Source organism: Allobranchiibius huperziae (assembly GCF_013410455.1).
In the GTDB taxonomy this organism is placed as follows: Bacteria; Actinomycetota; Actinomycetes; order Actinomycetales; family Dermatophilaceae; genus Allobranchiibius; species Allobranchiibius huperziae.
Genome location: NZ_JACCFW010000001.1, coordinates 1 through 226,865 on the forward strand (window position 1 = coordinate 1; position 226,865 = coordinate 226,865).

Consider the following 226,865-nt stretch of genomic DNA (forward strand, 5'->3'; position numbering starts at 1 on the left):
GCCGCAGCAAGAGAGCGAAGAGCAGACCGAGGGAGAGCAGCGGCTGCACCACCGAGATGGCGCCGACGTGCAGCGCCACGATCTGCAGCACGACTCCCGCGAGGTCGGCGATGAGGCTGAGCAGCCACAGCGGGTGCAGGACCGTGGAGATGCCGAACCGCCACAAATGCCGCACGGTGAAACCCGCCAGCTGCGGCACCCTGGTCGCCGTGCTGTGCTTCAGCACCGCCGAGATGGCGAAGGCGAACGCGGCCGCAAGGGACACCACGACGACCAGGAGGTTGCCGGTCATCCGGCAGACCTGTCGCGAGGACCCGAACGCGGACACATGGCACCAGCATTGCCGATCGACCCTGCGAATTCGGTGAGGGTGTGATCGCGCGGCGTGGACCGGCGCCACCGGTGTACGTTTTCGCGAGACCCGACCCGTCCCGTCGGCGACCCCGGCCGCGCCGGCCCCGCAGCGCAAGGAGCACCGACGATGCCCACGATCGCGGTCGTGAACGGCCCGAACCTGGACCGCCTCGGCACCCGGGAGCCGGGCGTCTACGGCACCGAGACGTTGGCCGACGTCGAGAAGCGCTGCCACGACGCGGCATCCGGTGCGGGCCTGGGCACCAGGTTCTTCCAGAGCAACAGCGAGGGCGCGATCGTGGACCACCTGCACGACCTGGTGGGCGCCATCGACGGGCTGGTGATCAACGCCGCGGCGTACACCCACACCTCGGTCGCGATCCGAGACGCCCTGCAGGTGCTCGACGTGCCCTTCGTCGAGGTGCACATCTCCAACGTGCATGCGCGCGAGAGCTTCCGGCACACGTCCTACCTCAGCGACATCGCAGCGGGAGTGATCGTGGGCTGCGGCACCCAGGGATACGAGTTCGCCGTCCAGCGGCTCGCGGCCTTGATAGGCGCCGACGGGAGCTGACGTAGCGAAAGGACGAGTGACGCAGGTCGACCTGCGTCACTCGTCCTTGACTGCGTCAGTCAGTGCACCGCTGGGTGGTGCGCGGCGCTCAGGAGCCCTGAGCGCTGGTGGCCGGGGCCTTGGTCGCCGGGGCCTTTGCGGCCGGCGGCTTAGCAGCCGGGGCCTTAGCGGCCGGCGGCTTGGCGCCCGGGACCCGGTCCACGGCCTTGGCGATCTCCGCGTTGACGTCCTTGTCCAGGGCCGTGAGCAGGGTGACCGTGCTGACCTTCTGCGCGGTGGCGATCTGCTGGAGGGTCTCGCCCTTGCTCAGATCGGCGGTCAACTGCGCCGGGGTCAGCTTCAGGACGCTCGCCAGGCTCTTGTAGTCGGCGCCGAGGCCGTGCCGGTGCGCCCAGCCGCGCGGACCGTGCGGCCCACCCCACTTACCTGGACCCTTGCCCGGGTGTGCCGGCTTCGCGGTCCCTGCCTTGGGCGGCGTCGGCTTGGCGGTCCCCGCCTTGCCCGGCGCACCGGCCGGCCCTGGCCCGCGGACACCTTCCGGGAGCTTGGTGTTGATGAGCTTCGCCATGCGGGCGTCGGCGGTGGCGTCCAGGCGAGACAGCAGGGTCGCCCGGGAGACGCCGTGGCTCTCGGCGATCTGGGCCAACGACTTGCCGGCCTTGCGTCCGGCGGCGAGGCCTGCGGTGTCGGTGCCCGCATCCTTGGCGATGACCGCCGGGGTCAATCCGAGCAGGCCGATCCCGTGGCGCATGTGCGCCGCGGGGCCCTTGGCCGCCGTGGTCGGCGTGGGTGCCGGGGGTGCCGAGGTCGACGTGGCGTACGCCGGGACGGCGATCCCCACTACTGCTGCTGCCGCGAGGGTCGAACCCCCGATGATCTTCGTCTTGCGGAGCATGGACATGTCTTTCGGACGGAATCGGGCAAGGCCCGCTGACCAGCACACAGTGCGCGGGTCCGATGGGCCGTGCACTGTGAACAGCTGTGCTGAGCCTGTCAGTTGACGGACGCAGGATGCAGCGACGGCTCCTGCGGCAGCGAGAGCGACAGCACGGCGTGCTCGATCATCTGGTGCCGGCGTACCTGGTCCTCGACCTCCTGCAGGCGTACGGCGAGCACGGACTCCCGGTCGTTCCCCACCAGATCCACCGACGCCACGACGAAGAGCTTCTGCGGCCCGACGAACTCCAGGTGCAGGTAGGTGACCCGCTCGATAGCCGGGTTGTCGATCAGCGCCTGCAGCGCCCGGTCGCGCACGGCCCCGCCGATGGCCTCGCCGACGAGGAACTCCCGGTTGCGGTTGACGAGGAAGACGGCGACGACGGCGAGCATGACGCCGACCAGGATCGAGCCGATGGCGTCGTACCTCGCATCGCCGGTGAGCTGGTGCAGGCCGACGCCCGCGGCGGCGATCAACAGACCGAGCTGCGCGGCGGCGTCCTCGAAGAAGACCGCCCGCAGCGTGGGATCGGAGGTGCGGGTCACGTAGCGCAGGGGGTGCAGCCCGGCCTTGCGCGCCACCCCACGTGTCTGGCGCAGCGCCTGCAGGAAGGACGTGCCCTCGAGTGCGAAGGCGACGGCCAGCACGATGTAGTTGATGAGGTAACTGCCGGCCTCCTCGTGCGAGCCGAGCTGCTGGAAGCCGTGCCAGATGCTGACCACCGCTCCTGCGGTGAGCAGCCCGACGGCCGCGAACATCGACCAGACGTAGACCTCCTTGCCGTAGCCGAGCGGGTGGGCCTCGTCCGCCTGCTTCGCGCCGCGCTTCTCGGCGATGAGCAGGAAGACCTCGTTGCCGGAGTCGGCCCAGGAGTGCGCGGCCTCGGCGACCATCGACGCGGATCCGGTGAGCAGTGCGGCCACCGACTTCGCGACCGCGATCAGGATGTTCGCCGCGAACGCGATCAGCACCGTCCGGAGGCTGTCCCCGCCACCACCGTCTGCGGCTGCGCTCACTGTGTCGTCGGTGGTGGTCGTCATACCCCGACGGTACGGCGTGCGCGGCCTGCCCATCGGGGGTGGAGCAATGCACGAGAGGTGGGGATATTGCCCTACCCCTCGGTGTTCTCCCCACCTCCCGACGAGGGCGGAGCAGGCGGAGTCGGCGAGGGGTGCAGCGCCAGCAGCAGCTGCATCACGGTGTCCGGGTCGGCGAGGCGGTCGCCGTACAGCTCGCGGACCTGACCCATCCGGTAGCGCACCGTCTGCGCGTGCACGTGCAGGTCGCGCGCCACGTCGTCGCGTCGGCCCTGGTGCAGCAACCACGAGCGCAGCGTCTCCACGTGCCGTTCGTAGGCCGCGTCGCCCGGCTCGCCGAGCGGCGCCAGCACCTGGGCGCGCAGGTCGTCCAGCTCCCCGGGTGCCGAGGCGAGCACGAGGTCGGCCAGATGCTCCTCGGTGTCCACCACAGTGCCCGCGCCGCGCCCCAGGCCCACATCGATGGCGCGTACGGCGCGCTCGTACGACGCCGCGACGGCGAGCCACGGACGCGCCGGCCCGACGTACGCCTCGCGGTCGGCGAGCACTCGCAGGGCCCCGCGCCGGTCGGAGACGAGCAGCACCGTGCGCTCGGAACCGCCGGCGTCGCCCGGTTCCTCGCCGGCGCGCAGCGTGTTGGGGCCGAGCGCCGACAGCACCGCGCCCAGCCGGATGGACGGCAGCACGACGGCGCTCAACCGGCGAGGCGGGGTCCACTGCGCGCGCGAGGCGAACTCGCGCACCACTTCCTCGGCACGGCCGGCGATGAGCGCGGATCCGAGCCGCTCTCGGCGCCGTTCGTCCATCCGGTCCTGCTGCACCAGCGCGCTCGCGTGGCCCTCGACACTGGAGGCGGTGAGCTCGTCGATGTAGGCGAAGACCAGCTCGGCGAACTCCGCGGTCATCGCGGCGTCCAGGCCCGCGGCCACCGCGGCCGCCGACATCTCGCGCCAGGCGACGCGCGCCCCGATCCGGTACGCGGAGAGCAGGGCGTCCATCGGGCGACCGCTGTGGGCCTCGCCGGCGCCCAGCTTGTACGCGCCGTCGAGAGCCCCCGCGTGCGGCGTGGGGTCGCCGCGGCGCGGACCGGTCGCCATCCGCAGGAACCCGCCGAGCGCGGCCTGCACCGCCAGCTCGATGGTGCCGCGCAGCTCCCCGCTCGAGGTGCGCGCGTACTCCGGCACCTCCGCGAAGATCTGGTCCACGCAGTCCTCAGCGAACTCAGGGAGCCGGGCCTGCAGCGAGGCCACCACGTTCGGCTCGAAGCGCAGCGGCGCACGAGGTCCCGAACGGATGTGGTCGACCGGGATGTCTGGCATGCGTACCTCGTCTCGTTGTTCTCTGCGAACAATACCGCGGGTCTGATTCACGTTGGCCGGATAAGAAATTGTCCCTCCCCGGCAGGCATGGTGTTCATATGGCACATCTCCTCAGTGACGGCCCCAGGCAGGACGCGACCGGGCGCACCCCCGGCGCGGGGTGGCGCTCGCGTGCCTTCAAGCTGCTCAAGGCGACCACCACGCCGCTGCTCCCCGAGGACTACGTCGACCTCTTCGACCCGCTGCGCACCTCCACCGTGCTGCGCGCCCGGGTCGTCGACATCGTCGCCGAGACCCAGGACGCCGCCACCGTCGTACTGCGCCCGGGTCGCACCTGGCGCGGCCACGTGCCCGGGCAGTACATCCGGATCGGCGTCGACGTCGACGGCGTACGCATGTGGCGCGCGTACTCCGTGACCTCCGGTCCGCGCGAGGACGGCTGCATCGCCATCACCATCAAGGCCATCACCGGCGGCGCCGTCAGCACCCACCTCGTGGAGTCGCTGAAGGTCGGCCAGATCGTGCAGATGGAGCAGGCCGACGGCGCGTTCGTGCTGCCCGAGGTGCTTCCGAGCAAGATCCTGCTGCTCACCGGCGGCAGCGGCATCACCCCGGTGATGGGCATCCTGCGGCACGCGGTGGAAGACCTGGACGACGTGATCCTGCTGCACTCCGCCCCGCGTCCGGAGGACGTGATCTTCGCCGAGGAGTTGCGCGAGCTCGGTGCGAACGACCGGATCACCCTGGTCGAGCGGCACACCGACGAGCACGGCCTGCTCGACACCGATGAGCTCGAAGCACTGGTGCCCGACTGGCGCGAGCGCGAGACCTGGGCCTGCGGCCCGGCCGGCATGCTCGAGATGCTCGAAGGGCACTGGGAGCAGGCGGGGCACGCGCACCGACTGCACACCGAGCGGTTCCGTCCTGCACTCGCCGAGCCGGGCGAGGGCGGCACCGTCTACTTCACCAAGACCGACCGCGAGATCGAGTGCGACGGCGCCCGGCCGATCCTCGACATCGGCGAGGAAGCCGGCGTGCTCATGCCGTCGGGGTGCCGGATGGGCATCTGCTACGGCTGCGTGCTGCCGATGCGCGAAGGCTCCGTGCGCGACCTGCGCACCGGTGAGGTCACCTCGGCCACCCCCGGCGACGGCATCCTCATCCAGACCTGCATCTCGGCCGCCGCCGGGCGCTGCGACCTCGTTCTCTGATCACCGCACACGACCCACGATTTCCCACAGCACCACGGAAGGACAGCTCATGACCGCTCTGCAGAAGAAGGAACACAACCCGGTCGCGCACATGACGCCGGAGGACATCGAGAGCCTGGGCAAGGAGCTCGACGCCGTACGCGCGGAGATCATCGAGTCCCGCGGTGCCAAGGACGCGGCGTACATCCGTCGCACCATCGACGTGCAGCGCAAGCTGGAGCTGGGCTCGCGCGCGGTGCTGCTCTTCAGCAAGTACAAGCCGGCGTTCGCGCTCGGCACCGCCGGCCTGACCGTCTCCAAGATCCTGGAGAACATGGAGATCGGCCACAACGTCATGCACGGCCAGTGGGACTGGATGCGCGACCCGAAGATCCACTCGACGACCTGGGAGTGGGACAACGCCAGCCCGGCCGACCTGTGGAAGCACTCGCACAACGAGCTGCACCACACGTACACCAATGTGCTCGGCCGCGACAACGACCTCGGCTACGGCATCATGCGGGTCGATGAGGACCAGCCGTGGGTGCCGTTCTACCTCGGCCAGCCGGTGTGGAACTTCATCAACGCCTGCTTCTTCGAGTACGGCATCGCGGCGTACGACCTGGAGCTCGGCAAGTACATGAAGGGCCGTAAGGACAAGGCGGTCTTCAAGCGCGACCTGGGCAAGGTGGGCCAGAAGGTCCGCAACCAGATGACCCGTGACTACGTCATCCACCCGCTGCTCGCGGCGCCGACCGGCTCGTGGGGCAGGACGCTGCTCGCGAACTACCTGTCCAACCTGGGCCGCAACCTGTGGACCCACTCGGTCATCATGTGCGGGCACTTCCCCGAGGGCGTCGAGACCTTCACCAAGACCTCGATCGAGGGCGAGTCCCGCGGTGAGTGGTACCTGCGTCAGATGATCGGGTCGGCCAACATCTCCGGCTCCAAGGCGATGCACATCGCCACCGGCAACCTCAGCTACCAGATCGAGCACCACCTCTTCCCCGATCTGCCCAGCAACCGGTACGCCGAGATCTCGGTCAAGGTGCGCGACATCTGCGAGCGCTACGGCCTGCAGTACACGAGTGGTCCGCTGCCCAAGCAGGTCGCCTCCGCGTGGATGAAGGTCATCCGCCTCTCGCTGCCCAACCACATCGCCGCGAAGGTCAAGTTCCCGAGCCGTCGCAAGCCGGTCGCGCCGACCGCGCTGCCGTCGCGTCGGGTCGACACCGGCGAGGTCGCTGCCTGACCCGTCGTCCCATCGACAGGTGGGGTCGTTGCGCGCCGTATAGAGCGCGCAACGACCCCACCTGTGCGTCCGGTGCGTGACAACATGCCGTATGACGAACGCGACCCCTCCCGGTTGGTACCCCGACAACCTCGACCCCACCCAGGTGCGGTGGTGGGACGGCACCTCGTGGACGCATCAGACCCAGCCCGCGCAGCCTCAGCAACCGGCGCCGCAGGCGATGCCCTACCCCGGCACATCGAGCGGACATCAGCAGGGTCAGCAGAGCGGGTCGCACTCGGCCCCACTGCCGGGACAGGGCGCGGCGCCCCGGCGTGACACGGCTGACCCGTACGCGGCGCAGGCGCACGGCGGGCAGGGTGGCCAGCAGCAGCCGCACGACCCGTACACGGCGCAGGCGCACGGCGGGCAGGGTGGCCAGCAGCAGCCGCACGACCCCTACGCACAGCAGCAGACCCATCAGCCCGCGTACGGTCAACAGGGCAATCCCCAGCAGTTCCAGCAGTACCCGCAGGGTGGCGCGCCGCAGCAGCCGGACTCCTTCCCGGGTGAGAGCCGGGTGCGCCGGTGGGGCGACTCCATCGCGCAGGGATACGGCGACCAGTCCTTCGGCGGTCAGGTCAGCGGACCGGTCGACGGTCGGCACGCCGAGCAGGGCCGCAACGTGTTCACCGAGCCGGTGCTCGTGGTGAGCCAGAAGCGCAAGATCATCGAGATCACCAACGAGTACGCCGTCTACGCGCAGGACGGGTCGCAGCTCGGGGCGGTGGTCGAGGTCGGTCAGAGCGGGATGAAGAAGGCGGTCCGGCTGCTGTCCAACTACGACCAGTTCCTGACCCACCGGCTCGAGGTGCGCGACAACGCAGGGCAGGTGCTGCTGCGGCTGACCCGGCCCGCGAAGGTCTTCAAGTCCACCATCGTGGTCGAGGCGCCGAACGGGTCCGAGATCGGCCGGTTGGTGCAGCAGAACGTCTTCGGCAAGATCCGCTTCGGTCTGCTGGCCGGCGGCGCGGAGGTGGGTTCGCTCAACGCAGAGAACTGGCGGGCCTGGAACTTCGCGATGCTGGACGCGTCCGGCACCGAGGTCGCACGGGTGACCAAGACCTGGGAGGGGCTGCTCACCACGATGTTCACCACGGCGGACAACTACGTGGTGCACCTGCACCAGGACATGCCCGACCCGTTGCGCTCGCTCTGCATCGCCGCCGCGCTCACCATCGACACGGCCCTGAAGCAGGACAGCCGCTAGGTCGCCGCTGCGCAGCCACGAGAGCCCACGCGGCGCCCGTACCTAGGCGGGTCCGCGAGTGGCCCGCCCACATGGGCCCACGCGGCGCCCGTGCAAGGGCAGCGGGCCGATCGATCCCCGGTCGAGGCCGTTTGGAAACGCCACGTCGCGAGCGCTACAGCCACGGGCGGGGCGGACGGCGCGACCGACCGAGTCAGACCGGCGCCGTGATGTCCCGGAGCAGCTGCAGAGTGCGGGCGACGGCCGGGTTGGCGCTGGCGTTGTCCCGCACGAAGACCACGATCCGTCGCCGCGGGGCCGGGTCGGCGATGGGGCGCGAGCACGCGTCGGCGGGCAGCACTCCCAGCGCCAGCTGCGGAATGACCGCGACGCCGATACCCGCGGCTGCGAACGCGATCGAGGTGTGGTGGTCGACGGTCTGCGCCGAGTAGCGGGGCGTGAAACCGGCGGCACGCGTCGCGCCGCGCACGATGCGGCCGCAGACGTCGTCGTCCTGGTTGTCCATGACCCACCGGTGGTCTGCCAGCGCGGACATCGGCACGACGCCCAGCTCGGCCAGCGGATTGTCGCTGGAGAACACCACCCAGTACGGCTCCTCGGTCAGCTCGTATCGGGTGTAGCCGTTGACCCGGGTCGGCGGGTCCTCGGGCTGCTCGGTGCGGACGTCGATGTCGGGCCTGCCCGGGCCGGTCGGGGACGGCTGCTCGTTGAGGTCGACGGTGAACTGCACGTCGGGGAAGTCCCGCTGCAGCGATCGCGCGACGAGCGGGATCCACTGCTCACCGGCCGACGCGAAGCAGGAGATCGCGAGCGTGCCGGTGCGGCCCTCACGCAGATCGTCGACCACGCCGTCGAGGCGGGCGAGGTTGTTCATCACCTCGTCGCTCTGCGCTGCGAGTGCCCGGCCCGTGGGCGTCGCACTGATGCCGCGACCGGACTTCTCGAAGAGTTGCAGCCCGGTCTCGCGCTGTAGTGCGCTGACGTGCTGACTGATGGCGGACGGCGTGTAGCCGAGATTGAGAGCGGCGGCCTGCACCGATCCGCTCGCGACGACGGCGCGGAACACCCGGAGACGGTTGACATCGAGCATTCCTCGACTCTACAGCAGCACTACACAGTGCATCAATAACAATCGCTTGTGCTGAAGAGTTGATGGCGTGACGCTGGATACATGAACATCGACTACAGCAACCACGGCCCCATCGATCGTGACGCGCAGCGGCTGAGCCAGGAGTTGGACGGCGTACGCGCCCGGTCCGGCCGGCCTGTCACCTCACCCTCAGCGCCCCGCCACCCGGTGCTCGCTCGCGTCCGCACGGCGGTGCACGCGGTCAGGGAGGTCTTCGACGGGATCGCCGAAGCCAACGAACGCTTCGATCGGATCAACCGACCCTGGGTCTACGAAGGCCCGGACTGGGTCAATGGCGCGCACGGTGCTGTGCGCATGGCCCACGAAGCGAGCGCCGATGTCGAGGCGCGGCGTCCGCGGTCGGCCGTGCGCGAAGGGTCGACCCGGCCCTCCGACGCACCCCGGACGGGCCTGCGCCCCGCGCACTGAACGGTGGTCTGTGAAGTCGGCCACACCACGGCCCCGGCGACCGACCGGGCAACCGTGCCTCGCGCGAGAAGGTGCATGGGAAGCATTGCAGCGCAACGGTTTGCGGCGGACCTCCGGCATGCGCCGCGATGCTTCAGTCTCACTGAAGAGTCATGCAGTCTTTTGGACTTGTCGTGATTAGTTCGAAATGGAACGATTAATGCCATGCGACCCATTTACAACGACTTCAACCCCATCGACGACCGCGACCACGCCCGCATGCTCGGCGACCTGGCGTATGCCACCACCGAGGAGACCGCACCGCGCACCACCCGCTCCATCTGGCGCTCGGTGCGTGAGCAGCTGCACGGCAACGGTCACGCAAACCGGGCGTACATGCGCCAGATCTGAGCCGATCCCTCGGCGTCAGCACGCGGACACTCCGGCCGGCCCTCGGCCGCTGGGTGTCCGCTTTTGCGTGTGGGGGATGGGGCGGGCGCGCCGCGGCACTACCGTGAGCGCATGCGAGCCGACCCCGCGCTGCGACCCGTGCGCGTCGGTAGCCGCAACGCGACGTTCCAGCACTGGGAGACCCTGCTGCGCAACCGCACGAAGCGGCACCGCGCAGGCGCGTTCGTCGTGCAGGGGGTGCGCCCGATCACCTTGGCCGTGCGAGCCGGGTGGCACGTCACGGACGTGCTGCGACCGACCGGCGGCCAGCCGTCGCGGTGGGCGCAGGACACGTGGGGCCGCCCGGGCGCGAGGCGCTACGAACTGGAGCCCGAGCTGTTCGCCGAGCTGTCGGGCAAGGACGAGGGGCAGGCCGAGCTGCTGGCCGTCGTCGCCATGCCCCCGGACGACCTGACCCGCGCCGACCCGTCGGCATACGCCCCCACGGTGGTCTTCGATCGGCCGAGCACCCCGGGCAACGTCGGCACTCTGCTGCGCTCGATCGACGCCTTCGGCGGGTCCGGTCTCGTCGTGACCGGGCATGCTGCCGATCCGTACGATCCCAAATCCGTTCGTGCCAGCACCGGTTCGCTCTTCACCGTTCCGACCGTACGGGCGGACGGTCCGCAGCCGGTGCTCGACCGGATCCGGGCACTGCGCTCCGCCGGGAGCAGCGTGCAACTGCTGGGCACCGATGAGGGGGGCGATCTCGGGGTGCGGGGTGTCGACTTCGCGGTGCCGACGGTGCTGGTCGTCGGCAACGAGACCCGCGGGCTCGCCCGGGTCTGGCGTGAGGCGTGTGACGCGATCGTCAGCATCCCGATGGTGGGCGAGGCGAGCTCGCTGAACGCCGCCACCGCCGGCTCCGTCCTGTTGCACGAATCGCTGCAGCAGCGTCTGGCCGCCCGCCGCTGAGGTCGCCGCGCACCGTGCGGGCGCGGCAGCTCAGCCCCGGTTCTCCCGACGGAACTGTCGCGGCGTGACGTCGTAGTGCGCGCGGAACTGTCGGTTGAAGTTGGACAGGTTGGCGTATCCCACGCGGTGTGAGACGGACGCGACGGGCACGTCGGTGTCCACCAGGAGCTTGCATGCCTGCGAGAGGCGCAGCTTCTGGACCGTGTCGCTGAACGTCTGGCCGCTGACCCGCTTGAAGTACTTCGAGAACGCCGAGTCCGACATCCCCACGAGCTGCGCCACTGCCGCGAGGCGCACGTCGTCGGTGAGGTGCTCGACGATGTACGTCAGGGCCTGGTCGATGGTGTCGGCGGCATCCTCATCGCGCAACGGCGGCAGCCACTCCTTCGTCAGGGTGCGGTGTTCGTCGTCGGGCGCTGCCGCGAGCACGCCGAGGAGCTCGAAGATGTGGCCCAACCGACGCGATCCCTGCTGCGCGCCGATGGCTTCGAGCTCGTCGGCGGCACGGAGTGCGGTGCTGCCACGGAACTCGATGCCGCGCGCCGCCTTCTTGAGAAGGGTCTGCACCTCCGCCAGCTCCGGGAGGATGTCCTGGCACCGGTCGACCCAGTGGGGGTGGAACTGCAGGACGGTGTCGCGGTCGTCGATGACCTGACCGGGCGCGAGGTCGCTGATCCAGTGGTGCGGCAGGTTGGAGCCGACCAGGACGACTTGTCCGGCGGCGAACGTGCCGATGTGATCACCGACGATGTAGCGGCCGGTGCCCGATCGGATGAGGTGTATCTCGTACTCGGGGTGGTAGTTCCACCGCGAGTAGGGGCTCGGGACGCCGTGCATGTGCCATCGGACGGACTGGCGGGGGTCGAGGGGCACGACCTCACGCGCTGCAGGGGCGGTGGCGAGACGGCGCGCGATGGCGCTGGGCGTCGGGTGCGGTCGTCTGTCGGTGCTCACAGCGCCTTCTCCGGTGCTCCTCGGGAGTGGCAAGAAAGTATCACCAGAGGTCTTGGCAGGATCTTTTTCACGGCACGACCCCTTCGTAAGGTCGAAGTTCCCAGGTGACTGGCAGAGGTCCCTCGAACAAGGACGACCCATGCGCAACCTCAGTGCGGTACTCACGGCGGCCTCGGACGTGCAGATCGTGGAGCGACCGGTCCCCGTCCCGGATCCCCACCAGGTGCTGGTCGAGGTGCGCGCCGTCGGCATCTGTGGCTCCGACGTCCACTACTACGAGCACGGGCGGATCGGCTCGTACGTCGTCGAGCAGCCCATGGTCATCGGGCACGAGGCGTCCGGCGTGGTGGTCGCCATCGGCGCAGAGGTCACCGACCGCGCCGTGGGTGATCGGGTCGCGCTCGAGCCCGGAGTGCCCTGCCGGCGTTGTGAGCAGTGCCTGGCAGGGCGGTACAACCTGTGTCCGCACGTCTCGTTCTTCGCCACCCCGCCGGTGGACGGCGCGATCTGCCGTGTGGTGGCCATCGATGCCGCCTTCGCCCATCCCGTCCCCGGCGACCTCACCTTCGAACAGGCCGCCATGGCCGAACCCGTCTCGGTCGGGATCTGGGCGGCACAGAAAGCCCGGATCACCGCCGGTGATCGGGTCCTGGTGACCGGCGCCGGACCGGTCGGCCTGTTCGCCGCGCAGGTGGCCCGAGCGTTCGGCGGCGTCGATGTGACGGTGAGCGACGTGAGCGAGTTCCGAAGCGCGATGGCCGACAGACTCGGTCTCACCGCTCATCGGTCGGGGCAGCCTTTCGAGCGGGACTACGACGTCGTCATCGAGTGCTCCGGTGCCCAGGCGGCCGTGACGGCCGGAATGTCCGCTCTCGCTCGCGCCGGACGCCTCGTGCTGGTCGGCATGGGCGCCGACTCCGTCACCATCGACGTCCCGCTGTTGCAGGGCCGAGAGATCCGCATCACCGGTATCTTCCGGTACGCCAACACCTACCCGCTCGCGCTGGACCTGATCGCCTCGGGAGCCGTGCGGGTGAGCGACGTCATCACCCACCGATTCGACCTCGAGCACACCGAGGACGCTCTCACCATCAGCCGGCGCGACCCGGAGGCGCTCAAGGCCGTCGTCACGCCCCATGTCGGCGGCCCGCCCCCGGGCGGGGACCTCGGCAGTGAGCGGTCGCGGTGACCTCCCCGTTCGACCTCACCGGCAGGACCGCCCTGGTGACCGGCGGCAACCAGGGGCTCGGCAGGGCGTTCGTCTTCGCGCTCGCCGCCGCCGGTGCCCGGGTCGCGTTCTCCGGGCGGCGCGAAGACGCCAACAGACTCGTCGCCGCCGAGGCTGCGCGGACCGGCTACGAGCTGGTGCCCATCACGGCCGACGTCACCGACGACGCCCAGGTGGACACCATGGTCGCGCAGGCGGAGGACGCGTTCGACGGTCGAATAGACGTGTTGGTCAATAATGCCGGGCGCTGCCATCACGCACCGTCGTCCGAACTGACCGACGACCAGTGGGCGGGCGTCTTCGACCTCAACGTCCGGGCCGTGTGGAAGACGTCCACGATCGTGGCGGACGTGATGCGCGCGCATGGATCCGGCTCGATCGTGAACGTCGGAAGCATCTCCGGACTGATCGTCAATCGTCCGCAGTTCCAGGCCGGGTACAACGCGTCGAAGGCCGCGGTCCACCACCTCACCAGGTCGCTGGCCGTTGAATGGGCGAGCTTCGGGATTCGGGTCAACGCCATAGCTCCCGGGTACGTGCAAGCCGACGGAGTGCCTGCCGACCGGCCCGAGCTACGTCGTCACTGGCGTCCGGAGTTCCGTCAGCACTGGGTGGACGACGCGCCGCAACGACGCTTCGCGCTTCCCGAGGAGATCGCTCCGAGCGCCGTGTTCCTTGCCAGCGACGCCGCCAGTTTCATCACCGGGACCGTCCTCGTCGCCGACGGCGGTTATACGGCGGCCTGAGGCGGCCTGACCTGCCTTGGGCCACAGTCAGGGCGACGCGAGACTGCGCCACAGCTGGATGGAGCCGGACGTGGTCCGAGAGGCGAGATAGAGCCGTGCGCCGTCGGCTGCGAAGGCGAGGGGACTACCCGGGGGAGTCCTGAGCACGGTCGTCCTCCCAGGGGAGACCTGGACGAGAAGCGACCCCGAGCGTGTCGGAAGGGCGATCGTCGTACTATCCGAAGTGACGACAGGTGTTGATATGTCACTGTCGCTGGTGACGGTTTCGGGCAGTCCGATCGATGTGACGGATCCATCGGCCTGCAGCTGCCACGCGCGCGCTGCACCCCCGGCTGTCACGCCGACGACGACGCAGCGTTGCAGGGAGCACCCGACGGCGTGCGCGTGCCCGGTGATCGCGATCCGGTGCTCCGTCCACGAGCCGCCGTCCGCCGCCCTCAGCCACACGACGGGATGCGACGTCATGCCGTCATCGAGGTCGAGCAGGTCGCCGACGACAACGAACCGGTCGCCGAGCGCACCGACCGCGGCGGCGGACTTCAGGATCGACGCGGTGTTCTTGAGGACGGGCGACGGCGGGTCGCGGAGCCACGTGCTGCCCTGCGGGTGCCAGGTCGTCACGTCCAGGCCGTGCGCTCCCACCCAGGACCCGACGATGAGCGCGTCGGACCCGGCGTACGCCGTGCCGACCAGGTCACCGGCCTCCAGGCCGCCGAAGGTCTCGAAGGTCTGAGGCGTCTCCGTCAGGGTGCCGAAGCCGCCCGCGGTCCGCGGCGTCCGCCACACGGTCCACCGCACGTTGCCGTGCGCACCCCCGCGTGCTCCACCGACGGCCAGGATGCCGGGCTCGCCCACGGCGGCCTGCAACCACCGGGCGGTGCGGGCGTATCCGGAGATCGGCCGCAGCGCGACCGTCGTGGTGACCCCGGTCGAGGAGGCCAGCGACATCCCGGCCGTACCGTCGCGACCGGAGGTGCCGACCAGCACACCCTCGGTCGTCGACGTGAGGATGTCCGGGGATCCGGTGAGGGACACCCGCGACCACCCGGGATCGACCGACGTCGGGCTGCTCGTCGACGACCCGCTGCAGGCGGACAGCCCCGCGACCGACACGAGGATCGCGCCGGTGATCGCGGCGTGAGCCCGCCGCCTGCGCACGTGTCGTCACCCCTGACGGTTATGCGTCGTCGTCGCCCTCGAACGGCCAGAACTCGCGCAGCTCGATGCGACCACCGCGCGCCATCGGATGCGCAGCCGCGACCTCGACGGCGTCCTCCAGAGTGGCGCAGTCGAGGATGTCGAAACCGGCGAGCCACTCCTTGGTCTCCGCGAACGGCCCGTCGGTCACGATCCTCTCCCCGTCGCGCACGCGCACCAGCTTCGCGGTCGAGGGTGGGCGCAGCCGCTCGCCCATCACCCACTGGCCGCGACCGTCCACCTGCGCGAACCAGTCGTCGATGCCCGTTTCCGGGGCGTCCGAGGTGTCGGGATCGCCGTCGACGACGACCATCATCAGGTACTTCATACGGGGTGCGTGTCCTTCGCGATGGGTCCGAGTGGTCAGGTTTGCTGCGGTCAGCGCAATGTCTTCAAGGCGCCGCCCCAGCGGACGAGCTGAGTGAGCATCGTGTTGAGGTTGCCCGCCTGGTAGGGCCGGGGCGCCATCTTCGAGTAGTCCTCCATGTCGTCGTACGTCGAGATGGCCACCTGCGCGCGGACGGTCGCGATCTGCAGCTCCCCGAGCACCTGCTTGAGTTGCTCCGCCGCGCGCAGTCCCTCACTGGAGCCGTAGCAGACCAGGCCGGCGACCTTGTCGTTCCACTCGACGTAGAGGAAGTCGAGCGCGTTCTTGAACGCCGCGGGCAGGGCGCGGTTGTACTCCGGGAAGACGAACACGAAACCGTCGTAGCCGGCGATCTTGCGCGACCAGGCCTTAGTGTGGTCCTTGGTGTAGGCCTGGGACGAGGCGGGCTCCGGCTCGTCGAGCAACGGCAGACCCTGGTCGGCGAGATCGACCAGCTCGTACGTCGCGTCGTCCCGTTCCGCGACCTGGTCCATCACCCACTTCGCGACGGAGGGACCGACCCGCTGGGGACGGGTGCTGCACAGGACGACGGCGATCCGCAGGGCGCTCATGACCCTGAGCGTAGGACCCCGCACACCCGGCGCGGGGTGGATCGGTCAGCCCGACACGGCCGGCTTCAGCACCTGCTCACACCACTGGCGGAAGGTGGTCGGGCTCGCCGTCTCAGGCGTACGCGCCACGCCGGCGTCCAGCCCGGCCTCCTTGGCGCTCATCATGTCGGTCATGCCCTGGACGAACGCCGCACCCACCCCGTAAGAGGACATCCTCGCGGCTTGCGCGTCGAAGGACTCCCGTTCGTAACGGATCGGCGTACCGAGCACCTCGGACATCGTGCCCGCCATGTCCTGCGGTGACACGTCCTCCGGTCCGAGGACCGGGACGGTGTCGACACCGGACCATGTCGTGTCGAGCAGCAGTCGCGCAGCAGCATCGGCGATGTCCCGGGTGGCCACCATGGGCGTGCGCCGATCGGCCGTGACGACGTCGGTGAACACCCCTCGGTCGCGGATCGAGTCCACCTGGCGCAGCAGGTTGTCCATGAACCCGGGGTTGGCGAGCGAGCGGTAGGCGACGCCCGTACCGGCGATGAGGTCGTCCATCGCGAGGGTGGCGGTGACCAGCCCGGCCCGGCCGGCGATCGGCGTGCCCCGGCCGAGCGCCGAGACGCCGACGACCCGCCGCACACCGTGACGGGTGAACGCCCCCGCCGCCGGCCGGGTGAAGCCGGTGTACGCCGCATCCACGCTGGCGGCCGCCGGGTCCGGGGGCACGAGCCAGAACACCGCATCGGCGCCGGCGAACGCGCGGTCGACCACCTCGGCGTCGCCGTGCGACCCCTGCACGACCTCGACCCGGTCGCGCACGTCGGTCGCGAGCCGAGCGGGGTCGCGGACGACGACGCGCAGCTCCTCGGTGCTCGCGGCGAGGCGCTGGAGCAGTTGACTACCGATGTCGCCCGTGGGCGTCGTGATCACGATCATGGGTCAACGGTGCGGGCACCGCGACCCGGACGTCCAATACCTATTGCCAACTAATTGATACCCTGAAGGCATGGATCTGGACCTTCGCAAGCTGCGGTACTTCGCGGCGCTGGCCGAGCACGGTCACTTCGGACGGGCCGCGGAGTCGCTCTACATCGCCCAACCTGTCCTCAGCCGGCAGATCCGGGCTCTCGAGCAGGAGTTGGGGTGCTCCCTACTCACGCGGACCACCCGCAGTGTGCAACTCACGGCCGCCGGGCGGCAGCTGCAGGAGGAGGCACGCTCGGTGTTCGCCACCGTCGACGCGTCGATCCGACGGGTGCACGAGGCCGACCGCGGGGTGGCCCGACTGGTGGTCGGGTTCGCCACCGGGCTGCACGTGTCCGATGCGGTGCGCGCGTACGCCGCGCAGAGCCCGGAGGTGCAGATCGCGCTGCTGCCGCTCAAGTGGTGGGAGCAGGATGTCCCGCTACGCGACGGGCGGGCCGACATCGGCTACCTGCGGCGCCCGTTCGACGAGACCGGGCTGCGCTCGGTGCCGATCGGCACCGAGCCCAGGGTGGCCTGCCTGCCGGTGTCACACCCGCTCGCCCGGCGCAGGAGCCTCACCCTGGCGGAGTTGGAAGGGGAGCGGATCCTCGACGCGCACGCACGCCGTACCTCCTCGGCCGAGGAGAAGTTCGAGCTCATCGCCTCCGGTGACGGCATCGCCGTGGTGCCGCTGAGCGTCGCCCAGTCCTATCTGCGCCCGGACCTCGTGCACCGTCCCGTCACCGACGCGGAGCACGTGCAGACCTGCCTGGTCGTGCCGCGGGGCAGGCGCGAGCGCCGGGTGCAGGACTTCCTGGCCGTGGCCACCCGCACCCTCGCCCCTGCCGCGACCCGGCTCGCCGCCGTCGACTGACCGGGAGCCCCGCTGAGGGGATCGGATCGAAGTCATGACGAACGTCGTGGCGGAACCCGTGGTTGCCCGCGAAGCGTCTTACCTAGAGTGGGTAATGATTCGGGGGCGGTGACAACGCCCCCCAGAGGAGGCACCGAAGATGTCCGAACTTGATCTGAGTGGCCAGGGCCGCACACCCGAGACGCCCGCGCCCGACGCGCTGGTGCTCGAAGCGCCCGCCCCCGCACCCGTCGTCCAGGAGCAGCAGGCCGTCCAGGCCGTGAAGGTCGCGCCCGAGGCGCAGACCGAGATCGAGAAGAAGGCGCAGTCCTTCGTGACCGAGCTGACCTCGATGGACATGAAGGCACCGGCGTTCACCGAGAAGGTCAACTCGATCGTGCTGATGGGCGACTCGGACATCCGGCGTTCCTCGGAGGTCTCCAACCGGATGCTGCAGCGTCCGGCGGCCTCGTCCGGCGACAAGACCAGCCCGCAGGGCAAGGTCAGCGGCACGCTGATCGACCTGCGCCGCACCGTCACCGACCTCGACCCGAACCGCGCGGACCTCAAGGGCATGAAGAAGGTCCTGAAGTGGCTGCCCGGCGGCAGCAAGATCGACAACTACTTCGCCAAGTACCAGTCCGCGCAGTCGCACCTGGACGCCATCATCCGGGCGCTCGCCTCCGGCCAGGACGAGTTGCGCAAGGACAACGCCTCCATCGAGATGGAGCGCGGCAACATGTGGCAGGCCATGCAGAAGCTGGGCGAATACAACCAACTCGCAACGGCATTGGACACTGCGATCGAGCAGAAGATCGCCGAGCTGCAGGCCGCCGGGAAGACCGAGGAGGCCGACACCATGAAGTCCGACGTGCTCTTCGCGGTGCGTCAGCGGCGGCAGGACATCATGACCCAGATGGCCGTGTCGGTGCAGGGCTACCTCGCCCTGGACCTGGTGCGCAAGAACAACCAGGAGCTCATCCGCGGCGTGGACCGGGCGCAGACGACGACGGTCGCCGCGCTGCGTACGGCGGTCATCGTGTCGCAGGCGCTCGCGCAGCAGAAGCTCGTGCTGGACCAGATCACCTCGCTCAACACCACCACCTCCAACCTCATCGAGTCGACCTCGCTGCAGTTGAAGCAGCAGGGCGCCGAGATCAACCAGCAGGCCGCGAGCAGCGGTGTCGAGGTGGAGAAGCTGCAGCGGGCGTTCGACAACGTCTTCCAGACGATGGACGCCATCGACACCTTCCGCACCGAGGCCACGGCGAACATGGCGCAGACGATCACGGCGCTGCAGGGCCAGGTCGAGCGCGCCAAGCCTTACCTGGAGCGCTCGATGCGCTCCCAGGGCATGGACGCCTCGACCAGCGCGCAGCTCGGCGGGGGCCAGCCTTCGCAGGGTCAGATCGGCTCCTGAGCCGTGGGTCTGCTCTCCCGGCTCTTCGAGCCGGACCAGCAGCCCGGGCAGCACCGCGACCCGGCCGCCTCCACGGGGCCGGGTCCGGGCGCTGCCCGGGAGCACGACGACAGCGTACCGGCTCTGAGGAAGCAGACCCAGGCCCTCGTGCTGGAGATCAACGCGAGCGCCGGCGACTTGCCGCCCATCGCAGTGGTGCTCGCGCGGGCCGTGACGGATACCGTTGCGAGCGTGCTGGATTCCCCGGAGGTCGATCGCCTGGACATCGGTGTGCGGGTGGCGGTGCACGCCGTCCTGATCGACTACGTGCCGGGATCGATCCGCAGCTACATCGGAGCCGTGCGCGCCGCAGGCGACCCGGCCGTGCACGCGGCCACGGACGCGGTCGTGGAGCAGCTCACCACCCTGCGCGCCAGCGTCGGCGACCTGGCGGCCGCCAGCAATGAGCGCGACCTGCAGGCGCTGCAGGTGCACGGCCGGTTCCTGCAGGACAAGTTCGGCGGCTCGGAGCTCGACCTGTGAACGGTGCGACCGCATGGTGACCGCCCTGCCCAAGGGCGCGAACGCCTCTCTCACGAAAGAGAATCCGGGCCTTCGCGGCGTCGTGGTCGGCGTCGACTGGGACGCCGGCCCCGAGCGGGTGCTCGCCGACGCGCTGACCCTGATGACGATCCTGTGCGACCAGCGGGGCAAGGCCCTGTCCGACGACCACGTCGTCTACTTCAACCAGCTTGTGTCGGCCGACCTGTCGACCGCGCAGCTACAGGAGGCGCTCGGCGACGACGACGAGCAGTTGGAGATCGAGCTGAGTGCCGTCCCGCCGGAGGTCGACCGGATCGTGGTGGTCGTCTACGTCAACGAGGGAGTGACCGGTCGCCGGACCCTCGGGCAGCTGCGCCGGTGCACGCTGCGAGTGCTCAACCTCGACGGTGGCGGTGTGCTCCTGCAGACGGTCGATCTGGCCGCCGGGTTGGACAGCGAGACGGCCGTCGCCCTCGGGCAGGTCTACCGGCGCGGCGAGGAGTGGAAGTTCAAGGCGCTCGGCGCCGGCTACTCCACCGGACTCGCCGGCGTGGCCAAGGACTTCGGCGTCTCGCTGTGACCACCCGCACCGACCTGCCCTACCTGCGTCGCCGGGTCCGGCCCACGGCACCGGCTGCCGCACCCGCAGCAGCCTCGACCGCATCCGAGGCCTCCGCGGTCCCGACCCCTGCACCGTCCGGTACGGCGGTCGCGGACTTCCTGTCCGGGCGCTCGGTGCGCCCGGGTCGAGAGCGTCCTGCGCCAGAGTCGTCGCCGACGCCGGCTCCGACCGCGTCGTTGGATCTCGGCGCACCGACCGCATCCACGCCGTCCATCCCGGCCCCCGGTGCGAGCAGCACCTCCCTGGACCTCGGTGGCGATCAACCGGCCGCTCCCACCCCGACGTCCACCTCCAGCACCTCCCTCGATCTTGGCGGCGACGGGCCGGCCGCCCCGGACACCTCGGCGCCCCGCCGGCCGGTCGCGCCGCTGGGCGGACACACCAGGGAGCAGCCCTACGACCTGCGGCTGCCCACGATCACCGAGCACGAGCGCCGGGTGTTGAGCGCAGCCGACCGGGTGGTCCACCTCACCCGGATGCAGTCCGCGGTCGGGCGACTGCGTATCGAACCTGCCCTCGGCGCGGGCGAGCACCTCGACCTCGGGTGCGTGCTGGAGACCATCGACCGGCAGGAGTCGATCGTGCTCGGCACCCTGAACCGGCAGGGCCCGGACCCACGGCGACCGATGGTGCGCTGCGGCGGCCAGGGCGTCGAGATCGACCTGCGCCGGATCCTGTCCCTGTCCCGCCTGCTCGTGGTCGCCGTCGCGCCCCGACTACCCGGCGGCACGCTCGTGGTCACGACGTACGGCGGCTCCCGGATGGAGATCCCGCTGCCGGTCAGGGCGACCCTGGGCGCCCAGGCGCTGCTCACCGCGTACGTCGTCCAGGGACGACTTGTGCTGCGGGCGGAACTGGATCCGTTTTCCGGGACGTTGCAACAGGTGTGCGGGGCCTACGGTTATACGGACCTGACGTGGCGCGACCCCGCGACCCCGTTGGTGTGAGGCAGGGGGCTCTCGTCGTTCGTGGGCCCGCGGTGATCGATCTGAGACGAAGGAATCGGCAATGGCAGTCAGCTTGAGCAAGGGCGGCAACGTTTCACTGGCGAAGGCAGCCCCCGGCATGACCAACGTCGTGGTCGGGCTGGGCTGGGACCCGCGGACGACCGACGGCGCGCCGTTCGACCTGGATGCCTCGGCGCTGATCTGCGGCCAGGACGGCAAGGTGCGCACCGACCTCGACTTCGTCTTCTACAACAACCTGTCCGGCGACAACGGCTCGGTCAACCACCAGGGTGACAACCGCACCGGCGAGGGCGGCGGGGACGACGAGCAGATCGTGGTCAACCTCGCGGCCGTCTCACCGGACGTCGCCAAGATCGTCTTCCTGGCCTCCATCGACCAGGCCGACTCCCGTGCGCAGAACTTCGGGCAGGTCTCCGACGCCTACATCCGCTTCTTCGACGCCGACGACGCCAACAACGCCGAGAAGGGCGCGCGCTTCGACCTGGGCGAGGACGCCTCCACCGAGACCGCGCTCATCTTCGGCGAGCTCTACAAGAACGGCGCCGAGTGGAAGTTTCGCGCCGTCGCGCAGGGGTACTCCTCCGGCCTGGCCGGCGTCATCTCCGATTTCGGCATCTCCGCGGGCTGACACGCCCCGGCGTACGACGGCCGTCACCGTCGTACCTCCCACTCCCTGAAGGGACCTCATGTCCACGCTCAAACACTTCCGTGTCGATTTCGTCGTCGCCGCGGTCGTGCTCGTCATCGCCTTCTTCTACGACGGGGTCGACGCGGTCTCCCTGACCGCGATCCTGATCGTGCTGGAGATCGTCTTCTCCTTCGACAACGCGGCGGTCAACGCCAAGTACCTGGAGAAGATGAACGACTTCTGGCAGAAGATGTTCCTGACCGTCGGTGTGCTCGTCGCCGTCTTCGGCATGCGGCTGATCTTCCCGTTCGTCATCGTCTGCCTCTCCGGGCAGATCAGCCCGGTGCAGGCCGTGCATCTCGCGCTCGAACGCGGCAACCACAACACCCCCGGCACCTACGGCTACATCCTCGACCAGGCCCACCCGGCCATCGCGGCGTTCGGCGGGATGTTCCTGCTGCTGCTCTTCCTGGACTTCATGTTCGACGGTGACAAGGAAGTGCACTGGCTTGGCCCGATCGAGCGGGCGCTGCAGCGCATCGGCGCCCTCGACATGCTCGGGGTCATCGTGGCCGGCATCGGACTGCTGGTCGCGGCCGAGTTCCTCACCACCGGCGGGGAGAAGGCGACCGTGCTCTTCTCCGGCGTCCTCGGCATCGTGCTTTACCTCGCCGTGAACGGTCTGTCCTCGGTGATGGAGGACCAGGAGGCGGCCAAGGACGAGCAGTTGGAGCAGCAGACCAACGCCCGCGGCACCATCCTGCTCGCCGGCAAGGCCGCGCTGTCGCTCTTCTTCTTCCTGGAGGTGCTCGACGCGACGTTCTCCTTCGACGGCGTCATCGGGGCCTTCGCGATCACCCCGGACCCGATCATCATCGCCATGGGCCTCGGCGTCGGGGCGCTCGCGGTCCGCTCGCTGACCGTCTACCTGGTGCGCAACGGCACTCTCGCCGAGTACCGCTACCTGGAGAACGGCGCCCACTGGGCCATCGGCGCACTGGCCGTCATGTTGATCCTGACCATCAAGTTCCACCTGGGCGAGGTCGTCATCGGCGGCACCGGCATCGCCTTCATCCTCGCGGCCTGGCTCACCTCGGTGCGCGAGAACAAGAAGCGCGACGACCACGACCAGCACAGGACCGAATCCATCGACCAGACACCGGCGTCTGCCGTGAACGGAGCATCGAAACAATGACGATCAATCTGAACAAGGGTCAGTCGGTCAACCTGGCCAAGCAGGACGGCGGATCGCTCACGCGTGTCCGGATGGGCCTCGGCTGGGACGCGAAGATCGTCACCAAGAAGGGTCTCTTCGGCGGCAGCAAGCAGGTGCAGCGCGACATCGATCTGGACGCCTCGGCCATCCTGATCGGCGCGGGCAACGTGCTCGACATCGTCTACTTCGGCAAGCTGCGATCGAGCGACGGCTCGATCCAGCACACCGGTGACAACCGCACGGGCGCCGGCGACGGCGACGACGAGTCGATCATCGTGGACCTGCCGGCCGTCGCGGGATCGGTCGAGCAGATCGTCTTCGTGGTCAACTCCTACAGCGGCGAGAACTTCACCGAGATCGACAACGCCTTCGTCCGCGCGGTCGACTCCGCTGCCGGCGACACCGAGCTGGTCCGCTACGAGCTGACGGGCACGGGGCCGCACACCGCCATGGTGATGGCCAAGTTGACCCGCTCCGGCTCCGGCTGGAGCTTCACCGCCATCGGTCAGCCGGGTCAGGGCCGGGTGGCGCAGGAACTGGTGCCGCTCGCCCTCTCGGCGATCTGAGCCGGCACCCGCGCGCCCTCAGCCTGGACATCTGGGGCACGTTGATCGGCAGCGACCCGTCGTTCAAGCCGGCGCGCAACGAGATGTTGCGGTCCGCGCTGGCTCCGGGCGTCGCCGCGGGCGACTTCGACGTCGCGTTGCGCACGGCCGACCGGGACGGCGACGAGCTGTCGATGGCGACCGGCCGCGACGTCGGATTCGACCAGCGGGTGGGGCTCGTCCTGGATCGGCTGGGGGTCGGTGCTTCCGCGCTCGGTGACCGATCGGCGTACCTCCTGGCACGCCAGGCCGAGCTCGCGTCGGCCCAACCGCCGCGGCCGTTGACCCCTTCGCTGCCGAGTCTGCTGGGCGCGGTCGCCGAGCGGATGCCGGTGGTGCTGACCAGCAACACCGGCATGCTTCCGGGGGAGTTGATGCGCAAGCTGCTGCGGCTAGCGGGTTTCGCCGATGATCTGTGGATGGTCTTCTCGAACGAGGTGGGAGCCGCCAAACCGTCGCGCGAGATCTTCGACGTCGCGGTGGACCTGGTCGGTCTGCCCGCTGGAGAGGTGCTGCATATCGGCGACAACCCTGTCGCCGACGTCGAAGGAGCCCGGGCCGCCGGGCTGCAGACCCTGCTCGTCGAGCCCGACGGGATGGCGCTCGCGGCGCGGCTGCAGACGATGGCATGCCTCTGACGACACCGACGTCGCTCTGGACCCTCACGGGCACTCCGGACGACGTGCGATCCCTCGACGCGCACGATTACTTCGATCACGCGGCGTACTCCCTGATGAAGCACGGCGACGGCGCCGCGATCCACGGGCTCGGAGTGCGCCTCGGCAGGCACCTGCTGCACGAGCACGGCGACGAGCTGCTCGCCGACGCCGTGCCCGTCTTCCCCGTCGCGTATCTCGCGGTGCCTCCCGCGTGCTGGTATCTCGCGTCCGAGGCGCTGGCCGTGGTCGACGACGCGCGCGCGTCCCGCGGGCTTCCGCCGGGTCGTCTGGTGCACGTGCGCAAGGACTCGGTCACGGCCGGCGACTACGCCGCCTCCAGCGAGCAGCAGCGGCGCGCGGAGCTGGCCGGCATCGGATTCGAGGTGCGCGAGTCGCTGGCCGGGTGCGTCGCTGTGGTCGTCGACGACGTCCGCGTGACCGGGCTGGCCGAGCAGACGATCGTGTCCGCCCTGTCGAGTGCGGGCCCCGTCACGGTGCTGCCGGCGTACGTCGCGGTGTGCACCACACAGCTGGCCGCCGCCCCCTATGTGGAGCGGGTCCTCAACCACACGGCAGTCGAGTCACCGCTGGACCTGCTGCCCGCGATCGAGGCCGACCGCTTCTGCCTCACCATCCGCTTCCTCAAGTTCGCGCTCGCCAGCCCCGATCTCGCCGAGTTCGTCGCGCGCTGCCCGCAACCGGTGCTCCTGCAGATGTACGACGGGGTGCTCGCCACCGGCGCCGCGTTCGCCGATGCGTACGCACCCGGGGTCGCGACGCTGCGGGCAGGACTGGGCGAGTTCCGCTACGCCCTCGCACGACTGCACCCCCGCGACACGGCGCTCCCCGGCGAGGACAGCCCAGTGGGGGCGGCGTCGTACAGCCGGTTCAAGCACGGGAGCGGTTCCGTCGCAGCTCGATTCGCCCGGCTTCTCGCGCAGCAGTACGCCGACCACCACGATCTGTCCTCGACGCCGCGCGTCTGGGTGACGGGGTCGGGATACGCCGCGGTCCCGCCGGCGGCGGCCGCCTTGGTGGCCCCGTTCGTCGCGGCGCTCGCGGAGCTGGTGCCGGGACTGCAGGTGCGGGAGCTGCGGGTGCACCGCTCGGGTCGCACGCCCGGGGACTACGCGGCGATGAGCCCGGCGGATCGGGACGCCGCGCTGCGCGACGACTGCATGTACGTCGAGGACGGCGCCGACCTGCGCGGCGAGCTCGTGGTCGCCCTGGACGACATCCGCGTCACCGGGACCCACGAACGCGCGATGAACGCGTGCCTCACCGCGGCGGGCGCGCGGTGGATCGATCATCTCTACCTGGTGGACGCCGCCGCGTTCGCGACGGCACCGCAACTGGAGTCGATGCTGAACGCCGCGGCGGTCGAGGGGCTCGACGACCTGCTGGCGATCGTGCGAGCCGATGACTTCGTGCCCAACGCCAGGGTGTGCCGGCGAGTGCTCCGGTTGCCGCCCGAGGAACTGGTGAGGTTCGTCGAGCAGGCGCCTCCGGAGGTGCTGCGATGGGTCGGCGACGCGATCGAGGCCGACCACCTCGCCGACGTCGAGCAGTTCGCGGACGGCGTACGCCGATTGCGCGGTCTGGCCGCGATTCGGCACTGACCCGGAGCCGCCATCTCGTAGGCTGCGGCGACGGTCGAGAGGGGGCTGACCTGCATGAGCACTGACGGACAGCCGGGGCCGCTGCACCGCAACCACGCGTTCATGGTCCTGCTGCTCGGTCAGACGGCATCCTCCATCGGTTCCTCGATGACCGGCCTGGTCTTCCCGCTCATCGGTTACGCCCTCACCGGGTCCACGCTCCTCGCGGGAGTGGCGGCCACGTCGGTGCTCGTCGGAGAGCTGGCCGGCCGGCTGGTCTCCGGCGCGCTGGTCGACCGGTGGGCCAAGCGGCGGGTCATCGTCCTCGCCAACCTGACCGCCGCACTCGCCGTCGCGAGTCTGGCCGCCGCGGAGCTGCTCGGCCACCTCGTGCTGGCCCATCTGATGATCGCCGGCCTCGTGCTCGGACTGGCCGACTCGTTCCTCGCCCCGGCCTCGTCCGCCTCGGTGCGCCAGGTGGTCCCGCCCGAACAGCTGCCGCTGGCCTACACCCGACTGCAGGCGCGCGACCACGTCGCGAGCCTGGTCGGCCCACCGCTCGGCGGCGCGCTCTACTCGATCGCCCGCAGCGTCCCGTTCGTGGTGGACACCGTCAGCTACCTGGCGTACGCCGCCGGAGCGAGCCGGCTGCGCACCGATCTGCGGTCCGACGCACCCACCGGCAACTCCCTGCTGACCGACGCCCGTGCGGGCGTGCACTTCGTCTGGCACCACCACGTCGTACGGTCCGTGCTCCTGTGGGGCGGGCTGTTCAACTTCGCGATGGCGTACGTGTTCACGGCGGTGACCCTGCGCCTGGTCCGGGCGGGTGTGACGCCGGCAGCGATCGGGCTGGTCGACACCTGCGCGGCCGCTGCAGGACTCCTCGGTGCCGTCATCGCGCCCACGATCGTCGCCCGGTTCCGTAGCGGCCTGCTGACGATCGTGACCGGCCTGGCACTCGCACTGCTCGTCGCGCCGATGGGTCTCACCATCAACGTCGTCGTGACAGGCGCGCTCTTCGCGGCTGGGTTCCTGCTGCTCCCGGCGAACAACTCGGCCATCTCGGCCTACATCTCGAACGCCACTCCGCAGCACCTGCAGGCCCGGGTGAACGCCGCCAGTGGGCTGGTCGCGCTCGGCTTCGCGCCCCTGGCGCCTCCGGTGGCCGGTGTCCTCATCATCGCCCTGGGCGACGTCGGCTCGATGCTCGCCGGGTCGGTCTTCCTCTTCCTCAGCCTCGTGCCGCTGCTGACCGACCGCGAGGTCGTCGCGCTCGGGCGTCCGGACACCTGGCGGCCTGCACCGTGACGCAGGTATCACTGAGGGACACACGTCTTCCTGTGTCCCTCGGACTTAGCCGTGCCACCGTGAACCGGGCCCACGACGGCGTACTCACCGGTAGCTTGAGCAGATGGAGACCACGACGCAGCGGGTGCATGCCTTCACCGACGACGCTCTCGGGCAGGACGACGCCACCGGTGTCGCGGCGCGCATCGCGTCCGGCGCGATCAGCGCGAGCGAGGCGGTCGATGCCGCGATCGCCCGCAGCGAGGCCGTCGAGCAGCACCTCAGCGGACTGCGGTTCGAGGACTTCGACCGGGCGCGCAAACGGGCGGCCGACGGTGCCGGCGGCGCGTTCGCCGGAGTGCCGACACTGCTGAAGGACAACATCATGGTCGGCGGGATGCCGATGACCCAGGGGTCTCGCGCGTTCGCGATGACCCCGCACCCGAAGGACGGCCCGGTCGCGAGCCAGTTCCGGGCGACCGGGCTCATCCCGATCGGCACCTCGACGATGCCGGAGTTCGGGTGGACCTGCTCCACCGAGACCCTCGAGTACAGCACCCACAACCCGTGGCACACGTCGTACTCCTCCGGCGGCAGCTCGGGTGGTTCGGCGGCGTACGTCGCGGCGGGTGTCGTGCCGATCGCGCACGGCAACGACGGCGGTGGTTCCATCCGGATCCCCGCGCACGCCTGTGGTCTGATCGGGTTGAAACCGACCCGTGGGAGGCTGCGGATCGAGACCGCGGACCGGGTGATGCCCGTACGCGTCGTCAGCCAGTCGGTGCTGGCCCGCTCGGTGCGCGACGTCGCCGGCTTCTTCGCGGCCGCCGAGCAGGTGCACCGCAACCGGCTGCTCAAGCCGATGGGGCTGGTCGACCAGCCGCAGGCGAGGCCGTTGCGCATCGGGCTGCTCATCGACTCACCGGCCGTGCAGACCCGCACCGATCCTGAAACCCGCACTGCCATTGAAGGATTCGCGCGCCGGCTGGAGGACCTCGGCCACCATGTCGAACCGTACGAGCTGAAGCTGCCGTCCTATTTCAAGGACGACTTCTCGTCGTACTGGATGCTGCTCGGGCTGCTGGCCTCCAGCGGCACGGACCGGATCTTCGGTGAGGGGTACGACCCCGAGCGGCTGGAGGGGCTCACCAAGTACCTGGGCGCGCAGGGCAGGAAGCGGCTGCTCAAAATGCCCGTCTCGCTGTCGCGGTTGCTCGCCTCCGACGTCGTCTCACGGGTGCAGATGTACCGCGGTCCGGACCTGATCGTGTCGCCGGTGCTGACCGGTACGACGCCCCAGCTGGGCTACCTCGGCGCGGACATCGATCCCGCGCTGCACTTCGAGCGGCTCGTCGACCTGTGCGCGTTCACCCCGTTGCACAACGCGACCGGTGCGCCGGCGATCTCCCTGCCGGTGGGCCAGACCGCCGACGGCCTGCCCATCGGCGCGATGGTGTCGGGCACCCACGGCGACGACGCACTGCTACTGCGCCTGGCGTTGCAGGTGGAGGCCGCTCACCCCTGGCGTCGTATCCAGGACTGACAAAGACAGCGAGCCGTCGGACGTCACCGTCCGACGGCTCGCTGTCGATCCGGCAGCTGTGGCCGGAGGGGACTGCTACCGGCCGGCGCGCGCTGCCTTCTTGGCCTTCGGTTCGGCATCGTGCCAGCCCTGCTTCGCGCCCGAGACGATCCCACTGGCCCGGCGCTTGACGGCGCGACCGTAGCGCCGCGCGAACGCCTGGCTCGGGGCCGTCCCCGACGGGGCGGCGGGAGCCGGTGCGGGGGCGGCAGCCGGAGCGGCGGCGGGGGCCGGCTCGGGTGCGGCTGCCACCGGCTCGGCCTTGCCCGGGTACCAGTACGGCGCCCAGAGCTTCGACAGGCCCGCGCGCTTGTCGTCCTTGACCTCGGCAGGCATGTCGCGAACGACAATTCCGACCGCCGCGAGCTCGTCGATGATCTGCGGGGTGAACGGCCGCTTGCGCCACGCGTCGACGATGTAGGTGCGGGTCTTGAGGTAGTCCAGGTACCGGCGCCCGTGCTTGTCGTTCGCGCCGAGGTGGGCGAAGACGGCCATCCGCTCGTCGTGCGCGGGTGCGACCTCCTCCGGCGGGAAGGCGTTCCACTCGTCCGGCTCGGGGAACCGCGCGCTCGGGTCCTTGAGCAGCGTGCCCGCGCCGGAGTGGGTCATCCGCATGCTCCACACCAACAGGTCGTTCGGGCTGTTCTGGCAGTAGAGCGTCGGTCCGGTCTCCAGGTCGCAGATGTCCTGCGATCCGACCTTCAGGTTGAGCCCGCCGGTGTGTTCGGTGTGGTCCTGCAGGTAGATGCCGAACCGCAGCTGCGTGTACCGGTCGTCCCAGTCGGGCGCGTCCGGGTCCAGGCGGTCGGTGTTGTCCTTGTGCCAGGCACGGATGACGCCGTTGATGGTGGCCGAGCTGTCACCGCCGTACAACACCTCGTCGGTGTCCAGGAGCTTCTTCGCGACCGCGGCCATCCGACCGTCTGCGAGGACGTGCCGCATCGGCGAGGTCGCCAGCTCCCCACCGCCGGACCCGCAGTGCTCGCGCACCTCCGAGCGCATCTGCTCGACCTCCGCGTCGGTGTAGACGTCGGGCAGGATCGCGTACCCCTTGCGCCAGAACTCCGCAACGTCCAGATCCGCCAACGCTTGTTCAAACATACAAACCTCCCGGTCGTGTTCGTCAGTCCGAGCCGCGTCGAACACGGCTGCAGCTCAGACCCCATGGTCCACCACCTCGATGTGTGGTGACATGCCTTTGCACTGTGTGTCTCAGGTGGACGCTGCCGGCCCCCGACCCCTGTGGCAGGAATGATGGTCGAGTCGACGCCTGCGTCGCGCCAACCGCGTCGGCGAGTCCCGAAAAGGTCGAGGAACGACGCTCTCAAGCTCCGGCGCGGTCCACGGTCCCCTACGCGGAGGTAGGGGTGACCTCGCCCATCTCGCCCCAACCATGCTGCGGCGTCTCGAAATTGACGATCTGCGGTGTCGATGCGACATGGTCGCCGAGCATCGCGGTCGCCGTCTTGAAGTGCTCGCTCTGCACGTGCCGTGCGCCGGCATCGGAGTCCTCGAACGCCTCCACCAGGGTGAAGACGTTGTCGGCGTCCACGCTGCGGCTCCACTCGAAGAAGAGGCACCCGTCCTCGGCGCGGGTCGCCTGCGTGAAGTCGTCCACGATGTCCAACCACCGCGACGCGGATTCGGGCCGGACGGTCCACTTGACCACGATGAAGATCATCGATCGACTGTAACCGCGGGATCAGAGCGCGATCCGGTATCGGGAGATCTTGCGGTAGAGGGTCGCGCGCGACATCCCCAGCTCGGTCGCCGCGTGCGCGACGGTCGCGCCCGGCGCCGCCAGGCACCGCACGATCTCATCCCGCTCGAAGGCCTCGATCCGGGTCAGCACGTGGTCGCCGCCGCTCACCACCCCGGCCGGCAGGTGGCGGACGTCGACCAGGTCGCTGCGCGCGGCGGCGTCGCGGACGACCGTGCGCAGCTCCGCGACATTGCCCGGCCACGATGCGGCGCCGAGCGCCCGCATCGCCCGCGGTGTGAAGCCGACGTCGCGGTGGCGCAACTGCCGCGCGAAGAACGCCGCCAGCGGCGCCACGTCGTCGGCGCGGTGCCGCAGCGGCGGCGCCTCGACCACCGTGTGCACGGCCTCCCTCAACGGGCTGGGGATCGTCTCGTACGACGTGGCGGTGACGATGAGGGGATGCGGGCGCCGATCCCGGCCTCCGGCGTCCGCCACCAGCTGCGTGGCCGCCCAGGAAGGCAGGGTGTCTGCCGCTGAGACCACGACGCCGATGTCGTCGGCGCGCAGCTCCGGTGACCACAGCGCCATCCAGCCGGAGACGTCCGACGGTCGAGGCGCTCGGGCGACCAGCACCCTGCCCCGACGGTTGCCCGCGCGCCTGCCGAGCATCGCGAGCGTCGTACGTCCGCTGCCCGACTCGCCGACGACCGCCACCAGGCCTCCGGTCGCCAGCGCCGCTATGGTCTCGGCGCGAGCGGCGCTCCACCCGATCGAGACGCACGGGTCCTCCGCGCCGAGCGGGCGCTCGCCGGTGAGCACGTGGAAGACCTCGCCGCGCGGCGCGGGTTGCTCGTGCAGGCCCACGCTGCGCACCTGCATCAGCGAGGTGGTGTTCGCGGACGCCGATTGCGCGAGGGCGAGCAGCAGGTGCGAGGAGGTCTGCGACCAGGTCGTGAGGTTGATGCAGCCGAGCAGCCGCCCGTCGCCAGGGTCCATCACGGGGGCGGCCGCGCAGGTGTACCGGCGCAGCGGCGCCACGTAGTGGTCGCCTCCGCGGACCAGGGCCGGCACCTGATCAGCCAGGGCCAGCGCCAGGCCGTTGGTGCCCGCCGTCCGCTCGTCGTAGTAGAAGCCGGGCGCCAGGTGCACCCGGTCCAGCGAGTGCTCGATGCGGCTGTCGTCGGACCAGCGGGTGAGGACGAGCCCGTGCGGGTCGGTGAGCATCACACCGACCGGCTCGTCGGCGAGCGTGGTGCGCAGCCCCTGCAGCACCCGAGCGCCGCACTCGAAGAAGAGCGACCCGGTCGGCAACTCGTCGGCGTACACCTCGGCGACCTCCTCGGGGGAGACGCCGTACTGCTCGCTGCGGGCCCAGGACGCGCGCATCCGGCCAGACCTGCCTGATCCGGGCAGTCCGCCCGGGCCTGAGCCGGAGAGTTCTTCGCCCACGGACGTGCCCTTCGCACCCTGTCTCAAAGTGAGACACCGCACCTGGTCGGTGTGGCGTGCATCACACCTAGCGTCTCCAGTGTGAACCCGTTCGCGCGCGTTGTCCCCTGCTGCTGCGAACCCCAGGTCTAGGAGGATCCATGTACACCAAGGACGGCGAGAACTACTTCATCCTCGATGCGCACGTGGCGCTGTGGGATGCCCGCCCGGAGAACCAGCTCAACGTGCACGGCAAACAGTTCATCGACTGCTTCTACGACTACCACCGCAATCTCAGCCCGGAGTCGGAGGTCTGGCCGTACGAGGACTACCTCTACCAGGGCGGCGACCGGCTGATAAAGGACCTGTTCGAGGACGGGTACGTCGACCACGCGATCTTCCAGCCCGCCTACCTGGGCGAGTTCTACAAGAACGGCTTCGGGCAGACCGAGGAGGCGTCCGCGCTGACGAAGGCGCACCCGGACAAGCTCACCTACAACCACAGCTTCGATCCGCGCAACGGCGAGGCCGGCCTGGACCAGCTGCGAGCCGACGCGGAGCGCTTCGACCTCCAGGGCGTGAAGCTCTACACCGCCGAGTGGCACGGGGACTCGCGCGGCTACAAGCTGTCCGACGCGTGGGCCTACCGGTACTTCGAGCTCTGCCAGGAGCTCGGCATCAAGAACATCCACGTGCACAAGGGCCCGACGATCCGCCCCCTGGACCGGGACGCGTTCGACGTCTCCGACGTGGACCACGCGGCGACCGACTTCACCGACCTCAACTTCGTGGTCGAGCACTGCGGCCTGCCGCGGCTGGAGGACTTCTGCTGGATCGCCACCCAGGAGCCGAACGTCTACGCAGGGCTCGCGGTCGCGATGCCGTTCATCCACACCCGGCCGCGTTACTTCGCCCAGATCATCGGCGAGCTCATCTACTGGCTCGGCGAGGACCGCATCTTCTTCTCCAGCGACTACGCGCTGTGGACGCCGAAGTGGCTGGTCGAGCAGTTCGTGGACTTCCAGATCCCGTCGGACATGACGGAGTACGGCCAGCTGACCGTGGAGCAGAAGAAGAAGATCCTCGGCCTCAACGCCGCCAAGCTCTACGACATCCCGGTGCCGACCGAGCTGCAGGTACCGGACGCCGACGAGACCAAGACCGGCCCGCGCGAGCCGGAGTCCGCCGACCTGGCCTCGGTCTGACGGGATGGGCGCGGTACTCACCGGGGCGCGGTACGACGACGTCCGCCGCGCGCTCGACACCGTGATCGATCCCGAGCTCGACGAACCGGTCACCGACCTGGGGTTCGTGGCGTCGGTGGCGGTCGACGGCCGGCGCGTGGAGGTGCACCTGCGGTTGCCGACGTCGTTCTGCTCGCCGAACTTCGCGTGGCTGATGGTGTCGGACGCGTACGACGCGGTGTCCGCCGTCGACGGGGTGGAGCACGTGGTCGTCGAGCTGGACGACCACCACGACTCCGACCTGATCAACCGCGGGCTCGCGGCCGGTGCCGGCTACAAGGGCACGTTCAAGCACGAGGCGCTCGACAACCTGGACGAGCTGCGGGCGACGTTCCAGCGCAAGGCGCACACGGCGGCGATGGAGCGTGCGCTCACGGCGTACCTGCGGGCCGACCCGACGCGCACCGAAGCCGACCTCGCCGACGTGCGCCTCGGTGACCTGCCGGACGATTCGGGCACGGAGGCCTTGGTACACCGCCGCGAAACGCTGGGTCTGCCGGTCGATGCCGACGCATCGGTGCTGTTGAACGACGACGGCACCCGGCCGACCCGCGAGCAGGCCAGTCCCGTTCTTCGGCGGGCGCGTTCGGTGCGCATCTCGGTCGACGGCAACGCCCACTTCTGCCGGGGGCTGCTCGCCACCCGGTATCCCGGCGCGGAGGACGACCAGGTCCCGCGCGCCGACGACGCCCACCCGCTGCTGCCCCTGTCCGTCCTGTCCTGAGAAAGAGGTCTCGCCGTGAGAGCCGTCCGTGTCACTGGGTACCACCAGCCGTTGGAGATGGGGGAAGTCGACAAGCCCACCGCCGACGGCCCGCACGACGTCGTCGTACGGATCGGCGGGGCCGGGGTGTGCCGCACCGACCTGCACATCCTGGAAGAACAGTGGGCCGAGAAGTCGCAGGTCGAGCTGCCCTACACGATCGGCCACGAGAACGCAGGCTGGGTCGACGCGATCGGGTCCGCCGTGACGAACGTCGCGGTGGGGGACAAGGTGATCCTGCATCCGCTGGTCACCTGCGGGCTGTGCCGCGCGTGCCGCGCCGGTGACGACGTGCACTGTGAGAACTCGAAGTTCCCCGGGATCGACACCAACGGCGGGTACGCCGAGTACCTCCTGACCTCGGCGCGCAGCTGCGTGCGGATCGACGACGCGCTCGAGCCTGCCGACGTCGCGGCGCTCGCGGACGCCGGGCTCACGGCGTACCACGCCGCGGCCAAGGCGGCGCTGCGCCTGCGGGCCGGCGACAAGTGCGTGGTGATCGGCGCAGGAGGCCTGGGGCACATCGGGATTCAGGTCATGCACGCCATCTCACCGGCCGAACTGATCGTCGTCGACCGCAATCCCGACGCGGTGAAGCTCGCGCTGTCGATCGGCGCGGATCACGCGGTGGTCGGCGACGGCAGTCAGGTCGACCAGGTCATGGAGCTGACCGGCGGCAAGGGCGCAGAGGTCGTCATCGACTTCGTCGGCGAGGGTGGCTCGACCAAGGAGGGCATCGCGATGACCCGGCAGGGCGGCGACTATCTGATCGTGGGGTACGGCGAGAACATCGACGTGCCGACGATCGACCTGGTCTCCACCGAGGTCAACATCATCGGCAACCTGGTCGGCAGTTACAACGACCTGGTCGAGCTGATGGCGCTCGCCGCGCAGGGCAAGGTCACGCTGCACACCGCGAAGTACCCGCTGGACGATTTCCAGAAGGCAATCGACGACCTGGACAACGGAAGGGTCCGCGGCCGCGCGATCCTCATCCCCTGACGCTCTTCACGTCAGAGGAGATCCAGTCGGTTGCAACTCGTCGTAGTCTCGGTTGACCGCTAGACGGGACTAGACCTTGTTCGGCGCGCAACATCGGGGGAGCTTCAGGCGCCGTCGAACTCCTCGCCGTTGAACACTGCGGCAAGCCGATGGGGCGAGCCGGGACCGAAGATCATCTGCACGTCCTGGTGGGCCTCGGTAGCGGACTTCGCGGCGCGCTCGAACATGATGGGTTCGTACGCAGCGATGGCGGCGTCGACGTTGTCGGGGTTGTGCGCGATGGCGAGACCGAGTTCCGCGCCGTCGAGCATGGCGTTATTGGCCCCGTTGCCGCCGGGAACGGTCGGGTGTCCCGCGTCGCCGACCAGCGTTACTCCATGCCGGGCGTCCCACCGGTGCTCGTCGGGGAGTTCGTAGATCGCGCGAAGGATCGGGTCGGTGTCGCTGTCGGCGATGAGCGAGCGCAGCACGGGCGACCACTCCTTGAACTCGCCAGCTATGGCCGCGCGCGTGGCGTCGGGGTCGGTGAAGTCGAATTGGTCGAACCATTCGGCCGGGTGGTCGAGGTTGACGTAGGTGTGGATGCGGTCGTCGGCTTCGCGATGGGCCAGGAAGCCCTTGCCCGGCTCGAGGGCATACAACGATCCGGCACCCACCGCTGCGGCCGTCTCGGGGTGGCGCACGTCGACGTCCTCGAGGTACGTGTCGATGTAGCTCATTCCGGAGTACCGCGGCTGCGCGTCAGATACCAGCGACCGCACCTTCGACCAGACGCCATCTGCGCCCACCAGGACGGCGGAGGTGACCTGAGTTCTGTCTGCGAACGACAGGACGAAGGCACCGTCGTCGGCGGGTTGGACCGCGCTGAGCTTCTTGCCCCACCGGATGGTCCCGCCGGCAGTGAGTTCAGCAGGATGCGGCGGATGTCACCGCGCAAAGCTTCGGGCTTGTCCGCGTTCGCCTCGTCGGGCAGTTCGGCCAGCGTCGTGTTGTGCCGATCTGCGACTCGGGCGGCGGCCGCGCCCTGGTGGACGATGGCGGCGAACTCTTGCCCGAGACCGGCGAGTTGCAGCGCCCGTTGCCCCGTCTCCTCGTGCAGGTCAATCTGCCCGCCTTGTGCACGTGCACCCGCCGAGGCTTCTAAGTCATAAACCGTCGCAGCCACCCCGTTCAGCTGCAGAACGCGCGCAAGGGTCAGGCCGCCGAGACCGGCGCCCACGATGGCAATCGGGTTCATTACGTACCTCCTGCTGCAGCTGTCTTGCATTGGTGCGGGGTGCCTAGGCTTCGAGCGTGCCGCAGGAGGATGACCGTCGCCAGGGACTGCACCGGCTGCTCACGTTCAGCGACTCGGTCGTGGCCATCGCCATCACCCTGGTGGCACTGGCCCCTGGGGGACCGCGCCTGCGACGTGTCCCGGGGATCAGCTTCGACGTTCCTGCAGGGCGGCAGCCTGAACAATGGCGTTCATGGCCACGATCACGCTCCTGACCTCCGCCGCCGCGAGAGACCGCGAAAATTCTGAGATCACCTTGCTGTCGAAATCGCTGACCCAGCTGGGTGTGGCTACGCGCACAGCGTCCTGGACCGATACAGACGCTGCCGAGCTCGGCGCAGGCGACATCGCGATCATCCGCACGACATGGGACTACACCTCTCGCGTTGCCGAGTTCCTGGCATTCGTCGACGCCCTGCCCGTCGTGCATAACCCGGCCGAGGTCATCCGCTGGAACTCCCACAAGGGCTATTTGGTTGAGCTGGCAGGCGCGGGTGTGCCCGTGGTTCCCACCGTTCTCGTGAGGTCGGTCGACGGACTGGATCCGGCGACCATACTGGAATCGGCAAGGGGGGCGTTCACCACATCGGACATCATCGTGAAGCCGGCGGTGGCGGCCAGCGCCCGGGGCATGGGACGCTTCGCGCTTGATTCCAGCCTCGATCTCAGCCGCGCTATCGACCATGTCCGCGGCCTGTCTGATGAGGGAGACGTGCTCGTTCAACCGTTTCAGCCTGACATCGCGGACGGTGAACGATCGCTCATCTTCTTCGCCGGCCAGTTCGCCCACGCGATGCTCAAGACGCCCGCACCCGACGATTTTCGGGTTCAGGCGCGGTGGGGCGGAACGAGCGTGGCCTACATGCCCACGGACCCCGAGCTCGAAGCTGCGCATGCTGCAGCCGCAGCAGCTCCTGGCGGGGCGAAGTCGCTTCTATACGCACGGGTAGACCTCGTCGGACCCGCCAGCGCCCCCTCGGTCATGGAACTGGAACTCGTCGAGCCCGACCTGTTCCTCAGCAGCGGGGCCGGAAACGCTGACGCATTTGCTCAAGCGATCGCGGGACTTGTCGCATCCTGACTTTGTTACAGAGCACGGGCCAGCGTCACGACTGTCGTTCTGAGGTACACCCCAAACCGACATCCCCAGGAGGCATGAAAGCGTCCGTCAGGGTCCAGATTGGCAGTTCTCGGACAGATGGGTCCGCAGCCTCCGCCGCGAACGGAACCCACTGCTTATTTCGACGGGGATTGTCGGTCAGGTCCCCGCTGGCGTTGACAGATCAGCCGTGCGGCTCTAGTTGGGCCATGATCTGACGGCTAGCCGCCGGCGCTGAACGTTGTGCTGTATTCGTAACCCATAGTGTCCACCATGTAGGCCCTTGATCTCCACAGCGTGTCGCGGTAGAGCGCCGGAACCCTGCCGTCGCTCAGGTATGCGACAAAATAGCCGTGGTCGCCGTTGCTGTTGCACCCCTTCGACGAATAGCGCACGAGACGCAGATGCGGTGAGGCAATGACCTTGTTCAAGACGTTCTGCTGAGCCTTGTCGCATTGCGCGACGGACACTGACGTAGGTTCCGGGACGCGATGCACGTAGAGCTTCACGTTTTCCGAGTCGAACTGGGTCGACGTATCATTCGAGGTTTCGATCGCTTTGATTCGCGCAGCCGTGTTGACGAGCCGGTCCAGTTTGTTGATGGGCTTAGTCGCCGTGTAAGCGATGACGTAGGACCACCGGCCGTCAGACGTGGGGTAACACAGGTGGAGCGCGTCTGTGCCCAGCTCGCCATTCGGCATGTATTGCGCAGATAGGGGTGCCGCGCCTGGCGTCGCATTCACCTGCGCAAGTTCCCATCGAGCGTGCGGTGCGCAGGCGGAGTAACTCTGGAAGGCGGCGAGATGAGTCGACCCATGAATATAGAAATTTGATGCGTTTGCTGCACTGGCTGGTGTTGCCAGAGCAATTGATCCGCTACAGACAAGCGCGCAGGAACCGATGATACCGGCCGCCCGAAGGGGCTGTGGGACTGCCATTCCTTTTCCTCCTGGTTCGATGAAGATCACTGCGCCCTCGCGAGCTCATGTCGGGTGTGTCTGGGTGCCATAGCGTCCTCAGGTGCCCCGAAAAAGAAGGACCCCCGCTGGTGCTCGCAGCCACACGAGCGCGCCGACGAAACGCTACGAAACATCACTCTCTGAATCTCCCCCGTGGACCAACCCGCGATGACTCTATAGGTGTGGCATCGCGCGGATCCGGAACTGAGACATGTTTCTACAACCCGGAGGGTTGGCCGCGGCCCATTGAGGCGGGTACACCCACGTGCGGCGCCGGAATGGGTGTGCATCCAGCGATCGGTCGCCGGGCTCGCGTGAGAGATCAACTCGAGGGGTCTGGTTCTCAGGACGCCGACCCCTCGAGCATCCGCGGCACCGAACGCGCATAGCTCGCAACGCCGGTGCTAGCGGCTGAACGGCCAATCCGCCGGGTGGGCGAGCGGCACCGCGACCGCCTGGACATCGTCCAGGTAGACGACGCGGCCGGGGTGCGTGGTACGCAGCTCCACCCACGGCACGTCATAACGGTCGAGGAGCTCGAGGTATTCGCCGGTCATCTCCAGCAGGTGAGTGGCCGTCGCCTTGAACCACGCACGCGCGCCGGGGAACCGGTCGAGGTCGTAGCACCCGCTGCCGGTCAGGGAAGGGTCGGCGTACGCAGCGCTCGCTCGCGCGTTCGCCGACCGCAGCCACTCGGCGTCGTGGGAGCGCAGCAGGTGTTCCTTGGCTAGCCCGTTGGCCATGGCGAAGACCCCGGGGAAGCGCCCGTGCCGGTTGGGTGCCGCGCTCTGGAAGCGGATGTAGTTCTCCACCGTGGCAGCGTATGAACTGCAGATGGATCCTCCATCCGTCACGCACCCGGATCATGCAATGAGTCGCCCGGAGAGTACGGCTGGCGGCGTCATCCGCGGCGTCAACCGTCGGGCCAGATCACTCTTCCAGCTCACGTCGTCCCGCGACATGATGAAGTCATGAACGGTCGAGCGAACCACGGTGCGGGCGGTTCGGATCCCGCGCTGGCTGATCCGATGGCCGGGGAACTCGTCACGGAGACCTTCGGGTACGGCGGAGGGCGGCAGGTCACGGTGTACGTGCCGCCGGATCCGCCCGAAGCGGTGGTGTTCGCCGGCGATGGGCAGCTGATCTCGCAGTGGGGCGGGTATCTCGAGGCGGCCGACGTGCCGCCCGTCATGATCGTCGGCGCGCATCGAACGGACGACGAGGACGAGATGGCGCGCATCCGTGAGTACTCGCCGCCCTTCGACGAGCAGCGGTTCGCGGCGCACGAGAAATTCTTCGTGCAGGACATCCGTCGGTGGGTGCGGTCGCGCTTCGGCATCACGATGCCGGCCGAGCGGACCGCCGTGTGCGGTGTGTCTGCGAGTGGCGAGTTCTCGATCGCCATGGGGCTTCGTCGCCCGGATGCCTACGGTGCGGTGTTCTCCGCGTCCCCGGGAGGCGGCTACCGCCCGCCCGACGTGATGCCGCCTGTGTTGCCACGCACCTACCTCGTCGCCGGGACGCGGGAGCCGTTCTTCCGTGACAACGCGATCCGATGGGCGGACGCGTTGCGTGATGCCGGTGCGGACGTCGTGATGGTCGAGCGGGTCGGCGGACACGGCGACCCCTTCTGGGCGGCCGAGTTCCCCCGGATGGTTGCGTGGGCGTTCGGACCCTGACGCGTTCGATTCCGCGGCACTAGGTGGTGGAGCGTTACACCCGCTCCTCGGGAGATGCCCGGCGCCGTCCCAGACGGAAACCGATGCCGGCGGCAAGGACCATCAGCCCGATGACGGCGACGGCACAGCCGACGATCTGCCATCGGGTCACGATCGACGCCGACCCGTCCCACCAGGAACCACTCGTGCCAAGTCGCCCACCGGAGCCGTCGTCCAGCGGCGCGTAGGCGAACCAACCGAAGTCGCTTGGGCCGGCCTGAGACGACAGCGCCAGGGCAATGCCACCGCCCACCAGCACGAGGCCGAGGACCCACCACGCACGACGCATCATGTGGTGAAGTATCGGCCTTCCGGCGGAGGTGCACAGCGATCAATGGGAAACCCGGAGCCGTCCCGCGCAGCAATGACTGTGCGACCCCACCTATCGCTGATGATCCGTTGCACCACGCGGGCGTACCGGCCTTCGTCCGCGATATCGCGTCGACCGGGTTCAGCGGAGGTTGGTCGAGCCGCGCGTCGGAGGTACGTCGCGGCGCAGCAGCGGCAGGGCGCGTGCGCTGACGACTGTCGCGAGGACGACGACGGAGGTCGAGCGGCGTACCGCCTCGGACTGCCCGAGCACGAGCAGTGACTGCTGCAGGTCGTCGTTCGACGCGGCGGCTTCGAGGTGGGCTAGTCGGGTCCGGGGGCAACGGCGCCGTCTGATTCGCCTCGCGCTCCTGCTGCCAGCTCGCCTACCTCGAGCAACCGCGGACGGGTCATAGTCGGAGTTGTCCACGATGACGTCAGCGAAGCCTACGGTCGCCGTAGCAACGCTGGGTGCTCGATGCGCTGGCCTTCGGCGTCGAGGTGAAGGTGTCACGTACGACCGAGCAGTACCAGTGGCGTCACCGTCGCGCCGAATCCGAGAGTCAGGACGACCAACAGCACCGCGAGCAGATCCACCGGGACATCCGCGAAGACCAAGGCGACGACAAGACCTGCACCTGCGAGCCCGCACAGAACGCCGAGCGTGACCATCACCAGGGCGGTCCACCCGAGTCGCGGTCTCAGGATCATCTCGTCTATCAGGACTGTCTTCAGGTCGTCCGGACATTTCCGTGATGCGACGCCTGCGACATGCGCAGTCGGCGGGTTTCAGCGAGCCGCGCGGCGGTTAGAGGTCACCCTCGAGGAACTGGGCCCGACCCGACCCGAAGGACCAGTCGGCCGCAGTGTTGGCCGACACCGTGACGATCAGGTCCTCGGGACGCACACCCGCTTGGGCCTCGAGCCGATCGGCCAGGGCGCGGTAGAGCGCCTTCTTCTGGTCCTCGTCGCGCCCTTGTTGGGTGACCTGGATGATCACCACGCCGTCCGTGCGCTCGAAGCCGAGTCCGGTGTCCTCGGCGATGATGCGTCCCGGCTTGTGTTCGTGAATCACCTGGTAGCGGTCACGCTCGGGTGCGGCGAAGACATCCAGCATGACCTGTTGGACGCAGTCGGCGAGCGCCCTGACCTCGGCGTCGGTACGTCCCTCTATGAGATCTATGCGTACCAGGGGCATGAAGATTCCTTCGGTGGTGACGACGAACCGGCGTGGTGAGCGAGCGCAGCCCGTGAGAGGCAGCAATCCGAGACGGCACCGGCCGCGCTCGCGCGATCCGGCTTACGTGTCGGTGAGACGAAGTGTCGCGTAGGTGACCGCGCCGAAGACGAGGTGCGGGACCGCGTCCGCGGCCCAGTCCGCACCCTTCCATTCGGCAGGGTCGCTGATTCCGAACAACTTCAGCGGGACGTCGGACATCGCCATCGCCGCGGCCGAGATCAGCACGATCGCGGCCGTTGCCGGCAGTGATCGGCCGCGGCTGCGCAGCGCGCGATGAACCGTCTCGGCAATCCCGCCGACGACCACGCCCACGCCCGTGCCGGACAGCGGGCCGAGTCCGGCAAGCCGGTTGGCCCGCTGGTCACCCGTTCCGGGGATGGCGACGCCGGCGCTGCCCGCCGCCGCCTCCATCAGATCCTCGGGTGCCGAACTCGTGCCTCGTCCGCGAACAGCCATGTCCAAGTAGGTCGTTGCGTTAAGTGCGGTCGTGCCTGCCGCCCCGGCGATCGCGCCGCGGAGGAACCCGTTCGTCATGATGTGCTCCTCTTCCGCCGTCGGTGATGATCAGAGTCGTGAGCCGGCAGGTGTCGTCGTGGCCGGGTCAGGCCAGGCCGAGCTGGGTCATGAGGCCGAGCTCGTCGCTGCTGCCCCACCGTTCGACGAGCTTGCCGTCGGCGAACTTGCTGATCTGAACCCCGCGCACCTGGAACGCTTTGCCGGTGGCGTCGTGGCCCTGGAACGGACCGTTGTGGGTGCCGGTCAGGGTGTAGGCGAACGCCACCTGGTCGTCGTCGGCGACCAGGGTCTCGACCTCGACGTGCAGATCGGGGAACGCGGTCCGCATGTCGGTGAACATCGCCTTGAAGCCCTCGGGGCCGGTGCCCTGGCCGGGTGCGGGGTCATGGTCGACGGCATCGGGCGCGACGAGCTGGTCGAACGCGTTCAGATTGCCGGTGTTGACCGCCTCGCCAAAGGCTTCCTGCGAGGCGATGTTGGTCTTCTTGTCGAACACGTGAGTGTCTCCTTGGTGTTGATGCCATGTGGTCCGGGCGCGTCCGCTACGGCTGCGTTCTGTTCGCTGGAGCGGAGGAGCATCTCGCCGACTGCGACCCGGTCGGGCTAGGGGGCGGCGTCGAGGATTACCGCCGTCATGACAGTACCCACCAGCGCCTTCATCGAACCGCGGTCCTTCTGCCCACGTCTTTTCGGCTGCCGCGTTGCTGCCGTAGTCGTCGAGCCGGGGCCCGCTGACGGTGACCAGCGCGCCGGGACTCGAGCGGGGTAACGTCCTGGACGTGACGTTGAATCATGTTCGACGCGGAAGCGGCGCCCCGTTGTTGCTCGTGCACGGTCTGGGCGCCGGAGGGCAGTCCTGGGCCCCGATCCTCGACGAATTGGCCGAGCACCGTGAGGTCATCGCCGTCGATCTACCGGGGTTCGGAGAGACGCCACCGCTGACCGGCGAGGTGTCGATCGCCACCCTTACCGACTCCGTTGCGGACTTCATCCGCGAGCAAGGGCTGGACGGGATCTCCACCGTCGGCCAGTCCATGGGCGGCCGACTGGTGCTGGAGCTCGCGCGGCGCGGAGTCGGCGGCGACACCGTGGCGTTGGACCCGGGCGGCTTCTGGAGCGACCGCGAGGTCGCTGTCTTCGGCGCCACGCTGCGGCCGTCGATCGCGCTGGTCCGAGTGCTGCGGGGCAGGCTGCCATCACTGCTCGGCAGCTCTGCAGGAAGGACTCTTCTGCTGGCGCAATTGTCGGCTCGGCCATGGGCGCTCTCGCCCGAGACCGTGCTGCCGGACGTGCGCGGGTTGGCCGACTCCCCGTCGACCGGTGCCGCCCTGGACGCCCTGATCAAGGGGCCCAAGCAACAAGGCGCCCCGGCGGGCACCGTGCCCGGTCGGGTCACGATCGGGTGGGGGCGCCGTGATCTGGTGACCCTGCCGAGCCAGGCCGCACGCGCTACGGAACTGTTCCCCGACGCCGTGCTGCACTGGTTCGAACGGTGCGGTCACTTCCCACAATGGGACGCGCCCCACGAAGCGGTCCGACTGATTCTCGACAGCACCGATTGAGGTCGGTTCCTCTGCCCGGCCGCCGACAGCACCTTTCGGTTCAGGTCCTGCGCGAACCGATCCGATAGCCGGCCAGGTCGTCACGGAGACCTTCGGGTACGACGGAGGGCGGCAGGTCACGGTGTATCTGCCGCCGGATCCGCCCGAGGCGGTGGTGTTCGCCGGTGACGGGCAGTTGATCTCGCAGTGGGGCGGATATCTCGAGGCGGCCGATGTGCGGCCCACCATGATTGTCGGCGCGCACCGTACGGCCGATGAGGACGAGATGGTGCGCATCCGTGAGTACTCGCCGCCATTCGACGAGCGGCGGTTCGCGGCGCACGAGAGGGTCTTCGTCGACGAAATCCGCCGGTGGGTACGGTCGCGCTTCGGCGTTGCGACACCGGCCGATCGCACCGCTGTGAGCGGCGTGTCTGCGAGTGGCGAGTTCTCTATCGCCATGGGGCTGCGTAACCCGGATGTCTACGGTGCGGTGTTCTCCGCTTCCCCGGGCGCCGGCTACCGCCCGCCCGACGTGATGCCGCCTGTGTTGCCACGCACCTACCTCGTCGCCGGGACACGAGAGCCGTTCTTCCGTGACAACGCGATCCGATGGGCGGACGCGCTGCGGGAGGCCGGTGCGGGCGTCGTGATGGTCGAGCGGGTCGGCGGACATGGCGACCCCTTCTGGGCCGAGGAGTTGCCCCGGATGGTGGCGTGGGCGTTCGGATCCTGAGCCCGCATGAACGAATCCGGCGTCAGCGGGCTGTCGGTGTCGTACGCGTCGGCGGTACGTCGCGGCGCAGCAGCGGCAGGGCGCGTGCGCTGACGATCGTCGCGAGGACGACGACGGAGGTCGAGCGTCGTACCGCCTCGGACTGGCCGAGCACGAGCAGTGACTGCTGCAGGTCGTCGTTCGACGCGGCGGCGAGGCGCACCACGACGTCGCCGGTGCCGGTCGTCGAGTACGCCTCCAACACGCCGGGCATCTCCTGCAGCAGCGCTGCCACCGTGTCGAGGTCGCCCTGGGCGATCTCCAGGGTCACCATCGCCTGCACCGGATAGCCGGCCGCGACCACGTCGAGCTGCGGGCCGTACCCGGTGACGACCCCCGACGCGCGCAGCTTGTCCATCCTGGCGCCGACGGTGGCGCGAGTGACCCCGACCATCCTGGACAGCTCCAGCACGCCGATGCGCGGATGCTCGGTCAGCAGCTCCAGCAGGGTGACGTCGAGGTCGTCCAGGAGCGGGCGGGCATCCGGGTGCGCATTCTGCATAGTGAGAGTATGTGAGCAGCGCGCCGATTGCGCAATCGAGACAGCCGAGAGAGCCTGACTTGCGCACCGACGGTGACGGGCGGTGGAATGGCTGTGACCTGCCACACAGCACGAACCGCATGGAGGCGCGATGACGATCCAGGACACCCTCACCGACCAGGAGCAGTTGGCCGGGCTCAGCCACGAGCAGCTCGAGAAGCTCGTCGGGTTGGTGGACTACGACGCGTCCGCCGACAACTTCCCCATCGTGGGATGGGATGCGCTGGTGTGGGTGGTCGGCAACGCCACCGCGACGGCGCAGCTGATGCAGGTCGTCTACGGCATGGAGTTGGTCGCCTATGCGGGGCCGGAGACAGGGGAACGGTCCAAGACGTCCTTCGTACTGCGTTCGGGCGCGGCGCGTTTCGTGATCGAGGGGTCCGTGCGACCGGGCGGGCCTCTCGTCGATCACCACGCCAAGCACGGTGACGGCATCAGCGACATCGCCCTGCAGGTCACCGACGTCGACCGTTGCATCGAGCACGCGCGCAAGGTCGGCGCGACCATCCTGGAGGAGCCGCACGACCTCACCGACGAGCACGGCACGGTGCGCATGGCGTCCATCGCGGCGTACGGCGACACCCGCCACACGCTGGTGGACCGGTCGGCGTACAAGGGCGTCTACCTGCCCGGCTACGTCGAGCGCACCACCCAGGTCGTGCACCCGAAGGGCTCGCCCAAGCGCCTGTTCCAGGCGGTCGACCACGTGGTCGGCAACGTGGAGCTCGGCGCGATGGACGAGTGGGTCGACTACTACAACCGCGTCATGGGCTTCACCAACATGGCCGAGTTCATCGGCGAGGACATCGCCACCGACTACTCGGCGCTGATGTCGAAGGTCGTCGCCAGCGGCAACCACCGGGTCAAGTTCCCCCTCAACGAGCCTGCCCCTGGCAAGCGCAAGAGCCAGATCGATGAGTTCCTGGAGTTCTACGACGGCGCGGGTGCGCAGCACATCGCGCTCGCCACCAACGACATCCTGCAGACCGTCGACGTGCTGAGCGCACGAGGCGTGCAGTTCCTCGCGACCCCCGACACCTACTACGAGGACGCCGAGCTGCGCGAGCGGATCGGGCAGGTGCGGGTGCCGATCGAGGAGCTGCAGAAGCGCGGCATCCTCGTGGACCGCGACGAGGACGGCTACCTGCTGCAGATCTTCACCCGCCCGCTCGGCGACCGCCCTACGGTGTTCTTCGAGCTCATCGAGCGGCACGGGTCGCTCGGCTTCGGCAAGGGCAACTTCAAGGCGCTCTTCGAGGCCATCGAGCGCGAGCAGGAACTACGCGGCAACGCCTGATCGCCCGCGGACCGGAGGAGACATGGCCCACTACCGCGCGGCGGGCTCGATCCCGCCCAAGCGCCACACCCAGCACCGGGCACCCGACGGGAGCCTCTACCGCGAGGAGTTGATGGGCGAGGAGGGGTTCAGCTCCGACTCGAGCCTGCTCTACCACGCGGGAGTGCCGTCGTCCCTGGTCGACGTGCGTGCCTGGGAGCTGCCGGATCAGAGCACGACGCCCAACCAGCCGCTGCTGCCCCGGCACCTGAAGCTGCATGACCTCTTCCCCGGTGACGGCTGGCGGTCATTGGACGCGGTGACCGGTCGCCGGCTGGTGCTCGGCAACGGCGACGTCCGGATCAGCTACGCCGTGGTGGGGAAGACCTCTCCGCTCTACCGCAACGCGGTCGGCGACGAGTGCGTGTTCGTCGAGGCCGGCACCGCCGTGGTGGAGACGGTGTTCGGCGACCTCACGGTCGGACCGGGCGACTACGTGCTGCTCCCGCGGTCGACCACCCACCGGTGGGTGCCGACCGGTGACGGCCCGCTGCGGCTGTACGCGATCGAGGCGAACGGGCACATCGGTCCGCCGAAGCGGTATCTGTCGAAGTTCGGTCAGTTCCTGGAGCACTCGCCCTACTGCGAGCGCGACCTGCGTCCGCCGACCGAGCCCCGGGTCGTGGAGGAGACCGACGTCGAGGTCTACCTCAAGCACCGCGGCGACGGTCCGGGCGGGCTGGCGGGCACCGTGCACGTCGTACCCCAGCACCCGTTCGACGTGGTCGGCTGGGACGGCTGCCTCTACCCGTACGCGTTCAACGTCGCCGACTTCGAGCCGATCACCGGTCGGGTGCACCAGCCGCCGCCGGTGCACCAGGTCTTCGAAGGCTCGGGGTTCGTGATCTGCAACTTCGTGCCGCGCAAGGTCGACTACCACCCGCTGTCGATCCCGGTGCCGTACTACCACTCCAACGTCGACAGCGACGAGATCATGTTCTACGTCGACGGCGACTACGAGGCCCGCAAGGGCAGCGGCATCGGCAAGGGTTCGATCAGCGTGCACCCGGGCGGGCACAGCCACGGCCCGCAGCCGAGCGCCATCGAGGGCAGCCTCGGCGTCGAGTACTTCGACGAGTTGGCCGTCATGGTTGACACCTTCCGGCCGCTCGCGCTCGGCGAGGGCGGCACCGCATCCGACGACGGCGCGTACGCGTGGTCCTGGTCCGGGCGCGGACCCAGGGGATGACGTCCTTCGGTCTGCGCACTCTGCCGTACGGCTCTTTCAGCACCGCCCAGGACCCTCGACCGCGGGTCGGCGTAGCAGTCGCGAATCAGGTGCTCGATGTGAGCGCGGCGTCGGCCCAGCTGTTGCCGGCGTACGCCGAGGTCTTCGCGTCGGGCACGCTCGACGCGTTGCTCGCGGGCGGGCCGGACGTCTGGGCGACGGTGCGGTCCGCGGTCGAGAGCTGGGTGCACGACGCACGTGCGCGGGCGGTCCTGCACGCGCACTTCCACGCGGCCGACGCCGTGCGGATGCTGGCGCCGTTCACGGTCGCCGACTACGTCGACTTCTATGCCAGCGAGCCGCACGCGACCGCTGTCGGGCGCATCTTCCGCCCGGACGGCGATGCCCTCACCCCGAACTGGAAGCACCTGCCGATCGGCTACCACGGGCGGGCGGGCACCGTCGTGCCGTCAGGCACCCCGATCGTGCGGCCGCGCGGGCAGCGGCGTACGCCGGAGGGTGAGGTGGTCTTCGGGCCCTCGACCCGCCTGGACATCGAGGCGGAGGTGGGCTTCGTCGTCGGCACGCCGTCGACGCTGGGGGAGCCCGTCGGGCTCGACGATTTCGACCAGCACGTCTTCGGGATCGTGCTGGTCAACGACTGGTCTGCCCGCGACCTGCAGGCTTGGGAGTACGTGCCGCTCGGGCCGTTCCTCGGCAAGTCGTTCGCGACGTCCATCTCGCCGTGGGTCGTCCCGCTGGCCGCGCTGGAGCACGCCCGCGTCGCCCCGCCCGTGCGCGACGTGCCGCTGCTGCCCTACCTCGAGGACGGCGGCATGCCGCCGTGGGGTCTGGACCTGCAACTGCAGGTGCGGCTGAACGGCGAGGTCATCAGCGAGCCGCCGTATGCCGGGATGTACTGGACGCCCGCGCAGATGCTCGCGCACCTCAGCGTCAACGGCGCATCGATACGCAGCGGCGACCTCTACGCGTCCGGCACGGTGAGCGGCCCGAGGCAGAAGCAGGCCGGGTCGATGCTGGAGCTCTCGAACGGCGGCCGCGAGCCGTTCCCGTTGCAGGACGGGACGACGCGCTCGTTCCTGCAGGACGGCGACGAGGTCGTGATCAGCGCGACCGCGCCGGGCGCGGAAGGCACCCGCATCTCACTGGGCGAGGTCCGCGGCGTCGTGCACCCCAGCCGGCCGTCGACGTAACGCGCCATCCCGGTGGCGGGCCGTGTCGGGTCCGTTCAGAGCGCGCGGCGCTGGGCGACCAGCGGGCACAGGAACGGGTCGGACCCGCGGACGCCGACGGTGTTGAGGTGCCCGACGACCTGCCGGTACGCCGTCCACAGATCGGTCTGGGTGTAGGGGATGCCCTCGGCGGCGCAGTGCGCGGCCACCAGCGGCTGGATCTTGCGCAGGTGCGGGCGGGCGATCGAGGGGAAGAGGTGGTGCTCGATCTGGTAGTTCAACCCACCCATCGCGATCGAGACCGCGGGCCCGCCCCGGATGTTGCGGCTGACCAGCACCTGACGCTGCAGGAAGTCCAGCTTCAGCCGGGCGGACACCAGCGGCATCCCGATGTGGTTCGGCGCGAACGAGGCGCCCATGTAGACACCGAAGACGGCCAGCTGCAGCGCCAGGCAGGCGAGCGCCTTACCGGGCGACAGCACCCAGAAGAACAGCGCGGGCAGCACGGGCAGGCGCACCGCCAGGAACGCCACCTCCATCCAGCGTCGTTCGATCTTCTCGCGGGAGGCCACCCGGCGGATGCCGCTCCAGTGCAGGGACAGCCCCTCGAGCAGGGTGAGGGGGAAGAAGTACCAGCCCTGGTGGTCGAGCAGCCAGCGCACCGCACGAGGGCGCGGGCGGGTGGCCGCCTCGGGAGTGAGGGCCAGCGCGCCGATGGCCAGATCGGGGTCGTAGCCCTCCTTGTTGGGGTTGGCGTGGTGCCGGTTGTGCTTGCCGCGCCACCAGCCGTGGCTGATCCCAACGAGCAGGTCGGCCACGATGAGACTGACCCAGTCGTTCCACCGGCCCGACTTGAAGATCTGCCGGTGCGCCGCGTCGTGGCCGAGGAAGGCGATCTGGGTGAGGATCACGGCCAGCACGGCGGCCCAGGCCAGCTGCCACCAGCTGTCGCCGGTCCAGATGAACGCGGCGACCCATCCGGCCAGCACGAGCACAGCGCCGACCAGCTTGCTCCAGTAGTAGCCGTACCGGCGGCGCATCAGCCCCAGATCGGTGACCTGGCGGGCCAGCGCGGTGAACGAGCTGGTGGGGTTCGCGCTCGCGGCCCTGGGCGGGGGCAACGTGCTGGCGCTGGTGGGTGTGCCGGCCATGGTCGTGACTTTCCGGGGCCGGCTGGGAGCGCGGCGACCCTTGCGTAAAGCCATGTCGGGCCGGTGTCGCTGGGTTCAGCGAGGGAGATGGCGACCGTAGAGGACCACGCAGATCGTGCTGTGATGACAGGGAGATCCGGGTCCGGGGAGGCGCCCACTGAGCATCGATCCTACCCGAATGAGAGCTGCGTCACGTACGGCGGTCGGCGCCCTCACGGGAGCCGGAATATCGTTCGCGCGGGCGGCGATTGCGATGACACCGTCGTCGTACGACGAGTGAGCCCACGGCCGGCGTGCGGGGCACGCACACTGGCGGGAGCGGTCAGATCGCGAGGTAGCGACCGGGGCGGTGGTTGATCGCCAGCACCAGGTTGAGCAGCACAGCGCCCGCGACGGACAGCGCCACGATGTGCGCGGGCACGACGGTCAGCGCGAGCAGGATGATGCACAGGTCGGAGGTCATCTGCACCCATCCGGCCTGCACACCGAAGCGCTCCTGCACGATCAGCGCGACCGTGTTGAGACCGCCGACGCTGGAGTCGTGCCGGAAGAGGATGAGCATCCCGATGCCGGCCAGCAGGTTGCCGAGCAGCACGGCGTACACCGGGTTCAGGTGCGAGGTCGAGATGGCGTACGGCTGCAGGGCCGTCAGTGCCGACACGGCGGCGACGGCGATCAGGGTGCGCGCGGTGAAGCTGCGACCCTTCTTGAAGTAGGCCAGCACCAGGAAGGGCAGGTTGACCACGAAGTAGACGCCGCCGAACGCCAGGTGGGTGGCGTAGCTGAGCAGCAGGGCGATCCCGGCCGTGCCGCCGGTCACCGCATGCCCCGACCTCAGCAGGCAGAGCCCGAGCGACACCACGATCGCACCGGTGGCCATCCCGAAGACGTCCTCGAACGCCGTGTGCGGCTGCCCGACGGCAGCCTGCGGTTCCGCCCGCGCGGGTGCGGTGGTCGGGGCGGGCGGGGTGGCGGTCAGCACGCCGGTCACGTCAGGTCTCCTACACACTGGCCGACCACGCAGGTCGTGGCCGCGATTCGGCAGAGTCGCAGCTCCGACCGGCGCAGCCGGCAGAAAAACAAGGGGGGTGATGCGCACACGATGAGGCACCCACGGCACGCCGCGCAACTCGGCGCGTTCGCCCATGTTCGTGGGTGAGGATGGCGGCATGACGAGCGAGCGGCGGGGTGCCCGCGCGACGATCGCCGCACTGTGGCGTGGGCCACTCCAGGTGCCGGCCACTCCCTACCCACCCCGCACGCTGGTGACCGAGACGGCGTACCTGCTGCTGCTCAGTCTGGGGGCCTCGGCGATCTACTCGATCCTGTCGATCATCAAGTCCTTGCAGAGCACCGTGTCGCTCGGTCACCAGACCTCGACGCTCAACGCCTCGCAGGCGCAGCAGTCCTGGCTCGACCTCGCCTACCAGGTCGTCGGCATCGGCCTCGGCGTCGTGCCGGCACTGCTCGCGATCCACCTCATCGGGCGCGAGATACGTTCCGGCAGAGCGTATTTCGGTCTGGACCGCACCCGACTGCCTAGCGATCTCGGACTGGGTGCGCTGCTCGCCGCCTGCATCGGCATCCCCGGCCTGGTGCTGTACGTCGTGGCGCGCGACCTCGGTGCCAACACCACCGTGGTCGCTTCGGCACTGGGCGAGCACTGGTGGACCGTGCCGGTCCTGATCGCCTCGGCCATCCAGAACGCGGTGCTCGAGGAAGTGGTGATGGTGGGCTATCTCTTCACCCGGTGGACCCAGGCCGGCGGGCGGCTGTGGGTCGTCGTGGTGGGCTCCGCACTGATCCGCGGCAGCTACCACCTCTACCAGGGCTTCGGGGGTTTCGTCGGCAACATCGTGATGGGTCTCATACTCGGCACCGTCTATCTGAGGACCCGTCGGGTACTGCCGCTGATCATCACCCACTCCATCCTGGATATCGTCTCGTTCGTGGGTTATTCGTTGCTGCACGACCACATCGGCTGGCTCCGGTGACGGCGGGCACTGCTTTCCAGGAACTCGTCGCCGACGGCGTCACCGCGAGTGTCGACGGAGTGAGCATGCTCCCGGAGACCTCCCTGACGGTGCGGCCGGGGGAGAACGTCGTCATCACCGGCCCCAACGGCGCCGGCAAGACGACGTTCCTGCGCATCCTGACGGGCAACATGCTGCCGACCGCGGGCACGATCACCCTGGACGGCACCCGCGTCGACGAGCGGGACCGCACCATCCGCCGGGTCATCGCGCCGCTCATCGGGCCGATCGCGGGCTACCGCGACCTCACCGTGGGCGACCACCTGATCCTGGTCGACCAGACCTGGGGCGGCGACCGCGCCGGGGCCGCCGAACGCATCATCGCGATCCTCGAACGCCTCGACATCTACGACTTCCGGGACCGCTACCTGTCCCAGCTGTCTTCCGGGCAGCGCCAGCTGGTGGAGTTGTCGATCGTGCTGCTGCGACCGAGCGCGCTGTTGGTGCTCGACGAACCCGAGCAGCGCCTGGACACCGGTCGGCGCGAGCTGTTGTCGGACGTGCTGCGCGAGCGGGTCGATGCCGCGTCCTCCGTCGTCTGGGTGTGCCACGACCAGGAGCTGGCCGAGCGCACCGCGACCCGCATCGAACGCTTCCCCCAGCACTCGTGAGCGTCTCGCCGCAGGCACCGACCGACGACCACCGGCTCGCCGAGGCCTACCACCTGCGCTACCGCGGCGAGGGGACCCAGCTGCGCTCGGCGCTCTTCACGGCGTACGTCGTGGGGCTCTTCGGCATCGTCTACGGCGTGCTGGCCTCGCACTACGTCTTCCAGACCTGGCCCGTCGCCCGGCACCGGGTGCAGGACCATCCGCTGCTGTGCGCCCTGGCCGCCGTCCTGCTGGTCGCGGTGGTCGCGCTGCTCGCGGGACGTGCCGGCAGGCGCCGCGGTCCGGTGGTGCCGGAGCCCGGACACCTGGAGTTCGTGAGCGCGACCGACCTGCCGCGCGCCCTCACCCTGCGCGACGCCTGGCGCAGCACCTGCGTCGTGGTGGCGGCCGGCCTGCTCGGGCTGGGCATCGCCGTCCCCGGTGGTCTTGTGATGGCCGGAGGCTCCGCGTGGGAGCTCGTCTTCGGCGTCCTGCTGGCCCTGGTCGGTGCCCCCGCGCTGCTCTACGCCTGGCTGCGCGGCGAGGCCGCGGGCCACGCCGGCGGTCCGTCGGTGGCCGCCCTGCTCGACTCGCTGCCGATGAGCCTGCTGCGCACCCAGTCTCTGATGAGCGACAGCGTCAGCTCGGCACTGGTCGCGGGGGACACCCGACGGGCCCGCGCCCAGGCGTTCAACCTGCGGCTGCGGCACACCCCCTTGCGGATCAAGCCGCTCGGGCGGTGGGGTACGACGATCGGCGCGGACGTCGCCGGCCTGCTGCGGCTCGGCTGGGTGTCACTGGGCTGGCTCATCGTGCAGATCGCCGCGGTGGCGCTCGCCTCGATCGCGCCGGTGGTGCACAGCCGCTCGCCCCTCGTACTCCCGGTGGTCCTCGTTCTCGCGCACCTCACCACGTCGGGTCTGACCCGAGGTCTGCAGCACCACGCCGGCACCGCCGGCGAGCCGTCCATCCTCGGCATCACGTGGCAGGCCGAGACCGTGCTCCACCTCGCGCCGGTCGCGGTCCTGCAGTTCGTGGTCGCGTTGGTGACGGCGGTGGTCACCGGAGTGGCCGCACCGCTCGCGCTGGCCCACGCGGCCGCGGTCATGGTCGCGCTGGTGGCCGGCCAGCTCCTCTACGTGCACAAGGGGCCACCGCCGCTGGCGCTGATGGGCACTGGCGGGGGCCGCGGCATCGGCTTGCTGTGGGTCGCGCACCCGACGATCGCGGTCGCGGTGGTCGCCGTTGCCGGTGTCCTCGGTCCGTCGGAGGCGCTGCTCGCGGCACTCCTGCTCACCTCGCTCGCGTGGTCGCGGACCTCGTCGCAGTTCGCGCCGGCACACCCGCGCTGAGCGGACCGTCCACGGACGGTGCGGATCCCAGCGTGTCGGTCCCGCGGAACGGGCTCGGGCTGGATAGCGGATCTATAAGCTGAGCCGATGACGACTGTCGACGACACCGGCGCCCGGCTGCTGATGGCCGTCGCCCGCCTCAATCGCTGGGCGACGCGGCACGCGGACTTCGACACGCCGCCTGCTCAGGCACGGCTGCTGTCGCTGGTGGAGGAGATAGGTCCCGCGCGGATCGGCGACCTCGCCGCCGCCGACCACTGCAGCCAGCCGACCATGACCACCCAGGTGCAGCGCGTCGAGGCGGCCGGGTGGGTGCGGCGGCGTTCGGATCCGGGCGACGCGCGGGTGGCGCTGATCGATGTCACCCCTGCCGGCCGGGCCGTCCTCAACAAGGTGCGGACCGCGCGCCGGGCCACCCTCGCTCCGGTCTTCGACACGCTGTCGGACTCCGAGCGCGAGTCGGTGGCGAGAGCCACCGCGCTCATCGAGCGCATCATCGCCAGGTCGGAGGAGAAAGCGGACTGACCCGCCGGCGGGGTTGCCTGGCGTCTGTTCGCGAGCTAACGTATAGGAAAACTATGCACTTGACGAGGACGGCGATGCACGCGAAATCTCCCGAGACCGGCGACTCCGGCATGTTCCACCAGCCCAAGGCGGTCTACGCGGTCGCCTTCGCATGCGTCGTGTCGTTCATGGGCATCGGGCTGGTCGACCCGATCCTGCCGGCCATCTCCAGCCAGCTGCACGCCACTCCGAGCCAGACGACGCTGCTCTTCACGAGCTACCTGGTCGTCACCGCCGTCGCGATGCTCGTCACCAATGCGGTCTCCAGCGCCATCGGGGCGAAGAAGACCCTCATCGCCGGCCTGTCGCTGATCGTGGTCTTCGCTGCGCTCGCGGGGTCCGCCGGATCCATCGGCGGGATCGTGGGCTTCCGGGCCGGGTGGGGACTCGGCAACGCGCTCTTCATCGCCACCTCCCTGGCCGTCATCGTCTCCTCCGCCACGGGTGGGTTCGCAGGCGCGATCATCCTCTACGAGACCGCGCTCGGCGTCGGTATCGCGGTGGGCCCGCTGCTCGGCGGTCTCCTCGGCACGGTGAGCTGGCGCGGTCCGTTCTTCGGCGTCTCGGTGCTGATGGCGATCGCGCTGGTGGCGACCGTGCTCTTCCTGCCAGCCACCCCCAAACCGGAACACCGCACCTCGATCATGGCGCCGCTGGCGGCCCTGCGGCACCGAGGTCTGCTGACGATGGGCCTGGCCGCACTCTTCTACAACTGGGCGTTCTTCACGATGCTCGGCTACGCGCCGTTCCCGATGCATCTGTCCGCGATCAAGCTCGGGCTGGTCTTCTTCGCCTGGGGCATCCTGGTGGCCCTCTTCGCTGTCTTCGGCGCCCCCAATCTGCAGCGGCGCTTCGGCACCGCGCCCACCCTCTACGTCGCCCTCGGACTCTTCGCGGTCGACCTCGCGATCATCGCGATCTGGCCCACCAACCGCACCGTCCTGATCGCGACCGTCGTCGCCGCAGGCATCTTCATCGGCATCAACAACACCCTCACCACCCAGGCCGTGATGGTCATCTCGCCGGTCGAGCGCCCGGTCGCCTCCGCGGCGTACGGATTCGTCCGCTTCATCGGCGGCGGCCTGGCCCCGTTCGCCGCGGGCAAGCTCGTCGAGCACTACAACCTGCACCTCCCGTTCGCGCTCGCAGCCGTGTCCGCGGTGATCGCCGCGGTGCTGCTGTCCACCGCGCACCGCACCCTGGCGGCGGCCGATCGCGGCATGGACGAGGACGGGCACCGCCACGCTGGCGACGACGCGGGGGTCGCGGGTGAGGTCGGCGACGAGCTCGGCGGCGCCGCGGCCGCGGTGGACGATTTCGAGCGGGAGCACGACCAGAGCACGATCCGCGGCTGAACCGCGTTCGCACCGGGAGTACCGGCGCGCTCGATGCAGCGCGCCGGTACTCCTGATCAGCGCGAATCCCCCTCCCGAACGGCCTCGCCGGCGCGTATCGTCGAACGGTTCCTTGGCCGTCGAGCACCGTCGGAGGACACCATGGCCGATCAGGACACCGCCCAGACCGTCGACCGGACCCGTGCGCCGGAGGCAGCGCCCCCGGTCGTGGGGCGCGCCGAGTTCGACACCGCGCTCGCCGAGCAGGTCGCCCTGGAGAAAGAGGTCACCCGGCACGACGACCGGGTGTCCGCAGCGCGCCGGCGGCTGCCGATGGTGCAGGTCGAGGACTACGTGTTCGCCGGGCGCTGCGGCCCGGTGCGCCTGGTGGAATTGTTCGGCGACCGCTATCTGCTCCTGGTGCAGAACGTGATGTTCGACCCCGGGTGGGAGCAGGGCTGTCCCAGTTGCACGTGGGCCGTCGACAACCTGCCCGCGAACATGGGCCGGCTGGCCGACGAGGGCATCTCCTTCGCGATGGTGTCGCAGGCGCCGATCGAGAAGCTCCAGGCGTGGGCGAAGGAGCGCGGCTGGGATCACCGGTGGGTCTCGTCGTACAAGACGAGCTACCACTACGACTGGGGCTGGACCCGGACCGACGACTCCGGCAGGGAAGGTCAGTTGCCCGGATACTCCTACTACCTGCTGCGCCACGGTGTCCCGTACCTCACCTACATGACCACCGCCCGCGGCACCGAGGCGATCCTGCCGGTCGCGCACATCATGGACCGCACGTGCTACGGCCGTCAGCAGGACTGGGAGGACAGCCCCACCGGCTGGCCGCAGGAGCCGACGTACGGCTGAGGCTCGGGGCTCGGTGCTTGTTCTCCCTCGCCCGTCGGACCTGATCGTTACTGTCGTGCTCGAGGCGTGCCCGCCGGTCCGCCGTCATCGCCGGTCGGAGGAGTCGACGTGCCCGAGTTACCCGAGGTGCAAGGTCTGACCGACTTCCTGCGCGCCCGTGTGGTCGACCTCGCGATGACCGGTGTCGAGGTCGGGTCGTTCAGCGTGATGAAGACCTTCGACCCGCCGCCGCAGGCGTTGCAGGGTCTGCTCGTGACCGGGGTGGAGCGGCACGGCAAGTTCATCGACATCGACGCCGACGGGATCCACCTGATCTTTCACCTGGCGAGAGCCGGCTGGCTGCGCTGGTCCGAGCAGTCGCCGGCCACGATGCTGCGGCCGGGCAAGTCCCCGATCGCGCTGCGGGTGCGGTTCTCCGACGGCGCGGGGTTCGACCTCACGGAGGCCGGCACCCAGAAGCGGCTCGCCGCGTACGTCGTGCGCTCGCCGCAGGACGTGCCCGGCATCGCCTCGCTCGGCCCGGACCCGTTGCACGAGTCCTTCACCCGTGACGTGTTCGCCGGGATCCTGGAGGGTCGCCGCACCCAGATCAAGGGCCTGCTGCGCGACCAGTCCGTCATCGCCGGGGTCGGCAACGCCTACTCCGACGAGGTGCTGCACGCGGCCAAGCTCTCGCCGTACGCCGTCGCCGGTTCGCTGTCGGACGAGCAGGTCTCAGTGCTCTACGACGCGCTGGAGCAGATCCTGCGCGGTGCGGTGGCGACGGCGTCCGGCAAGCCGGCGAAGGACCTGAAGGATGCCAAACGCGCGGGCATGCGGGTGCACGGACGCACCGGCGAGGCCTGCCCGGTCTGCGGAGACGTCGTCCGCGAGGTGTCGTTCGCGGATCGGTCGATGCAGTACTGCGCCACGTGCCAGACCGGGGGAAAGGTGCTGGCTGATCGCCGGATGTCGCGACTGCTCAAGTAATCGGCTCGGCCGGGCACGCGGGCAGCCGTGCGCCACTAATGTCATGGTCCCGATCCGATGGAGGACTCATGAATCCGAACGTGCGCAGTGGACTCATTGCCGGCGTCATAGCCGGCGTGATCTATGCGGTCATCGCCATCGCGACCGGCACGGGCGTCGGGGCGGCCATCGGCGTCGGGCTCATCTTCTTCGTGGTGGTGGCCGTCATCACCTTCGTGGTCGCCACCGTGATCGGCAAGACGGTGGCCAAGAACCGCACCTGACCCGCACGCCGGCCGGGCATGATCCGGCTCAGATGACGCGCGGTTCCCCGGAGTCGGCGGTCAGCGGCTTGCCGGCCGACGCCCAGGCGCGCATGCCGCCGTCGACGTTGGCGACGTCGAATCCCTGCTGGCTCAGCCACGCGACCGCCTGTGAGGAGCGGCCGCCAGATCGGCAGATGACCGGAAGCGTGGTGTCGTCCGGAGGCAGGTCGTCCAGATGGGTGGGCAGGTCGCCGAGCGGGATGTGCACCGCGCCCGGCGCATGACCCGCGTCCCACTCGTCCTGCTCGCGGACATCGAGGACGACCGCGTCGTCGGGCAGCTGCTGCGGGGTGGTCGATTCACTCATCCTGCGATTGTCCCGTATCCCGGCAGCGGTGCACCCGGCACAGGGCGTCATACCCTGCGCTGGTGAAGGTCATGTCCATCCAGTCCTCCGTCGCCTACGGCTATGCCGGCAACAGCTCTGCCGTCTTCACGCTGCAGCGCCTCGGGCACGAGGTCTGGCCGGTGCATACCGTGCACTTCTCCAACCACACCGGGTACGGCGAGTGGCGCGGCATCGTCCTCGAGCCGCAGACGGTCGGCGACGTCATCACCGGCATAGAGGAACGCGGCGTGCTGCCCGAGTGCGACGCCGTGCTGTCGGGCTACCAGGGCGCGCCGCCCGTGGGCGAGATCGTCCTGGACGCGGTGGCCAGGGTGAAGTCGGCCAACCCGGCGGCCGTGTACTGCGCCGATCCGGTGATGGGTGACGTGGGCCGTGGGTTCTACGTGCAGGCGGGGATCCCGGAGTTCATGCGCGACCGGATCGTGCCGACCGCGGACATCGTCACCCCGAACCAGTTCGAGCTGGAGTACCTCACCGGCAGCTCGATCCGCTCGGTGGCCGATCTGCTCGCGGCTGTCGAGGCGCTACGACGGCAGGGTCCCGACACGGTCCTGGTCACCTCGGTGCAGACCGACCAGACGCCGGCCGACTCGGTGCAGATGGTGGCGGTGAGCCGTGAGGGGGCGTTCCAGGTGACCACACCGCTGATGCCTCTGCACGTGAGCGGGTGCGGTGACGCGACCGCCGCGATCTTCCTGGCGCGGGTGATGACCGAGGGGGTGGCGCACGCGCTGGCCACCACGGCCGACTCGGTCTTCGCGATCATCGAGGCGACGCACGCGGCGGGCACTCGCGAGCTCCAGTTGATCAGCGCCCAGGACGAGATCGCACACCCCCGTGGACGATTCGAGGCTCGGCCGGTCTGAGATTCCCCGGCCCGGGTTCCAGAAAACCAACCGGAATACCCTGCGCACCGTCTAATGTGTGTGGTACGGGACCTCCCCGTCACACGGGTACGAGGCGCGGGTCGCACTCGAGCCCGACATCCTTCATGTCACAGGGGACATCATGACTGCTATCGATCGACGGACTCTGCTTGCCACGACCATCGGTTCCTCCGCATTCGCGATCGTCGGCGGGGCGATGCTCGCGGCCCCCGCGGACGCGGCGACCACGACCCGGCCGGTGCTCAAGATGGGGTCCACCGGCAGCTGGGTGCTGTCGGCGCAGCACGCCATGTGGAACGCCGGCTACTGGTGCGGCCCCATGGACGGCCAGTTCGGGTTCGTGGTGCAGCAGGCGGTGTGGGCCGTGCAGAAGGCCAACGCCATCCCCACCACCGGCGAGATCGACGCCCCCACGTGGACCGCGATCGACAGCCAGCACCGTGCGTGGCCGCGCTACGCCGGCAACCACATCGAGATCGACAAGACCCGCCAGTTGCTGATGGTGGCACGCGGCGGACGCAGCGCGATCACGTTGAACACCTCCACCGGCTCCGGCCGCACGTTCGAGTACGAGGGGCACCCGGCGATCGCGCGCACCCCGTCCGGGAACTTCAAGATCTACCGCAAGACGACGACGGGCTGGGTCTACGGCCCGCTCGGCGGGTTGTACAAGCCCTACTACTTCGTCGGCGGCATCGCCGTGCACGGTTCGCCGAGCATCCCGCCCTACCCCGACTCGCACGGGTGCTGCCGGGTGTCGACGGCCGCGCAGGACTACCTCATCTCCGGCGGCGGTCTGCAGATGAGCGAGTTGGTCTACGTCTACTGACGCAGGGGAAGCCCGTCGAGGCGACGGGTCATCGCCACGTCGTCGCGGTCGCCGAAACTGAAGCGCAGCCCACCGGGCACCCGGCCGGTCTCGACGTAGCCGCAGCGCTGGTAGAAGGCACCCAGACCGGTGCCTCCGCGGTAGTCGATCTGCACCAGTTCGCATCCCTGCGACCGGGCGTGCGCGTGCAGCGCTCCCATCAGCAGGCATCCCAGATTCGCTCCACGCTGCTCCGGATCGGTCATCACCCGCATGAGCGAGCACCGGTGCCGCACCGCGACATGCGTCGGCTGCACCACGAATCCGAACCCCAGCAGCTGTCCGGTCGGGGACGGATCGTCTCGTCCCAGGGACGTCGGGGCGTGCAGTCGCACAAGGGTGGTGCCCGCGTCCGCGAGGTGCCGCTCGAGAGCGTCGGCCACTGCTTCGCGCGGTGCGTGGGCTTCGAACCCGACCGCCCCACCGCTGTCGTTGACCCGGCACCACAGGTCGAGCAGCTCGTCGTACGCCGGGTCGCCGGCGGTGACCGGCCCCACCCGAGCGAGGGGCGAACGCAGCAGCCTCGGCGCGGGCTGGTCCTTCGGGTCCTGCGGTGCTCGCCGCGCGCCGACGTCCAGGAGTCCGGCGGCCCGCGCGACCTTCACCGACGGCGCATTCGTCGGTGCGATGCGGGCCAGCACCGGGCGGTCCGGCCACCACTCGGCGGCGTACGCCGTGCCGGCCGCGGCGATCTCGCGGGCCAGACCCTGCCCGCGCGCTGAGGGATCCAGTCGGTAGTAGAGGTTGAGGTGGTCGCGCCCCTCGAACGTCAGCGGATCGACCCCGCCGATGCCGACGGGGACGCCGTCCCGCTCCGCGATCCAGTAGCCGACGCCGACGCTGCTCCACCGATCCGCCCATGACCGGAGCCGACCGGCCGCGGTCGCGGCATCAGGGTAGGGCTGTTCGTACATCAGCTCGTATCCGCGAGGATCGGTGTGCCAGGCCAGGACCCGCTGATCGCACGCGTCGTCCTCCGTCATCGGTCGCAGCATGAGGCGCGCGGTGGTGACGGTGCTGGGCGCGGGACCGATCGGCATACGGGCACCGTAACCACGGGGTGCGACATCGTCGCGGCGACCGCCGACGGGTGTCGGCGACATGGGTGACAATCGTCAGGCACAGTTCACGACGGCCGGCACCACCGATGGACGGCTGCCACGGGAAGGCTCCCTCTCATGACCACGACGACCACTCAGATCGCCGCGCGCGCCGTCGACCTGGTGAAGACGTACGGCAGCGGCAGCACCACGGTGCAGGCGCTGAACGCCGTCAACGTCGAGCTCGTGCGGGGCGAGTTCACCGCGATCATGGGGCCATCCGGCTCGGGCAAGTCGACGCTCATGCACTGCCTGGCCGGTCTCGACTCGGTCTCGTCCGGTTCGGTGAGCATCGGCGACGCGGAGCTGTCGGGGCTGTCGGACAACAAGATGACCGCACTGCGGCGCGACCGGATCGGTTTCGTCTTCCAGTCCTTCAACCTCGTGCCGACGCTGACCGCCCTGGAGAACATCACGCTGCCGATGGACCTTGCCGGTCGGAAACCGGACAAGGAGTGGCTCGACAACGTCATCGACACCCTCGGCATCCGCGACCGTCTCGGGCACCGCCCGAGTGAGTTGTCCGGTGGTCAGCAGCAGCGGGTGGCGTGCGCGCGAGCGCTCGCCTCCCAGCCCGACATCGTCTTCGGCGACGAGCCGACCGGCAACCTGGACTCCCGCTCCTCCGCGGAGGTGCTCGGGATCCTGCGCAGCTCCGTCGACCGGCTCGGGCAGACGGTCGTAGTCGTCACCCACGACCCGCGCGCCGCGGCGTACGCCGATCGCGTGCTCTTCCTCGCCGACGGCGACATCGTCAACGAGATGCGCGACCCCACCGAGGCGCGGGTGCTGGACCTGATGAAGACGATGGAGGACTGACCCGTGCCGCGTCGCCCGATGGGACGGGTGTCGATCCGCAACCTGCGCGCGCACAAGGTGCGGCTGATCCTGACGGTGCTGTCGGTGATCCTCGGCACGGCGTTCGTGACCGGGTCCTACGTCTTCACCGACACCCTCAAGCACAGTTTCACCGGCATCTTCAACGACGCGTACAAGGGCATCGCCACCCACGTGGAGCCGGCGCACAGCTACGACGCGGGTGTCCCTTTCGGTGATCTGGCGACGATCCGGCGGGTGTCGGGGGTCGATCGGGTCGCGCCGGGCGTCGAGCGACCTGCCGCGCTGGTCAACTCCCAAGGCACCAAGGTCGCGAGCGGCGGAGCGCCCAGCGTCGCGGACACCTGGACGGTGCCCGCCGACCGCATCGGCGACCCGACCCAGTTCGAGTCCGGCGGGCCGCCGACTGCCTCGGGGGAGGCGGTGATCAACGCCGGGGCGGCGCGCAAGGGCGACATCAAGGTCGGCGACCGGGTGCGGATCGTGCTGTCGAACCGGCCGGTGCTCACGCTGACGGTGTCGGGGATCTACCGCACCAAGACCGAGAGCGGCGGCTACATCGGGGTGCTCCTCAGCCCCGCTCAAGCGGTCCAGGTGCTGTCGGACGGGCGCCACTACACCTCTGTGGACGTGTCGGCGAAGCCCGGCGTGAGCGAGGACGAGCTGACGTCGCGGATCGCCAAGATCCTCCCTTCCGGGCTCACCGTCGAGACCGGCACCAAGCTGCGGGACGACACGAACGCCCAGATCCAGACCGCGTTGTCGTTCGTCAACTACCTGCTGCTGGCCTTCGGATTCATCGCCCTGATCGTCGGCACCTTCATCATCTACAACACCTTCTCGATGATCGTCGCCCAGCGGCTGCGCGAGCTCGCGCTACTGCGGGCGGTCGGTGCGAGCCGCAAGCAGGTGCGCCGGTCGGTGCTGCTGGAGGCGTTGTTCACCGGAGTGATCGGCAGCGTGCTCGGCATCGTCGGCGGGGTGGGTCTCGCGATCGGGTTGCGCGAGCTGCTGAACGCGTTCAACGTCGGCCTGCCGTCCGGCACCTTGCTGCTGCGACCGCGCACGCTCGTCGTGGCCCTGGTCCTGGGTGTGGGGGTGACCCTCCTCTCGGCGTACATCCCCGCCCGACGCGCGTCGTCGATCGCCCCGGTCGAGGCGATGCGCGAGGAGTTCGCCATCCCGTCGGCCTCCAGCTCCACCCGGCGCACCATCCTCGGTCTCGCGCTGCTGGTCCTCGGTGTGGTCCTCACGGTGCTCGGAGCGACCTCGTCCTCCACGTCGCACGGGTCCGCCCTGATCGGCGCCGGGTTGCTGGGAGTGGGAGGCGCAGCGCTGATGCTCTCGCCGGTGCTCGCGCGCATCGTCATCCCGCCGATCGGGTGGGTCGCCGGGCGCCCGTTCGGCCGGCCGGGCACCTTGGCACCTTCGAACGCGGTCCGCAACCCGCGGCGTACGGCGGCCACGGCCTTCGCGCTGACCCTCGGACTGCTCATCGTCAGCGGCATCTCGGTGATCGGTGCGTCCGCCAAGGGCAGCGTGAACCACCTCTTCGACAACAACGTGCGCGCCGACCTCGTGCTGACCGCAGGCCAGCAGGGGACGGTGCCGCAGCCGGCGATCGACGCTGCGGCCAAGCAGGACGGCGTCGGTTCGATGACGCAGTTCCACCTCGCGTTCGGTCTCCTCGACGGAGCCGAGGAGACCGGGAGCGGCGTCGACGGACCACTCCCCGCGGTGCTGGCCCTGACACCGGTCTCGGGATCGATCTCGCCCACCGGCGACAACCTGGTCGCCAGCGAGTCCAAGGCGCGTGAGCGCGGTTGGACCATCGGGTCGATGCACACGCTCACCCACCCGGGCGTCGGGTCGGTGCGGTTGAAGCTGGTCGGCATCTACCAGGACAGCCAGCTCGCCGGGGCGTGGCTGGTGAGCGGCGCGACGTACCGCAGCCTCACTCCGGCGAACGAGCGAGCGGCGGAGGTCGGCCTCATCCGGGTCGCGCCCGGGGCCGACCTGTCACAGGTGCAGGCGCGGGTGGAGAAGGCGACCAACCCGTACTACGTGGTCTCGGTCGACACCCGCACCCAGTTCAAGGGACAGATCGCGGCACAGGTCAACACCCTGCTCGGGTTGCTCTACGCGCTGCTCGCATTGGCGATCGTCATCGCGATCCTGGGGATCATCAACACCCTGGCGTTGTCGGTGGTCGAGCGACGGCGGGAGATCGGGATGATGCGCGCGGTCGGGATGATGCGGCGGCAGGTGCGTCGCACGATCTACCTCGAGTCGTTCCTGATCGCCGTGTTCGGTGCGCTGCTCGGGCTCGCGCTCGGCATCGTCTACGGCGTGCTCTTCACCAAGCTGCTCAAGGACCAGGGTCTCAACGTGCTGGTCATTCCCTGGACCCAGGCGTTGGCCTTCCTCGTGGTCGCCGGGATCGTCGGCGTGCTGGCGGCGCTGTGGCCGGGGGTGCGCGCGGCGCGCACCCCACCGCTGGCGGCCATCGTCGACGCCTGAGGGGTTCCGGCGCGCGCGAGTGGAGTCGCCGCGCGCCCTATGGAGCGCGCGGCGACTCCATTCGCGCACGGTGGGTGCGTGCTCCTGTCAGGATGAGCCGCGTGAGGACACCGCTGGACGAGCAGATGGCGCAGGCCGGTCGGTTCGCACCCTCGATCCGGATGTCCGGGCTGCTGCGGATGCTCGCCCTCGACATCGCCATCCCGGTCGGCGGCTACTACCTGGCCCGGGCTTTCGGCGCGGGGATGACCGCGGCGCTGCTCATCTCCACCGTCCTCGCGGGGCTCCGGCTGTGCTGGCTGATCTGGCGCCAGGGACGGGCCGACGCGTTCGCGATCTTCATGCTCTTCCTGTTCGCCGGCGGGCTCACGCTGTCGCTGATCACGGGCGACCCACGCTTCCTGCTCCTCAAGGGCGCCGCCCTCACCGTGCTGTCGGGTCTGGTCTTCCTCGGCTCGGTCGCGGTACGTCGCCCGCTCACCTTCGCGGTCGCGGGGCGGCTCGCGGGGTCGGACGAGACGTCCGCCGCCGGGTTGAAACAGGGCTGGGCGACCTCGGCGCCGTTCCGGATGGGCTTCTACCTGATGGGCATCGTCTGGGGTGTCGGCCTGATCCTGTCGGGCACCGCGCAGATCGTCCTGATCTACACCCTCACTCTCGATCAGTCGGTGGCGGCGACCAACGTCGTGTCCCTGGTGTTCTTCGCGATCTGCATCGGCTGGAACGTCTGGTTCGTCGAGCGCTCCCGCAGGCTGTCGCGCGAGGCCTCGGATCCGCAGCCGCAGATCGCGTCCGCGCCGGCAAGCTCGTGAGACGCGCGCGACCCTGACGGCGTTCGCATTGGTTGACGGCGTTCGAACACCGTCAACGGCCCGAAACGCCGTCAGCGTGCAGTCGGGGCCGACGCAGGTCAGGGCGCCGGGTAGAACGTCTCCAGGACCAGCTCTTCGACCGTGACGTCGGCAGCCGTCTCCACCGTCGCGGCGACCGAGAAGAACGACGCCTCGCCGACATCGGTCCGCAGCCGCAGCGGGAGTACGACACCTGCCGCCGGTGCGCTCTCAAGGGTGCCACCGGGATAACCCAGCAACTCCTCCTCCAACGCTCGCAGCCGGTCGTCGTCGGTGCGCTCGATGCGCTGGCGCAGCTGGGTCATCAGGTGCCCGCGCCAGTGCCCGAGATTGACGATCCGCGGCGCCAGTCCGTCCGGGTGCAGGCTGAGGCGCAGCACGTTGACGGGCGGCTCGAGCAGATGGGCGGCGCACCCGGTCGTGAGGGCCAGCGTCGCGTCGTTCGCATCGAGCATGTCCCACCACCGGTCCATCACCAGCGCGGGATACGGATGCCCGGCCAGCACCGACCGCAGCGCGTCGGCGATGCGGGCGAGCTCCGGGGCGTCGAAGCCGTGCTGAGGGTAGGCCGGTGCATACCCGCCGGCGAGGAGCAGCTGGTTGCGCTCGCGGAGCGGGACCTGCAGGTGATCGGTCAGTCTCAGGATCATCTCGGGCGTCGGCCTGGCACGCCCGGTCTCGACGAAACTCAGGTGTCGGGTGGAGACCTGCGCCTGGATCGACAGGTCCAGTTGGCTGAGGCGGCGCCGCTCGCGCCATCCGCGAAGCAACTCGCCGACCGGCCGGGCGGGCAGTGCGGTGGTGGTCACCGACGCGACGCTAGCCGAACGACATACCCCGGGCGATTACCTCGCAGGTCATCGAATGGCATTACCTGTGAGGGAATCGCGCTCTCGCTCGCAGCGATTCAGGATCGTTCACGCCAACAACCGCATCGATGAAAGGCACTGCGATGAACGACCTGATGACCACCTACCTCGCCTGCTGGAACGAGACGGACCCTGCGGCCCGGCGCACACTGATCGACCAGCACTGGACCGAGCAGGCGAGCTACTCCGACCCGATGGCGCAGGTGCGCGGCCGCGACGCCGTGGACGCGACGATCGGCGCCGTCCAGGATCAGTTCCCCGGTTTCGTCTTCACGCCCGCCGGTCCGGTGGACGCCCATCACCGGCAGGCGCGTTTCACCTGGGGCCTCGGCCCGGCGGACGCCGAGCCGGTGATCGTCGGCTTCGACGTGGTCGTCACCGACGACGACGGTCGGATCGACAGCGTCCTCGGGTTCCTCGACAAGGTGCCTGCCTGATCCCTGCTGCACGCTGTTCGGTTGTCCGCGGTTTCGTGGCACCCGCGCCACGAAACCGCGGACAACCGCGCACGGCCACGACGGACGATGCAACACGCTACGGATGTATCGGGCAGAAGCTAGAGATGCGCATACAGTCCGATCGTGGATCCGATACGCAACCCGTACGCGCCCGGCGCCGGCCAGCGACCGCCCGAACTCGCCGGCCGGGACGGCGAACTCGACACGTTCGCAGTGGTGCTGGAGCGCGTCGCCCGTGGGCGGCCGGAGCGCTCGATCGTGCTCACGGGCTTGCGCGGGGTCGGCAAGACGGTGCTGCTCAACGCGTTGCGGTCCGCTGCCGTGCGCGCCAAGTGGGGGACCGGCAAGTGGGAGGCGCGGCCGGAGCAGCGACTGCGGCGCCCGATCAGCGCGGCACTGCACGTCGCGGTCCGCGAGCTCGGACACACCCAGGCCGATGACGTGCAGCAGGTGCTCGGTGTCATCAAGGCGTTCGCACAGCGGGACACCCCTCCGGGCTCCAAGCTGCGCGAGAAGTGGAACCCCGGCATCGACGCGCCCGCGGTCTCCGGACGGGCCGACTCCGGCGACATCGAGATCGACCTGGTGGAGCTGCTCACCGACGTCGGCGGTCTCGCCGCGGACATCGGCCGAGGTATCGCGCTCTTCGTCGACGAGATGCAGGATCTGCACCCCGACGACGTGTCGGCGCTGTGCGCGGCCTGCCACGAGATCAGCCAGGCGGGTCTGCCCGTGATCGTTGTGGGCGCCGGACTTCCCCACCTGCCAACGGTGCTCAGCGCATCGAAGTCCTACTCCGAACGACTCTTCCGGTATGCGCGGATCGACCGTCTGCCGCGCGACGCCGCCGACCGCGCGCTGCAGTCGCCGGCGCAGGACGAGGACGCGGCGTTCGAGCAGGACGCCCTCGACGCGATGTATGCCGTGACCGGCGGATACCCCTACTTCATCCAGGCTTACGGCAAGGTCGCCTGGGACCTCGCGCCGCGCTCGCCGATCACGGTGGCGGACGTCGCGGTCGCAGCGCCGGAGGCGGATGCCGAGCTGGCGGTCGGCTTCTTCGGATCGCGTTACGAGAGAGCCACTCCCGGCGAGCGTGAGTATCTGCGGGGGATGGCGGACGCCGCCGCCGACCTCGCTGACGCCGACGAGGTGGAGTCGGTCACCACGGCCGCAGTGGCCGACGTCCTCGATCGAAAGCCGCAGTCGCTGTCACCTGCGCGGGACGCCCTCCTGAAGAAGGGCCTCATCTATTCCGGTGAGCGCGGCCGCATCGCCTTCACCGTGCCGCACTTCGGCCGCTACCTGCGCTCGCAGACCTGATCGATTCTCCCGGTGCCGCCGGTCCTGGAAGCGTCGGCATCCGGCCGAGACCTCGACTCGGCCGGATGCCGCGCGCACGTCTGAACGTCGCGTGCCCGGGATTTCAGCGCCCGTCGCACAGGTCGTAGGCCTCGGTGGTGTGCGCCAGTGCGGACTTGTAGGTCTCGCCCTTGCTCGGGAACCACCAGATGACGTGTCGGTACGCCGGGTGGCCGCCGCACGTGGTGAGGTCGTACGCGCGGATCTCGGCCGGCACCCGAATGCCCCCGGCGACCGGCTCATTCGCGGGCACGAAGAAGCCGAATCCGCGGCCGTCCGCGGTCGGACCGCCCCAGTTCGACCAGGTGAGGTCCTGGACCATGCCGGTGGGATCGCCTCCGTTGTCGATCACGTGCGGCCGGACGTCACCGAATCCGCGCGTGTTCGGGACTCCGGTCCCCCAGCCTTCCAGTCCCAGGGTGGGGACGCCGGCGGACGAGGTCTGCGACCGTGTGGTCCCAGTGCCCGACGGGCGCGAGCTCGGCGAAGCCGCAACGGTGTTCGACTGCCCTGTGCTCGGCGCGGTGACCGTGGAGGTCGCAGTGACTGTGGTCGTGGTCGCCGGCGTGGACGCATACTTGGTGGCTGATCCGGCGCCCGCCCCGCCGGAATTGCAGCCGGCCGTAGCGGCCAGCACGAGTGCGCCGGCTGTGCCGACGAAGAGCTTGCGAAGGTTGTTCATGGTTCCCCCTGTGTCAGCGACGATGTGTCGTGACTCTCAGACGCCGGGCCCGTCAGTTCGGTTGGCTACGTATCGATCCGGTCCGCTACAGGTCCGACCGTGCAGGAGAGCCTGGAGGGCCCATGGGGGAGTGGCTCGGGCAGCCGTCGGCGTTTCGGGTGGCGCCGGGGTGGAGTGCAGTGCTGCCGGATCATGGAGGGAAGTGGCCTGGCGATAGATCTGCCGCTTGGTCTCAGCGCGGGAGGTGAGCGGACACCCAGCACTGGTCGTGGGTGAGGACGCGGTCGAAGACGAGCCCGGCGTCGCGCAGCACCGCCGCGAGCTGCGTGTCATCGAGGACTCGTGCGGTGAAGTCCTGTTCTTCCACGAGCTCCCCCAGCGTGTGCACCAACGTCGCTGATACGAGCCCGTCCCCATGGCGGACGACGTCCTTCAGCTCCAGGGCGACAGGGCCGTCGTTCCACACCGAGGGGGTCACGGCCTCGGCCCAACCCGGAGCGTGCCGCTGCAGCACGAGGGTGGCGTCGGGCGTCATGTGCCGTACGGCGGCCCGCAGGAACCGCGACCGTTGCGCCGGGTCGAAGGTGTTGATCAGCACGCCTGCCAGGACGACCCCGTCGAAGCGCTCGGGGAGCTGCAGCGTCTCGATGGTGCTGTGGACCGGTTCAGCCGCCTGCAGATACGCGAGCATGCCCGGAGAGTCATCGACCGCGACAACCCGGTGCCCCAACGCAACCAGCGGATCCGCGATGCGCCCGGGCCCGCATCCCAGGTCGAGGACCGCCGCGCCGGCCGGAAGGGCGGCGTGGACGATGTCCGCTTCACCGTGCGGCGGGAGTGCCGCGTAGATCTCGACCGGACAACCGTCTGAGGTGATCGTGCCGCTGCCTCGACCCGCGGGGCGTCCCGGTCGACGTTCGCTGTCCATGCCGCAGCGTAGATCGCACGGCTGGGCAGGGCGCCCGATCACCACGTCGCGCTCGCGGACCCCTGGCGTTCGGCGCCGCTCGTCAGACATCGTCCGAACGTCTCGTGGAACAGTGACGTTCATGGCGCGTCTGTTGCATCTGTCCGACACCCATCTGCTCGGGCCGGGGTCGACATCGCCGCATCCGGACATCGATCCGGAGGATCGGCTGATCGCGGTGCTCTCAGCGGCAACCGCCGAAGGGCCGTTCGACGCGGTCGTGGTGACCGGCGATATCTCCGATGACGGCTCCGGTGACGCGGTCCGACGTGTTCACGACCTCGTGCGTCCGCTCGCGCCGATCGTGGTGGCCGTGCCCGGCAACCACGACGACACCGACGTCGTCGCGCAGGTGTTCGGCACTGCGCTCGTGCGGGTCGGTGCGTGGACGATCCGCGGCGCAGCGACCAACGTGCCCGGCGAGGTGGCCGGTCGAGCAGACCCGGTGCTGGACCTGTTGGGCGAGTGCGACGGCCCGACGGTCGTGCTGATGCACCACCCGGTGCGGTCGCGCAGCGCGCATCCCTGGTTCACGCTGCGCGGTGCCGCCGCGCTGGAGCAACGGCTGCGCGACCACCGAACACCGATGATCCTGCTCAGCGGACACCTGCACCAGCCCTACGAAGACACCGTCGGCGGCGTGCGTTTGTACGGCGCGCCCGCGACCTTCTACGGGATCGCGCACGACGGAGAGGAGTGGACACCGCACGGCGCTCCGACGGGTGCTCTGATCGTCGACCTCGGTGAGGACGGAACGAGTTCGGCGCGGCTCATCGACGCCTGACGATCGAGCACCGTGCGGTCCGTGCGCAGACAGGCGGACGTGTCATCGTGGGGCGATGAGCAACGGCTATGGCCCTGGCGACGGATACGACGACCGTGATCCGGACCGCACCCAGCGTCTGCCGCAGGGTCGCCCGGACTACCGCGGCACCCCGGATCCGGTGTACGCGCAAGGTCCCGGTGAGCCACCGCGCGCCCCTCGCGGTGAGTACCCGCCGACGAGCCCCGGTCGCTCCGGTATCAGTGGGGGCGTCCTCACCTCGGCGATCGCGCTGGCACTGGTGGTCGGCGGTGTCGTGGGTTTCCTCCTGCACTCGGCGACCTCGTCCAGCGGCGGCTCGAACCCGGCGACGACCACGACCGTCACCAGCCAGGGCAGCGCGTCCACGGTGACGGGATCGGGATCGACGTCCACCACGACGGTGACCGGGTCGCCGTCGACGACCACCGAGACGTCGACCACCACCACGACCAGCACTGCGACGACGACGGTCACGGCGCCCGCTCCGACGCCCTGATACGAGTGAGGCGGGCCGCCTCCGGTCTGCGCCGAGGTGCGTCCCCGGCAGGGAACGGGCGCCCCGAAAGACCGGTAGGGCCCCGCGGGACGGGCGGCTCCTCTGCCAGGTGCCGGTAGCCGACTATCCATTCGGACAGTCGGATTCCTCTACGGCCAGGCTCAGGATTGCCCGGTCGACCGGTCCTCGCGGCGGACGGCCCAGAGTCGGGCCGCCCAGCCCTACGGTGTGGGCATGGTCACACTGCGGTGGCCTCGGCGGGTCCCGTTGAGCGCTACCGCTGAGCTTCACCGGTGGCCATGTCCTTGCTCGTGCCGCGCCACCGCATCCCGAGGAGATCCCATGGCTACGAACGATCCGACACCCGTCATCACCCCAGGGTCGCACCTGGCGGACCCGGCGCCGCTCGGACTGGCCGCTTTCGCGCTGACGACCGCCGTGCTCAGCGCGGTGAACGCCGGATGGGTCCCGGCGAGCGTGCTACCCGTGGTCTTCGGTCTCACGCTGGCCTACGGCGGCATCGCGCAGTTCGCCGCCGGCATGTGGGAGTTCGCGCGCGGCAACACCTTCGGTGCGACCGCGTTCGGGTCGTACGGAGCGTTCTGGTTGTCCTACTGGTGGCTCACCGCCCACTCCGGCCTGGACAAGATCCCCGCCAAGGACGCCTCGAAGGGCGTAGGCCTCTACCTGCTCGTCTGGGGCATCTTCACCGTCATGATGACCATCGCGACGAGCCGGATCGCGCTCGGTCTCTTCGCGGTGTTCGTGCTGTTGAGCATCACCTTCCTGCTTCTGGCCTGGGGCAACTTCGCCACCTCCGACTCGATCGTCAAGGCCGGCGGATACGTTGGTCTGGCGACGGCGGTGGGCGCTTGGTACATGGCGCTCGCCGGTGTCCTGTCGTTCACGCACAAGCGGTCGATGCTGCCTATCGGACCGCGCTGAACCGTTCCGTCTCGAGCACCCGAGGAGCCCCGATGAGCAACGAGACCCTGGCCAACCTGGCCCACGAAGACCGTCGTTTCGAACCGCCGAAGGAGCTCGCCGAGCACGCCAACGTGACTGCGGCGGCGTACGACGAGGCGGACGCCGACCCGGAGGCCTTCTGGGCGAAGGCGGCTGAGCGCATCTCGTGGGATACCAAGTGGGATCGCGTGCTCGACTGGGACAACCCGCCGTTCGCGAAGTGGTTCGTCGGCGGCAAGCTCAACGCGGCGTACAACTGCGTGGACCGGCACGTCGAGGCCGGCAACGGCGACCGGGTGGCCTTCCACTGGGTCGGTGAGCCGGCCGACGACACCCGCGACATCACGTACGCGCAGTTGAAGGACCAGGTCAGCCAGGCCGCGAACACGCTGATCGAGCTCGGCGTGAAGACCGGGGACCGGGTCGCCATCTACATGCCGATGATCCCCGAGACCGTGGTGGCGATGCTCGCCTGCGCACGTCTGGGCGCCCCGCACACGGTGGTCTTCGGCGGCTTCTCCTCCTCGGCGCTGCGCGACCGGATCCAGGACTGCGACGCGCACGTGGTGATCACCTCCGACGGCGGCTACCGTCGGGGCGCGCCGGCCGCTCTGAAGCCGGCGGTCGACGAAGCGGTGGCGCAGTGCCCGGGCGTCGAGCACGTGCTCGTCGTACGCCGCACCGGCGAGGACGTCACATGGGACGACCAGCGCGACGTGTGGTGGCACGACACGGTCGAGAAGGCGAGCACCGACCACACCCCCGAGGCGTTCGACGCCGAGCACCCGCTCTACGTCATGTACACCTCCGGCACGACGGGCAAGCCCAAGGGCATCCTGCACACGACCGGCGGCTACCTGGTCGGCACGTCCTGGACGCACTGGGCGGTCTTCGACCTCAAGCCGGAGACCGACGTCTACTGGACCGCCGCCGACATCGGCTGGGTCACCGGGCACAGCTACATCGTCTACGGACCACTCGCCAACGGTGCGACGTCCGTGATGTACGAGGGCACACCGGACACCCCGCACAAGGGCCGCTGGTGGGAGATCGTGGCGAAGTACAAGGTCACCACGCTCTACTGCGCCCCGACCGCGATCCGCACCTTCATGAAGTGGGGCCGCGACATCCCGGCCGAGCACGACCTGTCGTCGCTCCGGCTGCTCGGCTCGGTCGGCGAGCCGATCAACCCCGAGGCGTACATCTGGTACCGCGACCAGATCGGCGGCGGGAAGACGCCGGTCATGGACACGTGGTGGCAGACCGAGACCGGCATGCACATGATCAGCCCGCTGCCGGGAGTGACTGCGGGCAAACCGGGTTCGGCCATGAAGGCGATCCCCGGTGTGTCGGTGGACGTCGTGGACGACGACGGCGAGAGCGTCGGCAACGGCAACGGCGGCTACCTGGTCGTCACCAAACCGTGGCCGGCGATGCTGCGCACCATCTGGGGTGACGACGAGCGGTTCAAGGAGACCTACTGGGAGCGGTACGCCGCGAAGGGCTACTACTTCGCGGGGGACGGCGCCAAGCTCGACGACGACGGCGACATCTGGGTGCTCGGTCGCGTGGACGACGTGATGAACGTGTCCGGCCACCGGCTCTCGACCACCGAGATCGAGTCGGCACTGGTCTCCCACCCGAAGGTGGCCGAGGCTGCAGTGGTCGGCGCGACCGACGAGCAGAGCGGGCAGGCGATCAACGCGTTCGTCATCCTGCGCGAGTCGGCGCTGAAGGGCGGCGAGGAGGCACCGGACGCGCTGATCACCGAGCTGCGCAACCACGTCGCGTCCGAGATCGGCGCGATCGCCAAGCCGAAGTCGATCCTGGTCGTCCCGGAGCTGCCGAAGACCCGGTCCGGCAAGATCATGCGGCGCCTGCTGCGGGACGTCGCCGAGCACCGCGACGTCGGTGACGTGACGACCCTGGCGGACTCCTCCGTCATGGACCAGATTCAGGAGGGCGTCGGAAAGGGGTCCGGCGACGAGTGACCGCGCGCCCGCCGTCGTTGGTGAGATCGTGGGGCGACCACCCCACGACGTCAGGATCTCCCCATGAACGACGGCGGGCTCGCCATGGCCCTCGGCACCATGCACTTCGGCACCCGGGTCGGGCGTGACGAGTCCTTCGCGCTGCTCGACCAGTACGTCGATGCCGGGGGCCGGTGGATCGACACCGCGAACTGCTACGCGTTCTGGAACGATCCGGCCGGTGCGAGCGGTCAGAGCGAGCAGGTCATCGGGGACTGGCTGACGGCCCGCCCGGGCATGCGCGAGCGCGTGCTGATCGGCACCAAGGTCGGGGCGACGCCGGCGGGTGACGGCACCGAGGGTCTGTCCGCGCCGGTCGTCCGGCAGGAGTTGCGCGCCAGCCTGACACGTCTGCAGACCGACCGCGTCGACCTGTATTGGGCGCACAAGGAGGATCGCGGCATCGATCTGGCGCAGAGCGTCGCGGCGTTCGGCGAGGCGCAGGCGCAGGGGCTGGTCGATCAGGTCGGCTGGTCCAACCACCCGGTATGGCGGGTCGAGCGAGCCCGCGCCATCGCGGTCGCGGCGGGCATGCCCGCGCCGAGCGCCATCCAGCAGCGGTGGTCCTATCTTCACCCCCGGCCGGACGTCGAGGTCGAGGGTGAGGACCACCCCTACGGGATGATGACCCCGGAGACCCTGGACTACGCGCACGAGAACCCGGACGTCGAGTTGTGGGGCTACACGGCGCTGCTCACCGGTTTCTACGACAAGGCCGGCACGTCGCTGCCGCCGTCGTACGACCATCCCGGCACCCACGACCGGCTCGAGCGTCTCGCGTCGATCGCGCAGGCGCACGGTGCACAGCACGGCCAGATCGTGCTGGCGTGGATGCGGCACAGCGATCCAGCGGTGCGCCCGATCGTGGGAGTGAGCCGGCCCGAGCAGCTGACCAGCGCTGTCGAGGCGATGCAGATAGAGCTGGCTGCGGACGAGATGGCCACCCTCGATGCGTGATCGTGCACGCAGGGATTCGCCGTATAGGCCGTGGATCTGCTGGTCGCGCCCCGCGTTGTCTCAGACGGAAGTCGATGACGACCACCTCGTTCTAGGACCGCGCTCCTTATTCATCGGCGAAATGGCGGCCGAACCGATGTCGAACGGTTTGTTGCCGCGAGAGCAAAGCGGAAGCTTCCACGCAGCAAAATATCTGCAACGCGGATACTCCCGCTCTACGGGGCTTATTGCACCGTGCCCGCCTTAGTCTTGAAGAAACGCAAGCACTCAGCAACTGTAGGACGCATCGTGATATCCCGCGGGATAGGCGTAAGTGTGGCGAATGTCGACGTACACGGTGTCCCAGTAACCGAGATATTCTGACGTCGTCTTCTCAGGAGAGACCATGTACACCTGAGTATGGGTGGAGCCGGGATCCGGTCCCCAGGTCACGTCCGCACAGTAATACGCACCGGTCGGGTTGTGTATGTACATCGTCCAGGCCGCCACGTTCTTGGTCACCTCTTGGTCGTTGGTCCAATCGGAGATCGGCGGGTCGCCAGAACCCTGTATGCCATTTAGGGGTGCTACGTGGTGACTGTTGGCGGCGCTGCTCGCCGACGCTGGAGAGTTTCCAACTACGCCAAAAGTTGCCACAGCGCATGTGGCGACGGCAAGCAGACTACAAATTCTTCCCCTGACCATCTTCGAACACCTCAACTCAAATTGCGGTATGTCCTCATACCAGCACATATAAAGTTAGTACTGCTATAGAAGATTGTCAAGAGATTGACATATTGGAGCTGCGGCAGGCTATTTCTTTGATTCGGGTAATCGTGAGCACCGTGCTCAAGATTGTAATAGTCCGCCGAGAGAGTCGCCCTGGCCTGCGATGGGCCCGCGAGCCGACTGACTAGGGCGACGGCCAGGCTTACGCTCGTGTTGGGAGCACCTCTCGATCCAATGGCTCCGGATGCGCTCAAAAATTTGCTGTTCCGGCAACCTGGCTTGCCCTTCTACTCACGGTCGACGGATGCTCTGCGTATGACGATGCCGCAGGTGCCGGACGACGCGACGGCCGAGAGCTACTGGGAACCCATCTACCTGGAGCGAGCGACTCCCGCCGAGGCGGTGCCGAGCAACAGTGATCTGCTCGCCGCCGAGGTCGCCGGTCTGCAGCCAGGGCGCGCCCTCGACCTCGGGTGCGCCGAGGGCGGCGACGTCATCTGGCTTGCCCAGCAGGGTTGGGACGTGCTGGGTGTCGACGTGTCCTCGACCGCGCTGGCGAAGGGCGCCGAGCATGCGGAGGTCGCGGGGGTCAGTGACCGCACCCGATGGGAGCAGCACGACCTGTCGGCGACGTTCCCGGACGGTGAATTCGATCTGGTGTCAGCGCAGTTCCTGCACACCCCGGTCGCGGGGGACAGTCAGCGGACAACGATCCTGCGGCAGGCGATGCGGGCCGTCGCGCCGGGCGGTCGCCTGATGGTGATGAGCCACACCGGGTGGCCGACCTGGATGACCGAGTCGCCGCACGAGGTGGATTTCGCCACTCCCGAGGAGCTGCTCGCGTCCGTCGGTCTGCCGCGCGAAGGGTGGACGGTCGTGCGCAACGAGCGGGTGCCGCGTGACTTCCCGGGTCCGGAGGGTCAGCCGGGCACGCGCGACGACGCGGTCCTGCACGTCCGCCGCGACGAAGCCGTATGAACGGACGCGCTGTATAGCGCGCTTCCCTTCACGCAAGTCCTCGGCGGGTGGAGGTCAGGCCAGGAGCCGGCGGGCGCGGCGTACGTGCCCGGACTTCTTCGCTGGATCCATGCCGTCCCACATCCGGGTCATCATCTGCGAGCGTCGGTTGCTGTCGAAGACGTCGCGATGGTCGGCGACGAAGGTCCAGTAGAGCGCGTCCCAGTCACGGTCCCAGTCGCCCCGCGGCAGGTCGGACATCTTGCGCAGATAGTTGCTGCCCGACACGTACGGCTTCGTCGTGATAGCCGGCCCGGTCGAATACTGGCTCATGGCATACACATTGGGCACCATCACCCAGTCGTAGGCGTCGACGAACATCGCCATGAACCACTCGTGGATCTCTTCCGGGTCGATCCGCAGCAGGCACATCGCGTTGCCGAGCACCATCAGCCGCTCGATGTGGTGGGCCCAGCCGCGCTCGAGCACCTGACCGATGACGTGGTCGACCGGGCCGAGGCCGGTGTGCCCGGTCCACCAGCCGTCGTCGAGCGAGCGGGTGTGGTGCAGCGCGTTCATCCCGCGCATCCGCCGGCCGTAGAGCTGGTACGTCGCGCGCATGTACTCCCGCCACCCGATCACCTGCCGCACGAAGCCCTCGAGCGAGGCCAGCGGCACGTCGTACTCGTGGGCCGCGTCCAGCGCACGGTGCACGACCTCGCCCGGGTCGAGCAGGCCGAGGTTGAGGGAGGGGCTGAGCGCGGCGTGGAAGAGCACCGGGTGGGTCTTGGAGATGGCGTCCTCATACGGGCCGAACTCCACGAACCGTTCGGCGAGGAAGAGGTCGTACGCCGCCTCCGCCTCCTCGTGCGAGGTCGGCCAGACGAACGTGGCGGGATCGCCTGGCGCGTCTGGGAACTCGCGGTCCACCCACTCGATGGCCTCCTGCACCGCGGGCGTTCGTTCCGGCCAGACCGGCTCCGGCACCGGGTGCCCGCGGGGCAGCTTCTTGCGGTTCTCCGGGTCGAAGGACCATTTGCCTCCGACCGGGTGGCCGTGGTCGAGCAGGATGTCGAGACGCTTTCGCTGCCAGCGGTAGAAGTACTGCATCTGGGCGGCGTTGTCGCCGAACCACTCCTGCAGCTGCGCTCGCGTCGTGAGGAAGTTCGGCGTCTCCAGCACGTCCTGAACGCGCAGCTCCCCACCGGCGGCGCGAACGGCGGCCGCACAGTCGCGGAAGAGCCAGTCGTCGACGACGTCGTACACCGTGACCTCGCCGAGGTGCAGCGTCCGCAGCACCTTCGTCAGGCTGTCGGCGGACGCGGTGTCGGCTGACGACTCGACCACGATGGGGTCGAACCCCTCGGACCGCAGCAGGTCGGCGAAGCGCGCCATGCTCGCGCGGTGCAGCACCAGCTTGTGGGCGTGGAAGCGGTACTGCCGGAAGAAGAGGTCGTCCTCGACCAGGACGTGCCGGGTGCCGGACGGGACGTCGAGCTGCGCACGGAAGAGCTGATGGGGGTAGACGAGTCGCACACGAGCTTCGGCGCGGGGCACCCTGCCAGTCTGCCCGATGGTGGCCGGGGGCCGGTGCCAGACTCGGGGGATGAGCGACGAGACCACCCCCACCGTCCACGACGTCCCGGTCGGGATCGAGGCCACGGGCACCCGCACCGAGACCGATTCGATGGGTGCGATCGAGGTGCCCGCCGACCGCTACTGGGGTGCGCAGACCGCGCGCTCGCTGGTTCATTTCGCGATCGGCGAGGACCGGATGCCGGTCGCCGTGTGTCGCGCGTTCGGCTACGTGAAGAAGGCCGCCGCGATAGCGAACGGGCGCGGCGGCCGCCTGCCGCAGTGGAAGGCCGATCTGATCGCGCGGGTGTGCGACGAGATCATCGCCGGCGACCTCGACGACCACTTCCCGCTCTACGTGTGGCAGACCGGCTCGGGCACCCAGTCGAACATGAACGTCAACGAGGTCATCAGCAACCGCTGCATCCAGCTGCTCGGCGGCGAGCTCGGCAGCAAGAAGCCGGTGCACCCCAACGACGACGTCAACATGTGCCAGAGCTCGAACGACACCTTCCCGACGGCCATGCACATCGCCACGCTGCTGCAGCTGCGCACCCAGCTGCTGCCGAGCCTGCAGCGGCTGCACGCGTCGTTCGACGCGAAGGCGCACGAGTGGTCCGACGTAATCAAGACCGGTCGCACCCACCTGCAGGACGCCGTACCCCTGACCGTCGGTCAGGAGTGGTCGGGCTACGCCGCGCAGCTCGCGCAGGCGATCGAGCGGCTGCAGCAGTCCAGCGAGGGTCTGTACGAGGTGGCGCTCGGCGGGACCGCCGTCGGCACCGGTATCAACGCGCCGCAGGGGTTCGCCGAGGAGGTCGCCGACGAGCTGGCCCGGATGACCGGTGAGCCGATCGTCACTGCTGCCAACAAGTTCGCCGCCCAGGGCGGCCTCGACGCGATGGTCGGCGCCTCGGCCGGCATCCGGGCCCTGGCAGTGCCGATCATGAAGATCTCCAACGACATCCGCTGGCTCGCGTCCGGCCCGCGGTGCGGCATCGGCGAGCTGATCCTGCCGGAGAACGAGCCGGGCAGCTCGATCATGCCGGGCAAGGTCAACCCCACACAGTGTGAGGCGACCGTGATGGTCTGCATCCAGGTGATCGCCGACGACCTGGGGACGACGTTCGCCGGCTCGCAGGGCAACTTCGAGCTCAACGCGATGCGCCCGATCATCATCAACAATGTGCTGCACTCGGCGTTGATCCTGGGCGACGCGTGCGACCTGCTGCGCGAGCACTGCATCGACGGCATCGAGCTCGACCGTCCGCAGATCCAGGAGTACCTCGACCGGTCGCTGATGCTGGTGACGGCGCTGTCGCCGGTGATCGGCTACGACCAGGCGTCGCACATCGCGCACACCGCCTCCGAGCAGGGCCTCACGCTGCGCGAGGCGGCGCTGGCCTCGGGTGCCATCAGCGGCGAGGACTTCGACCGGGTGGTCGACCCGGCCGCGATGATCCACCCCGGCTGAGTCGGCGGGAAGAGGCGCCCCGTTCGGCTCAGTGGATGGCGGTCTCGTGGGCCGCGTGGGTCGGCGGCTCCAGCTGCAGGCTGGAGTGCCCGATGTCGAAGTGCTCGTGCAGGCAGGCCTGCAGCGCGTCCAGCAGCTGCGGCGCGTGGGAGTCCGCGAAGCATCCCTCATCGACCACGACGTGCGCCGACAGGGCGTGGTCGTCGGAGGTGACCGTCCAGACGTGCAGGTCGTGCACGTCGCGGACGTGGTCGACGCGCAGCAGGTGCTCCCGGATGTCCGAGATCCGCACGCCGGGCGGTGCTGCCTCCAGCAGGATCCGGCTGCTCTGCCGCGCGAGGGTCAGCCCCGACCGGAACATCAGCACCACCAGGACGAGCGATGCGACGGCGTCGGCGCGTTGCCATCCGGTCGCGAGGATCACCACGGCCGCCGCCGCGGTGGCGAGGAAGCCGAACAGGTCGGTGAGGATGTGCTGGTAGGCGCCCTCGACGTTGAGACTCGACCGGTCGGCCCGGGCCACCGCCCACGCGACGACGATGTTGACGCCGATGCCGACGAGCGCGGTGATCAGCACGGGCGCGGCGTCGACGTGCGGCGGGTGCACGAGGCGCCGTACCGCCTCGATCAGGACGATCAGGCCGACCACCAGCAGCGTCGCGGCATTCCCGGCCGCCGAGAGGATCTCGGCGCGCTTCCAGCCGTACGTCATGGCGCCGCGCGCGGGACGAGCCGCCAGCCGGATCGCCCAGAGCGCCACCGCGAGGGACCCGACATCCGTCAGCAGGTGCCCCGCGTCGGAGAGCAGTGCCAGAGAGCGGGCGAGGAGCGCGACGACGACCTCGGCCACGAGGTACGCGGTGAGCAGACCGAGCCCCAGCCACAGCCATCGGACGTTCGCGCCGGGCCGTACGCCGTGACTGTGCGCGTGCCGCTCGGGCACGGCGGACGCGGCATCGCACACCGGCGTGATGTCCGGTCCGGAGCAGGAGTCCCGCAGGTCGTCGCTCATTGCGCCGATCGTATGCCGGGGGCCGCGGTGGCCCGAGGGGGAGCCGAGCCCTCCCCCGGCGTCAGGAGGTGACCAGGTCGTCCATCGGGTCGTGCTCGCGGTCCGCCTCGACAGCGGCCACGATCTCCTCCTTGGGCAGCGCCAGGGAGATGGCCCAGTAGAAGATGACCAGGGAGAACGCGACGACCACGATCAGGTCGATCCACTCGGGCAGGTAGTTCTTCGCGCCGGACCCGTAGCGGCCCGCGTAGTTGATGATGCAGAGGCCGATCAGCCAGGGCCCGATCCACGCGGCGTTGCGCAGGTAGCGGCTCTGCTCGGAGCCGATGATCGACGAGCCGTACGCGAAGAGACCGAAGCCGACGATCATCGCGGCGGTCAGCTTCCACGTGGACTCGAAACCACCCCAGTAGATGATGAGGTTGGCGAAGCAGAACGACGCCGGCAGCAGCACCTTCGGCACCGGGGCGGAATAGGTGCGCTCGCGATCGCCGTCGTGTCTGTGCAGCGACGCCAGCGCGACGGGCGCGAACGCGTACATGATCGCGGTGGCGTCGGTGACGATCGACACGAGCGCCGCCCAGCTCTTGAACGGGCCGAAACCGAGGATGCCCACGATCGCGGCCAGGATGATCGACGCGACCGGCACACCCCGCGAGTTCGTGCGGGCGAGTATCTGCGGCAGTTCACGCTCCTGTCCGAGGGCGTACGACAGTCGGGAGGACGTGCCGACGTAGACGATGCCGGTGCCCGATGGCGAGATGACGGCGTCGATGACGAGCACTGCGCCCAGCCAGGTGAGGCCCAGCGAGATGGCCAGGGTGTACCAGGCGCCGAAGTCGCCGCCGGTGCCGGCGTGCCCGAGCGGGTTGGACCAGTTCGACGTGACGTTGCTCGGCTTGACGCCGAGGATGAAGACCAGCTGCAGGAGGGAGTAGAGCAGCGCTCCGATGCCCATCGCGACGAGGACGGCGCGTGAGATGTCCTTGCGTGGGTTGCGCGCCTCACCGGCGAGTTGGACGGCCTGTTCGAAGCCCTGCAGGGCGAAGACCACCCCACCGGGAAGTGCCGCGAACACGCCGTGCGCGCCGAACGGCATGAAGCCGCCCCCGCTGGTCATGTTGCCGGTGTGGAAGGAACTGGCGGCGATGACCCCGATGCACAGCAGGGGGACCGCGGTCTTCCAGACGACGACGAGGGAGTTGCTCTCGGACATGAACTTCGCACCCGCGAGGTTCATGCCGGTGAACAGGATCATCAGGATGACGGCGATGACCAGTCCCTGATTGTTCAGCAGGCCCTTGTTGGCGCCGGTGCTGTGGATCAGCGGGAAGTGCTTGTGGATCGCGCTCACGGCATCGATGTAGGTCAGGGCGGCCAGCACCTCGATCGGCGCGATGAAGACTGCCTGCAGCCACGACGCCCAGCCGGAGACGAAACCGGCGACGACGCCGTGCGAGTAGTAGGCGAACCGGCCCGATCCGCCGGCGACGGGGTAGGTCGCGCCGAGCTCGGCGTAGACGAGCGCCAGGCAGGCGAGCATCGCGGCCGCGAGGATCCAGGAGAGGATCGATGCCGGGCCGGCGATGGTCGAGGCGTTCGCGGCGCTCAGCAGCCAACCGGACCCGATGATGGACCCGAGGGAGACGAACATCAGGCCGTAGAAACCGACGCTGCGCTGCAGCTGACCCGCACGGGCATCGGTGTCCGGCTTGGAAGGTGCTGTGGTCATCGGGCGATCCCTTCTCGACTGGTGCGAGGGCGCCCACGAAACGCGGAGATCCCGGTTTCAACAGGCCTCAAACTGGCAGCTTGGCACCGGTCGGCGCATCGTGCAGCGTGTTGAGTTTTGCTGGGAATCAGCTGGATGTGACGGCTGTAGATGGGTACTTTCGCGTATCGAACGGATCGCATGGGCACCGAGTTGACGTGGGGGACGCAGGTGCGGTTAGCCTTGGCTAACTTAGGCGCACCTCACAGCCCGAAGGGACCGATCGTGTCACTGACGTCCGTGCTCACCCAGCGCAGCCGACCGCGCTCCGGTGATGTCGTCGACCGTGGCCTGACCGGCTCCGTGCAGCAGGCGACGCTCGCCGACGTACGCCCGGGCAGCGACGCGATGGTGCTCGGTTACGACGACGCCGTCGACCCGCGCACGGCCCGTCGCCTGTCCGACCTGGGCTTCGCCCCCGGTGAGGCCGTGACCGTCGTACGACGCGCGCCGATGCGCGACCCGATCGTCTTCCGGGTCGCCGACTACGAGATCGCCCTACGCGCCCGGCAGGCCGCCGGGATCCTGGTGGGCCCGCTCGCGTGAGCGGGCACCACGGCGCGGCGTCCACGGCGACGTCGGTCGCCACGGGATTGCACGTCGCGCTCGTCGGCAGCCCCAACTGCGGCAAGAGCACGCTCTTCAACGCCCTGACCGGGCTGCGGGTCAAGACCGGCAACTATCCGGGCGTCACGGTCGCGCGGTACGAGGGGATCGCCCGCGTGGACGGCCACGACGTGGTCGTGGAGGACCTGCCGGGCACCTACAGCCTGGACCCGATCAGCCCCGACGAGCAGGTCGTGCACGAGGTGCTCGACGTCGATTCCGGCACCCTCCAGACGCCGGACGCCGTGCTCATGCTGCTCGACGCGACCACGCTGCGCCGCTCGCTCGGCCTGCTCGCGCAGGTGCTGGCGCGCGGGCTGCCCACCTGTGTGGTGCTCACGTTCCAGGACGAACTGGCCCGGCGCGGCGGCGGTCTGGATCTGGCGCGCTTCGAGCGAGCGGTCGGGGTCCGCGTCGTCGCCGTCACCAGCGGTTCCCGCGACGACCTCGGCGCTCTGAAGCACACGCTCACCGACGTCGACTCCTGGTCGCGGCCGGTCTTCCCGCCGCCCTCCGAGGGTGAGGCCGCGCGCGGGTGGGTCAGCTCGGTGCTGGACAGCGCGGCGTACCGCAGCCCCGACGTCGACGCGCGCACCGAACGCATCGACAAGGTGCTCCTGCACCCGTTGTGGGGATCGCTGATCTTCCTGGCCACGATGTTCGCGTTCTTCCAGATCATCTTCACGGTGGCGGCGCCACTGCAGGACGCCGTCCAGCACGCGTTCGACCAGCTGGGGGTGCTGGTCACCGACCACGTCGGCAACCAGTGGGTCTCCAGCTTCCTGTCCCAGGCGATCATCGGCGGCGTGGGCGGGGTGCTCGTCTTCCTGCCGCAGATCGCGCTGCTCTTCCTGCTCATCTCCCTTCTGGAGGGCAGCGGATACCTCTCCCGCGCCGCGTTCCTGATGGACCGGCTGATGGCCCGGGCGGGGCTCGAGGGACGCGCGTTCGTGGCGCTGCTGTCGTCGATGGCGTGCGCCATCCCCGGGATCATGGCCACCCGCTCGCTGCCGTCGGCCAAGGACCGGCTCGCCACCATGATGGGCGCGCCGCTGATGACGTGTTCGGCGCGGCTGCCCGTCTACATCCTGCTGGTGGGGCTGCTCGTGCCGTCGTCGGCCAGCATCGGGCCGGTCGGCGCGCAGGGCACCGTGATGTTCCTGCTGTACGCCGGCGGCGCGGTGTCCGCGATGGCCACCGCGTGGTTCTTCAAGCGGATCACCGGCAAGCACGGACCGGTCCTGCCGTTCTACATGGAGATGCCGACCTACAAGCTGCCGCGGGCGCGCAGCGTGCTGGTCACCGTCTGGGACTCCTGCAAGGGCTTCCTGTCCAAGGTCGGCCGCATCATCCTGGTCGTCACCATCGTGATGTGGGCGCTGCTGAACCTTCCGGGTCGCGACGCCGGTGAGCTGCGCAGCGCGGGGGTGAACCCGGCCGACAAGACCGCGTCCTCGTCGTACGTGCTCGACCACAGCCTCGCCTCCCACCTCGGCAAGGCCGTGGAGCCGGTGTTCGCACCGTTGGGCTTCGACTGGCGCATCAACATCGGGGTGCTGGCCTCGCTGTCCGCGCGTGAGACCTTCGTATCGACCCTCGGCCAGGTCGCCGCTGCGGACAACCCCGACCATCCTCGGGACGCGCTCAAGGCGATGAAGTTCCAGGACGGTCCGCACCAGGGTCAGCGGCTCTTCACCGCCGGCACGATCGCGGCGCTTCTGGCGTTCTTCATGTACGCGCTGCAGTGCATGTCCACGATCGGCATGATGCGCCGCGAGACCGGCGGCTGGAAGTGGCCGGGCATCGCGTTCGGCTACATGTTCGTGCTCGCCTGGGGTGCGGCGTTCCTCGCCCATGCCGTTGTGGGGTGGCTGGTATGAGCGCCGTCCCGCTGCACGCCGAGGCCACCGCCGACCCGCAGACCGTGCACTGGGTGGTGCCGTCGGGCAGCGTGCAGGTGCTCGGCGAGGTCGTCGCAGCACCGGGTGACTTCGGAGGACTGCTGGCCGACGGCACGCTGCGCACCGTGACCGTGCGCGCGACCGGCATCGACATCGTCCTGGCCGACGGGTGCGCCTGGCGCGAGTACGGCGCGCGGGTGGGCGCCTCTCTGGCGCAGGCGCTGCTGGAGCCGGCGGGATGGCGTGCGCAGTGGGAGGTCGGTGCCGACGACGAGCTGCGGGCCGCCGTGGACGAAGTGCTCGAGGGGCCCGCGGGCGACTACATCCGCTCGCACGGTGGCCACGCCGAGGTGATGTCCGCCCACGACGGTCGGGTGGAGTTGCGCTTGAGCGGCACCTGCTCGCACTGCCCGGCCGCCGGCATCACGCTGCACGAGCGCCTGGAGGGCGAGATCCGCGCGCTTGCACCGGGATTGCGCGAGCTGACGGCCCACGAGACGCCGGGCGCCCGTGAGCGGGTGCTCCTGAGCATCGGGCGCCGACGCGCGGGCTGAAAGGCACAGTCGATACACCCGTCTCAGGCTCTCTAACATTCGCCTGAGAATTGCCGAGACAACGGAATCCACCAGTCCCCGACGGCTTGTTACAGTCCACCGGTGAGCCTGGACAGCACCGAGATATCGCACCTTCTCGCGGCGGCGGTGCCGCAGCTGACGGGCCCGGTGCAGGCGGTCACCAACGACTCGCGAGCGGTCGCCCCCGGCACCGCGTACGTCGCGATCAAGGGCTTCACCAGCGACGGCGCCGACTACGCGCAGCAGGCCGTGGGCGCCGGTGCCGTGCTCGTCGTCGCCGAGCACGACATCCCGGGAGTCCCCACCGCGGTGGTCCCGGACGCGCGGATCGCGCTCGCGGCCCTCGCCGCCGAGCTGGCCGGCCACCCCTCGCGCGACCTCACCGTCTACGGCATCACCGGCACGAACGGCAAGACCACCACCTCCTACGTGCTGCACTCGATCCTGACCGCGGCGTACGGCGAGCGGGCCACCGGGCTGCTGACCACCGCCGAGATCGTCGTCGGCACCCATCGGGAGGCGGCGGTGCGCACCACGGGGGAGGCGCCCGTCGTCCAGGGCAACCTGGCGCGGATGCGCGACAGCGGCGTGACCCACGTCGTCCTCGAGACCAGCTCGCACGGCATCCACCTGCATCGGGTCGACGGGACCCGTTACGCCGCAGCGCTCTTCACCAACCTCACCCGCGACCACCTCGACCTGCACGGCGACATGGAGTCGTACTACCGGGTCAAGCGGACTCTCTTCGAGTGGACCTCGGGGCCCAAGCTCGCCAACGGTGACGACGAATACGGCGCGCGGTTGGCCCGGGACATCCCCGGCACGCTGCTCTTCGGCACCTCGGCGCAGGCGGACTACCGGATCGAGGACCAGCGCGTCGACGGTCTGCACACCGTCTTCCGGCTGAGCCGGCCCGGCGGCGCACACCTCACGCTCACCACGCCGCTGCTCGGCGACTACAACGTCCACAACGTCGCCGGCGCCGCCGCCATCGCGCTCGAGACGGGGATGGACGACAGCACGCTCGTCCGTGCGATCCGCGAGATGAAGCAGGTTCCGGGCCGATTCGAGCGGATATCGGCCGCAGTCGACCTGGGCTTCGAGGTCATCGTCGACTACGCGCACACCGACGTCGGTCTGCGTGAGGTGCTACAGGTGGCCCGCGGCGTCGCGGACGCCGCGGGCGGCCGGCTGATCTGCGTCTACGGCGCGGCGGGCGACCGCGACAAGGCGAAGCGGCCGTTGATGGGCGAGGTGGCCTCCCAGCTCGCCGACGTCGGCATCGTCACGACCGACGACGCGTACACCGAGTCACCCGCTCAGATCGCGCAGCAGGTCCTCGACGGTGCGGACGCAGCTCGGACGACGATCGAGCTGGACCGGCGTACCGCGATCGACGCGGCCCTTCGTCTCGCCCGACCCGGCGACGTGGTCGTCGTGGCGGGCAAGGGCCATGAGCGGGTGCAGCACCTGCCGACCGGTGACGTCGACTTCCACGACGCGACCGTGGTGCGCGAGCTGCTCGTGCCGATCGCGCAGGACGCCGCGCACCTCACCTGAGGCGTCACACCGGGTCGGGCTGCGCATCCTCGCGGGCGATCGATCGGTCCACCCCGGACGGCAGGACCCTGGTGCTCACCAGTTCGCGCGCCACGTCGAGCAGCTTGCGGTTGGAGCGCTGGGAGATCCCGCGCAGGTAGGCGAACGCCTCCTCAGGAAGCACTCCGAGTCGCTCCATCAGGATGCCCTCGGCCTGCCCGATCACCGTCCGGTTGATCATCGCCACTCCGCGGTGCTCGATCTCCTCGCCGTCGGCCATCGCGACGGCCAGGTGGGTCGCGAGCGAGTCGGCTACGACCAGGTCCTCGGCGGTGAAACCGTCGACCCGTTCGGAGTAGAGGTTGAGCGCCCCGTAGGAGCGGTCGTGCGTGTAGAGGAGCAACGACAGCAGGGACCGCACCCCCAGCTTCTCGGCGACCTGCGGCCCCCACGTCTCCCACCGCTTGTCGTGCCGCAGGTCGGCGGTGTACATCGTGCGGCTCTGGCGCACCGTGTCCAGGCACGGACCCTCGCCCAGCTGATCCTGCAGGCGGTCGCCGAGGGCGACGATGTCGTCGGTCGCGGGTCCGGCGGTCAGCGTGCGGCCGCGCACCAGGGTGATGCCGGCGTGGTCGCAGCCCTCGAGAAGCTCCACCGCGAGGTCGACCCCGCGCTGCATGCGTTCGGCCGTCGTACGCGGGCGTTGCAGGTCGCGGGCCACCTGGTCCGCTGCTCGGTCCGTGCTGTTGTCGCGAATGCGGTCATCCATGCTGCCTCCAACCGTTCTCCGCACCCGCCTCAGGTGGGACGCGCGTGTCGGCTCCGGCGTGATCTCGGGCGGGCCTTCCGGTCCCGATCATTCCCCATGACGTGCCCGCGCGTACGACCCCCTCCGGGCGGCAGCCCCGCCCATCAACCGGCGAGGTGCGGGATCTCGGTGTCGAGCATCGAGCGCAGCCGCTGCAGCGTCGCGGTCAGGAGCCGCGACACCTGCATCTGACTGATGCCGAGGTGGTCGCCGATCTCACGCTGGGTGAGGTCCAACTCGAAGCGCAACCGCAGCAGTGCGCGCTCACGGGCCGGGAAGTCGCGCACGATCTCGCGGATCGCGATCGAGGACGCCAACCCGTCGGTCTCGTCCTCGGCGGCCAGGTCGAGCCGATCGGCCAGGGTGGCGTCGGGCCGATCGCGCACGGGAGCATCGAGCGATGCGGGGCGGAAGCAGCCCTCGACCGCCTGAGCGGCGCGCACCACGTCCACCGGCACTCCCATCCGCGCGGCGACGTCCACGACGCCCGGTGCGTGCACGCCCATCTGCTCCAACTCCCGGTACGTCGTCTGCGTCTCCCGGTAGGTCTCGTGCAGGCCCCGTGGCGGGCGCACCATCCACCCGTGGTCGCGGAAGTGCCGCTTCAGCTCACCGGTGATGGTCGGGACCGCGAACGCCGAGAAGCTGCGTCCGTCGCCCGGCTCGAACCGGCGTACGGCGAGCACCAGCGCCAGGAGCGCGACCTGTTGCAGGTCCTGGGTCTCGATGCCGCGACCGGCGTACCTCCGTGCGATGCCGCAGGCGAGCGCGTAGTTGTGGTCGACCGCGCGGGCTCGAAGTCGGGCGGCTTCGACCTCGTCGGCGGTCTCGCGGGCGCGTTCGAGCAGGGCCCGGGTCCGGCTCTCACGGTCGTCGGGCGGATCGGCGTGGGTGGCGGCATTGACAGCGGAATCGTTCACGCGACACTTTCGGCAGCACAACGGAAAGGGAAGCGCCAACCACACTGTTTGAGCCGGCTCACTTCGGAGCAAAGCACATACCCCCACCCTGGACAAGTTCCAGAACACATACATCTCGATTCTCGATGTATGCCGCTGCGCGAATCAGGCGTGTTGGCAAGGGAACTCGGCGGACCAACAAGAACGGGCCCGCTGGGAGAAGCTCCGCGAACTTGGCGAGTCCGCTGTGCACGACGGGCCGTACTGAGGCACGATGGTGGGGTGCGAATGCCGGCGCAGACCCTGCGCGGTGGCCCTCCGGTGGTCATCGCGCACCGTGGCTCAAGCCGTATCGAACCCGAGCACACGCTCGGCGCCTACAAGCGCGCGATCCGCGATGGCGCGGACGGGGTGGAGTGCGACGTACGTCTGACCGCAGACCGTCACCTGGTGTGCGTGCACGACCGCCGGGTCGACCGCACCTCCGACGGCGCGGGCGTGGTGTCCGCCCTCGAACTGGCCGCGCTCGAGGGTCTGGACTGGGGCAGCTGGAAGGCCTCGCACCTGGACGAGGACGAGATGCCGCTGCGGCACAAGGCGCAGATCCTGACCCTGCGCCAGTTGATCCGCACGGTCCAGCGCGCCGAGCGGCAGTTGGACCTGGTCATCGAGACCAAGCACCCCACGCGCTACTCCGGAGACGTCGAGCGCGCACTGGTGGCGCTGCTCGCGGAGTTCGAGTTGCTGCGCCCCGGACGGATCAACGTGCGGCTGATGTCGTTCTCCAGCATGGCGGTTCAGCGGATGGCGCGCCTCGCACCGCACCTGGAGCGGGTGCAGCTGACCGAGCTTCCGACGGCGCTTCGTTTCATGGACGCACTGCCGCCGAACGTGCACATGGTCGGCACCCGGATCGCCGTCGTACGCCGCATCCCCGCCTTCGTGAAGCGCCAGCACAACTACGGCCACCAGGTGCACGTGTGGACGGTCGACGAGCTCGAGGACGTGCACCTGTGTCTGGAGCTCGGGGTGGATGCGATCATCACCAACCGGCCTGCCATGGTGCGCGAGGCCGTTGACGCGGCGTGGTCCACTGGTGTCCTGCAATGAGACCATCGACCGCGATGTGGTCCGGGGACGGGAGGGGACACCGGTGAGCGATGAGCACTGGGTGCAGACCCTCCGGCTTCCGTGGACCATCGACTCGGTGCCCGCGGCGCGCACGGCACTCGTCGAGAGTCTGGGCAGTGGCGGGCTGCCCGAGGAGCTGGTCGGCGAGGCCGAGACGGTCGCCTCCGAGCTCGTCACCAACGCGATCCTGCACGGGAAACCGTTGTACGACAACACTGTCCGGTTGCACTGGCGCGTGCGCGGGGATCGGGTGGAGATCGAGGTCACCGACGGTGGCGGCGTGACCGCTCCGGCCGCGCGCCGGCCCTCCGTCTGGGCGCAGGGCGGACGCGGGCTGCGCATCGTCCGCTCGGTGGCCCACGAATGGGGCGTCAACGAGGAGGACGACCGGGTGACGGTCTGGGCCGCTCTCGGCGGCCCCTCACGCCGCCGGGTCTGACCGGCCCGACAGGCGAGCGCACCGGCTCGTTACAGTCCCGGCCATGGGTAAAGCCTCCCGCCGCAAGGGCGAGCGCACACGTCAGCCGATCGATCCGACGCAGCAGTCACCGGCGTTCGTCCGTCGTCCCTACGATGGGCTGCCGGGGGAGGCCGGCTGGGTCGCGATGCGCGAGATCGTGCCGGCCGCGACCGCCTCGGTGACGTTCACGCTCGACGGGAGGCCCCGGGAGGCGACGGTCGCCTCGGTGCTCCCACTGGCCTGGCCCGGGCTGCACCGTGCCGACGGCACCCTCTTCGTCGCGCTCCAGACCGGCGGTGCGTCCAGCGACCCGAGCCGTGACGTCGCGCAGACCCTGCTCGCCACCGCCGCGCTCGAGCCGGGCGAGCCGCTCACGGCCGCACCGCGTACGACAGCCGGCGGTCCGCGTCTGCAGGACCTGCTCACCAACACCGACTTCGACGTGCAGCTGCACGACGGGTTCGACTTCTGGGTGGAGGGCCAGGAGCTCGACGCGGAGGGGGCGGCGTCCCTGCAGCGGGCGAACGAGGCGATCACTCCGACGGTCGCGCTGTCGTCGGCCGAGCACGCGTACTGGTGCCGCATCGGCGCCCGCACCTATGTGCGCTGGGTGCTCCCGCACGACGAGGACAAGGCGACCGACGCGCTGGCGAGACTGCACGCGGCCGGTGCCAGCAGCCTGGACGAGGGACGGCTGCTCGGTGCGTTCCGTGCCCATGGCCTGCTCGTGCCGGTCTGGGAAGTGGACGCCGAGGCCGAGCCCGCGTCGTTCGACGACGCGTTCGGCGCCTTGGCCGCGCGCTTCGACGACGCGGTGGGCATCGACACCCCGCTGACCGTCGAGGAGCGGCGCGCCCGGTCGGGCATCTCGAGTCGGCAGATCACCCTGCGCTGATCGCTCCGTTCGGCGGGCTGGCTGTCGCCGCAGGGACCGGGCGCGCCCGATCAGATGGGGAGCCAGCCGGGCAGCGATACGCCGGCCAGGTCGAGCACCAGCGTCAGCGCGAAGATCAGGCACACGATCCCGCCCAGGCGTCGGATGAGGACCAGCGAGACGCGTTGCAGCAGCGCGCGACCCAGCACGGCGGCGAGTCCCGACACCACGGCGAGCGCGAGGAACGCGCCGATCCCGACGCTCAGCGGATAGCCGCGGCGGGCGGCGAAGCCTGCGGTGGCCAGCTGCGACAGGTCGCCCCACTCGGCGAGGAAGAGGATCAGGAAGCTGGCGCTGATGGCCCGGAAGCCGATGGCGTCCGCGCGGGCCTTCTCGGAGAACTCCGCCTCTGTCTCGGCCTCCTCCGACGCGGCCTTGGCGGCACCGGCGAGCAGCACGATGCCTGCGACGAGGAAGAGCAGCGCCACAGCGACGTGCACCGGTGTCTTCGGCAGCCGGCCGATGAGCCCGCCGAAGGCGACGGCGATGACGGTCTGGATGAGAAAGGCCGCGCACACCCCGATCCACACCTGCAGCGGGCGGTAGCGGGTGGCGAGGACGAGGGTCGCGATGAAGGTCTTGTCGGGCAGTTCGACGAGGAAGATCGTGACGAAGACCGTGAGCAGCAAGGCGATATCCATGGCGGCGCCAACGCTAACGCGGACTACCCTGCGCACGTGATTCGCAACGAATGGCGAGACCTGTGACGCGCTACGGATTCCTCGGCCCGGTGGGCACGTTCACCCAGGCCGCCCTCGCCGGGTGGCCGGCGGCGAAGGGCCGGGAGCAGACGGCCTTCTCCTCCGTCGACAAGGCGCTCGCGGCGCTGCGAGAGGGGGAGATCGACGCGGCGATGGTGCCGATCGAGAACTCCGTGGAGGGCGGGGTGTCCGCCACACTCGACGCCTTGCACACCGGTGACCCCCTCACGGTCGTCGGTGAGGTGCTGGTGCCGATCACCTTCGTGCTCGCCGTACGCCCGGGCACGACGCGTGACGACGTACGCGCCGTCGGCACCCACCCGCACGGCTGGGCCCAGGTGCGGGGCTGGATGGGCTCGGAACTGCCGGACGCCGTCTACGTGCCGACGCTGTCGACGGCCGCGGCAGCCGCCGACCTCGCAGCGGGACTGGTCGACAGCTATCAGGCCGCGGTGTGCGCGCCGGTCGCCGCGCAGGGCACGGGACTGCAGGTGCTGGCGAGCGATATCGAGGACCGCTCGGGGGCCGTCACCCGGTTCGTGCTCGCCGCGCGACCGGGCGAGCTGCCCGAGCCCACGGGAGCGGACAAGACGACCGTCGTGGTCTACCAGTACGACGACCACGCCGGCGGTCTGTTGGAGTTGCTGGAGCAGTTCGCGGCCAGGGGCATCAACATCTCGCGCCTCGAGTCACGTCCGACCGGGGACGTGATGGGCCGCTACTGCTTCTCGATCGACTTCGAGGGGCACGTGCGCGACGCCCGGGTCGGCGAGGCACTGACCGGGCTGCGCCGGGTGGCCGCCGATGTCCGCTTCCTCGGCTCCTATCCGCGCGCCGACGGCCAGCAGGCGAGCATCCAGCTCACCGCCACCGACGACGCCTTCGCAGACGCCGACCGCTGGCTGGCAGACCTGCGCGGCGAGCGCACACACTGACGCAGTAAGGGCCGAGGGACGCAGGTAGACCTGCGTCCCTCGGCTCTATCTGTGACACCGTCGAGCGACGGTGCCGGACTCAAGCGGTCTCGGCCGCCTGCTCGCCCTCGCCGGGCGTGTGGAAGTCCTTCGTGCGGATCAGGAGGAACGACGCCACCGCCGCCACCAGGGTCATGATCCCGGCGATCAGCAGGATGCGGTCCAGCGCCGTGGTGAATCCCGCGGCGGCCAGGTGCTGCGCGATCGGCACCTGCGACTTCGGCAGCTTCGCCAGCGCGGCCGACACCTGACCGGACTGCACGGCGGACGCGAGTGACCCGCTGCGCCCCGCCAGTGGACCGCCCGCGGCAGCGGCGCGGATCGCGTCGTCGAGCCGGGAGGCGAAGAGGGTGCCGAGCAGGGCGATACCGGTGGCGATGCCGACCTGACGGAAGGTGCTGTTGATGCCCGACGCCATCCCGGCGAGGCGGGGCGAGACCACGCCGACGGCGGTCGAGGCGAGCGGCGGGTTGACCATGCCGATGCCGATCCCCGCGACGATCATGCCCGGGATGAGGTGGGTCCACTCACTCGAGGCGTCGATGCCGCGCATGAGCAGGAGCCCGATGCCGATGAGCGCAAGGCCCGGTCCGATGAGGAACCGGACCGGCAGGTGCGAGCTCATGCGTCCGGAGACGGTGGCTACCACGAGGATCGCGCCGGACAGCACCAGCAGCCGCAGGCCGGTGCCCAGGGCGCTGAAGCGCAGCACGTCCTGCAGGTAGAGCGTGAGGTAGAGCAGCATCGAGAAGATGCCCGCGCTGATCCCGAACGCCGCGATCGCACCACCGGAGAAGGTCGGCAGTCGGAAGAGGCTCAGATCGAGCATCGGCTTGCTGGAACGCAGTTCGAGCACCACGAACAGCGCCATCAGGACGACCGCGGCGGCGAAGCAGCCCACCACGACACTGTCGGTGAAGCTGGTGCGGCCGGACTCGATGAGCGCGTACACCAACGAGCTCAGCGACGCGGTGAAGAGCACGAACCCGATCCAGTCCGGGCGCTTCGCCTTCGGGTTGCGCGACTCGGCCACTCGCCAGATCGTGATGGCCAGGGCCGCCGCGCCGACCGGGATGTTGACGAAGAAGATCCACCGCCACGACAGGCTGGAGACGAGCAGTCCGCCGAAGACCGGACCGATGGCGACGGCGACGCCGGTGATGGCGCCCCAGATGCCGAACGCCGTGCCGCGGTCCTTGCCGTGGAACGCACTCGCGAGCAGCGCGAGGGAGACGGTGAACATCACGGCACCGCCGACGCCCTGCAGGCCTCGGCTCAGCTGCAGCATCAGGGTGCTCTGGGAGGCGCCGCACAGTGCGGACGCCGCGGTGAAGAGGAGCAGGCCGACGATGTACAGCCGGCGGCGGCCGAAGATGTCGGCCAGGGAGCCCGCGGTGAGCAGCAGTGAGGCGAGCGTGAGCGCGTACGCGTCGATGACCCACTGCAGATCGGAGAAGCTGGAGCCCAGGGAGGACTGGATGTCCGGCAGCGCCACGTTGACGATGGTCACGTCGAGCAACAGCATGAACGTGCCGAAGCACACGGCTGCGAGTGTCCACCACTTGCCGTTCCCGGGGGCGGTGGTCTCCGCGTGCCGAGCTTCGTCGGGCGCTGAGGGAGAGCTGTCGGAGTCGGTGGAGTGGGCCAGGTGGGCCGGGTGTCCCTTCGCCGGCCCTGCATCGGTCGCTGTGGCGTCCGTGGCGTCGGTGGTGTCCGTGGCGGCCAGATGCGCGGGGTGGTAGGCGCCGGGCGGCGCGGCGTCGGCACGTGGGGTGCTCATGAGGTGCTCCTTGGTCGGCTGGCGGTGCCGACGCGTGCGCTGGGTGCGGTACATCGGCTTGGTATCGATCATCCGCCCGACCGGTGACAGGCCCACGCTCACGAGGGAGGACTGTGAGGATTTCTGCTACACAAGATCGTGTGAGCGTGGAATCTGCCACTTTGGACGTCCTGGACAGGGCACTCGTTCGGTGCCTTCAGCTGGCGCCGCGCGCGGCGTTCAGCCTGTACGCCGCAGTGCTGGACACCTCCGAGCAGACGGTCGCGCGCCGCTATCGACGCCTGCGCGGCGAAGGGGTCGTGCGCGTGACCGCGGTGCTGAGCACGGAGGCGCTGGGACAGAGCAACTGGGTCGTGCGCATCCAGTGCAAACCGAGCGGAACGGCGGCGCTCGCCCAGGCGCTCGCGAAACGCGCCGATGTCGGCTGGGTGTCGATCAGCGGGGGAGCCGCCGAAGTGGTCTGCGTCGTGCGTTCGCGCACCGCCCAGGCGCGGGAGGATCTCCTGCTGGAGCGCCTGGCCCAGACGGCGCCCGTGCTCGGAGTGACCGCTGCCATGACGTTGCACCCGTTCCTCGCCGGTCGCGCCGACGACTGGGCGGGGCTCGAACACGAGCTGACGCCGGACCAGGAACGCCGACTGCGCGCGTCCGTCGGTGGTGACGAGCAGACCGTCGCGCCGGCTGCGGTCACCCAGCTCGACCCGGGCGATCAGGCGATCCTGGACCGGTTGGTGATCGACGGCCGGTCGACGTACGCCCAGCTCGCGGCGGCCGGCGGCATGACGGAGGGGCGGGCGGCGCGTCGGCTGCATGTCCTGCTCGACCGCGGACTGGCTCACCTGGACGTCGACATCTCCGCCGAGGCCTTCGGGTGGGGGGTGTCGGCGCAGCTGTGGATGACGGCGGCGCCGGCGGACCTGGAGGCGTGCGGGCAGGCGTTGGCCCGCATCCCCGGCGTCACCTTCGCGGCCGCGATCACCGGCCCGCACAATCTGATGGCTGCGGTGGTGTGCCGTGATCACGAGGATCTCTACCGGCTCGTGACGCAACAGGTCGGGGCCGTGCCGGGCATCGCCACGTTGGAGGTCTCGCCCCGGATGCGGACGGTCAAGCAGGCCGGCGCGCTCGTCGAGCGCAGCCGGCTCGCGAACTGAGGCCTAGCTCCTGCGGGTCCGGGGGACCCGGACCGTCGCCGCCAGGGGATCGACGGCGACCCGGACGGCGTACGCGCGTTGCAGCACGTCGCCGTCGACCTCGACCATGGCCGGTTCGGCGCACCGGACCTCGATGCTGGAGGAACGCAGCCGGCCGATCGTGCGGGTCTCGCGGCTGGAGCCCACCGCCACCTGGCCGATGAGCGGCAGCCAGCCACGCAGGCCGGAGGGTCGCAGCACCGCGGTGTCGAGGATGCCGTCGTCGATGACCGCATCGGGCATCAGGTGCATGCCGCCGGTCAGCAACCCGCAGTTGCCGATGAGCACACTGGACATGCGCTCCGGCGGGCCCGCCGCGGCGCCGTCGAGCGCGATCGTGGCCTGCATCCGGTCGTGCGCGATGTAGCGGATCCCCGCCGCGGGGTAGGCCAGCCAGCCGACCCGGTCCTTCAGGGTGTCGTCGGCGGCGGCGAGGATCTCGGCGTCGAGGCCGATCCCGGTCATCACCAGCCCGACCTCGGGCTCGGTCCACACCCCGTCGCCGTCGACGTCCAACTGCACCATCGACAGATCGATCCTGCGGTCCCGCCCCGACAGCGCGACCCGCAGCCCGTCGGCGAACCGGTGGTGCGGGAGCTTGAGGTTGCGGGCGAGCAGGTTGCCGGTGCCCGCGGCGAGGATCCCGAGCGGCATCCCGGAGTCGGCCAGGCCCTGAGCCACACACCGCTGGGTGCCGTCGCCGCCGAGCGCGCACACCAGGTCCACGCCCTTGGCCAGCGCTTCACGCGCCTGGCCGGCGCCAGGGTCCTCGACCGTGGTCTCGAGCCAGAGGGGCTCGGCCCAGCCGTAGTCGTGGAAGATGTGCTCGAGCAGCACCTTCAGCTGGTCCAACCGCCGGAACTTGCTGGGGTTGACGACGACCGCGCCTTGTCGCACGTGTCAGCCTCTTCCATCGTCTCGGTAGTTGAGGGGAAACCTACCCGAGCGTCGGTCCGACCGGGTCGGCTGGACGAAACGGGTTGGGAGCGCGGATCGGTACGCCAGTAGCCTGACCCGCGTGATCGACATCAAACTGCTGCGGGACGACCCCGACCTGGTGCGCGCCAGCCAACGCGCCCGGGGCGACGACGAAGGACTGGTCGACGAGGTGCTGGGCGCCGACGAGCGCCGGCGGTCCACACTGCAGGAGTTCGAGGCGGCCCGCGCCGAGCAGAAGAGCGTCAGCAAGGACGTCGGCAAGGCGATGGGCGCGCTCGGCGCCGCCCGCAAACAGGGCGGCGACACCGCCGAACTGGAGGCCGCCGCCAACCAGGCGCGCGAGCGCGCAGGGGCGCTCAGCGAGCGGGTCAAGGCGCTCGAGGCCGCAGCGGGCGAGGCGGGCTCGGCGTACGAGCAGGGGTTGCGCAAGATCGGCAACATCATCATCGACGGCGTGCCGGCCGGTGGCGAGGACAACTTCACCGTCCGCGAGGTCGACGGTGACCCCACGACGTTCGACTTCGAGCCGCTGGACCATCTGGAGCTCGGTGAGCGCCTGGGCGCCATCGACATGGAACGCGGCGCCAAGGTCGGCGGCTCGCGCTTCTACTTCCTGACCGGCGTCGGCGCGCAGCTCGAGCTGGCGCTGCTCAACATGGGGATCGCGCAGGCGGTGCACCACGGGTTCACCCCGATGATCACCCCGACCCTGGTCAAGGCCGACGTGATGCAGGGCGCGGGGTTCCTCGACGCCCACGCCGACGAGGTCTACCGCCTGGAGGCCGACGACCTCTACCTGACCGGCACCTCGGAGGTCGCGCTCGCCGGCTATCACGCGGGGGAGATCCTCGACCTGTCCGACGGCCCCAAGCGGTACGCCGGGTGGTCGGCCTGCTACCGGCGCGAGGCCGGGTCCTACGGCAAGGACACCCGCGGCATCGTGCGGGTGCATCAGTTCCACAAGGTGGAGATGTTCTCCTACTGCGCGCCGCAGGACGCGGAGCAGGAGCACGAGCGGCTGCTGATGTGGGAGCGGGACATGCTCGCCAAGATCGAGGTGCCCTACCGGATCATCGACACCGCGGCCGGTGACCTCGGCAACCCGGCGGCGCGCAAGTTCGACTGCGAGGCCTGGGTGCCGACGCAGAAGCGCTACCGCGAGCTGACGTCGACCTCCAATTGCACGACGTACCAGGCACGCCGGCTCAACACCCGCTACCGCACGCCAGAGGGCCGCACCGAGACGGTCGCCACGCTCAACGGCACCCTGGCCACGACCCGCTGGCTGGTCGCGATCCTGGAGAACCACCAGCAGGCCGACGGTTCCGTCGTGGTGCCGCACGCGTTGCAGCCCTTCCTCGGGCTCGAGGTGCTGCGGCCGGTCTGACAGGCGTCCTCGTTACCCTCGTTCGCGTGACGGACGAGGGCAGCACGCGCAAGGACGCAGCACCGCAGGTCGATCCCGACAGCACGACGGTCGCTGCGGACGACGAGCAGGCGGCTCCGGCCGGCCGCAACATCGGGTCGTGGCTGCTGGTGCCCGTCGCGGTGGTGATGGTGCTGCTGTGCTGGGGCCAGTGGGCCGTGGTCGCCTTCCATCTGAACGGCGTGTTCTCCGGCAACCTGTTCCACATCCGCCTCAACGGATTCGGCGACCTCGGCACCGACGTGGCAGATGCGCCACCCGTTCCTGGTCACGCGTCGAGCCTCGGCGGGTGGCTGGTGTGCATCTGCGCGGCGGTGCTCCTGGTGGCCGGTGTGCTGCGCGGACTGCGCAGATTCGCCGGTCCGGCCGGCATCGCTGCAGTGGTCGCGGCGCTCGCCCAGATCGCCGTCGTCATCTACTCGGCCGTCGTCGTCAATTCCCAGTCGGGTGGCTTCTACAGCAAGCTGGCGAGCAACGCCAAGGCTTCCGGTATCACTGTGACGTTCTCGGTCGGCTGGGGACTGTGGCTGGAACTGCTGCTGGGCTTCCTGGCTCTCGCGCTCGCCGTCGGTGTGCTGGTGCGCGAACGCAACGCCGACGTGTTGCGAATCAGGTTGTGAGGAGAAGCGGTTCGCGCTCCGTAGGGTGGGCCATATGCCGCTGCTGATCGCTCTGGACATCGACGGCACCACCGTGCACCACGACGGCTCGCTGTCGCCCGTCGTGGGCGATGCCGTCGCCCGGGTGCGCGACGCCGGACACCACGTCGTCCTGGCCACCGGCCGCTCCCTCATCGGCACGGTGCCGATCGCGAACGAGCTGGGCCTCGGCCCGGCGTACGCCGTGTGCTCCAACGGCGCGGTCACGATCACCCTCGACGGGCGCGGCGGTTACGACGTCGTCGAGGCGGTGACCTTCGACCCGGCGCGGGCACTCGCGGCCCTGGAGGGGCAGTGGACCGACGGGGTCGTCGCGAGCGAGCAACTCGGCGTCGGATATCTGGTGAGTGCGCCGTTCCCCGAGGGCGAGCTGCTGGGGGAGCAGCGCGTCGCGTCGTGGGACGAGCTGCTGCACACCCGGACGACGCGCGTGACGTTCCGCTCGCCGACCGGCACGTCGGAGGACTTCGTGGCGCTGGCCGACCGCCTCGGCCTGCACGGGGTCAACTACGCGATCGGCTTCACCGCGTGGCTGGACATCAACCCCGAGGGCGTCTCCAAGGCATCGGCGCTGGAGCAGGTGCGCCGCACGCTCGGCGTCGAGCCGATGGACACCATCGCCGTCGGCGACCACTACAACGACGTGCAGATGCTCACCTGGGCGGCGCGCGGGGTCGCGATGGGGCAGGCGCCCGACGAGGTCCGGGCCGCGGCCGACGAGGTCACCGGCACGGTCGACGACGACGGTCTGGCGGCGGTGCTGCTCTCCCTGCTCTGAACACCGGCGTCATGTCGACCGGGTAAGAGTCAGGTGCGTGACGCCGCTGGGCGTGCTGACGGCCTCGATGTCGAAGCGTTCCTCCAGCCCTTCGAGACCGTCCCACAACCGCACGCCGCGGCCCAGGACGATGGGGACCAGGGCGAGGTGCAACTCGTCGATGAGGTCGGCGGCCAGGAAGTCACGCACGGTCGAGGGCCCGCCGCCGATGCGCACGTCGAGTCCGCCGGCCGCCTCGCGCGCGACCTCGAGCGCCTCCGCCGGCGAGGCGTCCAGGAAGTGGAAGGACGTCCCGCCCTGCATCGTGAGATCCGGCCGCAGATGGTGGGTCAGCACGAAGACGGGCGTGTGGAACGGCGGGTCCTCGCCCCACCAGCCCTTCCAGTCCTCGTCCTGCCATGGACCGCGTTGAGGTCCGAACTTGTTGCGCCCCATGATCTCCGCGCCGATGCCCGTCTGCCAGCGGGAGGCCATCGCCTCGTCGACGCCGCCGCTGCCGCCCTCTGCGCCCTGCATGCCGCGGAAGGTGCGGGTGCCGAGCGCCCACTGCATCAAGCGCATCGACGCATGGCCGAACGGCGTCTCCAGGGTCTGCCCCTCGCCGGTGGCGAAACCGTCGAGCGACACGGCGAAGTTGTGGACTCGGACCTTCGACATGGGGTGCACCTCCGTGGTGATCGTCGAGGCACCCGACCGTATCGGTGGGCGCTACCGGAACTGTCCGGAGTGTGCTCCCCACCACCGACAACCATCTGTCGGCCACATCCTCAGGGGCGGACGTTCCTCAGGTCGTCGAGCAGGCCGGCGTGGGTCGGGCGCCACCCGAGGACGGCGCGGGTGTGCGCGCTGGACGCCGGCTGGTCCATCGCGAAGATCACGCCGAAGGGGCCGAACGTCTCCTGCGGCACGGACTCGACGGGCAGGTCCAGTTGCCGGCCGATGACCGTGGCGATGTCCCGCACCGCGTCGCCCTCGTCGGCCACGGCGTGCCAGGCCGTGCCGGGCTCAGCCGACTCCAGGGCGAGCCGGAAGAGTGCCGCCGCATCGAGCGCGTGCACGGCCGGCCACCGCTGGGTGCCATCGCCGGGGTAGCCGGACACGCCGCTACGGCGCGCGGTGTCGGTCAGCAGTCCGGCGAAACCGCCCTTGCCCTCGTTGTGGACCGTGCGCGGCATCCGGACGGCCGTGCTCCGGACGCCCTGCGAGGCCAACGCCAGCAATGCGTTGACCGACCGGCCCCGACCGCCCACCGGGCCGTCGGTCGGTAGCGGGTCGGCCTCGGTCGACATACGGCCCGGGATCCAGGGAGTGCCCGAGACCGCGACGATCGGACGGTCGCTCCCGATGAGTTCCTCGCCCAGCGCCGTCAGGGCCGCGCTCTCCTCGGCGACGCCGGCGGCGAGCGCCTCGGGCGTGCCGTAGTCGCGCCCGAACGCCAGGCTGATGACGCCGTCGGATCGCGCGGCACCGGCCCGCAGGATGTCGAGGTCCGCCAGGGTGCCCCGCAGCACCTCGGCGCCCGCGGTTTCCAGAGCCCGTGCCGACTCCTCCGAACGGGCCAGTGCAAGGACGGTGTGGTTGTGACCGAGCAACTCGGCGACGACGGGCGAACCGATGGTGCCGGTGCCTCCGGTGACGAATACCTGCATCGTGTGCTCCTGGAGAGTGAAGGGACTGTTGTCCCATCACGCTACACCGATGATGAGACCGATGTCCCATCACCTAGGATGTGGCGATGGCTCGATGGCAACCCGGCGCGACCCAGCGGCTGGTCGTCGCGGCGGTCGATCTGTTCACCGAGCAGGGATACGACGCCACGACCGTCTCGCAGATCGCCGAACGGGCCGGAGTCACCAAGAGCACCTTCTTCCGGCACTTCTCCGACAAACGGGAGCTGCTGGTCGCCGGCCAGGAGACCCTGAGCCGACTGCTCGCCGACGGGATCGCCGAAGCGCCGTCGAGCGCGACCCCGCTGGAGGCCGTCGCGGCCGGACTGCGGCGCGCGTCGGGCGCGATGGGTCCCACGAACCGCGAGATCGGCCCGCGCATCAGGGCGGCGGTGGCGGCCAGCACGGAACTCCAGGAACGCGACGCCCTCAAGAGCGTCGGTCTCGCAGCGGCGATGACGGAGGCCCTCGCCGCGCGAGGCGTCCCGGGCCCGACGGCCCATCTCGCCGCGGAGCTGGGGGTCCTTGCCTTCAAGCGCGGCTTCGCCGAGTGGTCCGAAGGCGATTCCTCGGACGGTGAAGGGCTCGCCGATCGCGCGGTGGCCGCCTTGGACGACCTGCGAGCGGCGACCTCCTCGTTGGGTTGAGTGCTCACCCATCGAGCTGAGCGGGTGTCGGAGGGGCCGAGCACATTGGACCGGTGGCGTCGTTCGGTGAGGTCGAGGGAGTCTGGGTCGAGCGACTCGGCGGGCTGCGCAACGCCGTCCGGCAGCACCTGATCAAAGAGCAGCTCGCAGCGCATCTGGACGGGCTCGGCACCGCACTCGACGTCGGATGCGGTCAGGGGACCCAGGCGATCCACCTCGCGGACGCTGGTCTGGCCGTCACGGGCGTCGATCCCTCGCCGGCTCTCCTCCGACGGTTCCGGGAGGACGCGCAGTCGCGGGGACACGCGGTCCGTGCTCTGCGAGGCGACGTGGAGCATCTCGCGCAGGTGCTGGGCGGGGAGCGCTTCGATCTCGTGTGTGCCCACGGTCTGCTGATGTACGTGCCGGATGCGCGCGAGACAGTGGGCGTGCTTGCGGACCGTGCCCGTGAGGGCGGTGTGGTCTCCTTCACCGTCCGCAACGGTGACGCGCTCGCGTTCCGACCGGGCATCCGCGGAGACTGGGCGGGCGCTCTCGACGCGTTCGACGCGACGTCGTACGTCAACGAGCTCGGCGCGACCGCGCGTGCACACACCCTGACCGAGGCCCGCCGGTGGTGCGCCGACGTGGGGCTGGAGATCATCGCCTGGTACGGCGTTCGCGTGTTCACCGACGCCGTCGGCGCCAGCACCGCGGTCGATCCCGAAACGTTGGACTCGTGCCTGCGCGCCGAGACGGAGGCGGGGTGCCGCGATCCGTACCGGGCGCTGGCAGCACAGCTGCACGTGATCTCGCGGCGCCGATGAGTGGCCCTCGGTATGCGCCGAGCGGGCCATTGCCTGGTGTGTGGGTGGTTGCTACGTTGCGATGCGGGCGTCTCGAGCGCCTACTGGCCCGGGGCACGCGGTCAGGAACGATTTCTCAGACGGTCATCGGAGATCTTCATGCGTCGCACCACCAGTGTCCTCACCGCCACCATGTTCGCCGCCGCGATGGGAGTCGTCGCCGCCGGACCCGCCTCCGCGTCGGCAGCCCCGGCATGGGGGCACCGCCACCATCACGCGGTCAAGACCTCCCCGTACGTCGCGCTCGGCGACAGCTACTCCTCGGCGGCCGGCGTCCAGCCGTCCGTGGTGGGATCCCCGCCCGTCTGCAGCCGCTCGACCCTGAACTACGCCCACGACATCGCTGCGGTCACGAAGCCGACCTCGTTCACCGACGTCACGTGCAGCGGCGCGAAGACCTCGGACTTCTACTCCTCCCAGTCGGCCGGCGTCGCCCCGCAGCTCGACGCGGTCACGAACAAGACCCGCCTGGTCACCATGACCATCGGCGGCAACGACGAGGACGTGTTCGTCGACTCGTTCTTCGGTTGTGCCGCCATCTCCTCCACGGACATCACGGGCAACCCCTGCCAGAAGAAGTACGGATCCACGTTCACCGACGAGATCGTCAACCAGACCTACCCGCACCTGGTGGCCGCGCTGCGTGCGGTGCACGAGAAGGCTCCGCACGCGACCGTCGCGATCGTCGGATACCCCGAGATCCTGCCCGCGACCGGCTCTCTGGCCTGCTACCCGGCGATGCCGATCTCGCTGGGTGACGTGCCGTGGCTGCACCACGAGGAGAACGTGCTGAACAGCGTCGTACGGCGCGCGGCGTGGAAGACCGGATCGCGCTTCATCGACATGGCGCCGAGTTCCACCGGCCATGACGCCTGCCAGCCCGAGAGCAAGCGGTGGATCGAGCCGGCGGTCGGTCCGGTCAACGCCTTCCCGGTGCACCCGAACGCCGTGGGTGAGGCAGCCATGGCGCGTCAGACGTTGCTGCAGTTGTGCATCCGCGCCCACGCGGGTCGCTGACCCGCCACTGACCGATCCCGGGGCCGATCACGGCGTTGATCGGCCCCGGGATCGTCCGTTCACCACCGGGCGGAGTGGACGAACGCCGCAGCCGGTCTGCCCAACCACTGCGTCACGCGCATCACCAGTGCCAGGTCGGCCTGACGCGCGGACCGCAGGTTGGTCAGCCGCGCGGGGGTGCATCCGATCTGCTCCGCCAGCTGTGCCCAGGTCAGTCCCTGCTCACGGCGCTCGTCGTTCAACGCCGTGTGCAGCCGGGGCAGGTCCCACCGCAGTCGGCGGTCCGGGCCCGGCTCGGGCAGGCGGGTGTCGCCGACGTCCACGACCGGGCCGGTCAGGAAGGCCTCAGGAGCCTCGTCGAGCCAGCGCAGCATGAACAGCGCGTACTGGCAGGAGGTCTCGCCCCGCGCGCCCAGCCGGGACACCGCGCCACCGCAGAGGGGGTGGTCGTCCTCCCGCTCGGCGTTCAGGTCCGAGGACTGCTCCCACAACTCCCCGGCGAACTCGAACCAGTCCAGGCCACGCTCGCGCCGCTTCGCGTCGAAGGCGGCCACGAACTGCGGGAAGTCGAAAACGGGCAGCACCGTCATGCTGGCAATCTAGCGACTGGCACCCACGTCCACCACCGGCTCGTCCATCCCCCTCAGGTCACGGACCTGACGGGGATGAACGTCGGTCGGGGGTCAGTCCGAGGAGACGCCGAGCAGGTGCTCCACGGCCAGCCGCTGGATGCGCGCGAAGCCGTAGCCCCGAGTGGCGGCGGCATCGCGATCGAACCCTTCGTACGCCGCCTCGTCGCTCAGCAGCATCTCCCAGGTCTCGTCCTTGTTCAGCGTCGGCTGAGCGAGCTCGGCAACCTCGGACGCCGCCAGGGCCTCCTGGACCTTCGGGCTGGCCCGGAACGCCTTGGACCGCTCGCGCAGCTCGAGATAGAGCTCCATGTTGGCCAGCGCCGACTCCCAGACGCCGTCCATGTCCTCGGTGCGCAGCGGCTTGTAGTCGAAGTGGCGGTCACCGTTGTACGTCGGGCTGCCGCCTGGCGCGCCGTTCTCGAGCAGATCCACGGTGGAGAACGCCTGCAGCAGGTCGCCGTACCCGAAGACCATGTCCTGGTCGTAGCGCGGACCCTTCTGACCGTTGAGGTCGATGTGGAAGAGCTTGTCCTGCCACAGCGCCTGCGCGATCCCGTGGGTGTAGTTGAGGCTGGCCATCTGCTCGTGGCCGGTCTCGGGGTTGATCCCGACCATGTCGGCGTGTTCGAGCTGGGAGATGAACGCCAGCGCGTGTCCGATCGTGGGGAGCAGGATGTCGCCGCGGGGCTCGTTGGGCTTGGGTTCGATGGCGAACCGCATCCCGTACCCCTTGTCGATGGAGTACTGAGCGAGCAGGTCGATGCCCTCGCGGTAGCGGTCCAGGGCGGAGCGGACGTCCTTGGCGAAGTCGACCTCGGATCCCTCCCGGCCACCCCAGAACACGTAGATCTCGGCTCCCAGTTCCGCAGCGAGATCCATATTGCGCATCACCTTGCGCAGCGCGTAGCGGCGTACCGAACGGTCGTTGCTCGTGAAGCCGCCGTCCTTGAAGACCGGGTCGCCGAAGAGGTTCGTGGTCGCCATCGGGACGACCATGCCGGTGTCGGCGAGGGCCTGCTTGAACTCGGCGACGATGCGGTCCCGCTCGGCGGTCGAGCTGCCCGGCGGGATCAGGTCGTCGTCGTGGAAGGTGATGCCGTACGCGCCCAGCTCGGTGAGTTTGTGGACTGCCTCGACTCCGGCGAGCACCGGCCGGGTGGCTTCACCGAAGAGATCGCGCGCCTGCCACCCCACGGTCCACAGCCCGAAGCTGAACTTGTCCTCGCGGGTAGGGATGAGTGCCATACATAACTCCCATGCGTCGGTGTGCGGATGCAGTTCGGTCCGGTTCGTCGTGGCGTCCGATCCGGGGCGTCACGCCCGGGTCGCCGCGCCGCGAAAGTTGACTGGCGGATCGCGCCCACAGCTTGCTTTCAGCCACTGAACACGGCGTTCATGCGAGGTGGCGACGGTGTACGACGTCGCTGCCCACCGTTGCACAACGAGGGCGATCTGTGGCGCAGGTCACAGGTCGGTCACGCTTCCGCGAGGATGCTTCCAGTGCCGACACTACGGCCATATGTTGTGCGCCGTTACATCAGCGTGTCGACCGGAGCGGCCGGCGCGTTCAGACAACCGCGAAAGGGCGGGATCTATGCGCAAAGGCATGAACATCCTCATCGCCGCAGGGGCTGTGGGGACCATGGCTCTCACGGGCTGTGGCAGCTCGAGCAAGAGCGGCGGCAGCAGTTCCAGCGCCGGCGGCTCGAGCTCGTCGAGCTCCTCGAGCTCGTCGTCGTCCTCGGGTTCCTCCAGCTCGGCAGCCGGCGGCGGCACGTTCGACGGCAAGGGCGCCAAGGTCGGCATCATCCTGCCGGACACCACCTCCTCGCCGCGCTGGATCACCGCTGATCCCACGGCGTTGAAGGCGGACTGCAAGGCCGACAACCTGAACTGCGACATCCAGAACGCCAACGGCTCCGCCGCGACGATGAAGACCATCGCCAACGGCATGCTGGCGAACAAGGTCAAGGTCCTGATGATCGTCAACCTCGACCCGGCCTCTGGCGCGGCGATCGAGCAGCAGGCCAAGAAGAACGGCGTCCTCACGGTCGACTACGACCGGCTCACCCCCGGTGGCGGCGCGTCGCTCTACATCTCCTTCGACAACGTCAAGGTCGGTGTCGCGCAGGGCACGGCCCTCACGCAGTGCTCGCAGGTCAAGGGCAAGAGCTCCGTGCAGTACGCCCAGATCGACGGCGCGTCGACGGACAACAACGCCACACTGTTCCGCCAGGGATACGAGAGCGTCCTCAGCAAGACCAAGGGCTGGACCAAGGTCGCCGAGCAGGACGGCAACTGGGACGCCCCGACCGCGGGTCGTGAGTTCAGCACCATGCTCGCCGCCCACCCGGGCATCAAGGCCGTCATGGTCGCCAACGACACGATGGCCGGCGCCGTCATCACGGACCTGAAGAATTCCCACCTGAGCGGCCAGGTCGCCGTCTCCGGGCAGGACGCTTCGGCGGCCGGTCTGCAGCGCGTCATGGACGGTTCGCAGTGCTTCACCATCTACAAGCCGACCACCGAGGAGGCCGGCCCGGCCATCAACGCGATCGCGCAGCTGGTGACCGGCAAGGTCCCGTCCACCACGGCGACCGTCGAGGACCCGACCACCAAGGCGAAGGTGCCGTCGATCCTGGCGACGCCGATCGTGATCACCAAGGCGAACGTCGCGCGTCCGATCAACGACGGCTACGTTCCGAAGAACACCGTGTGCACCGGCAGCTTCGCCGCCATGTGCACCTCCAACGGCGTCAAGTGACGCCCCGCGCCAGTAGCACCTGCGGACTGGCGCACTGAAGGTCCAGCGTCCGGGTCGGTCGGCATCTCGCCGGCCGGCCCGGAGGCGGACGCAACCGGGTCGTGCCCCTTCGGCAGCCGCCCGGCACCCATCGAACCGGAGGTAACGCCGCAGTGCCCGATCAGCCACTACTGCAATTGCGCAGTATCAACAAAAGCTTCGGTCCCGTGCACGTCCTCCAGGACGTCGACTTCGAGGCCCGCGCGGGTGAGGTCACGGCTCTTGTCGGTGACAACGGAGCCGGCAAGTCCACGTTGGTGAAGTGCATCAGTGGCACGTACACCATCGATTCCGGCGAGTACTCCTTCGACGGTGCGTCGACGAACATCCACACCCCCCGTGACGCCTCGGCGCTCGGGATCGAGATCGTCTACCAGGACCTGGCGCTGTGCGACAACCTCGACATCGTGCAGAACATGTTCCTGGGTCGTGAACGGGTGCAGAAGGCGGTCCTGGACGAGAACTCCATGGAGCACGCCGCCGAGGAGACGCTCGCGTCGCTGTCGGTGCGCACGGTGAAGTCGGTGCGCCAGCGGGTCTCCAGCCTCTCCGGTGGCCAGCGCCAGACGGTCGCCATCGCCAAGGCGGTGCTCTGGAACTCCAAGCTCGTCGTGCTCGACGAGCCGACCGCGGCGCTGGGCGTCGCGCAGACGGCGCAGGTCCTCTCACTCGTGCGCCGGCTGGCGGACCGTGGCCTGGCCGTGGTCCTGATCTCGCACAACATGCTCGACGTGCTGGAGGTCTCCGACCGGATCGCCACGCTGTACCTGGGCAAGATGGCCGCGATGGTCGAGCGCTCCCAGGTCAACCAGACGCAGCTGGTCGAACTCATCACCACCGGCAAGACCGCTGGCGTGCCGGCGATGACCACGGGAGTCGCAGAATGAACGACATCAACAAGCCCCCTGCCTCGGTGGACACCGACGCGAACGGCACAGAGGGCACCAAGGGCACAGAAGGCACGACCGGCGCCACCCGGAACGTCTCCGCGCCGAAGGCCGGCTCGCTCGAGGCCGTGGCCACGACGGTGCCGACCGGCAACAGCGTGTCGGCGTACGTCACCAACTACCTGCAGCGCCTGCGCGGCGGCGAGATGGGCTCCCTGCCCGCCGTCACCGGGCTCGTCCTGCTCGTCATCGTCTTCAGCATCCTGCAGCCCACTTTCAAGGGGCTGTTCAACCTGGGCAACATGCTGACCGAGGGCGCCGGCCCGATCTTCATCGCCATGGGCCTGGTCTTCGTCCTGCTGCTCGGTGAGATCGACCTGTCCGCCGGCTTCGCCGCGGGCGTCTGCGCCACGGTGATGGTGCGACTCATGGTGGGGTACCACGCCCCGTGGCCGGTCTCCATCGGTGCCGCGATCCTCACCGGCGTGATCATCGGTTTCCTGATCGGCTTCCTGCGCGCCAAGGTGCGCATCCCGTCGTTCGTCGTCACCCTCGCGTTCTTCCTGGCGTTCCAGGGTGTGGCGCTCTACATCGCCAACAACGGCAAGGGTCAGAAGGGCGACATCACGATCACCGACTCGGTGGTCAACGGTTTCGACGGAAACCAGATGCCGATCTGGGCGGGCTGGCTGCTCGCGGTCCTCATCGTGGGTGGGTACGCCGCGGTCAAGTTCCTCGCCCAGAACGGTCGACGCCGCCAGGGTCTCAACACCGAGCCCATCGCGGTCATCGCCTTCAAGGTCGGTGCGATCGCGGTCGGCACGTTCCTCGCCGTCTACGCGCTCAACCAGAACCGGTCGATCAACCAGGCGGCCGGTTTCAAGACGGTCAACGGCAAGCTCGTCAAGGTGGCTGCGCAGGAGCTCTCCGGAGTCCCGTGGGTCGTCCCGATCATCATCGCGTTCTTCGTGGTGTGGACGTTCGTGCTGAGCCGCACCCGGTACGGCCGCCACGTGTACGCCGTCGGTGGCAACGAGGAGGCCGCCCGACGGGCCGGTATCCCCGTGGACCGGATCCGCATCTCGGTGTTCGTCCTCTGTTCGGCCATGGCCGCCATCGGCGGCATCATGATCGGCTCGAACGTGCAGTCGGTGAGTGTCGCCAACTACGGCGGCAACACCCTGCTGTTGGCGGTGGGTGCAGCCGTGATCGGTGGCACGAGCCTCTTCGGCGGTAAGGGGCGCATGATCGACGCCATCGTCGGTGGTGCCGTCGTCGAGGTCATCTACAACGGCATGTCCAACCTCGTGAAGGGCACGAACAGTGCGGCCGTGCAGTACATCGTGACCGGAGTGGTGCTCATGTTGGCCGCCGCCGTCGACGCTCTGTCCCGTCGTCGGGCGGGTTCCTCCGGCCTGTGACCTCCTGGCGGGGGGACGAGTAATGGCACGTCAGATCTCATCCGGCCACCAGTCCATCCGAAGTCACAACCTGCGCATCGTCCTGTCCGAGATCCACCGCCGGGGGCGGCTGTCGCGCGCCGAGCTGACGCGCGTGACGGGGTTCAACCGCAGCACGATCAAGGTGCTGGTCGCGCAGCTCGAGGAGCTGGGGCTGGTGTCGGAGTACGCACCCGCCGCGCGCGGCACGGCGGGTCGGCCCTCACCGATCGTCGGACCGCGCACCGACGGCCCGTACGCCGTGGCGGTCGACGTCGCCGTGAGTCACCTCACGGTGGCGGCGGTCGCCCTCGGCGGGCGGGTGCTGGCACGTCACTCCATCGATCTGGCCGACGTCATCGCGCCGGAGGAGATCGTCGCGGAGGTGGTCGCGGGCGTGCGCGCCCTGGCCGACAGCATCCCCGGGCAGAGCTGGCTGATCGGCGTCGGGGTGAGCGTGCCGGGGACGGTGCGCCGACGCGACTCCCGGATCCTGACCGCCCCGAACCTGCACTGGGACGACGTCGACCTGGTGGGGATGCTGCAGGTCGCATTCGGCGATGACATCCCGATCCATCTGGGCAACGACGCCAACCTCGGTGTCGTGGCCGAGCACCTGCGCGGGGTCGCGCGCGACGTCGACGATGTCGCCTACCTCATCGCCCGGGTGGGTGTCGGTGCGGGCTTCCTCGTCGACGGTGTGCCGCTCCTCGGCGCGCACGGGCTGGCAGGCGAGATCGGCCACATCGTCGTACAGCCGGGAGGGCCGCTGTGCTACTGCGGCAACCAGGGGTGTTTCGAGCAGGTCGTCGGTGAGCGCGCGCTCTTCGCCCGTGCCGGCCTCTCCGGTCAGACGTCGGCATCCGGCATCGGCGAGGTGATGAAGGATGCCGACGACGGCAACGTCTTCGCCCAGACCGCGATCGACGACGTGTGCCAGTGGTTGGCCGTCGGGCTGGCGAGCATCTCCCACCTGGTCAATCCGCAGCTCATCGTCATCGGAGGCTCCCTCAGCCGGCTCCTGGACGAGCGGCAGGAGGATCTGCAGTCCTCCCTGGACGCGTTGATGGCCAGAGCACCCGGTGAACCGGCGCGCGTGTGCCTCGGGGGTCTGGGCGAGGACGCGACCCTGCTGGGGGCGGCAGAGCTGGTCTTCACCGATCTGCTGGAGGCTCCGCTGGCGACGGCATCGGCACACCGCGGCCAGACCGAGGTGCTGGGCGGCCTCGATGCCGTCCCGTTCCGGGAGGCCCACGGTCGGAGCCGGCATGCACGGCCCGCGGTCAGAGCCGGTGAAGGACGAGCTGGCCGGCAGTCGTCGTCAGCGGGATGAGGACCAGGTCGCCGAAACCGATCACGAGTCCGTGGGCGCCGGTCCCAGGCGGCCGGGGCGGTCGACCCCCGTTCGCGGCAGGTGGCGCGGCCGGTCCCGTGACGACCGTAGGGTCGTCGTCGTGTCCGAACTCCTGATCACCTCGCCGTCCAACCCGCGGCTCAAGGACGTCGTCGCCCTGCGCAAGCGGCGGCGGCGCGACGAGCTCGGCCTCACGCTGATCGAGGGGTACGACGAGTTGCGGCTCGCGGTCGACGCCGGGGTGGTGCCCCGTCAGCTGCTGTACTGCCCCGAGCTCGCGTCCGCCGGCGCCGAGGTGGCACAGCTGGTGCGGGAGTCCGGCGAACGCGGCGCGCAGATCGCCCGGCTGAACCGCGCGGCGTTCGAGAAGATCGCCTACCGCGAGGGCGCGGACGGCATCGTAGCCGTCGCCGCACTCGCGGGGACGGCGCTGGACGACGTTGCGACCAAGGATGATTCGTTGATCCTGCTCGCAGAGGGTGTCGAGAAGCCGGGCAATCTCGGCGCCATGCTGCGCACGGCCGACGCCGCCGGCGTGGACGCCGTCGTCTCGGCCGACCCGGTGACCGACTGGGGCAACCCCAACGTCGTACGCGCCTCGAAGGGCACCGTCTTCGCGGTGCCCGTGGCGACGGCGCCCACCGCGGAGACGCTGGCGTGGCTGCGCGCCCGCGGCGTGCGGCTGGTCGCGGCCACCCCCGATACCCGCACGTCGTACACAGACGTCGATCTCACCGGCGCCGTCGCGATCGCCGTCGGCACCGAGAAGGAGGGCCTGACCGGCTCGGTGCTCGACGCAGCCGACGAGCGGGTCGCCATCCCGATGTCCGGCACGGCCAACTCCCTCAACGTCGCCACCTCCGCGGCGATCCTGCTCTACGAGGCTGTCCGGCAGCGCCGCTCGGCCGCCCCGCACACCCCCCGCTGAGAGTGCCGGAGCCGCTATCCCACACCCAGCTTGGAGCCACCTGGCAGCGGGTGGCACGATGCTCAGCATGCGAGTCGACCATGTGGTGTACGCCGCCGCTGCAGACGGATTGATCTCCACCGCGAAGCGGGTCGGGGCCCTTCTCGGAGTCGAACCCAACGACGGTGGGATCCACCCTCGGTTCGGCACCCGCAACATGATCATTCCCCTCAAGAACGACCGGTTCGTCGAGGTCGTGGAGGTGCTCGACCACCCCGCATCGGACAAGGCTCCCTTCGGCCAGGCCGTGCGCGCGTGCTCCGAGGCGGGGGGCGGCTGGCTCGCCTGGGTCGTGCGGGTCAACGACATCGGCATCGCCGAGGGACTGGTCGGCCGCGCCGCGGCGCCCGGCAACCGGCACCGTCCCGACGGGGTCGAGTTGTCCTGGAAGCAGCTCGGCGTCAAGGGCCTCACCTCCGACGCCCAGGTGCCCTACTTCATCCAGTGGGCCGACGGGGTGCCGCACCCCTCCGGCGACGGTCCGACCGAGGCCAGCCTGACTCGTCTGCAGATCGGCGGGTCTCCGGTGCGGGTGCGCGACTGGCTCGGACTCAACGGCGAGCCCGGTGTCGATCGCGACGAGTGGGAGCCCGGCATCACCTTCGACTTCGCCGCCCCGCACGGCACGCCCGGCCTGATCTCGGTGAGCTTCGAGACCGCTGACGGTCCCGTCACCATCTGACCGGGCGCGTCGCTCAGCTCTTGACGAGCCGGGCGATCGCCGCCGACGCCTCGGCGACCTTGTCGTGGGCGGCCTCCTCGGACTCCCGCGCGGCATCGACCACGCAGTGCGCGATGTGGTCCTCGAGCAGCCCCAGGCTCACCGACTGCAGCGCCTTGGTGATCGCGCTGACCTGGGTAAGCACGTCGATGCAGTAGTCGTCCTCCTGGACCATCCGCTGGATGCCCCGGACCTGTCCCTCCACCCGGCGCAGCCGGGTGAGGTAGTCCTGCTTGCTGCCTGAATAGCCGGCCATCTCGACCAATCCTCTAGGTGTCTGGTGTCGCCCCCAGGGTACCCCTCGGGGGTATTCGCGCCGAGGGTGCGGGCGGGTCGTTCGGGGCCGAGCGGGCCATTACGAGGTCCGCAGCAGGAGCGTGCCGGTCGCCCGGCGGTCAGCGCTCGAGGAAGTCGACCAGCTGCGGTGCGAGGCCGACGTACGACGCGGGCGTCAGCGCCAGCATCCGTTCCTGCACCTCCGGCGGGAAGCCGAGCCCGCGCACGAACTCGCGCAGGTCGTCGCCGGTGATCCGGCGCCCGCGGGTGAGTTCCTTGAGGCGCTCGTAGGGCTGATCCATCCCCTCGACGCCGGCCGCTCCCAGCGCGCGCATCGCGGACTGGATCGCCTCGCCGAGCACCTCCCAGTTGCGGTCGAGGTCGGCGGCCATCGCGGCGGGGACGGCGTCGAGCCCGGCGAGGCCGCGGCCCGCGTTGTCCAACGCCAGCATCGAGTGCCCGAACGCCGTGCCAATGTTGCGCTGCATCGAGGAGTCGGTCAGGTCGCGCTGCAGGCGCGACTGCACGAGGGTCGCGGCGAGGACGTCGAGCAGCGCGTTGCTGACCTCGAGATTGGCCTCGGCGTTCTCGAACCGGATCGGGTTGACCTTGTGCGGCATCGTGCTCGACCCGACCGTGCCCTGGCCGCGCACCTGGGCGAAGTAGCCCATCGAGATATAGGTCCAGAAGTCGGTGCACAGGTTGTGCAGCACCCGGTTGAACCGCGCGACGTCGGCGTAGAGCTCGGCCTGCCAGTCGTGGCTCTCGATCTGCGTGGTGAGCGGGTTCCACTGCAGGCCCAGCGATTCCACGAAGTCGCGGCTGACGGAGATCCAGTCGGTGCCGGGAACGGCGGCGGTGTGTGCGCCGTACGTGCCGGTCGCCCCGTTGATCTTGCCGAGGTATTCGGCGCCCTCGATGCGGCGCAGCTGCCGGCCCAGGCGGTGGGCGAGGACGGCGATCTCCTTGCCCATCGTGGTGGGCGTGGCGGGCTGGCCGTGGGTGTGCGCGAGCAGCGGCACGTCGGCCAGCTCGCGCGCCATGTCGGCCACCTGCTCGACCAGGCGCGCTGCCTTCGGGGCCCACACGCCGGTAACGGCGCCCTGCACCATCAGCGCGTACGACAGGTTGTTGATGTCCTCGCTGGTGCAGGCGAAGTGGATGAGCTCGGAGAGCGCGGGCGCGTCCTGCTCGCCGACGATCGCCGGCAGGCGGCGCTTGAGGTAGTACTCGACTGCCTTCACGTCGTGCACCGTCTCGCGCTCGATCTCGGCGAGCTCCTCGATGTCGGCGAGGTCGAAGTCCTGCGGGATCGCGCGCAGCTGCGCCTGCTCGGCCTCGGTCAGGGCGCGGACGCCGGGCACCGCGCCGACCGTGGTGAGGTGGATCAGCCACTCCACCTCGACGTGCACGCGTTGCCGGTTCAGCGCCGGCTCCGAGAGGTGGTCGACCAGTGCGGAGACGACTCCGCGATACCGGCCGTCGAGGGCGCCGAGGGCGATCGGCGGGGTGGCGGAGGCGAGCGAACGCATGGCGGTCATCCTCTCAGCCCGCCGTCGTACCCGACGAATCGCGGAGTGTGAGGGCGCGTGTCAGTCGGTGACCTGCACGACGGTGAAGACCTCGCCGTGCTTGCCCTGCAGCAGCGCCTCGGGCCCCATCGGGGAGTGGCTGGTCATCAGCACCTGCGCGCCGAGGCTCTGCGCGATCTGCGCGGAGGAGTCGCGGTCGCTCACCGCGAAGTGCACCAGCCAGTTGGCCGGGACGTCGTCGGCCAGCTGGTCGGCCTGGTGGAACCCGGCCACCTCCGCGCCGCCTGGCAGCTTCGCGATGCTGAGGTCGGGCGCGCGGTCCTCGAAGGTGTAGCCGAAGACCTCGCCGTAGAAGGCCTTGGCCCCGGCCAGATCCCGGGTCAGCAGGGTGTGCCACGCGACCGCGTCGGGCTCCGCCACGATGCCGAAGCCCTTGTGGGTGCCCGCCTGCCAGAGCGCGAAGTAGGCGCCGGTGGGGTCGGTGCAGAACGCCAGCCGCCCGAGGTCGCCCGCGTCGGCCGGCGGGACGTGCACGATGCCGCCGGCCCGCTGCACCGCCTGCGCGGCCTCCTCGATGTCGTCGGTGGCGAGGTAGGTCAGCCACGACGGGCGCTCACCCTCGGCCAGCATGGGTGAGAGTCCGGCCGCCGCGCGCTCGTCCTTGAAGCACGTCACGTAGGCCGCACTCCCGGCGCCGCCGCTTCCCGAGACGCCTTCTTCCGTACGCCAGCCAAAGAGCTTCTCGTAGAAGTCACGGGCGTGGGTCATGCCGCGGTGCTCCGGCTCGAAGGAGCACTCCGCCCAGCAGGGGCTGCCGACCGGCCAGTTGACGTCTCGCACGGGCATCGGGAGTGCTCCTTCGCAGGGTGGGCCCACCGCTGGTGGGCGGACTCGACCGACCCTACCGACCCGGCGAACCGGCCCGCCGTACGCATCGACGGGCCGGTTCGCGGTCGCGGTCAGCTCACCGGGCTCGCAAGCACCACGATGTTGTCGACGTAGTGGTGGATGGCGCGGTCGAACGGTCCGCCGCAGGTGACGACGGCCAGCGTCCCCGGCGCGGTCGGGCTGAAGAGGCTCGCCGGCAGGCCACCGGACTTCTTCAGGACCCGACGGGTCGTGACCCGATAGGTGTACTCGTGGCCGTTCGAGGCCCGTAGGACGATCGTGGCCCCCGCTCGGAGGTCCTGCAGGCGGAACAACGTGCCGGGTCCCTGCGCCGCGGTGTCGACATGACCGTCCAGCACCGTGGTGCCCATCGGCGACCCGGCGAGCGCGCTCGCCTGCCACCACCCGACCACGTGCGGATCCTGAGGTACGACGAGCGAGTTCGCGCCGTCCAGCGCCACGTTGGTCAGCGGTGCGGAGACGCGCAGCGAGGGGATCGTGATCCGCACCGGGGCAGCCGGGGGCACCGCGTCCTGCACCGGGGCGATCCCCGGTGCGCGACGCGGTGCCGCGCTCACCGGACCGGACGGTGTCCCGGTCGAGGACGCCACCGATCCGAAATCGCGCGGAACCGCGTTCGCCGGATGGTTCGAGAGCGCGACGCCCCCGGCGCCGATCGCGGCGGCGAGCAGCCCGACCCCGAGCGTCAGCAGCGGTCTCACCGCAGCGCACGCCGCCTGCGGTCGGCGTACACGGCGCCTCCGCCGAGCAGCGCCAGACCGACGGCGCCGGCGGTCCAGCCCAGCCGCAGATCGGTGCCCCCGTTGGTGGCGGCCTGCCCACCCGAGCCGGCCTGCACGCTGCCGGGCCCGCTGCCGGAGGAGGACGCCAAGTCTGCCTGCGCCATCCGCAGGTGCATCTGGGCGACCGGAAGGTAGCCGCGCGCGTAGCTCACGACGGTTTCGCTGGAGCCGGTCCTGATCTCGGTGTCGGTACCGGCGATCGACGTCTCGTGTCCGGCGACCTGGTCACGCAGATAGAGCTGGTCGAACGAGGACCCGGTCAGTCCCTTCAGCTGGGCCGCCTGGGCCTGCTGCATGGCGTTCGGCGCGCTCGGCAGCGTCAGGCCGAGGTTCGCGGCGACCGTCGTCAGCTTGGCCTTGGCGGCCATGTGGTCCGACATCGTCTTCTGCGCGAGGGTATGCACGGCGGCCGACGACGAGTGCGTCATCGCCAGCTGGCCGATGGCGATCTCGGCGAGGTTGACCTGTTCGTTGGCCGTGACGAAGGTCTTGTCGGCCGTGCTCGGCGACGTCGCCGCGAAGGCGGTGGCGGGAAGGCAGGTCGCTGCGACGGCGAGTGACGCCCCGGCGAGTGTGATGTAGCGGGTGCGATGCATCGACATGATCAGACTCCTATGTGTGAGAGTGGAATTCAGACATCGAGTAGGCCGCGTAGGCCGCGTTGTTGTTCGCCCTGCTGGGCTCCGAGCACGACGAGCACCCCGGTCAGTGCAGGGATGACCCACTGCACGATCGCGAGCTGCTTCTGCGCGGAGGTGAGTTCCTTCGACGCGGACGACGACGGTTCGGTCGCGCCGGCGCCTCCCTCGTGCGCGTGGTTGCCGATCTTGGTGCCGAGATAGCCGGAGTAGCCGGTCGCGCCCATCGCGGCGACCGTGAGGACGGTCTTCACGACCGTGTTCGCCTGGGCGCCGGAGTCGTGGGCGACCCGCGAGCGGTTGCCGGCGATCAGGCCGAGCCCGCCGAGGGTGTGCACGCCGGCAGCGGCGATCTGGATCGGCGTCCAGCGAGCCCACCCGAGGGTGGACAGCCGTAGCCGTTCGGAGGGGTCCTTGGCCTTCGCGGTCGCACCGTTGAGGCCCACGGCTCCCATCAGAGATCCTCCGAACCAGGTGGCAAGGGAGAGATCGTGCGCTGATCGAGACAGGAGGTTGGTTCCTTGGGACACGGGATTTCACTTTTCTGTTGTCGGCTGGTGCGGATGCGGTGGCGATCTGACCGCCGCCACCACTGCGTTTACCCCCGTGCGGGCAGACTTATGCAGCCGATCGGCACGTTAGTGTGCTGCGCTCCTCATTAATGATGAGCGCTGCACATTAACTTCGTAGGGCTAGCCGGGCCGAGCGCACCGATCGGTGGGCTCCTAGAGCACCAGCCAGTCGGCGGCGGCGCGGCGGAACGCCCGGGGCTCCAGGCGTGAGGCGCCCTCCGGGATGGTGCCGATCCACCGGTCGTCGGCCAGGTCGCGCAGCTGGTCCAGGTTGGTCTCGGCCGCCAGATCCGGTGTTTCCGACAGGGATCCCACGATCAGCCCCACCAGGTCCAGACCGCGGGCCTCCAGGGCTTCGAGGGTGAGCGCGGTGTGGTTGAGGGTGCCGAGGCCGGCGCGTACGACGATCGCGAACCCAGCGCGGACCCCGTCGCGCCCCAGCGCGGTCGCGAGATCGGCGAGGGTGCCGCCGTCGGCGTCCAGCCGCACCAGGAGCCCGCCGGCGCCCTCGACGAGTACCACGTCGTACTCGCCGCTGCGGGCCAGGTCGGCGACCCGGGCGGCGTGCTCGGCGACGGTCGGCAGGGAGACACCGGCGCGCCGCGCCGCGATGTCGGGGGCGAGCGGTTCGGGGAGACGCACGTACTCGCGCACGTCGACGCCGGTCAGCCGGGCGACCTCGTCGGCGTCCCCGGGCTCACCGGGAGCCAGTCCGGTCTGGGTGGGCTTGACCGCGACCACACGTTGGCCGTGCCCGGTCAGCGCTGCCGCGATCGCGGCGGTGGCGATGGTCTTGCCGATCTCGGTGTCGGTGCCGCTGATGCAGATGACCGGGCAGGGGTTGCTCACCGGGAGACCGTGCGCAGCACCCGCGCGCAGTGCTCGACGTCCTTGGCCGAGAGACCGGCGTGGGCGGTCAGCCGCAGCCGGGAACTGCCGTCAGGCGTCGATGGTGGGCGGAAGCAGCCGATGCGCACGCCGTGCGCCGCACACACGTCGACCGCCGCCAGTGCCTCCCGCGGGCCGGGCATGGCGACGGACAGGACGGCGCCCGCGGGTGTGGGGACGCCGCACGCCGCGGCCAGCTCGCCCATGATCTCGCGGACCTCCTTGGCCAGGGAGGGTCGCTCGATCAGCACGTCTAGTGCCCCGAGCGCGCCACCTGCGGACACCGGGGCCAGGCCGGTGTCGTAGATGAACGGCCGCGCGGTGTTGATCAGGTGGCTGCGCACCAGGTCCGAGCCGAGCACCGCGCCGCCCTGGGACGACAGCGCCTTGGCCAGGCTGACCGTCACCACGATGTGCGGCGCGCCAGCCAGTCCCAGGGAGGCGACCCGACCCTCGCCGTGGTCGCCCACCACCCCGAGGCCGTGCGCCTCGTCGACGACCAGGAGCGCGTCGTACCGGGCGGCCAGATCGGCGAGCTCGGCCACTGGAGAGGTGTCGCCGAAGACCGAGTAGATCGACTCGACCACGATGACGGCGCGGGCCTGCGTGCGCTCCTGCAGGGCGCGTTCGTACGCCGCCAGGTCACCGTGCGGGACGACCTCGACCGCCGCCCGAGACAGGCGCGCTCCGTCGATGATCGAGGCGTGGTTGTGCGCATCAGAGACGATCAGGGTGTCGTCGTCGGCGAGTGCGGTCATGGCCGCGAGGTTGGCCTGGTAGCCGGTGGAGAAGACGAGCGCCGATTCCATCTGCAGGTGTTCTGCCAGGGCGGTCTCGAGGTCCTCGTGGATGGGCCAGGTGCCGGTCACCAGCCGGGATGCCCCGGCTCCGGATCCGAAGTACTCCAGGGCTGCTACCGCCGCGTCGATCACCGCCGGATCGCGGCGCAGGCCCAGGTAGTCGTTGCCCGCGAGGTCGATCGCCTGGTGGCCCACACCGGCGACCACCCGACGCGTCAGCCCCGCCGCATCACGCTCCGCAGCCTGGGACTGCAGGTATTGCTCGAATGTACTCATCCATGCACCTGTTCCACTGCGGAGACCATCGCCCCGCCGATGGTTTCGATGGCATCAGCATCGCTCACGAGGGGTGGCATCGCATAGACCAGGTCGCGGAAAGGTCGCAGCCACACGCCCTGCTCCAGCGCGACCCGCGTGACCGCCTCGGTGTCGACGGGGGAGTGCAGCTGAATGACGCCGACGGCTCCGATGGCGCGTACGTCGCGCACGCTCGCGAGCGCCCGCGCGGGCTCCAGCGCACCGCGCAGCTCCGCCTCGATCTGCCGGGCGCGGCCGATGCGGGTCGGCGTCACCAGGTCCATGCTGGCCGACGCGATCGCGCAGGCCAGCGGGTTGCCCATGAACGTCGGCCCGTGCATGAGCGCACCGGCCTCCCCGCCGCTGACCGCCCGGGCGACGTCGGCGGTGCACAGGACCGCGGCCAGCGTGAGGTAGCCGCCGGTGAGCGCCTTGCCGACGCACAGGATGTCCGGCACGACCTCGACCTGGTCGGCGGCCCACATCGTCCCGAGCCGGCCGAAACCGGTGGCGATCTCGTCGAAGATCACCAGCGCACCGTGGTCGCGCGCCAGTGCGGCCAGGAACCGGACCGCGCGCGGTGGGTAGATGCGCATGCCCCCGGCGCCCTGCAGGACCGGCTCGAGCACGACCGCCGCGATGTCGGGTGCGTGCTCCTCGTAGAGCCGGCGGGTGGCGCTCTCCCACTCGTCGTAGGTCGCGTCGTCACCGTCGAGCCCGGCCGGCGGCAGGGGCGCGAAGACCTGCTCGGGGAGCACGCCGGTGAAGAGGCGGTGCATGCCGCCGACGGGGTCGCACACGCTCATCGGGGCCAGCGTGTCGCCGTGGTAACCGCCGCGGATGGTGAACATCTTGCGCCGGGTCCGCCCGCCGGTCAGATGCGCCTGCCACGCCATCTTCAGGGCGACCTCGACGCTCACGGAGCCGGAGTCGGCCAGGAAGACGTGCTTCAGCCGGGCCTGCCCGTCGAACGCCGGGGCTCGCTCGATCAGCTTGCGCGCCAACGTGATCGCCGGTTCGTGGGTGAGTCCGCCGAACATCACGTGGCTCATCCGGCCGAGCTGCTGCTGGGCCGCCGCGTCGAGCTCGGGCACGGCGTACCCGTGGATCGCGCACCACCACGACGACATGCCGTCGATGACCTCGCGGCGGGTGCCATCGGTGTCCCGCAACGTCAGGCGGATCCCGCTGGCGGACTCCACCAGGCGGGTCGGCGCGGGCTCGGTGACCGAGGAGTACGGGTGCCAGAGGTGGTCACGGTCGTAGGACAGCAGCTGCGACGGGTCGGACACCCCCGCATCCAATCAGCCGGCCGGGCTCGTTCTGAAATGCGCACTCCTACCTGCCGGTAGACCTCGAACGTCGAGCGGAGGGGTCCGGCGCCGAGCGGAGGGGCCGAAGCCCTCCACTCCCGCGCGAACCCCTCCGCTCGACGAGAAGGTGATGCCGGTGGTGCAGGTGGTGCTCAGTCCTTGGTGCGCCCGGCGATCCGCGAGACGTGCACCGCGAGCTCGAGCAGCAACCGGGTCACACCGACGGTGAGCACGAGCGCCACCAGGTCGGTCAGCGTGTGGATCAGCGCCGAACCGGTGCTCATGTGCTTGATCGAGACACCGTTGCCGACGCCCTGACTGCCGAAGTTGTAGACCAGGTTGGACAGGAAGTGCAGCACCGCCCAGACGATCGTCACCAGGAAGATCAGCGACGCGATGCGCTCGGTCAGCGACTTCTTGAACTGCAGGTCGCTGAAGAGCGCGCCGACGCCGTCACCGGCACCGCCGACGACCTGGCTGACCTGCGCCTGCGGGCTGTTGGGGTCGCGCGGCTGACCGCTCTGACGGCCCCAGCCGCGGCCCTTCGAGCCGGACTGGTCGGCCTGGCCCTGCTGTCCGACCTGCCCGGCCTGTCCCGGCTGGCTCGCGCCGTACGCCGGAGACTGCTGCCCGTAACCGCCCTGCTGGCCCTGCTGACCCCAGCCCTGCTGGCCCTGCGCGTCGGAGGGTGCCTGCTGGCCGTAGCTGGACTGGCCGTAGCCGCCCTGCTGGCCGTAACCGGAGTCGGACTGGCCCTGCTGGCCCTGCTGCCCGTAGCCACCGGCCGGCTGTCCGTATCCGGACGGCTCCTGGCCGCTCGGCTGGCTGTAGCCCTGCTGGTCACCGGCGGTGTATCCCTGCTCGCCGGCTGACGACGGACCCGAGTCGGCGGAGCCCGCGACGTCGGCGGCTTCACTGCCCTGGGCCGGCAATGCGCCGTGCGCGCCGTCCTCCTGGGGGGCCGCCGGGACCGCTTGCGTGGCGTCCCACCCGGTGTTCTGCGCGTCGTACGGCGTGTCGGACTGTTCGTCCTGCTCCCAGCCTTGGCCGAGACTTCCGCCCTGCTGGTATCCGCCGGAGTGTTCCCCGGACCTACCTTCGCCGTTCGTCGGCTGTGACATGCGGACCTCCTTGGGTCGTGTGCTGGGCCCATCGTCGTGGGTTTGAGCGGGGATTGCCAGCAACGTCGGCGCCCGGCGCGGCACGTTCGCCGTGCCGGGAGCACTCGGCGCTCCAGCCGGTGGGCGTCACCTGCACCTTCATCCGCCGTGCGCACACCGCGCAGAACCGCGGGGGTTCCAGCTCGAGCGCGCGCTCGCAGGCCGGGTGCGGACCGTCCTCCACCGGAGCGCCGCAGTGCCCGCAGTACGCCGCCGGCGTGCCCTGATCGGGCGCATCCGGCGCGCCGCGATCGGCAGCATCGGATGCGCCAGTGGCGTCGGCGGGACGGTTCACAGCGTCGCGTTGAGCGCCTTGATCGGCATCTGCAGCTCGTCCAGCAGCGCCAGGTCCTCGCGCGGGTCGCGACCCAGGGTGGTCAGGTAGTTGCCGACGATGACGGCGTTGATGCCGCCGAGCAGCCCGTCGCGGGTGCCGAGGTCGCCGAGGGTGAGCTCACGGCCGCCGGCGTACCGCAGGATCGTGCGCGGCAGCGCGAGCCGGAACGCCGCGATCGTGCGCAGCGCGTCCGAGGAGCCCATCGGCTCCAGGTCGCCGAACGGCGTACCGGGGCGGGGGTTCAGGAAGTTCAGCGGCACCTCGTGCGGCTCCAGTTCCGCCAGCTGCGAGGCCAGTTCGGCGCGCTGCTCGACGGTCTCGCCCATCCCGACGAGGCCGCCGCAGCACAGCTCCATGCCGGACTCCTTGACCATCGTGCAGGTGTCCCAGCGCTCGTCGTAGGAGTGCGTGGTGACGACCTTGGTGAAGTAGGAGCGTGCGGCCTCGAGGTTGTGGTTGTAGCGGTGCACGCCCATGTCGACCAGGTCGTCGACCTGCTCCTGGCTGAGCATGCCGAGCGAGGCGGCCACCTCGATGTCGACGGCCTCCTTGATGGCCTTGACGCCCTCGCGCATCTGGCTCATCAGCTTCGCGTCGGGTCCGCGGACGGCGGCCACGATGCAGAACTCGCTGGCGCCGGTGGCGGCGGTCTGCTCGGCGGCGCGCACCAGCTCGGGGATGTTGAGCCACACCGAGCGCACCGGTGAGGTGAACTGGCCGGACTGACTGCAGAAGTGGCAGTCCTCGGGGCATCCGCCGGTCTTGAGGGAGACGATGCCCTCGACCTCGACCTCCTCGCCGTTGTACTTCAGGCGCACGTCGTGGGCGAGGGCCAGCAGGTCGGGCAGCAGCTCGTCGGGAGTGTTCAGTACGGCGACGATGTCGTCGTACCCGAGGGCCTCGCCCCGGTCGAGCACGACCTCACGGGCGCGGTCCAGGACGGTGGTGTCGCGGGGGGTCGTTGTCGAGGTCATGGACGCGATTGTGCTGCATGGCCGGACCAGTGAATCGGCGTGGTCGCGTACGCGCCGGTAGTGCCAGCACCACCGAACGCGTGACAGTCGTCACGATTCTTCCGTGGGAGCCGCTCTCGGGTTGGCCCAGCGCGCACGGCAACCCATCATGAGATGCAGGGGCGCGAGAAGTCGTTGGTGCGTCCGAACGTTTTCCACGAGAGGCATCTGATGGCGACCGCTCTGTATCGACTCGGCCGAACGGCGTACCGCAAGTGGCCCTTCTTCCTGATCGGCTGGCTGATCGCCCTGATCGGGCTGGGCGGGCTGTCCCAGGCGATCCACAAACCGCTGGTCGACACCTTCTCCATCCCGGGCATCCCGTCGCTCAAGGCGCAGTCGATGCAGCAGAAGCTCTTCCCGGGCACCGGCGACGCGGTCAACCAGGCCGGCGTATCGGTGGTGGTGGGCGCTCCGAAGGGGCACACCCTCAAGGAGGCCAAGTACTCCAACGCGGTCGACGCGCTGATCACGGACCTGCAGAAGGTCCCGCAGATGCCCAAGACCAAGCTGGTCAACCCGGTGACGGCCTCGGCCGCGCAGTTCAAGGCGGCGACCTCGGCAGCGGCCAAGCAGGGCACGCCGAAGGCGGTCGCCGAGCGCAACGCGAACGCGCTGCTGCCGCTCTCACCGGACGGGCGGATCGGCACGATCGACTTCGCGTTCGACGTGAAGACCGTGCAGGACGTGAAGCCGGCGACGCAGAACAAGGTCGTCGACGACCTGAAGAAGGCGCGCGCGTCCGGTCTGACGGCCGAGGTGAACGGCGCCGGCATGCAGATCGCGCCCGACCCCGGCGGCAGCAGTGAACTGATCGGCGTCGCGTTCGCCGCCGTCGTCCTGATCATCACCTTCGGCTCGCTCATCGCCGCCGGTATGCCGATCCTGTCGGCGTTCGTCGGCGTCGCGATGGGCACCATCGGGGTGCAGCTCGCCACCGCGTTCACCACGGTCGGCACGACGACCCCGATCCTGTCGAGCATGATCGGCCTCGCGGTCGGCATCGACTACACGCTCTTCATCCTGTCCAGATACCGCACCGAGTTGCGCACGACCGACGACCGGGCGCACGCCGTCGGGTTGGCCGTCGGCAAGGCCGGCACGGCGGTCGTCTTCGCCGGCCTGACGGTGCTGATCGCCCTGATCGCGCTGTCGGTGGTGGGCATCCCGTTCCTCACCGCGATGGGTCTGGCCGCGGCCGAGACCGTCTTCTTCGCCGTGCTGGTCGCGCTCACCCTGCTGCCCGCCGTGCTCGGGATGTTCAAGTCCAAGGCGTTCGGCGCGCAGGTGCGCAAGCGCTCGGACAAGCGCGACGATCAGGGGCACGCGGTCAACAACGGCACCCGGTGGGCCCGCCTGGTCGGCCGCAAGCCGGCGATCGTGGTCGCGCTCGTCGTGGTCGTGCTCGGCGCCATCGCGGTGCCCGCGAAGAGCCTGCACCTGGCGCTGCCCAGCGACTCCACGGCCGCGAAGTCGACCACCCAGCGCAAGGCCGCCGACCTGCAGGCGGAGGCCTTCGGGCCGGGTCGTGCCGCGCCGCTGCTGGTCGTAGTCGACGGGACGAACGTGACCGGTGGCGCCAAGGCGCGTACGACGGCGTACGGGAAGGTCGCGACCTGGGCGGGCACCAAGCCCGACGTCGCGAACGCCCAGATCGTCGGCCTCAACAAGGCGGGCACCGGCGCCCAGGTGCTGATCACCCCGAAGTCGGGGGCGGACGACGAGAAGACGCTGTCGCTGCTGCACGCGTTGCGCGACGGGCAGTCCGGCATCGAGAAGTCGACGGGTACGACGGTCGGCGTCACCGGGCTGGTGGCGATCCAGACCGACGTGTCCGACCGGCTCACCGGCGCGCTGCCCGTCTATCTGGCGGTGGTCATCGGCCTGGCGTTCCTGGTGCTGATGGTCGTGTTCCGATCCGTGCTCGTGCCGCTCGTCGCGACGCTCGGCTTCCTGCTGTCGATCCTCGCCACGCTCGGGGCGACCGTCGAGGTCTTCCAGAAGGGCCGCTTCGGGATCGTCGAGGGCGCGCCGCTGGTCAGCTTCATGCCGATCATCCTGATCGGCATCGTCTTCGGGCTCGCGATGGACTACCAGGTCTTCCTGGTGACCCGGATGCGGGAGGCGCACGTGCACGGGATGTCGGCGCGTGACGCCGTGGTCGACGGGTTCCGCAACAGCGCCCGGGTGGTGGCGGCCGCGGCGGCGATCATGATCTCGGTCTTCGCGGCGTTCATCCTGCAGGGCGTCTCGTTCATCATGTCGATCGGTTTCGCCCTCGCGGTCGCGGTCTTCTTCGACGCGTTCGTGGTGCGCATGACGCTCATGCCCGCGCTGCTCTTCCTGCTCGGTGAGCGCGCGTGGTGGCTGCCGAAGTGGCTGGACAGGATCCTGCCGAAGGTCGACGTCGAGGGCGAGAAGCTCACCGGCGCGGGCGCGCCGCACGAGCAGCGGCACCCTGCCCACCTGGCCGAGCCGGAGCACTCCAGAGCCTGACCCGTTTGGCCGACTGCGCAGGTCGTCTCCCGGGCCGTTCGGCCGGCGACCTGCGCGGTCGGCGCGCTCGTCCCGAGGTGCCTGCCGCAGAATGCGGGGGTGTACCTCGGGTGGCTGCTGTTGCTGACAGTGGCTCTCGCCTGGCCCGCACCCCGGCTGCTTCCACGGTGGACCGCGCTGCGGGGAGTGCCCGGGCCAGCGCTCTGGCTGTGGCAGGGGGTGTCGCTGGGTGCGGTGGTCGCCGGCCTGGAGCTTGCGCCGCTGGCCGTCCTGTACGTCGTGCGGGTGGGTCGCGGGCTGCCCGCGCCCCGCGACCACATCGCCCTCGCCGCGGTCGCTGCCCTCGTGTCGGCGCTGCTCATCGGTCGCCTGCTGGCACGCGCACACGTGGTCGGCCGCCGGCTGCGGAAGGTGCGCCGTGAGCACCGCGAGCTCGTCGACCTGCTCGACGAACCGGTCCATGCCGAGGGTCTCCCCGCGCAGGTGCGTGTGCTCTCCCACCCCACCGCGACGGCGTACTGCGTGCCCGGGCTCTCACGACGGGTCGTGCTCACCAGCGGCACCATCGAGGCGCTTCCGCCGGCGGAGCTGCGCGCCGTCCTCGCCCACGAGTTGGCGCATCTGCGGCACCGGCACGACCTGGTCCTGGAGTTCTTCACGGTGTGGCACACCGCGGTGCCGCGGCGGTTGCGCAGCGACCGCGGCCTGGAGACCGTGCGCCTGCTGATCGAGCTGCTCGCGGACCGCAGCGCCGAACGCGCCGTCGGCCGGGTGCCGGTGGCGCGGGCGCTGGTGGCCCTCGCACGGTCCGAGCATCCGAACGGCACGCTCGGCCATGAGGACTTCGCCCGCATCCGGCTGGAGCAGCTCACGGTGCAGCGGCACCACCCCGTCCTCGCCACGTGTGCCGGGCTGCTCGGAATGGCTGCCGTGGTGGCGCCGTTGGCACTGGCAGCGCTGGTGATCCTGCACATCTGAGGTCGGCGCGGGCGGCATCCGACCGGTGTCGTCGTACGTCGGACACGAGGAGAGGTCGATGCGGAGAACGGGGGAGTCGATCCTGGCCTCGGCCGCGGTCGGACTGCTGGCGTCAGCTGTGGGGCTGCAGCGGTGGCGTCGGGTGAGTGCGGACCGACAGGATGCTGGCGCTCGGGTGCTGCACCTGTCTCGGGGGCCGGTCGAGGTGCGCGATTCCGGCGTCCCGGCGGGCGGCCGGCGTACGACGGACGAGCCGGCGGTCGTCGTGGTCCACGGCACGCCGGGCGGTTACGACCTGGCGCAGGTGACCGCCTCCGGGCTCGGCCTCGACGACCGGCGGGTGGTGTCGGTGTCGCGACCCGGCTACCTGCGCACCCCCCTGGCCAGCGGTCCCACTCCCGAGGAGCAGGCCGACCTCTTCGCCGAGGTGCTCGACGCCCTCGGGATCGAGACCGCCGTGGTCATCGCCGTGTCGGGCGGCGGGCCGGCCGCAGTCCAGTTCGCCCTGCGGCACGCCTCCCGCTGCGCCCGGCTGGTGCTCATCGAGTCGCTCGTGCAGACCTTCACCGAGCACGAGATGTACGCGTCCCTGCAGCCCCTCGCGCGTGTCGGCAAATGGCTCGGGGAGCGGCTGGCCCAGGTCGACGCGGTGATCGCCGGGTATCTGATCGTCACGCCGCGCTCGGATCCCGGCCCCGCGGTGGCGGCGGCCGCGGTCCGCTTCGACCGCCGCAAGGTCGGGTACACCGCCGACATGCGCCTCTTCGAGGACGTGCCGGACTACCCGTTCGAGCAGATCAGCTCGCCCACCCTCGTGATCCACGGCACCGCCGACGTCGATGTCCCCTTCGCCCAGGCGCAGACGGCCGCCGATCGCATCCCCGGCGCACAGCTGGTGGCCGTGCCGGGGGCGGACCACCTGGGTCTGTGGCGGCACGAGGTGGTCGGGCAGCGGGTCCGGGCGTTCCTGGCCGACTGAGCCCCTCTGCTCAACGAAGAGGTCCTGCGGTCGCGGTCAGCGGCGGCCGTCGTCCTTGGGTGCGTCGGACTCGATCCGATCCAGCTCGGCCCGCAGGGCTGCCAGGTCGGCGTGCGATGCGTCGCCCAGGAAGTGCGCGAACGTCGCCTGCCGTTCGTCACCGTCGAGGGCCGCCAGCGTCTGGTGCAGGGCGCGGGCGGTCATCTCCTCGCGGGTCGCCGCGGCGGCGTACCGCCATGCCCGTCCGTCGCGAACCCGGTCGGCCAGGCCCTTCTTGGCCAGCCGGTCGAGCACCGTCATCACCGTGGTGTAGGCGAGTTCCCGCTCGCGAGAGAGTGATTCGAAGACCTCTCGCACCGACAACGTGCCACCGGCCGGCGCGTCCCACAGCCGGGACATGACTGCGCCCTCCAGCTCACCGAGCTCCGCTCGCCCACTCGTGGGCATGCGCGCCACCTCCATCTTCCATGTCCTCGCGGCTGAGCTCGATCACGCGGTCGCAGCCCTGCACGCCGATCTGCTGGTGACTGACCACGACCACCGAGGCGTCGCGGGTCGCATCGTGCAGATCGCGCATCAATGCGGACGCGGTCGGGTGATCGAGGTGGGCCACCGGTTCGTCCAGAAGTATGACGCGGCGGTCCGCGAGCACCGCCCGAGCTATCGCGATCCGGGTGCGTTCGCCGCCGGACACCCCTCGGGCATCGGATCCGAGCAGCGTGTCGAGTCCGTCGGGCAGCCCGGCGACCCACCGCCCGAGACCCGCGTCGACCAGCGCGCTCGCCACCTGGCTGTCGCTCGCGCCCGGGCGGGCGAGCAGCAGGTTGGCGCGCAGCGAGCCGGCGAAGAGGTGCGGTTCGTCGTCGACGACGGCCACATGCCGGCGTACGTCGTCGGGCCGGCAGGCGAGAGCGTCGCGCGCGGCGACGTCGTACCGACCGCGGCTCGGATCGAGGTGGCGGGCGAGGACCGCGAGCACCGTGGACTTGCCGACGCCGTTCGCCCCGGTGACGGCGAGGTGCTCGCCCGGAGCGACCCGCAGGTCGATCCCGTGGATCTGGTCCGGCCCGTCCGTCCAGGACGCGGCGACGTCCGACAGCTGCAGGGTGGTCGGTGCGGGGACCTCGGCGGTGTGACCGTTGTCGTGGACGGCGGGCGTCTGCCGAGTGAGCGTGTCGAGGCGGCGGCGGGCTGCCTGACCGCGGGCCAGCGCGCCGACGGCGTCCGGGATCGAGCCCAGGATGTCGGTCAGGGCGACGGGTCCGAGCACCAGGAGCGCGGCGAACGGGCCTCCGACGTCGCCGTTCGCGAGTGCGCCCCGCAGGAGGATCGCCATCCCGAGCGCGGCGGCCGCGGTGAGCAGGAGGCTCAGACCGAGGCCGGCCGCCCGCCCGCGGGCCTGCCGACGCACGGCGCGCTCCAGGTCGAGCTGGGCGGCGTCGAGCCGGGCGAGCTCGGCGTCGCTTCCGCGGATCGCCTGCAGCGCTCCGGTGTTCAGGCTGATGGTCGAGGCGCTGGAGGTCACGGCGCCCCGCGCGCTCAGGCTCGCGCCGTGGCCGGCGCGCTCCAGGGACCAGTCGATCGCACCGATCAGAATTGCCACCAGGGCGATCGCGACGACGACGAGGGCCGCCGGTGGATAGAGGATCGCGGCCGCGACGGTGGCGACGAGACAGGTCATCGCGGCGGCCAGCAGCGGCACGATGGCGCGCACCTGCACGTCGACCTCGTCGTCCACGTCCCGCACGACGGCGCCGAGCAGATCGGCGCGGCGGCGCCGCCCCAGCCGCGCGGGCGTCAGCGGGATGAGGGTGCGGTAGAGGTCGGTGCGCCGGTCGGCGAGCAGGTGCAGTGCGGCGTCGTGGGAGCGGATCCGCTCGACGTACCGGAAGATCGGCCGGCCGATACCGAACGCGCGCACGGCCACGATCGCGGTGAGCAGGGTCAGGATGACGGGCCGGGTGCTGGCCTGCACGATGAGCCACCCGGAGGTGGCGGTCAGCGCGACCCCGCAGGTGGCGGCCAGCCCGCCGAGGACCCCGGCCCGCAGCACACCGGGAGCGGGTCGCAAAAGTGCGCGGCGTGTGACCGGGCCGACCCGCGCCGCGGGCTCCTCCCGTCGAGGGGTGGGGATATCACCGGGAGGTGGGGTCAGATGCCCACCCTTCGACGATTGCTCCACCCCCTGACGGACGGTGGTGACGGGGAGCCGGAGCGGAAGGTCGACGCGCCGGTCGGCGACCGCCATCAGCTCCGGGTCGTGGGTGACCAGGACGACCGCGCGCGTGGTCGCCAGCTCGCGGATCATCGCCTGCACCTCGAAGGCCGCGGCAGGGTCCAGGTGGGCGGTGGGCTCGTCCAGCAGGATCAGCCGCTCGTCGCCGAGGCGGGCGCGGGTGAGCGCGAGCAGGGCGCGTTGCCCTGCGGACAGTCCGTAGCCGTCGTCGCCGAGGAGGGTGTCGAGCCCGGCGGGCAGCGTCCGCAGCGGCGCGGGCAGCCAGTCGACGCCGTCTGGCAGATCGGCGATGCCGAGGTTGTCACGCAACGTCCCTGGTGTGACGAACGGACGCTGAGTGACCAGATGTGAGACGGGTGCCACGACGTCGCCGGAGGTCGGCGTACGCAGCTCCGCGAGCAGCTCCAGCAGGGTCGTCTTGCCACACCCCGACGGGCCGGTGACGGCGGTGATCCCGGACGCGGGGACGTCGAAGCTCACGTCGCGCAGCACGTCGACGTCCGTGCCCGGGTAGCGGTAGGACACGCCGGTGACCGCGGCCCGACGGCCCGGCTCGCCATCGGTCGAGCGCGGTGTGTGCACCGCCTCGTCGAGGAGCGCGTCGATGGCCTCGGCACCGTCGGCGGCGGAATGGAACTCCTGGCCGACCCGGCGGATCGGCCAGTACGCCTCGGGCGCGAGCAGGATCGCCGTCAACGCGACGGTGAGCGAGATGCTGCCGTAGGTCAGCCGCAGGCCCACGAAGACCGCGACGATGGCGACCGAGATCGTCGCGAGCAGCTCCAGAGCGGCGGAGCTGAGGAACGCCGTACGCAGCGTGCGCACGGTCGCCCGGCGATGCCGGTCGCCGACCTGCGCGACGACGTCGACCTGGGCGTCGGCGCGCTGGTAGTTGACCAGGGTCGGAAGTCCCCTCATCACATCGACGAAATGACCTGCCAGCCGGTGCGATTCGGTCCAGCGAGCCTGTGTCTCGTCGCGCGTGTGCATCCCGATGAGGGCTGCGAAGAGGGGCAGCAGCGGCACGGTCAGCACGACGATGAGGGCGGTGACCCAGTCGACCCAGACCATCGCGGCGATCGCCAATGGGGGCACGACGGCGGCGCTGACCAGGGCGGGGAGGTAGCGCGCGACGTACGGCTCCACGGTGCCTGCCCCGATGGTCGAGCGGGTCAGCATGGTGGTGGGGTCGGGCGACGTGTCGACCCGTCGATGCAGCCAGGCGGTGAGCACCCGACGGCGCAGCAGCCCGGCCACTCGCGTGCCGGCCCATGCCGCGGTGACCTCCCCGGCCGCGCTGAGCAGCCCGCGCACTGCGAGCAGGGTCAGCACGGTGACGGCCCAGGCGGTGAGGGATCGGCGTTCGACGAGCGCGACCACGAGGTGGGCGACCGCGACGGCCTGAGCGATCGCGACAATGCCCTGCGCGACGCCGAGCACGCCAAGGGCTGCGACCGGGCCGCGGGTCTGCGGCACCTCCCGCAACAGGCGCGGGTCGAACGGCGCGGCCATCAGCGACCTGCCTCCTGCAGCGACTCCGACGGAGGCAGCGGCGCCAGCGGGTCGTGCTTGGTCGGGAGGGTGCTGGTCGAGATGCGTTTGCGGAAGACCCAGTAGTTCCAGGCCGAGTAGCCGATCACGACGGGTGTCATGACGACGGCGGCGCCGGTCATGATCTGCAGGGTGAGGTGAGAGCTGGAGGCGTTGTCGACGGTGAGGGAGTAGGCGGCGTTCGTCGTGCTCGGCATCACGTCGGGGAAGAGCGCGACGAAGTAGGTCGCGACCGCCATCCCGATGGTGAGCATGGTGCCGGAGAACGCGAATCCCTCCCGCCCGCGCAGGTTTGCGGCCAGCGCGCCGAGCAGTGCCACCGCGGCCACTGCCGACGTGATCCAGGACCAGGTGGTGCCGGTGTGCAGGTCGACCCAGCCGAGCAGCACCACCGCGAGGACCGCGGAGACCAGTCCCGCCTTCGTGCCGAGGGCGCGCGCGTCGCGTCGCACCTGACCGTCGGTCTTCAGCGCAATGAAGAAGCAGCCGTGGGTGAGGCTGAGGGCGAGGATGGTGAGGCCGCCGAGCAGGCTCCACGGGTTGAGCAGCGTGAGCAGGGTGCCGGTGAAGTCGCCTGCCTTGTTCAGCGGGACTCCGCGCACCAGGTTGGTCAGGGCGGTGCCGACCAGCAGCGGGGCGATGACCGAGCAGGTCACGATGATCGCGTCCCAACGGCGTTGCCAGGTCTCGCCGTGGCGCTTGTGGCGGTACTCCAGCCCCATGTTGCGCAGGATGAGCGCGACCAGCACGAGCAGGAAGGCCAGGTAGAAGCCGCTGAACATCGAGGCGTACCAGGCGGGGAACGCCGCGAAGGTCGCGCCGCCGGCGGTCAGCAGCCACACCTCGTTGCCGTCCCAGAACGGTCCGATGGCGTTGAGCAGCACGCGTCTGCGGGTGGCGCCGTCCTCACCCTCGGCGTCGCGGCCGAAGATGCCGAGCAGCATCCCGACGCCGAAGTCGAAGCCTTCGAGCATGAGGTAGGCGGTCCACAGCACCGCGATGAGGATGAACCAGAACGTCTCGAGAGTCATTGCTGTGCAGTCCTTTTCGTGGTGGTCAGTAGACGAACGACACGGGCGCGGGCGTGTCGTGCTCGTCGGTGGAGGCCGCGTCCGGGTCGGGCGGCGCGGGGTCGGCGCCGCGGCGGGTGTAGTCGAGGAAGAGGCGCACCTCGACGACGGCCAGGGCGGCGTACAGGAGGGTGAAGACGACCATCGAGGTGAGCACGGTGCCCGCCCCGTTGCCGGAGACGCCTGTCTTGGTGCTCATCACGCCGTAGACCAGCCACGGCTGGCGGCCGGTCTCGGTGAAGATCCAGCCGAAGCTGTTGCCGAGGACCGGCAGCAGCGGCACGGCGATGCCCGCCCAGACCCACGGTTTCGCCAGGGCGGTGCGGCCCTTGCGGGTGACCCACAGGACGCCGAGCGCGACGATCGTGGACGTCATACCGACGCCGATCATCAGCCGGAAGGACCAGTAGGCCAGCGGGATGTTGGGCGTGTAGACCGCGTCGGCCGGCTGGCTGTACGCCGCGGGCACACCCTCCGCGCGTGCCTGTTTCTGCAGCTGTGCGGGCAGGCTCGCCTTGAGGTCGTCGATCCCGTCGACCTTGCCCTCGAAGCTGCCGGTGGCGAGGAAGGACAGCACGCACGGCACCTTGACGGCGGCCTTCTGCGACTGCCCGTTGAGGGAGCCGATGGTGAAGAGGGAGAACGCGGCGCAGTGGTCCTGGGTGGTGTAGAGCGCTTCGGCGGCGGCCATCTTCATCGGCTGCACCTCGGTCATGATCTTGCCCTGGGTGTCACCGGTGACGGCTACGCCCGCGCCGGCCAGCAGCGTGACGACGGCGCCGATCCGCGCGGCCTTGCGGTACATCAGCGAGTCCTTGGTGCCGCGGTGCTTGTGCAGCAGCCACAGCCCGACGCCCATCACGACCCCGCCGCCGACGAGGTAGGCGCTCGCGACGACGTGCGGGAAGGTGACCAGCTGCACCTTGTTGGTCAGCACCGCGACGAAGTCGGTGAGCTCGGCGCGGCCGGTGGTGGCGTTGTACTTCCAGCCGACCGGGTGCTGCATGAAGGAGTTCGCGGCGAGGATGAAGTACGCCGACAGCAAGGTGCCGATGTGCACCAGCCACATGCACGCGGCGTGCGCCTTCTCCGGGATCCGGCCCCAGCCGAAGATCCAGACGCCGAGGAAGGTGGACTCGAGGAAGAACGCGAGCAGCGCCTCGAACGCCAGCGGTGCGCCGAAGATGTCACCGAAGAATCGGCTGTACGCCGACCAGTTCATCCCGAACTGGAACTCCTGCACGATGCCGGTCACCAGCCCGAGCGCGAAGTTGATCAGCAGCAGCTTGCCGAAGAACTTCGCCAACCGCAGCATCTCCGGGTTGCGCCCGCGCAGCCACTGGGTCTCGAAGCCCGCGACCATCGCCGACAGGCCGATCGTGATCGGGACGAAGAGGAAGTGGTAGACGGTCGTGATCGCGAACTGCCATCTCGCGAGGTCCAGGTTGCTCACGGGGGTGCCCTCTCGGCGTACGTACTGTGGCTGCCTCCCACATTACTACTTAACGTAGTACTACGCACGTCGTAGTGAGTGTCCCAGTTGAGTGGAGTCGCTAGGCCGAGGTCACCGCACCACGGTCAGCGGTTCGCGAGCGTCCACCTGACGCAGCAGGTGGTCCGCGACGTCATCGGGATGGTGCTGCCCGGCCTGGCCGACCGACCCCACGATGACCGTGTGGTTGACGTGCACCGAGTGCGGCGCCAGTGCGTCGTGCAGCATCCGGTAGTAGACCGTGGCAGCAGTCGTGGTGACCCCGCTGGCCGCGCGGTCATGCGCTCGGGCTGAGCGCACCGCTGCCCGTGGTGAAGAGCAGCGTCCCGGCCGCTCGCCGCCGCATCGCGGGAGCCACGGCGTCGACTGCGGTGGCCGCCCCGCCGATGGTCAGCGCGCTCGCGGCGGCGAGGTCCTCCGCCGAGGTGTCCAGCACCGGCTTGATCAGGGAGACGTCGGGCAGGGCGCTGAAGAGGAGTACGTCGGGCTCGCCTAGTTGCTGGGTCAGCTCGGCGATTGCTGCGCGCAGGTGTGAGCTCTGTGTGATGTCGGCCGCCACCGCCGCGGCGTCACCGCCCTGCGCGCGCAGTTCGTCGACCAGCGCAGCCAGTCGTACGCGGTCGCGTGCGATGAGGCCGACCCGGTATCCGCCGCGGGCGAAGCGGCGTGCCGCCGAAGCTCCGATGCCGGGGCCGGCGCCGACGATGAACAAGACCTGATGGCCATCTTCGCGACCTGAGTCCCCCGTCCCGCCCGGACCGCTCGCCGTCATTGCGCCGTCCACCCGCCGTCCACGGGCAGCAGCGCACCGGTGACGAAGCTGGCGGCGTCGGAGGCCAGGAACGCGATCGCCTCGGCCACCTCCTCCGGCCGCCCGATGCGGCCGATCGGGTGAGCGTCTCCGAACGACGCGAGCATCTCCCGACCGTTGTCGACCACGCCCTCCATCAGGTCGGTGTCGATGACACCGGGCAGAACAGCGTTGGCTCGGATCCCCTTTTTGCCCCCTTCCATCGCGACCACGCGGGTGATCTGCGCGATGGCGCCCTTCGACGCCGCGTACGCCGTCTGCGTCTCGAAGGCGACCACCGAGGACACCGATCCGACGGCCACGATCACACCGGATCCGGCGGCCTCCATCACCCGGAACGCTTCCCTCGACTGGACGAAGTTGCCGCCGGCGTTCACTTTGAGAATGGCGTCGAAATCGGCCACGCTGGTCTCCGTGATCGGCTTGTTGAGGGTCCGGCCGGCGTTGTTCACCAGAATGTCGAGACGTCCGAACCGGTCGACCGCGTGACGCATGGTCGCGCGAGCGAATGCTTCGTCAGAAACGTCTCCGACCAGCGCCGCGACGGTTTCCGATTCGAATTCGGTGACCGTGTCGGAGCGGTCCGTGACGACCACTCGGGCCCCGCGCTCCCGCAGCAGAGTCGCCGTGGCGTGACCGATACCGCGAGCGGCCCCGGTGACCACCGCCACCCGGCCGGTCAGATCGTACGCAGCCTTTTCAGGCATGAATGTCTCCTCGATAGTTTTGCTATGTGCTATCGAGTCTGTTCGGGTAACGGACGCGGCGGCAGGGTGTGTCGCACCCGGTGACGGTCCTGGGCAGGGCGAGACTCTGATCTTGGACGTCGATGACGTGTGCGGCGTACGTCGGCCGCAAGCCGGTCGACGGCTTAGCGCTCGACCGAGCGATAGCGCGTCCACCAGGTGGCGAGCGGCGTGTCATTGCGTTGCTTGAAGTCGTCGCTGAGGGCGCCCACGAAGCGGATGTCGAGCAGTTCGGTCGACTCGGCCCGGGCGCGTTGACCCTCCGCAGTGACGTCGAGGTGTCTGGCGATGGCCGCTTCATCCTCGTACCGCTCGTGCTGGAGCACGATGTCGTGGTCCCGGGCCAGCTCGTACTCCAGCACGTAGGGCTCCTGACTCTCCGTGATCGGCGGCACCAGGGCGAGGTATTCGTCGAACCGCGCCTCGTCGGTGATGCGGTAGCGGAAGTGCAGGTCGATGGTGGTCGTCATACGGACTCCTGGTCGGTCGGGGTGGTGAGGATCGCGGCGCCGGTGGCCATGTCGATCGGCACGGAGGCGTGCTCGTGCACGGCGAGCCAGCGGCCGTTGACGCGCTGCCACACGTCGGTCACGCGAGCGTCGGCCACTTGGAGCGAACCGTCGGGCTGAGGGACCTCGACGTGCGAGTCGGCCAGGGACAGCGCAATGTCGTCACTCAACTGTCGGACCGTGATCCTGGGGTAATGGAAGGCGATGCCGCGGACGTCGAGCAGGTCGCGCGCGGTGACCCGGAGGTCGTGCAGGGAGGTCACCCCCGGCCGGAGGTAGTCGAACAGGACGGTCGAGTCGTCCGGCAGGAACATCGCGACGACGCCGTCGGCATCGCGGCCCACTGCTTCCGCAGCGGCACGCATCGCCGCTGTGATCTCGGCGATGACAGCCGGATCGCCGACGGACTTGTTCCCGATCTCGTACATCGCGCTCACCACGTCCCTCTCGACGACAAGGCGGCTCCAACTCGTGGTCCGCTAGATTCGACGCTAGTGAGCCCAGGAGGCATGCGGTTGACCGTGCGGACCCGTTGATTGCCTGTCTCACCCAGGAGGGTGCGCATGTCACTCGACCGACTTGACGACCTGATCTCCCGGCACGCCGGTGGGCACCTGTCCACCGCCGTTCCGCGCCAGATCCTCGTGCGAGAGGACCGCTGCGTCGAGGGCGCGGCCCTGGATTACGACACGATGTTGTGTGTCGTGACCCGGGGGACCAAGCGCACCGAGGTCGGCGGCAGGTCTCGGGCAGTCGAGCGAGGCGAGATGCTCGTCAGCCTGGTCGAGCTCCCGCTGACCGCGACGTTCTCATCGCCCTACCGATCTGTCTGCCTGCTCATCGACCCCGAGGCAGTCGCGGACGTCGCTCCGCGGACGACGCAGCGACTCCAGAGCAGCGACGCGGGGTTCACCAGCGCGTCGGCCGGCGCCCCGCTGCTCGATGCGCTCACCCGGTGGGTCGGTCTTCTCGACGAGCCCGACGCGATCGGCGTGCTCGCGCCTCGGTATGAGGAGGAAGTGCTCTACCGGGTGCTGACCGGCCCGCTCGGCGGCGTCCTGCTGCAGGCGGGGCAGACAGGTGTGCTGCGGCGGATCCGGATCGCGGTGCGGTACCTCCTCGATCACTACGCGGACGACGTCGCCCCGCAGGACCTCGCCACGATGGTCGCGATGAGCCCCTCGTCGTTCAACCGTCAGTTCCGGGCAGTGACCGGCATGAGCCCGAAGCAGTACCAGAAGCACGTCCGGCTCGAGCGGGCACGACGCCTGCTGGCACAAGGCGCGTACACAGCGCAGGGTGCGGCGGCGCAGGTCGGCTACGTGAGCGCGTCGCACTTCAACCGCGACTACGTGCGGCACTTCGGTAGCACGCCCCGTGCGCACGCACGCATCACTCACGGATCCTGAACTTTGGGGGGGGAGGTACCCCGTACCGGGCCGCGCCCGCGCACATCCGACTCGGCTGCCAGCAATGAGGCAGAGCGGGAACCCGCGCAGTTCTAGCGTGCGGTGAACCGCGTCCTACCGCCCAGTTGGAGCGCGCGACCAAATACGTCCATCACCCACCAGGACTCAAGGCACCATCATTGTGGCCGTTTTGACGCGGACCGGAACGTGGGTCTTCACGTCTGACGAGATCGTGCGACCTGCGCTCCGGTGGAGGACTGCATGAGCGCGACAACGGCGGCATGCGAACCCAGTGTTTGAATCCCGCGTGCTTGAGAAGACCACGCACTCCCGCACCATGTCCGCACGACTGGGGCACGTCGCCGGTCGGGTCGGTCGGATCTCGGGTCGGTGGCGTGTCGGTACGACTGCCCCGACTTTCGTCGTGAAGAGCAGCGACCCCGCTTGACACCCACCGTTTCTGGAGTCTCGAGGACTAGTGTGAGACCAGTATGAGTTCCTACGCCACATTCCGTCTGGGCAATTTTGAGTTTGGTCAGATCAGGAACGAAGTGGACCCCGAGGTCTTAGCCGTCTTCACGGACGACATGCTCGAGAGGCACACGGAAAGCGCAAGTGACTACTACCCGTGGTGGCGAGACGAGTACCCAACTGACGCGGAGTCCAGCGAAGCTGACCATCCCGTTGCCGTCGTTCGCCTAGCAGGCCCAGGGCCGGTGATCGCGGCACGATTGGATTTGATGGGGATCACTGCGACCGAGGTGAAGGCACTGCTCGAGGAATCCATCAGTTCACTCGGCCGGCGGTACGAGGACAATCTAGCTGTGGGCGGAAACGAGTACTTTGCCCAATATGTTCGCAACACCGTTGAAGTTGCGTCATCCCTAACCGTTTCGCAATGGCAGGAAAAAGTATGTGACCTGGATGCTGCCGAGTGGAGCAAGCGACCTTTTGCACCTGGCTCGGCCGGGTGGATGCTTGACCTGATCGAGTACTGGGAATGGCGTCACGTACTTCGCTTGTTGCTCACCGTCTGGCCCGAAGAGCAGGTCGTGCTTGACTTGACCGACCTGAATGATGGCGGTTGGATCGACGACACCCTTGCTGACTCTCTGGCTTCAGGTGCATTAGCCTTCCTACGGAGCACGGCGTCGGCGCACACCCCCATCGTGGTGCTCACCGAGGGACGTACCGACGCTGAGTTCATTAAAAGTGCACTCGACGTGCTCTACCCAGACCTCCAAGATCTCATCACGTTCCTCGACTACGAAGTGCGCCCCGAGGGCGGCGCGGGCGCACTAGCAAGGTCGGTGAAAGCGTTCGCTGCCGCAGGAATCGCGAACCGCGTGGTCGCTCTCTTTGACAACGACGCGGCCGCCCGGGACGCGATGCGAAGTCTTGATATCGACGGCCTGCCCAAAAACATTGTGGTTTGCCGGTACCCCGATACTGAGCTTGCGTCCAACTATCCAACCCTTGGGCCACCGACCGCGGCCGCGCTTTCTGGTCACATCGAGCACGCCAATGTCAATGGCCTCGCCGGCAGCATCGAACTGTACTTAGGTACCGACGTCCTCACCCAGGAAGACGGCGCTCTCGCACCTGTGCAGTGGCGGTCCTTCATTCAGAGCCTGCGTGCCTACCAGGGCGAGATCATAGGTAAAGAGCGCGTCCACAAACTGTTCCGATTGAAAGTTGAGAACTACGCTAGCTCAGGTGGCTTCGACGAGGCAGCGTGGCATGGGCTGCGGTCCATCCTCGACGTCATCATTAGCGCGTTTCTGGATCGAGCCCTACCAGAGCAACTCTGCGAGCACGGCGGCCGGAGCGAAGCAAGGATCCGAGTCAGGCAGATCTGAATGGGCACAACGACGGCCAACACATTGTGATCGTGTCCAGATCCCAAGAGCATTGGCGTCGAGGGGATGCGAACCTGTCCGCCCTTCGGATCGACGCGATCAGGGCCTTTCGACGACCTAACCCCACCAATATGTAGTCAACCGCCGCGGTCACCTATTGTCCGCGGCAGAGGCAACAGTCAATCCCGAAGAACCTCGCATCCACGTGCGAGACCTAACGCCGGACTTGTGCGCCTACTCTGCTACGCGGCGGACAAGGCGTTCCAGCACCATGGTGACCCGCTCCCAGTTCTCGGCAAGCCACGGCTCGAACGAGAGATCACCACGGTGGCGAGCATTCTTTCGTAAATCCTTAAGTGCCAGTAGCAATGTCGCGTCGTCTCGTTCGGCGCATTGGCCCACCGGCGCCTTTGGATGATCCAAGAGCCCCTGTGATCGCGCAGACTCCACTAGCTGGGCAAAACTCATGCGCCGAGACCGACGGTTGACCAATTCCTCGAGGAGGAGTTCCGCAGCGGTGTGTAGCTCCTCTAGAAGAACCGGTCCTCCGACGCGCCCAAAGTAGTAATGGACGATTACGTCTTCAGTGATGCGGAGGCGCGCCGCAAGCATCGAATGATTGGTCCCAGAGAGGTCATACGGGGTGAAGTAATAGCTCGTCCGTTGTACACCTCGCCACGCCACAACTGCGTCGCTCCTGGTGTCTAATCCTCGGATGTAGAGGTCAGCGAAACCTAACCCAAGCCTGCGTCGCCGCGCGGGGGCCACCCCAGTTCCAAGCACGCCCTCCGCAACTAGCGGCATGTCGCTTTCGAGAACCCTTGCCAGAAGGTCCATCCGGCGGCCGTTACCATCGATGATGCAGCGTAGGACGAAGTCCCCCTGGCGTTCGTTGCGCCATCGCAGGTGAAGCTTCCTCGCGCGGAACATGGCTGCCGGAAGGCACGCGTCGAGGAGGCACTGCTGCTCTGGGGCGCAGGAGAAATCGAAATCGAAACTGGTCATGCGAGGAGCCTTGCATAGGCGCTTCACCCGGTGTGCGGGGCGAGTTGCCACGACTCGACCATGAAGATGTGAGGAGAGGGTCGATGACGGAGCAGCACCGACTGCGAGAGTGGATGGCCGCGGCTGACCGCGAAATCCAGGAGAACTACGCAGAGAATCACGCCAAAGCGCGAGAACCCAAGCGAATTCAACAAACGGGTCATGCCGCCGAGCGCGCCTGGGGTCAGTTGCTTGAGCGCTGGCTGCCGCCCCAATACGAGATCGCCTATCGGCGCTACATCCTTCCGGAGATTGAGGTGGATGAGTACGAGATCCGCGAGACCGACATCGTCATTCTGCGCCCCGGCTATCCCCAGGCTCTGCGCAACAAGGAGGAGGTCCTGGCCGCGGGAGTCCTTGCCGCATTCTCCGTGAAATTGACTCTCGATGGCCCAGGGCTGGCAGAAGGAATCGCTGAAGCCGCCAACATCCGTCGCCACACGGCTTCTAGGCTCGGCACTCCACGGCAAGAACTTACGCAACCGTTTCGGTACGGCGTTCTGAGCCACTCCCACCGGCTTGGGCAAAACCCTCGCAAAAACCTGAACAATAGATATGTCGCTGAGGATGGTATTCACGCATCCCACCCACGTGAGTCTCTTGACCTCGTGTGCGTGGCCGATCTGGGCGTATGGGCGAAGTTGACAGCCACTTGGATGCCTGTGTGGGATGAGGCGCAACGGGCGATAGGCAACCTCGTGGCGGATCATTACTCGGTTCAGACCATGCTGATGGAGGAGGTCACCTCCCTATCGGAGCCCAAGGGCGAATGGCCACCTCCGAGCCAGTTGTCGCCCCTCACGGTATTCATCAGCAGCCTTTACTCGTTCCTTGCTCAGGAAGACGACACAGCCGAACCCTTCTATCGAGGGCTCATAGGCTCTGGACTCTCCGCGGCAGGCTGGGGCACCGGACGAGAGTGGCAGCCGGCCAAGGCATACTCGGAAACAACTCTGGCTAGCCTGCCGAATCGTTTGGTGAACGGCAGGGACCGAGAATGGGGAATGGTATACTGACGGCACCTCGACTACTTCGGGGCCGAGTCGCCCCGACTTTGGCGGCATGCAAGCCCGCGGTTCTCGTGCACCTGCCATAGTAATCGTGCGTTCCAACTGCCGACGCTGCGTCGCGCTCCGTGTCCTCAGAAGCGCACGTTTTTTCGCCGCGTTCTGGTGCTAGCTGGGTTAGACCAGGCGGGTAAGCCTCGGCTGCCCGGGCGTGTTCGCGTAGTCGACGAAATACAGGTGCTCCTCGGGACCAAGGGCGTGAACAGCTCGTGGAGTGGAACACCGGAGACCCAATCGTCCTCGGTGAATTTCCACGGAGTTTGCACGGAGATCAAGTGGACCGGCATGTTATCGATGCTCTGAACATCATGCCTTGTCATGAGGACAGTCTGTCGGGGGGCGAACGCCCCACGCCGTCGGGACAGGTAGTCGCCCACCGCACTCTCGCGCAACGCTGCGTCATACCGCCGCGCGTGACGGATTATTCAGAGGTGTCGTAGATTTTCCAGGGAAGCGAGAAGGCTCCGCATGCAGTCCTCGGTCCGCAGGTTGCGGGGATCAGCGTGGCGGGGATCATTGCCGATTTGTTCCGTCCACGCTTCTTGAAAGGTCATGTAGCAATCGTGGACGGCGCGGATGGCCGCATAGAGAATGTCGTCTCCTAGCTGCCGCGCCTCGGCGACGGCTTCAACGAGAATCCAGACGTGCGACAACACTGTTTCCAGTGCTCGTTGCCCGTCGACTGGCCGCGCGATCCCAACTAGCGTAGCCAAACGTTGCGAGACTTTGCTGTCGACGCGGGCAAGGGCAGCAGCAGACCCCAGCCCGGACGCCGCCGTTATCACGGCCGCGTCCACAACGGCGATGAGGCGGCGCTTCGCAGCACTTCTTTGCTGTTTGTGTTGGATCCAAGTGGTAAGGCCAACAGCGCCGAAGCCTGCCATGAGTGTCGACGCCGCCGTGACAACCGCGACTGCCACCGTCACATCCATACTGAACTCCTTTGAGATGCTGGTCCGCCATGACCTCAACAAGCCCCTTGTGTACGACGAAGACTGAGCCGCAGTGGAGTTGAAGTCAAATGTGGTACTTGGAGCCAGCCCCAATCTTGGAGGCATCTGTCCGCTGCCAACGTGCGCGTTCCATCTGAGAAGTGACCACCACCCGACACCGCGCCGCGCCGCGCCCCGAAACATGACGCCGCAGCACTTCGGGGTGATGTGCCGTTCGGGCGCTCAATGACGCGGCATAACGCAAACTGTGGCGGACAGCGCCCTCATGGATTCCCTGACCCGAGGTTTGCAGACGACCAAAGCTCTCAACGCATCGAGCCGTGCGTCACTCCGCCGCTAGTGCCCCACACCGCCGCGAGTGCCCCACACCGCCGCGAGTGCCCCACACCGCCGCGAGTGCCCCACACCGCCGCGAGTCGGACGCCAGACCTCGCGTTCGGGCTGGGCAGCGGCTAGCGCTCGACGTGAACTGCGAACTCGGCTCCCGTCCACGTGATCAGCGGGAACGCACTCCAGTGATCGTCCACGCCGAGTGAAGCGATGACCTCCTCGATCAGCGAGGACCCGAATCGGTCGCGCCACCGGGCCTCGATCTGGTCGCGCAAGGGTTCGTAGGTGTCGCGCATCATGCGCCCCCGTGCGGTCAGTCGCACGGCATCGCTCTCGATGGTGATGATGCCCAGCCGTTCGAGGTTGCGAGCGCTACTCGTCCCGCCCGTCTGCAACGAGGAAGCGGCTGTCCCAGCGTCAGTGATGCGCTGGAGGGCGTTGGCTGCCCATTGGATGGGACCGCGGTGTTCCGTCTCGTAGTCGCACGCGAACGCGACGAGCGCCTGCGAGAGCAGCGCAGTGATCGGGAGGTCGTCGACGCGGGACGCCGACTCGCGTGGCACCGGCTTCCAATCGACACCCCCGGCCCCACCACCACGGAAGCTTGCGTCGGCGGTGCCGTACGGCACCGGAAAGTGCGGGTGCTCCAGCTCGAACTGCGACACGAGTGCTTCGAGCGGCGGACACGAGGCCGGCTCGATCGGGGCGAGGGATGCGAGTAGTCGCACCTCGCCACGATCGGCCGCGACCAGCCCCTGCCTGGCGGCCGCATTGACGATCGTCTTCATGGCACGTTTCGAAACACGGCCGTGCCACCACAGCTCTTTCGCCGGCAACGGGCCGGCCTCAAGCGGGCGCAACAGCACTGACTCAGTAGACAGGCCAGCGCGAGCCCGCGATTGGAATGCGCCGGACAGCGCCTGCAGGAGCATCCGACCAGTGTGGCGCGTCGAGATAAGGGCCGTCCGTACGCCGAGGGCCAGCACGCGACCACCTGGGGTTGAGATTTTGCGGGCCCGGGGGGGCGTCCAGACATCGCGGCCCGCGTCCCGTCGCACCACGTCACGGAGTGCGCTCCGAATGATCGGTCGCGGTCTGGGCGGTTCGTCGTGGCGCCACTCGCCGTCGGCTCACGCGGCGGCAGGCCTGGCGGCGCTGCTCGCGCAACGCCATGCTGTGGGCATGAATGCAGACGCTCTGCGAGAGCTCCAGTCGCCGCTGAAGAAGAAGTACCGCGACGACCCCGCCGCGGCCAAAACGCCACTGCACGCCGAGGGAGATTGGTCCGACGGGGGCATCACCGCGACCGTGAGCAGCTGGGCCGGTCCAGTGCGGGCCGGTCTGCACGAGGCGACCGGCGGCGACGGGTCGGACGCCTGCTCCGGCGACATGCTCCTGCAAGCGGTGCTCGCCTGCGCCGGAGTGACCCTGCGCAGCGTCGCGACCGTGCTCGGCATCGAGGTGCGGCGGGCCCGGCTCAGCGCGATCGCGAACTTCGACGCGCGTGGGACCCTCGGCGTGTCCCGCGAGGCCCCGGTCGGCATCCAGGGGTTGGTGATCACCGCCCGCCTCGACACCGACGCCGACGACGAGGCGCTGAAGAAGCTGGGCGAGATGGCCGAGCGTTACTGCGTGGTCGGACAGAGCCTCGCCGAGCCTCCGACGATCGTGGTCGAGCGAGCCGGGTGAGAAGTCGGCGCGCCGGCTGAGCGACGCGCGTCAGGCAAGGGCGTCGCGGGCGGTGCGGGGCTCGCGGCCTAGGAGCTCGTGAAGCAGCGGGTCGGTGCCGGCGAAGTAGCCGCCGTGCGCTGCTTGGTAGAAGCCGAGCAGGAAGGTGGCCATGTGTGCGGGCCGTCCGGCTGCGGCCTGCGCGTCGACCCAGTCCTGCTCGTCCATCAGCTCGTAGCGGATGGTCTGACCCGACACCTCGGACGCCACCTCGGCCAGCTCGGCGAAGGTGGGCGCCGCGGTCGCCGTGATGGTGGTCGGCCCGTCGTACGCGCCGTCGGAGGCGAGGATGATCGCCGCCGCCTCGGCGGCGTCCTCCCGTGCCGTCCAGGAGACGGGTCCGTCACCGGGTACGGCGATGATCCCGGTCTCGCGCCACGGGCCGGCGAGCCACGCGAGGCTGTGGGCGTAGAACCCGTTGCGCAGCGACGTCCACGGGACCCCGGTCGCCGCCAGCATCTGCTCGGTGGCGAAGTGGTCTCGGCCCGGGAAGAACGGGTTGTCGGGCGCCGCGGCCTGGTGGCTCGTGTAGAGGATCCGCCCCACGCCGGCAGCGACAGCGGCGTCGACGGCGGCTCGGTGCAACGCGACACCGTCGGCCGTCGGATCGCTGGAGGAGACCAGGAGCAGTTGGTCGGCACCCTCGAACGCGGCAGGCAGCGACGCCGGGTCAGCGTAGTCGGCGCGCCGAACCTCGACGCCCCGGTCGATGAAGGGTTGCGCCTTGGCGGTGTCGCGCATGGTGGCGACCAGCTCGTTTGCGGGCATCCGTTCGAGCAGGTGGTCGAGGGTCGCGCCGTTGAGGGCTCCGGCGGCTCCGGTGATGATGATCATTGATATGCCTTCCGCGCTATCGATGGAAACATCGACGGTAGCAATGGAAGCTGCCGATAACAAGTCGCTGTTATCGTTGATCCGTGTCCGACGTCGCCGCCACCCGAGCAAGCACCCGCGCCGCCATCGTCGACGCGGCTGCAGGACTGCTGCACGAGGGCGGCCCCGCGGCGGTCACCACCCGGGGGGTCGCCGAGCAGGCCGGCGTCCAGGCCCCCACGATCTATCGGCTGTTCGGCGACAAGGACGGTCTCCTCGAGGCCGTCGTCGAGCACGTCATGGCCACCTTCGTCTCTGCCAAGGCCACCGCCGTCGAAGAGGCCACGGCAGCCGACGTGGACCCGCTCGCGGACCTGCGCACGAGCTGGCGCCAGCAGATCGACTTCGGGCTCGCGAACCCCGCCGTCTTCCGCCTCCTCAGCGACCCCGACCGGGTCATCGTCTCCCCGGCGGCGCAGGCGGGCAGGCAGATCCTGGCCGCCCGCGTACGCCGCTTGGCGACCACCGCGCGACTGCGCGTCACCGAGACGCGCGCCGTCGGTCTCATCCAGGCGGCGGGCGTCGGCACCATCCAGACGTTGCTCGCGACTCCGCCGGAAGAGCGGGATCCAGAACTCGCCGACGCCATGCTCGATGCCGTGCTGGCCCGCATCCTCACCGACGCATCCACCGAGACTCCCAGCGGTCCGACCGCGACGGCGGTCGCGCTCCGGGCCTTCGCCCCGCAGCTCCACGCGCTCAGTGAATCCGAGCGTCAGCTGCTGATCGAATGGCTCGACCGCATCACCTGAACGGACGCCGACTCTCTCGCAGCGGCATCCACGTCGCGGGCTGTGCCGCGGAAACAGTGGCGACCCCGAAATCAGCTCGGCGAAATACATATCTTTCGTATGTCGGTGTCGACGGTATAAAACGATCTATCCGGCCCTGAAAGGGGGCTGTGCGAGAAAGGCAAGGACTATGAGTGCAGCATTGAAGCTGAGGGTCGCAGGCTCCCTCGCCGCTGCGGGAGCACTCGCGCTCTCCGGAGGATCCGCATCGGCCGCATGCTGGCCGCACGGGCCGCAGTCGTACACCTGCACCGGCGGTTCGATCCCATCGGGCACCTATTCGAAACTCAAGGTCGAGGGCGTGTGCAATGTGGTGCCCGATGCCAAGATCCGCGTCCTCGGCAACGTCCACGTCGCCGCTGGCGCGGAGTTCGACGCGCAGAGCGCGCCGTCGACGATCACCGTTCGCGGGAACGTCGTCGGTGACGAGGGTTCGTTGGTCGGCCTGGGCTGTGAGCCCATGTCGTACACGGGCAATTCGGCGCACCCGTGCACCGTCGAGCCGGACGCCCACTCCACCATCACCGTCCGCGGCAACGTCCGGGCCACCGACGCGGCCGCCGTGCTGCTGAACGGCGTCACGATCTTCGGACACGTCACGCTGCGCGGCGGAGGCTCGCAGATCCCGTGGGCGATCAAGAACAACACCATCCGCGGCAATCTCACCGCGAGCGGGCAGAAGACCGACTGGCTGGGCGTGCTCTTCAACAAGATCGGCGGCAGCGTGACGCTGACCGACATCGCGCTGAGCGACCCCGACCCGGGCGCCCCCGGCGTCTTCATCGTCCGCAACACGATCGGGTGGGATCTGCGCTGCAGCGGGCTGACCCCTGGAGTGTCCGGCGGATTCGTCCCCGGCAGCGTCAACGTCGTCGGCCACAAGGCGACGGGACAGTGCGCGTCCCTGGTCTGACTGGGCGTCGTACGTCGGCCGATAGGACGGCGCTCCCGGCGGACGGGCGCTAGCGACCGCGACGCGACAGCCGCGTCCACGCGAACGCCGCCGTGCCGAGCAGCACCGGCCAGAGCGCGAGGCGTTCGAGGCCTCCGGAGACCGGACTGTCTCCGGAGGCCACGAACGCCACGGCCGCTGCTGCGGTGACGGCCCCCGTCGCCAGGAGTACGCGGGCAAGGCGCGGCTGCTCGTCGCGCAGCCGGACTCCGAGGACGATCAGGGCGATCGGCTGCGCGACGAAGAGCGGTGTCGCGGCGATCGCGTGCAGGGTGCCGTCCTGGTCCAGCGGCGCGAGGCCGGTGGCGACCGAGCTCAGCCCGGAGACCACCAGCAGCCCGGCGGCCCAAGGCCCCAACGGGCGGAGCAGCAGCGCCGAGCCGCCGGCCAGCAGCACCCCGAAGGTCATGAAGGAGCCGTTCATCACCCCATGCCGCGGCGAGCAGTACGCCAGGGAGCACCCGACCTCACCGAGCCGGCTGACCGAGTCGCCCAGGAAGCTGTAGCCGCCCTTGGTCGCCGCCGCGACCACGAACTCCGTGCCGATGTACGCCGGCCGGACGAGGAGTGCCAACGCTCCCCAGCGCTCGAGCGCAGAACCGGTGACCAACGTGTCGTGCCGCTGCGGGCCTGCGTCCATGTGGTCACCGTAGGGCGTGCCGGATCTGGTCTCGTGCCCGGTGAGTCGGCCGGCGCGTTCCGTCGTCGCGGCCGATCTACCGGGGGCGACCGCGGCGCTCCAGATGCGGGGCCAGCATGGGTGCCAGGGTGGCGACGATCTGTTCACGGCTCATCGACGCCATCGGCTCGGCCCCCATCACGTAGCGGGAGAAGATCAGCCCGCCCATCACGGTGACCACGGCGGTCGCGTGCAGCGACGCGTCCGGCCCGCCGATGTGGTCGCGCAACCGCCCGTGCACCTCGGTGCTGATGAAGGTGCCCAGCGTCCGCCGCAGGCTGGAGTCGTCGTCGGCGGAGCGCAGCACGGCGAGCAGCGGGCCGCTGAAGACCGGCTGATCCCACAGAGTGACGGCGGTCCCCACCAGCCGCTCGGCGACGTGGTCGGCCCCGGCCGCGAAGACCTTGTCCATGACCTCGCCGGGGGTCATCGCGATCGCGAGCACATGCCCGAAGAGCGCTTCCTTGGTGCCGAAGTGGTAATTCACCAGGGAGTGGTCCACGCCTGCATCTCGGGCGATCGCGCGGACGGAGACGGCGGCGTACCCGTCCTGTTCGAACCGCGTCCGAGCTGCGGCGATGATGCGTTCTCTGGCGTCGCTGCCGCCGCGTGGGCGTCCGGCGCGGTTATTCACCACGGATGACATCCTGCGCTGCTCGGTCGCAGAGTGCAACGCATCGCACGCACTCCCACATCGGGCAGGAACTCTCATGTCGCATCCCACCTCCTCCACCTCCCACACGAGCACCAGGGCCACGCTGCCGGTCATCCTGCTGGCGCTGGCGACCGTCGTCTCGGCCGTGTCGTCGTTGCTGTCGGCGTTGCCGTCGATCGCCGTCGACACCCACGCGTCGCAGACGCAGCTGACCTGGATTGTCGACGCGTACGCGCTGGCCTTCGCCTCGTTGCTGCTGCCCGCGGGCGCGCTCGGCGACCGGTTCGGCCGCCGCCGCACGCTGATGGTCGGGCTGGCCATCTTCGCCGTGGCCGGCGCTGTCCCGCTGATTCAGGACGACACGACGACCCTCATCGTCGTCCGCGCCGCGATGGGCGTGGCAGCAGCGCTCGTCATGCCCGCCACCCTCTCGACGATCACCTCGTCGTTTCCCCGCGAACGCCGTGAGGTGGCCGTGGCGACCTGGGCCGGTGTCGCAGCCGTGGGCGCCGTCCTCGGTTTGTTCATCGCCGGGTTCGTCCTGCGGTGGTGGCAGTGGCACTCCGTCTTCCTGGCGAGCGCCGTCATGGCGGTGGTGGCGTTGATCGGCGTCGTGGTCGCCGTCCCGGAGTCGGCCGCGCCGGACGAGGCGTCGAACGACCCGCTCGGCGCACTGCTGTCGGTGAGCGCTCTCGTGCTCTTCGTCTACGCGATCGTCGAGGCGCCCACGACGGGATGGACCTCCGCGTCGACGCTGGCCATCATCGGCGCCTCCGTGGTGTTGGGCGCGCTCTTCCTCGCCTGGGAGGCTCGCGCGACCCGCCCGCTGCTCGCCCTGCGGCATTTCCGGAACGTCGGCTTCTCCTCGGGATCGCTCTCGTTGGCGGCGATGTTCTTCGGCTTCTTCGGTTTCATCCTGCTTTTCCTGCAGTACCTGCAGCTGGTGCGCGGTTACAGCCCGCTGGAGGCAGCGTGCGCGATGCTGCCGCTGCCGCTCGGACTCATGCCGGCCGCGCGCGGCATGGCGCCACGCCTCGACGGGCGCCTGGGCCAGTGGGCGCAGAGCGCGATCGGACTGGGCACGATGGCGGCCGCGCTCTGGTGGCTGTCCCGCGCGGACGGCGGCACGTCGTACTGGGTCGTCGCGATCGGGCTGTTCGTGCTGGGTGTCGGGGGAGGGCTGGCGATGCCGGCGGCCACCACCGCGATCACGAAGGCACTGCCGAAGGCGGAGCAGGGAGTGGCGTCCGCCGTCAACGACCTGTCGCGCGAGCTCGGTGGAGCGGTCGGGATCGCGGCGCTGTCCAGCGTGGCGACCTCCGTCTACCGCGACCACCTCGACCTGCGGGCGATCCCGCCGCAGCTGCGTCACCTCGTGCTCGAGTCCGCGGCAGCGGGCACGCACGCGCCGGTGGCCGGGGTGCGGTCGGCGGCGCTCACGGCGTACACGACGGGACTGCAGCACGGTCTGCTCACCGCGGCCGGGCTGCTCGCTGCGGCGGCACTCGTCCTGGCCGCGTCGGCTCTCCTACGGCCGACCCGATCGCCGCGCCCGGTGGCGACGGTCGATCAGGGGGAGCCAGCAGTCAGCGCCGCAGCACCGCTACCCGGCCCAGATCGCCGGACGCCCAGCATGCTCCGTCGTGAGCGCAGCTGACCGTGTCGAACTGCCCGGTGTCGAAGGTGTGCCAGTCGCGGCCCGCGTCGTAGGAGATGTCCGACCCGGTCAGTCCGACCGAGATGACCGTGGCGAACGTACGCGGCACGAACGTGACACCGGAGCGGTAGCCGGTCGGCTGGTGGGTGGCGCTGATCCACTTCGAACCGAACAGGGAGTACGCCGCGACGTTAGTGTTCGCCGCCGGTGCGTTGAAGTCGCCGCCCACCGCGACACCCAGGAACGGCGTACGGAACGCGAGGCCGAAGACCCCCGCGCTCGCGGAGCTGACGATCGGGGTGGACTGTGCCGTCCAGGTGAGGCCGCCGTCGCGGGAGTGGTAGATCCGCGAGACGGCGCCCCCGCCGGAGCCGAACCACGCGTCGCGGCCGAGGGTCGTGATGCACTCACCGCTCGCGGCGAACCCGGCCTCGCCGGTCTGGGCCGGCGGCATGCCGGCGTTCGGGAGGACCCGCCAGCTGCGGCCGCCGTCGCGGGTGGACAGGATCCGGAAGCGTCCGTCGACCGGGTCGCTGAGCACCAGCCCGTGCTGCCGGTTGGAGAAGGACATGCAGTCGAAGAACGCGGCCGGGTCGGTGTTGGTGTAGGAGAGCTGCCAGGTGCGCCCGCCGTCGGAGGTCGCGTAGAGCCGCGAATCGGTGCCGGTGCCGGCCGCCATGGCTACCGCGTGGGTCGCGTCGGTGGCCGAGATGTCGCGGAACTGCAGCGTGGAGGCGCCGGCCGGTGACCGGTTCTCCCACGTACGACCGCCGTCGACCGTCCGCAGCACCGTGCCGTCGTATCCGCCCAGCCACGCGACCTGGCGGCTGACCGCGGCCAGACCGCGGAAGTGGCTCGTGGATCCGGTGGGCAGCAGCTGCCAGGACGGTGCGTGCGGACCTCGATGTCCGTGATCGGGCACCGCCGCGTGCGCGGGGCCGGTGACGACGAGTCCGAGGACCGTCAGGATCGCGGACAGCATGACCAGGAGTCGTCCTCGCAGCACCATCCGGTCACGCTACTGCCGCCGTCGTTCGGGGGCCAGGGATCGAGCGGGCGGTACGCCGGCCGGGCGCAACTACGATCGCCGGGTGAGTGCGAGCCTGGTGACCAAGAATCTCGCCGGCGGACACGCTCACCGCACGCTCTTCAGCGCGCTGGATCTCACCGTCGCGCCCGGTGACGTGGTCGGTGTGGTCGGTGCCAACGGCGCCGGTAAGACGACGCTGCTGCGGATCCTCGCCGGCGATCTGGAGCCGCTCGACGGCACGGTGTCCACCTCGACCAGCGACGCGTTCGTGGGGTGGCTTCCCCAGGAGCACGAGCGGATCCCCGGCGAGACCATCGGCCGGTTCGTGGCCCGTCGTACGGGCGCCGAGGCCGCGACGTCGGCGATGGAGCGGGCCGCTACCGCGCTCGGCGAGGGGCCCGCGTCCAAGCAGGTCGACGACGCGTACGCGGAGAGCTTCGACCGCTGGATGGCCAGCGGGGCGCCGGATCTGGACGAACGCCTCCCTGCGGTGCTCGCCGACCTGGGTCTCGACGTGGGCCCGGACGCGCTGATGACCTCGCTGTCGGGCGGGCAGGCCGCGCGGGCGGCGTTGGCCTCGTTGATGCTGAGCCGGTTCGACCTGGTGATGCTCGACGAGCCCACCAACGATTTGGACCTGGCCGGGTTGGACCGGCTCGAGGGGTTCGTCCGCGAGCTGCGCGCCGGGGTCGTGCTCGTCTCGCACGACCGCGAGTTCCTCTCCCGGGTGGTGACCCGTGTCGTCGAGCTCGACCTGGCCCAACGTCAGGTCGCGGTCTACGACGGCGGGTACGACGCGTTCCTGGAGGAGCGGGCCATCGCGCGCCGCCATGCCCGGGAAGCGTACGAGGAGTTCGCCGACAAGAAGGCCGATCTCGTGAGCCGCGCTCGCACGCAACGGGAGTGGAGCTCCCAGGGTGTCCGCAACGCCATGAAGAAGTCGCCGGACAACGACAAGATCCGCCGCAAGGCGCAGACGGAGTCCTCCGAGAAGCAGGGGCAGAAGGTCCGCCAGATGGAATCGCGGATCGCGCGTCTGGAGGAGGTGGCGGAGCCGCGCAAGGAGTGGGCGCTGCAGTTCACGATCGCCGGGGCGCCGCGTTCGAGTTCGGTCGTCGCCACGCTCGACGATGCCACCGCGACCCTCGGCGACTTCACCCTCGGGCCCGTCACGCTCCAGATCAGCGCGGGCGACCGGATCGGCGTCACCGGCCCCAACGGCGCCGGCAAGTCGACCTTGCTACGGCTGCTGCTCGGACGGCTTGCTCCCACGACCGGTCGAGCGGGCCTCGGCGCCTCGGTCGCGGTGGGCGAGATCGACCAGGCCCGCACTGGACTGGCCGAGGACCTGTCCCTGGGCGATGCGTTCGAGGCCGCGATGCCTCAGATGAATCCCGCCGACATCCGCACGCTGCTCGCGAAGTTCGGTCTCAAGGCCGACCAGGTCACCAGCCTGGTCAGCCGGCTCTCACCCGGGGAGCGCACACGCGCCGCGATGGCGCTGCTGCAGGCGCGCGGGGTCAACCTCCTGGTCCTGGACGAGCCCACCAACCACCTCGACCTGCCGGCCATCGAGCAGCTCGAGCAGGCACTCGAGTCCTACGACGGAGCCCTGCTGCTCGTCTCGCACGACCGGCGACTGCTGGACAACGTCCGCCTGGACCACCGCTGGCAGGTACAGGACGGCACAGTCACGGCCCTGTAGCCGGGCTGACGCGCCGCGCGCCGACCGGCTGTGCAGGATGGATGCATGGATCCCGTGGTCGTCGTCGGTGGAGGCATCTCGGGGGTCGCGTGCGCGCGGGCGTTGACCGAGGGCGGCGCCGACGTGACGCTGCTCGACCAGGGCCGTCGCCTCGGCGGGCGGATGGCCGTGCGCACGGTCGATGGTCACGCGGTCGACACCGGCGCGTCGTATTTCACGGTGAGCGACGACCGGTTCGCCGCAGTCGTCTCCGACTGGCAGGGGCGCGGGCTCGCACGCGAGTGGACCGACACCTTCCAGGTGTACGACGACGGCGAGCGTGGCGACCCGAAGCAAGGCTCGATGCGCTGGGCGTCCCCGAGCGGGTTGCGTTCGCTCGTCGAGGATCTGGCGGCGGGTCTGCGCACGGAACAGAGCAAGGTCCAGGTCGTGACGCGGGACGAGCAGACCGGTGCCCTCGCGGTGGACGGCCGTCCGGCGGGCACGGTGGTGCTGGCGATGCCCGACCCGCAGGCGTATCGCCTGCTCGACCCGTCGCTGCACTCACGGTCGGTGCTCACCGACGACTACGCCCCGACGCTGGCGTTGCTCGCAGGGTGGGAACGCCGTTCGTGGAACCAGGGATTCGACGGTGCATTCGTCAACGGTGACCCGCATCTGACCTGGATCGCCGACGACGGCGCTCGCCGCGGCGACGGTGCTCCGGTGCTGGTCGCGCACGCGACCGAGGAACTGGCCAGGCAGCATCTCGCCGACCCGGACGCGGCCGAGCCAGTGATGCTCGCATCGCTCACCGGCCTGCTCGACATTCGTGACCGGCCGACCTGGTCACGCGTGCAGCGCTGGTCGTTCGCGCACCCCGCGGGCACCCGCGAGGACGCCTTCCACCTCGGCGACGACGGCATCGGCTTCTGCGGCGACTCGTGGTCGGACAAGCCCCGGGTCGAGGCGGCATGGCTGTCGGGGACGCAGCTCGCCGACGCGATCCTCGACCGACGCCGGTGACGTTGCCGCGCCCGATGAACCGCGTCGTGCTGGGAGGCTGACAAGCATGGAGGTCTACCGCACCCCCGACGCCGCCTTCGCGCAACTGCCGGACTTTCCATGGGAGCCGGCGTACGCCCAGGTCGCGGATCCGGACGGCGGGACGATGCGGATGGCGTACGTCGACGTCGGACCCGTCGACGGACCGGTGGCTCTGCTGCTGCACGGCGAGCCGTCCTGGTCCTTCCTCTACCGCCACGTGATTCGCGAGCTCGCGGACCACGGGATCCGATGTGTGGCACCCGATCTGATCGGGTTCGGGCGGTCGGATAAGCCGCTGCACGCGTCCGACTACTCCTACGCCCGGCTGGTCGAGTGGACCCGCGAGCTGGTGCTGGAGCACCTGCAACTGCGCGAGATCACCCTGGTCGGCCAGGACTGGGGCGGACTGATCGGGCTGAGGCTGCTCGCCGAGCACCCCGACCGCTTTGTCCGCGTGGTCGCGGCCAACACCGGACTGCCGACCGGCGACGTCGACATGCCGGAGGTCTGGTGGCGCTTCCGCCGCGCCGTGGAGAAGGCGCAGGTGCTCGACATCGGTCGGCTGGTCGACGGTGGGTGCGCGCGCCCGATGACCCCGCAAGTGCGCGCCGCGTACGACGCGCCGTTCCCGGACGAACGCGCCAAGGCGGGTCCGCGCGCGATGCCCGGCCTCGTGCCGACCCGACCCGACGACCCGGCCAGTGACGCGAATCGTGCCGCGTGGCTGATGCTCTCGACCTGCGAACTGCCCTTCCTGCTGCCGTTCAGCGACGCCGATCCGATCACTGCGGCGATGGCACCCATCCTGCGCCGGCACGTCCCGGGCGCCCGGGATCGGAGCCACCCCACGATCGAGCGCGCCGGTCACTTCCTGCAGGAGGACGCGGGTCCGGAACTGGGCCAGGTCATCGCGCAGTTCATGCAGCGCTGACACCGGCGCGAGTGCCCCTCGTCGACCGTCGGATGCGGCCTCGACTCAGCCGGTCTGACCCTCGTCGCGGCTCTCGGCGATGCGGTGCGACGTACGCAGCAGGCGCAGGCCGGTGACGAGCACCAGCCCGCCGACCAGGTTGCCGAACGCCGACCATCCGAGAGCACCCAGCCAGTCGAGGTAGCCGTAATCCGCTCGACCGGTCAGCAGCCCGGCGAACATCAGGATCGAGTCCAGCACGGAGTGGAAGAGCTGGGCTCCGACGAGCACGAACGACATCATCACCGCGGCCATCGCGCGGACCCCGAGGTTCTCCGTCGCGTGCTGCATCCGGGTCAGCAGCGTGATGACCGCTCCGGCGAGCACCGCGAGGAAGAACGAGCGGAACGAGACGCCGAGGTGGGCGTAGTGGGAGCCCGCCTTGATCGCGGCGTCGTGTACGTCGGGCAGGGCCACCACGATCATCCCCGCCATGGCGAAACCGGCGACCAGGTTGGCGGCCAACGTCACGACCCACAGCCGCACCAGTTGCGTGAGGGTGCCCACCTTGGCGACCACGGAGATGACCGGCACGAGGAAGTTCTCGGTGAACAGCTCGCTGCTGGCCAACAGCAGCGCCACGAAGCCGATGGTGAACGCCAGCGAGGCCAGTAGGGCGTCGCCGGTCTTGGCCTCCACGACCAGGTAGATCAGCACCCCCACCCCGACGTCGACACCGCCCAGGAAACCGGTCGACAGCAGCGGTAGTAGCGGCCGATCCAGCCTGTCGTGCCCCTCGTCGACCAGTCGTTCGTAGGCCTGCTCCAACTCCGGCTCGTCACGCGAGCCCTTGGCCGAGGTGATGCTCTGGGAACCGCCGGAGTCTTCGTTCACGCGCGCGGCCGCGGCCGGCGTGATGGGTACGTCATGACGCCACGCTATGTGCCGCGGGGGGAGCCCTGCTCGGGTCGGCGCTCGCGTGGACGCGGGCGACGTTTGAGCGAATGCTGTGAGGAGCGCCGCGGACGGTTAGATGGGGACGTGCCCGATGACCCGATCGACCACTTCGTTCACGTCCGCGGAGCCAGCGAGCACAACCTCAAGCACATCGACGTCGACCTCCCGCGCGACGCGATGGTCGCCTTCACCGGAGTCTCCGGATCCGGCAAGTCCTCGCTGGCCTTCGGCACGCTCTACGCCGAGGCGCAGCGGCGCTACTTCGAGTCGGTGGCGCCGTACGCGCGCCGGTTGCTGCAGCAGGTGGGCGCGCCGCACGTGCAGGAGATCACCGGGCTGCCACCGGCAGTGGCATTGCAGCAACGGCGCGGCGCCCCGAGCTCCCGCTCGACGGTCGGCACGCTGACCACGCTGTCGAACCTGTTGCGGATGCTCTACTCGCGCGCCGGCACCTACCCGCAGGGCGCGAAACGTCTGGGGGCGGAGGCGTTCTCGCCGAACACCGCTGCCGGCGCATGTCCGGTGTGCCACGGACTCGGCGAGGTGCACGACGTGGCCGAAGACCTGTTGGTGCCGGACCCGTCGCTCAGCATCCGCGACGGCGCGATCGCCGCGTGGCCGGGAGCCTGGCAGGGCAAGAACCTGCTGCGCATCACCAAGACCGTCGGCATCGACGTCGACGTCCCGTGGCGCGACCTGGCCCGCAAGGACCGCGATTGGCTGCTCTACACCGACGAGCAGCCGCGGGTGCTCGTCGATCGCCGCGGCGAGGCCGACGACTCCACCGGCCGCGACTACTACGGCACCTTCTGGAGCGCGCGCAAGTACGTGCGACACACGCTGGCCGACACCAAGAGCCAGATGATGCGCGACAAGGCGATGCGCTTCGTACGCAGCGACACCTGCACCGCGTGCGGTGGCACCGGGTTGCAGCCCGACTCGCTGGCGGTCACCGTCCGCGGCCTGAACATCGCGGCGACGAACGCGCTCTCATTCGTCGAGCTGACCGCACTCCTGCGGCCGGTCGCCGAGCTGACGCACGCGGGCGCCGCGACGTCGTACGCCGACTCCGGGGAAGCGACCGAGGTGGCGGTGCGCCTCGCCGGCGACCTGGTGAGCCGGGTGCAGGTGCTGCTCGACCTCGGGCTGGGCTACCTGTCGCTGGGGCGCAGCTCCACGACGCTGTCGCCCGGCGAGGCGCAGCGGCTGCGCATCGCCACCCAGCTGCGGTCGGGTCTCTTCGGGGTGGTCTACGTCCTCGACGAGCCGTCCGCGGGGCTGCACCCCGCCGACGCCGCGCCGCTGCTGGACGTGCTGGACCGGCTGAAGAGCTCGGGCAACTCCCTCTTCGTGGTCGAGCACGACCTGGACGTCGTACGCCGCGCCGACTGGATCATCGACATCGGCCCTGGGGCCGGCGAGCACGGGGGACAGGTGCTCTACTCCGGCCCGGTCGACGGCCTCGAGCAGGTCGAGGAGTCGGTCACCGGCGACTATCTCTTCGGTCGCGCGGAGCCGCTGGAGCGCCCGGGTCGCTCGCCGCACGGGTGGCTGCACCTGCAGGGGATCACCCGGCACAACCTGTCCGACCTCAGCGTCGACGTGCCGCTGTGCGTGCTGACGGCCGTCACCGGCGTGTCCGGGTCGGGTAAGTCGACGCTGGTCACCCAGGTGCTGTCGGAGCTGGTACGTCAGCACCTCGGGCAGGCGAGCGACGACGAGGAGGAGACGGCGTTCGCGGTGGACGTCGACGATGCGACCGGACTGGAGTCGTTCGACCGGCTCGTGCGGGTCGACCAACGCCCGATCGGGCGCACTCCGCGTTCGAACCTCGCGACGTACACAGGGCTCTTCGATGCGGTGCGCAAGCTGTACGCCGCCACTTCGGAGGCCCGCGAGCGCGGGTACGGCGTGGGCCGGTTCTCCTTCAACGTCGCCGAGGGACGGTGCGAGACCTGCCAGGGCGAGGGGTTCGTGTCCGTCGAGCTGCTCTTCCTGCCCGGCACGTACGCGCCGTGCCCCACCTGCCACGGCGCGCGCTACAACGCGGAGACCCTGGAGATCCAGTACCGCGGCAGGAACATCGCCGACGTGCTGGCGCTGTCCGTCGAGGAGGCCGCCGACTTCCTGGCCGACGTGCCTTCGGCCGCCCGCAGCCTGACTACGCTGCGCGAGGTCGGGCTGGGCTATCTGCGGCTGGGTCAGCCGGCGACCGAGCTCAGCGGCGGCGAGGCCCAGCGGATCAAGCTGGCGACCGAGCTGCAGCGCGCCCGCCGCGGGCACGCGCTCTACCTGCTCGACGAGCCAACCGCCGGGTTGCACCCCGCCGACATCGCGCTGCTGGTGCGGCAGCTGCACCGGCTCGTCGACGCCGGCAACACCGTGGTGCTGGTCGAGCACGACCTGGACACCATCGCCAGCGCGGACTGGGTGATCGACCTCGGGCCGGGCGGCGGCGACGCTGGGGGCCATGTGGTGGCGACCGGCACGCCCGGGGAGGTCGCCGCAGCCACCGGCAGTGCGACCGCGCCGTACCTGCGCGCCCGCCTGACCGACTCTTAGCCATCGGGGGGTGGAGATATATCGCCACCCCTCGGTGGTTCCCTACTCCTCGACGGGGCGGCGAGCACCTGGCGGAGGGTCGGTTCGAACGCCGCCGCGATCGCGGCGTACCCGGCGTCGTTGGGGTGGAAGTAGTCCGCCGCGAGCCGCCCGCGCCAGGACGAGGGCCCGGTGACGCGCAGGTCGACCATCACGATCCGACCGGAGGCGTCGGCCGCCTCGACGAAGACGTTCGCGGCGCGCGCGGGGCCGCTCGGCTGCGGGAGGGTGGCGACCAGGGAGCCCGCTGGCACGCTCTCGACCAACCTGGAGTAAGCGCCGGGCAGGGCCGCGCGTCGCCTCCGCCCTCCGAAGAGATCGTTCGAACCCACCATCACCGTGACGAGGTCGTCGTCCCGTACGCCGAGCCGTTCCAGCGCCGGGAGCTGCTGCTCGAGGACGTCGGTCACGCAGGCCCCGGTCGCCGAGAGGTTGATGATCTGCAGGTCGTGGCCGTCGGCGGCCAGGCGGCCGGCGAGCTGTACGACCCACCCCAGGTCGTACGCCGACGCGCCGATGCCCTGCGACATCGAGTCGCCCAGCACGATCCAGCGGCGGCCCGGTCGGTCGATCGTCTCGACGTTCCGGGCGTGCCAGGCGTCCGCGTACGGGGTCGCCTGGCGCCACACCCGCCGTACGCCGGGCACGAGGGCGCTCATCGTGCGTACGACCCGCCCGGGTCCGCGCCCGGTGCGGTTGTCGTAGCCGAGACCCGGGTGTGCCACCCGCGTGGCTCTAGAGCTTGGTCATCTTGCGGAACGGCGTCTCGATACGGCGCGTCGAGCTGCCGAAGTCGACCGTCAGGCCGCTCTTGTCGACGCCGACGACACGGCCCATGCCATAGGTGTCGTGGCAGACCCGGTCGGCGAGCGCGAAGTCCTCGACGTCCGGCTCGACGTGAGCCGCGAAGGGGCTGTTGGCGTGACGCGGCCGGTTGTTTCCAGAGGAAGCCATACCCCTAGTGTGACCGCCCAAAGGGGTGATGCGCGCCAGCGCAGGGTGGTATTCGACCGCGGGCGGGCTGCCGAGCCGCGAATCGCCGACCCGGTACGGCCCGTTCGCCGTCCCGAAATTCGTCGTCAGGCGAAGCGGATGATGCTGACGATTCCGGCGATCAGGCAGTAGATCACGAACGGGTAGAGCGTGCGAGTGCGCAGGAAACGGGTGAGCCAGCGGGCTGCGGCGTACGCCGCGACGAAGGCGACCACGAAGCCCACGAGCACCTGACCGTGGATGCCCTTGCCCTCGGGTCCGAATAGCTCCGGCACCTTCAGCACGCCGGCGGCAAGGATGACCGGGGTCGCGAGCAGGAACGCGAAGTGCACCGCCCGCTCGTGGCTCCAGCCGCGCAGCAGGCCCGCGGAGATCGTTACGCCGGACCGGGAGATGCCGGGCAGGAGTGCGAGCGCCTGGCTGGTGCCGATCGCGATCGCCTCGCCGAAACCGGTGCCCGAGAAGTCGAGTTCCGCGCCGCCGGCGTCGGCGGCGTGAGCGCGGACCGGCGTACGCCGGGCACGGCGGGTCAGCAGCTCCACGGCGAGCAGCACCAGGCCGTTCAGCGTCAGGAAGATCGCGGCGGCCAGCGGGTGGGAGAACAGGTGCCGCAGCGGCTTGTCCAGGACCAGTCCGATGATGCCGATCGGGATGGTGGCGGCCACCAGTAGGACCAACAGACGCGAGCGCGGCGTACGCATCCGGCGGTCCCGCGCCAGGTCGCCGACCCCGCCGAGCACCTGCAGCCAGTCCCGCCACTGGAAGGCGATCAGGGCGAAGGCCGTCGCCACGTGCAGCGCGACGATGAAGGCGAGGAACGGCGTCGCGCTCTTGGATCCCTGCTGCGTCACCAGGTCCGACCAGGATCCGCCGATCCACGCGGGGACCAGCAGGGAGTGCCCGAGGCTCGAGACCGGGAACAGCTCGGTGACGCCTTGCAGCAGGCCCATGACGACGGCCTGCAGGTAGCTGAGGTGATTCACGGCTCGACTTTCATCGGGTTCGTCGGTGTGGAGCGGGATGGGACGTGCGACGGCGGACAGTAGCCGGGCTCCGCTGAAGACTGCCTGTGACCCGCCCGCCGGCCGCTCGGCGACTAGCCTCTCAGAGATGGGTCGGAGGGCGACCGTCGCCGATGTCCACCGCCTCGCGGCGGCGATGCCGTACGCGCAGCGCAAGGCGGGTACGCGGGAGAATCCCGTCTACCAGGTCGGGGGCAAGACGTTCGTCTTCTTCCGCAATCCGCGCCCGGACGCGGTCGATCCGGACACCGGCGAGCGCTACACCGACGTAATAATGCTGCGGGTGCCCGACGAGCAGGACAAGCAGGCGCTGGTGCAGGATCCCGACTCGCCGTTCTTCACCACTCCGCACTTCGAGGGTCACTCCTCGGTGCTGGTGCGCGCGAGTCGCATCGGCGAGGTGGCAGTCGACGAGCTGGCCGAGATCGTCGCGGACGCCTGGCTGTCCTGCGCCTCGGCGGCGCGGCAGCGGGCCTGGCTGGAGCAGCACCGATCGGAATGAGCCGGGTGCGCGGTCCCTATCCTTGCGGGCATGACTGACCCGATTGCCGCCCTCACTCCGCGCGTCCAGGAGGCGATGGCTGCCGCGTTCGGTGCCGACTGGGCCGAGGCCGACCCGGTGATCCGCCCGGCGAACAAGCGGCAGACCGATGCCGACGTGCAGGTCAACGCCGCGATGGCGGCCGGCAAGCGTCTGGGTCGCCCGCCGCGCGAGGTCGCGCAGGCGATCGTGGACCACCTCGATCACGGGGACCTGGTCGAGCAGGTCGAGATCGCCGGGCCCGGGTTCCTCAACGTCACCTTCTCCTCCGCCTGGATCGGCCGGGCGGCCACCGCGCTGCGCGAGGACGACCACTTCGGCGTCGTACGCCCGCCCCAGCAGACCGTCGTGGTCGACTACTCCTCGGTCAACGCGGCCAAGGAGATGCACGTCGCCCACCTGCGCAGCGCCGTCGTCGGCGACTCCCTCGTGCGGACCCTGGAGTACCTCGGTCACGACGTGATCCGCCAGAACCACCTCGGCGACTGGGGTACGCCGTTCGGGATGCTCATCGAGCACCTGCTCGAGGTGGGGGAGGACAGCGACGACGCCCGCCTGCTGCAGAGCGATCCCAACGCGTTCTACCGGGCGGCGCGCGGCAAGTTCACGACCGCCGAGAACGCCGAACCCGCGGGCAGTGTCGGCGATTTCGACGTGCGCTCCCGTCGCAGGGTCACCCTGTTGCAGGCCGGTGAGGAGGACACGCTGCGGCTGTGGCGGGAGATCCTCGAGCTGTCCCGGGTCTACCTCAACCGGGTCTATGGCGAGCTCGACATCACCCTGACCGACGACGACATCGCCGGCGAGTCGTCGTACAACGACGAACTGCCCGGGATCTGCGACGCGTTGCAGGAGAAGGGCCTGGCCGTCATCAGCGAGGGCGCGCTGTGCGTCTTCCTCGACGGCTACCGCGGCCGGGACGACAAGCCGCTGCCGCTGATCGTGCGCAAGTCCGACGGCGGGTACGGCTACCCCGCAACGGATCTGGCCACCATCCGGCACCGCTCGCTCGATCTGCACGCCGACCGGGCGCTCTACGTCGTCGGGGCGCCGCAGCACCTGCACTTCCAGATGGTTTGGGAGACAGCGCGACTCGCGGGATGGATCAAGGACACCGAGCCGATCCACGTGCAGATCGGCAACGTGGTGGGCACGGACGGCAAGATCCTGCGCACCCGCTCGGGAGAGGTCGCGGACCTGCAGCATCTCGTGGACGCCGCGTTCGCGAAGGCGGCTGAGGTCATCGCCGAATCACGCCCCGAGCTGGATGCCCAGACGCGCGACGTCATCTCCCACCAGGTCGGCGTCGCGGCGCTGAAGTACGCCGACCTCTCGGTCGCGCACGACAGCGGCTATACGTTCGACCTGGACCGGATGGTGGCGCTGACCGGCGATACGGGCCCCTATCTGCAGTACGCAACGACCCGGATCCGCTCGATCCTGGCCCGCGCCGGCGTGGTCGAGCCGGTCGGACCCATCGTCGTCCGTGAGCCGGCCGAGCGCGCTCTGGCGTTGCGGCTGCTCGACTTCGGCGCTGTCGTCGTGCAGGTCGGCGAGACGCTGGAGCCGCACCGACTGTGCACCTACCTGTCCGAGCTCGCCCAGACCTTCTCGACGTTCTACGAGCAGTGCCCGGTGGTCAAGGCCGAGGACGACGAGGTGCGCGAGTCACGCCTCGCCCTGTGCCATCTGACCCGGGCGGTGCTGGTCGACGGGCTGGGACTGCTCGGCATCACCGCGCCCGACCAGATGTAGCCGCAGCGGCCGACGGCTGGGGTCGTGGCGCGCCGTAGAGAGCGCGCGACGACCCTGCCCGTCGGGCGGTGGTCAGCTCGCCGGGTAGCCCTGCGGATTCTCCGACTGCCAGCGCCAGGTGTCGGCGCACATGTCGTCGATGCTGCGGTGCGCGCTCCAGCCCAGCTCCTCGTGCGCGCGCGTCGGGTCGGCCCAGTACGCCGGAAGGTCGCCGGGGCGCCGTCCGACGATCTCGTGGGCCAGCTCGTGGCCGACCGCACGCTCGAAGGCGTGCAGCAGTTGCAGCACCGAGGTGCCGGTGCCGGTGCCGAGGTTGAAGGCACGCACCGGTTCGGACATCGAGTCCAGGTGTTCGAGCGCCGCGACATGCCCGGCGGCGAGATCCTCGACGTGGATGTAGTCGCGCTCGCAGGTGCCGTCGGCCGTCGGGTAGTCGCCGCCGAAGATGCTCAGCTTGTCGCGCCGTCCCACGGCCACCTGGGCGATGAACGGCATCAGGTTGTTGGGGATGCCCGAGGGGTCCTCGCCCATCCGGCCGGAGGGGTGCGCGCCGACCGGGTTGAAGTAGCGCAGCAGCGCGACCGACAGGTCGGGGGTGGCCGCAGCGGTGTCGGTGAGGACCTGCTCGATCATGACCTTCGTGCGGCCGTAGGGTGACGCGGCCGAAAGGGGCTGGTAATCCTCGTTGTACGGGACGGGCGCGTGGTCGCCGTACACCGTCGCGGAGGAGGAGAAGACGAATCTGTGCACGCCGTGGCGGCGCATGGCGGCCAGCAGCGAGAAGGTGCTGTCGAGGTTGTTGCGGTAGTACTCCAGCGGCTTGCCGACGCTCTCGCCGACCGCCTTCAGGCCCGCGAAGTGGATGACGGCGTCGATGGGCTGCTCGGCGAACACCTGGTCGGTCTTGTCGGCGTCGCACAGGTCGATCGCGTGAAGGGGGACGTGCTGGCCGCTCACCTGCTCGATGCGGTCGACGGCCGACGGCTTGCTGTTGGCAAAATCGTCGGCGAGCACGACATCATGGCCGTGGGCGAGCAGGTTGACCGCGGTGTGTGAGCCGATGTAGCCGGCCCCGCCGGAGACGAGAACTCGCATGGCAAGGGATCCTACGGGCACCATGCGAGGGTGTCGGAAGCTCTCGAGGAGCACAGCAGAGCCGGAGAGGGGAGCATGAACACACCGTGGACGTCCACGCACGTGGACACCGTCCGTGCCGCGCGATTGCCACGCCAGCGGGGTGGATACAGCGTCGAGGACGTCGACCGGCAGCTCGCCCGGATCGCCATCCTGATGCGCCAACAGCGGCCCGTACCGCAGGTGTCGACACTCGCGCTGCGCCGCTCCCGGCTGCGTGAGGGCTACACCCCCGAGGCGGTTGAAGCGCTGCTCGCGCACGTCGCGGCGTGGCAGCACGACTTCGATCTGGCCTCGCCTCCGCCGAACCCTGCGCAGCCCGCGTCGACCGACAGCGGGAGTGGCCGCCGCGAGTGGACCGGCAAGCAGCAGGACTGGGTGCGGGAGATCTGCTTCGCCCGACGCACCGGCACCCGCGCGTACGACGAGGGTGAGGTGGACGCGTTCCTGGATCAGGTGTTGCTCGCGATGGCCAAGGGCGAGGAGCTGCCGCGGATCGAGACGGTGCGCTTCTACCCGCCGAAGCGAGGCCGGGGTGGTTACGACGCCATCGCGGTCGACGTCTTCCTGGACCAGCTCGGCACCATCCGCCCGATCCTGCGTTGATTCAGGCGCACTCGAAGTTTGCTGTCGATTCCGAATATTCGATTCAGGCAGTCAGCTGCATTAGTTCTGCCCTGATCATTGCCTCGGGCCTGGTTTCGTAGATTCGGCCCGTAGGGCTGGTCCACGTGCATTCCCCATTGTCAGTCATGCGCACCCGCCAACCCGTCTCGTGTTTTGCTCGATGGTGGTGGCGGCACAGCAACTGCAGATTGGCGGGTGTCGTCTCACCGCGCGGCCAGGGGATGACGTGGTCGGCGTCGCAGTTCTTCGGTGGCGCGGTGCAGCCGGGGAAGCGGCAGTGCTCGTCCCTGGTCTCGACGAACCTGCGGATCGCGACAGTGGGGGAGTAGGTGCGAGTGGTGGTGTCCAGGTGCGTGCCGGCGGTCGGGTCGGTCAGCACCCGGGCGATCCGGGTGCCGAGCTCGGCCGTGAGGCGCCGGACGGTGTCGCCGCAGATCGTCCCGACGCCGGCGACGTCGACGTCCCCGATCGCGCTGACCGCGCTCGGCTCGCCGTTCCCCGGTGTGCGGTCGACCGGCACCTGGAAGACGACGGTCGTCTCGATGTGCGCATTGGCGAGGATGAGGTCGGTGAGGGCGTCGGCGCGGCATTGCGCGAGGGTCTTGCCGGTCGTGGTCTCTGCGTGCAGTTCACGGGCGAGGGCATCGACCGCGGCGTACGCCGCATGCGCGCGTTCGGTGGGCAGCGTCGCGCGCAGATCGGTGTATCCGGTGTATGCGGAGGGAGATACGAACACCCCGATCGCGTCACGGGCGGCGGCGCTGTGCTGGGTCTCCGCGGCGATCGGGTCCAGGCGGGTCAGGAGGGTGCGGGTGCGCCGGCTGATCTGCACCGGTGTCCACCCGGTGACGCCGCGGGCGATGAGGGTGTCCACGACATGGCTCGCGATGTGGTCGGGCGCGTAGGCCAGGATCTCGGTGATCCGGCGCAGCCGCCAGGAGTCGATCGCGCCCGCGCCCATCAGGTCCAGCAGGGCCGGCGCCACGGCGACCGCATCGACCGCTTCGCCGACACGTGCGGTGGCCTGACGTTCGCTCCAGCACATGGCGGGTGCGAGGTCGGTGTCGGCGAACTCCTCGACGTGGCCGATGCCACGGTCGATCTCGAGGTCGGTCCCGTCGGCGCCGGTTGTCCGTTCGGTCGCGGCGTACTGGGCGACGCGCACGTTCTGCACCGCGGTGGCGGCATTGGCGATCGCTGCACATTCGGCTGCCTGCGATTCCAGGTCGCCGAGGTCGAGTCGGTGGCGGTCGAGCTTCGCCTGTGAATATGCCGCGGCGAGCACGTCGCGACACCATTTCAACGCTTGGGCGACGTCAATATTATCGATATTCGGAGGCATTCCCATGGCGCCATGGGAATCGAATTCCTGCGGCACGTCCCGGCCCCGATCAGCGGTGGTTTCGGAAAGCTGCCTCATTCATAGATCATACACCTGTTCGCATGCCAGCGCGACATTCTCACAGGTATTCTTTCCCCTTATATCGAACGCCCCGACCCGGTTAATCATCTGCCGAGATTCCGGTTTCCGGCTGTCCGATGATCGACGCGAGATCGCGCACGGCGTAGCGATGATGCGCCCATTCCTCTTCGAGGATGGTGTGCAGACAGGCGAGCGCCGACACGCGGCGGTCGGGGGCCCATGGGTGCCTGCACGACCGGGCAAGATCCTGCGCGGTGAGGGCTGCGATGAAATCGCGCACCATCGCGACGTGCTCCGCCCGCACGGCCAGGATCTCGTCGTACGGCGGGGTCGCATCGGTGAAAACGGACAAGTCGTAGCCGTCCGTCTCGTATTCGCTGTTCGGTAGACCGATCGGGTGGTAGGGCCGCTCCACGCCCAGGATCGCGCGACCCAGCCAGGTGTCGGTCGCCATGATCAGATGCCGAAGGGTCTGCGCGTACGACCATTCGCCCGCCACCGAGACATCGACAGTGCCCCTCGGCATCGACGCGACCCGCTCGCCCGTGGCGGCCCAGGTCGCCTCCAGCGCAGCCCATGCCGCGCGCAGGTCGTCGGGGGTGGCAGCCCGCCGTTGCGCCCGCCCCGGGAAGCGGCGGTCGAGCTCGGCCTCGACGAATGCGACGACGTCGACTCCGTTGATGAGCAACCCGCCGTCCGCTGCCGACAGCCACGGAGCGTCGATGTCCGTGCCTTGTACGTCGACCGCGCGCATCGTGACACCGGAGAAGTCCGTCCGGACGAAGCGGGAGCCGCCGAGGTCCACATCGGTGAACTCGGCACCGTGCAGGAGGTCGGAGCTGGTGAACGTTGCCATGGTGCCTCTCCTCGTGGAGGTGCCTTGCCGCCGAGAGGTCAGCGCACGACGAGGCTGCTAACCATCTCGCGCCTGCTGTTGACGCCGAGTTTGGCGAAGATCGACTTCAAGTGGTCCTGCACGGTGTGCGGCGACAGGTGCAGCGCGGCGGCGATGGCCGACGTCGCGGCGCCTTGCAACACCATTGCGGCGACGTCCTGCTCGCGACGGCTGAGTCCGCGTGCGGCGAGCGTCATGGCGCAGATCTCGGCGGCGGTGGTGTCGTCGATGGTCACCACCACGTCATCGGGTGGTGGAGCCGCCTCGTTCGCGGGCCCCGCGGCGAACCTGGTCGCCCGCACGGTCAGCCAGGAGCCGGAGCGGCCCATGGCCCGGGTCATCGCGAGCTCCGGCGTGCTGCGCGCGGCTGCCGTTGCAGCCAGCACGGTCGCGGGAAGGGATCCGTTGTCCCAGCCGCCGAGGTCCTCGATCCGCGCGTCGGCCGCGGCGGTGATGTTGGCGACGCGATCGGCGCCGTCAACGATGATGACGGACGGCCCGCCCGCCGATTCGGAGCCGGAGCGGCGGGGGCTGAAGGCCGCACCGCGGATCAGGTCGGCGACCTGGGACTGCACGGCCGACACCACCCGGGCGTCGGCCGCCGTGAACGGCGGCTCGGCGGCGCCGCGGTAGATCGCGAGGGCCCCCCAGATCAATCCCTGCGCGCGGAACGTCACGCGCAGTTCATCGGTGAAGCCGAAACTGGGAGCGAGGAATTCGCGGAACCGGCGGCATTCCTGAGGTGCCCCGCCGGTGTCGATCGAGAGCACCCCGACCGGGTCGGGCCGCGTCGCGATCTGACTGAACTGGTTGATGTCCGGGCCGCCGTACTCCGCTGCGGCGAACTCCTCGTCGCCGACCGCCAGGGGCCTGGTCTTGTAGGTCCAGCTGATCAACCCGGTGGACGGGTCGGTGGTGGCCAGGCAGCCGAAATCGAAGGGCACATGTCGGCGTACGGCGGCGCAGATCCGCGCGGCGAGCGCGCTCAGATCTGTGTCACCTCGGGTGCCGACGGTCAGCTCGTCCGCCAGCGACCGGTGCCGCTGCGTGGTCACCGGACCATGGTGACCCAGCTCCCCGGAGCGCGACAGCATTGCGGCGAAAGTCCCCACATTTCTGGGATGGTGCGGACGAAGCGGCGTCCCGATTCTGGAGGCATGAACACCGACAGACACAGCCACACCACCCGATGCTGGTGGAATGCGGAGCAGGCCCGATGGGTCTGCCGGCCCGTGACCGACACGGCGGAGTCCGTCGTCGACACGGTCGACACCATGGCCGACGACGAAGCGCCACTCGTCGACGTGCGGGACATGATCGTGGTGCATACCGCGATGCTGCGCGAGTTCCGCCTGCTGCCCGCGGCCGTCGCCCGGGTCGAGCCGGGCGCGCTGAAGCGGGCCGTGGTGGTCGACCGGCACCTCGGCTTCCTGTGCGACATGCTGCACCACCATCACGCCGGCGAGGACGCCCTGCTCTGGCCGATGATGCGCGAGCGAGTGCCCGAGCAGGCGACCAGGCTGATCGACGAGGTCGAGAGCCAGCACGTCGGTCTGGATGCGGCGTTGGACGATGTCGCGGTGGCCCGCGCGGGGTGGCGCAGCCATGTCGACGCCGTACATCGCGACGAACTGGTCGCCAGGTTGCGCACGTTGTACGACCTGTTGAAGGCGCACCTGGAGCTCGAGGAGCGCAGCGTGCTGCCGCTTGCAGCAGCCGTACTCACCGAGGCCGAGTGGGCGGCGATCGGCGAGGCGGGAGCAGCCGGACTGCCGAAATCGACACTGCCGCTGGTCTTCGGGATGTTCGCCTACGAGGGCGATCCGGCCGTGCTGCAGGACATGTTGAAGGCAGCGCCGGCGCTCCCGCGGATGGTGATCCCGCGCATCGCGCCTCGGTTCTACGCTCGACGTGCACTACAGGTGCACGGCACGAGACACCCCTGAGCGGTCCGTCTCAGGCCGGAGCGTGCAGCTTGTAGACCTGCACCCGGCCGTTGCTCCACACCAGGTCGGCCAGCGTGCGCAGCCGCGAGGACACCTGGCTGGCGGTGGTGTCGGCGAAGAGGTACCGCACACCCTTGCCGTACAGGGTGTCGAGCACCTCGGGCGTCGGTGCGCTGAACGCGGCGGCGTTGAGGCGCAACCGTGCCGGGTCCCAGAAGCTCCGTCGGTACGCGGTGTGCGGATCGTGGAGCACGTTCGCCTGGTTCTGGTCCTCGTAGGCCCAGCCGCCGAGGTAGCTGCTGCGCTCGGTGAGGCCCTGCACCCAGTACGCGCGGTCGTCGCAGTGCGGCACGGTCACGGTGCCGACGCAGTAGATGTTCGTCGCGATCAGGTCGTCCTGCGGCGTGTGGGCCGCGACCCAACGCGCCCCGGCGACCTGCGCTGTCGCGAGGTGCCCGTCGTACGGCGGGGTGCGGGAGCGGGTGGACTGGGCGTAGTGGCCGACGGTGAGCAGCGTCGGGAGCGTGGAGGCGATCAGCACTCCGCCCGCGACGCCCGCGATGAGCACTCGGTGCAGCACGGGTCGGCGGCATATCAGTCTCAGCAGGAACGCGATTCCCACCACGACAAGCCCGACGAGTAGTACGACTGCGGCCGCCCTCTTCGCCGAGGCGGTGGGCTGGTGCCCACCGCCGAGGATACGGGCGACCGCCACGAGCAGCGTGCCGAGCACGCCGAAGCCGGCGACGGCCGTCACGATCCGCCATCGGGCAGCCGGCCGGGCGCGCGCCACGACGGCAGCGAAACCCCACACTCCGAAAACGGTCCACAGCGGATCGGTGCCGCGCACGAAGTAGTACTGGGATCCCTGCGGGTGGTCGATGACCGACAGCGCGATCTGCGCCGCGATCTCGACCCCGATCAGGATCCACACTCCGGGATCGGCGACATGCGGTCGGCGGAGGAGGAAGAGGCCGACCAGGCCGTAGCCGACCTGCAGCACGATCAGTACGAGCAGCAGCACTGCTAGTGCGCGGTGCTGCAGGTGGGAGTGGGAGGAGAACTGCTGGAACACCTTCAGGGAGCGCACCGTCGCATCCGGTCGGAAGGTCGATCCGCTGGTGCCTCCGGCGACGAAGCGGGAGCTGACCGCGATCACCACCGCCACCGCAGCCGTGGCGCACGCGGCCGCGGTCCGTCCCGTGCGGCGTGCGAGGGAGAGCAGCAGCGCCAGCCCTGCGCCGCCGAGCACCGTCGGCAATGACGAGGACTTGGCTCCGGAGAGTCCGATGGCGAGGAATACGAACAGGACCCAGGTGCCGGCGGACGCGCGCGCTCGACAGACGTCGATCAGCAGCCAGACGGTGAGCGCGATGAGCGGCAGCGAGAACATCTGCGATGGGGACAGCGGGATGTAGGAGTCCTGTGCGATCCCGGGCAGCCACTGCAGGAGAAGGAAACCCGGCGGCACGAGGATGAGCACGGCCGCGAGCAGACCGGCCCAGGCTCGCCGGGTCAGGTGCGCGGCCAGCAGGTAGGTCGTGGCGGTGAGCGCCGCATAGATGGGCAGGTACCAGAGCCGCGCGGTGACGGTGAGCACGTCGACACCGGACACCAGCGAATCCGCTGCCATGTGCGCGTTGGAGAACCAGTGGTACTTCAAGGTCTGGTTGCCCAGCTGCGGCACGACCGGCGGCACCGAGTGCCGGGCATCGGCGCTGATCGCGGCGTGCCAGTAAAGGTCCTGGTACCAGCGGCGAGTGCTCGGCGGCAGCGGGCTGACGCGGAAGGTGCCGTACGCGAGCAGCCCGATCGACACGACGTACGCCGCGGTCAGTCCCCAGGCGACGGGCACCGGCGTGCTGCTCTCGTAGCGCCCGGGTCGCAGGTGCACCCGCAGCGCGGGAACGGCGGCGAAGACCGCGAGCACGATCAACGGGTACGCCGCGAGCCAACCGCCCACCCCGAGGCCCACGAAGATCGCCCAGGCCACCAGCTGCACGACCAGGCCGACCACGAACGCCCAGGTGACCTCGCTCAGCAGGTCGCGTGACCGGCCCCGCAGTGCACGGTGGACGAGCGCTCCCGGCAGCAGGATCGACCAGAGGGAGGCCAGGAGATAGCGCGCGATGTCTGCGGACGAGACGCCGTACAGCGACGCGACGACCCAGCTCGCCGCGACCGCAACGACACCGGCGGCGACCCCCGAAGCCCTGCGGACATGATGAATCCGTCCCCCACCCGCGTCTGGCACGCACCGATCATCGCAGCGGAAGCTGCAAGCTGGCGCAACGTCCGGCGGGTTATTGCTGGACGTCGGCCGAGCGGCCATATCGATGCTGCGGAGCCGGTCAGGCGTGCGTCCCGCGCGGCACCACGTCATGCGCGTCGGCGGTGAATCCGGTGTTGCTCGAACCCGTCGCGGCGCAGCCGACCGCTCCGTTGTACGACACGTGGCACGGCAGGCCCGAGACCGTGAAGGTCCAGTTCGCCGGGATCACCGGTGCGTGCAGACCGCCGTCGATCGGGAGACGGTGGGGCGTGGCCCAGGCGTTGGAGGCCTTGGTCGGGATGACCTGCACGTCCGTGGCGCATCCCCAGGTCCAGGATCGGCCGGACAGCTGGATGTCCTCGAGCGCAGCGTTGCCGCAGATCTTCTTGGCCTGCGTGCTCGTCACGCCGTACGGCCGCGCCGTGTTGAACATGCACTCGACGCCGCCGGTATGCACCTCGCACAGCACGCCCTTCTGGCCGGTCGTGAACGTGTCACCCGTGTGCAGAGCCAGGATCGTGGTGCCTGCTGCGTGTGCCGGTGCGCCCATGCTGACCATCCCTGCCGTGGCGGCGAGAAGAACCCCTGCAGACAGCGCGACCTTGTGAAGCTTCATGCGTTTCTTACCCCCTGGTGATGTGCGCTGTGCTGATCCGATGGTCTGCTGATGCAGCCGGAGGGCAGAGTCGCGATGAATCTGAACTAGAGACGCGCGATGGCCCGAAATGGTTGGTACCCGGCCTCAGCGCCGCTCGAATGCCGCAAAGAGGTCAGCCGCGCGCTCGATGACGCGTGACCGAACGCGGATAGATTCGGCCCGTGGCAGACCTCGGCCCGGTGAGCTGGCCGCCACCGTCGATCACGACGAAGCGGCTCGTGCTGCGCGAACCCGAGGCGCACGACCGCCCCGTGTTCATCGAGCTGCTCACATCGCCGGATGTCCATACCTACCTCGGTGGACCTCGCGCTCACGACGATGTCGAGCGGGCGATGCCTGCCGTCCTTCCCTCTCGGCCGGGCCTTTTCGTGGTCAGGCTCGACGGGGACATGATCGGCACGGTGACGCTCGAGCGGCGCGACGCGGAGCGTCCCGGGCACACCCGCCCAGAAGCGCGGGAGATCGAACTCGGTTACATGTTCCTGCCCCGGGCGTGGGGGTTCGGGTATGCCGCAGAAGCCTGCGTCGCTGCGCTCGACTGGGTGGCGGGTGCACTTCCAGGCGAGCCGGTGGTGCTGTGCACCCAGACCGCGAACGCCCGCTCGCTGCGGGTGGCGCAGCAGTTGGGCTTCGTCGAGGTCGAGCGGTTCGAGGAGTTCGGTGCCGAGCAGTGGTTCGCGACTCTAGAGTGATTCGATGCCGAATGCCGTTGCCAGGCCTTCGCGTCCGGCCGGCGTCAGGTCGACGGCGCGGTGCGCGGGCGAGCGGCGTACCCAGTCGAGGGCGACCATCCGGTCGAACAGCCCACGTCCGAGCGCACCGCCCAGGTGGTGCTGCTGCTCGGTCCAGTCGATGCAGTAGCGGACCGTGCGGCGCCTCGGTGCGAGCGTGACGCGGAAGTCGTCGAGGAAGGCCCGACCCGCGTCGGTCAGCTCGTAGTCGATCTCGCTGCCGGCACCCTGCGGCCCTTCCTTGGGGGTGCGCTGTCCGTCTCCTCCGGTGAGGTGGTGCCGCTCGAGCATCGATGTCATCAAGGCCACCCCAAGGCGCCCGGCCAGGTGGTCGTAACAGGTCCGCGCCGTCCGCAGCTGGGCCGCGCGGGTGCCCTGGCGCAGCGACCGCACGGGGCGGCGCGGCGCGAACGGCTGCAGGGTCTCGATGAGCCGGCCGACCTCGGGACCAGCGAGACGGTAGTAGCGGTACCGGCCATGCGGTTCGACGACGAGCATCCCGGCGTCGACCAGGCGACGCAGGTGACTGCTGGCGGTGGCCGGGCTGACGCCCGCCTCGTCCGCCAGCCGGGAGGCCGGGAGCGACCGGCCGTCGTCCAGTGCCAACAGCATCCGGCACCGCCCGGGGTCGGCCAGCACCGCGCCCACCGCGGACAGATCCACGTCGCCCAGTTCGCTCATCTCTTCACGGTAGGACCGGATCGCTTCGACGGCGATCGAAGGGATCCGTGCCTAGCGTCGATCACATGACCGACTCGAGCCGTCGTACCGGATCCGCCGCCCTGGCCCTCGCCGGGACGAGCCTGGGATACGGCGTCGTCCAACTGGATGTGACCGTCGTGAACGTCGCGGTGTCCTCGATCCGCAACGACCTCGGCGGCAGCATCAGCGCGGCCCAGTGGGTGGTCGACGCCTACACGGTCACCTTCGCTGCACTGATCCTGTCCGCGGGTTCGCTGGCCGACCGGATCGGCGCCAAACGGCTGCTCATCGTCGGATTCGCATTATTCACAGCGGCATCCGTCGCCTGCGGCATTGCTCCGAGTCTGGGCTGGCTCATCGCGTTCCGCGCCGTGCAGGGCATCGGTGCGGCCGCCCTGGTGCCGTGTTCCCTGACGGTCCTCAACCACGCCTACCCCGACGACGCGGGCCGGGCGCGCGCGGTCGGATTGTGGGCGGCCGGCGCGAGCATCGGACTCTCCGGAGGGCCGCTGCTCGGCGGTGCGCTGATCGCGGCGTCGAGCTGGCGGCTGATCTTCCTGATCAACCTTCCTCTCGGGATCTTGGGCGCAGTGCTCATCGCCCGGTACGCAGAAGAGACCTCGCGATCGCCGCGCGCCTCGATCGACCCGCCGGGTCAACTGTTGGGGGTCGTCACCCTGGGGGCGCTCGCGGCCGCGGTCGTCGAGGGCGGGTCACGCGGCTTCGCCGATCCCGTCGTGCTGGCCGGTCTGGTGGCCGCGACCGTTGCTGCGATGGGCTTCGTCCTGGTCGAACGACGCCGCGCCGCACCGCTGTTGCCGCTCGGTCTCTTCCGGTCGCCGACGTTCGCCGCCACGACCGCCATCGGGCTGGTCATCAACATCGCCTTCTACGGCTTGATCTTCGTGCTCGGCATCTACTTCCAGACCGTCCGCGGCTACTCACCGCTGGCCACCGGTCTGGCATTCGCACCCACCACGGCGGTCGTGCTCATCGCCAATATCGCTGCGGGCCGGTTGGTTTCCAGCTTCGGCACCCGCAGGGTGATCGCCGCCGCGGCGTCGGTCTTCGCCGTCGCGCTCGTGGCGATGCTCGCCGCCGGCCGCAGCACGCCGTACCTCGCGCTCGTCGTGCAGCTCACGCTTCTCGGCGCGTCGCTCGGTGTCATCGTGCCCGCCATGACGTCGGCGCTGCTCGGGTCGGTGGACCGGGATCGGTCGGGCATCGCGTCCGGTGCGCTGAACACCGCTCGGCAGGCGGGCAGCGTGATCGGGGTGGCCCTCTTCGGCGCGTTCGCCGCGCACTCCGTCGTGCACGGCCTGCGGGTCTCGCTGGTGGTCGCCGCAGTCCTGGCCGTCGTCACGGTTCTGCTCGCACTGCCGCTTCACCCCGCCGCGTCCGGCGCCGGGGACAGACTGGGCCATGACCGATCACACGTCCCCCGACAGGGGTGAGACCCCCACCGAGCGGATGGACCGCAACTGGGAGGAGTTGCTGCAGGAGCTGCGCGTCACCCAGACGGGCGTGCAGATCCTGGCCGGATTCCTGCTGACGCTGCCCTTCCAGCAGCGTTTCGGCACGCTCGACCGCCTCGAACGAGGTGAGTACGCCGGCGCCGTCGTCTGCGCGGTGAGCGCCACCATCTTGTTGATCGCGCCGGTCAGCTCGCACCGGCTGCTCTTCCGCCGACACGAGAAGGACGTGCTCGTGGCGCTCGCGAGTCGACTGGCGAAGGCCGGGCTGGCCGCTCTCGCCGCGACCATCGTGTTGGCAGTGCTCCTGGTCTTCAGCCTGCTCGTGGGCCAGATCGCCGGCCTCGTCGCGGCGGGAGTGGCCGTACTCAGCTTCATCGGGTTGTGGGTGATGCTGCCGCTCAGCGCGAGCCGGTCCGCCCAGCGGCGGCGCTCCTCGGCGCCGTCGCAGGGAGCCTGACCCGCGTCGGCAGGGGAATCGGGTGGGTTCTCATCCGCTGTCGAGGTGAGTGCCCGAACTAGAGTCACGCGCGGTGGGTGCCGTTGGTTCTCAGACCCGCCCGCCGTTTCCGCACCCCTCGTGAAGGGCAGTCCCGCCGTGAATCGTGTGCACCTCGCCGCCGCCACCGCATTCGTCACCGCGGTGGCCCTGACGCCCGGCGTCACCGCCGGTGCGAGCGCTCCGTCCGCCGGCCGCACGGTGCTGGTCGACTCCGGTGTGATCGGTGGCGCCTCCGGTGCCCGTGTGCACTTCGGCAGTCCGGCGCCCGATGCGACGCCGATGTCGCTCACGCTGCAGCTGCCCCTGCGCAACCAGGCGCTGGCAGACCGCCTCATCGCCCGCGGCACCGTGTTGAGCCAGGCGCGGTATGCGGCCCTGGTGGCGCCGTCCGCCGCCTCGATCGCCCGGGTGCGGTCATGGGCGACCGGTCGTGGCTTCACCGTCACGTCCGTCAGTCGCAACTCCGGCCAGGTCATGGTCGAGGCGAGCGTCGGACGGGTCGACTCGGCGTTCGGCGTGCGCGTGCACTCCGCATCCCTCGGCACCCGCCGCGGGCTCGCGGTCACCAGCAATCCGACAGTGCCGAATTCACTGGGACTGAGCGGGATAGCGGGCTTGAACGCTCTCGGCCGGGCGCACACGACCCACATCAAGCTCCCGACCCACGCCCGATCGGCCGCTTCCACGAGCGGCCGGGTCGCGCCGAAGGCCGTCTCGGACGGATCCAAGGCGTGTGCGACGTACTGGGGCAGCCACCTCTATCCGAGCGCGTCGGGCCAGAAGTTCGCGCTCGAGTCCAACTACCTGTGCGGCTACCTGCCCGCCGACCTGTCCACGATGTACGGCGTGCAGGCCGCACAGTCCAAGGCGCCGGCCATCGGGCTGCTGCTCTGGGGCAACGAACCGGCCATGCTCGCGCAGACCAACAGGTACATGAGCGCGTACGGATACCCGCAGCTGAAGACCTACGTCACGAACGTCGCGGCCAGCAACGCCCAGGTCCAGGCCCGCCACGACGACTGCGACCCCTACAACGCCGGCGGTGAGACCGCACTGGACGTGCAGTCCTCGCACGCGATCTCGCCCAACTCACCCATCTACTACTACGGCGCGAAGAGCTGCTACGACAACGACTTGTCGACGGAGCTGCAGCTCATGGTCGACCAGCACAAGGTCTCGACCATCTCGATGTCGTTCGGTGGGTACCAGGACGACGCGGGCAGCCTGATGCCCGCGGACCGAGCGGCATACGACCGCGCGCTCCAGCAGGCATCCCTCACCGGCATCAGCACCTTCGCTGCCAGCGGCGACGACGGCGACAACTCCACGCAGACCACCGATGCCGCCCCGCACGTCGGCTACCCGGCGAGCAGCGCCTACGTCACGGCAGTCGGCGGTACCTCGATCGGCTACTACCAGAACGGAACTCGCGCGGTGACAGCCGGGTGGGAGGATCAGTTCCTCACGCAGCCGAGCCCCACCGCCGTACCCACCTCCGTGGTCCCGAACCACGAGATCTACGGCTCCGGAGGGGGCGTGAGCTCGGTGTCGACCATCCCGACGTGGCAGAAAGGCGTGGTCTCCGGTTCGACGACGCACCGCGTGGTCCCCGACGTCGCGGCTCTCGCCGACCCCTACACCGGCTATCAGATCCGCGACACCTACTACACCGAGAACGCGAACGGCGTGCCCACCGGCGTGGGCGTGGAGGAGTACGACACGTACGGCGGCACAAGCCTCGCGACGCCGATCGTCGCGGCGATCGTGGCGCTCGCCAAGGCGTACAACAACGTTGCCGTCGGCCTGGCGACACCGAGGCTCTACGCGATGCTCGGCACCTCGGCGCTGCTGGACGTCAACGCTCCGAGCTCGGCGGGGGTCTACTACGAGTCCCCCTCTTACGGCGAGGAACTCGTCGTCCTCGACGGCAAGCCGCAGAATCTGGTCACCAAGGCGGGCTGGGATCCGGTCACCGGGGTCGGAGAGCCGAACGGGATGAGCTTCATCGCCGCGTTCCGCTGAATGGGAGATCTTCTCGGATGGGTTAGGAGCGACGCCCACCGCGAGCCCACTTCCGTGGTTATTGTGTGACTCGCGCAGCCGCGAGTGAGGGGTAGGGGTCGGGTAGGCCTTAGGTGTTCGGCCGCACGAGCTCGCTGCTTTCCGTCATAACAGTCCCGATTAGGAGAAGTGACAGGCAAATGAAACGTCGCAGTCTGGCCGCGGTCACCGCAGTCCTCACGACAGCCTCCGTGGTGCCCGCCGCGGCAGCTCTGGCCGCCACACCCAACGGAGCGAAGACCACGCTCTCCAACTCCTCGGTTTCGACCAGCGGACTTCGCCTCGGCGCGAACGCCCCTGGTGCGACCCCGATGTCACTGACCTTGCAGCTGCCGCAGCGCAACGCGGCCCTGATGGCACGGATGACCGCCGCCGGCGCCGTGGTCAGCACCGCTCGTTATCGCGCGCTCTTCGCACCCACCGCGGCGCAGCTCGCACACGTCACGTCGTTCGCCAAGTCGCATGGCATGGTCGTGGACCAGGTCGATGCCGCAGGCGGCCAGGTCATGGTCCACACCACCGCTTCGCACGTGAGCAGTGCCTTCGGCGTCACCGTCCGTCGGGCCAGCGCCCACGGCGTGTCCGGGGTCGCCGCGATCGGTACGCCGGTCGTCGACCGGTCGATCGGTCTGAGCGGCGTCGCCGGTCTGAGCACCCTGCGCATGGCGAAGGTCGACAACGCCCACCTGGCCGGGTCGTCGCGGAAGACCATCAACCGCACTCCCAGCAGCAAGGTGTCGGGCGGCCCCCGCGGGCGCATCTCGGCGACCGCCACCGATGGCAGCACCGACTGCGCCACGCACTGGGGCGACCACCTGCAGCCGTCGGCGCAGGTCTACGCCAAGGAGTCCAACCTCATCTGTGGTTACGTGCCGCAGGACCTGGCCAAGATCCAGGGCATGACGACCGCCGTGCAGACGAATGCTCCGTCCATCGGGCTGCTGCTCTGGGGCAACGACCCCAACATGCTGTCGGAGACCAACACCTACATGGCAGCGGCCAAGTACCCGGCGCTGAAGAGTTACACCGCATACCCGGCAGCGACCAATGCGCAGATCCTGGCCACCCAGCCCGGGTGCGACCCGTACGGCGCCGGATCCGAGCAGTCGATCGACGTGCAGTCCTCGCACTCGGTGTCGCCGAACTCGCCCATCTACTACTACGGCGCCAAGAGCTGCCAGGACGCGGACCTCACCTCCGAGCTGTCGAAGATGGTCAACGACCACAAGGTCTCCACGATCTCGATGTCGTTCGGTGAGGCCTACGACCAGGGTCTGACCGCCGCCGACAAGGCCGCCTGGGACCGTCCGCTGCAGCAGGCCAACCTGACCGGCATCAGCACCTTCGCCTCCAGTGGTGACAGCGGCGACAACTCCGACGCTGCCGGCAACGACCTCGGTGCGGGCGGCAACCCGGACAACAAGCCGCACATCGGCTACCCGGCCTCCAGCACCTACACCACTGCGGTCGGTGGTTCATCGGTCGGCCTGTCCGCTGCCGGTTCGCTGGTCGCCGACGTCGGCTGGGAGGACGCCTACTACCAGCAGAAGAGCCTGAGCTCGACGGCCAAGACCCGTATCAACTTCCCGGTCGACGGTGCCGGTGGCGGCGTCAGCCAGGTCTCGACGATCCCGACGTGGCAGAAGGGCAAGGTCACGACCTCCACCACGATGCGTGCCGTGCCCGACGTCGCCGGGCTCGCCAACCCGTACACCGGCTTCACGGTGCGCGACACGGCGTACCCGGAGTCGAACGGTGTCCCCACGGGCCCCGGCGTCCAGGAGTACGACACCTACGGAGGCACCAGCCTGGCCTCGCCGATGGTGGCTGCGACGGTCGCACTCGCCAAGGCCTACAACAAGGTCTCGATCGGCAACGCCGCGCCGCGGCTGTACGCCCTGCTCGGCACGTCGGCACTGCGGGACCTGAACGGCGTCAACACCACCGGCGCCTTCCTCCCCAGCACCAAGTACCCGGCAGGCGTGATCATCAGCCTGGACGGTCACCCGATCAACTCTCTCGGTCGCCAGGAGAACCTGGTGACGGCCAAGGGTTGGGACAATGTCACCGGCGTCGGTGAGTTGAACGGCCTGAACTTCATCAAGGCCTTCAAGTGACCCACTGATCCATCTGGGAGGGGCCCGCGAGTAACTACTCGCGGGCCCTTTCCGCGTCCCCACCCAACCCGGCGGCGGCGCGGATCGTCGTAGTGAATGAGGGCGGCCGGCGATGACCGGCAGGTCACGGGTGGGCCGTCCACGAAGGAGCTTCATGAATTCGTTCCGCGCACTGCCCTGCGCAGCTGCCATCGCCCTGACCGCCGGCGTCCTCGCGGGGTGCGGATCCGCGAACGCACCGGGCGGCTCCACGACGACCACATCCTCGTCGGCACCATCCTCGACATCGTCGAATGCGACATCCTCGCCCACGGCCGGCGGATCACCGACGGCCAAGGACGTCACCCTCACCGGCACGGTCAGCGGCGACCGCCTGCCGTGCGTGCGGCTGCACACGACCGACGGGCACCAGTACGTGATCACAGGTGCTGTGCCGGGGAAGCTCTACACCGTGGCGCACTCGGGTGGATCCCGCACCTCGATCACCGCGCAGCCCTCGCCCCCGCAGACAGCGACGGTCACGGTTGTCGGCCACACCGCATCGGGGCTGATGAACACGTGCGGGGGCACCACGTTCGTGGTGAGTTCGGCGACCATCCACTCGATCACCACCGGTTGAGCGCGATGACAACGCCGACGACCCGCGCGATCGCACTGGGCGCGTTCGGCGTCGTCCTGCTGGCCGGCTGCGGCTCGGCGTCCGTGGGAAGCTCCTCCACATCGGGCGTTCCGACCTCGAACGCACCGACCTCGGGTGCCGCCACGTCGCCCGCCCGCCCGAGCACCCCGCGGTCCTCACCGCGCGACAGTTCGCCCGGCGACGTCACGTTGCGGGGCACCGTCAGCGGCGACGGTCTGACCTGCGTGGGATTCAGGACGACGGACGGCAAGAGGTACGCGCTCGCCGGGCCGGGGCTGCCGGCCAAGCTGGTCTCGGTCGCGCACTCCTTCGGCCGTCGTACATCGCTCAGCTCCGCACCCGGCGCCGAGCAGATCGCCACGGTGACGATCGTCGGTCATCCGGTCGAGGGTGCGATGAGCACCTGCAGCGCGACCGTCTTCTCCGTGACCTCGGCGCAGATCGACTCTGTCAGGACCAAGTGACGACACCGGATCCCCGGAGGTTCGGCGGTTAGGATTCCCAGCGTCGCGGGCTCCCGCGACCGCGGCGTGATGAGGGGCAGATGGCAGGCAGGTTCGGTCGTGACAGCGGGGCGGCCCAGCGCATGGGTGTGCGCGTCGCAGGGGTGCTCGCAGGATTCGTGGTGCTCGCACTCGTCGTGCTCGGGGTGCACGCTCTGCGGGGCGGCTCCGGACCGGATGCCGCGACGTCCACGCCACCTTCCTCCGGCTCGTCGTCGGGTTCGGGCGGATCCAGCTCCGGTACTACCTCGTCCGCCGTGGTGCCGGTGCCGCCGGTCAGCGCCGCGCAACTGGCCGCGCTGCCGCAATCCACCACCTTCACCACCGTGCACGGACTGCCGAGCTCATCGGGCGCAACCAGCGACGGGAACGTCGTCCGGATCGCGCACGCTCAGGCGGGCTTCGATGCTCCCGGTGGCAGCCCGAAGGTCGTCATACCGGCAACGCAGCTCGGTCTGGACACCTGGCTGCCGATCGTCGACCGCCGGTCGGGGTGGTACCAGGTGCGGCTGCCGTCGCGCCCGAACGGTTCACTCGCGTGGATCCCGGCGGCCGGCATGCGGACGGCGCAGACCGACTGGCGGGTGCACATCTCGTTGGCCGCAGGACGGATGACCGTCATGAAGGGCACGTCGCAGATGGGGGAGTGGACCGTCGGCCACGGGAAGGACGCGACCCCGACGCCCGTGGGACAGACGTTCCTGCTGGCCGGATTCGTGGATCCGAGCGAGACCTTCTCGCCGGTCATCTATGCGTTGGGCGCGCATTCGGACTCGTTGGACACCTTCGGAGGAGGTCCGGGGACCGTCGCCGTACACGGGTGGCCGACAGCGGCGGGTCGAATCGGGAAAATCTCTCACGGTTGTGTCCGCGTTCCAGCCGCTGCGCTCTCAATGTTCGCTAAGTTGCCTACGGGGACACCCGTGGACATCACTGCCTCCTAACACTCAGAAGCACTTTCAGCACCGAGAAGGGAAACTCGATGAAGCGCAATACCGCGCTCTTTGGAGCCTCAGCTGCCGTGGGCATCACGGCCGCAGCCGGTCTCATCATCACCAGCGCGACCAGTTCCGCCGCGACCGCGACCGTTTACGGCGTGGCGTACGCGACCGACACCGCCTCGCACGGCTTCGCATTCGGCAACATCGCTGATCCTGACGGGCAGTTCGTCGCCTCCGCGAAGGAGCAGGACGGCGTCTCGGTCGTCGCGTATTCGATGCCGTTGCTCAATACCCCGACCATCGGTGTCGCGACCGGATGCACCAACGGCAAGCCGGCTGTCGTCGTCAGGGGCGGGGGCGCCGCCGGCACCTACACCGCGAAGACCACCGTCTCGGCCGCCAAGTTCACGGGCAACGCGAACGCGGTCGGCACGGTCACCTTCCTCGCGAGTGCGGGCAGCATCACCGTCGGTGCCTACTACAGCCCGAACCAGCCGGGTCAGTACGTCGAGATCGGCGGTGTGAGCGGCTGTGCGGCTGCCACCACCACGTCGACGAGCACCAGCACCTCGACCTCGACCTCGACCTCGACGAGCACGTCACCGACGTCCACGTCGACGGGCACGTCGACCTCCACCTCGACGAGCACGTCGACCGGCACCTCCACGCCGACGTCGACCGGCACCTCGACGGCCACTCAGCCGCCGACCCCGACGGCCACCACCACCACGCTGCCCGTCACCGGCTGACGCACCGCACCTGAGGCTTCGGCCCCGGGCGAGGCCCCCGCACGCATCGCGCGGCGGGGGCTTCGTCGTACCCGGATGGGTCGCCGGCGCCCGCCGTAGAGTGCTGCCATGCCGACACCCCCACCCCAGCCGACGCTGCGCGACGGATCCCTGGTGCTGCGCCCGTGGACCGACGCCGACCTCTCCGGGCTGCGCCGAGGTGCACTGGACTCGGGCTGGTTCGAGACGGATTCGGACGCCGGTGGCAGCGCTGACGCAGGTGCGGCCGAGGCTCTCGTCCGCTGGCAGGCGGGCTACGACGACGACCGGTCGCTCAACAGCGTGCTCATCGAAGTCGATGGCAACGTCGTCGGCGGGATGCTGCTGCGCTCCACCGGGGCCGACACGGCCGAGTTGTCCTGGCAGCTCTTCAAATCCGATGCCCAACTGCTCGGCGCGCAGGCGGTGCAGGTCTTCCTGCGGCATGCCTTCGACGATCTCGGCGTGGTGCGCATCGAGACGCGGATCGCCGCGGACGACCTGGGCTCCGGGCGGATCGCGGCGCGCGCGGGGATGCTCAAGGAGGGCACCGCCCGGGCGGCCGCGGCGACCGCCGACGGCCGGGTCGATCAGGTGATCTTCGCGCGGCTCGCCACCGACCCCAGCGTGAGCGAATGGGGATCGTTCGCGCGGGTGCTCAACACGACGCTGCCGATGAAGCGGGCGATCGCGCAGGCCTTGATCCGCAACGACGCGGGCGAGGTGCTGCTGTGCCAGCCGACCTACAAGCGCTTCTGGGATCTGCCCGGCGGCGTGGTCGACCCGGCGGAGTCCCCGGCCACGGCCGTGCTGCGCGAGGTCCACGAGGAGTTGTCGCTCGACGGGACCGTGCGCTCGCTCGCCGCGGTCACCTGGCTGCCTCCGTGGCGCGGGTGGGACGACGCGACGCTCTTCGTCTTCGACGTGCGCGTGACCTCCGAGCCGGGGGCGCTGCAGCCGCGGGAGATCAAGGCCGTGCACTGGCGCGCCGTCGCCGACGTCGGGGCGCACACCGCCGACTACACCGCGCGTCTGATCGAGCGGTCGGTGCGCGCGATCGACGACGGGACCGGCGCCGTCTACCTGGAGAACGCCCACGACCCGACCTGGTGAGCGCAGTCTTCGCGGGCCGAATGTGGGTGGGCAGGCGCGGGACTCGATGAGAGACTGACGGCATGAGCAATCAGAATCCGATGCAGGCAGCCCGTGCGTCGCTGCTGGCCCTGGAGTACCCGCAGTCGCTCGGGGTGTACGACGACTACCTCGGCGCCCAGCGCGCGGTGGACTTCCTGTCCGACCGGGAGTTCCCGGTCGAGAACTGCATGATCGTCGGCACCGACCTGAAGCAGGTCGAGCGGGTGACTGCCCGCCTCACCTGGGGCCGGGTCATCGCCAGCGGACTCGCGTCCGGCGCCTGGATCGGCCTGCTCTTCGGTCTGCTGCTCTCCCTCTTCGACGCCGGCAGCAACAAGCTCGGCGTGATCATCGGCGGCATCCTCTTCGGTGCGTTCTTCGGTCTGGTGTACGCCGCGGTCGGTTACTCGATGTCGCAGGGACGGCGCGACTTCACCTCCGTCAGCACGATCGTGGCCACCCGCTACGAGGTGCTGGTCGAGCACAAGTTCGCCGAGCAGGGACGCGACCTCCTGTCCCAGCTCGACGCCGGCCTGCAGCGGCCCCAGGCATGACCGTCGAGCAGGAGCGCGCGTCCGACACCGTCGCGCTGCGCCGGGCGCTCGACGCGGTCCCGGCGTACCGGCCCGGGAAGCCCGCGGCGGCACGGGCCGATGTGACGTCGTACAAGGTCAGCTCCAACGAGAACCCCTACCCGCCGCTGCCGTCCGTGCTGAAGGTCGTGCAGGAGGCGGCGACCCAGATGAACCGCTACCCGGACATGGCGGTCACCGCGCTCACCGACCGGCTCGCGCAGGAACTGAACGTCTCGGCCGACCAGATCGCCACCGGCACCGGCAGCGTCGGTGTGCTCGCCCAGCTGCTGCAGATCACCTGCGACCCGGGTGACGAGGTCGTCTACGCCTGGCGCAGCTTCGAGGCGTACCCGATCGTGGTCGCGCTCGCGGGCGCCGTGTCGGTGCAGGTGCCGCTCGACGCCGACGCCCGGCACGACCTGCCCGCGATGGCCGACGCGATCACCGACCGCACCCGGCTGGTGCTGGTCTGCACGCCCAACAACCCCACCGGGCCGGCGGTCGGCGCCGCCGAGCTGGAGGAGTTCCTGGCGCGGGTGCCGCGTGACGTCCTGGTCGTCGTCGACGAGGCCTACCTGGAGTTCGGCCGCGACGAGTCGGCGGTGCGCGGGCTGGACGTCCTCGCCCGGCACTCCAACGTCGCGGTGCTGCGGACCTTCTCCAAGGCGTACGGGCTCGCCGGACTGCGGGTCGGGTACGCCGTGGCGCAGCCCCGCGTCGCCGAGGCGCTGCGCAAGGCCGCGACGCCGTTCGGGGTCAGCGACATCGCCCAGCGCGCGGCGATCGCGAGCCTCGACGTGCGCCACGAGCTGCAAGAGCGGGTGGACGACCTCGTCGCCGAACGCGACCGCGTCGTGGCCGCACTCGCCGAGCAGGGCTGGACGATCCCGGACTCGCAGGCCAACTTCGTGTGGCTGCCGCTCGGCGAGGACACTCTCGACTTCGCCGCCGCGGCGGACGAGGCCGGGCTGACCGTGCGACCGTTCGCCGGCGACGGCGTTCGCGCCACGATCGCCGAGCGTGCGGCGAACGACCGGCTGATCGAGGTCGCGGCGGCGTTCCGCAATCGCTGAGCCCGCTCCGCCGAGTGGCATAGAAGTGTGCCGAGTGGCGCACCTGCACCAGGTGCACCCGAAATATATGTATGCCACTCGAGAGGGGTAGGACGATGACCGTGCTCGACCGGTCCGATCAGCCCCGCCTCGGCTACGCCGCCGTGCTGCGGGTGACCGGCGCGCGTCAGTTCCTCTTCGGCTCGGCGATCGAGCGTCTGGGCGGCGCGATGTTCGGTGTCGCCGTCGTCGCGATGGTGTCCGCACGGACCGGGTCCTACTCGCTCGCCGGCGCGGTCTCCGCGGGTGCGCTGGTGGTGCTCGCAATCACGGCGGCGATCATCGGCCGTCTGGTCGACCGCTACGGCCAGCGGCGGGTGACCCTGCCTCTGGTGGTGTGGTCGACGCTCTGGTCGGTCGCAGTGGTCGCCGTCTCGATCACCGGTGCGCCCGCGTGGACCCTCTTCGTCACCTACGCGATGTCCGCCGTCGTCGGCACCACGGGCACCCTCAGCAGGGCGCGCTGGTCGCACCTGCTCGGCGACCAGCCGGGCATGCTGCACACGGCGATGTCGCTGGAGCAGGTCATCGACGAGCTGGCGTTCGTCGGAGGGCCGGCGATCGCGGTGGTGCTCGCGACGACCGTGCTTCCCGAGGCCGGCTACATCGCGGCCGCGTTCTTCTTCGCTGTCGGTGCACTCGTCTTCCTGGCCCGCACCGACACCGAGCCTCCGGTCGACCAAGTCACCCACAAGAGCACGAGGTCGGTGCTGCGCATCCCGGGTGTGCTGGTGGTGTGCGCGGTGTCGTTCATGATCGGCGGCATCTTCGGCGCCAACGAGATCGTCACCATCGCCACCGCCGCCGAGCTCGGTCACAAGGGTGCCTCGGGCCTGATCCTCGCGCTCTACGCACTGGCGTCGGCGCTGGCCGGCGTCGTCTACGGGGCGCGCGAGGACGCCGTACCCGCGCATCGCGCGCTCTGGATCGGGGCCCTGGCGATGTGTGTGCTGGAGGCACCGGTGCTCTTCGTCGACAGCATCCCGCTGCTGGCCGTGGGCCTCACCCTGGCCGGGATGGCCACCGCGCCCACCCTGATCGTGACGATGAAACTCGCCGGATCGCTCGTGCCGGGCAACCAGGTGACCGAGTCGATGGGGATGGTCTTCACCGCCATGATCATCGGCATCGCCGCCGGATCCTCCCTCGGCGGGGTCGTCGTGCAGAGCGCGGGCGGACACGCCGGGTACGTCGTCCCGGTCGCGGCAGCAGGGTTGGGCGCGGCGCTCGGATTCGTCTTCAACCGCCGGCTGCGCTGACCCGCAGCCCGTGGCGAGCGAGCGTCGAACCCGGGGGTAGCCTTCCACCTGTGACCGGCGCCACAACGGCGTGGCGCCGTCATCACCGGACGGCGACCCTGGACGGTGGTGACGAGCCGACCGACCACCGACACCACCGTGCCGGAGCGAAGAGGAGCGAGCGTGACCCAGATCCCGGACGTCGCCGTGCACCACGAGACCGTGGTGCCACAGGCGCAGCAGGACATCACCGACGGCGGACCCGACATGGTCCAGTTCGTCGACGGCGAGGGGACCCGTCTCGAGCGGACGCCCGCCAACACCCCGTACGCAGACATCGTCGAGGCGCTCACGCCCGAGGACGGTCGCTCGATGTACCGCGACCTGGTGCTCGTACGACGCCTGGACGCCGAGGGCCACGCGCTGCAGCGCCAGGGCGAGCTCGGCCTGTGGCCCTCGCTCCTCGGCCAGGAGGCCGCTCAGGTCGGAGCCGGCCGCGCGATGCGCTCGCAGGACTTCGCCTTCCCGGGTTACCGCGAGCACGGCGTCGCCTGGTGCCGTGGGATCGAGCCGGAGCAGCTGCTCGCGCTCTTTCGCGGAGTGGACAACGGCGGGTGGTCGCCGTCTGAGCTGAACTACCACCTCTACACGATCGTCATCGGCAACCAGATGCTGCACGCGACCGGCTACGCCATGGGCATGCAGCGCGACGGGGTCGTCGGCACCGGCGACGAGGAGCGCGACGCCGCGGTCATGGCGTTCACCGGGGACGGCGGCACCGCGCAGGGCGACTTCAACGAGTCCCTGGTCTTCGCCGGCGTCGCGAACGCGCCGCTCGTGATCTTCGTGCAGAACAACCAGTGGGCCATCTCCGAGCCGAACTACAAGCAGTTCCGTGTGCCGCCCTACCAGCGCGCGCAGGGGTTCGGCTTCCCCGGCATCCGGGTCGACGGCAACGACGTCCTCGCGGTGTACGCCGTGACGAAGGCCGCGCTCGACAACGCCCGGTCCGGACAGGGCCCGACGCTGATCGAGGCGTTCACCTACCGCCTCGGCGCGCACACCACCTCCGATGACCCGACCAAGTACCGCTCGGCCGCGGAGGTCGATATCTGGCGCGAGAAGGACCCGATCAAGCGGATGCGCGGCTTCCTCAGCCAGAAGGGCTACGCCGACGACGCGTTCTACGCGTCGGTCGACCGGGAGGCCGACGAGCTCGCCGTCCGCGTGCGGACCGCCTGCCAGAACATGCCCGAGCCGAGCCAGGAGCGGATGTTCGACGAGATCTACGTCGACCCGCATCCGGTGGTCGAACGGGAGAAGGCGCAGTTCCTGGAATACCAGGCCGGTTTCGAGACGGAGGGGGCGCGCTGATGGCCGCGCAGAAGATGACCCTGGCAAAGGGCATCAACGCCGGGTTGCGGGCGGCCATGGAGGCCGACCCCAAGGTGCTGCTCATGGGTGAGGACGTCGGCAAGCTCGGCGGCGTCTTCCGCATCACCGAGGGCCTGCAGAAGGACTTCGGCGAGGACCGCGTCGTCGACACCCCGCTCGCCGAGTCCGGCATCGTCGGTACGGCGATCGGGCTGGCCATGCGCGGCTACCGCCCGGTCGTGGAGATCCAGTTCGACGGCTTCATCTACCCGGCGTTCGACCAGATCGTCAGCCAGCTCGCCAAGATGCACGCCCGCTCGCGCGGCGCGCTGCGGCTGCCCATCGTCATCCGCGTGCCGTTCGGCGGCGGGATCGGCGCGGTCGAGCACCACAGCGAGTCCAACGAGGCCTACTTCGCGCACACCGCGGGCCTGCGGGTCGTCGCGTGCTCGGACCCGGCGGACGCCTACTGGATGATCCAGCAGGCCATCTCCAGCGATGACCCGGTGATGTTCTACGAGCCCAAGCGGCGCTACCACGAGCGCGCCGAGGTCGACCTCGACCCGCAGTCCGGGTCGCGACTCGGCCTGCACGACGCGCGCGTCGTGCGCGACGGCACTCAGCTCACGCTGCTGGCCTACGGCCCGACCGTCAAGACCTGCCTGCAGGTGGCGGATGCTGCTGCGCAGGAAGGGATCTCGCTGCAGGTCGTCGACCTGCGCTCGCTGTCCCCGCTCGACACCGAGACCATCGACCGGGCCGTCAAGAGCACCGGCCGCGCCATCGTGGTGCACGAGGCCAGCACCTTCCTGGGCCTCGGCTCGGAGATCGCGGCGCACATCCAGCAGGAATGCTTCCACCACCTGGAGGCTCCCGTGCTGCGGGTCGGCGGGTACAACATCCCCTATCCCCCGAGCCGCTTCGAGGAGGAGTTCCTGCCGGGACTCGACCGCATCCTCGAGGCCGTCGACCGTTCTCTCGCTTACTGATCCGCTGGAAGGGGCCTTCGTGGCTGTGCAGACGTTCAACCTCCCCGATCCGGGTGAGGGACTGGTCGAGGCCGACATCGTCTCGTGGAAGGTGCAGGTCGGCGACGAGGTGTCGACCAACGACATCGTCGTAGAGATCGAGACGGCGAAATCGTTGGTGGAGTTGCCGATCCCGTGGGCCGGCAAGGTCACTCAGCTGTTGGTCGACGAAGGTGCGACCGTCGAGGTCGGCAGCCCGATCATCACCGTCGACGTGGCCGGCGCCGCCAGCAGCGAGCCGTCCGAGGTGACGACGCCGTCGGCGGAGGAGCCCGAGGAGCGCACCCCGCACCTGGTGGGGTACGGCGCCGCGCCCGCGCAGACCGCCCGGAGGGCCCGCAAGGGGGCGAGCGCCGTACCGGCGGCTGCCCCGGCACCGCCGGCTCCTGCAGCGGTGGCCGCGCCGCCTGCGCCTGCTCCCGCTGCCCCCGAGGTCGGGGCGCGCCCTGTGGAGCGCGCGGCGACCCCACCAGCTGCCGGCGGCAAGGTGCTGGCGAAACCGCCGGTCCGCAAGTTCGCGAAGGACCACGGCGTGGACCTGTCGACCGTCGCCCCGTCGGCCGAGTCGGGCATCGTCTCGCGCGCTGACGTCGAGCGGCACCTGGCGAACGGCGCTGTGCCGGCGAGTGATTCGGCGCCGGTCGTTGCGTCCGCGAGTTCGCAGGAGCGTGAGACGCGCATCCCGGTGAAGGGCGTGCGCAAGTTCACCGCCGACGCGATGGTGGCGTCGGCGTTCACCGCCCCGCACGTCACCGAGTTCGTCACGATCGACATGACCGCGACGATGGAGCTGGTCGACCGGTTGCGCTCGGACCGGGAGTTCGCCGGTCTGAAGGTCACTCCGCTCACGGTGCTCGCCAAGGCGCTCTGTGTTGCGGTCAAACGCAATCCGGGCATCAACTCCTCGTGGGCGCAGAAGCCGGACGGCTCGGCCGAGATCGTCCAGAAGCGCTACGTGAACCTCGGTATCGCCGCGGCGACCCCGCGCGGACTGGTGGTGCCGAACATCAAGGACGCCGATGCCATGTCGATGCGCGACCTCGCGCAGGCGCTCGGCGAGCTGACCGCCACGGCACGCGAGGGGCGTACGCCTCCCGGCGACATGTCCGGCGGCACGATCACGATCACGAACGTCGGGGTCTTCGGTGTCGACAACGGCACGCCGATCATCAACCCGGGCGAGGCGGCGATCCTGTGCTTCGGCGCCGTCCGCAAGATGCCCTGGGTGGTCACCGACGCCGACGGCAACGACACGATCGTGCCCCGGCACGTCACCCAGTTGTCGCTGTCCTTCGACCACCGGATGGTCGACGGCGACCTCGGTTCGCGCTTCCTGTCCGACGTCGCGGCCCTGCTGCAGGACCCCTCGCGGGCACTCGTCTGGGGCTGACGCTCCACGATCAGGGTCGCCGCGCGCCGTATAGAGCGCGCGGCGACCCTGATCGCTATCCGGACAGGTGGGACGCGAGGAGCTGCGCGAGGTGCGTGCCCCGCGACGCGCCGCCGGGGAGCCTGCCGAGCAGATCGTCGAGCTGGGTGCGGCAGGAGAAACCGTCGGCGAGCACGACGTCACCGGGCTGCGCGGCGCGTACGGCGGGCAGCAGCTGCTGCTCGGCGACCGCCACCGACACGTCGTAGTGGCCCTTCTCGACACCGAAGTTGCCGGCCAGCCCGCAGCATCCGCCGAGCCGCTGCACGTGCGCGCCGGCTTGCTCCAGCAGCGCCGCGTCGGCCGCCCAGCTCATCACCGCATGGTGGTGGCAGTGCGGCTGCGCGATGATCCGCACCCCGTCGAGCGAGGGCGGTGACCAGCCCGGCGTACGCGCGAGCAGCTCGGCCAGCGTGACGGTCGCGTCGCGCACCTTGCGGGCGTCGTCGGTGGGCACCAGCTCGGCCGCGTCGTGTCGCAGGACCGCGGTGCAGGACGGCTCGATGCCGACGATCGGCACTCCGGCGTTGGCGGCGGGAGCCAGGCCCGCGATGGTGCGTTCGAGCTGCCGGCGGGCGCCATCGAGCTGGCCCGTGGAGATCCAGGTCAGACCGCAACAGCCCGCGGCGGTCGGCAGGGCCGGGCTGAAGCCGGCGTCCCTGAGCACCGCGACCGTGGCGGCGCCGATGGCCGGAGAGAAGCTGTCGGTGAAGGTGTCGACGAGAAGGACGACCTCGTCGCCGGTGGCGTGAGCGGCGTCGTACGGTCGCAGTCCGTGCTCGCGTGCCCAGCTGCGGAACGGGTCGGCGGCGACCTGCGGAATGCTCCGGCGAGCGTCGACGCCCACCGCGGACTTCGCGAAAGGCACCCGATCGCCAGCGCGCAGAAGGGCGTTCGCAAGCTTCGGTGCCCGCGCTCCGGCGCGCACCCAGCGCGGTAGCTGGCCGAGCACGTAGTGCGAGATGGGCCGCAGCCGCCCCTTGTAGGACTGGTGCAGCACCTCGGCCTTGTACGACGCCATGTCGATGCCGGTCGGGCAGTCCGAGGCGCAGCCCTTGCACGACAGGCACAGGTCGAGCGCGTCGTGCACCTCGGGCGCGCGCCAGCCGCCGGTGACGACGGAGCCGTTGAGCATCTCCTGCAGCACCCTTGCGCGGCCGCGGGTCGAGTCCTTCTCCTCGCGGGTGGCGAGGTAGGACGGGCACATCACCCCGCCGCTCGCGGTGTTGTCCGCGCGACACTTGCCGACGCCCGTGCAGCGGTGCACGGCCTGGCTGAAATCGCCGCCGTCGGCGGTCCAGGAGAACGCCAGCGGTGTCGGGGTCCTCCGCGCGGGGAAGCGCAGGTCGGCGTCGAGCGGTGCGGGGTCGACCAGGACACCGGGGTTGAGCAGGTTGTCCGGGTCGCACGCGTGCTTGGCCGCGGCGAAGAGATCGATGACCTCGGGGGAGTACATCAGCGGCAGCAGCTCACTGCGCGCGCGCCCGTCCCCGTGTTCGCCGGAGAGCGAACCGCCATACGTCGCAACGAGCTTCGCGGCGTCCACCACGAACTCCCGCAGCTGAGCCGGACCGTCAGGAGCGTCGAGGGGGATGTCGAGGCGCACGTGCATGCAGCCGTCGCCGAAGTGCCCGTACGGCGCGCTGCTGAGGCCGTGCGCGACGACCAGCTCGTCGAAGTCTCGCAGATAGGCACCGAGCGACGTCGGGGGGACGGCGGCGTCCTCCCACCCGGGCCACGCCGGCTTGCCGGCAGGCGAACGGCCCGCGAGCCCGGCGCCGTCCGCGCGGATCCGCCACAGCGCCGCTGCCTGCGCCGGGTCCGTGACGATCAGGCTGGAGTGTGCGCCGAGACCGGCGTCGTCGACCATGGCCTCGGCGCGGGCGAGGACTTCGCCGCGGTCCTCCCCGGACACCTCGGTGAAGAGCCATGCGGGCCCGGGCGGCAGCGGCGGTGAGGTGCCGCCCCGGCTGTGCAGCACGTCGAGCAGTCGTTGATCGAAGCCCTCGCAGGCCGTCGGCCGGTGAAGGAGCACGGACGGGGTGGCATCGCCGGCGACCGTGATGTCGGGGTAGCCGAGCACGATCATCACGCGCACAGCCGGGTCGCGTACCAGCCGCACGGTCGCCTCGGTCAGCATTGCGAGGGTGCCCTCGGAGCCCACCAGGAAGCGCGTGAGGTCGACGTCCCGCTCGGGCAGAAGGTGCTCCATGGAGTAGCCGGACACCTGACGGCCGAAGCGCGCGAACGACGTGCGGATCAGCTCGAGGTTGTCCGCCCCCAGCCCGGTCAGCTGCTTCGCCACCGGCCCCGAAGCGCGGGTGCCCGAGGCGAGGTCGAAACGGTCACCGGTGCCCCAGAAGCCTTTCAGGGCAACGACATTGTCGACGGTGCGGCCGTAGCCCAAGGTCCGCGAGCCGCAGGCGTTGTTGCCGAGCATGCCGCCGATCGTGCACCGCGTGGACGTCGACGGGTCGGGCCCGAACCGCAATCCGTGGGTCGCGGCGGCGGCCTGCAGACGGGCCTGCACGACCCCGGGTTGGACGACAGCCGTGCGGGCCTCGGGATCGAGGTGCAGCACCTGGTCGAGGTGCCGGGAGAAGTCGAGCACCAGCCCCGCGCCGATCGAGTTGCCGGCGATCGACGTGCCGGCGCCACGGGTGGTAAGGGGTACGCCGAGGTCGCGCGCGACGGCGTACGCCTGCTCGACCTGCTCGGTCGACCGGGGGAACGCGACGGCGGTCGGTGCGATCCGGTAGAGCGACGCGTCGGTGGTGTAGAGCGAGCGGGTGAGCGAGTCCGCGTGCGCCTCGATGCCGCCCGCCGTCAGTCGCCTCACCAGTTCGTCCACGGGCACATCGTCCCTCACCGCACCTCGCCCACAAACGCCGAGTGCGCGTTCCGCGGAGCCGAAGCTCTGCGGAACGCGCACTCGGGAGGTGACGCTCGAGGCGGATCAGTCGTGCACGTGCCTCGGGTGGTAGTCCGCATCGACGGACGCGTGCTTGGGCAGCTCGTCGCCCGGGTGAGCCGGCACGGTCGCCAGCGCCTCGTCCGGCGCGCGGTGACGCGGCGGCTCGTCCTCGGTGGCCCCGTGGGCCGGCGGACCGACCAGGTCGGCCACCGACGGCTCCGGCTGCTGCGCCGGCTGCGTGCCGCTCGCCTCGGCCTTGGCGGCATCGGCGGCCGACTGACCGCGCAACTCCACCTTCGGCATCAGCAGCAGGACCAGGAAGCCCACGACCATAACCGCGGCCGCCACGATGAAGATGATGTGGATGGAGTCCGCGAAACCGACCTTGAACGGGTGGCGAGCGTCCACGGGCAGCTTGTTGATGACCGAGGAGTCGTTCTGGATCTGCGCCACGACGCTGCGGTTCTGGGCGATCTGCCCCTGCACGCTCGGCGGTGCCGCCTTGATCGCCGAGGTGATCTTGTCGCCAACCGTGCTGAAGAGGATCGACAGGAAGATCGCGACTCCGAGCGTGCCGCCCATCTGGCGGAAGAACGTTGCCGAGGACGTCGCCACGCCGATCTCCTTCGCCGGCACGGCGTTCTGCACGATGATCGTCAGCGGCTGCATGCAGTTACCGAGGCCGTAGCCGAAGACGAACATGAAGGCCATGACCTGCCAGACCGGGGTGTCCGCGTCGACGAACAGGAACAGCAGGAGCAGGCCCACGGTGGCGATCGCCGTACCGAAGATCGGGAACTCCCGGATGCGCCCGGTGCGTGCAGTGATCTGACCGGAGATGATGGCGGCGATCATCAGGCCCGCCACCATCGGCAGCATGAGGAAGCCGGACGTCATCGGCGATGCGCCGTGCACGATCTGGAAGTAGAGCGGCAGCACGGTGATGCCGCCGAACATGCCCATCCCGACGATGATGCTGGCAACGATCGTGACCGAGGCCGCGCGCAGCTTGAAGATGCGCAGCGGGATCAGCGCGTCGTCGGCCATCGCGCGCTCGACGAGGATGAACATCGCCAGGCCGAGGACCGCGATGACGTATGCCGCGATGGAGCGCCCCGAGGTCCAGCCCCAGGTGCGGCCCTGCTCGGCGACCGTCAGCGTGGGCACCAGACCGATGACCAGCGCCACCGCGCCCCACCAGTCGATGCGCGCCTTGCGCTGGACGTGGTCCAGGTGCAGCGTGCGCCATACGACGAAGAGGGCGATGATGCCGATCGGCACGTTGACCAGGAAGACCCAGCGCCAGCCGGAGATGAACAGGATCGAGCTGGTCTCGGCGAACAGACCGCCGATGACCGGGCCGAGGACGCTGGAGGTGGCGAAGGTCGCCATGAAGTAACCGGTGTACTTCGCGCGCTCACGCGGCGGCACGAGGTCACCGATGATCGCGAGCACCAGGGTGAAGAGGCCACCGGCGCCGAGGCCCTGGAACGCGCGGAACGCGGCGAGCATGTACATCGACGTGGCGAACGAACAGGCGGCGGAACCGATCACGAAGACGGTGATCGCGAACATGAACAGCTTCTTACGGCCGTACATGTCGCCGAGCTTGCCGTAGATCGGCGTGGTGATCGTCGAGGTGATCAGGTAGGCGGTGGTGACCCAGGCCTGTACGGACAGGCCGTGCAGGTCGTCGCCGATGGTGCGGATGGCAGTGCTGACGATGGTCTGGTCGAGTGCGGCCAGGAACATGCCGAGCATCAGGCCGCCGAGGATCCGCAGGATCTGTGCGTGCGAATACTGGCCGCCGGATGCTGCGGGCGCGTTGGCCGCGCTGGTCTGGGCAGTCACATCGACTCCTTTCCGGTGGTTGACGGGTGTGACGGGGGTGTCGTGGTGCAGGTGCTCGAGCTGGCGAAGGTACGGGTGAGGTCGTCGTGCAGGCGGCGCAGTGCGAGGTCGAAGTCCTTGGCCTCACGGCTGGACCAGTCGGCCATCAAGGTGGCGAACATCTGCCCCCTGCTCTCGTGGATGTCCTCCAGGAGCTGCTTGCCGTCGGGTGCAAGGGCGATGTTGAAGGCACGCCCGTCGCCGGGGTCGGTCACCTTCTCCAGGATCCCCGCCTGCACCAGGTGACTGACCTGGCGACTGACGGTCGACACGTCGGAGTGCACGCGCTCCGCGATCGCGGACACCCGCAGCGGGCCCGTCGACACGGCGAAGATGACCGGGTAGGCGGACGTCTCGACGTCCGGATGCAGGCGCGGCACGTGGTGTCGCAGTGCGCTCATCGCCTTCATCAGGTGCACCAGGTCCTCACCGACCCGCGATGCCACCTCGAGACTGACGGCCATATCCCCTCCATAGTTGCTTGACTCATACAACTATATGGATAGCCACGCGATCTATCAAATCGACGGGGCGTTCTGTCAGGGCGTGATGGTGAGTACGTCGAGGACGCGGGCCGCAGCGGCCTCGTCGCCCTCGACGCTGTAGCGCAGATCCGCGGTCGAGATGCGTCCGGCACCCCGGCGGGTCAGCGACTCGGTGCTGAGCCGGATCGTGGTGATCTTGCCCAGCGGCAGGGGGATGATCTCGCCGGTCTCGTCATCGACCTTGTCCACGTGCGCGGTGCCGGAGAAGAGCGACTCGGCATACGGCCGACCGTCGGACCCCTCCACGATGCGGATGCCCTGACGCGCCATGACCGGGCCGGTGCACTCGATGATGACCACGCTGCCGACCTCGAGATCGGCTCGGCGAGCGGCCCGCGCGGGGAAAGCGGCGAGGACGTCGCTGGTGAAGGCGGCGGCACCCGCGGAGTCCAGGTTGCCCATCGAGTGCAACGCGTCGCGCAGGTCCTGCTCGTGGCACCAGAGGTCGATCAGCCGCAGGTGGAGCATGGCGGTCAGCTCCATGGGCCCGAACGGGCCCTGGATGACGGTCTCGGGGTTCAGCGTCGGGTCGCGGTAGGACGCGATCCGCTTGGGCAACAGGTCGCGCCACTCGTTGACGATCTCCCCGCCGGAACGACCGCGGCGCACCTCGACGGCCCGCTCCATGAACCGACCGGCGTCGTTGCGGATCCACTCGTAGTCGAGCACCTCGACCTCGCGGTCCTGACCGCCGTTCATCAGGTGCTCGGTGCCGGCGACGTGGGCGAAGACGTCCTTGACGGTCCACCCCGGGAGAGCGGTCGGCTTGTCGAAGTCCTCGGGGTGACACGTCAGCCCCAGGTCGAGGATCGACTGACCGGTGGCGGCGAACGCATCGACCAACTCGGGAAGCTCTACCGGAGGCTGGGGATGGGTCTGCATGGCGACCAACCTACTTGGAGCGCGGACGGTGCGCGGGGGCGCTGCCCATGATCACTGCCTACCCTGGGTGCATGGCGAGCGACACCGGCACGAGCCCTGCGACCGCAGCGGCACCCGTGCGTGCGCGCCGGTCGACGTGGATCCGGGCCGTCGTCCCCTTCGCTCTCGTGGTCGTCGTGCTCGCCGTCCTCTTCTCGCACGCCGCGTCCCCCTTGGAGCTCGGCGACCCCGGCGCGGTCGTGCGCTGGGGCATCCCGCTGCTCAACGTCGTACGCGATCTGACCGCCGCGCTCACCGTTGGGGCGCTGCTGCTCGGCGGGTTCCTGGTGCCGGAGGGCGCGACCACCCGACGGCGGGAGTCCCTGGCCCGCTATGCCGCGTGGGCCGCGACCGGCTGGGCGGTCGTCGGCGCGGCGAGCGTCGTCCTCAACTTCGCTGACGTCTCCGGCACCCGGCTCGGCGCCACCGGCTTCGCATCCGAGGCGTGGGCGTCGATCTGGCAGCTGGAGATCCTGCGCGCGCCGGCGATCACGGCGCTGATCGCGGCGGCCGTCGCGCTGCTCGCGTTCACCGGGCCCGGCGCTCGCGGGATGGCGTGGCTCTTCGGGATGGCGCTGGTCGCGCTCTACCCCCTGGCCCTGATCGGCCACGCTGCCGGATCGGACGATCACGAGGCATCGGTCGACTCCCTGCTGGTGCACCTGCTGGCCGTGACCGTCTGGGTCGGCGGCCTGCTCGCGCTGCTGGTGATGTGGGGGCGGCTCGGCAAGGGCACCGCCGACGTCGTACGCCGCTACTCCACGGTCGCGTTGTGGTGCTTCGGCGCGGTCGCCGTGTCCGGCGTGCTCAACGCCGTCATCCGGGTCGGTTCCTTCTCGGGTCTGGCGTCCCGCTACGGCGTGCTCGTGCTGATCAAGGTCCTGCTGCTGCTCGCGCTCGGCTCGTTCGGTGCGCTGCACCGGCAGCGGGTCATCGGTCACCTGGACGGCGCCGATGCGCCCGGGCGCGCGCTCTTCGCGCGGCTGGCCGGCGTCGAGTCGCTCGTGATGGGCGCAGCCGTCGCCGTCGGTGTGGCGCTCGCGCGATCGGCCCCGCCCGTCGCCGAGGTGCACGGGCGAGTCGACACGGCGTACAGCCTCACCGGATATCTCGCGCCCGCGGCGCCGCACGTCGCGACGTGGTTCACCCTGTGGCGCGTCGAATGGCTGCTGAGCGCGGTCTCGGTGATCGCCATCGCCGTCTACCTGAGCTGGGTCGTGCGACTGGCCCGACGCGGCGACCGCTGGCCCGTGCTGCGCACCATCTCCTGGTGTGCCGGCTGGCTGATCTTCCTCTACATGGTCGACGGCGCCCCGGCGGTGTACGGCCGGGTGATGTTCTCCGTGCACATGCTCGAGCACATGACGGTCTCGATGCTGGTGCCGATCCTGCTGGTCCGTGGCGGCGTGGTCACCCTCGCCCTGCGGGCGCTGCCCAAGAGGCACGACCTGACGCTTGGGCCGCGCGAGGTCATCCTCTCCGTCGTGCACTCACGCCTGGTCACCGTGATCGCGAATCCGGCCGTCGCGGCGATCTTCGTCTTCGTGTCGCTGATCGTCTTCTACTACTCGCCGCTCTTCCACCTGGCGCTCACCACCCACACCGGGCACCTGCTGATGATGGTGCACTTCATGGCGTCGGGGTATCTGTACGCGTGGGCGCTCGTCGGGATCGACCCCGGGCCGCGACGCTGGGCGCCCCCGATCCGGCTGGGCATCCTGTTGATCGCCATCGCGTTCCACGCGTTCTTCGGAGTGGCACTGATGACCGGCAACGACCTGCTGGGCGGCGACTTCTTCCAGCTGCTGCACCTGTCCTACGTGCCCAGTCCCATCACCGACCAGCAACGCGGCGGCACCATCGCGTGGGGCGCCGGTGAGGTGCCGACGTTCATGCTGGCCATGCTGATCGCGGGTGAGTGGTACCGCAAGGACACCGCCGAGGGCGAGCGGCAGGCGCGGCAGGCCGACCGCGACGACGATGCCGAGCTGCGCGCGTACAACGACTATCTGGCGGCGCGGTCCGGCCGCGGGAAGCAGGCCTGATGCGGGTCGCGCTGATCCAGCTTGCGTACGACGACGCCGAGACCCTCGATGCGCGCGTCGAGCGGGTGGTCGCGTTGGTCCGGGAGCAGGCCGGGCACGACCTGGTGGTGCTGCCGGAACTGTGGGGTGCCGGCGGATTCTCCTACCGGGAGTGGAGCTCACGCGCCCAGGACGTGACCGGGTCGATCGGCACGGCACTGTCGGCCGCCGCGCGCGACGCAGGCGTCTTCCTGCATGGCGGGTCGATCGTGGAGCGGCCGGCGTCCGGTGAGACCGGCGAAGAGGGCCACGACCTGTGGAACACCTCGGTCGTCTACGACGCGAGCGGGACCCTCGTGGCGACGTACCGCAAGATCCACCGGTTCGGTTTCGCCGGCGGCGAGCCGAAGCTGATGGACGCGGGGACGGAGCTGGTGCGGGTCGACGTGCCGGCCGGATCGTCCTCCCTCGCCGTCGGCCTGTCGACCTGTTACGACATCCGCTTCCCAGAGATGTACCGCGCGCTGCTGGACCGGGGAGCTGAGGCGTTCGTCGTCCCGGCCGCGTGGCCGATGGCGCGGGTGGACGCGTGGCGGCTGCTGCTGCGGGCACGGGCCGTCGAGGATCAGTGCTTCGTGCTGGCCTGCAACACCGCCGGCACCCACGCGAAGACGCAGATGGGCGGTCACTCCGCCGTCATCGCGCCGGGTGGTGAGGTGCTCGCCGAGGCGGGCGAAGAGCAGCAGGTGCTATCGGTCGAGATCGACCCGTCGGCCGTCCGGGACGTCCGCGAGTCGTTCCCGGTCCTCGCCGACCGCCGCCTCTGAGCGGCGCAAACCTGCAAACGCCGGCACGGCCGGACGACGCTGCCGGTTTGCGTTTGCGGCCAGGGCTGCAGCACTGACCGCGAACGCAAACCAGCGGTGCCGTGGGGAAGGCCCTCACGCCCCGGTCTGCAGTGCGGGCGGGGTGAGCAGCGACAGGACGCGGCCGGGGTCGGCCAGGTCGTCCCACACGACGCGCACCACCCGGTAGCCGAGCCGCTGGAGCGCCAGTTCGCGCCGCTTCTCGTTGACGAGGGCTTCGCTGTTGCCCGCGCCGCGGTACTTCAGGAGCCCGTCGAACTCCACGATCGTGCGCGTGCCGTCGACGAGCAGGTCGACCCGGGCGACGAAGTGGCCGTCCCCGTCGCGGATGACGACCTGCGGCGTGACCGCCACACCGGCGGCACGCAGGAGCAGACGCAGTCGGCTCTCGCCCGGTGACTCCGACCGGGGGTCGACGAGGTCGAGCAAGGTGGCCAGTCGTGTGCAGCCGGGCGTTCTCCGCGACTGTCGGATCGCCTCCGCCAGATCGGTGGGTGAGGCGAGGTAGTTGCGCAGCGCGGCGTCCGCGGGAATGACCGCGGCTTCCACTCCGATGCCGGCGCCCACCTGGACGATCGCGTACGCCGCCGAGACGGTCGGCATACCGGAAGCGGTCGTGATCGGGATCGGTTCCGGCACCCGGTGCAGCCGAACCCCTGGCCGGCGCGACCATCGATGCCCCTCCCGGTGGCCCAGGTGGATCTCCGTGGTGTCGCAGGACGAGTCTGTGGGCAGGTCCCAGGCGAGGAGCGCCGACTGGTGGGTGACGAGGTACCCCTCGCCCAGCACGAGCAGCAGAGCGCGGATCCGTCGTCTCTGGGTCTCGGCGGCGCTGGTGACCGTATCAAGGTCACCGGGCGGCAGGAAGTAGCTGCCCTGCGCGCCGCTCAGCACGTCCTCTGCCCGGCACCACGCCCGGAGCTGCTCGTCCGAGGCGCCGAACTCCAGGGCGTCGCGGCGGGTGAACGCGTACCCCTGCTGGCGGACCCGGATCCGCAGCGGGTAGCTCATGGCGGCAGGAAAGGCCTGGTACGGGGTGGTTGCGACGTCCATCGGGTGATCGTGGCGGCTGCGGCGACGGGTGTCTGGTCGCCGCGGGCAGGGTGTGGAGAGCGGGTGGGGATGTGGACAGTCGAGTCGAGGTGCGGGTTTTGCGTTTGTGGCCAGTGCTGCAGCCCTGGCCACGAATGCAAAACCCCCACCGGGCTGTCGGGGGCGCGCTCGTGGAATGACCGCACGGGTGGTGTCGTTGGCCTCTGCGTGAGCGAGACGGTGGACGGGTCAGTGAGGGCGAAGGTGCGGGTACGCGCGCCGGAGTTGGCAGGACGGCGGTGGCTCAACACCGGCGGCGCCGACGTGACCCTGAAGGGCCTGCGCGGCAAGATCGTGGTCCTGGATTTCTGGACCTTCTGCTGCGTCAACTGCCTGCATGTGCTGGACGAGTTGCGGCCGCTGGAGCAGGAGTTCGCCGACGAGCTGGTGCTGCTCGGCGTGCACTCGCCCAAGTTCGAGCACGAGGGCGAGCCCGCCGCGGTCGAGGCCGCGGTCGAGCGTTACGCCGTGGGCCACCCGGTCCTGGACGACCCGGAGCTGACCACATGGCAGGCGTACGCCGCGCGGGCGTGGCCGACGCTCGTGGTGATCGACCCCGAGGGCTACATCGTGGCTCAGCTGTCGGGGGAGGGCCACGCGCACGGTCTCGGCGTCCTCGTCCGTGAGCTCGTCGCCGAACACGAGGCGAAGGGCACCCTGCGGCGGGGGGATTCGCCGTACGTCGCACCACCTGCGCCGCAGACTGCGTTGCGATTCCCCGGCAAGCTCGCAGCGACCCCTGACGGCAGCTACCTGCTGTCGGACACCGCCCACCACCAGGTCGTGCACCTGGAGCCGGATCTGACCACCGAGCGCGCGAGGTACGGCGGTCCGGGTGTCTTCGAGGAGCCGCAGGGTCTGTGCGTGTTGCCCGCCGACGTCGCCGCGCGGGTGGGGTACGACGTGCTGGTCGCCGACAGCGTGCACCACCAGATCGCCTCGATCCGATTGTCGGACGGGCAGATCCGTGTCGTCGCGGGAACAGGTGACCAGCTGCGCGAGCGGTCGGGGAGCGGGCTCGCGCTGAGGCAGGATCTGTCGACCCCGTGGGACATCACCTGGTGGATCGACCGCGCGGTGATCGCGATGGCCGGGGTCCACCAGCTGTGGGTCCTGCACCTGGCGACCGATCCCGCCGACAACACGGTCGCGGTGCTCGCCGGCACGAGCTCCGAGGGCATCCGCGACGGGGCTGCGCACGACGCATGGTTCGCGCAACCGTCCGGTCTCAGCACGTCGGCCGACGGCTCGCGGGTCTGGGTCGCCGATTCTGAGTCGTCCGCACTTCGTTCGATCACGTTGCAGGACAGTGGCTTCGAGGTGAAGACCCACATCGGGCAGGGCCTCTTCGACTTCGGCCATATCGACGGCCCGGCCGCGGATGCGCTGCTGCAGCACCCGCTGGGCGTCGCGGAGCTGCCGGACGGCAGCGTGGCGATCGCCGACACCTACAACGGCGCGATCCGCCGGTACGACCCCGTGGTCGACGAGGTCTCGACCCTCGCCACCGACCTGGCCGAACCGAGTGACGTACTGGTCGAATCCGACGGCGACACAGTGCGATTGCTTGTGGTCGAGTCGGCAGCGCACCAGGTCACCCGCGTCGCCGTGCCGGCGCGGGCGCAGCGTGTCGCGGGCATCGCACACCAGACTCAGCGACCGGTGACACCGTTGGCGCCGGGGGCGGTGGAGCTGCGTATCGCGTTCGAACCGCCGACCGGTCAGAAACTCGACCACCGCTACGGCGACCCCACCCAGCTCATGGTGATGGCCACCCCCGGTGCCTTGATCCGGGACGGCGACGGCACCTCGACAGGGCTGACCCGCACTCTGCAGCTCGACCCGGCGGTCGGCGACGGCACGCTGCACATCTCGGTGCGCGCGGCCGCGTGCGACGGCGACCCGGACACCGGCGAAGTGCCGGAGTACGCCGCCTGCCATCTCTACCAACAGGATTGGGGCATCCCCGTGGTGCTCGAGTCGGGTGGGCCGACCGAGCTGCACCTCGACCTGCGCGGCGTCTGAGATCACCCTCCGCTCGACGGGAAGGGTCAGGCGGACGCGACGAGCAGCACGTCGAGGGTGCGCGGACCGTGCACCCCTTCGACACGCTGCAGCTCGATGTCGCTGGTGGCGCTCGGCCCGCTGATCCAGGTCTGCGGACGGGTCGCGTCCAATGCCGCGACGGCATCCGGGACAGCCGCGACCACCTGGTCCTCGCGCACGACCACCAGGTGGTAGTCGGGCACCAGGGTGAGCACGCGCGGACCCTGCCCGGGGCCGGCATCCAGCACGATGGTGCCCGTCTGCTCGATGCCGAGGCTGCAGGTGGTGAGCACCGCCGAGATCCGATCCAGCTCTTCGACGCTCACGGGTTCGTCTGCAGTCCGCACCGTCGGCACCCACTCCGCCGGAAACCCCTGCGGTACGACGATTTCCGTGATCGAGCGCGCCCGCAGGATGTCGGACAGGCGCTCCTGCACGACGGACGCGCCACACCGGTGCACTGTCGCGCGGTAATCGGCGACCCGCTCGGCGAAGACGTCGACGTCCGCCAGCCGCGAGCCGGCCCGGTGATAGTCGCGAACGACGGGTGGCGCGGCGGGGCGGTCCGCCAGCGCCGTCCGCACCCGCTGCAGGATCGTCTCGCGCGCGTTCATCACGCGTCCTCCTCCGGCGCTGCGGGCGGGACGTCGCTGCCTTCCCTCACCCACCAGTCGCGCAACGTCTCGCGGGGCATCTGCGGCAGGTCGCGTGAGCGCGCCCAGGACGACAGCGGTGGCGGAAGCGCCGGCATCCGCCGGGCGACCCGGCCCAGCGACAGGCTGCGCAGTGCCGCGGTCCACCGACGCCGTGAAGTCATCGTCCACGCCGCAGCGGTCATCGAGGCAGCCTCGGCGGTGGGCACCCGGTGCTCCTCGCGCTTGGCCGCGACGACCTCGGCGCGCAGGTGCACCAGCATCGTGGGGATGTCGATGGCCACCGGGCACACGTCGTAGCACGCTCCGCACAGCGACGACGCGAACGGCAGCGACGGGTTGTCCTTCACCCCGGTCAGCTGGGGCGAGAGCACCGCCCCGATCGGGCCGGGATAGACCGATCCGTACGCGTGCCCGCCGGCGCGCTCGTAGACCGGGCAGACGTTGAGGCAGGCCGAGCAGCGTATGCAGCGCAGCGCCGACCGGCCGTGCGGATCCGCCAGTGTGGCGGTGCGCCCGTTGTCGAGCAGGACGACGTGGAAGTCCTGTCCTTCGGTGGCACCGGTCCACATCGACGTGTACGGGTTCATCCGCTCACCGGTCGAGGACCGGGGCAGCAGTTGCAGGAACACCTCGAGATCGCGCCACGTCGGCACCAGCTTCTCGATGCCCATCACCGTGATCAGCGTGCGCGGCAGCGTGAGGCACATCCGCCCGTTGCCCTCGGACTCGAGCACGCAGAGCGTGCCGGTCTCGGCGACGCCGAAATTCGCTCCGCTGATCGCCACCTTGGCGGACAGGAACCTGCGTCGCAGGTACAGCCGGGCAGCCCCCGCCAGCGCCTCCGGGTCGTTCGTCAGACCCGGGTCGACGTCGTCCATGTGGTCGCGGAAGATATCGCGGATCTCGCTGCGGTTGCGATGGATCGCAGGCACCAGGATGTGGCTGGGCCGGTCGTCGCCGAGCTGCACGATGAGCTCGGCGAGGTCGGTCTCGGTGGCGGTGATGCCCGCCGTCGCCAGCGCCTCGTTGAGGCCGATCTCCTCGGTCGCCATCGACTTCACCTTGACCACGTCGGTCTCGCCGGTGGCCTGGATCAGCCGGGTCACGATGGCGTTGGCCTCGTCGCCGTCCCGCGCCCAGTGCACCGTGCCGCCGCGCTCGGTGACCGCGGCCTCGAAACGCTCGAGGTGGTCGGGGAGCTCGGCGAGGGTCGCGTCCTTGATGGCGGCCCCGGCCGCGCGCAGCTGCTCCCAGTCGTCGAGCTCGGCCACGACACCGGCGCGCTTCTCGCGGATGGTCGTGGTCGCGACCCGCAGGTTGTGCCGCTGCTGGCTGTCCGCCAGGCCGGTACGCGCCGCGTCGGGGAAAGACTCGCCGGTGCGCAGGTGCACGGTCGGCGATGCGGTCGGCATGCCGAGGAACGTCGTCATCGCGCATCCTTGGTCGAGGCGAGGATCTGCGCCAGGTGGACGGTCTCGGTGCCGACGTCGAGTCGCGACATGCCGCCCCCGATGTGCATGAGGCAGGACGCGTCGGTGGCGGCGCACATCTGTGCGCCGGTGGACTGGATCGCGCGCATCTTGTCGGCGAGCATCGCGGTCGACGTCTCGGAGTTCTTCAGCGCGAAGGTGCCACCGAAGCCGCAGCACGTCTGCGCCTGGGGCAGCTCCACCAGGTCGATCCCGTCGACGGCGCGCAGCAGGCGCAGCGGCCGGTCGCCGACGCGCAGTATCCGCAGCGAGTGGCACGTCGGGTGGTAGGTCACCCGGTGCGGGTAGCTCGCGCCGACATCGGTCACCCCCAGCACGTCGACGAGCAGCTCGGACAGCTCGTAGCTGCGGGCGGCGACGGCCTCGACCCGGTCCACCAAAGCGTCGTCACCGAATTGCCTTGCCACCTGTGCGTGTTGGTGACGTATGGCGCCGGCGCAACTCCCGCTGGGGGTGACGATCGCGTCGTACGGCTCGAAGGTGTCGGCGTACCGCCGAACGAGCGGCAGGGCCTCGCGCGGGTAGCCGGTGTTGACGTGCATCTGCCCGCAGCAGGTCTGCTCCATCGGGAAGACCACCTGGTGGCCGAGTCTGCGCAGGACGGTCACCGTCGCCTTGCCCACCTCGGGGAAGAGCCCGTCGACCAGGCAGGTGGCGAACAAGGCGATGCGCACGGGTTCCTCCTGCTGACGGTCCGACTGGTCCCGTCACCGAACGTACCCCCAGCGACGAACGGAGGGGTCCGACACCGATCGGAGGGGGCATGTCCCCTCCGTCCGACGCCGGACCCCTCCGCTCGACGGGTCGATCAGAACGCGGCTTCGGGCAACTCCATGAGCGCGTTGTCGGTGGCCTCGACGACGGCGCGGTCGGCGGCGAGCCGGGGCAAAACCGTCGTGGTGAAGAAGTGCGCGGCCGCGACCTTGCCCTGGTAGAACGCCTGGTCCTTGCCGGCATCCCCCGCGTCGAGGCGGGCCTGCGCGACCTCGGCCTGCCGCACGAGCAGCCAGCCGATCGTCAGGTCGCCGGCAGCGAGCAGCAGGCGGGTGGTGTTCTGGCCCACGGTGTACGCCGCCTGCGGCTCTCCCTGGATCGCCTTCATCGCGGTCATGCCCATGTGCTCGACCATGCCCTGCACGTTGTCGACCGCCTGGCCCAGGAGCTCGCGCTCGCGGCCGAGCGTGTCGTCGCCGGCCCCGCCCTTCACGGTCTGCAGGATCTGCTCGGCCAGCGCACCGAGCGCGGCGAACTGGTCCTTGACGATCTTGCGGAAGAAGAAGTCCAGGCCCTGGATGGCGGTGGTGCCCTCGTAGAGCGTGTCGATCTTCGCGTCGCGCACGTACTGCTCGACCGGGTAGTCCTGCAGGAAGCCGGACCCGCCGAACGTCTGCAGCGACTCGGTGCCGAGCAGCGTCCACGCGCGCTCGGAGCCGACACCCTTGACGATCGGCAGCAGCAGGTCGTTGAGCTTGCTGGCCATGATCGCGGGGGAGCTCTCGTCGAACTCCTCCGATCCGGTGCGCAGCACCTCCTGGTCGACGATGTCCTGCTGGGTGGCCGCGAAGATCACCAGCGCGCGCAGGCCCTCGGCGTAGGACTTCTGGAGCATCAGCGAGCGGCGTACGTCGGGGTGGTGGGTGATGGTGACGCGCCGCGCGTCCTTGGCGCTGTCGGTCATGTCGGCGCCCTGCACGCGCGCCTTGGCGTACTCCAGCGCGTTCAGGTAACCCGTCGACAGGGTGGCGATCGCCTTGGTGCCGACCAGCATCCGTGCGTGCTCGATGACGCGGAACATCTGCGCGATGCCGTTGTGCACGTCGCCGAGCAGGGTGCCGACGGCCGGCTCCTTGTCCCCGAAGGTGACCTCGCAGGTCGTGGAGACCTTAATGCCCATCTTGTGCTCGACGTTGGTGACGTAGGCGCCGTTGCGCTCGCCGAGCTCGCCGGTGGCGAGGTCGACGTGGTACTTCGGCACCACGAAGAGCGACAGACCCTTGGTGCCGGCGCCCGCTCCCTCGGGGCGGGCGAGCACGAAGTGCAGGATGTTCGAGGACATGTCGTGCTCGGCGGAGGTGATGAAGCGCTTCACCCCTGTGATGTGCCAGGTGCCGTCGGCCTGCTGGACCGCCTTGGCGCGGCCCGCGCCCACGTCGGAGCCGGCGTCCGGCTCGGTCAGCACCATCGTGCCGCCCCAGTGGTTCTCGACCAGGTACTCGGCCAGCTTCTTCTGCTCGTCGGTGCCGAGCATGTAGAGGATCTTGGCGAAGGAGTAGCCCGCGGCGTACATGAAGACGGCCGGGTTCGCGCCGAGCACCAGCTCGCCGAGCGCCCACTTGAGGGACGGGGGTACGACGGTGCCGCCCAGCTCGGCCGGCACGTCGACGCCCCAGAAGCCGGACGCCTGGTAGGCGGCGTAGCTCTTCTTGAAGCTCTCGGGGATCTTCACCGAGTTGGTCTCGGGGTCGAAGACCGGCGGGTTGCGGTCGCTGTCGACCAGCGACGCCGCGAGGTCGCCCTCGGCGAGCGTCGCCATCTCCGACAGCATCGCCTTGGCGGTGTCGGTGTCGACGTCCTCGTAGGGGCCCGAGCCGAGCACCTCACCCCGGCCGAACACCTCGAAGAGGTTGAACTCCAGGTCTCGCACGTTGCTCTTGTAGTGGCTCATCGGCCGGCTCCTCGCATGATGGCGCTCGGGTGTTTACTCGTCAGTAACATATTGTGCTACCGACGAGTAGCGCTGTGCAAGCTCTTCGGCATCGCAGCAGGTCAGAGCCGCGTTCCCGGCCGCGTGCGACGATGCCGCGATGACCCTCATGCCCGGCCCGACGAACTCGATCGGCGACGTCGCCGGCGTCCGGGTGGGCCACCACCAACGCGTCGGTGACGGGTGGCTGACCGGTACGACGTGCGTCCTCGCCCCACCGGGCGGCGCCACGGGTGGCGTGGACGTCCGCGGCGGCGCGCCCGGCACCCGGGAGACCGACCTGCTCGACCCGCGCAACGTCATCGAGCAGGTGCACGCCGTCGTCCTCTCGGGCGGATCGGCGTTCGGGCTGGCGGCGGCGACCGGCGTGATGGACGCCCTCGCGGAGGACGGCGTCGGTTTCCGGATCGGCGAGCCCGACCAGGTCGTGCCCATCGTGCCGGCGGCCGTCGTCTTCGACCTGCTGCGTGGCGGCGACTACCGGGCACGTCCGGACGCCCGGTTCGGGCGGGCGGCGTACGCCGATGCCCTGGCCGGACGCGCGACCACCCTTTCGGGGTGCGTCGGCGCCGGCACCGGAGCGCGCATCGGCGGTCTCAAGGGCGGCATCGGCTCGGCCAGCCAGCTCCTGCCCGGCGGGGGTGTCGTCGCGGCACTGGTGGTGGCCAACGCGTTCGGCTCCGCCGTCGACCAGGCCACCGGGGAGCTGTACGCCGCTCGCTTCGGTCTGCCCGGTGAGTTCGACGGGCTGGATCCCCACCCCGCACCGAGCGACGCCGAGTCCGGCAACGCGCCCAGATGGCCCGGTGCGGACGACGTCCGCCCCGGGAGGGCCACCACCCTCGTCGTCATCGCGACCGACCTCTCGCTGACCAAGGCCCAGTGCCAGAAGACCGCCGGCATCGGACACGACGGCCTGGCCCGAGCGGTTCGTCCGGTGCACACGATGCTCGACGGCGACTCGATCTTCGCGCTCGCGACCGGTCAGCGCGCGGCGCCCGACGCGGTGGCGTACCACCAGCTGCTGGAGGGGGCTGCCGACTGCGTGACGCGGGCGGTCGGCCACGCAGTGCTGGCCGCGGACACCACGGCCGGCATGCGGTCCTATCGCGATGTGCACTGCGCTGCGACCCAGGAGGATGCGCGAGGATGACGGGGTGACATCGCCGTTCGTGCAGGTGCAGACGACGGTCGCCGATCAGACCGAGGCGACCCTGATCGCCGATGCCGTGGTCGGAGAGCGACTCGCCGCGTGCGTGCAGCAGATCCCGGGCGTCGGCTCCACCTACCTGTGGGACGGGCGGGTGCGGCACGCGACCGAGGTGCTGCTCATCATGAAGACCACCGCTGCGGCGTTCGAGACGCTGGCGGCGCGGGTGCGCGCGCTGCACTCCTACGACGTCCCGCAGATCGTGGCCCTGCCGCTGGAGAAGGTCGACCCGGACTACGCCGAGTGGTTGCGCGCCGCGGTCGACGACCGCCCGACGTCGCACCTGGAGATCGAGCGCAAGTTCTCCTTGGCGAACGCGACGCTCCCGCCGGATCCGGCCGACTGGCCAGGCGTCGGCACCGTTGCGGGCGAGCGCCGATTCCATCTGGTGGCAACGTATTTCGACACCGTCGACGTGGCCCTCGCCTCGCGCGGGATCACCATGCGCCGCCGGGTCGGCGGCACCGACGCGGGGTGGCACCTGAAGCTGCCACGCAGCGAGGACGCCCGCGAGGAGATCTGGCTGCCGCTGGACGCCACGAAGGACGACACGACGGTGCCCGCCGTGTTCACGGCAAAACTGACCGAGGTGCTGGGGGAGCGGGTGGCGCAGCCGGTCTGCGTCGTGGAGACCCGGCGTACCGAATGGGACCTGCGGGCCGGCGGCCTCCACCTCGCGACGACCTGCGACGACTACGTGACGACCCACAACCTCATCGACGCCGGCCTGGACCGGGAGTGGCACGAGATGGAGGTGGAGCTCGTGCAGGGCGACACCGATTTCCTCGAGGACGTCACGGCCTACCTTGAGGCGCACGGCGTGCACCAGGCGAGCATCGCGTCCAAACTGCGAGCGGCGATGGGCGACCTGATGGACCGGACGTCCTCGTGATGCGCGAATCGGCGGCGGTCAGTGGTGCGGTGGAGCGACTGCGGGAGTCCGGGGAGCGGGTCACGCCGGCTCGTCGCGCGGTGCTGGAGGTGCTCGACGAGAGTCGCGACCATCTCGACGCGGAGACGGTGGCGGCCCGTGTCGACGCCCGGGAGCCGGGGGTGCACCGCGCGACCGTCTACCGCTCGCTGCAGTCGCTGGTGACGCTCGGGGTCGTGGCGCACACCCACGTACCGGGCGGCCCGACGATCTATCACCTGACGGCGTCGACCCGCGCCGACGGCGAGCAGGGCGAGCACGGCCAACCCGGCCGTCACGTCCACGCGCATCTGCAGTGCACCAGGTGCCTGCGGTTCTTCGACATGCCCGCCGCCTGGCTCGATCAGGTGCGCGAGAAGACCTTCGACGCAATGGGTTTCGAGATCGCGCCGGATCATGCCGCGCTGCTCGGCGTGTGCGCGAGCTGTCGGCAGTCCAGTGAGCCGCACGAGGGCGGGACGCACGCCCACTGAGTCGCTACTGCAGTGAGTCGGAAATGGAGCAGGTGCGGATGCAGGCGAAGTGGCTGGTCGGGCGCGACGCGACTGTCCAGAAACTTTGCACGCACCGCACTACTGTCGCGGGTATGCCGAGTCTCGAACGCCCCGCGTCCCCCAATCCGTACGAACTGCTCCCGTCGGTGCCGTCGTTCACCGTCACGAGCGACGACGTCACCGAAGGGCAGCCGCTGAAGGCCGACCAGGTCGCGGCCTCGGGCGACAGCTCACCCCAGCTGTCCTGGTCCGGTGCCCCCGAGGGCACCAAGTCGTTCGTGGTCACCTGCTTCGACCCGGACGCGCCCACCCCGTCCGGCTTCTGGCACTGGGTGCTCGTGGACATCCCTGCGTCCGTGACGTCCCTGGACGCCGGTGCCGGCGCCGAGGGCGGATCGACGCCCGGATCGTCGTTCCACGTGCGCAACGACGGCGGAACGCTCGCGTTCACCGGCGCCGCGCCGCCCGAGGGCGACATGCCGCACCGCTACTACTTCGTGGTGCACGCCGTCGGCGAGGACAGCCTCGGCGTGGACGACTCCGTGTCGCCCGCCGTGGTGTCCTTCAACCTCGCCTTCAAGACCCTGGCGCGCGCGATCGTGATGGGCACCTACCAGGCTTGAACACGACGAAAGGCCCGCCCGAAATGCTTTCTCGGGCGGGCCTTTTCGCGTCTGGAGCGAGTGACGAGAATCGAACTCGCGTATTCAGCTTGGGAAGCTGATGTTCTACCATTGAACTACACTCGCGCGGCCCCAGACGATACACGTCGGCGGCCACCGGCCCGTTCAGGGCCCTCCCACGAACACCCCCTGGGGCGCCTCGCGGCGCCCCGTCCGTGACCTTCGCGCGACTCTCACCGCAGCGAGACCGTCGCGCCGTCGGAGAAGAACGACGTGTCGTGCAACTCGATCGACACCGGTGTCGCACCGATGGGCATGTCGAAGGCGAAGACACCGTGCGTGCTGTTGCCCGGGTTGATCTGGGAGAAGAGCACCTGGTTGCCGGTGATGTAGAGGTCGGCGGTGCTGTCGGCCTTGAACGTGCGGCCCTGGGAGTCCTTCACCTCCTGGTCGGAGTCGGACAGCGTCTGGGAGTCCTTGCCCAGGTTGGTGACCGTGACGGATACGAGCACGTACTGGCCCTGCGCCTTCTGACCCAGGTACTGGTCACCCACGCTGGACACGCCGGTGCGGACCTTGGTCACGACGAACTGCAGCTTGCCGTCCTTCACGGGGGTGTTGAGGCCCGGTGACTTCTTGGTCGCGCTGCTCTTCTTCGCCGAGGACTTCGGGGAGCTGGACGAACTCGAACTCGATGCGGAGGCCGACGACTCCGAACTGGTGGCAGAGGACGACGCGGCGGTGCCGGTCGCCGAGGGATCCGACGCCGAGCTCGACCCGCCTCCGTTCGCGACACCGGCGATGGTCCCGATCACGACCACCGCGCCGATGACGGTGATCACCTTGTGGCGCACGAACCAGTTGCGTTTCGCGTTCGGGGGCGGTGGCGGCGCGGGCGGGTTCCAGCTTCCGGGTGGTCCGCCCTGGCCTCCCTGCCCTCCCTGGCCGGGGTAGCCCGATCGGCCTGCGCCCGAACGGTCGTCGTGCGGCGGTGGGTAGTTCTGCGACATGGTGGTCTCCCCTGTGGAGTCGGTGACTGGATGACGCCAGTCCACTGCCGGCAGGGGGCACCGCACATCGCCCGACCGGGCACGACCCACCAGCCGATCGGGTGACTCGTCCGCGCGAAGACCATCCGATCGGTTGGCCACAGGTGTCGGCTGCGCCACCTAGATTGAGCGCGTGATCGCACCGGGGGAGTCCATGTCGTGGTGGCGCGCCCGACTGCGCTGGAGCGTGCTGCGCACCACCCTCGTCATCATCACCGCGCTCGGTTTCGGCGCACTTTCTCTGTCGGCGACCGGGGCGCGGCGCGTCGGCAGCACGCAGCAGGGGGTCACGCCTCCGATGAGCAACCTCGAAGCGATCGCCTTCTTGATCGACCTGGTGTTGCTGGTGCTCTTCGTGTGGCGCCGCCGGTGGCCCGTGCCGCTGACCCTCGCCGCCTGCGTGGCGACCATCGTGCTGCCGCTCGACGGATTCCTGCCGCTGGTCGGGCTGGTCTCGGTGCTCGTGCTGGTGCGCGACTGGCGGGTGCCGGTCGCCGCGCTCGCGGTGAGCGCAGCCGAGGTGGTCTGGGTCATGCGCGACACACAGGGTCGGTATCCGGTCCAGTCCTTCTGGCGGAGCATCTTCACCTACCCACCGGGTCGCGAATTCCCCTGGTGGGTGGCGCTTCTCATCGCGCTGGTGCTGGTGGCCGTCTCGATCGCCACCGCCGTCGGTATCACCGCGCGGCGGCAGCTCGACGCGGCCGCCGAGACCGGCAACGCCTCTCAGCTCAAGCTCGACATCCTCGGCACCGAGGTCGCCCGGCAGGCCGAACGCGAGCGCATCGCACGAGAGGTGCACGACGTGCTCGGCCACCGCCTCTCCCTGCTCTCCCTGCACGCAGGTGCCCTCGAGGTGTCGGCGGGCAGCGACCCGCGAATGGCGCAGAGCGCGGCACTCGTGCGCGAGGGCGCCCAGCAGTCGATGGCCGATCTGCGCTCGCTGCTCAACGTGCTGCGGACACCCGACGCTCCGGACGTCACCCGGCAGGTGCGCACGGTCGCCGACCTGCCGACGCTGGTCACCGAGTCCCTGGATGCCGGCAACCCGGTGCTCTCCTCGATCTTCGTGGACCAGGCGGCCACCCTCGATCCGCACGCACATCAGCCACAGCGCCTACCGCATCGTGCAGGAGCTGCTCACCAACGCGCGTCGGCACGCGCCGGGCACACCCGTCCGGCTGGAGGTCCGCGGTGGTCCGCAGACCGGCGTCGAGGTCGTGACCACCAACTGGTGCCGCCAGCACCCGCCACGGGCTCTGGTCGTCGGCAACGGCCTGACCGGTATCCGCGAACGCGTCGAGCAGTACGGCGGTCAGTTCCGGGCGTTCATCGATCCGCAGGGTGCCTTCCGGGTGGCCCTGCTGCTGCCCTGGACGTGGTCCGGCGAGCGAACGGACGCCCTGTCGGCGACCCGTGCTCCCACCTCGGAGCGACGCGCATGACCGCGAGGGACCGGCCTGTGACCTACGTGCCACCGACACCCGACGGCCGGCACGTACGCGTGCTGCTCGTCGACGACGACCCCCTCGTCTGTCAGGGGTTGCAGATGATCCTGGAGGTGTCGGGCGACATCGACGTGATCGGTGTCGTGCACGACGGCGACCAGACCGTCGCCGCGATCCAGCGGTGGACCCCGGACCTGGTCATGCTCGACGTCCGGATGCCCCGACTGGACGGGATCGGTGCCTGCGCGGCGATCCAGCAGCTGCCCTCCCCGCCGCCGGTCATCATGCTGACCACCTTCGATCTGGACGACGTGGTGGTGCGCTCGGTGCGTGCGGGTGCGGCGGGGTTCCTCCTGAAGACGGCCTCGCCGACCCAGATCGTCACCGCGGTGCGCGACGTGGACGCCGGCCGCGGAGCCCTGTCGGCGGCCAGCGTGCGTGCGGTGTTCGGCGAGCTGTCCGCGCCGGCGGCCCACGACCGGGAGGTCGCCCGGACCGCGTTCGCGCAGCTGACCGAGCGTGAGGCTGCCGTCGCCCGGCTGGTGGCACGCGAGCTCAGCAACGCCGAGATCGCCCGGGAGCTCTACCTCAGCGATGCCACCGTCAAGAGCCACCTGTCCAGCGCCCAACTCAAGTTGGGGGTGCGCAACCGGGTGGGCGTCGCCGTCCTGGCGACGCTCGCCGCGGCCCGATGACCGTAGGCCGGCTCGTCGGCGCCGGGCACGGGTAGCCTCACCCCGTGCTCCTTTCAGACCGCGACATCCGCGCCCAGATCGACGCGGGACGGGTCCAGCTCGACCCCTACGACGCCGCGATGATCCAGCCGTCCAGCATCGACATCCGGATGGATCGCTTCTTCCGGCTCTTCGACAACCACAAGTACCCCTTCATCGACCCGGCCGCCGACCAGGAGGACCTGACCCGGCTGGTGGAGGTGGAGTCCGGTGAGCCCTTCGTGCTCCACCCGGGCGAGTTCGTGCTCGGGTCGACGTACGAGCGGGTCACCCTGCCCGACGACATCGCCGCACGGGTGGAGGGCAAGTCCAGCCTCGGACGGCTCGGCCTGCTGACCCACGCCACGGCCGGTTTCGTCGACCCCGGCTTCAACGGCCACGTGACCCTGGAGCTGTCGAACGTCGCCACGCTTCCGATCAAGCTGTGGCCGGGCATGAAGATCGGCCAGCTCTGCTTCTTCCAGCTGTCCTCGCCGGCCGAGAATCCTTACGGCAGCGCGAAGTACGGGTCGCACTACCAGGGCCAGCGGGGCCCCACCGCCAGCCGTTCCTTCAGCAACTTCCACCGCACGCAGGTCTAGGTGGCGCGGACCGAGGTCGGACCCGAGCACGAGGGTGCGCAGCCGCACCTGGTCCTGCCTGCCGGGCGGCGTGCGCAGGGTGTGGTGCTCGCGCTGCACGGCGGTGCGCCACGCAGCACGGTCGCCACGCCGACCTTCGACCCCGGCTACCTGCGGCTGGTGCTCGCTGCCCGGTCCATCACCACTCGCAGCCGCGGGAGGATCGCAGTCGCATTGTTGCGCAACGCGGTTCGTGGATGGAACGGCGCCACGGGGTCGCCGGTGCTCGACGCCGACTGGGCTCTCGACCGCGTGCTGGCGACCTACCCCGGCCGCCCGATCGGGCTGCTCGGGCATTCGCTCGGCGGGCGGACCGCGTTCGCCCTGGTGCACCGTCCCGAGGTCCGCAGCCTGGTCGCACTTGCTCCCTGGATGTCCGACGCGTACGACGCGCACGACTTCCTCGGCACGCCCACGCTGATCGTGCACGGCAAGATCGACACGATGACCGACGCCGATGCGTCGCAGGACCTCGTACGCCGTATCCGAAGCTTGGGGGGCGACGCGCGGTTCGAGTCGGTACCCGGATCGCACCCGCTGCTGTGGCGGTCGGGGCGAATCCACGCGATGGCCCGCTCCTTCTTCTCCACGACTCTGGGGGAGCGCGAAAAGGGGGTGTGAGTGAGCGCTCACTCATGTTACGGTCACTAGGTGACCAATGCAGCACGCGCACATCGCGCGCCGGCCATGAACCCGGCCGAGCGGCGTGAGGCCATCGTCGTCGCGACGGTGGGAGCGATCCGGGAGTGCGAGACGATGCCGACGACCCGGCAGATCGCCCATGCCGCGGGCGTTGCGGAGGGCACCATCTTCCGGGTGTTCGACACCAAGGACGACCTGCGCACCGCGGTGCTGCAGCGCACCTTCGACCCGACCCCGCTCTTCGAGAAGCTCGCGCAGATCGACGCCGCACAGCCCCTGCGCCAGATCCTGATCGACATCGTCGACCTGCTGCACGAGCGACTCACGAGCACGTTCACGGTGATGCGGGCGCTCGGGCTCGGCGCCCCGCCCACGGAAGCGGTCGGCACCTCGGCGGAGAAGATCCGCGCGGACACCGCCGGACTGCTGCGGCGCCTTCTGGCGCCTCACCAGTCCGAACTCACCATGCCCGTGGAGGAGTTCGGGCACATCGTGCGCCTGCTCGCGTTCGCGGGCAGCCATCACGAGATCGCGCACGGGCGGACGCTGACGGCCGAGCAGACGGTGGACGTGCTGCTCTACGGCGCACTCGTGCGCACACCGTGTGCCCCGTCGGAAGCGGTTCCGGCACACCTCGAGCTCCGGGAAAGGACCTGATCGATGCTTCTCGGTCTCTTGCGCCGCCATCTGCGGCCGTTCCTCGGCCTGCTGGGTGCCCTCGCCGCCGCACAGCTGGCGAGCGTCGTCTGCCAGCTGTATCTGCCGAGCCTGAACGCCGACATCCTGGACAAGGGCGTCGCCCGCGGCGACACCACCTACATCTGGCATCTCGGTGGATGGATGCTGGCGATCACCGTGGTTCAGGTGGGCGCGGCGATCACCGCCGCGTTCTTCGGGTCCACGATCGCCATGTCGTTCGGCCGCGACGTACGAGGCGCGATCTTCGCCCAGGTCTCCCGGTTCTCCGCGCGCGAGGTCAATGAGTTCGGTGCTCCCACCCTGATCACCCGCAACACCAACGACGTGCAACAGGTGCAGCTGGTGGTGTTGATGGCGTGCACGCTGATGGTGTCGGCGCCCATCATGATGGTCGGCGGCATCTTCATGGCGTTGCGCGAGGATGCTCCGCTGGCGCCCTTGATGGTGGCCGCCATGGTGGTCCTCGGCATCGCGGTCGGGCTGATTGTGCGCCGGATGATCCCCGGGTTCCGGCTGATGCAGAAGCGCGTCGACGGGGTCAACCGCGTGATGCGAGAACACCTCTCGGGAGTTCGGGTCATCCGGGCCTTCGTGCGGGAGCCGTACGAGAAGGAGCGCTTCGCTGTCGCGAACGATGAGCTGACGCAGGCCTCCATCCGCGTCGGCCGGCTGATGGCCGCACTGTTCCCGACCGTGTTCATGGTGATGAACGTGTCGACGGTCGGCGTGTGGTGGTTCGGCGGGCACCAGGTCGACGCGGGCACGATCCAGATCGGCTCGCTCACCGCGTACATGACCTATCTGATCCAGATCCTGATGTCGGTGATGATGGCGACCTTCATGGTCATGATGGTGCCGCGGGCGGCGGTCGCCGCGGAGCGGATCGAGGGGGTGCTGCGGACAGAACCGTCCGTGCACCCGCCCGCTCACGTGGTCGAGCCGGAGCAGATCCGCGGCGTGGTGCGCTTCGAGGACGTCGAGATGCAGTATCCGGGCGCCGACAAGCCGGTGCTCTGCGGCGTCGATCTCGTGGCCCACCCGGGTCAGACCGTCGCGATCATCGGCTCGACCGGCTCGGGCAAGTCCACTCTGATCTCCCTGGTGGCGCGGTTGTTCGACACCACCCACGGCACGGTGAGCATCGACGGCGTCGACGTGCGCGACATGGACCCCGACAAGCTGTGGGGACACCTCGGCATCGTGCCGCAGCGGCCCTATCTCTTCAGCGGGACCGTGGCCTCCAACATGCGCTACGGCAACCCCGACGCCACCGACGAGCAGATCTGGGACGCGCTCGCCATCGCCCAGGCCACCGGCTTCGTCCGTGGGCTCGACGGGCAGCTCGAGGCGCCGGTGAACCAGGGCGGCACCAACCTGTCCGGTGGTCAGCGCCAACGACTGTGCATCGCGCGGGCGCTGGTCGCGCATCCGCGGATCTACCTGTTCGACGACGCGTTCTCCGCGCTCGATCTGTCCACGGACCGCCGGCTGCGCACCGCGCTCGCGCCCCACGTGCGGGACGCCACGGTCTTCGTCGTGGCACAGCGGATCTCCACGATCGCCGATGCCGATCAGATCGTGGTGCTGGACGGTGGACGAATGGTGGGGATCGGCACCCACGAGGAGCTGGCGCAGAACTGCCCGACCTACCAGGAGATCGTCGAGTCGCAGCGAGCCGAGAAAGTGGGGAGCGTCGCGTGAGCGCACAGCCGAAGGACGCACCGATGCGTCGGCCGCGGGGACCGTCCATGGGAGTGGGCGCCGGGGAGAAGACGCAGGACTTCATCGGGTCGGGTCGCCGCCTGCTCGGACTCCTCAGACCCGAGCGCCGCACCATGTATCTCGTCCTGGTGCTCACCGTCTGCACCGTCACCCTCAGCGTGATCGGACCGCGGATCCTCGGGAAGGCCGTGGACGCGATCAACTCCGGCGCCATCGCGCGGCACCTGCCGGCGGGATCGAGCAAGGCGGCCGTGGTGGCGGGCCTGCGGGCGAGGGGCCAGTCGACGTACGCCGACATGATCGAGCGACTGCACCTGGTGCCGGGCGTGGGCATCGACTTCGGACACGTGGCACGCATCCTGCTGCTGGTCCTCGCGTGCTACCTGGTGTCGGCGGGCACCCAGCTGATCCAGGCGCGGCTGCTGAACCGGGCCATCCAGCTCACGATGAACCGGCTGCGGCACGACGTCGAGGACAAGGTCGGCCGGGTGCCGTTGCGGCACCTGGACGGTCAGCCGCGCGGGGAGCTGCTCTCACGGGTCACCAACGACATCGACAACATCGGCCAGTCGATGCAGCAGACGCTCAGCCAGCTGCTGGTCAACGGGCTCACCATCATCGGCGTGATCGTGATGATGCTGACCATCTCATGGTGGCTCACGCTCATCGCGATGATCGCGATCCCGTTGGTGCTGCTCGTGACCCGCCAGGTGATGAAGCGCTCGCAACGCTTCTTCGTGGCGCAGTGGAAGCACACCGGCGAGCTGAACGGGCAGATCGAGGAGACCTACAGCGGGCACGAGCTGGTCAAGGTCTTCGGGCGGACCCCGCAGGTGCGCGCGCGTTTCGATGAGAAGAACGGCGAACTGATGCGGGTGAGCCAGCGGGCTCAGTTCGTGAGCAGCCTGGTCATGCCGATCATGATGTTCGTGGGCAACCTGCAGTACGTCGTGGTGTGCGTGCTCGGTGGACTGCGCGTCGCGTCCGGGACGATGACGCTCGGTGAGGTCACGGCGTTCGTGCAGTACACCCGCCAGTTCACCCAACCGCTCACCCAGCTGGCGTCGATGGTCAACCTGATGCAGTCGGGGGTGGCCAGTGCGGAGCGGGTCTTCGAGGTGCTGGACGCACCCGAGGAGACCGACGACGGGTCGGATTCGCTGGGCACCACCCAGGGCCGAGTCGAGTTCGACGACGTGTCGTTCGGGTACGAGCCCGCGCGGCCGCTCATCGAGCACCTGTCGCTGCAGGTCACCCCGGGCAGCACGGTCGCGATCGTCGGCCCGACCGGTGCGGGCAAGACCACCCTCGTCAACCTGGTCATGCGGTTCTACGAGTTGACCTCCGGGCGCATCCTGCTGGACGACGTCGACATCGCGACGGTCCCGCGAACGGAGCTGCGTTCCCGGATCGGCATGGTGCTGCAGGACACCTGGCTCTTCCACGGCACCATCTGGGACAACATCGCGTACGGCCGGCTCGGTGCGAGCGATGAGGAGATCCTGGCGGCGGCGCAGGCGACGTTCGTGGACCGTTTCGCCCGCGCGCTGCCGGACGGCTACGACACGGTCATCGACGAGGAGGCTTCGAACCTGTCCTCCGGCGAGCGGCAGCTGATCACCATCGCACGGGCATTCCTGGCCGATCCGGCGTTGCTGATCCTCGACGAAGCGACCTCATCGGTGGACACCCGCACCGAGGTGATGCTGCAGCAGGCCATGGCGGCGCTCCGCTCCGAGCGCACGAGTTTCGTGATCGCCCACCGTCTCTCGACCATCCGGGACGCTGACACCATCCTGGTGATGGAGCACGGCGCGATCGTGGAGCAGGGCAGCCACGATGAGCTGATGAAGGCGCAGGGCGCCTACTACGGGCTCTACATGTCGCAGTTCGAGGGCGCGGTCACCGAGCAGGAGAGCGAGCCGGCCGGCGTGTGAGCCTGCGGTCCGCATCGAACTTTCCGCGTCATCGGTGCAGTTCGTAGTCGTAGCGGACGTCGGTGCCGTCCATGAATCCCTCGGTGTCGGCGTACCACCGCTTCACCAGGGGATCGGTGCTGTCGCGGCCCAGATGGCGGCGGGCGCTGTCGGCGTAGAGGTCCGGGTCGTGCTGGTCGATGGGGTCGTGGTCGCCCGGACGCATCTGCGACCTGGGGTCGATCCGGATGTACGTGCGGTTGACGGCGTCCGGTTCCCCCGCCGCATCGAGGCGGGGGACCAGGTCGGAGGTGTGCTCGATGGACAGCGCCCGGACCGATCCCGGCACGGCGATCCGGGACGTCGGCGCCGCGACGGTGATCAGTCGGGTGACCCGGAACCTGGTCCGGAACTGCGGATTCTGTGCGAGGCGCGCGGCCACGATGCCGCCCTGGCTGTGGCCCACCAACATGACCGGTTCCGAGCCGGGCGTGACGCCTTGGGCTCTCATCGCGGCCGCGAGGGCAGCGCTGATCGCCGGGTAGAGGCTGCTCGGCACATCGGCCATGCTGCGTACGTTCGCCGTGGCGTCCGACGGGTCCTGCGGCATCTTGACGCCCCAGTTCTGAGTGCCGGGGAGGTCGACCACCCAGTGGCCCCTGCCCTGCGCGTCGATCCGACGGTGCACGCTGAGGAGAGACCGGTGTGCGTTTCCGGCTCGCTCCGCCCATGCATCGTCGGCGACCAGCGTGCCGATGCTGCCCTTGGTGCGGGGACCGGCAGTCGTGTGGGTGCCCGCCGCCGTCACCGTCAGCTTGGTGGAATCGAGCAGGTATCCGTGGGCGGTCGCGATGCCCAGGATCGCGGCGACCTGGTGGTCGAAGTCGCCCCCGTCGCCCAGCACGTAGGCCACGAGGCGTGCCGACCGCGCCGTGTCATCGGTCAGGGACGGATCGTCATAGGCAGCACGGGAGATCGTGGAGGTGAAGTACCGCTCGTACGCCGTCACCGGGTCGATGCGCGGATGTGCCGGGTCCCGCAGCGTCGCGAGGCTGTAGTCGCGGTAGGTCAACGCCGCCGCCACACCTGCCGCGCTCCCGACGGCGGACACAACGTGCGGTAGGGCGACCCCGAAGTGGTAGGCGGTGAGGGCATCGGCGACAGCGGCGTCCCGCGTCCGGTAGTAATCGACCGACAGGCGCACCCCGCGCGCCATCAGCTCCAGATCGGCGCAGAGCACGACGAGCCCGTGCGGGCCGACCGTCAGGGCCACCGTGCGCTCGCCGATCCGGACGGCGGTGCCCGGCGACATCAGTGTCCCGGTGACCGGCAGGCGGGCGATCGTCATCGTCAGATCGGTCGACAGGGCCCGGGCGTGGTCGCCGGCGGTGTCGAGCAGTCGGGCGCTGGTGAGCATGTCGTCGTAGTGGGCATGGGTGGATGCCGCCCCGCCGCCGGAGCGGTATGCCCCGTCCCCGGATGCCGACATCACCGTGTCGAGTCCACCAGCGCGGCTGCCGCCAGACAGACGTCCCGCAGCTGCGTCCTGACCTCGATCAGCCCGGCCGGTCGCATCGACAGTCCGTCGTGGGTCTCCTGTAGGTAACCCCAGCCGCACGGCAGGCCGACCAGGTGGACGCCCAACCGGGTCCGGTCCTCGTCGCTGACCAGCACCAGGAATGCGGCGGACACCCCGTGGGCCAGGTCGCCCAGCCACGGGGCTACGCGATCGAGCCGGGCTGACCACAGGGCATCGAGCACGCCGTCGACGCCACCCGCCCGGACGTCGTCGACGAGCACGAGGGCGTCCGGCACCGGCACCGGGCGGCCCACGAAGCGCGGCGTGGACGGCACCGAGGTCGTCCGACCGAGCGCTGCCAGCATCGCGGACAGTTCCTCGGGCAGTTCGTGCGCCGGCCCGATCATGGCGGTGACCGTGTCACCGCCGATCACGCCGCCGGCCATCACGAAGTCGTCGCCGTCGTACGCCGCGTTCATCGTGATCGCCCGGGTCTGCGTCGCCGCGATGACGCGCACCTGCGGGACCGCGGACCCCAGGAACGCGATCACCCGGGCGGCCTCGTCGCCGGCTGCCGGCAGTTCGACGGCCTCGACACTCACCACGGCGGGCTCACCGTATGCAGCACCGAGCCACCCGTGTCGTCCCACACGTGTCTCGCGTCCCTGGCCACCGTTGCGGCATCGTGCACCGTCCTACGCGCGTCGTCCACGACGGTCTGGGCCGTGTTCGTCACCGCGAGAGCGGCTTTGGCCAGTGCCGCTTCATGCGACTCGACGTGGAGGGCGTGGTTGAGCAGCAGGGTGCTGAGGTCCTCGAGTGCGCCGGCACACCGCAGGAACGCGCCGCGCTGCATCCCCAGCTGGGTCCGGAAGCGCTGCGCGCCCAGGCTCTCCCACCGGGCGTGCCCGGCTCCGGTCACGGCGACCGATGCCGCCCGGGCACGGGAGGCCAGGCCGCTCACGATGCGGGCCGCGGCCCTGATCTGCTCCGGATCCGTTGACATGGCCGAGATCCTCGCCCGGGCCGCCGGCCCGCGCACTCACGAATGCTGCGGGTGTGGACGACCGATCTGCCGTGCCGGGGATGTGCACGAACCCTTCGCCCCTCAGGGACTACTCAAGCGGGTTGCGGTGCGTCCTCGCTGCGCTCCGGGCGCTCCTCGCGACCATCGTCGCCACGACGTACCCGATGGTCGCGGCTCCTCAGGCCGACTGCGGTGCGTCCTCGCTCCGCTCCGGGCGCTCCTCGCGACCATCGTCGCCACGACGTACCGCCGCCAGCAGCATGTTCGCCACGTCCACGACCTCGACCTCTTCGCGGGCGTCGCCGTTGGACTGTTCCGCGGTCAGACCGTCGGTCATCATCACCCGGCAGAACGGGCAGCCGATCGCGATACGGTCCGCCCCCGTCGCGACGGCCTCCTTGGTGCGGTTGAGGTTGATGCGAGTGCCGAGCTTCTCCTCCATCCACATGCGTGCGCCGCCGGCGCCGCAGCAGAAGGAGGTCATACCGGAGCGCTCCATCTCCTTGAGCTCGACACCGGGCAGCGCGCCGATCAGCTCGCGCGGCGCGGCGTACACGTTGTTGTGCCGGCCGAGGTAGCACGGGTCGTGGTAGGTGACGGTCGACGCCGTCGAGGCCACACCCGAGGTGTCGGCCTGGTCCGGGCGCGCCACCGGCACCAGCTGCTTGTCGCGCACCAGCCGGTTCAGCAGCTGGGTGTGGTGTACGACCTCGTAGTCGCCGCCCATCTGCGGGTACTCGTTCTTGAGGGTGTTGAAGCAGTGCGCGCAGGTGACCACGATCTTGGTCGCGCCCGCCTCGTTCAGCACCTCGACGTTCTGACTGGCGAGGGCCTGGAAGAGCATCTCGTTGCCCGCGCGGCGTGCGGGGTCACCGGTGCAGGACTCGCCGTCGCCGAGGACGGCGAAGGACACGCCCGCCGTGTCGAGCAGCTCCGCGACCGCGCGCGTCGTCTTCTTGGCGCGGTCCTCGTACGCGCCTGCGCACCCCACCCAGAAGAGGTAGTCGACCTCGGACAGCGACTCGACGTCCTGGCCGAAGACCTTGACCTCGAACGGCAGACCTTTGGCCCAGTCGAGCCGCGCGCGGGCCGACATACCCCACGGGTTGGCCTTGTTCTCCAGGTTCTTGAAGAGGCCGGACAGCTCGTTCGGGAACGCCGACTCGATGAGCACCTGGTTGCGCCGCATGTCGACGATGTGGTCGACGTGCTCGATGTCGACGGGGCACTGCTCGACGCAGGCGCCGCAGGTGGTGCACGACCAGAGCACGTCCTGGTCGATGACGGCATCCGGTCCGTGCGGGTTGTAGGCCGTGAGCGGGTTCGCCACGTCGTACCCGGTCTCGCCGATGAGCGGAAGGTCGGCCAGCGCAGCGGTCGCCGCGGGGAGGTCGGCGCGCGCCGACTCCGCCGCCAGCAGGTACGGCGCCTTGGCGGCCGAGTGGTCGCGCAGCGTCATCATCAGCAGCTTGGGCGACAGCGGCTTCTCGGTGTTCCAGGCCGGGCACTGGCTCTGGCAGCGGCCGCACTCGGTGCAGGTCGAGAAGTCCAGCAGGCCCTTCCAGGTGAAGTCCTCGATCTTGCCGACGCCGAGCACGGCGTCCTCGTCGAGCTCCTCGAGGGACTCCATCGTGACCGGCTCGCCGTCGACGACCATCGGCTGCAGCTGGGCCAGCGCGGTGCGGCCGGTGGCCTCGCGCTTGAACCAGATATTGAAGAACGCCAGGAAGCGGTGCCAGGCGACACCCATCGTCGTGTTGAGGGAGATGGTGATCATCCAGGCCATCGAGATGACGATCTTGATCGTCGCGATGACGACGATCAGGGCCTTGATGGTGTGGTGCGGCAGACCGCCGAACGCGTCTCCGATGAAGAACGTCAAGGGGTAGTGGAACGCGCTGGCACCCGCGTCGACCTTGTACTCCAGGCCGCGCAGCGCGAGCACGCAGAGCACGACGCCGAGGATCGTGAGCTCGACGTAATAGGCCTGCCAGAACGTCGACCCGAAGAAGCGCGACCAGCGCCCGTCGCGGCCGGTGGCGCGCGCCGGGTGCAGCTTGCGGCGGTTGTAGATCAGGTAGCAGATGCCGATCAGGCCGCCCCAGGAGAAGAACTCCGCGAGCCACTCGTAGAGGAAGAAGTGGCCGAGCACCGGGATGGTCCAGGTCGGGTCGAAGATCTGGCCGTACGCGGTGAGCAGCGTGAAGAAGAGCAGCCCGAAGGAGATCATCGTGAACCAGTGGGCCGCGGCGACCACGGGCAGCCGCGACATCCGGGTGTGCCCGAGGAACTCCCGCAGGAGCGTCACCGTGCGCGCGCCCGGCCGGTCGGTGCGGGTGACGGGCCGTCCGACGCGGAACGTCGTGAGCATCCGGCGTACGGCGCGCACCAGCAGCACCAGGCCCGCCAGCGAGATGGCGATCACGATCACGCCGGCCACGATCTGCAGTGCTGACATGGTCGCGATCCTACTGACGAGCTACTGAGCGGTACGTCGGGCACCGGACTGGTGGGCAGATGCACCCGGCAGTGACCCGCCCCCGCGAGGCCCCAGCTTGCGAGGGTGATAACGGCCTGTTGGAATAGGCATAACCACGCGGCGGTTGCCGCAGATGCAGGCTTCAAACGCCCCGTGATGGGGCCACGACCCGAAGGCGGATCGCATGCCCATTCTCGACGACGTCACCCAGGCGATCGGCAACACGCCGCTGGTCCGGATCAACCGGATCATCGACACGGCCGACAGCGGCACCGTCGTCGCGGCGAAGCTGGAGTTCCAGAACCCCGGTGCCTCCGTGAAGGACCGCATCGGCGCGGCCATCATCAAGGCGGCCGAGGACAGCGGCGAGCTGAAGCCGGGCGGGACGATCGTCGAGGCCACCTCCGGCAACACCGGTATCGCGCTCGCCATGGTCGGCGCCGCCAAGGGGTACGACGTGGTGCTGGCCATGCCGGAGAGCATGAGCAAGGAGCGCCGCGCGCTGCTGCGCGGCTTCGGCGCGGAGCTGATTCTCACCCCCGCGGCTGAGGGCATGAAGGGCGCCGTCGCCCGCGCCGAGCAGATCGCCCAGGAGCGCGGCGGGGTCCTGGCCCGCCAGTTCGCCAACAAGGCCAACCCCGAGATCCACCGTCGTACGACCGCCGAGGAGATCTGGCGCGACACCGACGGCAAGGTCGACATCGTCGTCGCCGGCATCGGCACCGGTGGCACCATTACCGGCGTCGGTCAGGTGCTGAAGGAGCGCAAGCCGAGCGTGCAGATGATCGCTGTGGAGCCCGAGGAGTCCCCGATCCTGAACGGCGGCCAGCCCGGCCCCCACAAGATCCAGGGCCTCGGTGCCAACTTCGTGCCGGAGATCCTCGACCGCGAGATCTACGACGAGGTCATCGACATCAACGCGCAGACCTCCGTGGAGTGGGCTCGCAAGGCCGCCCGCGAGGAGGGCCTGCTCGTCGGACTGTCCTCCGGCACCGCGCTCGCCGCCGCCGCTCAGGTGGCCGCCCGCCCGGAGAACGCCGGCAAGACCATCGTGGTCATCATCCCCAGCTTCGGTGAGCGCTACCTGTCCACCATCCTCTTCGAGGGTCTGGTCGACTGACCGTGCCCACCCTCACCGACGGCCAGCTGTCCCGCGGGCTGCGCGGCACGTACGCCGCGTTCCTGCAGGACGTGGACGCGGCGATCGCCCGGGACCCGGCCGCCACCTCCCGGGTGGAGATGGTGCTGACCTCGCCCGGCCTGCAGGCGGTCTGGATGCACCGCGCGGCCCACCGGATGTGGTCCCGCGGCGGTCGCTGGCGGCTGCCGGCCCGGTTGGTCTCGCAGGCTGCCCGGGCGGCGACCGGGGTGGAGATCCACCCGGGCGCGACGATCGGCAAGCGTCTCTTCATCGACCACGGGATGGGTGTGGTCATCGGGGAGACCGCCGAGGTGGGCGACGACGTGCTGCTCTACCACGGCGTGACGCTGGGCGGTCGTTCGCTGAATCGTGTCAAGCGCCACCCGACCGTCGGAGACCGCGTCACCATCGGTGCGGGCGCCCGGGTGCTCGGCCCGATCCGGGTCGGTCCGGAGGCGCAGATCGGCGCGAACGCCGTGGTGGTCAAGGACGTTCCGCCGCGGGCGGTCGCGACCGGCATACCGGCCAAGGTGCGGTTCGTGCACGCGGGCGACGACCCCTACGACGTGTGGGCGGATCCGGCGATCCACATCTGAGCGGGATCCGGGCGGCTGGGGAGCACAGTCGCGCCGATCAGCCGTCGGCATCGACCGCCGTCTCCACATCCCGGCAATGGGAACGGCAAGGGACGCGGGTTCAGCGGTCGGCAGTGACGGTCGGCGGGTTCTGGCCCGCTGTCGACGATGCGAGGACAGCTGCAACATCCGGCAAGCTCATCGCGCCTTCGACGTAGGTGGCGCACAGGTGGCCTTGCGGGCTGCGAAGTTTCTGCGTGTTCGACGCTCCAGAAGAAGGCACCGGTTGTTCGGTGCAGACGGTCTCGCTCTTTCTCGTCCGAACGCTCGGGGGGTAGACCAGCACGCGGGTGCCCTTGGCCGGACCCGACGAGACTGTCGTCACCTGGCCGGTCCACTGCCCCGTCTTGGGGTTGACGTGCACCGCACCGGTGAGCGCCGACACCACCCCGCCCAGAACCGACACCGTGACCGTGTTCTCAGCTGCGCGCGAGCCGTCAGCGGAGGGGACGTCGACGCGTACGAGTTGTATTTGATCCCAGGTCGGCTCGAGCCGGCCCCCGACGAGTGCGCCCCCGTTGCTCGCGGAAGAGGTCTTGGGGCGTTGTGCCCAGCCCTCGGGCACATACCCGACGTGAATCATCCACGCGTTCGGAGCGGGGATGAGCCTGTGCGTGGCGGGTGCTGCTGTCTGCTCGCCCTGGTGATGCGGGAGCAGTGTCAGCCCGCCGACCACTGCGGCGACTGCGACACCAGCAGCGACGACTCCCGCGGTCCCTTGGCCGAAACGGCGCCGGCGCAGGGCCGCCCGACCACGTCGTACGTCGTCGGCCGGATTGAAAGGTCGCTGATCCGACCCGTCGCTGGCCAACTCCAGCAAGCTCTTCAAGTCGCTCATCGTTCGCTCCTTGCCCATAGGTCGTCCGATACGGCGGAGAGTGAAACCTTCAGTGTCTTCAACGCTTTGGATGTCTGTGACTTCACGGTGCCGGCGCTGCAACCGAGCATCCGTGCCGTCGTCTCCACGTCTTGATCAAGCCAATGCCGCAGCACGATCACCGCCCGCTGGCGTGGTGGCAGCTGCGCGAGCGCGCACAGCACGGCCGCTCTGGTCGCCAGGTCGGGTGCG

Annotated in this window: 221 protein-coding genes, 1 tRNA gene and 1 pseudogene (1 of these 223 running past the window's edge); 124 read left to right on the forward strand and 99 right to left on the reverse strand. The window is 69.6% G+C overall.

All coding sequences use genetic code 11. The features are described from left to right. On the reverse strand, positions 1-292 hold a 292-nt coding region (locus HNR15_RS00005; RefSeq protein ID WP_218883488.1), incomplete at its 3' end, for a hypothetical protein. A gap of 189 nt (positions 293-481) precedes the next feature. On the opposite strand from HNR15_RS00005, the gene aroQ reads away from it, so the two are divergent. Then, positions 482-928: a type II 3-dehydroquinate dehydratase gene (aroQ, locus tag HNR15_RS00010; RefSeq protein ID WP_179478016.1), complete on the forward strand. Its 447-nt coding sequence runs from the start codon at positions 482-484 to the stop codon at positions 926-928. Between the two features lie 88 nt (positions 929-1,016). On the opposite strand, the gene HNR15_RS00015 is transcribed toward aroQ, so the two are convergent. The 3 genes from HNR15_RS00015 to HNR15_RS00025 form a co-directional block, all read right to left on the reverse strand. Further along, complete coding sequence (locus tag HNR15_RS00015) at positions 1,017-1,823, reverse strand: hypothetical protein (RefSeq protein ID WP_179478018.1); 807 nt, start codon at positions 1,821-1,823, stop codon at positions 1,017-1,019. Between the two features lie 98 nt (positions 1,824-1,921). Then, positions 1,922-2,905 carry a cation diffusion facilitator family transporter gene (locus HNR15_RS00020; protein ID WP_179478020.1) on the reverse strand — a complete coding sequence of 328 codons (984 nt, stop codon included), beginning with the start codon at positions 2,903-2,905 and terminating at the stop codon, positions 1,922-1,924. Between the two features lie 71 nt (positions 2,906-2,976). Beyond that, the gene (locus tag HNR15_RS00025) at positions 2,977-4,221 is read right to left on the reverse strand and encodes a PucR family transcriptional regulator (protein WP_179478022.1); all 1,245 of its coding nucleotides are present in this window, start codon (positions 4,219-4,221) and stop codon (positions 2,977-2,979) included. A 98-nt stretch (positions 4,222-4,319) separates the two neighbouring features. Between HNR15_RS00025 and HNR15_RS00030 the strand changes: the two genes are divergently transcribed. From HNR15_RS00030 to HNR15_RS00040, 3 genes are all read left to right on the forward strand, one after another. After that, a complete protein-coding gene (locus HNR15_RS00030; protein ID WP_179478024.1) occupies positions 4,320-5,432 on the forward strand; it encodes a ferredoxin reductase in 1,113 nt (370 codons plus the stop codon). 49 nt (positions 5,433-5,481) lie between these two features. Then, the gene (locus tag HNR15_RS00035) at positions 5,482-6,663 is read left to right on the forward strand and encodes a fatty acid desaturase family protein (protein WP_179478026.1); all 1,182 of its coding nucleotides are present in this window, start codon (positions 5,482-5,484) and stop codon (positions 6,661-6,663) included. 91 nt (positions 6,664-6,754) lie between these two features. Then, positions 6,755-7,912, forward strand: coding sequence for a phospholipid scramblase-related protein (locus HNR15_RS00040; protein ID WP_179478028.1), 1,158 nt, complete (start codon positions 6,755-6,757; stop codon positions 7,910-7,912). A gap of 193 nt (positions 7,913-8,105) precedes the next feature. On the opposite strand, the gene HNR15_RS00045 is transcribed toward HNR15_RS00040, so the two are convergent. Beyond that, complete coding sequence (locus HNR15_RS00045; RefSeq protein WP_179478030.1) at positions 8,106-9,002, reverse strand: LysR family transcriptional regulator; 897 nt, start codon at positions 9,000-9,002, stop codon at positions 8,106-8,108. Between the two features lie 81 nt (positions 9,003-9,083). Between HNR15_RS00045 and HNR15_RS00050 the strand changes: the two genes are divergently transcribed. From HNR15_RS00050 to HNR15_RS00060, 3 genes are all read left to right on the forward strand, one after another. Then, on the forward strand, positions 9,084-9,470 hold the full coding sequence (locus tag HNR15_RS00050) for a hypothetical protein (RefSeq protein ID WP_179478032.1): 387 nt from the start codon (positions 9,084-9,086) through the stop codon (positions 9,468-9,470). A gap of 204 nt (positions 9,471-9,674) precedes the next feature. Then, the gene (locus tag HNR15_RS00055) at positions 9,675-9,860 is read left to right on the forward strand and encodes a hypothetical protein (RefSeq protein ID WP_179478034.1); all 186 of its coding nucleotides are present in this window, start codon (positions 9,675-9,677) and stop codon (positions 9,858-9,860) included. Positions 9,861-9,971: 111 nt separating this feature from the next. Further along, positions 9,972-10,814, forward strand: coding sequence for a TrmH family RNA methyltransferase (locus HNR15_RS00060; protein ID WP_179478036.1), 843 nt, complete (start codon positions 9,972-9,974; stop codon positions 10,812-10,814). A 30-nt stretch (positions 10,815-10,844) separates the two neighbouring features. Here HNR15_RS00060 and HNR15_RS00065 read toward each other — a convergent pair whose 3' ends face one another. After that, positions 10,845-11,768 (reverse strand): AraC family transcriptional regulator, encoded by a 924-nt coding sequence (locus HNR15_RS00065; RefSeq protein WP_343048341.1) that lies wholly within the window; start codon positions 11,766-11,768, stop codon positions 10,845-10,847. Positions 11,769-11,907: 139 nt separating this feature from the next. On the opposite strand from HNR15_RS00065, the gene HNR15_RS00070 reads away from it, so the two are divergent. Both HNR15_RS00070 and HNR15_RS00075 read left to right on the forward strand, forming a co-directional pair. Continuing rightward, complete coding sequence (locus HNR15_RS00070) at positions 11,908-12,957, forward strand: NAD(P)-dependent alcohol dehydrogenase (RefSeq protein WP_179478040.1); 1,050 nt, start codon at positions 11,908-11,910, stop codon at positions 12,955-12,957. Further along, positions 12,954-13,742 carry an SDR family oxidoreductase gene (locus HNR15_RS00075; protein ID WP_179478042.1) on the forward strand — a complete coding sequence of 263 codons (789 nt, stop codon included), beginning with the start codon at positions 12,954-12,956 and terminating at the stop codon, positions 13,740-13,742. The genes HNR15_RS00070 and HNR15_RS00075 overlap by 4 nt, the downstream gene beginning before the upstream one ends. A gap of 27 nt (positions 13,743-13,769) precedes the next feature. Here HNR15_RS00075 and HNR15_RS00080 read toward each other — a convergent pair whose 3' ends face one another. From HNR15_RS00080 to HNR15_RS00095, 4 genes are all read right to left on the reverse strand, one after another. Continuing rightward, entirely contained in the window at positions 13,770-14,777 is a 1,008-nt protein-coding gene (locus tag HNR15_RS00080) for a hypothetical protein (RefSeq protein ID WP_179478044.1), read from the reverse strand. A gap of 142 nt (positions 14,778-14,919) precedes the next feature. Next, positions 14,920-15,267 (reverse strand): YciI family protein, encoded by a 348-nt coding sequence (locus tag HNR15_RS00085; RefSeq protein ID WP_179478046.1) that lies wholly within the window; start codon positions 15,265-15,267, stop codon positions 14,920-14,922. Between the two features lie 50 nt (positions 15,268-15,317). Next, positions 15,318-15,878 carry an NADPH-dependent FMN reductase gene (locus HNR15_RS00090; protein WP_179478048.1) on the reverse strand — a complete coding sequence of 187 codons (561 nt, stop codon included), beginning with the start codon at positions 15,876-15,878 and terminating at the stop codon, positions 15,318-15,320. Positions 15,879-15,923: 45 nt separating this feature from the next. Further along, entirely contained in the window at positions 15,924-16,808 is an 885-nt protein-coding gene (locus HNR15_RS00095; RefSeq protein WP_179478050.1) for an NAD(P)H-binding protein, read from the reverse strand. A gap of 70 nt (positions 16,809-16,878) precedes the next feature. On the opposite strand from HNR15_RS00095, the gene HNR15_RS00100 reads away from it, so the two are divergent. The 12 genes from HNR15_RS00100 to HNR15_RS00155 all read left to right on the forward strand — a co-directional run bounded on the left by HNR15_RS00100 (position 16,879) and on the right by HNR15_RS00155 (position 28,762). Then, positions 16,879-17,712 (forward strand): LysR family transcriptional regulator, encoded by an 834-nt coding sequence (locus HNR15_RS00100; RefSeq protein ID WP_179478052.1) that lies wholly within the window; start codon positions 16,879-16,881, stop codon positions 17,710-17,712. A gap of 139 nt (positions 17,713-17,851) precedes the next feature. Continuing rightward, positions 17,852-19,111, forward strand: coding sequence for a toxic anion resistance protein (locus HNR15_RS00105; protein WP_179478054.1), 1,260 nt, complete (start codon positions 17,852-17,854; stop codon positions 19,109-19,111). A gap of 3 nt (positions 19,112-19,114) precedes the next feature. Beyond that, entirely contained in the window at positions 19,115-19,633 is a 519-nt protein-coding gene (locus HNR15_RS00110) for a hypothetical protein (protein ID WP_179478056.1), read from the forward strand. A 13-nt stretch (positions 19,634-19,646) separates the two neighbouring features. Further along, positions 19,647-20,213, forward strand: coding sequence for a TerD family protein (locus HNR15_RS00115; RefSeq protein ID WP_179478058.1), 567 nt, complete (start codon positions 19,647-19,649; stop codon positions 20,211-20,213). After that, a complete protein-coding gene (locus HNR15_RS00120; RefSeq protein ID WP_179478060.1) occupies positions 20,210-21,202 on the forward strand; it encodes a hypothetical protein in 993 nt (330 codons plus the stop codon). Before HNR15_RS00115 ends, HNR15_RS00120 begins: the two co-directional genes overlap by 4 nt. Before the next feature lie 61 nt (positions 21,203-21,263). Then, positions 21,264-21,851 (forward strand): TerD family protein, encoded by a 588-nt coding sequence (locus tag HNR15_RS00125; RefSeq protein WP_179478062.1) that lies wholly within the window; start codon positions 21,264-21,266, stop codon positions 21,849-21,851. A gap of 58 nt (positions 21,852-21,909) precedes the next feature. Further along, positions 21,910-23,046: a DUF475 domain-containing protein gene (locus HNR15_RS00130; RefSeq protein ID WP_179478071.1), complete on the forward strand. Its 1,137-nt coding sequence runs from the start codon at positions 21,910-21,912 to the stop codon at positions 23,044-23,046. Further along, on the forward strand, positions 23,043-23,633 hold the full coding sequence (locus HNR15_RS00135; protein WP_179478073.1) for a TerD family protein: 591 nt from the start codon (positions 23,043-23,045) through the stop codon (positions 23,631-23,633). Before HNR15_RS00130 ends, HNR15_RS00135 begins: the two co-directional genes overlap by 4 nt. Positions 23,634-23,656: 23 nt before the next feature. Then, complete coding sequence (locus HNR15_RS00140; RefSeq protein WP_343048595.1) at positions 23,657-24,310, forward strand: HAD family hydrolase; 654 nt, start codon at positions 23,657-23,659, stop codon at positions 24,308-24,310. Further along, positions 24,301-25,950 carry a phosphoribosyltransferase family protein gene (locus tag HNR15_RS00145; protein WP_179478077.1) on the forward strand — a complete coding sequence of 550 codons (1,650 nt, stop codon included), beginning with the start codon at positions 24,301-24,303 and terminating at the stop codon, positions 25,948-25,950. The genes HNR15_RS00140 and HNR15_RS00145 overlap by 10 nt, the downstream gene beginning before the upstream one ends. Before the next feature lie 54 nt (positions 25,951-26,004). After that, entirely contained in the window at positions 26,005-27,240 is a 1,236-nt protein-coding gene (locus HNR15_RS00150) for an MFS transporter (protein WP_179478079.1), read from the forward strand. A 103-nt stretch (positions 27,241-27,343) separates the two neighbouring features. Continuing rightward, entirely contained in the window at positions 27,344-28,762 is a 1,419-nt protein-coding gene (locus tag HNR15_RS00155; protein WP_179478081.1) for an amidase, read from the forward strand. Positions 28,763-28,837: 75 nt separating this feature from the next. Here HNR15_RS00155 and HNR15_RS00160 read toward each other — a convergent pair whose 3' ends face one another. The 3 genes from HNR15_RS00160 to HNR15_RS00170 form a co-directional block, all read right to left on the reverse strand. Continuing rightward, positions 28,838-29,902, reverse strand: coding sequence for a phytanoyl-CoA dioxygenase family protein (locus tag HNR15_RS00160; protein WP_179478083.1), 1,065 nt, complete (start codon positions 29,900-29,902; stop codon positions 28,838-28,840). Positions 29,903-30,152: 250 nt separating this feature from the next. Next, positions 30,153-30,482: a putative quinol monooxygenase gene (locus tag HNR15_RS00165; RefSeq protein ID WP_179478085.1), complete on the reverse strand. Its 330-nt coding sequence runs from the start codon at positions 30,480-30,482 to the stop codon at positions 30,153-30,155. A gap of 21 nt (positions 30,483-30,503) precedes the next feature. Continuing rightward, complete coding sequence (locus tag HNR15_RS00170; RefSeq protein WP_179478087.1) at positions 30,504-31,889, reverse strand: AAA-type ATPase lid domain-containing protein; 1,386 nt, start codon at positions 31,887-31,889, stop codon at positions 30,504-30,506. Between the two features lie 203 nt (positions 31,890-32,092). Between HNR15_RS00170 and HNR15_RS00175 the strand changes: the two genes are divergently transcribed. Genes HNR15_RS00175 through HNR15_RS00185 form a run of 3 tightly spaced genes read left to right on the forward strand, consistent with a single transcriptional unit; the run spans position 32,093 to position 34,940 of the window. After that, a complete protein-coding gene (locus HNR15_RS00175) occupies positions 32,093-33,136 on the forward strand; it encodes an amidohydrolase family protein (RefSeq protein WP_179478089.1) in 1,044 nt (347 codons plus the stop codon). Positions 33,137-33,140: 4 nt separating this feature from the next. Then, positions 33,141-33,899 carry a metal-sulfur cluster assembly factor gene (locus HNR15_RS00180; RefSeq protein WP_179478091.1) on the forward strand — a complete coding sequence of 253 codons (759 nt, stop codon included), beginning with the start codon at positions 33,141-33,143 and terminating at the stop codon, positions 33,897-33,899. A gap of 15 nt (positions 33,900-33,914) precedes the next feature. Beyond that, positions 33,915-34,940 (forward strand): NAD(P)-dependent alcohol dehydrogenase, encoded by a 1,026-nt coding sequence (locus tag HNR15_RS00185; RefSeq protein WP_179478093.1) that lies wholly within the window; start codon positions 33,915-33,917, stop codon positions 34,938-34,940. Positions 34,941-35,044: 104 nt separating this feature from the next. Here the strand turns inward: HNR15_RS00185 and HNR15_RS17855 are convergent, their stop codons facing one another. Both HNR15_RS17855 and HNR15_RS18700 read right to left on the reverse strand, forming a co-directional pair. Continuing rightward, the gene (locus HNR15_RS17855; protein ID WP_343048596.1) at positions 35,045-35,827 is read right to left on the reverse strand and encodes an FAD-dependent oxidoreductase; all 783 of its coding nucleotides are present in this window, start codon (positions 35,825-35,827) and stop codon (positions 35,045-35,047) included. 230 nt (positions 35,828-36,057) lie between these two features. Continuing rightward, a pseudogene (locus HNR15_RS18700) lies at positions 36,058-36,207 on the reverse strand (NAD(P)-binding protein); the annotation flags it as partial. Positions 36,208-36,409: 202 nt separating this feature from the next. Between HNR15_RS18700 and HNR15_RS00195 the strand changes: the two are divergent. Then, the gene (locus tag HNR15_RS00195) at positions 36,410-37,297 is read left to right on the forward strand and encodes an ATP-grasp domain-containing protein (protein WP_179478095.1); all 888 of its coding nucleotides are present in this window, start codon (positions 36,410-36,412) and stop codon (positions 37,295-37,297) included. Positions 37,298-37,536: 239 nt separating this feature from the next. Here HNR15_RS00195 and HNR15_RS00200 read toward each other — a convergent pair whose 3' ends face one another. Then, positions 37,537-38,283 (reverse strand): hypothetical protein, encoded by a 747-nt coding sequence (locus HNR15_RS00200; RefSeq protein WP_179478097.1) that lies wholly within the window; start codon positions 38,281-38,283, stop codon positions 37,537-37,539. A gap of 395 nt (positions 38,284-38,678) precedes the next feature. Then, complete coding sequence (locus HNR15_RS00205; RefSeq protein ID WP_179478099.1) at positions 38,679-39,086, reverse strand: hypothetical protein; 408 nt, start codon at positions 39,084-39,086, stop codon at positions 38,679-38,681. Positions 39,087-39,245: 159 nt separating this feature from the next. Here HNR15_RS00205 and HNR15_RS00210 point away from each other — a divergent pair, with 159 nt between their 5' ends. Then, positions 39,246-39,953: an alpha/beta hydrolase gene (locus HNR15_RS00210; RefSeq protein ID WP_179478101.1), complete on the forward strand. Its 708-nt coding sequence runs from the start codon at positions 39,246-39,248 to the stop codon at positions 39,951-39,953. A 34-nt stretch (positions 39,954-39,987) separates the two neighbouring features. Here HNR15_RS00210 and HNR15_RS00215 read toward each other — a convergent pair whose 3' ends face one another. Beyond that, positions 39,988-40,284, reverse strand: a complete 297-nt coding sequence (locus HNR15_RS00215) for a hypothetical protein (protein ID WP_179478103.1) — start codon at positions 40,282-40,284, stop codon at positions 39,988-39,990. A gap of 159 nt (positions 40,285-40,443) precedes the next feature. Next, on the reverse strand, positions 40,444-40,575 hold the full coding sequence (locus HNR15_RS18505; protein ID WP_281373799.1) for a hypothetical protein: 132 nt from the start codon (positions 40,573-40,575) through the stop codon (positions 40,444-40,446). Positions 40,576-40,772: 197 nt separating this feature from the next. Here HNR15_RS18505 and HNR15_RS00220 point away from each other — a divergent pair, with 197 nt between their 5' ends. Continuing rightward, complete coding sequence (locus HNR15_RS00220; protein ID WP_179478105.1) at positions 40,773-41,057, forward strand: hypothetical protein; 285 nt, start codon at positions 40,773-40,775, stop codon at positions 41,055-41,057. Between the two features lie 52 nt (positions 41,058-41,109). Here HNR15_RS00220 and HNR15_RS00225 read toward each other — a convergent pair whose 3' ends face one another. The 3 genes from HNR15_RS00225 to HNR15_RS18705 all read right to left on the reverse strand — a co-directional run bounded on the left by HNR15_RS00225 (position 41,110) and on the right by HNR15_RS18705 (position 42,553). Next, entirely contained in the window at positions 41,110-41,499 is a 390-nt protein-coding gene (locus HNR15_RS00225; protein ID WP_179478107.1) for a tautomerase family protein, read from the reverse strand. Positions 41,500-41,601: 102 nt separating this feature from the next. Then, positions 41,602-42,075 carry a hypothetical protein gene (locus HNR15_RS00230; protein ID WP_179478109.1) on the reverse strand — a complete coding sequence of 158 codons (474 nt, stop codon included), beginning with the start codon at positions 42,073-42,075 and terminating at the stop codon, positions 41,602-41,604. A gap of 67 nt (positions 42,076-42,142) precedes the next feature. Beyond that, complete coding sequence (locus HNR15_RS18705; protein WP_179478111.1) at positions 42,143-42,553, reverse strand: ester cyclase; 411 nt, start codon at positions 42,551-42,553, stop codon at positions 42,143-42,145. Between the two features lie 283 nt (positions 42,554-42,836). On the opposite strand from HNR15_RS18705, the gene HNR15_RS00240 reads away from it, so the two are divergent. Both HNR15_RS00240 and HNR15_RS00245 read left to right on the forward strand, forming a co-directional pair. Beyond that, positions 42,837-43,619: an alpha/beta fold hydrolase gene (locus HNR15_RS00240; RefSeq protein ID WP_179478113.1), complete on the forward strand. Its 783-nt coding sequence runs from the start codon at positions 42,837-42,839 to the stop codon at positions 43,617-43,619. A 121-nt stretch (positions 43,620-43,740) separates the two neighbouring features. After that, positions 43,741-44,334 carry an alpha/beta hydrolase gene (locus tag HNR15_RS00245; RefSeq protein WP_343048342.1) on the forward strand — a complete coding sequence of 198 codons (594 nt, stop codon included), beginning with the start codon at positions 43,741-43,743 and terminating at the stop codon, positions 44,332-44,334. A gap of 22 nt (positions 44,335-44,356) precedes the next feature. Here the strand turns inward: HNR15_RS00245 and HNR15_RS00250 are convergent, their stop codons facing one another. After that, positions 44,357-44,875 (reverse strand): Lrp/AsnC family transcriptional regulator, encoded by a 519-nt coding sequence (locus HNR15_RS00250; RefSeq protein WP_179478115.1) that lies wholly within the window; start codon positions 44,873-44,875, stop codon positions 44,357-44,359. A gap of 130 nt (positions 44,876-45,005) precedes the next feature. Between HNR15_RS00250 and hppD the strand changes: the two genes are divergently transcribed. The 3 genes from hppD to fahA are packed head-to-tail and all read left to right on the forward strand — an operon-like array spanning position 45,006 to position 48,632. Next, complete coding sequence (gene hppD, locus HNR15_RS00255) at positions 45,006-46,211, forward strand: 4-hydroxyphenylpyruvate dioxygenase (protein WP_179478117.1); 1,206 nt, start codon at positions 45,006-45,008, stop codon at positions 46,209-46,211. Between the two features lie 22 nt (positions 46,212-46,233). Next, positions 46,234-47,439: a homogentisate 1,2-dioxygenase gene (locus tag HNR15_RS00260; RefSeq protein ID WP_179478119.1), complete on the forward strand. Its 1,206-nt coding sequence runs from the start codon at positions 46,234-46,236 to the stop codon at positions 47,437-47,439. Further along, positions 47,436-48,632, forward strand: coding sequence for a fumarylacetoacetase (gene fahA, locus HNR15_RS00265; RefSeq protein WP_179478121.1), 1,197 nt, complete (start codon positions 47,436-47,438; stop codon positions 48,630-48,632). The genes HNR15_RS00260 and fahA overlap by 4 nt, the downstream gene beginning before the upstream one ends. A gap of 35 nt (positions 48,633-48,667) precedes the next feature. On the opposite strand, the gene HNR15_RS00270 is transcribed toward fahA, so the two are convergent. After that, a complete protein-coding gene (locus HNR15_RS00270; protein ID WP_179478123.1) occupies positions 48,668-49,762 on the reverse strand; it encodes a fatty acid desaturase family protein in 1,095 nt (364 codons plus the stop codon). Between the two features lie 322 nt (positions 49,763-50,084). Further along, on the reverse strand, positions 50,085-50,753 hold the full coding sequence (locus tag HNR15_RS00275) for a YitT family protein (RefSeq protein ID WP_343048343.1): 669 nt from the start codon (positions 50,751-50,753) through the stop codon (positions 50,085-50,087). Positions 50,754-50,931: 178 nt separating this feature from the next. On the opposite strand from HNR15_RS00275, the gene HNR15_RS00280 reads away from it, so the two are divergent. From HNR15_RS00280 to HNR15_RS00315, 8 genes are all read left to right on the forward strand, one after another. Continuing rightward, on the forward strand, positions 50,932-51,756 hold the full coding sequence (locus tag HNR15_RS00280) for a CPBP family intramembrane glutamic endopeptidase (RefSeq protein WP_179478127.1): 825 nt from the start codon (positions 50,932-50,934) through the stop codon (positions 51,754-51,756). After that, entirely contained in the window at positions 51,753-52,406 is a 654-nt protein-coding gene (locus HNR15_RS00285) for an ABC transporter ATP-binding protein (RefSeq protein WP_233764857.1), read from the forward strand. Before HNR15_RS00280 ends, HNR15_RS00285 begins: the two co-directional genes overlap by 4 nt. Beyond that, positions 52,403-53,737, forward strand: a complete 1,335-nt coding sequence (locus tag HNR15_RS00290; protein WP_179478129.1) for a hypothetical protein — start codon at positions 52,403-52,405, stop codon at positions 53,735-53,737. The genes HNR15_RS00285 and HNR15_RS00290 overlap by 4 nt, the downstream gene beginning before the upstream one ends. An 87-nt stretch (positions 53,738-53,824) precedes the next feature. Further along, positions 53,825-54,262 carry a MarR family winged helix-turn-helix transcriptional regulator gene (locus HNR15_RS00295; RefSeq protein ID WP_179478131.1) on the forward strand — a complete coding sequence of 146 codons (438 nt, stop codon included), beginning with the start codon at positions 53,825-53,827 and terminating at the stop codon, positions 54,260-54,262. 74 nt (positions 54,263-54,336) lie between these two features. Then, positions 54,337-55,656, forward strand: a complete 1,320-nt coding sequence (locus HNR15_RS00300; RefSeq protein WP_179478133.1) for an MFS transporter — start codon at positions 54,337-54,339, stop codon at positions 55,654-55,656. A 141-nt stretch (positions 55,657-55,797) separates the two neighbouring features. Continuing rightward, positions 55,798-56,499, forward strand: a complete 702-nt coding sequence (locus tag HNR15_RS00305; RefSeq protein WP_179478135.1) for a DUF899 family protein — start codon at positions 55,798-55,800, stop codon at positions 56,497-56,499. Between the two features lie 108 nt (positions 56,500-56,607). After that, positions 56,608-57,468: an Fpg/Nei family DNA glycosylase gene (locus HNR15_RS00310; RefSeq protein WP_179478137.1), complete on the forward strand. Its 861-nt coding sequence runs from the start codon at positions 56,608-56,610 to the stop codon at positions 57,466-57,468. A 68-nt stretch (positions 57,469-57,536) separates the two neighbouring features. Beyond that, a complete protein-coding gene (locus HNR15_RS00315) occupies positions 57,537-57,731 on the forward strand; it encodes a hypothetical protein (protein ID WP_179478139.1) in 195 nt (64 codons plus the stop codon). Between the two features lie 28 nt (positions 57,732-57,759). Here the strand turns inward: HNR15_RS00315 and HNR15_RS00320 are convergent, their stop codons facing one another. Further along, positions 57,760-58,080 (reverse strand): rhodanese-like domain-containing protein, encoded by a 321-nt coding sequence (locus HNR15_RS00320; RefSeq protein WP_179478141.1) that lies wholly within the window; start codon positions 58,078-58,080, stop codon positions 57,760-57,762. Between the two features lie 62 nt (positions 58,081-58,142). Here HNR15_RS00320 and pdxY point away from each other — a divergent pair, with 62 nt between their 5' ends. Both pdxY and HNR15_RS00330 read left to right on the forward strand, forming a co-directional pair. Continuing rightward, positions 58,143-58,988 carry a pyridoxal kinase PdxY gene (gene pdxY, locus HNR15_RS00325; protein WP_179478143.1) on the forward strand — a complete coding sequence of 282 codons (846 nt, stop codon included), beginning with the start codon at positions 58,143-58,145 and terminating at the stop codon, positions 58,986-58,988. Between the two features lie 142 nt (positions 58,989-59,130). Beyond that, the gene (locus tag HNR15_RS00330; protein WP_179478145.1) at positions 59,131-59,838 is read left to right on the forward strand and encodes a L,D-transpeptidase family protein; all 708 of its coding nucleotides are present in this window, start codon (positions 59,131-59,133) and stop codon (positions 59,836-59,838) included. On the opposite strand, the gene HNR15_RS00335 is transcribed toward HNR15_RS00330, so the two are convergent. Beyond that, positions 59,832-60,917, reverse strand: coding sequence for a GNAT family N-acetyltransferase (locus HNR15_RS00335; protein WP_179478147.1), 1,086 nt, complete (start codon positions 60,915-60,917; stop codon positions 59,832-59,834). The genes HNR15_RS00330 and HNR15_RS00335 overlap by 7 nt on opposite strands. Before the next feature lie 138 nt (positions 60,918-61,055). On the opposite strand from HNR15_RS00335, the gene HNR15_RS00340 reads away from it, so the two are divergent. The 3 genes from HNR15_RS00340 (at position 61,056) to HNR15_RS00350 (ending at position 65,146) form a co-directional block, all read left to right on the forward strand. Further along, the gene (locus HNR15_RS00340) at positions 61,056-61,796 is read left to right on the forward strand and encodes an ABC transporter ATP-binding protein (RefSeq protein ID WP_179478149.1); all 741 of its coding nucleotides are present in this window, start codon (positions 61,056-61,058) and stop codon (positions 61,794-61,796) included. A 3-nt stretch (positions 61,797-61,799) separates the two neighbouring features. Beyond that, a complete protein-coding gene (locus HNR15_RS00345) occupies positions 61,800-64,334 on the forward strand; it encodes an FtsX-like permease family protein (RefSeq protein WP_218883492.1) in 2,535 nt (844 codons plus the stop codon). Positions 64,335-64,435: 101 nt separating this feature from the next. After that, positions 64,436-65,146: a VC0807 family protein gene (locus HNR15_RS00350; protein WP_179478151.1), complete on the forward strand. Its 711-nt coding sequence runs from the start codon at positions 64,436-64,438 to the stop codon at positions 65,144-65,146. A gap of 98 nt (positions 65,147-65,244) precedes the next feature. Here HNR15_RS00350 and HNR15_RS00355 read toward each other — a convergent pair whose 3' ends face one another. After that, entirely contained in the window at positions 65,245-65,994 is a 750-nt protein-coding gene (locus HNR15_RS00355) for an MmyB family transcriptional regulator (protein WP_179478153.1), read from the reverse strand. A 128-nt stretch (positions 65,995-66,122) separates the two neighbouring features. Between HNR15_RS00355 and HNR15_RS00360 the strand changes: the two genes are divergently transcribed. Both HNR15_RS00360 and HNR15_RS00365 read left to right on the forward strand, forming a co-directional pair. Next, a complete protein-coding gene (locus HNR15_RS00360; protein WP_246305865.1) occupies positions 66,123-66,491 on the forward strand; it encodes a nuclear transport factor 2 family protein in 369 nt (122 codons plus the stop codon). 144 nt (positions 66,492-66,635) lie between these two features. After that, positions 66,636-67,835: an AAA family ATPase gene (locus HNR15_RS00365; RefSeq protein ID WP_179478155.1), complete on the forward strand. Its 1,200-nt coding sequence runs from the start codon at positions 66,636-66,638 to the stop codon at positions 67,833-67,835. Between the two features lie 103 nt (positions 67,836-67,938). Here the strand turns inward: HNR15_RS00365 and HNR15_RS00370 are convergent, their stop codons facing one another. Continuing rightward, positions 67,939-68,556, reverse strand: a complete 618-nt coding sequence (locus HNR15_RS00370) for a hypothetical protein (RefSeq protein WP_179478157.1) — start codon at positions 68,554-68,556, stop codon at positions 67,939-67,941. A gap of 232 nt (positions 68,557-68,788) precedes the next feature. Next, a complete protein-coding gene (locus tag HNR15_RS00375; RefSeq protein ID WP_179478159.1) occupies positions 68,789-69,484 on the reverse strand; it encodes a class I SAM-dependent methyltransferase in 696 nt (231 codons plus the stop codon). A 121-nt stretch (positions 69,485-69,605) separates the two neighbouring features. On the opposite strand from HNR15_RS00375, the gene HNR15_RS00380 reads away from it, so the two are divergent. The 5 genes from HNR15_RS00380 (at position 69,606) to HNR15_RS00400 (ending at position 74,777) form a co-directional block, all read left to right on the forward strand. Continuing rightward, on the forward strand, positions 69,606-70,307 hold the full coding sequence (locus HNR15_RS00380; protein WP_179478161.1) for a metallophosphoesterase family protein: 702 nt from the start codon (positions 69,606-69,608) through the stop codon (positions 70,305-70,307). Positions 70,308-70,362: 55 nt separating this feature from the next. Further along, positions 70,363-70,824: a hypothetical protein gene (locus tag HNR15_RS00385; RefSeq protein WP_179478163.1), complete on the forward strand. Its 462-nt coding sequence runs from the start codon at positions 70,363-70,365 to the stop codon at positions 70,822-70,824. A 342-nt stretch (positions 70,825-71,166) separates the two neighbouring features. Beyond that, positions 71,167-71,769, forward strand: coding sequence for an acetate uptake transporter (locus HNR15_RS00390; protein ID WP_179478165.1), 603 nt, complete (start codon positions 71,167-71,169; stop codon positions 71,767-71,769). 32 nt (positions 71,770-71,801) lie between these two features. Next, a complete protein-coding gene (gene acs / locus HNR15_RS00395; protein WP_179478166.1) occupies positions 71,802-73,781 on the forward strand; it encodes an acetate--CoA ligase in 1,980 nt (659 codons plus the stop codon). A 63-nt stretch (positions 73,782-73,844) separates the two neighbouring features. Continuing rightward, the gene (locus HNR15_RS00400) at positions 73,845-74,777 is read left to right on the forward strand and encodes an aldo/keto reductase (RefSeq protein WP_179478168.1); all 933 of its coding nucleotides are present in this window, start codon (positions 73,845-73,847) and stop codon (positions 74,775-74,777) included. 267 nt (positions 74,778-75,044) lie between these two features. Here HNR15_RS00400 and HNR15_RS00405 read toward each other — a convergent pair whose 3' ends face one another. Then, on the reverse strand, positions 75,045-75,278 hold the full coding sequence (locus tag HNR15_RS00405) for a hypothetical protein (protein ID WP_179478170.1): 234 nt from the start codon (positions 75,276-75,278) through the stop codon (positions 75,045-75,047). A gap of 522 nt (positions 75,279-75,800) precedes the next feature. On the opposite strand from HNR15_RS00405, the gene HNR15_RS00410 reads away from it, so the two are divergent. Further along, the gene (locus HNR15_RS00410; RefSeq protein ID WP_218883493.1) at positions 75,801-76,463 is read left to right on the forward strand and encodes an SAM-dependent methyltransferase; all 663 of its coding nucleotides are present in this window, start codon (positions 75,801-75,803) and stop codon (positions 76,461-76,463) included. Between the two features lie 54 nt (positions 76,464-76,517). Here the strand turns inward: HNR15_RS00410 and HNR15_RS18710 are convergent, their stop codons facing one another. After that, a complete protein-coding gene (locus HNR15_RS18710) occupies positions 76,518-77,999 on the reverse strand; it encodes a cryptochrome/photolyase family protein (RefSeq protein WP_179478173.1) in 1,482 nt (493 codons plus the stop codon). A 49-nt stretch (positions 78,000-78,048) separates the two neighbouring features. Here HNR15_RS18710 and fumC point away from each other — a divergent pair, with 49 nt between their 5' ends. After that, positions 78,049-79,491 (forward strand): class II fumarate hydratase, encoded by a 1,443-nt coding sequence (gene fumC, locus HNR15_RS00420; RefSeq protein WP_179478175.1) that lies wholly within the window; start codon positions 78,049-78,051, stop codon positions 79,489-79,491. 28 nt (positions 79,492-79,519) lie between these two features. Here fumC and HNR15_RS00425 read toward each other — a convergent pair whose 3' ends face one another. Together HNR15_RS00425 and HNR15_RS00430 are read right to left on the reverse strand one after the other, a co-directional pair. Then, positions 79,520-80,503 (reverse strand): cation diffusion facilitator family transporter, encoded by a 984-nt coding sequence (locus HNR15_RS00425; protein ID WP_179478177.1) that lies wholly within the window; start codon positions 80,501-80,503, stop codon positions 79,520-79,522. A gap of 61 nt (positions 80,504-80,564) precedes the next feature. Beyond that, a complete protein-coding gene (locus HNR15_RS00430) occupies positions 80,565-82,235 on the reverse strand; it encodes an APC family permease (protein ID WP_218883494.1) in 1,671 nt (556 codons plus the stop codon). Positions 82,236-82,499: 264 nt separating this feature from the next. On the opposite strand from HNR15_RS00430, the gene HNR15_RS00435 reads away from it, so the two are divergent. The 4 genes from HNR15_RS00435 (at position 82,500) to HNR15_RS00450 (ending at position 86,916) form a co-directional block, all read left to right on the forward strand. Further along, the gene (locus tag HNR15_RS00435) at positions 82,500-82,820 is read left to right on the forward strand and encodes a FeoA family protein (RefSeq protein WP_343048345.1); all 321 of its coding nucleotides are present in this window, start codon (positions 82,500-82,502) and stop codon (positions 82,818-82,820) included. After that, complete coding sequence (feoB, locus tag HNR15_RS00440) at positions 82,817-84,760, forward strand: FeoB small GTPase domain-containing protein (RefSeq protein WP_179478181.1); 1,944 nt, start codon at positions 82,817-82,819, stop codon at positions 84,758-84,760. Before HNR15_RS00435 ends, feoB begins: the two co-directional genes overlap by 4 nt. Beyond that, positions 84,757-85,335, forward strand: a complete 579-nt coding sequence (locus HNR15_RS00445) for a NifU family protein (protein ID WP_179478183.1) — start codon at positions 84,757-84,759, stop codon at positions 85,333-85,335. The genes feoB and HNR15_RS00445 overlap by 4 nt, the downstream gene beginning before the upstream one ends. 102 nt (positions 85,336-85,437) lie before the next feature. Next, entirely contained in the window at positions 85,438-86,916 is a 1,479-nt protein-coding gene (locus tag HNR15_RS00450; protein ID WP_179478185.1) for a UDP-N-acetylmuramoyl-L-alanyl-D-glutamate--2,6-diaminopimelate ligase, read from the forward strand. Positions 86,917-86,920: 4 nt separating this feature from the next. Here HNR15_RS00450 and HNR15_RS00455 read toward each other — a convergent pair whose 3' ends face one another. Then, the gene (locus HNR15_RS00455) at positions 86,921-87,664 is read right to left on the reverse strand and encodes a GAF and ANTAR domain-containing protein (RefSeq protein WP_179478187.1); all 744 of its coding nucleotides are present in this window, start codon (positions 87,662-87,664) and stop codon (positions 86,921-86,923) included. 143 nt (positions 87,665-87,807) lie between these two features. After that, positions 87,808-88,623 (reverse strand): sigma-70 family RNA polymerase sigma factor, encoded by an 816-nt coding sequence (locus HNR15_RS00460; RefSeq protein WP_179478188.1) that lies wholly within the window; start codon positions 88,621-88,623, stop codon positions 87,808-87,810. A gap of 267 nt (positions 88,624-88,890) precedes the next feature. On the opposite strand from HNR15_RS00460, the gene HNR15_RS00465 reads away from it, so the two are divergent. From HNR15_RS00465 to HNR15_RS00475, 3 genes are read left to right on the forward strand one after another with little or no spacing between them, the layout of a single operon-like run. Beyond that, complete coding sequence (locus HNR15_RS00465; RefSeq protein ID WP_179478190.1) at positions 88,891-89,712, forward strand: glycerophosphodiester phosphodiesterase family protein; 822 nt, start codon at positions 88,891-88,893, stop codon at positions 89,710-89,712. A 43-nt stretch (positions 89,713-89,755) separates the two neighbouring features. Continuing rightward, positions 89,756-90,172: an ATP-binding protein gene (locus tag HNR15_RS00470; protein WP_343048346.1), complete on the forward strand. Its 417-nt coding sequence runs from the start codon at positions 89,756-89,758 to the stop codon at positions 90,170-90,172. A 43-nt stretch (positions 90,173-90,215) separates the two neighbouring features. Then, positions 90,216-91,088 (forward strand): DUF5926 family protein, encoded by an 873-nt coding sequence (locus HNR15_RS00475; protein WP_179478194.1) that lies wholly within the window; start codon positions 90,216-90,218, stop codon positions 91,086-91,088. A 50-nt stretch (positions 91,089-91,138) separates the two neighbouring features. On the opposite strand, the gene HNR15_RS00480 is transcribed toward HNR15_RS00475, so the two are convergent. Beyond that, positions 91,139-91,768, reverse strand: coding sequence for a TMEM165/GDT1 family protein (locus HNR15_RS00480; RefSeq protein WP_179478196.1), 630 nt, complete (start codon positions 91,766-91,768; stop codon positions 91,139-91,141). 50 nt (positions 91,769-91,818) lie between these two features. On the opposite strand from HNR15_RS00480, the gene pheA reads away from it, so the two are divergent. After that, complete coding sequence (gene pheA, locus HNR15_RS00485; RefSeq protein WP_179478198.1) at positions 91,819-92,763, forward strand: prephenate dehydratase; 945 nt, start codon at positions 91,819-91,821, stop codon at positions 92,761-92,763. Between the two features lie 79 nt (positions 92,764-92,842). Here the strand turns inward: pheA and HNR15_RS00490 are convergent, their stop codons facing one another. Beyond that, the gene (locus tag HNR15_RS00490; protein ID WP_179478200.1) at positions 92,843-94,582 is read right to left on the reverse strand and encodes an MFS transporter; all 1,740 of its coding nucleotides are present in this window, start codon (positions 94,580-94,582) and stop codon (positions 92,843-92,845) included. 140 nt (positions 94,583-94,722) lie between these two features. Between HNR15_RS00490 and HNR15_RS00495 the strand changes: the two genes are divergently transcribed. After that, a complete protein-coding gene (locus HNR15_RS00495) occupies positions 94,723-95,736 on the forward strand; it encodes an Lrp/AsnC ligand binding domain-containing protein (protein ID WP_218883495.1) in 1,014 nt (337 codons plus the stop codon). A gap of 3 nt (positions 95,737-95,739) precedes the next feature. Here the strand turns inward: HNR15_RS00495 and HNR15_RS00500 are convergent, their stop codons facing one another. Beyond that, positions 95,740-96,672 carry a diacylglycerol kinase family protein gene (locus HNR15_RS00500; protein ID WP_179478204.1) on the reverse strand — a complete coding sequence of 311 codons (933 nt, stop codon included), beginning with the start codon at positions 96,670-96,672 and terminating at the stop codon, positions 95,740-95,742. Between the two features lie 121 nt (positions 96,673-96,793). Here HNR15_RS00500 and serS point away from each other — a divergent pair, with 121 nt between their 5' ends. Genes serS through HNR15_RS00515 form a run of 3 tightly spaced genes read left to right on the forward strand, consistent with a single transcriptional unit; the run spans position 96,794 to position 99,577 of the window. After that, the gene (gene serS, locus HNR15_RS00505) at positions 96,794-98,101 is read left to right on the forward strand and encodes a serine--tRNA ligase (RefSeq protein ID WP_179478206.1); all 1,308 of its coding nucleotides are present in this window, start codon (positions 96,794-96,796) and stop codon (positions 98,099-98,101) included. Between the two features lie 26 nt (positions 98,102-98,127). Next, positions 98,128-98,760 (forward strand): hypothetical protein, encoded by a 633-nt coding sequence (locus tag HNR15_RS00510; protein WP_179478208.1) that lies wholly within the window; start codon positions 98,128-98,130, stop codon positions 98,758-98,760. A gap of 34 nt (positions 98,761-98,794) precedes the next feature. After that, entirely contained in the window at positions 98,795-99,577 is a 783-nt protein-coding gene (locus HNR15_RS00515) for an HAD family hydrolase (protein WP_179478210.1), read from the forward strand. A gap of 9 nt (positions 99,578-99,586) precedes the next feature. Here HNR15_RS00515 and HNR15_RS00520 read toward each other — a convergent pair whose 3' ends face one another. Both HNR15_RS00520 and HNR15_RS00525 read right to left on the reverse strand, forming a co-directional pair. Then, positions 99,587-100,234, reverse strand: coding sequence for a dihydrofolate reductase family protein (locus HNR15_RS00520; RefSeq protein ID WP_179478212.1), 648 nt, complete (start codon positions 100,232-100,234; stop codon positions 99,587-99,589). A 110-nt stretch (positions 100,235-100,344) separates the two neighbouring features. Beyond that, complete coding sequence (locus tag HNR15_RS00525) at positions 100,345-101,226, reverse strand: SDR family oxidoreductase (protein WP_179478214.1); 882 nt, start codon at positions 101,224-101,226, stop codon at positions 100,345-100,347. A gap of 86 nt (positions 101,227-101,312) precedes the next feature. Here HNR15_RS00525 and HNR15_RS00530 point away from each other — a divergent pair, with 86 nt between their 5' ends. The 3 genes from HNR15_RS00530 (at position 101,313) to HNR15_RS00540 (ending at position 103,753) form a co-directional block, all read left to right on the forward strand. Continuing rightward, a complete protein-coding gene (locus HNR15_RS00530; RefSeq protein WP_179478216.1) occupies positions 101,313-101,891 on the forward strand; it encodes a TetR/AcrR family transcriptional regulator in 579 nt (192 codons plus the stop codon). Between the two features lie 53 nt (positions 101,892-101,944). Beyond that, complete coding sequence (locus tag HNR15_RS00535; RefSeq protein WP_179478217.1) at positions 101,945-102,697, forward strand: methyltransferase domain-containing protein; 753 nt, start codon at positions 101,945-101,947, stop codon at positions 102,695-102,697. 138 nt (positions 102,698-102,835) lie between these two features. Continuing rightward, positions 102,836-103,753: an SGNH/GDSL hydrolase family protein gene (locus tag HNR15_RS00540; RefSeq protein ID WP_179478218.1), complete on the forward strand. Its 918-nt coding sequence runs from the start codon at positions 102,836-102,838 to the stop codon at positions 103,751-103,753. 59 nt (positions 103,754-103,812) lie between these two features. Here HNR15_RS00540 and HNR15_RS00545 read toward each other — a convergent pair whose 3' ends face one another. Then, a complete protein-coding gene (locus tag HNR15_RS00545; RefSeq protein WP_179478219.1) occupies positions 103,813-104,343 on the reverse strand; it encodes a helix-turn-helix domain-containing protein in 531 nt (176 codons plus the stop codon). A 93-nt stretch (positions 104,344-104,436) separates the two neighbouring features. After that, entirely contained in the window at positions 104,437-105,630 is a 1,194-nt protein-coding gene (xylA, locus tag HNR15_RS00550; protein ID WP_179478220.1) for a xylose isomerase, read from the reverse strand. Positions 105,631-105,991: 361 nt separating this feature from the next. Here xylA and HNR15_RS00555 point away from each other — a divergent pair, with 361 nt between their 5' ends. The 6 genes from HNR15_RS00555 (at position 105,992) to HNR15_RS00580 (ending at position 112,517) form a co-directional block, all read left to right on the forward strand. Then, positions 105,992-107,149: a sugar ABC transporter substrate-binding protein gene (locus HNR15_RS00555; protein ID WP_218883496.1), complete on the forward strand. Its 1,158-nt coding sequence runs from the start codon at positions 105,992-105,994 to the stop codon at positions 107,147-107,149. A 206-nt stretch (positions 107,150-107,355) separates the two neighbouring features. After that, positions 107,356-108,075: an ATP-binding cassette domain-containing protein gene (locus HNR15_RS00560; RefSeq protein WP_343048348.1), complete on the forward strand. Its 720-nt coding sequence runs from the start codon at positions 107,356-107,358 to the stop codon at positions 108,073-108,075. Beyond that, a complete protein-coding gene (locus HNR15_RS00565) occupies positions 108,072-109,496 on the forward strand; it encodes a sugar ABC transporter permease (protein ID WP_179478223.1) in 1,425 nt (474 codons plus the stop codon). Before HNR15_RS00560 ends, HNR15_RS00565 begins: the two co-directional genes overlap by 4 nt. Positions 109,497-109,518: 22 nt before the next feature. After that, positions 109,519-110,847 (forward strand): ROK family transcriptional regulator, encoded by a 1,329-nt coding sequence (locus HNR15_RS00570; protein ID WP_179478225.1) that lies wholly within the window; start codon positions 109,519-109,521, stop codon positions 110,845-110,847. Between the two features lie 121 nt (positions 110,848-110,968). Beyond that, the gene (locus HNR15_RS00575) at positions 110,969-111,796 is read left to right on the forward strand and encodes a TrmH family RNA methyltransferase (protein WP_343048349.1); all 828 of its coding nucleotides are present in this window, start codon (positions 110,969-110,971) and stop codon (positions 111,794-111,796) included. A 67-nt stretch (positions 111,797-111,863) separates the two neighbouring features. Beyond that, positions 111,864-112,517: a VOC family protein gene (locus tag HNR15_RS00580; protein ID WP_179478229.1), complete on the forward strand. Its 654-nt coding sequence runs from the start codon at positions 111,864-111,866 to the stop codon at positions 112,515-112,517. 13 nt (positions 112,518-112,530) lie between these two features. On the opposite strand, the gene HNR15_RS00585 is transcribed toward HNR15_RS00580, so the two are convergent. From HNR15_RS00585 to bioB, 12 genes are all read right to left on the reverse strand, one after another. Then, on the reverse strand, positions 112,531-112,812 hold the full coding sequence (locus HNR15_RS00585) for a metal-sensitive transcriptional regulator (RefSeq protein ID WP_179478231.1): 282 nt from the start codon (positions 112,810-112,812) through the stop codon (positions 112,531-112,533). A gap of 139 nt (positions 112,813-112,951) precedes the next feature. Beyond that, on the reverse strand, positions 112,952-114,364 hold the full coding sequence (purB, locus tag HNR15_RS00590) for an adenylosuccinate lyase (RefSeq protein ID WP_179478233.1): 1,413 nt from the start codon (positions 114,362-114,364) through the stop codon (positions 112,952-112,954). Positions 114,365-114,424: 60 nt separating this feature from the next. Further along, positions 114,425-115,210 carry a VOC family protein gene (locus tag HNR15_RS00595; RefSeq protein WP_179478235.1) on the reverse strand — a complete coding sequence of 262 codons (786 nt, stop codon included), beginning with the start codon at positions 115,208-115,210 and terminating at the stop codon, positions 114,425-114,427. Positions 115,211-115,323: 113 nt separating this feature from the next. After that, complete coding sequence (locus HNR15_RS00600) at positions 115,324-115,974, reverse strand: sortase domain-containing protein (RefSeq protein ID WP_179478237.1); 651 nt, start codon at positions 115,972-115,974, stop codon at positions 115,324-115,326. After that, on the reverse strand, positions 115,971-116,657 hold the full coding sequence (locus tag HNR15_RS00605) for a DUF4142 domain-containing protein (protein ID WP_179478239.1): 687 nt from the start codon (positions 116,655-116,657) through the stop codon (positions 115,971-115,973). The genes HNR15_RS00600 and HNR15_RS00605 overlap by 4 nt, the downstream gene beginning before the upstream one ends. A gap of 29 nt (positions 116,658-116,686) precedes the next feature. Beyond that, positions 116,687-117,148 (reverse strand): hypothetical protein, encoded by a 462-nt coding sequence (locus HNR15_RS00610; protein WP_246305868.1) that lies wholly within the window; start codon positions 117,146-117,148, stop codon positions 116,687-116,689. A gap of 270 nt (positions 117,149-117,418) precedes the next feature. Next, positions 117,419-118,114, reverse strand: coding sequence for a dethiobiotin synthase (gene bioD / locus HNR15_RS00615; RefSeq protein ID WP_179478243.1), 696 nt, complete (start codon positions 118,112-118,114; stop codon positions 117,419-117,421). After that, positions 118,111-119,229 (reverse strand): 8-amino-7-oxononanoate synthase, encoded by a 1,119-nt coding sequence (locus HNR15_RS00620; RefSeq protein ID WP_179478245.1) that lies wholly within the window; start codon positions 119,227-119,229, stop codon positions 118,111-118,113. Before HNR15_RS00620 ends, bioD begins: the two co-directional genes overlap by 4 nt. Further along, the gene (locus tag HNR15_RS00625) at positions 119,226-120,542 is read right to left on the reverse strand and encodes an adenosylmethionine--8-amino-7-oxononanoate transaminase (RefSeq protein ID WP_179478247.1); all 1,317 of its coding nucleotides are present in this window, start codon (positions 120,540-120,542) and stop codon (positions 119,226-119,228) included. Before HNR15_RS00625 ends, HNR15_RS00620 begins: the two co-directional genes overlap by 4 nt. Before the next feature lie 173 nt (positions 120,543-120,715). Beyond that, the gene (locus tag HNR15_RS00630) at positions 120,716-121,684 is read right to left on the reverse strand and encodes a DUF4282 domain-containing protein (protein ID WP_179478249.1); all 969 of its coding nucleotides are present in this window, start codon (positions 121,682-121,684) and stop codon (positions 120,716-120,718) included. Then, positions 121,656-122,018: a biotin synthase auxiliary protein BsaP gene (gene bsaP / locus HNR15_RS19010; protein WP_484477004.1), complete on the reverse strand. Its 363-nt coding sequence runs from the start codon at positions 122,016-122,018 to the stop codon at positions 121,656-121,658. The genes HNR15_RS00630 and bsaP overlap by 29 nt, the downstream gene beginning before the upstream one ends. Further along, complete coding sequence (gene bioB, locus HNR15_RS00635) at positions 122,015-123,034, reverse strand: biotin synthase BioB (RefSeq protein ID WP_179478251.1); 1,020 nt, start codon at positions 123,032-123,034, stop codon at positions 122,015-122,017. Before bioB ends, bsaP begins: the two co-directional genes overlap by 4 nt. Before the next feature lie 210 nt (positions 123,035-123,244). Between bioB and HNR15_RS00640 the strand changes: the two genes are divergently transcribed. The 3 genes from HNR15_RS00640 (at position 123,245) to HNR15_RS00650 (ending at position 127,526) form a co-directional block, all read left to right on the forward strand. Then, a complete protein-coding gene (locus HNR15_RS00640; protein ID WP_179478253.1) occupies positions 123,245-125,569 on the forward strand; it encodes an MMPL family transporter in 2,325 nt (774 codons plus the stop codon). 99 nt (positions 125,570-125,668) lie between these two features. After that, positions 125,669-126,547, forward strand: a complete 879-nt coding sequence (locus HNR15_RS00645; protein WP_179478255.1) for a M48 family metalloprotease — start codon at positions 125,669-125,671, stop codon at positions 126,545-126,547. Positions 126,548-126,605: 58 nt separating this feature from the next. Continuing rightward, a complete protein-coding gene (locus HNR15_RS00650) occupies positions 126,606-127,526 on the forward strand; it encodes an alpha/beta fold hydrolase (RefSeq protein ID WP_179478257.1) in 921 nt (306 codons plus the stop codon). A gap of 36 nt (positions 127,527-127,562) precedes the next feature. On the opposite strand, the gene HNR15_RS00655 is transcribed toward HNR15_RS00650, so the two are convergent. The 9 genes from HNR15_RS00655 to HNR15_RS00695 form a co-directional block, all read right to left on the reverse strand. Continuing rightward, complete coding sequence (locus HNR15_RS00655) at positions 127,563-127,973, reverse strand: BlaI/MecI/CopY family transcriptional regulator (RefSeq protein ID WP_179478259.1); 411 nt, start codon at positions 127,971-127,973, stop codon at positions 127,563-127,565. After that, positions 127,942-131,274, reverse strand: coding sequence for a thiol reductant ABC exporter subunit CydC (gene cydC, locus HNR15_RS00660; protein ID WP_179478261.1), 3,333 nt, complete (start codon positions 131,272-131,274; stop codon positions 127,942-127,944). Before cydC ends, HNR15_RS00655 begins: the two co-directional genes overlap by 32 nt. After that, positions 131,274-132,344 (reverse strand): cytochrome d ubiquinol oxidase subunit II, encoded by a 1,071-nt coding sequence (gene cydB, locus HNR15_RS00665; protein WP_179478263.1) that lies wholly within the window; start codon positions 132,342-132,344, stop codon positions 131,274-131,276. The genes cydC and cydB overlap by 1 nt, the downstream gene beginning before the upstream one ends. Before the next feature lie 25 nt (positions 132,345-132,369). Further along, positions 132,370-133,836 carry a cytochrome ubiquinol oxidase subunit I gene (locus HNR15_RS00670; RefSeq protein WP_179478265.1) on the reverse strand — a complete coding sequence of 489 codons (1,467 nt, stop codon included), beginning with the start codon at positions 133,834-133,836 and terminating at the stop codon, positions 132,370-132,372. A 111-nt stretch (positions 133,837-133,947) separates the two neighbouring features. Further along, on the reverse strand, positions 133,948-134,175 hold the full coding sequence (locus HNR15_RS00675) for a hypothetical protein (RefSeq protein ID WP_179478268.1): 228 nt from the start codon (positions 134,173-134,175) through the stop codon (positions 133,948-133,950). Continuing rightward, a complete protein-coding gene (locus tag HNR15_RS00680; protein ID WP_179478270.1) occupies positions 134,153-134,587 on the reverse strand; it encodes an SDR family oxidoreductase in 435 nt (144 codons plus the stop codon). Before HNR15_RS00680 ends, HNR15_RS00675 begins: the two co-directional genes overlap by 23 nt. A gap of 56 nt (positions 134,588-134,643) precedes the next feature. After that, complete coding sequence (locus HNR15_RS00685; protein ID WP_179478272.1) at positions 134,644-135,393, reverse strand: SDR family NAD(P)-dependent oxidoreductase; 750 nt, start codon at positions 135,391-135,393, stop codon at positions 134,644-134,646. Positions 135,394-135,557: 164 nt separating this feature from the next. Further along, positions 135,558-135,902 (reverse strand): antibiotic biosynthesis monooxygenase, encoded by a 345-nt coding sequence (locus HNR15_RS00690; protein WP_179478274.1) that lies wholly within the window; start codon positions 135,900-135,902, stop codon positions 135,558-135,560. After that, entirely contained in the window at positions 135,899-136,369 is a 471-nt protein-coding gene (locus tag HNR15_RS00695; protein WP_179478276.1) for a YybH family protein, read from the reverse strand. The genes HNR15_RS00690 and HNR15_RS00695 overlap by 4 nt, the downstream gene beginning before the upstream one ends. A 135-nt stretch (positions 136,370-136,504) precedes the next feature. On the opposite strand from HNR15_RS00695, the gene HNR15_RS00700 reads away from it, so the two are divergent. Then, a complete protein-coding gene (locus tag HNR15_RS00700) occupies positions 136,505-137,350 on the forward strand; it encodes an AraC family transcriptional regulator (RefSeq protein WP_179478278.1) in 846 nt (281 codons plus the stop codon). Positions 137,351-137,841: 491 nt separating this feature from the next. Then, positions 137,842-139,209 carry a hypothetical protein gene (locus HNR15_RS00705; RefSeq protein WP_179478280.1) on the forward strand — a complete coding sequence of 456 codons (1,368 nt, stop codon included), beginning with the start codon at positions 137,842-137,844 and terminating at the stop codon, positions 139,207-139,209. A gap of 234 nt (positions 139,210-139,443) precedes the next feature. Here HNR15_RS00705 and HNR15_RS00710 read toward each other — a convergent pair whose 3' ends face one another. After that, complete coding sequence (locus HNR15_RS00710; protein ID WP_179478282.1) at positions 139,444-140,214, reverse strand: hypothetical protein; 771 nt, start codon at positions 140,212-140,214, stop codon at positions 139,444-139,446. A gap of 83 nt (positions 140,215-140,297) precedes the next feature. On the opposite strand from HNR15_RS00710, the gene HNR15_RS00715 reads away from it, so the two are divergent. Next, the gene (locus tag HNR15_RS00715; RefSeq protein ID WP_179478284.1) at positions 140,298-141,269 is read left to right on the forward strand and encodes a DUF6602 domain-containing protein; all 972 of its coding nucleotides are present in this window, start codon (positions 140,298-140,300) and stop codon (positions 141,267-141,269) included. Positions 141,270-141,745: 476 nt separating this feature from the next. On the opposite strand, the gene HNR15_RS00720 is transcribed toward HNR15_RS00715, so the two are convergent. Together HNR15_RS00720 and HNR15_RS00725 are read right to left on the reverse strand one after the other, a co-directional pair. Beyond that, a complete protein-coding gene (locus HNR15_RS00720) occupies positions 141,746-142,252 on the reverse strand; it encodes a hypothetical protein (protein WP_179478286.1) in 507 nt (168 codons plus the stop codon). 473 nt (positions 142,253-142,725) lie between these two features. After that, the gene (locus HNR15_RS00725; RefSeq protein ID WP_179478288.1) at positions 142,726-143,535 is read right to left on the reverse strand and encodes a hypothetical protein; all 810 of its coding nucleotides are present in this window, start codon (positions 143,533-143,535) and stop codon (positions 142,726-142,728) included. A gap of 250 nt (positions 143,536-143,785) precedes the next feature. Between HNR15_RS00725 and HNR15_RS00730 the strand changes: the two genes are divergently transcribed. Then, a complete protein-coding gene (locus HNR15_RS00730) occupies positions 143,786-144,292 on the forward strand; it encodes an OsmC family protein (RefSeq protein WP_179478290.1) in 507 nt (168 codons plus the stop codon). A 30-nt stretch (positions 144,293-144,322) separates the two neighbouring features. Here HNR15_RS00730 and HNR15_RS00735 read toward each other — a convergent pair whose 3' ends face one another. Next, the gene (locus HNR15_RS00735; RefSeq protein WP_179478292.1) at positions 144,323-145,165 is read right to left on the reverse strand and encodes an NmrA family NAD(P)-binding protein; all 843 of its coding nucleotides are present in this window, start codon (positions 145,163-145,165) and stop codon (positions 144,323-144,325) included. A gap of 83 nt (positions 145,166-145,248) precedes the next feature. Between HNR15_RS00735 and HNR15_RS00740 the strand changes: the two genes are divergently transcribed. Beyond that, the gene (locus HNR15_RS00740) at positions 145,249-145,956 is read left to right on the forward strand and encodes a TetR family transcriptional regulator (RefSeq protein ID WP_179478294.1); all 708 of its coding nucleotides are present in this window, start codon (positions 145,249-145,251) and stop codon (positions 145,954-145,956) included. Between the two features lie 169 nt (positions 145,957-146,125). Beyond that, complete coding sequence (locus tag HNR15_RS00745; protein ID WP_179478296.1) at positions 146,126-146,908, forward strand: hypothetical protein; 783 nt, start codon at positions 146,126-146,128, stop codon at positions 146,906-146,908. A 49-nt stretch (positions 146,909-146,957) separates the two neighbouring features. Here the strand turns inward: HNR15_RS00745 and HNR15_RS00750 are convergent, their stop codons facing one another. Beyond that, a complete protein-coding gene (locus HNR15_RS00750) occupies positions 146,958-147,587 on the reverse strand; it encodes a DUF998 domain-containing protein (protein WP_179478297.1) in 630 nt (209 codons plus the stop codon). 76 nt (positions 147,588-147,663) lie between these two features. Further along, complete coding sequence (locus HNR15_RS00755) at positions 147,664-148,263, reverse strand: TetR/AcrR family transcriptional regulator (protein ID WP_179478298.1); 600 nt, start codon at positions 148,261-148,263, stop codon at positions 147,664-147,666. 73 nt (positions 148,264-148,336) lie between these two features. On the opposite strand from HNR15_RS00755, the gene HNR15_RS00760 reads away from it, so the two are divergent. Continuing rightward, positions 148,337-149,938: an MFS transporter gene (locus HNR15_RS00760; protein WP_179478299.1), complete on the forward strand. Its 1,602-nt coding sequence runs from the start codon at positions 148,337-148,339 to the stop codon at positions 149,936-149,938. Here HNR15_RS00760 and HNR15_RS00765 read toward each other — a convergent pair. Beyond that, entirely contained in the window at positions 149,868-150,947 is a 1,080-nt protein-coding gene (locus HNR15_RS00765) for a WD40/YVTN/BNR-like repeat-containing protein (protein WP_218883498.1), read from the reverse strand. The genes HNR15_RS00760 and HNR15_RS00765 overlap by 71 nt on opposite strands. A gap of 82 nt (positions 150,948-151,029) precedes the next feature. On the opposite strand from HNR15_RS00765, the gene HNR15_RS00770 reads away from it, so the two are divergent. The 3 genes from HNR15_RS00770 to HNR15_RS00780 are packed head-to-tail and all read left to right on the forward strand — an operon-like array spanning position 151,030 to position 154,630. Beyond that, positions 151,030-152,673, forward strand: a complete 1,644-nt coding sequence (locus HNR15_RS00770) for an ATP-binding cassette domain-containing protein (protein ID WP_179478300.1) — start codon at positions 151,030-151,032, stop codon at positions 152,671-152,673. 45 nt (positions 152,674-152,718) lie between these two features. Further along, positions 152,719-153,678, forward strand: coding sequence for an NAD(P)/FAD-dependent oxidoreductase (locus tag HNR15_RS00775; RefSeq protein ID WP_179478301.1), 960 nt, complete (start codon positions 152,719-152,721; stop codon positions 153,676-153,678). Positions 153,679-153,724: 46 nt separating this feature from the next. Next, positions 153,725-154,630, forward strand: a complete 906-nt coding sequence (locus HNR15_RS00780; protein WP_179478302.1) for a haloalkane dehalogenase — start codon at positions 153,725-153,727, stop codon at positions 154,628-154,630. Positions 154,631-154,675: 45 nt separating this feature from the next. Here HNR15_RS00780 and HNR15_RS00785 read toward each other — a convergent pair whose 3' ends face one another. After that, positions 154,676-155,503, reverse strand: coding sequence for a formate/nitrite transporter family protein (locus HNR15_RS00785; protein WP_218883500.1), 828 nt, complete (start codon positions 155,501-155,503; stop codon positions 154,676-154,678). A 147-nt stretch (positions 155,504-155,650) separates the two neighbouring features. On the opposite strand from HNR15_RS00785, the gene uvrA reads away from it, so the two are divergent. Further along, complete coding sequence (gene uvrA / locus HNR15_RS00790; protein ID WP_343048351.1) at positions 155,651-158,128, forward strand: excinuclease ABC subunit UvrA; 2,478 nt, start codon at positions 155,651-155,653, stop codon at positions 158,126-158,128. On the opposite strand, the gene HNR15_RS00795 is transcribed toward uvrA, so the two are convergent. The 3 genes from HNR15_RS00795 to HNR15_RS00805 form a co-directional block, all read right to left on the reverse strand. Then, on the reverse strand, positions 158,125-158,892 hold the full coding sequence (locus HNR15_RS00795) for a GDSL-type esterase/lipase family protein (protein ID WP_179478305.1): 768 nt from the start codon (positions 158,890-158,892) through the stop codon (positions 158,125-158,127). The genes uvrA and HNR15_RS00795 overlap by 4 nt on opposite strands. 10 nt (positions 158,893-158,902) lie before the next feature. Next, positions 158,903-159,121, reverse strand: coding sequence for a hypothetical protein (locus HNR15_RS00800; protein WP_179478307.1), 219 nt, complete (start codon positions 159,119-159,121; stop codon positions 158,903-158,905). A gap of 125 nt (positions 159,122-159,246) precedes the next feature. Beyond that, a complete protein-coding gene (locus HNR15_RS00805; RefSeq protein WP_179478309.1) occupies positions 159,247-160,143 on the reverse strand; it encodes an undecaprenyl-diphosphate phosphatase in 897 nt (298 codons plus the stop codon). 127 nt (positions 160,144-160,270) lie between these two features. Here HNR15_RS00805 and HNR15_RS00810 point away from each other — a divergent pair, with 127 nt between their 5' ends. Both HNR15_RS00810 and argS read left to right on the forward strand, forming a co-directional pair. Beyond that, on the forward strand, positions 160,271-160,684 hold the full coding sequence (locus tag HNR15_RS00810; protein WP_179478311.1) for an MmcQ/YjbR family DNA-binding protein: 414 nt from the start codon (positions 160,271-160,273) through the stop codon (positions 160,682-160,684). 30 nt (positions 160,685-160,714) lie between these two features. Continuing rightward, positions 160,715-162,478: an arginine--tRNA ligase gene (gene argS, locus HNR15_RS00815; protein ID WP_179478313.1), complete on the forward strand. Its 1,764-nt coding sequence runs from the start codon at positions 160,715-160,717 to the stop codon at positions 162,476-162,478. Between the two features lie 72 nt (positions 162,479-162,550). Here argS and galE read toward each other — a convergent pair whose 3' ends face one another. Then, positions 162,551-163,573 carry a UDP-glucose 4-epimerase GalE gene (galE, locus tag HNR15_RS00820; protein ID WP_179478315.1) on the reverse strand — a complete coding sequence of 341 codons (1,023 nt, stop codon included), beginning with the start codon at positions 163,571-163,573 and terminating at the stop codon, positions 162,551-162,553. Positions 163,574-163,648: 75 nt separating this feature from the next. Here galE and HNR15_RS00825 point away from each other — a divergent pair, with 75 nt between their 5' ends. Then, the gene (locus HNR15_RS00825; RefSeq protein ID WP_179478317.1) at positions 163,649-164,218 is read left to right on the forward strand and encodes a DivIVA domain-containing protein; all 570 of its coding nucleotides are present in this window, start codon (positions 163,649-163,651) and stop codon (positions 164,216-164,218) included. A 43-nt stretch (positions 164,219-164,261) separates the two neighbouring features. On the opposite strand, the gene HNR15_RS00830 is transcribed toward HNR15_RS00825, so the two are convergent. The 3 genes from HNR15_RS00830 to HNR15_RS18715 form a co-directional block, all read right to left on the reverse strand. Continuing rightward, the gene (locus tag HNR15_RS00830) at positions 164,262-165,524 is read right to left on the reverse strand and encodes an HNH endonuclease (protein ID WP_179478319.1); all 1,263 of its coding nucleotides are present in this window, start codon (positions 165,522-165,524) and stop codon (positions 164,262-164,264) included. Positions 165,525-165,741: 217 nt separating this feature from the next. Then, positions 165,742-166,518 (reverse strand): DinB family protein, encoded by a 777-nt coding sequence (locus HNR15_RS00835; RefSeq protein WP_179478321.1) that lies wholly within the window; start codon positions 166,516-166,518, stop codon positions 165,742-165,744. Positions 166,519-166,556: 38 nt separating this feature from the next. Then, positions 166,557-167,612 (reverse strand): LuxR C-terminal-related transcriptional regulator, encoded by a 1,056-nt coding sequence (locus HNR15_RS18715; protein WP_179478323.1) that lies wholly within the window; start codon positions 167,610-167,612, stop codon positions 166,557-166,559. A 102-nt stretch (positions 167,613-167,714) separates the two neighbouring features. Between HNR15_RS18715 and HNR15_RS00845 the strand changes: the two genes are divergently transcribed. Then, the gene (locus HNR15_RS00845; RefSeq protein ID WP_179478325.1) at positions 167,715-168,503 is read left to right on the forward strand and encodes a hemerythrin domain-containing protein; all 789 of its coding nucleotides are present in this window, start codon (positions 167,715-167,717) and stop codon (positions 168,501-168,503) included. Between the two features lie 10 nt (positions 168,504-168,513). On the opposite strand, the gene HNR15_RS00850 is transcribed toward HNR15_RS00845, so the two are convergent. Continuing rightward, positions 168,514-170,757 carry a hypothetical protein gene (locus tag HNR15_RS00850; RefSeq protein ID WP_179478327.1) on the reverse strand — a complete coding sequence of 748 codons (2,244 nt, stop codon included), beginning with the start codon at positions 170,755-170,757 and terminating at the stop codon, positions 168,514-168,516. A 97-nt stretch (positions 170,758-170,854) separates the two neighbouring features. After that, on the reverse strand, positions 170,855-171,391 hold the full coding sequence (locus HNR15_RS00855; RefSeq protein WP_179478329.1) for a hypothetical protein: 537 nt from the start codon (positions 171,389-171,391) through the stop codon (positions 170,855-170,857). A 203-nt stretch (positions 171,392-171,594) separates the two neighbouring features. Here HNR15_RS00855 and HNR15_RS00860 point away from each other — a divergent pair, with 203 nt between their 5' ends. Then, entirely contained in the window at positions 171,595-172,125 is a 531-nt protein-coding gene (locus HNR15_RS00860; protein ID WP_179478331.1) for a GNAT family N-acetyltransferase, read from the forward strand. On the opposite strand, the gene HNR15_RS00865 is transcribed toward HNR15_RS00860, so the two are convergent. After that, the gene (locus tag HNR15_RS00865) at positions 172,117-172,845 is read right to left on the reverse strand and encodes an ArsR/SmtB family transcription factor (protein WP_179478334.1); all 729 of its coding nucleotides are present in this window, start codon (positions 172,843-172,845) and stop codon (positions 172,117-172,119) included. The two genes, HNR15_RS00860 and HNR15_RS00865, sit on opposite strands and share 9 nt — an antisense overlap. Before the next feature lie 65 nt (positions 172,846-172,910). Here HNR15_RS00865 and HNR15_RS00870 point away from each other — a divergent pair, with 65 nt between their 5' ends. The 15 genes from HNR15_RS00870 to HNR15_RS00940 all read left to right on the forward strand — a co-directional run bounded on the left by HNR15_RS00870 (position 172,911) and on the right by HNR15_RS00940 (position 189,720). Continuing rightward, on the forward strand, positions 172,911-174,320 hold the full coding sequence (locus HNR15_RS00870) for an MFS transporter (RefSeq protein ID WP_179478336.1): 1,410 nt from the start codon (positions 172,911-172,913) through the stop codon (positions 174,318-174,320). Next, complete coding sequence (locus tag HNR15_RS00875) at positions 174,289-174,798, forward strand: DUF6328 family protein (protein WP_179478338.1); 510 nt, start codon at positions 174,289-174,291, stop codon at positions 174,796-174,798. The genes HNR15_RS00870 and HNR15_RS00875 overlap by 32 nt, the downstream gene beginning before the upstream one ends. Before the next feature lie 138 nt (positions 174,799-174,936). Then, positions 174,937-176,862 (forward strand): protease pro-enzyme activation domain-containing protein, encoded by a 1,926-nt coding sequence (locus HNR15_RS00880; protein ID WP_179478340.1) that lies wholly within the window; start codon positions 174,937-174,939, stop codon positions 176,860-176,862. Between the two features lie 179 nt (positions 176,863-177,041). Further along, positions 177,042-179,018, forward strand: a complete 1,977-nt coding sequence (locus HNR15_RS00885) for a S53 family peptidase (RefSeq protein ID WP_179478342.1) — start codon at positions 177,042-177,044, stop codon at positions 179,016-179,018. 154 nt (positions 179,019-179,172) lie between these two features. Beyond that, positions 179,173-179,637, forward strand: a complete 465-nt coding sequence (locus HNR15_RS00890; RefSeq protein ID WP_179478344.1) for a hypothetical protein — start codon at positions 179,173-179,175, stop codon at positions 179,635-179,637. Between the two features lie 5 nt (positions 179,638-179,642). Next, complete coding sequence (locus HNR15_RS00895; RefSeq protein ID WP_179478346.1) at positions 179,643-180,122, forward strand: hypothetical protein; 480 nt, start codon at positions 179,643-179,645, stop codon at positions 180,120-180,122. Between the two features lie 80 nt (positions 180,123-180,202). After that, positions 180,203-181,105 carry a L,D-transpeptidase gene (locus tag HNR15_RS00900; protein WP_179478348.1) on the forward strand — a complete coding sequence of 301 codons (903 nt, stop codon included), beginning with the start codon at positions 180,203-180,205 and terminating at the stop codon, positions 181,103-181,105. Between the two features lie 38 nt (positions 181,106-181,143). Next, positions 181,144-181,851: a hypothetical protein gene (locus HNR15_RS00905; RefSeq protein ID WP_179478350.1), complete on the forward strand. Its 708-nt coding sequence runs from the start codon at positions 181,144-181,146 to the stop codon at positions 181,849-181,851. Between the two features lie 108 nt (positions 181,852-181,959). Continuing rightward, complete coding sequence (locus tag HNR15_RS00910) at positions 181,960-182,982, forward strand: NUDIX hydrolase (RefSeq protein WP_179478352.1); 1,023 nt, start codon at positions 181,960-181,962, stop codon at positions 182,980-182,982. Positions 182,983-183,044: 62 nt separating this feature from the next. Beyond that, entirely contained in the window at positions 183,045-183,557 is a 513-nt protein-coding gene (locus HNR15_RS00915) for a YflT domain-containing protein (RefSeq protein WP_208050986.1), read from the forward strand. Continuing rightward, on the forward strand, positions 183,554-184,651 hold the full coding sequence (gene hisC / locus HNR15_RS00920; protein ID WP_179478354.1) for a histidinol-phosphate transaminase: 1,098 nt from the start codon (positions 183,554-183,556) through the stop codon (positions 184,649-184,651). The genes HNR15_RS00915 and hisC overlap by 4 nt, the downstream gene beginning before the upstream one ends. Positions 184,652-184,746: 95 nt before the next feature. Beyond that, on the forward strand, positions 184,747-185,949 hold the full coding sequence (locus HNR15_RS00925) for an MFS transporter (RefSeq protein WP_179478357.1): 1,203 nt from the start codon (positions 184,747-184,749) through the stop codon (positions 185,947-185,949). A gap of 171 nt (positions 185,950-186,120) precedes the next feature. Continuing rightward, the gene (gene pdhA, locus HNR15_RS00930; protein ID WP_343048597.1) at positions 186,121-187,302 is read left to right on the forward strand and encodes a pyruvate dehydrogenase (acetyl-transferring) E1 component subunit alpha; all 1,182 of its coding nucleotides are present in this window, start codon (positions 186,121-186,123) and stop codon (positions 187,300-187,302) included. Then, positions 187,302-188,291 carry an alpha-ketoacid dehydrogenase subunit beta gene (locus HNR15_RS00935; RefSeq protein ID WP_179478359.1) on the forward strand — a complete coding sequence of 330 codons (990 nt, stop codon included), beginning with the start codon at positions 187,302-187,304 and terminating at the stop codon, positions 188,289-188,291. Before pdhA ends, HNR15_RS00935 begins: the two co-directional genes overlap by 1 nt. Before the next feature lie 19 nt (positions 188,292-188,310). Further along, entirely contained in the window at positions 188,311-189,720 is a 1,410-nt protein-coding gene (locus tag HNR15_RS00940) for a 2-oxo acid dehydrogenase subunit E2 (RefSeq protein WP_179478361.1), read from the forward strand. Positions 189,721-189,775: 55 nt separating this feature from the next. Here the strand turns inward: HNR15_RS00940 and HNR15_RS00945 are convergent, their stop codons facing one another. The 4 genes from HNR15_RS00945 to HNR15_RS00960 form a co-directional block, all read right to left on the reverse strand. Continuing rightward, a complete protein-coding gene (locus tag HNR15_RS00945; protein WP_343048352.1) occupies positions 189,776-192,610 on the reverse strand; it encodes an FAD-binding and (Fe-S)-binding domain-containing protein in 2,835 nt (944 codons plus the stop codon). A 105-nt stretch (positions 192,611-192,715) separates the two neighbouring features. Next, on the reverse strand, positions 192,716-194,524 hold the full coding sequence (locus HNR15_RS00950; protein ID WP_343048353.1) for an MDR family MFS transporter: 1,809 nt from the start codon (positions 194,522-194,524) through the stop codon (positions 192,716-192,718). Further along, a complete protein-coding gene (locus tag HNR15_RS00955) occupies positions 194,521-195,027 on the reverse strand; it encodes a MarR family winged helix-turn-helix transcriptional regulator (RefSeq protein WP_179478365.1) in 507 nt (168 codons plus the stop codon). The genes HNR15_RS00950 and HNR15_RS00955 overlap by 4 nt, the downstream gene beginning before the upstream one ends. Before the next feature lie 75 nt (positions 195,028-195,102). Continuing rightward, entirely contained in the window at positions 195,103-195,990 is an 888-nt protein-coding gene (locus tag HNR15_RS00960) for a maleylpyruvate isomerase family mycothiol-dependent enzyme (protein WP_179478367.1), read from the reverse strand. 71 nt (positions 195,991-196,061) lie between these two features. Here HNR15_RS00960 and HNR15_RS00965 point away from each other — a divergent pair, with 71 nt between their 5' ends. After that, positions 196,062-198,074: a cytochrome c oxidase assembly protein gene (locus HNR15_RS00965; protein WP_179478369.1), complete on the forward strand. Its 2,013-nt coding sequence runs from the start codon at positions 196,062-196,064 to the stop codon at positions 198,072-198,074. Beyond that, positions 198,074-198,880: a carbon-nitrogen family hydrolase gene (locus tag HNR15_RS00970; protein ID WP_179478371.1), complete on the forward strand. Its 807-nt coding sequence runs from the start codon at positions 198,074-198,076 to the stop codon at positions 198,878-198,880. The genes HNR15_RS00965 and HNR15_RS00970 overlap by 1 nt, the downstream gene beginning before the upstream one ends. A 114-nt stretch (positions 198,881-198,994) precedes the next feature. On the opposite strand, the gene HNR15_RS00975 is transcribed toward HNR15_RS00970, so the two are convergent. Then, entirely contained in the window at positions 198,995-199,972 is a 978-nt protein-coding gene (locus HNR15_RS00975; RefSeq protein WP_179478373.1) for a PDDEXK family nuclease, read from the reverse strand. A gap of 219 nt (positions 199,973-200,191) precedes the next feature. On the opposite strand from HNR15_RS00975, the gene HNR15_RS00980 reads away from it, so the two are divergent. After that, entirely contained in the window at positions 200,192-202,036 is a 1,845-nt protein-coding gene (locus HNR15_RS00980; protein WP_425484555.1) for an NHL domain-containing thioredoxin family protein, read from the forward strand. A 26-nt stretch (positions 202,037-202,062) separates the two neighbouring features. On the opposite strand, the gene HNR15_RS00985 is transcribed toward HNR15_RS00980, so the two are convergent. From HNR15_RS00985 to HNR15_RS01000, 4 genes are all read right to left on the reverse strand, one after another. Then, positions 202,063-202,671 (reverse strand): LutC/YkgG family protein, encoded by a 609-nt coding sequence (locus HNR15_RS00985; RefSeq protein ID WP_179478375.1) that lies wholly within the window; start codon positions 202,669-202,671, stop codon positions 202,063-202,065. Next, on the reverse strand, positions 202,671-204,143 hold the full coding sequence (locus tag HNR15_RS00990) for a lactate utilization protein B (protein ID WP_179478377.1): 1,473 nt from the start codon (positions 204,141-204,143) through the stop codon (positions 202,671-202,673). Before HNR15_RS00990 ends, HNR15_RS00985 begins: the two co-directional genes overlap by 1 nt. Beyond that, complete coding sequence (locus HNR15_RS00995) at positions 204,140-204,877, reverse strand: heterodisulfide reductase-related iron-sulfur binding cluster (protein ID WP_179478379.1); 738 nt, start codon at positions 204,875-204,877, stop codon at positions 204,140-204,142. Before HNR15_RS00995 ends, HNR15_RS00990 begins: the two co-directional genes overlap by 4 nt. A gap of 134 nt (positions 204,878-205,011) precedes the next feature. Beyond that, entirely contained in the window at positions 205,012-206,868 is a 1,857-nt protein-coding gene (locus tag HNR15_RS01000; protein WP_179478380.1) for an acyl-CoA dehydrogenase, read from the reverse strand. A gap of 139 nt (positions 206,869-207,007) precedes the next feature. Here HNR15_RS01000 and HNR15_RS01005 point away from each other — a divergent pair, with 139 nt between their 5' ends. The 4 genes from HNR15_RS01005 to HNR15_RS01020 all read left to right on the forward strand — a co-directional run bounded on the left by HNR15_RS01005 (position 207,008) and on the right by HNR15_RS01020 (position 210,165). After that, entirely contained in the window at positions 207,008-208,060 is a 1,053-nt protein-coding gene (locus HNR15_RS01005) for a P1 family peptidase (RefSeq protein ID WP_179478382.1), read from the forward strand. 4 nt (positions 208,061-208,064) lie between these two features. Beyond that, entirely contained in the window at positions 208,065-209,009 is a 945-nt protein-coding gene (cutA, locus tag HNR15_RS01010) for a divalent cation tolerance protein CutA (RefSeq protein WP_218883501.1), read from the forward strand. After that, positions 209,009-209,521 (forward strand): Fur family transcriptional regulator, encoded by a 513-nt coding sequence (locus HNR15_RS01015; RefSeq protein WP_179478386.1) that lies wholly within the window; start codon positions 209,009-209,011, stop codon positions 209,519-209,521. Before cutA ends, HNR15_RS01015 begins: the two co-directional genes overlap by 1 nt. Before the next feature lie 113 nt (positions 209,522-209,634). After that, entirely contained in the window at positions 209,635-210,165 is a 531-nt protein-coding gene (locus HNR15_RS01020; RefSeq protein ID WP_179478388.1) for a YbhB/YbcL family Raf kinase inhibitor-like protein, read from the forward strand. Positions 210,166-210,217: 52 nt separating this feature from the next. On the opposite strand, the gene HNR15_RS01025 is transcribed toward HNR15_RS01020, so the two are convergent. Then, positions 210,218-210,291: transfer RNA gene (locus HNR15_RS01025), tRNA-Gly, on the reverse strand. A gap of 107 nt (positions 210,292-210,398) precedes the next feature. Then, positions 210,399-211,175, reverse strand: a complete 777-nt coding sequence (locus HNR15_RS01030; protein ID WP_179478390.1) for a DUF4352 domain-containing protein — start codon at positions 211,173-211,175, stop codon at positions 210,399-210,401. 172 nt (positions 211,176-211,347) lie between these two features. Here HNR15_RS01030 and HNR15_RS01035 point away from each other — a divergent pair, with 172 nt between their 5' ends. From HNR15_RS01035 to HNR15_RS01060, 6 genes are read left to right on the forward strand one after another with little or no spacing between them, the layout of a single operon-like run. Further along, positions 211,348-213,357: a response regulator gene (locus HNR15_RS01035; protein ID WP_179478392.1), complete on the forward strand. Its 2,010-nt coding sequence runs from the start codon at positions 211,348-211,350 to the stop codon at positions 213,355-213,357. 44 nt (positions 213,358-213,401) lie between these two features. Continuing rightward, positions 213,402-213,977 (forward strand): dCTP deaminase, encoded by a 576-nt coding sequence (dcd, locus tag HNR15_RS01040; RefSeq protein ID WP_179478394.1) that lies wholly within the window; start codon positions 213,402-213,404, stop codon positions 213,975-213,977. After that, complete coding sequence (locus HNR15_RS01045; protein ID WP_179478396.1) at positions 213,978-214,637, forward strand: alpha/beta fold hydrolase; 660 nt, start codon at positions 213,978-213,980, stop codon at positions 214,635-214,637. Positions 214,638-214,667: 30 nt separating this feature from the next. Then, a complete protein-coding gene (locus HNR15_RS01050; protein WP_179478398.1) occupies positions 214,668-215,315 on the forward strand; it encodes a TetR family transcriptional regulator in 648 nt (215 codons plus the stop codon). A 3-nt stretch (positions 215,316-215,318) separates the two neighbouring features. Next, positions 215,319-217,058 carry an ABC transporter ATP-binding protein gene (locus HNR15_RS01055; RefSeq protein ID WP_179478400.1) on the forward strand — a complete coding sequence of 580 codons (1,740 nt, stop codon included), beginning with the start codon at positions 215,319-215,321 and terminating at the stop codon, positions 217,056-217,058. A gap of 23 nt (positions 217,059-217,081) precedes the next feature. After that, complete coding sequence (locus HNR15_RS01060) at positions 217,082-219,016, forward strand: ABC transporter ATP-binding protein (protein ID WP_179483517.1); 1,935 nt, start codon at positions 217,082-217,084, stop codon at positions 219,014-219,016. Positions 219,017-219,044: 28 nt separating this feature from the next. On the opposite strand, the gene HNR15_RS01065 is transcribed toward HNR15_RS01060, so the two are convergent. The 4 genes from HNR15_RS01065 to HNR15_RS01080 form a co-directional block, all read right to left on the reverse strand. After that, a complete protein-coding gene (locus HNR15_RS01065; protein ID WP_179478402.1) occupies positions 219,045-220,484 on the reverse strand; it encodes an alpha/beta fold hydrolase in 1,440 nt (479 codons plus the stop codon). Next, on the reverse strand, positions 220,484-221,116 hold the full coding sequence (locus HNR15_RS01070; protein WP_179478404.1) for a hypothetical protein: 633 nt from the start codon (positions 221,114-221,116) through the stop codon (positions 220,484-220,486). Before HNR15_RS01070 ends, HNR15_RS01065 begins: the two co-directional genes overlap by 1 nt. After that, positions 221,113-221,520, reverse strand: a complete 408-nt coding sequence (locus tag HNR15_RS01075) for a hypothetical protein (protein WP_179478406.1) — start codon at positions 221,518-221,520, stop codon at positions 221,113-221,115. The genes HNR15_RS01070 and HNR15_RS01075 overlap by 4 nt, the downstream gene beginning before the upstream one ends. A gap of 199 nt (positions 221,521-221,719) precedes the next feature. Then, on the reverse strand, positions 221,720-223,999 hold the full coding sequence (locus tag HNR15_RS01080; RefSeq protein ID WP_179478408.1) for a (Fe-S)-binding protein: 2,280 nt from the start codon (positions 223,997-223,999) through the stop codon (positions 221,720-221,722). Positions 224,000-224,204: 205 nt separating this feature from the next. Here HNR15_RS01080 and cysK point away from each other — a divergent pair, with 205 nt between their 5' ends. Both cysK and epsC read left to right on the forward strand, forming a co-directional pair. Further along, positions 224,205-225,140: a cysteine synthase A gene (gene cysK / locus HNR15_RS01085; protein ID WP_179478409.1), complete on the forward strand. Its 936-nt coding sequence runs from the start codon at positions 224,205-224,207 to the stop codon at positions 225,138-225,140. Between the two features lie 26 nt (positions 225,141-225,166). Further along, entirely contained in the window at positions 225,167-225,757 is a 591-nt protein-coding gene (epsC, locus tag HNR15_RS01090) for a serine O-acetyltransferase EpsC (RefSeq protein ID WP_218883839.1), read from the forward strand. Between the two features lie 100 nt (positions 225,758-225,857). On the opposite strand, the gene HNR15_RS01095 is transcribed toward epsC, so the two are convergent. Together HNR15_RS01095 and HNR15_RS01100 are read right to left on the reverse strand one after the other, a co-directional pair. Further along, entirely contained in the window at positions 225,858-226,634 is a 777-nt protein-coding gene (locus tag HNR15_RS01095) for a hypothetical protein (RefSeq protein WP_179478412.1), read from the reverse strand. Further along, a protein-coding gene (locus HNR15_RS01100; RefSeq protein WP_179478414.1) for a SigE family RNA polymerase sigma factor crosses the window boundary here: on the reverse strand, positions 226,631-226,865 show its end. Its footprint extends 281 nt past the window's final position; the window shows 235 of its 516 coding nt (coding positions 282-516); the start codon falls outside the window, past its right edge — the gene reads right to left on this strand; the stop codon is at positions 226,631-226,633. The genes HNR15_RS01095 and HNR15_RS01100 overlap by 4 nt, the downstream gene beginning before the upstream one ends.

Excerpts from the sequence above, each read along its gene's own strand:
- HNR15_RS00315 (WP_179478139.1), top strand. The coding sequence starts at position 57,537 with ATGAATCCGAACGTGCGCAGTGGACTCATTGCCGGCGTCATAGCCGGC.
- HNR15_RS00685 (WP_179478272.1), bottom strand. The coding sequence starts at position 135,393 with ATGCCTGAAAAGGCTGCGTACGATCTGACCGGCCGGGTGGCGGTGGTC.
- HNR15_RS00750 (WP_179478297.1), bottom strand. The coding sequence starts at position 147,587 with ATGGACGCAGGCCCGCAGCGGCACGACACGTTGGTCACCGGTTCTGCG.
- HNR15_RS00650 (WP_179478257.1), top strand. The coding sequence starts at position 126,606 with ATGCGGAGAACGGGGGAGTCGATCCTGGCCTCGGCCGCGGTCGGACTG.
- HNR15_RS00935 (WP_179478359.1), top strand. The coding sequence starts at position 187,302 with ATGGCCGCGCAGAAGATGACCCTGGCAAAGGGCATCAACGCCGGGTTG.
- HNR15_RS00025 (WP_179478022.1), bottom strand. The coding sequence starts at position 4,221 with ATGCCAGACATCCCGGTCGACCACATCCGTTCGGGACCTCGTGCGCCG.
- HNR15_RS00765 (WP_218883498.1), bottom strand. The coding sequence starts at position 150,947 with ATGGTGCTGCGAGGACGACTCCTGGTCATGCTGTCCGCGATCCTGACG.
- HNR15_RS00870 (WP_179478336.1), top strand. The coding sequence starts at position 172,911 with ATGACCGACTCGAGCCGTCGTACCGGATCCGCCGCCCTGGCCCTCGCC.
- HNR15_RS00610 (WP_246305868.1), bottom strand. The coding sequence starts at position 117,148 with ATGGGAGCCGTGGGCCTCAACGGTGCGACCGCGAAGGCCAAGGACCCC.
- fumC (WP_179478175.1), top strand. The coding sequence starts at position 78,049 with ATGAGCGACGAGACCACCCCCACCGTCCACGACGTCCCGGTCGGGATC.
- HNR15_RS00050 (WP_179478032.1), top strand. The coding sequence starts at position 9,084 with ATGAACATCGACTACAGCAACCACGGCCCCATCGATCGTGACGCGCAG.
- HNR15_RS00915 (WP_208050986.1), top strand. The coding sequence starts at position 183,045 with ATGAGCAATCAGAATCCGATGCAGGCAGCCCGTGCGTCGCTGCTGGCC.
- HNR15_RS00175 (WP_179478089.1), top strand. The coding sequence starts at position 32,093 with ATGTACACCAAGGACGGCGAGAACTACTTCATCCTCGATGCGCACGTG.
- HNR15_RS00150 (WP_179478079.1), top strand. The coding sequence starts at position 26,005 with ATGAGCACTGACGGACAGCCGGGGCCGCTGCACCGCAACCACGCGTTC.
- HNR15_RS00425 (WP_179478177.1), bottom strand. The coding sequence starts at position 80,503 with ATGAGCGACGACCTGCGGGACTCCTGCTCCGGACCGGACATCACGCCG.
- HNR15_RS00305 (WP_179478135.1), top strand. The coding sequence starts at position 55,798 with ATGGCCGATCAGGACACCGCCCAGACCGTCGACCGGACCCGTGCGCCG.
- cysK (WP_179478409.1), top strand. The coding sequence starts at position 224,205 with ATGCCCATTCTCGACGACGTCACCCAGGCGATCGGCAACACGCCGCTG.
- HNR15_RS00780 (WP_179478302.1), top strand. The coding sequence starts at position 153,725 with ATGGAGGTCTACCGCACCCCCGACGCCGCCTTCGCGCAACTGCCGGAC.
- HNR15_RS00800 (WP_179478307.1), bottom strand. The coding sequence starts at position 159,121 with ATGGCTTCCTCTGGAAACAACCGGCCGCGTCACGCCAACAGCCCCTTC.
- HNR15_RS00825 (WP_179478317.1), top strand. The coding sequence starts at position 163,649 with ATGAACACACCGTGGACGTCCACGCACGTGGACACCGTCCGTGCCGCG.
- HNR15_RS00835 (WP_179478321.1), bottom strand. The coding sequence starts at position 166,518 with ATGGCAACGTTCACCAGCTCCGACCTCCTGCACGGTGCCGAGTTCACC.
- HNR15_RS00250 (WP_179478115.1), bottom strand. The coding sequence starts at position 44,875 with ATGCAGAATGCGCACCCGGATGCCCGCCCGCTCCTGGACGACCTCGAC.
- HNR15_RS00035 (WP_179478026.1), top strand. The coding sequence starts at position 5,482 with ATGACCGCTCTGCAGAAGAAGGAACACAACCCGGTCGCGCACATGACG.
- HNR15_RS00865 (WP_179478334.1), bottom strand. The coding sequence starts at position 172,845 with ATGAGCGAACTGGGCGACGTGGATCTGTCCGCGGTGGGCGCGGTGCTG.
- HNR15_RS00530 (WP_179478216.1), top strand. The coding sequence starts at position 101,313 with ATGGCTCGATGGCAACCCGGCGCGACCCAGCGGCTGGTCGTCGCGGCG.
- HNR15_RS00845 (WP_179478325.1), top strand. The coding sequence starts at position 167,715 with ATGAACACCGACAGACACAGCCACACCACCCGATGCTGGTGGAATGCG.
- purB (WP_179478233.1), bottom strand. The coding sequence starts at position 114,364 with ATGCGTTCGCTCGCCTCCGCCACCCCGCCGATCGCCCTCGGCGCCCTC.
- HNR15_RS00300 (WP_179478133.1), top strand. The coding sequence starts at position 54,337 with ATGCACGCGAAATCTCCCGAGACCGGCGACTCCGGCATGTTCCACCAG.
- HNR15_RS01030 (WP_179478390.1), bottom strand. The coding sequence starts at position 211,175 with ATGTCGCAGAACTACCCACCGCCGCACGACGACCGTTCGGGCGCAGGC.
- HNR15_RS00960 (WP_179478367.1), bottom strand. The coding sequence starts at position 195,990 with ATGCAGACCCATCCCCAGCCTCCGGTAGAGCTTCCCGAGTTGGTCGAT.
- HNR15_RS00135 (WP_179478073.1), top strand. The coding sequence starts at position 23,043 with ATGACGATCAATCTGAACAAGGGTCAGTCGGTCAACCTGGCCAAGCAG.
- pheA (WP_179478198.1), top strand. The coding sequence starts at position 91,819 with ATGGCGAGACCTGTGACGCGCTACGGATTCCTCGGCCCGGTGGGCACG.
- HNR15_RS00555 (WP_218883496.1), top strand. The coding sequence starts at position 105,992 with ATGAACATCCTCATCGCCGCAGGGGCTGTGGGGACCATGGCTCTCACG.
- HNR15_RS00620 (WP_179478245.1), bottom strand. The coding sequence starts at position 119,229 with ATGAGTACATTCGAGCAATACCTGCAGTCCCAGGCTGCGGAGCGTGAT.
- HNR15_RS00895 (WP_179478346.1), top strand. The coding sequence starts at position 179,643 with ATGACAACGCCGACGACCCGCGCGATCGCACTGGGCGCGTTCGGCGTC.
- HNR15_RS00540 (WP_179478218.1), top strand. The coding sequence starts at position 102,836 with ATGCGTCGCACCACCAGTGTCCTCACCGCCACCATGTTCGCCGCCGCG.
- HNR15_RS00775 (WP_179478301.1), top strand. The coding sequence starts at position 152,719 with ATGGATCCCGTGGTCGTCGTCGGTGGAGGCATCTCGGGGGTCGCGTGC.
- HNR15_RS00595 (WP_179478235.1), bottom strand. The coding sequence starts at position 115,210 with ATGCCCGTGCGAGACGTCAACTGGCCGGTCGGCAGCCCCTGCTGGGCG.
- HNR15_RS00565 (WP_179478223.1), top strand. The coding sequence starts at position 108,072 with ATGAACGACATCAACAAGCCCCCTGCCTCGGTGGACACCGACGCGAAC.
- HNR15_RS00885 (WP_179478342.1), top strand. The coding sequence starts at position 177,042 with ATGAAACGTCGCAGTCTGGCCGCGGTCACCGCAGTCCTCACGACAGCC.
- HNR15_RS00375 (WP_179478159.1), bottom strand. The coding sequence starts at position 69,484 with ATGGACAGCGAACGTCGACCGGGACGCCCCGCGGGTCGAGGCAGCGGC.
- cydB (WP_179478263.1), bottom strand. The coding sequence starts at position 132,344 with ATGACTCTCGAGACGTTCTGGTTCATCCTCATCGCGGTGCTGTGGACC.
- HNR15_RS00145 (WP_179478077.1), top strand. The coding sequence starts at position 24,301 with ATGCCTCTGACGACACCGACGTCGCTCTGGACCCTCACGGGCACTCCG.
- HNR15_RS00810 (WP_179478311.1), top strand. The coding sequence starts at position 160,271 with ATGGGTCGGAGGGCGACCGTCGCCGATGTCCACCGCCTCGCGGCGGCG.
- HNR15_RS00890 (WP_179478344.1), top strand. The coding sequence starts at position 179,173 with ATGAATTCGTTCCGCGCACTGCCCTGCGCAGCTGCCATCGCCCTGACC.
- HNR15_RS00020 (WP_179478020.1), bottom strand. The coding sequence starts at position 2,905 with ATGACGACCACCACCGACGACACAGTGAGCGCAGCCGCAGACGGTGGT.
- HNR15_RS00410 (WP_218883493.1), top strand. The coding sequence starts at position 75,801 with ATGACGATGCCGCAGGTGCCGGACGACGCGACGGCCGAGAGCTACTGG.
- HNR15_RS00580 (WP_179478229.1), top strand. The coding sequence starts at position 111,864 with ATGCGAGTCGACCATGTGGTGTACGCCGCCGCTGCAGACGGATTGATC.
- HNR15_RS00340 (WP_179478149.1), top strand. The coding sequence starts at position 61,056 with ATGACCACGACGACCACTCAGATCGCCGCGCGCGCCGTCGACCTGGTG.
- HNR15_RS00720 (WP_179478286.1), bottom strand. The coding sequence starts at position 142,252 with ATGGATGTGACGGTGGCAGTCGCGGTTGTCACGGCGGCGTCGACACTC.
- acs (WP_179478166.1), top strand. The coding sequence starts at position 71,802 with ATGAGCAACGAGACCCTGGCCAACCTGGCCCACGAAGACCGTCGTTTC.
- HNR15_RS00725 (WP_179478288.1), bottom strand. The coding sequence starts at position 143,535 with ATGCTCCTGCAGGCGCTGTCCGGCGCATTCCAATCGCGGGCTCGCGCT.
- HNR15_RS00230 (WP_179478109.1), bottom strand. The coding sequence starts at position 42,075 with ATGACGAACGGGTTCCTCCGCGGCGCGATCGCCGGGGCGGCAGGCACG.
- HNR15_RS00070 (WP_179478040.1), top strand. The coding sequence starts at position 11,908 with ATGCGCAACCTCAGTGCGGTACTCACGGCGGCCTCGGACGTGCAGATC.
- HNR15_RS00045 (WP_179478030.1), bottom strand. The coding sequence starts at position 9,002 with ATGCTCGATGTCAACCGTCTCCGGGTGTTCCGCGCCGTCGTCGCGAGC.
- HNR15_RS00605 (WP_179478239.1), bottom strand. The coding sequence starts at position 116,657 with ATGTCGATGCATCGCACCCGCTACATCACACTCGCCGGGGCGTCACTC.
- HNR15_RS00385 (WP_179478163.1), top strand. The coding sequence starts at position 70,363 with ATGAGCAACGGCTATGGCCCTGGCGACGGATACGACGACCGTGATCCG.
- HNR15_RS00210 (WP_179478101.1), top strand. The coding sequence starts at position 39,246 with ATGAACGGTCGAGCGAACCACGGTGCGGGCGGTTCGGATCCCGCGCTG.
- HNR15_RS00585 (WP_179478231.1), bottom strand. The coding sequence starts at position 112,812 with ATGGCCGGCTATTCAGGCAGCAAGCAGGACTACCTCACCCGGCTGCGC.
- HNR15_RS00360 (WP_246305865.1), top strand. The coding sequence starts at position 66,123 with ATGAAAGGCACTGCGATGAACGACCTGATGACCACCTACCTCGCCTGC.
- HNR15_RS00100 (WP_179478052.1), top strand. The coding sequence starts at position 16,879 with ATGGATCTGGACCTTCGCAAGCTGCGGTACTTCGCGGCGCTGGCCGAG.
- HNR15_RS00330 (WP_179478145.1), top strand. The coding sequence starts at position 59,131 with ATGACTGCTATCGATCGACGGACTCTGCTTGCCACGACCATCGGTTCC.
- HNR15_RS00335 (WP_179478147.1), bottom strand. The coding sequence starts at position 60,917 with ATGCCGATCGGTCCCGCGCCCAGCACCGTCACCACCGCGCGCCTCATG.
- HNR15_RS00160 (WP_179478083.1), bottom strand. The coding sequence starts at position 29,902 with ATGTTTGAACAAGCGTTGGCGGATCTGGACGTTGCGGAGTTCTGGCGC.
- HNR15_RS00040 (WP_179478028.1), top strand. The coding sequence starts at position 6,755 with ATGACGAACGCGACCCCTCCCGGTTGGTACCCCGACAACCTCGACCCC.
- HNR15_RS01055 (WP_179478400.1), top strand. The coding sequence starts at position 215,319 with ATGCTTCTCGGTCTCTTGCGCCGCCATCTGCGGCCGTTCCTCGGCCTG.
- HNR15_RS00925 (WP_179478357.1), top strand. The coding sequence starts at position 184,747 with ATGACCGTGCTCGACCGGTCCGATCAGCCCCGCCTCGGCTACGCCGCC.
- HNR15_RS00735 (WP_179478292.1), bottom strand. The coding sequence starts at position 145,165 with ATGATCATCATCACCGGAGCCGCCGGAGCCCTCAACGGCGCGACCCTC.
- HNR15_RS00215 (WP_179478103.1), bottom strand. The coding sequence starts at position 40,284 with ATGATGCGTCGTGCGTGGTGGGTCCTCGGCCTCGTGCTGGTGGGCGGT.
- HNR15_RS00695 (WP_179478276.1), bottom strand. The coding sequence starts at position 136,369 with ATGTACGAGATCGGGAACAAGTCCGTCGGCGATCCGGCTGTCATCGCC.
- HNR15_RS00195 (WP_179478095.1), top strand. The coding sequence starts at position 36,410 with ATGGCCACGATCACGCTCCTGACCTCCGCCGCCGCGAGAGACCGCGAA.
- HNR15_RS01015 (WP_179478386.1), top strand. The coding sequence starts at position 209,009 with ATGCGCGAATCGGCGGCGGTCAGTGGTGCGGTGGAGCGACTGCGGGAG.
- HNR15_RS00030 (WP_179478024.1), top strand. The coding sequence starts at position 4,320 with ATGGCACATCTCCTCAGTGACGGCCCCAGGCAGGACGCGACCGGGCGC.
- HNR15_RS00965 (WP_179478369.1), top strand. The coding sequence starts at position 196,062 with ATGGCGAGCGACACCGGCACGAGCCCTGCGACCGCAGCGGCACCCGTG.
- HNR15_RS01065 (WP_179478402.1), bottom strand. The coding sequence starts at position 220,484 with ATGTCGGCATCCGGGGACGGGGCATACCGCTCCGGCGGCGGGGCGGCA.
- HNR15_RS00525 (WP_179478214.1), bottom strand. The coding sequence starts at position 101,226 with ATGCAGGTATTCGTCACCGGAGGCACCGGCACCATCGGTTCGCCCGTC.
- HNR15_RS00475 (WP_179478194.1), top strand. The coding sequence starts at position 90,216 with ATGGGTAAAGCCTCCCGCCGCAAGGGCGAGCGCACACGTCAGCCGATC.
- HNR15_RS00320 (WP_179478141.1), bottom strand. The coding sequence starts at position 58,080 with ATGAGTGAATCGACCACCCCGCAGCAGCTGCCCGACGACGCGGTCGTC.
- HNR15_RS00115 (WP_179478058.1), top strand. The coding sequence starts at position 19,647 with ATGGTGACCGCCCTGCCCAAGGGCGCGAACGCCTCTCTCACGAAAGAG.
- HNR15_RS00545 (WP_179478219.1), bottom strand. The coding sequence starts at position 104,343 with ATGACGGTGCTGCCCGTTTTCGACTTCCCGCAGTTCGTGGCCGCCTTC.
- HNR15_RS00225 (WP_179478107.1), bottom strand. The coding sequence starts at position 41,499 with ATGCCCCTGGTACGCATAGATCTCATAGAGGGACGTACCGACGCCGAG.
- HNR15_RS00985 (WP_179478375.1), bottom strand. The coding sequence starts at position 202,671 with ATGAACGCGCGCGAGACGATCCTGCAGCGGGTGCGGACGGCGCTGGCG.
- HNR15_RS00090 (WP_179478048.1), bottom strand. The coding sequence starts at position 15,878 with ATGAGCGCCCTGCGGATCGCCGTCGTCCTGTGCAGCACCCGTCCCCAG.
- hppD (WP_179478117.1), top strand. The coding sequence starts at position 45,006 with ATGACGATCCAGGACACCCTCACCGACCAGGAGCAGTTGGCCGGGCTC.
- HNR15_RS00295 (WP_179478131.1), top strand. The coding sequence starts at position 53,825 with ATGACGACTGTCGACGACACCGGCGCCCGGCTGCTGATGGCCGTCGCC.
- HNR15_RS00400 (WP_179478168.1), top strand. The coding sequence starts at position 73,845 with ATGAACGACGGCGGGCTCGCCATGGCCCTCGGCACCATGCACTTCGGC.
- HNR15_RS00260 (WP_179478119.1), top strand. The coding sequence starts at position 46,234 with ATGGCCCACTACCGCGCGGCGGGCTCGATCCCGCCCAAGCGCCACACC.
- HNR15_RS00165 (WP_179478085.1), bottom strand. The coding sequence starts at position 30,482 with ATGATCTTCATCGTGGTCAAGTGGACCGTCCGGCCCGAATCCGCGTCG.
- fahA (WP_179478121.1), top strand. The coding sequence starts at position 47,436 with ATGACGTCCTTCGGTCTGCGCACTCTGCCGTACGGCTCTTTCAGCACC.
- HNR15_RS00955 (WP_179478365.1), bottom strand. The coding sequence starts at position 195,027 with ATGGCCGTCAGTCTCGAGGTGGCATCGCGGGTCGGTGAGGACCTGGTG.
- HNR15_RS00520 (WP_179478212.1), bottom strand. The coding sequence starts at position 100,234 with ATGTCGAAGGTCCGAGTCCACAACTTCGCCGTGTCGCTCGACGGTTTC.
- HNR15_RS00390 (WP_179478165.1), top strand. The coding sequence starts at position 71,167 with ATGGCTACGAACGATCCGACACCCGTCATCACCCCAGGGTCGCACCTG.
- HNR15_RS00745 (WP_179478296.1), top strand. The coding sequence starts at position 146,126 with ATGAGTGCAGCATTGAAGCTGAGGGTCGCAGGCTCCCTCGCCGCTGCG.
- HNR15_RS00900 (WP_179478348.1), top strand. The coding sequence starts at position 180,203 with ATGGCAGGCAGGTTCGGTCGTGACAGCGGGGCGGCCCAGCGCATGGGT.
- HNR15_RS00875 (WP_179478338.1), top strand. The coding sequence starts at position 174,289 with ATGACCGATCACACGTCCCCCGACAGGGGTGAGACCCCCACCGAGCGG.
- HNR15_RS00430 (WP_218883494.1), bottom strand. The coding sequence starts at position 82,235 with ATGACCACAGCACCTTCCAAGCCGGACACCGATGCCCGTGCGGGTCAG.
- HNR15_RS00700 (WP_179478278.1), top strand. The coding sequence starts at position 136,505 with ATGTCACTCGACCGACTTGACGACCTGATCTCCCGGCACGCCGGTGGG.
- HNR15_RS00705 (WP_179478280.1), top strand. The coding sequence starts at position 137,842 with ATGAGTTCCTACGCCACATTCCGTCTGGGCAATTTTGAGTTTGGTCAG.
- HNR15_RS00970 (WP_179478371.1), top strand. The coding sequence starts at position 198,074 with ATGCGGGTCGCGCTGATCCAGCTTGCGTACGACGACGCCGAGACCCTC.
- HNR15_RS01075 (WP_179478406.1), bottom strand. The coding sequence starts at position 221,520 with ATGTCAACGGATCCGGAGCAGATCAGGGCCGCGGCCCGCATCGTGAGC.
- argS (WP_179478313.1), top strand. The coding sequence starts at position 160,715 with ATGACTGACCCGATTGCCGCCCTCACTCCGCGCGTCCAGGAGGCGATG.
- HNR15_RS00370 (WP_179478157.1), bottom strand. The coding sequence starts at position 68,556 with ATGAACAACCTTCGCAAGCTCTTCGTCGGCACAGCCGGCGCACTCGTG.
- HNR15_RS00170 (WP_179478087.1), bottom strand. The coding sequence starts at position 31,889 with ATGCGCGCGTCCTGGGCCCGCAGCGAGCAGTACGGCGTCTCCCCCGAG.
- HNR15_RS00760 (WP_179478299.1), top strand. The coding sequence starts at position 148,337 with ATGTCGCATCCCACCTCCTCCACCTCCCACACGAGCACCAGGGCCACG.
- HNR15_RS00445 (WP_179478183.1), top strand. The coding sequence starts at position 84,757 with ATGAGCGCCGTCCCGCTGCACGCCGAGGCCACCGCCGACCCGCAGACC.
- HNR15_RS00710 (WP_179478282.1), bottom strand. The coding sequence starts at position 140,214 with ATGACCAGTTTCGATTTCGATTTCTCCTGCGCCCCAGAGCAGCAGTGC.
- HNR15_RS00730 (WP_179478290.1), top strand. The coding sequence starts at position 143,786 with ATGAATGCAGACGCTCTGCGAGAGCTCCAGTCGCCGCTGAAGAAGAAG.
- HNR15_RS01005 (WP_179478382.1), top strand. The coding sequence starts at position 207,008 with ATGACCCTCATGCCCGGCCCGACGAACTCGATCGGCGACGTCGCCGGC.
- HNR15_RS00465 (WP_179478190.1), top strand. The coding sequence starts at position 88,891 with ATGCCGGCGCAGACCCTGCGCGGTGGCCCTCCGGTGGTCATCGCGCAC.
- HNR15_RS00715 (WP_179478284.1), top strand. The coding sequence starts at position 140,298 with ATGACGGAGCAGCACCGACTGCGAGAGTGGATGGCCGCGGCTGACCGC.
- HNR15_RS00280 (WP_179478127.1), top strand. The coding sequence starts at position 50,932 with ATGACGAGCGAGCGGCGGGGTGCCCGCGCGACGATCGCCGCACTGTGG.
- HNR15_RS00055 (WP_179478034.1), top strand. The coding sequence starts at position 9,675 with ATGCGACCCATTTACAACGACTTCAACCCCATCGACGACCGCGACCAC.
- HNR15_RS00490 (WP_179478200.1), bottom strand. The coding sequence starts at position 94,582 with ATGAGCACCCCACGTGCCGACGCCGCGCCGCCCGGCGCCTACCACCCC.
- HNR15_RS00975 (WP_179478373.1), bottom strand. The coding sequence starts at position 199,972 with ATGGACGTCGCAACCACCCCGTACCAGGCCTTTCCTGCCGCCATGAGC.
- HNR15_RS00570 (WP_179478225.1), top strand. The coding sequence starts at position 109,519 with ATGGCACGTCAGATCTCATCCGGCCACCAGTCCATCCGAAGTCACAAC.
- HNR15_RS00910 (WP_179478352.1), top strand. The coding sequence starts at position 181,960 with ATGCCGACACCCCCACCCCAGCCGACGCTGCGCGACGGATCCCTGGTG.
- HNR15_RS00085 (WP_179478046.1), bottom strand. The coding sequence starts at position 15,267 with ATGAAGTACCTGATGATGGTCGTCGTCGACGGCGATCCCGACACCTCG.
- HNR15_RS00015 (WP_179478018.1), bottom strand. The coding sequence starts at position 1,823 with ATGCTCCGCAAGACGAAGATCATCGGGGGTTCGACCCTCGCGGCAGCA.
- HNR15_RS00905 (WP_179478350.1), top strand. The coding sequence starts at position 181,144 with ATGAAGCGCAATACCGCGCTCTTTGGAGCCTCAGCTGCCGTGGGCATC.
- HNR15_RS00155 (WP_179478081.1), top strand. The coding sequence starts at position 27,344 with ATGGAGACCACGACGCAGCGGGTGCATGCCTTCACCGACGACGCTCTC.
- HNR15_RS01060 (WP_179483517.1), top strand. The coding sequence starts at position 217,082 with ATGCGTCGGCCGCGGGGACCGTCCATGGGAGTGGGCGCCGGGGAGAAG.
- HNR15_RS00270 (WP_179478123.1), bottom strand. The coding sequence starts at position 49,762 with ATGGCCGGCACACCCACCAGCGCCAGCACGTTGCCCCCGCCCAGGGCC.
- hisC (WP_179478354.1), top strand. The coding sequence starts at position 183,554 with ATGACCGTCGAGCAGGAGCGCGCGTCCGACACCGTCGCGCTGCGCCGG.
- HNR15_RS00455 (WP_179478187.1), bottom strand. The coding sequence starts at position 87,664 with ATGGATGACCGCATTCGCGACAACAGCACGGACCGAGCAGCGGACCAG.
- HNR15_RS01000 (WP_179478380.1), bottom strand. The coding sequence starts at position 206,868 with ATGAGCCACTACAAGAGCAACGTGCGAGACCTGGAGTTCAACCTCTTC.
- HNR15_RS00640 (WP_179478253.1), top strand. The coding sequence starts at position 123,245 with ATGGCGACCGCTCTGTATCGACTCGGCCGAACGGCGTACCGCAAGTGG.
- bioB (WP_179478251.1), bottom strand. The coding sequence starts at position 123,034 with ATGACCTCGACAACGACCCCCCGCGACACCACCGTCCTGGACCGCGCC.
- xylA (WP_179478220.1), bottom strand. The coding sequence starts at position 105,630 with ATGGCACTCATCCCTACCCGCGAGGACAAGTTCAGCTTCGGGCTGTGG.
- HNR15_RS00060 (WP_179478036.1), top strand. The coding sequence starts at position 9,972 with ATGCGAGCCGACCCCGCGCTGCGACCCGTGCGCGTCGGTAGCCGCAAC.
- HNR15_RS00630 (WP_179478249.1), bottom strand. The coding sequence starts at position 121,684 with ATGTCACAGCCGACGAACGGCGAAGGTAGGTCCGGGGAACACTCCGGC.
- galE (WP_179478315.1), bottom strand. The coding sequence starts at position 163,573 with ATGCGAGTTCTCGTCTCCGGCGGGGCCGGCTACATCGGCTCACACACC.
- HNR15_RS01080 (WP_179478408.1), bottom strand. The coding sequence starts at position 223,999 with ATGTCAGCACTGCAGATCGTGGCCGGCGTGATCGTGATCGCCATCTCG.
- HNR15_RS01095 (WP_179478412.1), bottom strand. The coding sequence starts at position 226,634 with ATGAGCGACTTGAAGAGCTTGCTGGAGTTGGCCAGCGACGGGTCGGAT.
- HNR15_RS00855 (WP_179478329.1), bottom strand. The coding sequence starts at position 171,391 with ATGAAGCTTCACAAGGTCGCGCTGTCTGCAGGGGTTCTTCTCGCCGCC.
- HNR15_RS00180 (WP_179478091.1), top strand. The coding sequence starts at position 33,141 with ATGGGCGCGGTACTCACCGGGGCGCGGTACGACGACGTCCGCCGCGCG.
- HNR15_RS00655 (WP_179478259.1), bottom strand. The coding sequence starts at position 127,973 with ATGCCCACGAGTGGGCGAGCGGAGCTCGGTGAGCTGGAGGGCGCAGTC.
- HNR15_RS00095 (WP_179478050.1), bottom strand. The coding sequence starts at position 16,808 with ATGATCGTGATCACGACGCCCACGGGCGACATCGGTAGTCAACTGCTC.
- HNR15_RS00515 (WP_179478210.1), top strand. The coding sequence starts at position 98,795 with ATGCCGCTGCTGATCGCTCTGGACATCGACGGCACCACCGTGCACCAC.
- HNR15_RS01020 (WP_179478388.1), top strand. The coding sequence starts at position 209,635 with ATGCCGAGTCTCGAACGCCCCGCGTCCCCCAATCCGTACGAACTGCTC.
- HNR15_RS00130 (WP_179478071.1), top strand. The coding sequence starts at position 21,910 with ATGTCCACGCTCAAACACTTCCGTGTCGATTTCGTCGTCGCCGCGGTC.
- HNR15_RS00690 (WP_179478274.1), bottom strand. The coding sequence starts at position 135,902 with ATGACGACCACCATCGACCTGCACTTCCGCTACCGCATCACCGACGAG.
- cydC (WP_179478261.1), bottom strand. The coding sequence starts at position 131,274 with ATGGCCGCGCCGTTCGACCCGCGCCTGTTGCGGGAGGTGCCGCAGACC.
- HNR15_RS00480 (WP_179478196.1), bottom strand. The coding sequence starts at position 91,768 with ATGGATATCGCCTTGCTGCTCACGGTCTTCGTCACGATCTTCCTCGTC.
- HNR15_RS00125 (WP_179478062.1), top strand. The coding sequence starts at position 21,264 with ATGGCAGTCAGCTTGAGCAAGGGCGGCAACGTTTCACTGGCGAAGGCA.
- HNR15_RS00380 (WP_179478161.1), top strand. The coding sequence starts at position 69,606 with ATGGCGCGTCTGTTGCATCTGTCCGACACCCATCTGCTCGGGCCGGGG.
- HNR15_RS00105 (WP_179478054.1), top strand. The coding sequence starts at position 17,852 with ATGTCCGAACTTGATCTGAGTGGCCAGGGCCGCACACCCGAGACGCCC.
- aroQ (WP_179478016.1), top strand. The coding sequence starts at position 482 with ATGCCCACGATCGCGGTCGTGAACGGCCCGAACCTGGACCGCCTCGGC.
- HNR15_RS00990 (WP_179478377.1), bottom strand. The coding sequence starts at position 204,143 with ATGACGACGTTCCTCGGCATGCCGACCGCATCGCCGACCGTGCACCTG.